Annotated in this window: 214 protein-coding genes, 1 tRNA gene and 2 pseudogenes (2 of these 217 cut by a window edge); 122 read left to right on the plus strand and 95 right to left on the minus strand. The window is 65.5% G+C overall.

Annotation, left to right across the window (positions count from 1 at the left end):
- The 9 genes from B5520_RS04845 to B5520_RS04885 all read right to left on the minus strand — a co-directional run.
- On the minus strand, nt 1-333 hold the start of the coding sequence (locus B5520_RS04845) for a carbohydrate ABC transporter permease (protein WP_079595959.1). 597 nt of this gene lie to the left of the window's left edge; only the first 333 of its 930 coding nucleotides appear in the window; the start codon lies at nt 331-333; its stop codon lies beyond the left edge, outside the window.
- Nucleotides 330-1,790, minus strand: coding sequence for an extracellular solute-binding protein (locus tag B5520_RS04850; protein WP_079595960.1), 1,461 nt, complete (start codon nt 1,788-1,790; stop codon nt 330-332). Before B5520_RS04850 ends, B5520_RS04845 begins: the two co-directional genes overlap by 4 nt.
- A 128-nt stretch (nt 1,791-1,918) precedes the next feature.
- The gene (locus B5520_RS04855; protein ID WP_254865473.1) at nt 1,919-2,962 is read right to left on the minus strand and encodes a LacI family DNA-binding transcriptional regulator; all 1,044 of its coding nucleotides are present in this window, start codon (nt 2,960-2,962) and stop codon (nt 1,919-1,921) included.
- Between the two features lie 85 nt (nt 2,963-3,047).
- Nucleotides 3,048-3,428 carry a RidA family protein gene (locus B5520_RS04860; RefSeq protein WP_079595961.1) on the minus strand — a complete coding sequence of 127 codons (381 nt, stop codon included), beginning with the start codon at nt 3,426-3,428 and terminating at the stop codon, nt 3,048-3,050.
- A gap of 475 nt (nt 3,429-3,903) precedes the next feature.
- Nucleotides 3,904-4,671, minus strand: a complete 768-nt coding sequence (locus B5520_RS04865) for an SDR family oxidoreductase (protein WP_079595962.1) — start codon at nt 4,669-4,671, stop codon at nt 3,904-3,906.
- A gap of 91 nt (nt 4,672-4,762) precedes the next feature.
- A complete protein-coding gene (locus B5520_RS04870) occupies nt 4,763-5,599 on the minus strand; it encodes an aldo/keto reductase (protein ID WP_079596384.1) in 837 nt (278 codons plus the stop codon).
- A 68-nt stretch (nt 5,600-5,667) separates the two neighbouring features.
- Complete coding sequence (locus B5520_RS04875) at nt 5,668-6,489, minus strand: SDR family oxidoreductase (protein WP_079595963.1); 822 nt, start codon at nt 6,487-6,489, stop codon at nt 5,668-5,670.
- Nucleotides 6,490-6,552: 63 nt separating this feature from the next.
- On the minus strand, nt 6,553-7,101 hold the full coding sequence (locus B5520_RS04880) for a nuclear transport factor 2 family protein (protein ID WP_079595964.1): 549 nt from the start codon (nt 7,099-7,101) through the stop codon (nt 6,553-6,555).
- Between the two features lie 38 nt (nt 7,102-7,139).
- Nucleotides 7,140-8,642 carry an MFS transporter gene (locus tag B5520_RS04885; RefSeq protein ID WP_079595965.1) on the minus strand — a complete coding sequence of 501 codons (1,503 nt, stop codon included), beginning with the start codon at nt 8,640-8,642 and terminating at the stop codon, nt 7,140-7,142.
- Nucleotides 8,643-8,796: 154 nt separating this feature from the next.
- On the opposite strand from B5520_RS04885, the gene B5520_RS04890 reads away from it, so the two are divergent.
- Together B5520_RS04890 and B5520_RS23150 are read left to right on the plus strand one after the other, a co-directional pair.
- Nucleotides 8,797-9,693 (plus strand): helix-turn-helix transcriptional regulator, encoded by an 897-nt coding sequence (locus tag B5520_RS04890; RefSeq protein ID WP_079595966.1) that lies wholly within the window; start codon nt 8,797-8,799, stop codon nt 9,691-9,693.
- A 137-nt stretch (nt 9,694-9,830) separates the two neighbouring features.
- Complete coding sequence (locus B5520_RS23150; RefSeq protein ID WP_303048413.1) at nt 9,831-10,601, plus strand: hypothetical protein; 771 nt, start codon at nt 9,831-9,833, stop codon at nt 10,599-10,601.
- 26 nt (nt 10,602-10,627) lie between these two features.
- On the opposite strand, the gene B5520_RS04900 is transcribed toward B5520_RS23150, so the two are convergent.
- Entirely contained in the window at nt 10,628-11,170 is a 543-nt protein-coding gene (locus B5520_RS04900; protein ID WP_079595967.1) for a hypothetical protein, read from the minus strand.
- A gap of 1,003 nt (nt 11,171-12,173) precedes the next feature.
- Here B5520_RS04900 and B5520_RS04910 point away from each other — a divergent pair.
- From B5520_RS04910 to B5520_RS22895, 7 genes are all read left to right on the plus strand, one after another.
- Nucleotides 12,174-13,724: an ABC transporter substrate-binding protein gene (locus B5520_RS04910; RefSeq protein WP_079595969.1), complete on the plus strand. Its 1,551-nt coding sequence runs from the start codon at nt 12,174-12,176 to the stop codon at nt 13,722-13,724.
- A 12-nt stretch (nt 13,725-13,736) separates the two neighbouring features.
- The gene (locus B5520_RS04915; RefSeq protein WP_079595970.1) at nt 13,737-14,750 is read left to right on the plus strand and encodes an ABC transporter permease; all 1,014 of its coding nucleotides are present in this window, start codon (nt 13,737-13,739) and stop codon (nt 14,748-14,750) included.
- Complete coding sequence (locus tag B5520_RS04920; RefSeq protein WP_217700306.1) at nt 14,747-15,604, plus strand: ABC transporter permease; 858 nt, start codon at nt 14,747-14,749, stop codon at nt 15,602-15,604. The genes B5520_RS04915 and B5520_RS04920 overlap by 4 nt, the downstream gene beginning before the upstream one ends.
- Nucleotides 15,601-17,055, plus strand: a complete 1,455-nt coding sequence (locus tag B5520_RS04925) for an ABC transporter ATP-binding protein (RefSeq protein WP_079595971.1) — start codon at nt 15,601-15,603, stop codon at nt 17,053-17,055. The genes B5520_RS04920 and B5520_RS04925 overlap by 4 nt, the downstream gene beginning before the upstream one ends.
- Nucleotides 17,056-17,198: 143 nt before the next feature.
- A complete protein-coding gene (locus tag B5520_RS04930) occupies nt 17,199-17,693 on the plus strand; it encodes a hypothetical protein (protein WP_079595972.1) in 495 nt (164 codons plus the stop codon).
- 62 nt (nt 17,694-17,755) lie between these two features.
- Nucleotides 17,756-19,591, plus strand: a complete 1,836-nt coding sequence (locus B5520_RS04935) for a bifunctional polysaccharide deacetylase/glycosyltransferase family 2 protein (protein WP_217700307.1) — start codon at nt 17,756-17,758, stop codon at nt 19,589-19,591.
- The gene (locus B5520_RS22895) at nt 19,537-19,857 is read left to right on the plus strand and encodes a hypothetical protein (RefSeq protein WP_217700308.1); all 321 of its coding nucleotides are present in this window, start codon (nt 19,537-19,539) and stop codon (nt 19,855-19,857) included. The genes B5520_RS04935 and B5520_RS22895 overlap by 55 nt, the downstream gene beginning before the upstream one ends.
- Nucleotides 19,858-19,864: 7 nt before the next feature.
- On the opposite strand, the gene B5520_RS04940 is transcribed toward B5520_RS22895, so the two are convergent.
- A complete protein-coding gene (locus B5520_RS04940; RefSeq protein WP_079596387.1) occupies nt 19,865-20,461 on the minus strand; it encodes a dihydrofolate reductase family protein in 597 nt (198 codons plus the stop codon).
- A gap of 145 nt (nt 20,462-20,606) precedes the next feature.
- On the minus strand, nt 20,607-21,098 hold the full coding sequence (locus B5520_RS04945) for a hypothetical protein (RefSeq protein ID WP_079595973.1): 492 nt from the start codon (nt 21,096-21,098) through the stop codon (nt 20,607-20,609).
- Nucleotides 21,099-21,253: 155 nt separating this feature from the next.
- On the opposite strand from B5520_RS04945, the gene B5520_RS04950 reads away from it, so the two are divergent.
- Both B5520_RS04950 and B5520_RS04955 read left to right on the plus strand, forming a co-directional pair.
- Entirely contained in the window at nt 21,254-22,099 is an 846-nt protein-coding gene (locus tag B5520_RS04950) for a CAP domain-containing protein (protein ID WP_176156788.1), read from the plus strand.
- A gap of 196 nt (nt 22,100-22,295) precedes the next feature.
- Nucleotides 22,296-23,084 carry an AfsR/SARP family transcriptional regulator gene (locus tag B5520_RS04955; protein WP_079595975.1) on the plus strand — a complete coding sequence of 263 codons (789 nt, stop codon included), beginning with the start codon at nt 22,296-22,298 and terminating at the stop codon, nt 23,082-23,084.
- On the opposite strand, the gene B5520_RS04960 is transcribed toward B5520_RS04955, so the two are convergent.
- Entirely contained in the window at nt 23,028-23,276 is a 249-nt protein-coding gene (locus B5520_RS04960) for a hypothetical protein (RefSeq protein ID WP_139386205.1), read from the minus strand. The genes B5520_RS04955 and B5520_RS04960 overlap by 57 nt on opposite strands.
- 206 nt (nt 23,277-23,482) lie before the next feature.
- Here B5520_RS04960 and B5520_RS04965 point away from each other — a divergent pair, with 206 nt between their 5' ends.
- On the plus strand, nt 23,483-25,066 hold the full coding sequence (locus B5520_RS04965) for an esterase/lipase family protein (RefSeq protein ID WP_079595977.1): 1,584 nt from the start codon (nt 23,483-23,485) through the stop codon (nt 25,064-25,066).
- Nucleotides 25,067-25,167: 101 nt separating this feature from the next.
- Nucleotides 25,168-26,910, plus strand: coding sequence for a M4 family metallopeptidase (locus tag B5520_RS04970; RefSeq protein WP_079595978.1), 1,743 nt, complete (start codon nt 25,168-25,170; stop codon nt 26,908-26,910).
- A gap of 12 nt (nt 26,911-26,922) precedes the next feature.
- Here B5520_RS04970 and B5520_RS04975 read toward each other — a convergent pair whose 3' ends face one another.
- The 6 genes from B5520_RS04975 to B5520_RS05000 all read right to left on the minus strand — a co-directional run bounded on the left by B5520_RS04975 (nt 26,923) and on the right by B5520_RS05000 (nt 32,573).
- A complete protein-coding gene (locus tag B5520_RS04975; RefSeq protein WP_139386206.1) occupies nt 26,923-27,177 on the minus strand; it encodes a hypothetical protein in 255 nt (84 codons plus the stop codon).
- A 105-nt stretch (nt 27,178-27,282) separates the two neighbouring features.
- On the minus strand, nt 27,283-28,440 hold the full coding sequence (locus B5520_RS04980) for a zinc metalloprotease (RefSeq protein WP_217700309.1): 1,158 nt from the start codon (nt 28,438-28,440) through the stop codon (nt 27,283-27,285).
- A gap of 32 nt (nt 28,441-28,472) precedes the next feature.
- On the minus strand, nt 28,473-30,200 hold the full coding sequence (locus B5520_RS04985) for a M20/M25/M40 family metallo-hydrolase (RefSeq protein ID WP_217700310.1): 1,728 nt from the start codon (nt 30,198-30,200) through the stop codon (nt 28,473-28,475).
- A gap of 25 nt (nt 30,201-30,225) precedes the next feature.
- The gene (locus tag B5520_RS04990) at nt 30,226-31,053 is read right to left on the minus strand and encodes a DNA/RNA non-specific endonuclease (protein WP_079595980.1); all 828 of its coding nucleotides are present in this window, start codon (nt 31,051-31,053) and stop codon (nt 30,226-30,228) included.
- Nucleotides 31,054-31,132: 79 nt separating this feature from the next.
- The gene (locus B5520_RS04995; protein ID WP_079595981.1) at nt 31,133-31,894 is read right to left on the minus strand and encodes an MBL fold metallo-hydrolase; all 762 of its coding nucleotides are present in this window, start codon (nt 31,892-31,894) and stop codon (nt 31,133-31,135) included.
- A 46-nt stretch (nt 31,895-31,940) separates the two neighbouring features.
- Nucleotides 31,941-32,573, minus strand: coding sequence for an MSMEG_4193 family putative phosphomutase (locus B5520_RS05000; RefSeq protein WP_079595982.1), 633 nt, complete (start codon nt 32,571-32,573; stop codon nt 31,941-31,943).
- Nucleotides 32,574-32,619: 46 nt separating this feature from the next.
- Between B5520_RS05000 and B5520_RS05005 the strand changes: the two genes are divergently transcribed.
- Together B5520_RS05005 and B5520_RS05010 are read left to right on the plus strand one after the other, a co-directional pair.
- The gene (locus tag B5520_RS05005; RefSeq protein ID WP_079595983.1) at nt 32,620-34,008 is read left to right on the plus strand and encodes a sigma 54-interacting transcriptional regulator; all 1,389 of its coding nucleotides are present in this window, start codon (nt 32,620-32,622) and stop codon (nt 34,006-34,008) included.
- A 14-nt stretch (nt 34,009-34,022) separates the two neighbouring features.
- Nucleotides 34,023-36,023: a vWA domain-containing protein gene (locus B5520_RS05010; RefSeq protein ID WP_079595984.1), complete on the plus strand. Its 2,001-nt coding sequence runs from the start codon at nt 34,023-34,025 to the stop codon at nt 36,021-36,023.
- A 33-nt stretch (nt 36,024-36,056) separates the two neighbouring features.
- On the opposite strand, the gene B5520_RS05015 is transcribed toward B5520_RS05010, so the two are convergent.
- Nucleotides 36,057-38,240: an amylo-alpha-1,6-glucosidase gene (locus tag B5520_RS05015; RefSeq protein WP_079595985.1), complete on the minus strand. Its 2,184-nt coding sequence runs from the start codon at nt 38,238-38,240 to the stop codon at nt 36,057-36,059.
- A gap of 217 nt (nt 38,241-38,457) precedes the next feature.
- On the opposite strand from B5520_RS05015, the gene B5520_RS05020 reads away from it, so the two are divergent.
- A complete protein-coding gene (locus tag B5520_RS05020) occupies nt 38,458-39,090 on the plus strand; it encodes a dihydrofolate reductase family protein (protein ID WP_079595986.1) in 633 nt (210 codons plus the stop codon).
- 155 nt (nt 39,091-39,245) lie between these two features.
- The gene (locus B5520_RS05025; RefSeq protein ID WP_079595987.1) at nt 39,246-40,391 is read left to right on the plus strand and encodes an MFS transporter; all 1,146 of its coding nucleotides are present in this window, start codon (nt 39,246-39,248) and stop codon (nt 40,389-40,391) included.
- Between the two features lie 48 nt (nt 40,392-40,439).
- Here B5520_RS05025 and B5520_RS05030 read toward each other — a convergent pair whose 3' ends face one another.
- The 9 genes from B5520_RS05030 to B5520_RS05070 form a co-directional block, all read right to left on the minus strand.
- Nucleotides 40,440-42,599 carry an amylo-alpha-1,6-glucosidase gene (locus B5520_RS05030; RefSeq protein WP_079595988.1) on the minus strand — a complete coding sequence of 720 codons (2,160 nt, stop codon included), beginning with the start codon at nt 42,597-42,599 and terminating at the stop codon, nt 40,440-40,442.
- Between the two features lie 165 nt (nt 42,600-42,764).
- Complete coding sequence (locus B5520_RS05035; protein WP_079595989.1) at nt 42,765-43,454, minus strand: GntR family transcriptional regulator; 690 nt, start codon at nt 43,452-43,454, stop codon at nt 42,765-42,767.
- A gap of 217 nt (nt 43,455-43,671) precedes the next feature.
- On the minus strand, nt 43,672-44,364 hold the full coding sequence (locus B5520_RS05040) for a GntR family transcriptional regulator (RefSeq protein WP_079595990.1): 693 nt from the start codon (nt 44,362-44,364) through the stop codon (nt 43,672-43,674).
- Between the two features lie 38 nt (nt 44,365-44,402).
- The gene (locus tag B5520_RS05045) at nt 44,403-45,857 is read right to left on the minus strand and encodes an NAD-dependent succinate-semialdehyde dehydrogenase (RefSeq protein ID WP_079595991.1); all 1,455 of its coding nucleotides are present in this window, start codon (nt 45,855-45,857) and stop codon (nt 44,403-44,405) included.
- Between the two features lie 29 nt (nt 45,858-45,886).
- Complete coding sequence (locus B5520_RS05050) at nt 45,887-47,140, minus strand: aspartate aminotransferase family protein (protein WP_079595992.1); 1,254 nt, start codon at nt 47,138-47,140, stop codon at nt 45,887-45,889.
- A gap of 80 nt (nt 47,141-47,220) precedes the next feature.
- On the minus strand, nt 47,221-48,354 hold the full coding sequence (gene solA, locus B5520_RS05055; protein ID WP_079595993.1) for an N-methyl-L-tryptophan oxidase: 1,134 nt from the start codon (nt 48,352-48,354) through the stop codon (nt 47,221-47,223).
- Nucleotides 48,355-48,357: 3 nt separating this feature from the next.
- Entirely contained in the window at nt 48,358-49,125 is a 768-nt protein-coding gene (locus B5520_RS05060) for an amino acid ABC transporter ATP-binding protein (protein WP_079595994.1), read from the minus strand.
- A complete protein-coding gene (locus B5520_RS05065; RefSeq protein WP_254865474.1) occupies nt 49,122-50,054 on the minus strand; it encodes an amino acid ABC transporter permease in 933 nt (310 codons plus the stop codon). The genes B5520_RS05060 and B5520_RS05065 overlap by 4 nt, the downstream gene beginning before the upstream one ends.
- Nucleotides 50,055-50,064: 10 nt before the next feature.
- A complete protein-coding gene (locus tag B5520_RS05070; RefSeq protein WP_079595996.1) occupies nt 50,065-50,997 on the minus strand; it encodes an ABC transporter substrate-binding protein in 933 nt (310 codons plus the stop codon).
- A gap of 420 nt (nt 50,998-51,417) precedes the next feature.
- Here B5520_RS05070 and B5520_RS05075 point away from each other — a divergent pair, with 420 nt between their 5' ends.
- The 7 genes from B5520_RS05075 (at nt 51,418) to B5520_RS05105 (ending at nt 58,697) form a co-directional block, all read left to right on the plus strand.
- Nucleotides 51,418-52,092: a haloacid dehalogenase type II gene (locus B5520_RS05075; protein WP_079595997.1), complete on the plus strand. Its 675-nt coding sequence runs from the start codon at nt 51,418-51,420 to the stop codon at nt 52,090-52,092.
- A 27-nt stretch (nt 52,093-52,119) separates the two neighbouring features.
- The gene (locus tag B5520_RS05080; protein WP_079595998.1) at nt 52,120-53,397 is read left to right on the plus strand and encodes an NAD(P)/FAD-dependent oxidoreductase; all 1,278 of its coding nucleotides are present in this window, start codon (nt 52,120-52,122) and stop codon (nt 53,395-53,397) included.
- A gap of 15 nt (nt 53,398-53,412) precedes the next feature.
- Nucleotides 53,413-54,948 (plus strand): aldehyde dehydrogenase family protein, encoded by a 1,536-nt coding sequence (locus B5520_RS05085; protein ID WP_079595999.1) that lies wholly within the window; start codon nt 53,413-53,415, stop codon nt 54,946-54,948.
- On the plus strand, nt 54,945-56,021 hold the full coding sequence (locus B5520_RS05090; RefSeq protein ID WP_079596000.1) for a tartrate dehydrogenase: 1,077 nt from the start codon (nt 54,945-54,947) through the stop codon (nt 56,019-56,021). Before B5520_RS05085 ends, B5520_RS05090 begins: the two co-directional genes overlap by 4 nt.
- Nucleotides 56,018-57,022 carry a D-2-hydroxyacid dehydrogenase gene (locus B5520_RS05095; RefSeq protein ID WP_079596001.1) on the plus strand — a complete coding sequence of 335 codons (1,005 nt, stop codon included), beginning with the start codon at nt 56,018-56,020 and terminating at the stop codon, nt 57,020-57,022. Before B5520_RS05090 ends, B5520_RS05095 begins: the two co-directional genes overlap by 4 nt.
- 57 nt (nt 57,023-57,079) lie before the next feature.
- Nucleotides 57,080-58,024, plus strand: a complete 945-nt coding sequence (locus B5520_RS05100) for a 5'-3' exonuclease (RefSeq protein ID WP_176156789.1) — start codon at nt 57,080-57,082, stop codon at nt 58,022-58,024.
- Nucleotides 58,025-58,181: 157 nt separating this feature from the next.
- Complete coding sequence (locus B5520_RS05105; RefSeq protein ID WP_079596003.1) at nt 58,182-58,697, plus strand: flavin reductase family protein; 516 nt, start codon at nt 58,182-58,184, stop codon at nt 58,695-58,697.
- Between the two features lie 93 nt (nt 58,698-58,790).
- Here B5520_RS05105 and B5520_RS05110 read toward each other — a convergent pair whose 3' ends face one another.
- Complete coding sequence (locus B5520_RS05110) at nt 58,791-59,204, minus strand: CBS domain-containing protein (RefSeq protein WP_079596004.1); 414 nt, start codon at nt 59,202-59,204, stop codon at nt 58,791-58,793.
- A gap of 268 nt (nt 59,205-59,472) precedes the next feature.
- Between B5520_RS05110 and B5520_RS05115 the strand changes: the two genes are divergently transcribed.
- The 4 genes from B5520_RS05115 (at nt 59,473) to B5520_RS22700 (ending at nt 63,407) form a co-directional block, all read left to right on the plus strand.
- A complete protein-coding gene (locus B5520_RS05115) occupies nt 59,473-59,778 on the plus strand; it encodes a hypothetical protein (protein WP_079596005.1) in 306 nt (101 codons plus the stop codon).
- Nucleotides 59,768-60,370, plus strand: coding sequence for a hypothetical protein (locus B5520_RS05120; protein WP_079596391.1), 603 nt, complete (start codon nt 59,768-59,770; stop codon nt 60,368-60,370). The genes B5520_RS05115 and B5520_RS05120 overlap by 11 nt, the downstream gene beginning before the upstream one ends.
- Before the next feature lie 94 nt (nt 60,371-60,464).
- On the plus strand, nt 60,465-63,110 hold the full coding sequence (gene hrpB, locus B5520_RS05125) for an ATP-dependent helicase HrpB (protein ID WP_254865475.1): 2,646 nt from the start codon (nt 60,465-60,467) through the stop codon (nt 63,108-63,110).
- 153 nt (nt 63,111-63,263) lie between these two features.
- On the plus strand, nt 63,264-63,407 hold the full coding sequence (locus B5520_RS22700; protein WP_176156790.1) for a hypothetical protein: 144 nt from the start codon (nt 63,264-63,266) through the stop codon (nt 63,405-63,407).
- Between the two features lie 24 nt (nt 63,408-63,431).
- Here B5520_RS22700 and B5520_RS05130 read toward each other — a convergent pair whose 3' ends face one another.
- Nucleotides 63,432-64,109: an alpha/beta hydrolase family protein gene (locus B5520_RS05130; protein WP_079596007.1), complete on the minus strand. Its 678-nt coding sequence runs from the start codon at nt 64,107-64,109 to the stop codon at nt 63,432-63,434.
- A 69-nt stretch (nt 64,110-64,178) separates the two neighbouring features.
- Between B5520_RS05130 and ligD the strand changes: the two genes are divergently transcribed.
- On the plus strand, nt 64,179-65,201 hold the full coding sequence (gene ligD / locus B5520_RS05135) for a non-homologous end-joining DNA ligase (RefSeq protein ID WP_079596392.1): 1,023 nt from the start codon (nt 64,179-64,181) through the stop codon (nt 65,199-65,201).
- A gap of 25 nt (nt 65,202-65,226) precedes the next feature.
- On the opposite strand, the gene B5520_RS05140 is transcribed toward ligD, so the two are convergent.
- A complete protein-coding gene (locus B5520_RS05140; RefSeq protein ID WP_079596008.1) occupies nt 65,227-65,847 on the minus strand; it encodes an L-threonylcarbamoyladenylate synthase in 621 nt (206 codons plus the stop codon).
- Between the two features lie 121 nt (nt 65,848-65,968).
- On the opposite strand from B5520_RS05140, the gene B5520_RS05145 reads away from it, so the two are divergent.
- Nucleotides 65,969-66,403: a VOC family protein gene (locus B5520_RS05145; protein WP_079596009.1), complete on the plus strand. Its 435-nt coding sequence runs from the start codon at nt 65,969-65,971 to the stop codon at nt 66,401-66,403.
- A gap of 31 nt (nt 66,404-66,434) precedes the next feature.
- On the opposite strand, the gene B5520_RS05150 is transcribed toward B5520_RS05145, so the two are convergent.
- Nucleotides 66,435-67,523, minus strand: a complete 1,089-nt coding sequence (locus tag B5520_RS05150) for a class I SAM-dependent methyltransferase (RefSeq protein WP_079596010.1) — start codon at nt 67,521-67,523, stop codon at nt 66,435-66,437.
- 294 nt (nt 67,524-67,817) lie between these two features.
- The gene (locus B5520_RS05155; RefSeq protein WP_079596011.1) at nt 67,818-69,431 is read right to left on the minus strand and encodes a helix-turn-helix transcriptional regulator; all 1,614 of its coding nucleotides are present in this window, start codon (nt 69,429-69,431) and stop codon (nt 67,818-67,820) included.
- A 105-nt stretch (nt 69,432-69,536) separates the two neighbouring features.
- On the opposite strand from B5520_RS05155, the gene B5520_RS05160 reads away from it, so the two are divergent.
- From B5520_RS05160 to B5520_RS05180, 5 genes are all read left to right on the plus strand, one after another.
- Nucleotides 69,537-70,223: a hypothetical protein gene (locus tag B5520_RS05160; RefSeq protein ID WP_079596012.1), complete on the plus strand. Its 687-nt coding sequence runs from the start codon at nt 69,537-69,539 to the stop codon at nt 70,221-70,223.
- An 18-nt stretch (nt 70,224-70,241) separates the two neighbouring features.
- Nucleotides 70,242-70,748 (plus strand): HAD domain-containing protein, encoded by a 507-nt coding sequence (locus B5520_RS05165; RefSeq protein WP_079596013.1) that lies wholly within the window; start codon nt 70,242-70,244, stop codon nt 70,746-70,748.
- Nucleotides 70,749-70,903: 155 nt separating this feature from the next.
- Nucleotides 70,904-72,199 carry an inorganic phosphate transporter gene (locus B5520_RS05170; protein ID WP_079596014.1) on the plus strand — a complete coding sequence of 432 codons (1,296 nt, stop codon included), beginning with the start codon at nt 70,904-70,906 and terminating at the stop codon, nt 72,197-72,199.
- Complete coding sequence (locus tag B5520_RS05175; protein WP_079596015.1) at nt 72,196-72,417, plus strand: hypothetical protein; 222 nt, start codon at nt 72,196-72,198, stop codon at nt 72,415-72,417. Before B5520_RS05170 ends, B5520_RS05175 begins: the two co-directional genes overlap by 4 nt.
- 47 nt (nt 72,418-72,464) lie before the next feature.
- The gene (locus B5520_RS05180) at nt 72,465-73,025 is read left to right on the plus strand and encodes a dihydrofolate reductase family protein (protein ID WP_079596016.1); all 561 of its coding nucleotides are present in this window, start codon (nt 72,465-72,467) and stop codon (nt 73,023-73,025) included.
- A 54-nt stretch (nt 73,026-73,079) separates the two neighbouring features.
- Here B5520_RS05180 and B5520_RS05185 read toward each other — a convergent pair whose 3' ends face one another.
- Together B5520_RS05185 and B5520_RS05190 are read right to left on the minus strand one after the other, a co-directional pair.
- The gene (locus B5520_RS05185; RefSeq protein ID WP_079596017.1) at nt 73,080-74,678 is read right to left on the minus strand and encodes an HNH endonuclease signature motif containing protein; all 1,599 of its coding nucleotides are present in this window, start codon (nt 74,676-74,678) and stop codon (nt 73,080-73,082) included.
- Between the two features lie 121 nt (nt 74,679-74,799).
- Nucleotides 74,800-75,276 carry a hotdog fold thioesterase gene (locus B5520_RS05190; protein ID WP_176156791.1) on the minus strand — a complete coding sequence of 159 codons (477 nt, stop codon included), beginning with the start codon at nt 75,274-75,276 and terminating at the stop codon, nt 74,800-74,802.
- A gap of 220 nt (nt 75,277-75,496) precedes the next feature.
- Between B5520_RS05190 and polA the strand changes: the two genes are divergently transcribed.
- The 3 genes from polA to rpsA all read left to right on the plus strand — a co-directional run bounded on the left by polA (nt 75,497) and on the right by rpsA (nt 81,194).
- On the plus strand, nt 75,497-78,139 hold the full coding sequence (gene polA / locus B5520_RS05195) for a DNA polymerase I (RefSeq protein ID WP_254865501.1): 2,643 nt from the start codon (nt 75,497-75,499) through the stop codon (nt 78,137-78,139).
- Nucleotides 78,140-78,209: 70 nt separating this feature from the next.
- Nucleotides 78,210-79,508 carry a GNAT family N-acetyltransferase gene (locus tag B5520_RS05200; RefSeq protein ID WP_104443438.1) on the plus strand — a complete coding sequence of 433 codons (1,299 nt, stop codon included), beginning with the start codon at nt 78,210-78,212 and terminating at the stop codon, nt 79,506-79,508.
- Nucleotides 79,509-79,718: 210 nt separating this feature from the next.
- On the plus strand, nt 79,719-81,194 hold the full coding sequence (gene rpsA, locus B5520_RS05205; protein ID WP_079596020.1) for a 30S ribosomal protein S1: 1,476 nt from the start codon (nt 79,719-79,721) through the stop codon (nt 81,192-81,194).
- 111 nt (nt 81,195-81,305) lie between these two features.
- Here the strand turns inward: rpsA and B5520_RS05210 are convergent, their stop codons facing one another.
- Nucleotides 81,306-81,809, minus strand: a complete 504-nt coding sequence (locus tag B5520_RS05210) for a GNAT family N-acetyltransferase (protein WP_079596021.1) — start codon at nt 81,807-81,809, stop codon at nt 81,306-81,308.
- A complete protein-coding gene (locus tag B5520_RS05215; protein WP_079596022.1) occupies nt 81,793-82,482 on the minus strand; it encodes an IMPACT family protein in 690 nt (229 codons plus the stop codon). Before B5520_RS05215 ends, B5520_RS05210 begins: the two co-directional genes overlap by 17 nt.
- A gap of 75 nt (nt 82,483-82,557) precedes the next feature.
- On the opposite strand from B5520_RS05215, the gene coaE reads away from it, so the two are divergent.
- From coaE to B5520_RS05235, 4 genes are all read left to right on the plus strand, one after another.
- Nucleotides 82,558-83,772: a dephospho-CoA kinase gene (coaE, locus tag B5520_RS05220; RefSeq protein ID WP_079596023.1), complete on the plus strand. Its 1,215-nt coding sequence runs from the start codon at nt 82,558-82,560 to the stop codon at nt 83,770-83,772.
- Between the two features lie 80 nt (nt 83,773-83,852).
- The gene (gene uvrB / locus B5520_RS05225) at nt 83,853-85,952 is read left to right on the plus strand and encodes an excinuclease ABC subunit UvrB (protein WP_079596024.1); all 2,100 of its coding nucleotides are present in this window, start codon (nt 83,853-83,855) and stop codon (nt 85,950-85,952) included.
- Nucleotides 85,953-86,212: 260 nt separating this feature from the next.
- Nucleotides 86,213-87,241, plus strand: coding sequence for a TerC family protein (locus B5520_RS05230; protein WP_079596025.1), 1,029 nt, complete (start codon nt 86,213-86,215; stop codon nt 87,239-87,241).
- A gap of 107 nt (nt 87,242-87,348) precedes the next feature.
- Nucleotides 87,349-88,713, plus strand: a complete 1,365-nt coding sequence (locus tag B5520_RS05235) for an MFS transporter (protein ID WP_079596026.1) — start codon at nt 87,349-87,351, stop codon at nt 88,711-88,713.
- On the opposite strand, the gene B5520_RS05240 is transcribed toward B5520_RS05235, so the two are convergent.
- The 3 genes from B5520_RS05240 to B5520_RS05250 all read right to left on the minus strand — a co-directional run bounded on the left by B5520_RS05240 (nt 88,699) and on the right by B5520_RS05250 (nt 93,170).
- A complete protein-coding gene (locus B5520_RS05240; RefSeq protein ID WP_104443448.1) occupies nt 88,699-89,970 on the minus strand; it encodes an alpha/beta fold hydrolase in 1,272 nt (423 codons plus the stop codon). The genes B5520_RS05235 and B5520_RS05240 overlap by 15 nt on opposite strands.
- A 103-nt stretch (nt 89,971-90,073) precedes the next feature.
- Entirely contained in the window at nt 90,074-90,574 is a 501-nt protein-coding gene (locus B5520_RS05245) for a GNAT family N-acetyltransferase (RefSeq protein WP_079596028.1), read from the minus strand.
- A gap of 52 nt (nt 90,575-90,626) precedes the next feature.
- Nucleotides 90,627-93,170: a DEAD/DEAH box helicase gene (locus B5520_RS05250; protein WP_079596029.1), complete on the minus strand. Its 2,544-nt coding sequence runs from the start codon at nt 93,168-93,170 to the stop codon at nt 90,627-90,629.
- A 96-nt stretch (nt 93,171-93,266) separates the two neighbouring features.
- On the opposite strand from B5520_RS05250, the gene B5520_RS05255 reads away from it, so the two are divergent.
- From B5520_RS05255 to B5520_RS05335, 17 genes are all read left to right on the plus strand, one after another.
- On the plus strand, nt 93,267-94,046 hold the full coding sequence (locus B5520_RS05255; RefSeq protein WP_079596030.1) for a trans-aconitate 2-methyltransferase: 780 nt from the start codon (nt 93,267-93,269) through the stop codon (nt 94,044-94,046).
- A gap of 159 nt (nt 94,047-94,205) precedes the next feature.
- Nucleotides 94,206-95,960, plus strand: a complete 1,755-nt coding sequence (locus B5520_RS05260) for an ABC transporter ATP-binding protein (protein WP_079596394.1) — start codon at nt 94,206-94,208, stop codon at nt 95,958-95,960.
- 86 nt (nt 95,961-96,046) lie between these two features.
- On the plus strand, nt 96,047-97,765 hold the full coding sequence (locus B5520_RS05265) for an ABC transporter ATP-binding protein (protein WP_104443449.1): 1,719 nt from the start codon (nt 96,047-96,049) through the stop codon (nt 97,763-97,765).
- Nucleotides 97,762-98,142 carry a GntR family transcriptional regulator gene (locus B5520_RS05270; protein WP_079596032.1) on the plus strand — a complete coding sequence of 127 codons (381 nt, stop codon included), beginning with the start codon at nt 97,762-97,764 and terminating at the stop codon, nt 98,140-98,142. The genes B5520_RS05265 and B5520_RS05270 overlap by 4 nt, the downstream gene beginning before the upstream one ends.
- A gap of 49 nt (nt 98,143-98,191) precedes the next feature.
- Entirely contained in the window at nt 98,192-101,116 is a 2,925-nt protein-coding gene (gene uvrA, locus B5520_RS05275; RefSeq protein WP_079596033.1) for an excinuclease ABC subunit UvrA, read from the plus strand.
- Between the two features lie 69 nt (nt 101,117-101,185).
- Nucleotides 101,186-101,902, plus strand: coding sequence for an HAD hydrolase-like protein (locus tag B5520_RS05280; protein ID WP_079596034.1), 717 nt, complete (start codon nt 101,186-101,188; stop codon nt 101,900-101,902).
- The gene (locus B5520_RS05285) at nt 101,889-102,557 is read left to right on the plus strand and encodes a lysophospholipid acyltransferase family protein (RefSeq protein WP_079596035.1); all 669 of its coding nucleotides are present in this window, start codon (nt 101,889-101,891) and stop codon (nt 102,555-102,557) included. Before B5520_RS05280 ends, B5520_RS05285 begins: the two co-directional genes overlap by 14 nt.
- A gap of 68 nt (nt 102,558-102,625) precedes the next feature.
- Nucleotides 102,626-104,686 carry an excinuclease ABC subunit UvrC gene (gene uvrC / locus B5520_RS05290; protein ID WP_079596036.1) on the plus strand — a complete coding sequence of 687 codons (2,061 nt, stop codon included), beginning with the start codon at nt 102,626-102,628 and terminating at the stop codon, nt 104,684-104,686.
- Between the two features lie 71 nt (nt 104,687-104,757).
- Entirely contained in the window at nt 104,758-105,681 is a 924-nt protein-coding gene (gene rapZ / locus B5520_RS05295; protein ID WP_079596037.1) for an RNase adapter RapZ, read from the plus strand.
- On the plus strand, nt 105,681-106,700 hold the full coding sequence (yvcK, locus tag B5520_RS05300) for a gluconeogenesis factor YvcK family protein (RefSeq protein WP_079596038.1): 1,020 nt from the start codon (nt 105,681-105,683) through the stop codon (nt 106,698-106,700). Before rapZ ends, yvcK begins: the two co-directional genes overlap by 1 nt.
- Before the next feature lie 9 nt (nt 106,701-106,709).
- A complete protein-coding gene (whiA, locus tag B5520_RS05305; protein ID WP_079596039.1) occupies nt 106,710-107,690 on the plus strand; it encodes a DNA-binding protein WhiA in 981 nt (326 codons plus the stop codon).
- 100 nt (nt 107,691-107,790) lie between these two features.
- Nucleotides 107,791-108,417 (plus strand): superoxide dismutase, encoded by a 627-nt coding sequence (locus B5520_RS05310; protein WP_079596040.1) that lies wholly within the window; start codon nt 107,791-107,793, stop codon nt 108,415-108,417.
- A 261-nt stretch (nt 108,418-108,678) separates the two neighbouring features.
- A complete protein-coding gene (gene gap, locus B5520_RS05315) occupies nt 108,679-109,689 on the plus strand; it encodes a type I glyceraldehyde-3-phosphate dehydrogenase (RefSeq protein ID WP_079596041.1) in 1,011 nt (336 codons plus the stop codon).
- A gap of 10 nt (nt 109,690-109,699) precedes the next feature.
- The gene (pgk, locus tag B5520_RS05320; protein WP_079596042.1) at nt 109,700-110,926 is read left to right on the plus strand and encodes a phosphoglycerate kinase; all 1,227 of its coding nucleotides are present in this window, start codon (nt 109,700-109,702) and stop codon (nt 110,924-110,926) included.
- 113 nt (nt 110,927-111,039) lie between these two features.
- Nucleotides 111,040-111,855 carry a triose-phosphate isomerase gene (gene tpiA, locus B5520_RS05325; protein WP_079596043.1) on the plus strand — a complete coding sequence of 272 codons (816 nt, stop codon included), beginning with the start codon at nt 111,040-111,042 and terminating at the stop codon, nt 111,853-111,855.
- A 50-nt stretch (nt 111,856-111,905) separates the two neighbouring features.
- On the plus strand, nt 111,906-112,160 hold the full coding sequence (secG, locus tag B5520_RS05330) for a preprotein translocase subunit SecG (RefSeq protein WP_079596044.1): 255 nt from the start codon (nt 111,906-111,908) through the stop codon (nt 112,158-112,160).
- Between the two features lie 129 nt (nt 112,161-112,289).
- Entirely contained in the window at nt 112,290-112,688 is a 399-nt protein-coding gene (locus tag B5520_RS05335; RefSeq protein ID WP_079596045.1) for an RNA polymerase-binding protein RbpA, read from the plus strand.
- On the opposite strand, the gene pgl is transcribed toward B5520_RS05335, so the two are convergent.
- Genes pgl through tkt form a run of 6 tightly spaced genes read right to left on the minus strand, consistent with a single transcriptional unit; the run spans nt 112,641 to nt 120,856 of the window.
- Nucleotides 112,641-113,459, minus strand: coding sequence for a 6-phosphogluconolactonase (gene pgl / locus B5520_RS05340; RefSeq protein WP_079596046.1), 819 nt, complete (start codon nt 113,457-113,459; stop codon nt 112,641-112,643). The genes B5520_RS05335 and pgl overlap by 48 nt on opposite strands.
- Nucleotides 113,449-114,390: a glucose-6-phosphate dehydrogenase assembly protein OpcA gene (locus B5520_RS05345; RefSeq protein ID WP_079596047.1), complete on the minus strand. Its 942-nt coding sequence runs from the start codon at nt 114,388-114,390 to the stop codon at nt 113,449-113,451. Before B5520_RS05345 ends, pgl begins: the two co-directional genes overlap by 11 nt.
- Nucleotides 114,387-115,946 carry a glucose-6-phosphate dehydrogenase gene (zwf, locus tag B5520_RS05350; protein WP_079596048.1) on the minus strand — a complete coding sequence of 520 codons (1,560 nt, stop codon included), beginning with the start codon at nt 115,944-115,946 and terminating at the stop codon, nt 114,387-114,389. The genes B5520_RS05345 and zwf overlap by 4 nt, the downstream gene beginning before the upstream one ends.
- A 14-nt stretch (nt 115,947-115,960) precedes the next feature.
- Complete coding sequence (locus B5520_RS05355) at nt 115,961-117,592, minus strand: hypothetical protein (RefSeq protein WP_079596049.1); 1,632 nt, start codon at nt 117,590-117,592, stop codon at nt 115,961-115,963.
- A 6-nt stretch (nt 117,593-117,598) separates the two neighbouring features.
- Nucleotides 117,599-118,714, minus strand: a complete 1,116-nt coding sequence (gene tal / locus B5520_RS05360) for a transaldolase (protein ID WP_079596050.1) — start codon at nt 118,712-118,714, stop codon at nt 117,599-117,601.
- Nucleotides 118,715-118,738: 24 nt separating this feature from the next.
- The gene (gene tkt, locus B5520_RS05365) at nt 118,739-120,856 is read right to left on the minus strand and encodes a transketolase (protein ID WP_079596395.1); all 2,118 of its coding nucleotides are present in this window, start codon (nt 120,854-120,856) and stop codon (nt 118,739-118,741) included.
- A 444-nt stretch (nt 120,857-121,300) separates the two neighbouring features.
- On the opposite strand from tkt, the gene B5520_RS05370 reads away from it, so the two are divergent.
- Nucleotides 121,301-122,260 carry a heme o synthase gene (locus tag B5520_RS05370; RefSeq protein WP_079596051.1) on the plus strand — a complete coding sequence of 320 codons (960 nt, stop codon included), beginning with the start codon at nt 121,301-121,303 and terminating at the stop codon, nt 122,258-122,260.
- A gap of 251 nt (nt 122,261-122,511) precedes the next feature.
- Here the strand turns inward: B5520_RS05370 and B5520_RS05375 are convergent.
- From B5520_RS05375 to B5520_RS05395, 5 genes and pseudogenes are all read right to left on the minus strand, one after another.
- A pseudogene (locus tag B5520_RS05375) lies at nt 122,512-122,772 on the minus strand (recombinase family protein); the annotation flags it as partial.
- Nucleotides 122,773-122,930: 158 nt separating this feature from the next.
- The gene (locus tag B5520_RS05380) at nt 122,931-123,758 is read right to left on the minus strand and encodes a hypothetical protein (RefSeq protein WP_254865477.1); all 828 of its coding nucleotides are present in this window, start codon (nt 123,756-123,758) and stop codon (nt 122,931-122,933) included.
- A 1,405-nt stretch (nt 123,759-125,163) separates the two neighbouring features.
- Complete coding sequence (locus B5520_RS05385) at nt 125,164-125,853, minus strand: hypothetical protein (protein ID WP_139386207.1); 690 nt, start codon at nt 125,851-125,853, stop codon at nt 125,164-125,166.
- A complete protein-coding gene (locus B5520_RS05390; protein WP_079596053.1) occupies nt 125,850-126,344 on the minus strand; it encodes a DUF2199 domain-containing protein in 495 nt (164 codons plus the stop codon). The genes B5520_RS05385 and B5520_RS05390 overlap by 4 nt, the downstream gene beginning before the upstream one ends.
- Nucleotides 126,345-126,634: 290 nt before the next feature.
- Entirely contained in the window at nt 126,635-126,907 is a 273-nt protein-coding gene (locus B5520_RS05395; RefSeq protein ID WP_139386209.1) for a hypothetical protein, read from the minus strand.
- Nucleotides 126,908-127,277: 370 nt separating this feature from the next.
- On the opposite strand from B5520_RS05395, the gene B5520_RS05400 reads away from it, so the two are divergent.
- Nucleotides 127,278-127,916 (plus strand): hypothetical protein, encoded by a 639-nt coding sequence (locus B5520_RS05400; RefSeq protein ID WP_079596055.1) that lies wholly within the window; start codon nt 127,278-127,280, stop codon nt 127,914-127,916.
- A gap of 69 nt (nt 127,917-127,985) precedes the next feature.
- On the opposite strand, the gene B5520_RS05405 is transcribed toward B5520_RS05400, so the two are convergent.
- Complete coding sequence (locus B5520_RS05405) at nt 127,986-128,618, minus strand: hypothetical protein (RefSeq protein WP_079596056.1); 633 nt, start codon at nt 128,616-128,618, stop codon at nt 127,986-127,988.
- 185 nt (nt 128,619-128,803) lie between these two features.
- Here B5520_RS05405 and B5520_RS05410 point away from each other — a divergent pair, with 185 nt between their 5' ends.
- From B5520_RS05410 to B5520_RS05420, 3 genes are all read left to right on the plus strand, one after another.
- Nucleotides 128,804-129,370, plus strand: a complete 567-nt coding sequence (locus B5520_RS05410) for a recombinase family protein (RefSeq protein ID WP_079596397.1) — start codon at nt 128,804-128,806, stop codon at nt 129,368-129,370.
- Nucleotides 129,371-129,865: 495 nt separating this feature from the next.
- The gene (locus B5520_RS05415) at nt 129,866-130,654 is read left to right on the plus strand and encodes a hypothetical protein (protein ID WP_079596057.1); all 789 of its coding nucleotides are present in this window, start codon (nt 129,866-129,868) and stop codon (nt 130,652-130,654) included.
- Between the two features lie 485 nt (nt 130,655-131,139).
- Nucleotides 131,140-131,715, plus strand: coding sequence for a hypothetical protein (locus B5520_RS05420; protein ID WP_254865478.1), 576 nt, complete (start codon nt 131,140-131,142; stop codon nt 131,713-131,715).
- A 141-nt stretch (nt 131,716-131,856) separates the two neighbouring features.
- Here B5520_RS05420 and B5520_RS05425 read toward each other — a convergent pair whose 3' ends face one another.
- Both B5520_RS05425 and B5520_RS05430 read right to left on the minus strand, forming a co-directional pair.
- Entirely contained in the window at nt 131,857-133,155 is a 1,299-nt protein-coding gene (locus B5520_RS05425; RefSeq protein ID WP_176156792.1) for a vanadium-dependent haloperoxidase, read from the minus strand.
- Nucleotides 133,156-133,362: 207 nt separating this feature from the next.
- Complete coding sequence (locus B5520_RS05430; RefSeq protein WP_254865479.1) at nt 133,363-134,529, minus strand: PheS-related mystery ligase SrmL; 1,167 nt, start codon at nt 134,527-134,529, stop codon at nt 133,363-133,365.
- Nucleotides 134,530-134,619: 90 nt separating this feature from the next.
- Between B5520_RS05430 and B5520_RS05435 the strand changes: the two genes are divergently transcribed.
- From B5520_RS05435 to B5520_RS05445, 3 genes are all read left to right on the plus strand, one after another.
- Nucleotides 134,620-135,183, plus strand: a complete 564-nt coding sequence (locus B5520_RS05435; protein ID WP_079596059.1) for a dihydrofolate reductase family protein — start codon at nt 134,620-134,622, stop codon at nt 135,181-135,183.
- A gap of 103 nt (nt 135,184-135,286) precedes the next feature.
- Entirely contained in the window at nt 135,287-136,144 is an 858-nt protein-coding gene (locus B5520_RS05440; RefSeq protein WP_079596060.1) for a class I SAM-dependent methyltransferase, read from the plus strand.
- Nucleotides 136,145-136,257: 113 nt separating this feature from the next.
- Nucleotides 136,258-138,597, plus strand: a complete 2,340-nt coding sequence (locus B5520_RS05445) for a SulP family inorganic anion transporter (protein ID WP_079596061.1) — start codon at nt 136,258-136,260, stop codon at nt 138,595-138,597.
- Between the two features lie 74 nt (nt 138,598-138,671).
- Here B5520_RS05445 and B5520_RS05450 read toward each other — a convergent pair whose 3' ends face one another.
- The 3 genes from B5520_RS05450 to B5520_RS05460 are packed head-to-tail and all read right to left on the minus strand — an operon-like array spanning nt 138,672 to nt 141,383.
- Entirely contained in the window at nt 138,672-139,616 is a 945-nt protein-coding gene (locus B5520_RS05450; protein WP_079596062.1) for a COX15/CtaA family protein, read from the minus strand.
- Between the two features lie 7 nt (nt 139,617-139,623).
- Nucleotides 139,624-140,418, minus strand: a complete 795-nt coding sequence (locus B5520_RS05455) for an ABC transporter permease (protein ID WP_254865480.1) — start codon at nt 140,416-140,418, stop codon at nt 139,624-139,626.
- Nucleotides 140,415-141,383: an ABC transporter ATP-binding protein gene (locus tag B5520_RS05460; protein WP_079596063.1), complete on the minus strand. Its 969-nt coding sequence runs from the start codon at nt 141,381-141,383 to the stop codon at nt 140,415-140,417. The genes B5520_RS05455 and B5520_RS05460 overlap by 4 nt, the downstream gene beginning before the upstream one ends.
- A gap of 115 nt (nt 141,384-141,498) precedes the next feature.
- On the opposite strand from B5520_RS05460, the gene B5520_RS05465 reads away from it, so the two are divergent.
- From B5520_RS05465 to B5520_RS05490, 6 genes are all read left to right on the plus strand, one after another.
- Entirely contained in the window at nt 141,499-142,332 is an 834-nt protein-coding gene (locus tag B5520_RS05465; RefSeq protein WP_079596400.1) for a helix-turn-helix transcriptional regulator, read from the plus strand.
- Nucleotides 142,332-143,795: a Fe-S cluster assembly protein SufB gene (gene sufB, locus B5520_RS05470; protein ID WP_079596064.1), complete on the plus strand. Its 1,464-nt coding sequence runs from the start codon at nt 142,332-142,334 to the stop codon at nt 143,793-143,795. Before B5520_RS05465 ends, sufB begins: the two co-directional genes overlap by 1 nt.
- A gap of 2 nt (nt 143,796-143,797) precedes the next feature.
- On the plus strand, nt 143,798-145,084 hold the full coding sequence (sufD, locus tag B5520_RS05475) for a Fe-S cluster assembly protein SufD (protein WP_079596065.1): 1,287 nt from the start codon (nt 143,798-143,800) through the stop codon (nt 145,082-145,084).
- Between the two features lie 24 nt (nt 145,085-145,108).
- On the plus strand, nt 145,109-145,468 hold the full coding sequence (locus B5520_RS05480) for a non-heme iron oxygenase ferredoxin subunit (RefSeq protein WP_079596066.1): 360 nt from the start codon (nt 145,109-145,111) through the stop codon (nt 145,466-145,468).
- Between the two features lie 79 nt (nt 145,469-145,547).
- Nucleotides 145,548-146,336, plus strand: a complete 789-nt coding sequence (gene sufC, locus B5520_RS05485) for a Fe-S cluster assembly ATPase SufC (RefSeq protein ID WP_079596067.1) — start codon at nt 145,548-145,550, stop codon at nt 146,334-146,336.
- A gap of 12 nt (nt 146,337-146,348) precedes the next feature.
- Nucleotides 146,349-146,681 carry a metal-sulfur cluster assembly factor gene (locus B5520_RS05490; protein ID WP_013600914.1) on the plus strand — a complete coding sequence of 111 codons (333 nt, stop codon included), beginning with the start codon at nt 146,349-146,351 and terminating at the stop codon, nt 146,679-146,681.
- Between the two features lie 170 nt (nt 146,682-146,851).
- Here the strand turns inward: B5520_RS05490 and B5520_RS05495 are convergent, their stop codons facing one another.
- Nucleotides 146,852-147,733: a KPN_02809 family neutral zinc metallopeptidase gene (locus tag B5520_RS05495; RefSeq protein WP_079596068.1), complete on the minus strand. Its 882-nt coding sequence runs from the start codon at nt 147,731-147,733 to the stop codon at nt 146,852-146,854.
- A 59-nt stretch (nt 147,734-147,792) separates the two neighbouring features.
- Between B5520_RS05495 and B5520_RS05500 the strand changes: the two genes are divergently transcribed.
- Nucleotides 147,793-149,199, plus strand: coding sequence for a class I adenylate-forming enzyme family protein (locus tag B5520_RS05500; protein ID WP_079596069.1), 1,407 nt, complete (start codon nt 147,793-147,795; stop codon nt 149,197-149,199).
- Nucleotides 149,189-150,376, plus strand: a complete 1,188-nt coding sequence (locus tag B5520_RS05505) for a thiolase family protein (RefSeq protein WP_079596070.1) — start codon at nt 149,189-149,191, stop codon at nt 150,374-150,376. Before B5520_RS05500 ends, B5520_RS05505 begins: the two co-directional genes overlap by 11 nt.
- An 18-nt stretch (nt 150,377-150,394) precedes the next feature.
- Here the strand turns inward: B5520_RS05505 and B5520_RS05510 are convergent, their stop codons facing one another.
- The 6 genes from B5520_RS05510 to B5520_RS22335 form a co-directional block, all read right to left on the minus strand.
- Entirely contained in the window at nt 150,395-151,018 is a 624-nt protein-coding gene (locus B5520_RS05510) for an energy-coupling factor transporter transmembrane component T family protein (protein WP_079596071.1), read from the minus strand.
- Nucleotides 151,015-151,752: an energy-coupling factor ABC transporter ATP-binding protein gene (locus tag B5520_RS05515; RefSeq protein ID WP_079596072.1), complete on the minus strand. Its 738-nt coding sequence runs from the start codon at nt 151,750-151,752 to the stop codon at nt 151,015-151,017. Before B5520_RS05515 ends, B5520_RS05510 begins: the two co-directional genes overlap by 4 nt.
- An 8-nt stretch (nt 151,753-151,760) precedes the next feature.
- Nucleotides 151,761-152,402: a biotin transporter BioY gene (locus B5520_RS05520; protein ID WP_079596073.1), complete on the minus strand. Its 642-nt coding sequence runs from the start codon at nt 152,400-152,402 to the stop codon at nt 151,761-151,763.
- Between the two features lie 153 nt (nt 152,403-152,555).
- Entirely contained in the window at nt 152,556-153,035 is a 480-nt protein-coding gene (locus tag B5520_RS05525) for a hypothetical protein (RefSeq protein WP_254865481.1), read from the minus strand.
- Nucleotides 153,032-153,478: a VOC family protein gene (locus B5520_RS05530; RefSeq protein ID WP_079596075.1), complete on the minus strand. Its 447-nt coding sequence runs from the start codon at nt 153,476-153,478 to the stop codon at nt 153,032-153,034. Before B5520_RS05530 ends, B5520_RS05525 begins: the two co-directional genes overlap by 4 nt.
- Before the next feature lie 59 nt (nt 153,479-153,537).
- Nucleotides 153,538-153,948, minus strand: coding sequence for an SHOCT domain-containing protein (locus B5520_RS22335; protein WP_139386210.1), 411 nt, complete (start codon nt 153,946-153,948; stop codon nt 153,538-153,540).
- 301 nt (nt 153,949-154,249) lie between these two features.
- Here B5520_RS22335 and B5520_RS05535 point away from each other — a divergent pair, with 301 nt between their 5' ends.
- The gene (locus tag B5520_RS05535; RefSeq protein ID WP_079596076.1) at nt 154,250-154,786 is read left to right on the plus strand and encodes a hypothetical protein; all 537 of its coding nucleotides are present in this window, start codon (nt 154,250-154,252) and stop codon (nt 154,784-154,786) included.
- A gap of 106 nt (nt 154,787-154,892) precedes the next feature.
- Here B5520_RS05535 and B5520_RS05540 read toward each other — a convergent pair whose 3' ends face one another.
- Nucleotides 154,893-155,957 carry a spore photoproduct lyase family protein gene (locus B5520_RS05540; protein ID WP_079596077.1) on the minus strand — a complete coding sequence of 355 codons (1,065 nt, stop codon included), beginning with the start codon at nt 155,955-155,957 and terminating at the stop codon, nt 154,893-154,895.
- 115 nt (nt 155,958-156,072) lie between these two features.
- Between B5520_RS05540 and B5520_RS05545 the strand changes: the two genes are divergently transcribed.
- Nucleotides 156,073-156,909: a hypothetical protein gene (locus B5520_RS05545; protein WP_079596078.1), complete on the plus strand. Its 837-nt coding sequence runs from the start codon at nt 156,073-156,075 to the stop codon at nt 156,907-156,909.
- Between the two features lie 51 nt (nt 156,910-156,960).
- On the opposite strand, the gene B5520_RS05550 is transcribed toward B5520_RS05545, so the two are convergent.
- The 4 genes from B5520_RS05550 to B5520_RS05565 form a co-directional block, all read right to left on the minus strand.
- Entirely contained in the window at nt 156,961-159,306 is a 2,346-nt protein-coding gene (locus B5520_RS05550) for a multicopper oxidase domain-containing protein (RefSeq protein ID WP_079596079.1), read from the minus strand.
- On the minus strand, nt 159,303-159,986 hold the full coding sequence (locus B5520_RS05555; protein WP_139386211.1) for a hypothetical protein: 684 nt from the start codon (nt 159,984-159,986) through the stop codon (nt 159,303-159,305). The genes B5520_RS05550 and B5520_RS05555 overlap by 4 nt, the downstream gene beginning before the upstream one ends.
- A gap of 78 nt (nt 159,987-160,064) precedes the next feature.
- Nucleotides 160,065-160,799 carry a YcnI family copper-binding membrane protein gene (locus B5520_RS05560; RefSeq protein ID WP_079596081.1) on the minus strand — a complete coding sequence of 245 codons (735 nt, stop codon included), beginning with the start codon at nt 160,797-160,799 and terminating at the stop codon, nt 160,065-160,067.
- Nucleotides 160,800-160,920: 121 nt separating this feature from the next.
- A complete protein-coding gene (locus tag B5520_RS05565; protein WP_079596082.1) occupies nt 160,921-162,816 on the minus strand; it encodes a cytochrome c oxidase assembly protein in 1,896 nt (631 codons plus the stop codon).
- 232 nt (nt 162,817-163,048) lie between these two features.
- On the opposite strand from B5520_RS05565, the gene B5520_RS05570 reads away from it, so the two are divergent.
- Nucleotides 163,049-164,647 (plus strand): ABC-F family ATP-binding cassette domain-containing protein, encoded by a 1,599-nt coding sequence (locus tag B5520_RS05570; RefSeq protein WP_079596083.1) that lies wholly within the window; start codon nt 163,049-163,051, stop codon nt 164,645-164,647.
- A gap of 154 nt (nt 164,648-164,801) precedes the next feature.
- On the opposite strand, the pseudogene B5520_RS05575 reads toward B5520_RS05570, so the two are convergent.
- From B5520_RS05575 to B5520_RS05590, 4 genes and pseudogenes are all read right to left on the minus strand, one after another.
- Nucleotides 164,802-165,023 (minus strand): annotated as a pseudogene (locus tag B5520_RS05575) (YbaK/EbsC family protein); the annotation flags it as partial.
- Between the two features lie 221 nt (nt 165,024-165,244).
- A complete protein-coding gene (locus tag B5520_RS05580) occupies nt 165,245-166,138 on the minus strand; it encodes an SURF1 family cytochrome oxidase biogenesis protein (protein ID WP_079596085.1) in 894 nt (297 codons plus the stop codon).
- Nucleotides 166,139-166,408 (minus strand): hypothetical protein, encoded by a 270-nt coding sequence (locus B5520_RS05585; RefSeq protein ID WP_079596086.1) that lies wholly within the window; start codon nt 166,406-166,408, stop codon nt 166,139-166,141.
- Nucleotides 166,405-166,839: a DUF3099 domain-containing protein gene (locus B5520_RS05590; RefSeq protein ID WP_079596087.1), complete on the minus strand. Its 435-nt coding sequence runs from the start codon at nt 166,837-166,839 to the stop codon at nt 166,405-166,407. The genes B5520_RS05585 and B5520_RS05590 overlap by 4 nt, the downstream gene beginning before the upstream one ends.
- A 154-nt stretch (nt 166,840-166,993) precedes the next feature.
- Between B5520_RS05590 and B5520_RS05595 the strand changes: the two genes are divergently transcribed.
- On the plus strand, nt 166,994-167,719 hold the full coding sequence (locus B5520_RS05595; RefSeq protein ID WP_079596088.1) for a beta-ketoacyl-ACP reductase: 726 nt from the start codon (nt 166,994-166,996) through the stop codon (nt 167,717-167,719).
- 41 nt (nt 167,720-167,760) lie between these two features.
- Here the strand turns inward: B5520_RS05595 and B5520_RS05600 are convergent, their stop codons facing one another.
- Nucleotides 167,761-168,144: a DUF5655 domain-containing protein gene (locus B5520_RS05600; RefSeq protein ID WP_079596089.1), complete on the minus strand. Its 384-nt coding sequence runs from the start codon at nt 168,142-168,144 to the stop codon at nt 167,761-167,763.
- Nucleotides 168,145-168,299: 155 nt separating this feature from the next.
- Between B5520_RS05600 and B5520_RS05605 the strand changes: the two genes are divergently transcribed.
- Nucleotides 168,300-169,064 carry an SDR family oxidoreductase gene (locus B5520_RS05605; RefSeq protein WP_079596090.1) on the plus strand — a complete coding sequence of 255 codons (765 nt, stop codon included), beginning with the start codon at nt 168,300-168,302 and terminating at the stop codon, nt 169,062-169,064.
- An 88-nt stretch (nt 169,065-169,152) separates the two neighbouring features.
- Here the strand turns inward: B5520_RS05605 and serB are convergent, their stop codons facing one another.
- Both serB and B5520_RS23155 read right to left on the minus strand, forming a co-directional pair.
- Complete coding sequence (gene serB, locus B5520_RS05610) at nt 169,153-170,046, minus strand: phosphoserine phosphatase SerB (RefSeq protein ID WP_079596091.1); 894 nt, start codon at nt 170,044-170,046, stop codon at nt 169,153-169,155.
- A 111-nt stretch (nt 170,047-170,157) separates the two neighbouring features.
- Complete coding sequence (locus B5520_RS23155; RefSeq protein ID WP_303048424.1) at nt 170,158-170,289, minus strand: hypothetical protein; 132 nt, start codon at nt 170,287-170,289, stop codon at nt 170,158-170,160.
- A gap of 120 nt (nt 170,290-170,409) precedes the next feature.
- Here B5520_RS23155 and B5520_RS05615 point away from each other — a divergent pair, with 120 nt between their 5' ends.
- The 3 genes from B5520_RS05615 to B5520_RS05625 are packed head-to-tail and all read left to right on the plus strand — an operon-like array spanning nt 170,410 to nt 172,860.
- Entirely contained in the window at nt 170,410-171,195 is a 786-nt protein-coding gene (locus B5520_RS05615; RefSeq protein WP_079596092.1) for an ABC transporter ATP-binding protein, read from the plus strand.
- 20 nt (nt 171,196-171,215) lie between these two features.
- Nucleotides 171,216-172,001, plus strand: a complete 786-nt coding sequence (locus tag B5520_RS05620) for a sulfite exporter TauE/SafE family protein (RefSeq protein ID WP_079596093.1) — start codon at nt 171,216-171,218, stop codon at nt 171,999-172,001.
- Between the two features lie 7 nt (nt 172,002-172,008).
- Nucleotides 172,009-172,860 carry a TrmH family RNA methyltransferase gene (locus B5520_RS05625; RefSeq protein WP_079596094.1) on the plus strand — a complete coding sequence of 284 codons (852 nt, stop codon included), beginning with the start codon at nt 172,009-172,011 and terminating at the stop codon, nt 172,858-172,860.
- Here the strand turns inward: B5520_RS05625 and B5520_RS05630 are convergent.
- Nucleotides 172,763-173,479, minus strand: a complete 717-nt coding sequence (locus B5520_RS05630) for a DUF2306 domain-containing protein (RefSeq protein ID WP_079596095.1) — start codon at nt 173,477-173,479, stop codon at nt 172,763-172,765. The genes B5520_RS05625 and B5520_RS05630 overlap by 98 nt on opposite strands.
- 113 nt (nt 173,480-173,592) lie before the next feature.
- Between B5520_RS05630 and B5520_RS05635 the strand changes: the two genes are divergently transcribed.
- The 3 genes from B5520_RS05635 (at nt 173,593) to B5520_RS05645 (ending at nt 175,925) form a co-directional block, all read left to right on the plus strand.
- Nucleotides 173,593-174,327: a TetR/AcrR family transcriptional regulator gene (locus tag B5520_RS05635; RefSeq protein WP_079596096.1), complete on the plus strand. Its 735-nt coding sequence runs from the start codon at nt 173,593-173,595 to the stop codon at nt 174,325-174,327.
- 145 nt (nt 174,328-174,472) lie between these two features.
- Complete coding sequence (locus B5520_RS05640; RefSeq protein WP_003802336.1) at nt 174,473-174,730, plus strand: type B 50S ribosomal protein L31; 258 nt, start codon at nt 174,473-174,475, stop codon at nt 174,728-174,730.
- Between the two features lie 97 nt (nt 174,731-174,827).
- On the plus strand, nt 174,828-175,925 hold the full coding sequence (locus B5520_RS05645; protein ID WP_079596097.1) for a lipoate--protein ligase family protein: 1,098 nt from the start codon (nt 174,828-174,830) through the stop codon (nt 175,923-175,925).
- Nucleotides 175,926-175,934: 9 nt separating this feature from the next.
- On the opposite strand, the gene pepN is transcribed toward B5520_RS05645, so the two are convergent.
- Together pepN and B5520_RS05655 are read right to left on the minus strand one after the other, a co-directional pair.
- A complete protein-coding gene (gene pepN, locus B5520_RS05650; protein ID WP_079596098.1) occupies nt 175,935-178,571 on the minus strand; it encodes an aminopeptidase N in 2,637 nt (878 codons plus the stop codon).
- 34 nt (nt 178,572-178,605) lie between these two features.
- Complete coding sequence (locus B5520_RS05655) at nt 178,606-179,661, minus strand: YeiH family protein (RefSeq protein ID WP_079596099.1); 1,056 nt, start codon at nt 179,659-179,661, stop codon at nt 178,606-178,608.
- 113 nt (nt 179,662-179,774) lie between these two features.
- Here B5520_RS05655 and B5520_RS05660 point away from each other — a divergent pair, with 113 nt between their 5' ends.
- The 3 genes from B5520_RS05660 (at nt 179,775) to B5520_RS05670 (ending at nt 183,169) form a co-directional block, all read left to right on the plus strand.
- Nucleotides 179,775-181,331 carry a circularly permuted type 2 ATP-grasp protein gene (locus tag B5520_RS05660; protein WP_079596100.1) on the plus strand — a complete coding sequence of 519 codons (1,557 nt, stop codon included), beginning with the start codon at nt 179,775-179,777 and terminating at the stop codon, nt 181,329-181,331.
- A gap of 63 nt (nt 181,332-181,394) precedes the next feature.
- Nucleotides 181,395-182,321, plus strand: coding sequence for an alpha-E domain-containing protein (locus tag B5520_RS05665; RefSeq protein ID WP_079596101.1), 927 nt, complete (start codon nt 181,395-181,397; stop codon nt 182,319-182,321).
- Nucleotides 182,318-183,169 (plus strand): transglutaminase family protein, encoded by an 852-nt coding sequence (locus B5520_RS05670; protein ID WP_079596102.1) that lies wholly within the window; start codon nt 182,318-182,320, stop codon nt 183,167-183,169. The genes B5520_RS05665 and B5520_RS05670 overlap by 4 nt, the downstream gene beginning before the upstream one ends.
- A 19-nt stretch (nt 183,170-183,188) precedes the next feature.
- Here B5520_RS05670 and B5520_RS05675 read toward each other — a convergent pair whose 3' ends face one another.
- From B5520_RS05675 to glgC, 3 genes are all read right to left on the minus strand, one after another.
- Nucleotides 183,189-183,674 carry a pyridoxamine 5'-phosphate oxidase family protein gene (locus B5520_RS05675; protein ID WP_079596103.1) on the minus strand — a complete coding sequence of 162 codons (486 nt, stop codon included), beginning with the start codon at nt 183,672-183,674 and terminating at the stop codon, nt 183,189-183,191.
- A gap of 16 nt (nt 183,675-183,690) precedes the next feature.
- Nucleotides 183,691-185,142 carry an SDR family NAD(P)-dependent oxidoreductase gene (locus tag B5520_RS05680; protein WP_079596104.1) on the minus strand — a complete coding sequence of 484 codons (1,452 nt, stop codon included), beginning with the start codon at nt 185,140-185,142 and terminating at the stop codon, nt 183,691-183,693.
- A 95-nt stretch (nt 185,143-185,237) separates the two neighbouring features.
- On the minus strand, nt 185,238-186,659 hold the full coding sequence (gene glgC / locus B5520_RS05685; RefSeq protein ID WP_079596105.1) for a glucose-1-phosphate adenylyltransferase: 1,422 nt from the start codon (nt 186,657-186,659) through the stop codon (nt 185,238-185,240).
- 102 nt (nt 186,660-186,761) lie between these two features.
- Here glgC and glgA point away from each other — a divergent pair, with 102 nt between their 5' ends.
- On the plus strand, nt 186,762-187,967 hold the full coding sequence (gene glgA, locus B5520_RS05690) for a glycogen synthase (protein ID WP_079596106.1): 1,206 nt from the start codon (nt 186,762-186,764) through the stop codon (nt 187,965-187,967).
- 110 nt (nt 187,968-188,077) lie between these two features.
- Here glgA and B5520_RS05695 read toward each other — a convergent pair whose 3' ends face one another.
- Together B5520_RS05695 and B5520_RS05700 are read right to left on the minus strand one after the other, a co-directional pair.
- Nucleotides 188,078-190,186 (minus strand): acyl-CoA dehydrogenase family protein, encoded by a 2,109-nt coding sequence (locus tag B5520_RS05695; protein ID WP_079596107.1) that lies wholly within the window; start codon nt 190,184-190,186, stop codon nt 188,078-188,080.
- A gap of 48 nt (nt 190,187-190,234) precedes the next feature.
- Nucleotides 190,235-190,978: a TetR/AcrR family transcriptional regulator gene (locus B5520_RS05700; RefSeq protein ID WP_254865502.1), complete on the minus strand. Its 744-nt coding sequence runs from the start codon at nt 190,976-190,978 to the stop codon at nt 190,235-190,237.
- Here B5520_RS05700 and B5520_RS05705 point away from each other — a divergent pair.
- The 3 genes from B5520_RS05705 to B5520_RS05715 are packed head-to-tail and all read left to right on the plus strand — an operon-like array spanning nt 190,977 to nt 194,597.
- Nucleotides 190,977-192,338 (plus strand): acetyl-CoA C-acetyltransferase, encoded by a 1,362-nt coding sequence (locus B5520_RS05705; RefSeq protein WP_079596108.1) that lies wholly within the window; start codon nt 190,977-190,979, stop codon nt 192,336-192,338. The genes B5520_RS05700 and B5520_RS05705 overlap by 2 nt on opposite strands.
- Before the next feature lie 10 nt (nt 192,339-192,348).
- Nucleotides 192,349-193,689, plus strand: coding sequence for a 3-oxoacyl-ACP reductase (locus tag B5520_RS05710; protein WP_079596109.1), 1,341 nt, complete (start codon nt 192,349-192,351; stop codon nt 193,687-193,689).
- Nucleotides 193,686-194,597: a MaoC family dehydratase gene (locus B5520_RS05715; protein WP_079596110.1), complete on the plus strand. Its 912-nt coding sequence runs from the start codon at nt 193,686-193,688 to the stop codon at nt 194,595-194,597. Before B5520_RS05710 ends, B5520_RS05715 begins: the two co-directional genes overlap by 4 nt.
- On the opposite strand, the gene B5520_RS05720 is transcribed toward B5520_RS05715, so the two are convergent.
- From B5520_RS05720 to B5520_RS05740, 5 genes are all read right to left on the minus strand, one after another.
- Nucleotides 194,594-195,646, minus strand: coding sequence for an FUSC family protein (locus B5520_RS05720; RefSeq protein ID WP_079596111.1), 1,053 nt, complete (start codon nt 195,644-195,646; stop codon nt 194,594-194,596). The two genes, B5520_RS05715 and B5520_RS05720, sit on opposite strands and share 4 nt — an antisense overlap.
- A 145-nt stretch (nt 195,647-195,791) precedes the next feature.
- Nucleotides 195,792-196,916 (minus strand): serine hydrolase domain-containing protein, encoded by a 1,125-nt coding sequence (locus tag B5520_RS05725; protein WP_079596112.1) that lies wholly within the window; start codon nt 196,914-196,916, stop codon nt 195,792-195,794.
- A 30-nt stretch (nt 196,917-196,946) separates the two neighbouring features.
- Entirely contained in the window at nt 196,947-198,038 is a 1,092-nt protein-coding gene (locus B5520_RS05730; RefSeq protein WP_079596113.1) for a glutathione S-transferase family protein, read from the minus strand.
- A gap of 9 nt (nt 198,039-198,047) precedes the next feature.
- The gene (locus tag B5520_RS05735) at nt 198,048-198,788 is read right to left on the minus strand and encodes a M50 family metallopeptidase (RefSeq protein WP_079596114.1); all 741 of its coding nucleotides are present in this window, start codon (nt 198,786-198,788) and stop codon (nt 198,048-198,050) included.
- Nucleotides 198,789-198,951: 163 nt separating this feature from the next.
- Nucleotides 198,952-199,254, minus strand: a complete 303-nt coding sequence (locus B5520_RS05740; RefSeq protein ID WP_066275770.1) for a DUF4193 domain-containing protein — start codon at nt 199,252-199,254, stop codon at nt 198,952-198,954.
- A 210-nt stretch (nt 199,255-199,464) separates the two neighbouring features.
- On the opposite strand from B5520_RS05740, the gene B5520_RS05745 reads away from it, so the two are divergent.
- Together B5520_RS05745 and B5520_RS05750 are read left to right on the plus strand one after the other, a co-directional pair.
- Nucleotides 199,465-200,610 (plus strand): glycosyltransferase family 9 protein, encoded by a 1,146-nt coding sequence (locus tag B5520_RS05745; RefSeq protein ID WP_079596402.1) that lies wholly within the window; start codon nt 199,465-199,467, stop codon nt 200,608-200,610.
- Nucleotides 200,607-201,578, plus strand: coding sequence for a glycosyltransferase family 9 protein (locus B5520_RS05750; RefSeq protein WP_104443439.1), 972 nt, complete (start codon nt 200,607-200,609; stop codon nt 201,576-201,578). The genes B5520_RS05745 and B5520_RS05750 overlap by 4 nt, the downstream gene beginning before the upstream one ends.
- A gap of 283 nt (nt 201,579-201,861) precedes the next feature.
- Here B5520_RS05750 and B5520_RS05760 read toward each other — a convergent pair whose 3' ends face one another.
- Nucleotides 201,862-202,530, minus strand: a complete 669-nt coding sequence (locus tag B5520_RS05760; RefSeq protein ID WP_079596116.1) for an SGNH/GDSL hydrolase family protein — start codon at nt 202,528-202,530, stop codon at nt 201,862-201,864.
- Nucleotides 202,531-202,679: 149 nt separating this feature from the next.
- Here B5520_RS05760 and B5520_RS05765 point away from each other — a divergent pair, with 149 nt between their 5' ends.
- From B5520_RS05765 to B5520_RS22985, 6 genes are all read left to right on the plus strand, one after another.
- The gene (locus B5520_RS05765; RefSeq protein WP_176156794.1) at nt 202,680-203,177 is read left to right on the plus strand and encodes a DUF805 domain-containing protein; all 498 of its coding nucleotides are present in this window, start codon (nt 202,680-202,682) and stop codon (nt 203,175-203,177) included.
- Nucleotides 203,178-203,320: 143 nt separating this feature from the next.
- Nucleotides 203,321-203,956, plus strand: coding sequence for a hypothetical protein (locus B5520_RS05770; RefSeq protein ID WP_079596118.1), 636 nt, complete (start codon nt 203,321-203,323; stop codon nt 203,954-203,956).
- A complete protein-coding gene (locus tag B5520_RS05775; protein ID WP_079596119.1) occupies nt 203,956-204,186 on the plus strand; it encodes a helix-turn-helix domain-containing protein in 231 nt (76 codons plus the stop codon). Before B5520_RS05770 ends, B5520_RS05775 begins: the two co-directional genes overlap by 1 nt.
- 245 nt (nt 204,187-204,431) lie before the next feature.
- Nucleotides 204,432-205,337 (plus strand): DNA/RNA non-specific endonuclease, encoded by a 906-nt coding sequence (locus tag B5520_RS05780; protein ID WP_079596404.1) that lies wholly within the window; start codon nt 204,432-204,434, stop codon nt 205,335-205,337.
- Between the two features lie 91 nt (nt 205,338-205,428).
- Complete coding sequence (locus B5520_RS22980) at nt 205,429-205,800, plus strand: hypothetical protein (protein WP_254865482.1); 372 nt, start codon at nt 205,429-205,431, stop codon at nt 205,798-205,800.
- Complete coding sequence (locus tag B5520_RS22985; protein WP_254865483.1) at nt 205,794-206,282, plus strand: phosphotransferase family protein; 489 nt, start codon at nt 205,794-205,796, stop codon at nt 206,280-206,282. The genes B5520_RS22980 and B5520_RS22985 overlap by 7 nt, the downstream gene beginning before the upstream one ends.
- 111 nt (nt 206,283-206,393) lie before the next feature.
- On the opposite strand, the gene B5520_RS05790 is transcribed toward B5520_RS22985, so the two are convergent.
- A tRNA-Leu gene (locus tag B5520_RS05790) sits at nt 206,394-206,476 on the minus strand.
- Between the two features lie 170 nt (nt 206,477-206,646).
- Here B5520_RS05790 and B5520_RS05795 point away from each other — a divergent pair.
- Together B5520_RS05795 and B5520_RS05800 are read left to right on the plus strand one after the other, a co-directional pair.
- The gene (locus B5520_RS05795; protein ID WP_079596120.1) at nt 206,647-207,951 is read left to right on the plus strand and encodes a M20/M25/M40 family metallo-hydrolase; all 1,305 of its coding nucleotides are present in this window, start codon (nt 206,647-206,649) and stop codon (nt 207,949-207,951) included.
- Nucleotides 207,952-207,962: 11 nt separating this feature from the next.
- A complete protein-coding gene (locus tag B5520_RS05800) occupies nt 207,963-209,123 on the plus strand; it encodes an acyl-CoA dehydrogenase family protein (protein ID WP_079596121.1) in 1,161 nt (386 codons plus the stop codon).
- Nucleotides 209,124-209,201: 78 nt separating this feature from the next.
- Here B5520_RS05800 and B5520_RS05805 read toward each other — a convergent pair whose 3' ends face one another.
- Entirely contained in the window at nt 209,202-209,435 is a 234-nt protein-coding gene (locus tag B5520_RS05805; RefSeq protein ID WP_013600973.1) for a DUF5703 family protein, read from the minus strand.
- A 39-nt stretch (nt 209,436-209,474) separates the two neighbouring features.
- Between B5520_RS05805 and B5520_RS05810 the strand changes: the two genes are divergently transcribed.
- A complete protein-coding gene (locus B5520_RS05810; protein WP_079596122.1) occupies nt 209,475-209,741 on the plus strand; it encodes a hypothetical protein in 267 nt (88 codons plus the stop codon).
- 10 nt (nt 209,742-209,751) lie between these two features.
- On the opposite strand, the gene B5520_RS05815 is transcribed toward B5520_RS05810, so the two are convergent.
- On the minus strand, nt 209,752-210,687 hold the full coding sequence (locus B5520_RS05815; protein WP_079596123.1) for an aldo/keto reductase: 936 nt from the start codon (nt 210,685-210,687) through the stop codon (nt 209,752-209,754).
- Nucleotides 210,688-210,739: 52 nt separating this feature from the next.
- Here B5520_RS05815 and B5520_RS05820 point away from each other — a divergent pair, with 52 nt between their 5' ends.
- Complete coding sequence (locus B5520_RS05820) at nt 210,740-211,573, plus strand: undecaprenyl-diphosphate phosphatase (protein ID WP_079596124.1); 834 nt, start codon at nt 210,740-210,742, stop codon at nt 211,571-211,573.
- 15 nt (nt 211,574-211,588) lie between these two features.
- Nucleotides 211,589-212,866 (plus strand): cysteine--1-D-myo-inosityl 2-amino-2-deoxy-alpha-D-glucopyranoside ligase, encoded by a 1,278-nt coding sequence (gene mshC / locus B5520_RS05825; RefSeq protein WP_079596125.1) that lies wholly within the window; start codon nt 211,589-211,591, stop codon nt 212,864-212,866.
- A 51-nt stretch (nt 212,867-212,917) separates the two neighbouring features.
- Here mshC and B5520_RS05830 read toward each other — a convergent pair whose 3' ends face one another.
- Entirely contained in the window at nt 212,918-213,823 is a 906-nt protein-coding gene (locus B5520_RS05830; RefSeq protein WP_079596126.1) for a PAC2 family protein, read from the minus strand.
- Between the two features lie 152 nt (nt 213,824-213,975).
- Between B5520_RS05830 and B5520_RS05835 the strand changes: the two genes are divergently transcribed.
- From B5520_RS05835 to B5520_RS05910, 16 genes are all read left to right on the plus strand, one after another.
- Nucleotides 213,976-214,719 carry an HAD family hydrolase gene (locus tag B5520_RS05835; RefSeq protein WP_079596127.1) on the plus strand — a complete coding sequence of 248 codons (744 nt, stop codon included), beginning with the start codon at nt 213,976-213,978 and terminating at the stop codon, nt 214,717-214,719.
- Nucleotides 214,712-215,878 carry a site-2 protease family protein gene (locus tag B5520_RS05840; RefSeq protein ID WP_079596128.1) on the plus strand — a complete coding sequence of 389 codons (1,167 nt, stop codon included), beginning with the start codon at nt 214,712-214,714 and terminating at the stop codon, nt 215,876-215,878. The genes B5520_RS05835 and B5520_RS05840 overlap by 8 nt, the downstream gene beginning before the upstream one ends.
- Before the next feature lie 98 nt (nt 215,879-215,976).
- Nucleotides 215,977-217,041, plus strand: a complete 1,065-nt coding sequence (locus B5520_RS05845; protein WP_079596129.1) for a tRNA (adenine-N1)-methyltransferase — start codon at nt 215,977-215,979, stop codon at nt 217,039-217,041.
- Nucleotides 217,042-217,122: 81 nt separating this feature from the next.
- The gene (gene arc, locus B5520_RS05850) at nt 217,123-218,874 is read left to right on the plus strand and encodes a proteasome ATPase (protein WP_079596130.1); all 1,752 of its coding nucleotides are present in this window, start codon (nt 217,123-217,125) and stop codon (nt 218,872-218,874) included.
- Entirely contained in the window at nt 218,871-220,544 is a 1,674-nt protein-coding gene (dop, locus tag B5520_RS05855) for a depupylase/deamidase Dop (RefSeq protein ID WP_079596131.1), read from the plus strand. Before arc ends, dop begins: the two co-directional genes overlap by 4 nt.
- An 86-nt stretch (nt 220,545-220,630) precedes the next feature.
- The gene (locus tag B5520_RS05860) at nt 220,631-220,834 is read left to right on the plus strand and encodes a ubiquitin-like protein Pup (RefSeq protein WP_015937113.1); all 204 of its coding nucleotides are present in this window, start codon (nt 220,631-220,633) and stop codon (nt 220,832-220,834) included.
- An 80-nt stretch (nt 220,835-220,914) separates the two neighbouring features.
- On the plus strand, nt 220,915-221,736 hold the full coding sequence (gene prcB / locus B5520_RS05865) for a proteasome subunit beta (protein WP_079596132.1): 822 nt from the start codon (nt 220,915-220,917) through the stop codon (nt 221,734-221,736).
- 1 nt (nt 221,737) lies between these two features.
- Nucleotides 221,738-222,448, plus strand: a complete 711-nt coding sequence (gene prcA, locus B5520_RS05870) for a proteasome subunit alpha (RefSeq protein ID WP_079596133.1) — start codon at nt 221,738-221,740, stop codon at nt 222,446-222,448.
- An 8-nt stretch (nt 222,449-222,456) separates the two neighbouring features.
- On the plus strand, nt 222,457-223,821 hold the full coding sequence (pafA, locus tag B5520_RS05875) for a Pup--protein ligase (protein WP_079596134.1): 1,365 nt from the start codon (nt 222,457-222,459) through the stop codon (nt 223,819-223,821).
- 114 nt (nt 223,822-223,935) lie between these two features.
- Nucleotides 223,936-224,862: an FKBP-type peptidyl-prolyl cis-trans isomerase gene (locus B5520_RS05880; protein ID WP_079596135.1), complete on the plus strand. Its 927-nt coding sequence runs from the start codon at nt 223,936-223,938 to the stop codon at nt 224,860-224,862.
- An 84-nt stretch (nt 224,863-224,946) separates the two neighbouring features.
- Nucleotides 224,947-225,342, plus strand: a complete 396-nt coding sequence (locus B5520_RS05885; protein WP_079596136.1) for an FKBP-type peptidyl-prolyl cis-trans isomerase — start codon at nt 224,947-224,949, stop codon at nt 225,340-225,342.
- Nucleotides 225,343-225,455: 113 nt separating this feature from the next.
- Complete coding sequence (locus tag B5520_RS05890) at nt 225,456-227,453, plus strand: helix-turn-helix transcriptional regulator (protein WP_079596137.1); 1,998 nt, start codon at nt 225,456-225,458, stop codon at nt 227,451-227,453.
- 10 nt (nt 227,454-227,463) lie between these two features.
- The gene (locus tag B5520_RS05895; protein WP_079596138.1) at nt 227,464-227,811 is read left to right on the plus strand and encodes a hypothetical protein; all 348 of its coding nucleotides are present in this window, start codon (nt 227,464-227,466) and stop codon (nt 227,809-227,811) included.
- A gap of 32 nt (nt 227,812-227,843) precedes the next feature.
- The gene (tatA, locus tag B5520_RS05900; protein ID WP_079596139.1) at nt 227,844-228,116 is read left to right on the plus strand and encodes a Sec-independent protein translocase subunit TatA; all 273 of its coding nucleotides are present in this window, start codon (nt 227,844-227,846) and stop codon (nt 228,114-228,116) included.
- A 48-nt stretch (nt 228,117-228,164) separates the two neighbouring features.
- On the plus strand, nt 228,165-228,959 hold the full coding sequence (tatC, locus tag B5520_RS05905; RefSeq protein WP_079596140.1) for a twin-arginine translocase subunit TatC: 795 nt from the start codon (nt 228,165-228,167) through the stop codon (nt 228,957-228,959).
- Between the two features lie 20 nt (nt 228,960-228,979).
- Nucleotides 228,980-229,035: the start of a DEAD/DEAH box helicase gene (locus B5520_RS05910; protein ID WP_079596141.1), read on the plus strand. The gene runs 2,896 nt beyond the window's last position; the window shows 56 of its 2,952 coding nt (coding positions 1-56); its start codon is at nt 228,980-228,982; its stop codon lies beyond the right edge, outside the window.

The raw sequence follows: 229,035 nt of genomic DNA on the forward strand, positions 1-229,035 counted from the left end.
GCCCTGCAGCATGGAAGCCAGGCCCAGGGCGATGCCCAGTTGGAGGATCACCGCGACGATAACGAACATGATGGTGTTCAGGAAGGACACGCGGACGGTGGGGTCCTCTGCCAGTGAGGCGAAGTTGGCGAAACCGACAAACTGTGGTGCGGAAATGATGTCCCAGCGGAAGAAGGCCAGGACCAGCGAGCCGATGATCGGCAGGAAGGTGAACAGGGCCATCCCCAGCAGCGTGGGGGCCAGGAAAATCATGGCCAGCCATCGCTCGACGAACGAGCGGCGCGCGGCCGGCGGTTTTGCGGTCTGGCGCGGGGCGGTGGAAGTGGTGGTCATGGGTTCCTCCTCAGAGCCAGTTCGAGATCACGCTGCAGGGTGCCCATCGCGGTCCGTACATCAGCGGAGCTGCCGCTGACAGCGGTGGAAACATTTTTCATCAGGGCAGTTTCGACGGCGGCCTGCTGGGGCGGTGCGGGGATGGGGCCGGAGGTGGGGAACCGGTCGAGGGTGTCGTAGAACACTTTCCAATGCCGGGGCCCGGTGGCCGCGTAAAAGGACTCGTTGACCATCGAACGGCGGGTCGGAGTGGTGTTCGGCTTGGGAATGGCCAACTGCATCGCTTCCCGGCTGGAGCAGAACTTCACCCATTCCCAGGCTGCGTCCTTGTCCTTCGCCGTGCGCATGATGGCGTAGCCGGCTGCGCCGAACTGGTGCCGCTGCGTCCGCCAGCGGGGGAAGAACTGCACATCGAACTGGTCGGCGGTCATTCCGGCGTCGTGCAGGCCCTGCGCCCAGTAACCGCCGGCGGGCGTGGTGCCGATGCGGTTGTTGCCGAATAAGCCGACCAGGGCGTTGCCGCCGCCTGATTCAGGACGGACACCAAGTCCTTCGGCAACGAGCTCGCGCAGGTAGTCGAAGGTCTCGATAACCCGCCCGTCTTCCGCGTTGGGGGCCAGCCATTGATAGCCGCCGCCACGCGTGGCGCGGGCGGGGTCGTTCCGGTAAAAACGGTCCCACATCCAATCCCCGCCGGAAGCCTTGGTTTCGGTGAGAAAGCTGGTGTCGTTGGCGTACAGCCAGGGCACAACCCCGCCGAAAAGCCGGTTGGTCCAGTAATACGGGGTGAAGTCGGCCGGGCGGGCCTTCCGAAGGGCGCGGAGGGTGGCGCTGAAGTCGTCCTGCGTCCAGTCGTCCTTGGGCCGGTCAAGCCCGGCCTGGGCGAAGGTGGTGGTATTCAGATACATGTTCGCCGCGTTCCAGTCCAGCGGAAGCTGGTACAGGCTGCCTTGGTACATGAAGGCTTCCAGCAGGCTCGGATGAACATCATCGAAGTAGTCGCTCATGTCGGCGGCGTCCCGGCGGACATAGTCATCCAGCGGCTCGGCGAGCTTGTCGGCGAACAGCTGGGCGCCCTCGGTAGCCACGTAGACGACGTCCGGCGGTGTTCCGGCGGCCACCATGGTGAGGATTTTGGAAAAGAAGTCCTTCCAGTCGGCGCCCTGGATGGCCTGCACCTGGACTGGAATATCAGGGTGGGCGGCGGTGAAGGCGTGAACCAGGCCCTGCCGGGCGGCCGCATCGGCTGCCGTTCCAAGGATGGCGATGCTCAGGGCCTTGCTGCCACGGCCCGGAATGTCTGTGCCTGTCAGTCGAGGCCAGGCTCCCACGGTGGCTCCCGCTACAGCAAGTCCCGTAAGGCCGAGCATGGAACGCCGCGTGAGTTGTGATACTCCGCTGCCGGACTGCGGGGCATGCGAGGGGGCTGGTTGCCCCGGTGTCTTTTCAGACGTCATTGTCGGCTCCTCCTAACACGTGTTAAGCAGAGTAGATACCCGACCTAACACGTGTCAAGTAGATGGTGCGATTGTTCGTCAGGCCATGCTCTGAGGTTTAGAAACCGCAGCGGCTGAAGGTCCTCTGGTCAGCGGGCTGGAAGCGCTGCGGTTGAAGCCCGCGGGATGATCCGGCAGGGCATGTAGAGGGTTCCTGCTTCCGGGTTCCCCGCTGCCGGGGTTTGTCCTTCCACCGCATCCAGCAGCATGGACATGGCCGATGCTCCGATGTCGGCGTGCGGAAGTGCCACGGTGGTCAGGGCGGGGACAAGGTTGGCGGCAAGGTTCTGCTGGTCGTCGTAGCCCACCACGGAGAGATCCTGCGGTACGCGCAGTCCCGCGCTGGCCGCATACAGCAAAACACCGGTGGCAACCCTGTCGTTGGAGCAGATGATCGCCGTCGGCCGGTCTCTTCCGCCCAGCACAGCGGAAGCGGCCCGGTATCCTTCATCGATGTCCCATCCGGTCGCATGGACGTGCTGCTGTTCACGGCCCAGCCCCGCCTCTTCCATGGCCTCGCGGTATCCCTGTTCGCGTTGCGGGGCGGCAGGTGAGCTGAGGGTTCCGGTCAACAGGGTGATGCGGCGGTGGCCCAGGTCGATCAGCAGCTGTGCCGCGGCACGCCCGCCGTCGACCTCTGCGGGTATGACCGACTGGAGCCGGGAGCCGGCATCGGTGCAATTGGCCAAAATGGCGGGCAAGGTGAGCATTGCCGGCGGGGCGGTAATTTCGCGCAGGCTGCCGGTGGCGTACATGATCCCGTCTACCTGCCGGTGCACGAGTTGCTGTGCCGCGGCGCTCTCGCGGGACGTGTCGTGTTCTGAATCGACCACCAGGACCATGTACCCGCGGGCCAGGGCCGTGCGTGAAGCGCCGCTGATCAGCCGGCCGGCGAAGGGGCTGGTGACGATGTCATCCGTAATGATGCCGATCGTTGATGTCTGCTGGTTGCGCAGGCTGAGGGCAACGGAGTTGGGCGTGTAGTCAAGCTCCGCCGCGGCGCGGAGGACGCGCTCCTGGCGCTCTGCAGTGACGTTGCCGTTTGCCCTGCCGTTGAGCACCAGTGATACGGCACTGCGGGACACGCCTGCCCGTCGTGCCACATCCAGTGCGGTAGCTTTTCGTTTCACCATGCCGATCTCCTCGCTTTGAGTTCAGCATAGCTAACTCGTGTGAGGTCCGGGTGTCGAGGTGGCCATGGGATTCAGCCGGGGGTTCTCAGCCGGTGAAGGCAGTCATCCGGATCGAAACGAGTATTCGCGGAAGGTCGACGCCGAGCTTGGCGACGTAGCGTGTCGGAGGGTCGTGCGGGAACCACCTCGCATACTCCTCATTCAATCCCGCGAAGTCCGAAGGAGCACTGAGCAGCACGCCGACCTCAACGACGTCTCCCAGCCCTGCCCCCGCTGCCTCAAGGATGGCCTCGCAGTTTGCAAGAGCCTGGCGCGTCTGGTCCTGGATGCTGTTGCCCGCAAGCTGACCGCTGACCGGATCGGTGCCAACCGTCCCGGAGACAAAAACGAATGGTCCCGCTTTGACGCCCTGGCTGAAAAACTGTGAACCAGGCGCCTTGTCCGACCTGACGATCTCCCTCGGCATGACGGATCCTTCCCTGAAGCCCGGTGGATGTTGGCAGCAGAATTGCAGTCATCGCCGGATACCGCAACCCCTGGCCCTCCTCGAGATCCGCCGGGTCATCCCAGGTACGAAGGTTGCGGGCGGTGGCGCAGGAACTCGTGGCGGTGGGTGGCGTTGTTTGCTTTCTCAAACTGGCGGGTGAAGGCTTGCCGGGGCTTGACCGCGGAAACACCCGTCGGGTCCCGGCGCGGTTCCACCACTACAGAGGGCTGCGCGTGTTTACTGAAGCGGGGTAGGCACTGCCACGTCCGGCTCCGCATCCACCGCCTTGGCGGACCGAGCAGACCGACTCCGACGGCGACCTCCACTAAGGCTCCATAGGCAGGGCTTATATAGGGTGTCCGGCTGTCAGCGGCTCGGTCCGCGCTGTCTTCACCATCGAGGAAGGACGGTTATCGCCATGACGCGGCCGACTCTCGCCGGGACAGCACGAGGATTAGGTGCGGTCGGCAGCGTCCTCGAGGTCTGCGACGACGGATTCGAGTTCGGCGTCCAACGGCAAGTTTTGTTGGTCCCGGACCCCGTCGATGCTGCCGTTGGGATCTCGGTCCAGGCGTGCGAAGAGGGGATCGAGGCATGGCTGTTCGGGGCCGTGTTCGGCGACGAGTTCCAATGTGGTGTTGGCAGCGTTGTCAGAGGTCAGGCTGTCGATGAGGACGCGGGCTATTTGGTGCCGGGCGATGACCCCGTCGGAGGAGTTTCCGGCGTGGCGGGTGTCGCCTTGAAGCAGGGTGATCTGGAGTTGGTTGTTGTCGTTGTAGTCGAACCATCCCGGGCGCACGATGGTGTAGGGGTTGCCGCTTGCGCGGACGAGGCGTTCGCTGCGGCGTTTCCAGTCGTAGTACTCGGCCCGCGCGGTGACCCCGATGGCGGTCATCAGCGCGATACGCGCCCGCCGGCCGTCCAGGGCGGTGAGGATATTGCGGACGCCGGCGTAATCGACGGCTTCAAGGTCGCTGCTTCCGTAGGGTGCGCCGTGGGTGAAGACGATGGCGTCTACGCCGTCTACCGCGGCGGTGAGTGTTTCTGGCCGCGTGAGGTCACCGATGACCACGTGTGCACGGTCATCAAGGGAGCGGGCCCGCCTCTCATTACGCACCAGGGCCCTGGCTGTGTGGCCTTGCCGGAGGGCTTCGGTGACGGCGAGGCGGCCGATGCTGCCGGTGGCTCCTACGAAGAGGATGGTGAGTGGTTCGTTGGTCATGATCAGTTCCTGTTCTGGTGCCGGCTGCACCGCCCGGTGAGTTCAGCGGCGCCGCCGGCGTCGGGTCTGCCGGCTTTTGGTCCTTTGTCTTTCAGGCTTCGGGGATGGTGAGCCCGAAGCTGTTGAAGTCGATCTGATCGGGATCCATGGTGTCCCCGATGTGCAGGGCGTCGATGCGGGCCAGTTCGTCGGCGGTGAGTTCGAAGTCGAACACGTTGAAGTTTTCCGCGATCCGGTCCGGGCGCACTGACTTGGGGATGGCGGAGCGGCCCTGCTGGATGTGCCAGCGGATCATGACCTGCGCCGTCGTTTTGCCGTAACTGTCTGCGATGGCCTGGATTGTTAAGTCGGTCAGAGGTGTGGTGGTGTCACCCCTGTAGTGCCGGATTCCGCCGATGGGTGACCATGCCTGCGTGAGGATGCCGTGGGCCTGGTTGGCCGCCTGAAGGTCCGGCCGGTTGTTGTAGGGGTGCAGCTCGATCTGGTTCACCGCCGGCATGACGTCTGTTTCGCGCAGGAGCGCCTTGAGCCGGATGGGGTTGAAGTTGCTGACGCCAATGGCCCGGACCGCGCCGTCAGAAAGGAGCCGCTCAAGTGCCTTGTAAGCCAGGATTCTTTTGTCGAATGTGTTGGGCTGGGCCTGGTGCAGGATCAGGAGGTCGAGCTGGTCCACTCCGAGCTTCTTGGCGCTCTTCTCGAAGGCGTGGAGCGTGGTGTCGAAGCCGTAGTCGCTGACCCAGACCTTCGTCTCCACGAAGACGTCTTCACGGGGGACACCGGACCGGCGGAGGCCTTCCCCGACCTCGCGTTCGTTGCCGTAAGCCGCAGCTGTATCGATGTGGCGGTAGCCAACTTCGAGGGCGGCCTCCACGGCGGCGACGGTTTCTTCGGGAGGGGTTTGGTAGACGCCGAGCCCCACCGAGGGCATGGCGATGCCGTTATTCAGGGTGATGAGTTCAACCACAGCGCGTTTCTCCTTAATATTGGGCGGTGTTGTCAGAGCTGTCCGGCACGCATTGCTGCGATGACTCCGCCGTCGATGAGGAGGTCTGAGCCGGTGATGAATGCACCTTCGGGTCCGAGGAGGTACCCGGCGATGGCTGCCACTTCCGCCGGGGTGCCCATGCGCCCCGCGGCTGAGGTGCGGATCATGTTCCGGTAGCCTTCGGCGAACGGGCCGGACATTTCGTCCTGGGCCAGGGGAGTGGAAATGATGCCCGGGCTCAGGGAGTTGATGCGTGCCCCGCGCGAGCCCCAGGTGGTTGCTGCTGCCTGCACGCGCAGGGCGTTGCCGCGTTTAGCCAATGTGTAGGCAGCGCCGGAATCGCCCACCTTGTCCGCAGCGAGGAACGGCAGGCCAAGAAGCTCGGCCGTGGGGGTGTAGGCCAGAGCGTGTTCGATCTCGCGCAGGTAGCCGTCGCCCATGTGGCCGGCCATGCTGGAAATAACGACGCCGGAACCACCTTGGGCGATGACGCGGCCGAATTCTTCCAGGACGTAGGCGGTGCCGAGAAGGTCAACGTGCAGGACCCGTTCGGTGGTCGCCTGGACCGGGGATACACCGGCTGCGACGACCACGCGGGTGACGTCACCGGCGGCTGCGGCTGTGTCGGCCAAAGCGGCGACGGCGTCGTGGTCTGAAATGTCGACCGGGTGGGTGGTGACGTCGTAGCCTTCACCGCGGAGCTGGCCGGCTACAGCGTTCAGGATGTCTTGGTTGTAGTCGGCGAGCAGGACGCGCCGGCCGATGCCGGCGATGCGGCCGATCGCTGCTCCGATGCTGCCTGAGCCGATGATGACTGCTACTTCTTGTGCCATGGATGTTTCCTCTACTGGGCGTGATTGTCTGTGCTGGGTGGCTGTGCTGAATGGGTGCGACGGTTAGTAGGTGGTCGCCCGGGAGTGCTGGGCTTTCCAGGTACCGCCGTCGCGGACGTAGGTGGTGGTGGACTCCAGCGGCCAGGTGGCGCGGGAGCCGTAGATGGTGGCGTCAACCAGGTTCCGGGTGACCGCGACGGCCGAGTCGCCGTCGATGGTGACGGTAGCGGTGACTTCCTCGAACCCGTGGTAGCGCATCTGCCCGGACCGGATCTGGTCCAGCCACTCGGCTTTGGTCTGCTCGTAGCCGCTGATGTGCACGGCCACGAAGTCCGGGGCGAGGAGTTCATCGAGTTCATCGGTCTGCTGCTCCACGAGCAACCGGCTCCGCTCCCTGGTCGCCTCCAGGACTGCGGTTTCATCGGAGTTCGTGGGCGTGATGTTCAACGTCTCATTCATGGGGATGGGACTTTCTGAGGTTGTTGCCTGGGACAGGTTTGGTTGGTTGGCTTCTGTACCTGGGGGAGCGGTGGCTGGTGAGCAGCCGGCAATGACCGCGGCCAGGGAGACTGCCACCAGGGCACTGCCCGGCTTTCTGATAAGGAACGGCATGGTGGTCCTTTCTGTACGCTGCCTCGTGTGAAGCACTTTTAGTAGTGGGCTAGTGAGGCAGCGGAATCGGCGGACGATCCATCGGCGGCTGCATCGGAGGGCCGAGTGGAACGGACGAGGGCGAATGAAGTAACTGCGGCAAGAATGAGGGCACCCGCAGCCCACCAGAAGGCTGTGACGTATCCGTGAACGTCGGCCTGATCCACTGCGGCGTTTACGGCGGTTCCGTTTGTTGCGAGCCAACTGGCGGTGGCGCCTGCTGCGATAGCACTCATGAGCGCGGTTCCGACGGCTCCGCCGATCTGCTGGGAGGTATTGACCATGGCCGAGGCGACACCGGTGTCCGCCGGGTCGGCATTCGACGTGGCGAGGACCATGGAGCACATGAACGCGGTCCCCAGGCCCAGGCCCATGACGACGCTGGCGGGGAAGACTACTTGCCAGTAGTTGTTCTCGACGGACAGCCGTGTCAACCAGAACATTCCGGCGGCGCCCACCAGGTAGCCGCCGCTGATCAGCCACCGGACCTGAAGCCTGCCGATGAGCCGTGTCCCGAGCTGGGTGGAGCCGAAAATCAGGCAGGCCACGAGGGGAAGGAAGGCAACACCGGTCAGCAGCGGGGAGAACCCGAGGATGGACTGCATGTAATAGGTGAGGAAGAGGAACTGCGTGAAGTTTCCGGCCATGGCAAGGGAAACACTGAGGTAGGCCCCGCCCCGGTCCCGGTCCAGGATCATGCGCATCGGCAGCAGCGGAGCCGCGGCCCGGTTTTCGACGGCGACGAACACGGCCAGCAGGACCACGGCCGTCACGAATGATGCGATTGTGGTTGCTGCGCCCCAGCCTTCGGTCTCGGCCCGGTTGAGTCCGAAGACCAGAGCGGCGAGCCCTACCGAAGCCAGCACGGTGCCGAGGACATCGTGCCGCTGACCCTGGCGTTCAGCGCCGGCATCACGGACATAAGCGAGGGCCCCTGCGACGGCGACCGCACCGAAAACGATGTTGACGAGCAAAGTCCACCGCCATGAAGCGAACTCAGTAAGAACCCCGCCAAGCAGCAGGCCGATGGCACCGCCGGCACCAGCGACGGCGCTGAAAACACCGAACGCCGTTGCACGCTCCCGGCCGGCAGGAAAGGTCACCGACAGCAGGGACATGGCAGCCGGGGCGAGGAGCGCGGCGAACACACCCTGCAGAACCCGCGCAACCAACAGCATCTCAATATTCGCTGCGAACCCGCCCAGCACCGAAGCGACACTGAAACCAACGAGCCCAACGATGAACGAACGCCTGCGGCCCCACTGGTCAGACACCCGCCCGCCGAGCAGGAGCAGCGCCCCGAAAGCCAGGCTGTAAGCGGTGATCACCCACTGCCGGTCGGCGTCGCTGAACGCCAGATTCAGCTGGGCCTGCGGGAGGGCGATGTTCATGATCGAGGCGTCAAAGATCACCATCAGCTGGGCGATCGAGATGAAGATCAACGCGATCCAGCGCCGTCTGGCGGTCACGTCCGCTGGGTGTGCGGTCAGTGAGTCTGTCATTCAGGGATTCTCCGTAGAAGTCTTGGCTGTCGAGGCGCTTCGCCTCTCTTCATCTACAAGTCAACCGTCGCCCCTGAAGCCGAGGTAGTGGCTGCTGTTCCATGTAACGCCAGTACCTCCCACCGGCCCTGTGTCCGCGCGTACCGTGGAAACCGTGACGAACAACAGCGAAGTACGCGAATTCCTCAAATCACGCCGTGCCCGGATCACCCCGGACATGGCAGGGCTGCAGATCTATGGCGGCCTGCGCCGCGTGCCCGGCCTGCGCCGCGAGGAACTCGCCATGCTCGCCGGGATGAGCATCGACTACTACAACCGGCTCGAGCGCGGGAACCTCACCGGCGTTTCCGACAGCATCCTCGAGTCCCTCGCCCGTGCCCTCAAGCTCGACGACGCAGAACGCACCTACCTCTTCGATCTCGCCCGGGCGGCGAACCAGAAACGGCCCAGGCAGCGCCGGCGCAGCCCGCAGAAACTCAGCCCCAGCATCCAGCACCTCCTGGACGGCATGACCGGCATCCCGGCCTTTGTCCAAAACGGCAGGCTCGATGTCCTCGGCATGAACGACCTGGCCCGGGCGCTCTACCACCCCAACGGTGACGCGCCGGGCCAGCCGCAGAACTTCGCACGCTTTGTCTTCCTCGACACCAACTCCCAGGAACAACTGACGGACTGGGAATCAATGGCCCAGGACGTCGTCGCCATCCTCCGGCAGGAAGCCGCACGCGACCCCCACAACCGCGACCTCACCGACCTCATCGGAGAACTCTCCACCCAGAGCAAGGACTTCAGGACCATGTGGGCCGCCCAGAACGTCCGCCTGCACCGCTCCGGGACCAAACCCTTCCACCACCCCGTGGTCGGCGACTTCGAGCTAACCTTCCAAGCCCTGCAACTACCCGGTGACGAAGGACTCACACTCATCGCCTACAGCGCCGAACCCGGCACCCCCGGACACGACGCACTCAACCTGCTCGCCACCTGGGCCGCAACCGTCCGCAGCGAGGCCGGTCAAAAAGCGAGCGATGTGCCTGCCCGCCGCCGGACCTGAACAAACTAACGAGAAGGACACATCATCGGAAACGGAACTGGGGTGATCGGCCCCGGCGACTGCACATCAGCGCTGGCTCGTGAGCTGGCCACTGGCGGCACCCACAGCGTGCCTCTGCGGCACAAACATTTACTCTCATGATGAACAACGACGAGAGGCAGGGGACCCGGCGCCGCCCGCTTCGGTTGCTCTTGGGCCTGCTGCTGCTCGGGTTGCTCGCGGTACCGCTGGCGTTCTTCGGACCCGGCTTACTCAGTGGTTTGCGCGCCGAGATCGCCCCGGTGCTGTTGCCCCCGGAATGTACGGTCGAAACCCCGGAGGGGGAGGTCGGGCTCGACCGTGACGAGGCGCAACTGGCCACGACCGCCGTCGCTCTCCTGGCCCGCGGGATGGAGGCACCGGACACCTCCGGCATCGATGTTGCGGTGTTGCAGGGGTTGGCCGAGGGGCCCGCCGACGACGCCGGCCCTTCCCTGGCCTGCCGGGGCTCGGCCGCCGGGGACCTGCAGGAACAGCAGCTGGGTGCCGCCGGCCTGACACCCCGCGCCGAACAGCTGCGCGAGGCCATGACCGGAGTGTTCGGCGACCAGAGCCTGGGCGGCTTTGCTCCCGGCGGCGTCGGCCAGGGTCACGGAGCGGACTCCACACACTACGACGGCCGGGCGATCGACATCTTCTTCCGCCCGGTGACCGAGGAGAACCGGCGTCAGGGATGGATACTCGCCCACTGGCTCATCGCCCATGCCGAGGACCTGGACATCCAGTACGTGATCTTCGACGACCGGTTCTGGAGCGTGCACAGCTCAAGCGGGCAATGGCACTCCTACGACGCACCCGAACCCGGCAACGAGATCCTGCGCCACCTCGACCACGTACACGTAGACGTGCTGCGCGGAGGCACTGACTGAGGTCAATTCCGAACTCATCCCCGCTGTCAGTCCTCTTTCGGTGCAACGAATCCCGGCTCTCCCGGGAAAGGGTAGGTGCTGTAGGGGAAGTTCTCCCTGGTGATGTCAAGGATCCCTGGATTCTTTTCAAACCACCGACGTGCCTTGTCATCGGTGACCTCGTACATGGGCTTTGGCAGCCCCTTGGGTTTACGGAGCTTGCGGGCCCGCCATTCCTTGCGGAGTATTGCGGTGCTGGCCAACCAGCCGCCGGTACATATGAGGGTGAGGAATGCGAAGAGCAGGGTCAGGACCACGCCCATGCCCATGTCACCCAGATCGGGGAAGGACATGATGACCGTGAGGATCCCGAAGGGAATTCCGAATGGGGCCACGACGGCAGGGACCGTCATGATCAGGGCGACCAAACTTTGGCCGATAACGCTGTTGGCCATGTTGGAGGATTCTGTGGCACTGTGACCTCCGAGGCCCCATTCTTCCTGCGTGTAGGCGTAGACCACGTACTCCTTGTTCCACCCTCCAGTCCCGTACCGGTACTTCGGCACATGCTTCCTGACGTACTCCTCCATGCGCCTCTGCCTCTCAGCCTTGCGCAACTGCCTCTCGGCTTTGCTTCTCATGGTTGAGGGATTCCCGTGGGGCTGATAACGGTGAAGCGAAGGAACAGTGGAGAAGCACGATAACTGCGGTGAGGGTGGTGAAGGGGCTTGTTCAAGGTTGTCCAATGGGCCGAAGGGCGCGCGGAGGCGGCGCGCCCCCAGCACGATGCAATCCCAGGTACCGGTGAACCACCGGCCCCTGTTGCTCACATAGTCTTCACCCTAGCGAAGAACGACCGGTAGGTGCCGGGGATCAGCCCATGCGGCTCACGCGAACACCGCCAACCGCTCCAGTCCACGGCGTATCGCCCGGGCTGGGCAGGGTGAGATGCGCGAAAACGTACCCCTGCTGAAGTTCAAGGACGTGCGACGTGCTCCCGGCACAGTCCAGTGCGAGCACTAATGGCCGGAAAGGCGCACCGGGGTGCTCCTGTCCGACGGATATTTCCGCTCCGGAAGCACCAACACAGGCTGCGGTGACGGTGTACCGCCCGGCCGCCGGTACCCTCTCAGTTTTGCCGAACCCCCTGACCGGTCCGTCCAGTGGCCCAACCTCGGAAAGGAGGACTGGCTCCGGCAATTCCCCCAGGAGCCGGTCCAGCTGAGCGTAGTTCCTGGCCTCCAGTTCGAGAATCCGCCGATCGTTGTAAGGTTTCGGGGCCCCTGCCGTTGGCGTTGGGCCGGCTGTTGGCATACGCCCCTGTTCGTAGGCGGGTACCGGTGTGTGCACAGGCTCGGAGTATTCATAGGCGCATCCCGCTGTTCCGCTGAGCGGGATCAGCAGGCACAGGGCAAACGCGAGCCGGTGCCGCCTGTGCTTCATTTCCACCCTTCAATGGTGGGCAAGCCCGCCGTCCAAAACAACCACAAGCATGACCTGTAGAAGTGCGCAGGTAAATTGCTAATGATAATGATTTGCATCTAGGGTGTTGGGTCGGACTACTAACGCTTGGCGATCAGAAGGAAAGAACAAATGGGTTGGCAAAAGATGAGGGTGGCTGGCGCGTCCGCCGTCGCACTGTTGATGATCGCGGGGTGCGCCGCGGGCGGCAACGACGCCCCGGCAGTTACGCAGCCGCTGAGGGTGGTGGGGCAGTTTGAGTTCCACAGCCTTGACCCCTCCACGGCCGGCGGCTTCTTCACCCGGCTGCAGGTGGCAGAAACCCTGGTGGACGCGGACGTCCAGGGCGTCCTCCAGCCCGGACTGGCCGAAAGCTGGAGCGCCTCCGCAGACGGGCTGTCCTGGACCTTCGCGCTCCGTCCGGATGCCCTCTTCCATGACGGCACGGCTGTCACTGCCGAGGTGGCAGCGGCCGCGCTGACCACGGCACAGGGCAAGGCCGGCACCCCGCTGGCAACGGTTCCCCTCAAGGCGATCTCTGCAGAGGGCAATGCTGTCCGCGTGGAACTGGCGGAGCCGTTTGCACCCTTGCCGGCGGTGCTGGCCCACACGAGCACCCAAATCCTCGCCCCCAGTTCCTACGGTCCTGATCAGGCAGTCACCAAAGTGGTGGGCTCAGGGCCATACCAGGTGTCGCACATCGAGCCGCCGGCCAAGGTTGAACTTGCGGCCTTCGAGCAGTGGCATGGCGAGAAGCCGGACATCTCCGAGGTTACTTATCAGGCCGTCGGGAGGGCCGAAAGCCGGGCTTTGATGGCCGAAAGCGGCCAGGCGGACGTTACCTTCGGCATGGACCCCAGCAGCCTCCAGAAGATCAGGCAGGCAGGCAAGCTGGATATCGCCGCCGTGACCCTGCCCAGGAGCATCCTGCTGAAGGCCAACTCCGGCCACGAAATCCTCGGCGACGTCCAGGTGCGCCGCGCCCTCAGCTTGGCACTGGACCGCGAATCGATGGCAACGGCATTGTTGCGTGATCCGGAGATGGCGGCCACCCAGCTCTTCCCGCCATCCCTGCCGGACTGGCACCAGGCATCGGCCAAGCCCCTGGAGCACGATCCCGCCGCCGCCCGGAAACTGCTGGCCGACGCCGGCTGGGCCCCGGGTAGCGACGGCATCCTGGAACGAGACGGCAGGAAATTCACCGTCACCCTGCGGACCTTCCCTGACCGCCCGGAACTTCCCATCCTCGCCACGGCGATCCAGGCCAAGCTGAAGGAACTGGGAATCGCCGTGGACGTGAAGGTGGGCAACTCCAGCGAAATCCCGGCCGGGCATAAGGACGGATCCCTCGAGCTGGCGCTGTACTCCCGCAACTACGCACTGGTACCCGACGCACTGGTAACCCTGACCGACGATTTCGCCCCCGAAGGCGGAGACTACGGTTCCATGGGCTGGAACGACCCCGCCCTCACCTCGGCTTTGCACGACCTGGCCAGCGGCAACGACGCCGGGAAGGCAGCGGAGTCCCGCGGAAAAGTCACGGACATCCTGCAGGCCCAGTTGCCCGTCATCCCGGTGGCCTGGTACCGGCAGAGCGCGGTGGTCAGCCCCCGCGTCGACGGCGTGACGCTGGACCCGCTGGAGCGTTCATGGCGCCTGAGCGACCTGGCCTGGAAAAAGTAGGAGGGGGCCGTCATGACCATATCCACCGCAGAGCCCCGTACCTCATCCAGGCCCGCTGTTCCTTCCGCCGTGGCCACCACGGCAAGGGTCCTGGGCCGCCGCGCCCTCCAGGCGGCCGGGGTAGTCCTCGTCGTCTCCACCGCCTGCTTCGCCATTGTCCAAAACCTTCCAGGGGATATCGCTTTTCGGATTGCCGCCGGCCGCTACGGCTATGACCAGGTCACCGCTGCGTCCGCCGACAGCGTCCGTGCTGAACTGGGGCTTGACCAGCCGGTCTGGCTCCAGCTCATGGACTGGCTGGCCGGCCTGGTGTCCTTTGACCTGGGCAATTCGCTGGTCACGGGGGCAAGCGTGGCCGGGGAACTTGGCCTTCACCTCGCGAGCAGCCTGCAGCTGGCGGCTGCCGCACTGGTTCTTGCCTTGATTGTCGGGACTACCGTGGGAGCCCTGGCAGCGGCCCGGCCCGGCGGCCTCCTGGACCGGCTCACCACAGTCTGGGTGTCCGCAGCGCGGGCACTGCCGCCCTTCCTGCTCGGGCTGCTCCTGATCCTGCTGTTTTCCGTCCACCTGGGCGTGCTGCCCGCCGCCGGCCATGGAGAAGCGAACAACATCGTGCTCCCGGCGGCGACACTCGCCGTCGGCCTCTCCGGGCTGTTCGCCCGGGTAACCCGGGACGCGATGGCGCAGATCCGCCAATCAGACTACGTCCGCTTCGCTGCCACCAAGGGCCTGGGCAACTGGCTCGTGTTCCTCCGGCATATCTGCAGGAACACCGGCGTGACACTGATCGCCTACGTCGGCGTGCAGGTCCTGGTTCTCATCGAAGGCGTTGTGGTGGTGGAAAGCCTCTTCGCCTGGCCCGGCCTGGGGCATGCCCTGGTCCATGCAATCTTCTGGCGGGACATCCCCATGATCCAGGCCGCGGCACTGGCGCTGGCGCTCATGGTGGTCGCCATGAATACGCTCGTTGACCTCGCAACAGCGGCTGTTGATCCCCGGCCCCGCCACAAGGAGGCAGTACTGTGACCAACGCCGTCGCCATGCACGAGCTTTCCCCGGCGCCAGCCCAAAGCGCCAACCGGCCGCACTGGGTGGCTGGCCGGACAAAAACACAACTCATTTCCGCAGCCCTGCTGGCCGCCCTGGCCGTGTTCGCCATAGCCGGGCCCCTGGCTTGGCCGGACCACGCGCTCCAGGACCTGTCCAGGTTCCTGGAGGCACCAAGCGCCGCAGAGCCGCTGGGCCGTGACCACCTGGGCCGCAGCGTCATCGCGCGGCTGGCCCACGCCACCCAGCTCTCCCTCGTGATGGCGGTGCTGTGCGTCAGCGCCGCCCTGCTCTTCGGCACCCTGGCCGGCATAGCGGCAGCATGGCGCGGCGGCTGGGTCGATTCGGTACTCCACGGGCTGTCCGAAGTCTTCATCGCGCTGCCTGCCCTGCTGGTGGTTCTCGTCGTCTCAGCCATCGCCAACGGTGACCTTTGGACCCTCTGCCTGGGACTCGCCTTGGCGCAGTGGGTGGAGTATTTCCGCATGGTCCGCGCCCGCAGCGGCCTTCTCCTGGCCGGCCCGGCGGTGGAGGCCGCAGGCCTGCTCCGGCTCGGACCCGCACACATCATGCGCCGGCACCTCTTCCCCGAACTGCGGCCGCTGCTGAGCACCATGGCGACCTTCGGCGTCGGCTCCTCCATCCTTGCGCTGTCCACGCTCGGCTTCGTGGGGATCGGCGTCCGGCCGCCCACACCCGAGCTGGGACTGATGATCACCGAAGCCTTCCCGTATTACCACGAGGCACCCTGGATGGCGCTGGCGCCGGTCCTGGTTCTCACCACCATCCTGATCGGGCTCCTGGGCCTGCGGAGCAAGGAGTCCCGAGCATGAGCCTGCGCCTGAACAACCTCGTCGTAACCCACGGCGGCAAAGTCCTGGTCGAGGCCGACCAGCTGGACTTCGAGCGCGGGCAACCCGTGACGATCGTTGGTGAGAGCGGCTCGGGCAAATCCCTGCTGGCCCACGCCATCATGGGGACGCTCCCGCCGAACCTCACAGCCCGCGGCACCCTGACCGTGGACGGCCGCTCCTACGACGTCGGCGACCAGTCGAACCGGCGCGGCCTGTGGGGCCGGACCATGTCCCTTCTGCCCCAGGAACCCGTGCTGGCCCTGGACCCCACCATGCGGGCCGGCGAGCAGGTGGCTGAAGGAGCCCTTACCTTCAGTACGGACAAACGCGGCGCGCGGCGGGCTGCGGATACCCTCCTGTCCGCGCTGGGCCTGGGGAAGGCTTCACGGGCTTTTCCACACACGCTGTCCGGCGGCATGGCGCAGCGGGTGGCGTTCGCGGCGGCGACTATCGGCGGCGCTCCTGTTCTCATCGCGGACGAGCCTTCCAAGGGCCTGGACCAGCGCGCCAGGACGGAACTGGCGGAACTGCTCCGGAGCCACCTCGACGGCGGCGGCGTCCTGCTGACCATCACCCATGATCTCGACCTGGCCCGAGGGCTCGGCGGGAAGGTCCTGGTGATGAAGGATGCCCATGTTGTGGAGCATGGGCCGGCCGGGCGGGTCCTGGCACAGCCGGAACATCCGTACACCCGGCGGCTCCTGGCTGCCGAACCCTCCCACTGGAGGCACCCGTGGATGAGGAACCCGTTGGATGTGGCGGAGCGGACAGGCGCCGTTCTGGTCTCGGGAGAGGGCCTCAGCAAGTCCTTCGGCAGCGAGCAACTGTTCAGCGACCTCTCCCTGGAGGTCAGGGCAGGGGAGCGGATTGCGTTAAGCGGTCCGAGCGGTAGCGGGAAGACCACCCTTGGGAATGTTCTGCTGCGCCTCCTTCCGCCCGACACAGGGACGGTGCAGCATGCGGACGTCCTCAAACGGGGCCGGCTCCAAAAGCTGTACCAGGACCCTGCCCTGGCGTTTCCCCCGCGTGTGCAGCTGAAGGACGCGCTGGGGGACGTGGTCCGCCGCCACGGCCTGGACCTATCCCGCATTGAGGAGCTCATGGGCTCGCTGCGGCTTGCCCCCGAACTTCTCCACCGCAGGCCGGGGCAGATTTCCGGCGGGGAACTGCAGCGGATCGCCATCATCCGGTCGATGCTCCTTGAGCCCGCCCTGGTCTTCGCCGATGAGCCGACATCCCGCCTGGACCTCATCACGCAGGAAGAAACCATGCGGTGCCTTATGGAGCAGGTGGACCGGCTGGACTGCACGCTGGTTCTGGTAACGCACGACGACGGCCTTGCCGCCGCTGTGACGGACCGCAGCGTCACGTTGGGGGCGGCTTCGTCGTTGCCGGTGCCGGTACCCGAAGTTCAGTTCGCAGGAGGCTAGTTCTTAATGCGGGTGGCGGAGGGCTGAGGGTCAGGCGTCAACCAGGGCGAGCACGCGGGCCGGGCTGCCGGATCCGCGATTCCTGCGTATGCCAGTAACGGTGTTTGGGGTTCGCTTTGGGGATCCTCTAAGGTTGATCCCCGATGATAGCCCTTGACGAAACGTCCAGCCAGCCCCATGCCGCGTCGCCGCGTGGACCCGTATTCGTCGACGCGTCCGGTCGCCGGCTGAGGCGGGTCAAGCTGATCGGCCTCGGGGCCCTGGGGCTTGTGGCGGCGTACGTCCTGCTCCTTTTAGTGGCGTTCATCAGCGGATCCAATGTTTCCGCTCCCTACCTGCCCCTTCCGGCCGCCGCCGAGGCCCCTGCTCCGCAGCCCGTGCCGTCGGCGCCCGCTTCCAGTGCGGCTGGCCTCCCGGCCGTGGAAGCCCCGGCGGCAGGGCCGCCCGCCCTGCCCACCGCCCAGGCCGCGGTGGCTGCACCCCCGGCCGCGCCCGTGGCACCGCCGGTCAACAGCCCGCCGGTTCAGGCTGTGCCGCGTGTTGAAGCTCCGGCGCCTGCTGCGGAGCCGGCGGCGCCCGGCATGAGCGGGTCGGCCCCGGGCCAGGCAACAAGGCCATCCGCCCCGCCGCGCCCGTGAGCGTGCGCCGCCGGAGCAAGGGCGCTGTTCCTGTCAACGTAAGGGCTCATTGGTTCGTCCTCATGGCGGTCCTGTTTGCCCTCGGTATTGCCCTCGTGGTGCAGGGATACATGCACCACCTCGCCACAGTCGGCTACGACTCCGCGCCGGTGAATGGACCCTCCGGCAGCGTCCCGAAGGCCGTATCCCAGGGTGGTCCCGTGATCGACGCCCGGAACGGAGCTGTCCGCACCGTGACGCCACCGGACCGAACGGTCGCCCTGACCTTCGACGATGGCCCGGACCCCGTCTGGACGCCACAAATCCTCGATGTCCTTCGCAAGCACCAGGTACACGCGACGTTCTTCGTCGTCGGCTCGGCCGCGATCGAGAACCCCGATCTTGTGCGGCGCATCATGGCCGAAGGCCACGAAATCGGCGTCCATACGCTCACCCATGCCGACCTTGGCACCGCCGACGAGTGGCGCCGCCAGCTTGAAGTCCAGGGGGCCCAGGACGCGATCATGGGCATCACTGGCCACGCGGCGTCCCTGCTGCGTCCCCCGTACAGCTCCGGAAACGGTGCCGTGGCCGGCGGTACCTGGTCCGCTATGCAGGCATCGGCGGACGAGGGGTACCTCACCGTGTTGAGCAGCCTGGACAGCGGGGACTGGCGGCTGCCGGGCGTCGGGGAAATTGAACGCAATCTGGCTCCTTCCGGGCCGCAGGGGCAGGTGATCCTGATGCACGACGGCGGAGGAGACCGGGAGCAGACGGTTGCCGCCCTGGACTCCGCCCTTGCACACTTCGCGGACAAAGGTTTCCAGGTCACCACCGTCGGTGATGCGATCGGCGTCGACACCATGCGGCCGGCAACCGCAATGGAACAGGCCAGCGGGACGGCCCTGGCGTGGGGCATCCGCCTCAGCGGCTTCGTCGTCACGGCCATCTCGTGGGCGCTCGTTGCAGCCGGTGCCGTGACGTTCATCCGTGCCGTCCTCGTGGTCTTCTTCGCCGCGCGGCACAGCCGTGCCGCACGCCGCATCTCAACGGCCGGCCGCGGCCGCCGCCGGGTGGACGTGCTGGTCCGGCCGGAGGTTACCGGCCCGGTCACGGTGATCGTGCCGGCGTACAACGAGTCGGCCGGCATCGAAGCCGCAGTCCGGTCCATCGTGGCCTCCACCCACCCGGTTGAGATCATCGTCGTCGATGACGGATCCACCGACGGGACCGCCGACATCGTGGACGCGCTCGGACTGCCCGGCGTCACGGTGATCCGGAAGGAGAACGGAGGCAAACCGTCCGCGCTTAACGCCGGGCTGCAGGCCGCCACCCACAACCTTGTGGTGATGGTGGACGGCGACACCGTCTTCGAACCGGACACAGTCCATGCCCTCATCCAGCCCTTCGCCGACCCGCGGGTGGGTGCCATCTCGGGCAACACCAAGGTCGCCAACCGCGGTGGCATCCTCGGCGCCTGGCAGCACATCGAGTATGTCGTGGGCTTCAACCTGGACCGCAGGCTGTTCGACGTCGCGGAATGCATGCCCACTGTCCCCGGCGCCATCGGGGCCTTCCGCCGCGATGCCCTCCTCCGCGTCGGTGGAGTCAGCGATGACACACTCGCCGAAGACACGGACCTGACCATGTCACTGTGCCGGGACGGCTGGCGCGTTGTGTACAAGGACGACGCAAGGGCTTGGACCGAAGCGCCGGCGAGCCTCTCGGCGCTTTGGAAACAGCGGTACCGCTGGTGCTATGGAACGCTGCAGGCAATGTGGAAGCACCGCGGCGCGGTGGTGCAGGGAGGGGCAGCCGGGGCAAGCTGGGGCGGCGCGGCCTCGGCTACCTGCTCGTCCTCCAGGTGCTGCTTCCGCTGTTCGCGCCGGTCGTCGATATCTTCGCTGTCTACGGCCTGATCTTCCTCGATCCACTCCGGATCGTGGCGCTCTGGTTCGTCTTCCTGGCCGTCCAATTCCTCATGGCCGCCTACGCCTTCCGGCTCGACAATGAGCGCCTCCGCCCGCTGTGGACCCTTCCGCTTCAGCAGTTCGTTTACCGGCAGCTCATGTATCTCGTCGTCATTCAGGCCGTTGTCACCGCCGTGGCCGGCGTGCACCTGCGGTGGCACCGGATGGAGAGGTACGGCAGCCTCCGCGTCCCTACCGGACAATCCCAAGAGTAGGGGCCGCCTACCGGACCAGCCGGTAGCGGACATGCGTCACCAGGCTGGTGCCGCTGACCTCCGTCGGTTCAAGCCTGACATTCCGGATGCCGTCCATCAGACGCTCGCCCCCTCCGAGGATGAGCGGTGAGGTGTGGAGCCGCAGTTCGTCGATCAGTCCCGCCGATAGAAATTGCTGCACGGTTCTGGCGCCCCCGGCAATCGCGACGTCCTTCCCGGCCGCAGCCTCCCGCGCCCGGGCCAGTGCTGCCTCGATCCCATCGGCCACGAAGTTGAATGTCGTGCCGCCCTGCATCTCCAGGGGAGGGCGCGGGTGATGCGTGAGGACAAACACCGGTGCGTGGTAGGGCGGTTCCTCTCCCCACCAGCCGCGCCAGTCTTCCGGCCAGGGCCCCGGGCCGGGGCCGGCGAACATGTTCCGGCCCATGATGAAGGCACCTGCCTGGAGGATGCCCTCGATCGCCGCCGCATTCGCCTCCGGTTCTTCAAACATCCAGCGGTGCAGGTCCTCGCCGCCCTCGCCCAATGGCTCGGCCAGGCTTTGATTCGGACCGGCGACGAATCCGTCAAGGGAAACGGTGAGGTCACACGTCACGCTGTTCATGGCTGCCTTCTCGAATGCAAGGGACATTAGGAACGCCGGGCACCGCCAATGCTAGCGGGACCCGCTGGCGGCTGGAAGGCGCGTGGGGTTGTGCGGGGGTCCGGCCGCCGCGGCTGCCACAGCAACGGGCAAAGTAGACCTGATGTCAGCGTGGCATCGAGGGGTTTCGCAGTCCGCTGTACGCCGCTACCGCCCCAGCCAGGAAAATGAGCGCGGCCACGTAGACCGGTCCGAGGTGGCCAAGCGTTGCCAGTCCCCAGGGGTAGTGGGCGGGGAGGGCCACGGCGAGTCCGACAAACGGGACGATAACGGCTGTGGTGAAGGCCCACCATTCTCCACGGCGTACGCCGTACCAGGACAGACCCGCGACGGCGAGCCCGGCGGCAGCGATGAAGCCGCTGATCGTGATGTGCAGATGGCTGATGTAGTGGTAGAGCTGGGGGCTGAACGCCTCAATCTCCGTTTTTCCCTTGTTGACTTCGTCTGGTCCTATGCCCAGCTCAAGGAAAGCGCCTGTGAAATTGAGCACAAAAAAGACCACGGCGTACCCCACGAAGGCCAGCCCGGCCAGTGTCATGAGGGCCGCTCCCGTCCGGACCCGGGACTGCTTTCCCGGGGGAACCTGGATGTCAGGCATGGTCAGGACCCCTTTCCTGTATACGTCGGTCCTCGAATGAGAGTCCTGTGATCGTTGCCTGTCAAGAGACTCCCGGACAGGAAAGGAATCCTTGCCGTGCCGAGGGGCGTAACCCGATGTGCGGTGGACAATGGGCACTGGGTACTGTTCTTCGGATGCGAAAAGACAAGAAACACCTCGCTGCCCTCCTGATCACCCTCGTCCTGGCCGGCGGCCTGCTGACCGCCGGTTCCGCTCCTGCAGGCGCCGCTTCGTGGCCCTTTGGTTGGTGGAACTGGATCACCGCCGGTGCCCAATCGCCGGCTCCTTCGACGCCTGCCTCAGCTCCCGCAACCCGGACGGCCGCACCGGTTCCGGCCACATCCAGCCCCGCTGCGGAGCCGGCGACGATACCGCCGGCTGAGGCTCCCGCAGCTCCTGCTGAGGCTCCGGCCCCCGCAGCTCCGGCACCGGCTCCTGCCGACGTTCCGGTTGCCGCAGCTCCGGCACCGGCTCCTGCCGAGGTTCCGGTTGCCGCAGCACCGGCACCGGCTCCCGCCCCAGCGCCCGCACCGGCTCCCGCACCTGCTCCTCCGGTGGCGCCGTCCGCTACCGGCACGCCGTCCAACGCCGTCGCCCAGCGATCCTTCCAGCTCATCAACGAATACCGGGCGGCCAACGGCCTTGCCCCGTTGCGCTACAACAGCGGGCTCGAAGCGGTTGCCCAAAACTGGTCGAACACCATGATGAATGACATCAACGCCCAGGGCAGCGCCGGCTTCCGGCACAACCCCGACGCGGCCGCCCAGATCCCGTCCGGCTGGAGCCGCACTGCAGAAAACATTGCCGTGAACGCCGACGCCGATGCACTCTTCGCTGCCTGGAAGGCTTCACCCGGGCACAACGCCAATATGCTCAACGCTGCCCTGACCGACTTCGGGTTCGGCTCTGCCCGGCTCTCCGCCGGTTCGCCGTACGGGGCGCAGCTGGTGGCCACGCAGAACTTCGCCACCTACGCGTAGTTAAACAAGGAACGACGGCAGCCACCCGCCGTCGTTCCTTGTCCCGCGCAGCTGCCAGGCAGTTTGCCGTGCGGCTGTCTGATAGACGCCTCTCCCTAAAGAAGAAGGGGGATTTGCTCGTTGACTTTCAAGTGCAACATGAGGATCCTCAGACTTACATATTTGGTGTAGTAATCCCTGCTGAAATCAGGCCGCCATGGGCAATGATGACTATGGAATTTTGGAACTTGACCTCATGCGGTCCTGGCAGCTGCGCCGGGACGGGGCAGTTGTCCATGTTGCTGCCCGGCAGCAGCGGCTTATAGCAGCACTGGCGGTCCGCGGTCCCAGTCTCCGGAACTACCTTGCCGGCATGCTGTGGCCGGAGTATCCGGACGCCAAGGCACTGGAAAGCCTCCGGGTGGCGGTACATCTGATGACGAGGCAGGTGCCGGGCCTGCTGGTCAAGGATGGGGCCCTGCTGACCCTCGACAGCCGGGTTGCCGTTGACCTGTACAGGGTTCGCGCCCTGCTGAAAGAGGCCGCCCTTTCAAGTAGCGGCAGCACGTGGACGCTGCTGCGGGACCTGCGGGACGCGGAATTCCTGCCCGGCTGGTACGAGGACTGGGTGATCTTCGAGCAGAGCCGGCTGCGGCACGACCAGCTCCGGGCGTTTACGCTGGCGGCACGGGAGTTCTCTGGCCGCGGGGACCACGGGGGCGCTGCGGAAGCGGCGTTGGCCGCACTGGAAATCGAACCCCTCTACGAGAGTGCCGTACGGGTCCTTGTTGCCTCGGAGCTGGCGCAGGGAAACCTGGCCTCCGCCCTGCTCGTCTATGACAAATACCAGGAACAACTCCTCAGTGACATGGGTGTTCCACCCTCGGACGGTTTGAGGCAGCTGATCGGCCAGACAGCAAAGCCGCAAGCCACCCACGCGGACGTGCCGCTAGTTCCTGCCCTGGACATCGGACTGGGTCAGCAGCCACTGCTGCACAACGTGTAGCACTTTATCCCGGTCGGCAGCGGAAACCGTGGTGCGCTCCTCGCCGTGGCCTGGGCCGTAGGTGATCCTGGCGCGGAATCCGGGGGGCTGTGCGCCGTCTTCATGCCATGCCCGGATCACCAGCGTGCTGGCGTCGGGAACCGCAGGCGTCCCGTTGTAGCCCTTGCCAGGCGTTGGCCCGACGTCGTTCATCCGCATCGTCTACCCGCTTTCAGCCAGCCCAGCGTCATCCAAGTAGACCCCACCGCCCGTTACTGCTGCATGACCAATCCCGCGCACTGCCGGACGGCGTGCGCGGGTGCGGTAACGCCGTCGTAACGGAGTGTCTGATCAGCTGTCTCCACAAGGTACATGCCCGCGGGGGAGGGACCCAGGTTTCCGGAAGAGGGGCACGCGCAATGGGCAATCAAGGAGACGACGGCAGGCTGCCCATCATCTACGTCCGCGGCTTCGCCGGAAACGGCAGCGCCATCAACAGTGCGGTGGATGACCCGTTCTACGGCTTCAGCCAGGGATCGGTCCATGTCCGCTCGGACAGCCGCGGCCGGGCGCAGTTCCACCAGTTCGAATCGCCCATGCTGCGCCTCATCACGGACCACAAGTACGAGGTCCCGGTGCATGGGGACCAATGGGCATTCCTGGAAGGCGTGGCAACCGGCACGGTCAATCCTGCCTCCATCTGGATCTACCGCTTCTACGACAACTCCGCCGACACCTTTGCGGAGGAACCGGACAGCTTTTCGTTTGAAACAGCCGCACGTGACCTGTTCAAGCTCATCAAGCTGGTGCTTGACAGGACGGGGGCTCCGAAGGTCTTCCTGGTGGCGCACTCGATGGGCGGGCTGATCTGCCGCTCCCTGCTGCAGCGCGTGATCCCGGAAGACTCAGCCGACGCGGACGGAAACGTCGATCCTGCCGCCGGAACCAGGTACGTGGCCAGGGTCTTCACCTACGCCACACCGCACGGCGGAATCAGCTTCGCCATCGGATTCGGCCTGCTGGAGCGCATCCGGGACGCAACAGGAATCCACGGTGCCGACATCTTCGGCCCCGACCGCATGTATGACTACCTCACTCCTGCAGCCCGGCGGTCCGACCTGAAGCGCGACGGCTTCAAGGGAACGGAGATTCCGGCGGGCAGTTTCCCTGTTGATGAGCTCTTCTGCCTCGTGGGCTCGAATCCGGAAGACTATGACGTTGCGCTGGGGTTGTCCTCCAAGGCTGTGGGTGCACGCAGCGACGGATTGGTCCAGATCGACAACGCCGCGGTACGTGGCGCTCCGCTCGCCATTGTCCACCGGGCCCACAGCGGCCGGTACGGGATCGTCAACTCCGAAGAGGGGTACCAGAACCTTCAGCGCTTCCTCTTCGGGGACCTGAAAGTCCAGATTGAGCTTGTGGGCTTCACTGTCGGAAGGAGCGCCCCGGACGAAGTGGAATTCCAGCTGGATGTTGCCTTGGCCATCCGCGGGCTGCCCGTCCTGGTCCATGAACAGACTGCCGCCCACTTTTGCCCCATCCAGATTGAGCGCTGGAAAGAAGGTAACCCCATCGATTCGCCGCAACCCCTCCTCACCACGTTCCTCTCCTCCCACGCTCCCCGGCCCCTGGTGGGCGGAAAGGCGGTGCCCAGGCTCCGGCACGCACTGCGGCTGCGGCTGTTGTCCATGGTCGAAAAGCAAGGCCGCTTCTTCTTCGACGACCACATGGAACAGACGGAAGACTGGCAGGACACGCTGGTGGTGGACATCCAGCCGCCGTCCCCCGGACAACCGCTGCCACGGGGCTGGGCCGCCTGGAACAGCACCATCCCCACAGCGTTGCGGGACTGGGACCCGGAGGACAAGGACCGGCTGGTGGACCAGGACAAAACGGCCAACAGGTGGCGCGGCCGGATCGATGTTCCGGACCTGATGAAGCCCCTGCTCGGAGACAACGCCGGCTTGCAGATCACCGTGACGCCGCGGGTGCTGCCGGTGTAGCATCGGGCCACGGAGTAGCCGTAACGGTGACGTAACGCGCGGCTGCCTAGACTCGCTGCCTACCAGTCCACTACGCCGGTTGAGCCAGTCGGAAGAAGCCAATGATGTCCCAGTTGCAGGGGTTTCACTACCACGCCGGGGCGGAAGGTGCGCAGGCGCGGTCCGCCGAGTCGTTCAGGAGCCAACCACCCGCCGGGGCACCGGACGCGCCTGCCCTCTCCTTCAACAGCAACGAGGCCGCCGCCAGGTATTACCTCGACCAACTGCTCCAGCAGGACGAACGTCCGGCCATGAGGTCCCTGGTGGAGCCGGAACTCCCGGAGCGCGTTCCCGGGCTGGTGGTGGAAAGTGAGCGGGAAGTGCCCGCGCTGGGGACCCGGACCTTGCGTTTTTCGCAGACCTACCGGGACATCCCCATCTTCGGGGCAAGCGCGCTGGTGGAGCTCACCGCATCCCGGGAACTGGTGAGCGTGAACGGACAACTGGGTGAAGCTCCGGAGGCCAGCCCTGTCGAGTCCCTGAGCCGGCCCGAGGCACTCGAACGGGTGGCGGTCTTCACCGGTGCGGAGCTTCCTGCCGACGCCGGCGTTGGCGCGCGGCTGAACTTCTACAAGAAGGACGACGACGGGTCGTGGCACCTCGCGTGGTTTTTCACCGAGCTTCCCGCAGAGCCGCCTGGCGCAGGTGACCCTGGAACTGCCCCCGATGAAGGACTGCTGGGCCACGGCCTGGGACGGCGGCCGGTTCCGCCCAGCTACAACTACCTGGTGGACGCCCACAACGGCGAGATCCTGTTCTGCTATAGCGCCGCCCCGACTGCCCTGGCGGTTCCCGCCCGCTGCAAGGGCATCGACGAGGACGAAGAGGAGCAGACGTTTTTCGGTGAACTGGTTGCTCCGAACGAAACCACATGCCGGCTCAACGACCCCCGCCGCATGGTCCGCACGTACGACCTGAAGTTCGCTGACATCGACAACAACCCGCGCGATCCCGACTTTCCCGTAGAGGCGGCCAGCAGCGACTACGGGACGACCAACCGGGCGGCAGTTTCGGCCCACGCCAACGCGTCCCGCGTGTTGGACTTCTACAACGTGGTGCTGCAACGGAACGGCATCGATGACCAGGGGATGGACCTCATCTCGCTGGTCAACGTCACGGCATCGAGCATGCAGGCTCCGCCCGCCCTCCTGAACGCCTTCTGGTTCAGGCACCGGATGTGGTACGGCCAGATCCAGAAGAACGGTCGCCTGGTCAGCCTCTCGCGCTTCCTGGATGTCATCGCACATGAACTCACGCATGGCGTCATCGAAACTACGTCGAACCTGGTCTATGCAACGCAGTCGGGTGCGCTGAACGAATCCTTCGCTGACATTGCCGGTGTCATCATCAAGAACTGGTACGAAGCGCCGGACCGGGCGGACGTTTCCACGTGGGACTGGGAAATCGGCCCCGGACTGCGGCCGGACGGGCGGCCGCTGCGGAACTTCGCCGACCCCTCACGCACCGGCCACCCCAAACACATGGACAACTTCCGGCACCTGCGGCCCGGTGAACTGCCCAGCGGAGCCAACGACCAGGGGTGGGTCCACTTCAACAGCAACATCCACAACAAGGCTGTCCACAACCTGCTGACGATGGAAAACAACGGAGCCCGGGTGTTCACCGTCGAGGATGTCGCGGTGCTGACGCACTTGGGAATGGCACGGCTGACACCCCTTGCGACGTTCCCGGAAGCCCTTCAGGCGCTGGTTGACGTCGGGCAGACCTACTTCGGCGGTGACGCGCAGAAGCAGGAGAAGGTCGACTCCATCCGCGCCGCCTACCAGCTGGTCGGAATCGCCTGAGGCAATGCGCCGCTAATGTTGCCCCTTGTCGATCACGAGTTTGTCAGGGGCCCACGACTGGATCCGGCGGGGGAGCTGACCGCCGGCATCAGCAGCGACGGTCACTTGGGCCTCCCCGTTTCCGAGGTCTTCCCAGCGCCCCGGCGTGGCCTGGCCGCGGTCATCCGGGCTGCTGCCGTGCCAGATGCAGGTACCGTCCGCCCGTACCTCGATGGCGTCCCGCCAACGGGCGGGACGCAAAGGGTAGTCGCGCGGACGAAACACCATGGCGGAGGACGTATCCTCCTCGTGCGCGTGCAGCCAGATCCCAGTAACTTCCGGCGGGACCCCGCTCACGGGTTCGCCCGTCCTGGCGCTGTGGTCATCGTCCCATCATCCACCTGTTGAGGCCGTAGCCGCACTGTTGAGCGCCCCGCGGATGCCATCCAGAATCGACTGGATCCGTTCGTTGTCCTTGCGGAGCCGTTCGATTTCCTGCCGCAGCTGCAGCACGTCGCCGTCCTCCTGCTTCTGTTCCGGGCCGGACTGCGCCGGGGCTGCCGTTGCCGCCGCGCCAGGCAGGGCGAAAGCGGGAGTGGCCAGGAAGGAAGCCCGGGCCCCTTCAAGGCAAGCGTCCATGCGCCGCGACTGGCCTTTCGTGAACATAAACATGGCGGCGTCGTCGGTGTAGTCCATGTAGTTCATGAACATGTTGCCGTCCGGTCCGTTGTTGCAGCTGATCTGCGGGAACGTCGGGCTGTTGAAGGTGGCGTCCGCCTGGTTCGGCGTGTCGTCGACGAAGTCGGTTCCACTGCATGACCCGCGGTCATCGCCCCAGATGTGCCGCAGATCCAGCCAGTGCCCGATCTCGTGCGTTGCGGTCCGCCCAAGGTCGAAGGGGGCCTGCGCCGTCCCGCCCTTGCCGAAGCAGAAGCTTGCGATGACAACGCCGTCGGTAGTGGGCGGGCCGCCGGGAAACTGCGCATATCCAAGGATTGTCCGGCCGATAGTGTCCTTGAGGTCGTTGCACACCCAGATGTTGAGGTACTCATCGCTGGGCCAGCCATCGGCCCCGCCAGTGTTGCTGGACTTCACGTCGTCGAATTCGGTGGTGAAGAACTGCATGGTTGTCGGCGTCCGGGTGATTCCGTCGGTCGGGTTGCCGTCCGGGTCCTGCGACGCGAGCCGGAATTCTATGTTGCAGTCCGCCACCCTGTCCGCCCACACCGCCGGAACGCCCGCGACGTCAGGGTTGCCGGCGCGGAAGTCCTCGTTAAGGACGTCCACCTGGCTCTGGATCTGGGCTTCGCTGATGTTCTGGGCAGGGTCAGCAGGATTGTGCACCACATGGACCACGATCGGGATGACGAGGACGCCGTGCCGTCCAACGCGGCGGGTCTGTTCCTCGTAGGCCAGCGCCCGGTTGTCGATCAGGGCGCGGCGTTCCTGGTAAGTGACGCTCTGGTTCAGCAGCCGCCGGTGTACTTCCATGGTGCCGCACAGTTCACGGCTCCTCGGCTCCGTAGCGTTCAATTGGTTTGTCTCAAACATCGTTTCTTCTCCTTCACGTGATGGGTCCGGCACTACATGTCCAAGCCGAGGGCCTGCGTAACGAAGGTGGCGTTCATCCGCAGAATCTCCATGGCGAGGCTGATGTCGAGTGTCTCGAGCGTGTCCCGCTCGGTGTGGACCCGGTCGTTGGCCGAGTCGGTGCCCTCGATGGTCAGGACGGCCGGGATCCCGAGATCGATGAAGGGCACGTGGTCGCTGTTGAAAGGGTTAAGGCTGGTCTGGACGGCCAGGGACGTGTGTTCCCTAGCGATGCCGGCCAACGCGTCCATGACCGGCTGCGACACCGGTGCACCTTCGAGCAGCACGGCGGGAAGGCTGGAGTTCCGGCAGGCAATCATGTCCATGTTGAGCACGGCGCTGATGCGGGTGCGCTCGGCCCCATCGAGTCCGGCCACGTAATGGCGGCTTCCGAACAGTCCCTGCTCTTCGCCGCCGAACAGGATGAGCCGGAGGTCATGCCTTCCTGTACGGCCGGCGAGGGCCCGCGCGACGGCGAGCACGCCCGCTGCGCCCGACGCATTGTCGTCCGCCCCGGGTGCCGCTGCCGCCATGCCTTGGGTGTTCACGGAATCCAGGTGGGCGGTGACGAGCACTACCTTCCGCTCCCCGCCGTCGCCGGTGCGGTCCGCGATGAGGTTGCGGCTTGTTCCGCCGGGCACCGGCACGGTCTGGACGGATGTGGCAAACCCGAGGTCCTGCAGGCGGTCCTTTGCCCACTCAAGTGCACCCAGGAACTCTGCGCTTCTGGAGTGCCTGGTCCGCAGGAAAGCCAGCCGGTCGACGTCGTCCGTGAACGACTCCGGCGACAGCACAGCGACCGCCGTGCCCGTGTCATCAGCGGGAACGGCCCCGGGCCGGGCCGGCAGTTCATCGAACACCACTGTGCCGGCCGGAAGCGGCCGGACCGAGTAGCAGGACGCGTGCGGGCCTCCCGGCGGGGAACCCGGATCGGCGTCGACCACCAGGTAGCGTCCCTTGTCCACGATGATCCGGGCGTCGGGGTGGTCCTCCTGGAAAGAGCGGCCGATCTGGGTGACGACGTGCAGCCGCTCCTCCGGAACGAACAGGCGGCCATCACCAGCCACATCGCCGTGCCGGCCGCGCTCTCCCGCTGCGGCGGGTGACCGCACCACCAGCACATCACCGAGCCTCGTCCAGGTACCCCCGGTTGCTGCAACGCGGTCCATGACCGCGCTCCGCGTTGCCGGCGAAACATGCAGCACGGTCGTCTCCACCGGTTCCCCATTCCCAAGGAACGCCTGCACCAGCGGAATGAGTTCAGCCAACGTTTCCAACCCGCCGTCCGGCTGCCCGGGACCGCGCACATGGACTGCCGCAAGTCCCAGCAGGCCGGCGGCGCGCACGTGGTCGATGTTTTCGGTGACGAAGAATACGTCCTTGAACTCAAGGGCCGGACTGATCTTCGAGGCTGCCGTCCGGAAGACAGCCTCGTCCGGCTTGAACACGCCCACCTCCGTGGAAAGCGTGACGCGCTCCGCGACGGGCTCGAAGAACGCCCGGATGCCGAGGTCATCAAGCAGGCTGTAGTACTGCTGCTGGATGGTGCCGACGTCCGATGGCTGGTGAGGCATGTGGAAGTCTGACACGAGGCCCAGGAGCGGCGCGGCTTGCCCGTCCCTGCGCGGGGAAGCGATGGCCTCAAGCGTCTCGAGTGCCCCCGGCCGCAGGACACCCGCGCTTTCCAGCGTGTCCCCGAGATCGAACAGGACGAGTTTCACAGCGCGGCGTTCCATCTCCGGCCCATCACCACTGGATGTCCGCCAGGCCGCTCAGCGTTTCCCGCTCACCGGCGGCCCGCAGCAATGTACGGGCGTCCGCGTCCTGAATCGCGTCGGCGAAGCGCAGCCCGGTACGTTCTTCGAGTTCCTCCGTGCTCACCTGGAAGGCCCGGAACTCGTCCAGGTCGAGGGCTTCGAAGGGGTTCAGGTTCTGGGTCAGCAGGAAGGCCCTGCTCTTGAACTCGCCGCCCGACACATAGGCGAGGATCTTCCAGTATTCCCGCGGCAGCCTGACGCCCCGGTACTCGCGGTCATTGTCCTGGAAGATGGGTCCCCCAAAAGCGGTCACCTTCAAGTCCTGGACGTCGACATCGGCGAAGACTGCGTCCTCCAGCCGCCCCCAGACCCCGTCCTTGCTGCTCTGGTTGAAGTCGTCCATCTGCGGCGCGATGTTGGTGAAAAAGAACGAGTCCTTGTTTGCGCTCCTGGCCTCCGTCTCTGAACCCCACACAAGATCCGCACGGCGGGCGAGGTGCCCGCGGTCCAGGCGGTTGCCGCTGTACAGTTCATCGCCGTTCTGGAACTGGGCCGGAATGCGGGAGTCCTTGACGAATGGGATGCCGTTCCGGCTCACCTTCCTGATGCTCCCGCCGTCTATATTCCACGCTACCCACCGCGCAAACCCCCGCGACTTGCTGAGGGCGAGGGAGAAGTGCGTGTAGGGAATCGCGGTGGACCCGTCGAGCTGCACGGCGTCGTCCGACAACACAGCATCAAGAGCGGGCGGTTCCAGCTCGTTTCCGAGGAACCCGGACGCGTAGCCGCTGATGTGAAGTTTTTGGTTCTGGACCATGGCCGCAACCTAGTACCGGCGGCGTTATCCATGCGTTACGGCGCCCGCCGGGATACCGGGCGGGGCGTGCTCGGCCCGCCTATTGGTGCAACTGTGCCAGGGCTTCCGCCAGCGGCATGCGCAGTGCCGGACCGTGGCCGGGCAGGATGACCGAAGCGTTGACGCCGGCCAGGCGGCGGGTTGCAGCCACGGCCGCTGCCGGATTCGTGTGGTACATGGGGTGGAGCATCTGGGGGCCGGTAGTCCGGCTGAGTGGGTGGCCGCCGACGAATGAGTCCCCGACGGCGATCGCGCCTGCATGCGGTAACAGGACTGAGGCGTTGCCCGGGGTGTGGCCCGGCAGCAGGATTGCTTCCGGGGAGCCCGGCAGGCTTCGCAGCCCCGCCGGGTTCCACGCCCGTGCTTGCGTTGCCGGCTTCGCTTTCAGGGCCCCAGCTTGAATGACGTGCAGCAACCAGCGGAAGACGCGCGGGCGCCAGGCCCGGACCAGTACCTGGCCGAACGTGACCTGGTGCTTCTCCTTCCCCTGGACGTGGGGCAGCTCCTCGGGGGCGCACAGGATGGGTGTCCCGAATGACGTGGAGAAAAACGCCGCGGAGCCGGTATGGTCCACATGGCCGTGGGTGATCAGCATGGCCTTGGTGTCGGCCGGCTCCAGCCCCAGATAGCGGATGGACTCTAGGACGAGGGGCCGGTCTGCGGGATAACCGCTGTCGATGAGGATAAAGCCGGCCTGGTCACGGACCACAACCCAGTTGGCAGCGGGGCCTTCGACGAAGTACACGCCGGGTGCCTGCTCTGAAACGTGGTCCGCCGGCTCCCAGCGGGTTGGATGCTGCACAGGTTCCAGACTATCTGCTGCCCCAGCCGGTCCCTCAAACCAGTGGTCACTGCAGCCGCAGCCCGCTCAGGGGCTCCGACGTAGAATTCACCATCAGCACGGCGGGTGCCTGACCCTCCACATAGGAGATGGCCGACACCGCACCGGGGCTGATGACGATCCGCTGGAAGAGGTCCAGGTGCGTCCCCATCGCATGGGCCACCGCGGCCTTGATGGGGTCGGCGTGGGAGAAACATACGACGACGCCTCCGGGGTGTGCGGAGCGCAGCACCTCGAGTGCGGCGACCATCCGTGCCTGCATCTCCGTGAAGCTCTCCCCGCCGGGAAAACGGAAGGTTGAGGGACTGTGCTGGACGGCCTGCCACTGCGGCAAACCAGTCAGGTCGGCGAGCGCGGCGCCGGTCCACTCACCAAAGTCGCACTCGATGAGGCCTGCGTCCTCGTGCACAGCGAGCCCGGCGCTGACTGCAGAGGGCTCCGCGGTCTGGCAGGCGCGCTCCAAAGGCGAGCTGTGGATGGCGTCAACCGGGAGCCCGGCGAGGCGCTCCGCCACCCGTTCCGCCTGCACCCGGCCCCGCTCGGACAGGTAAAGTCCCGGGGTGCGTCCGGGCAGCACCCGGCCGGTGGTGGGCGTCTCCCCGTGGCGCACCAGGAGGAGAAGAGTGCTTTCAGCAGTCATCAGCCTAAGCGTAGATTCCCGGTGGCCGGAGGGCTACCGTAGTGGGGTGACTGACCGTCCAGATATCTTCACCGTTGGCGAACTGCGTGCCGCCGGCCACGTCCATAAAGACCTAAGGCGTGAAATCCGGGACAACCTGCTCGCCGCGCTGGCCACCGGCCGGGATCCGTGGCCCGGGATGTACGGGTTCGGCCGCACCGTCCTTCCCCAGCTGGAGCGGGCCCTGATCGCCGGCCACGATGTTGTCCTGCTCGGTGAGCGCGGCCAGGGCAAGACCCGCCTGCTCCGCACCCTCGCCGGGCTGCTGGACGAGTGGTCACCGGTGATCGAGGACTCGGAGCTGAACGAACACCCTTACCAGCCCATCACCGAGCAGTCCCGGGCCCGGGCCCTCACCGAAGGGGACCGGCTGCGGGTGGCATGGCGCCACCGTTCGGAGCGTTACGTCGAAAAGCTTGCGACGCCGGACACCTCGGTGGCCGACCTCATCGGCGACGTCGACCCGATGCGCGTGGCCGAGGGCCGCCGCCTCGGCGACCCGGAGACCATCCATTATGGCCTGATTCCGCGCTCCAACCGCGGAATCATCGCCATCAATGAGCTGCCCGACCTTGCCGAGCGGATCCAGGTGGCGATGCTCAACGTGATGGAGGAGCGGGATATCCAGATCCGCGGCTATGTCCTCCGGCTGCCGCTGGACGTGCTGGTGGTGGCGTCCGCCAACCCTGAGGACTACACCAACCGCGGCCGGATCATCACACCCCTGAAGGACCGCTTCGGCGCCGAAATCCGCACGCATTACCCCATCGAGCTCGATGACGAGGTAGCCGTGATCCGGCAGGAGGGCCGGCTCCTGGCCGACGTCCCGCCCGTGATCCTTGAGATCCTGGCCCGTTACACGCGAGCGCTGCGGCAGTCCCCGGCCATCAACCAGACCTCCGGAGTGTCCGCACGGTTCGCCATCGCCGGCGCCGAGACCGTTGCCGCGGCGGCCCTGCGGCGGGCAAGCGTGCGTGGCGAGGACCAGGCTGTTGCCCGGATCATCGACCTCGCGCCCGCGGCCGAGGTCCTCACCGGGAAGATCGAGTTTGAATCGGGTGAGGAAGGGCGTGAGCAGGGTGTCCTTGACCACCTCCTGCGAACGGCCACTGCCGAAGCCGCGCGTGCGCATTTCCAGGGCATCGACCTGGGACCCCTCGTGGCCGCGCTGGATGGCCACACGACCGTGACCACCGGTGAGCACGTCACCGCCCGGGAGTTCCTGCAGAACCTCCCGTCCCTGAACGGTTCAGGCCTCTATGACGAAATCAGTGCACGCCTGGGTGCGGAAAACGACGGGCAGCGTGCCGCCGCCGTCGAACTTGCGTTGGAAGGCCTCTACCTTGCCCGGCGGATCTCCAAGGAGTCCGACGACGAGGCGACGGTCTACGGCTAGGTACAGGAGACAGCATGGCGGCTTACAACCGGTCCGCCAGGTACGGCCGGTACGCCGGAGGGCCGGATCCCCTCGCCCCGCCGGTGGACCTTGCGGAGGCGCTGGACGCCGTCGCCGAGGATGTCATGGCGGGATACTCGCCCCGGCACGCCCTGCAGGAGTTCCTGCGGCGGGGCGGCCGGAACCGGGAAGGGCTGGACGACCTCGCCCGGCGCGTCCGGGAGCGCCGCAGTGAACTGCTGGGACGGCACCGGCTGGACGGCACCCTCAATGAGGTTCAGAAACTGCTGGAGACGGCTGTGCTGGAGGAACGCAAGCAGCTTGCCCGCGACGCCATGATGGACAACGCCGACCGTGCGTTCCGGGAGATGCAGCTGCAGAACCTTCCCGCCTCCACCGCGGCGGCGGTCAACGAACTCGCCTCCTACGACTGGCAGTCGAGCGCCGCACGGGAAGCGTACGAGAAGATCAAGGACCTGCTGGGCCGGGAGGTCCTGGACCAGCGCTTCGCCGGCATGAAGCAGGCACTCGAGAACGCCACCGAGGAGGACCGGGCCGCCGTGGCGGAGATGCTGCGGGACCTCAACGAGCTGCTGGACAAACACCGGCGCGGCGAAGACACCGACGCCGACTTCCAGGACTTCATGGCCAGGCACGGCGATTACTTTCCGGAGAACCCGCGGTCCGTCGAAGAGCTGATCGACGCGCTCGCCAAACGCGCCGCGGCGGCGCAGCGGCTCCTGCAGTCCATGTCCGCGGAGCAGCGGGAGGAGCTCATGCGGCTCTCCGCCCAGGCCTTCGGCTCGCCCGAACTCATGGCCCAGCTCGATCAGCTCGACTCAAGCCTGCGGTCCCTGCGGCCCGGGGAGGACTGGACCGGCTCGGAACGCTTCGAGGGCCAGGAGGGGCTCGGGCTGGGTGACGGTACCGGTGTGTTGCAGGACATCGCCGAACTGGACGAGCTGGGCGAACAGCTGTCCCAGTCCTACAACGGGTCACGCCTGGACGATCTTGACCTCGATGCCCTCGCCCGCCAGCTGGGGCAGGACGCCGCCGTCAGCGCCCGCACCCTTGCCGGAATCGAACGGGCCATGCAGGACGGGGGCTACCTGCGGCGCGGCGCCGACGGTGACCTCCGGCTGTCCCCGCAGGCCATGCGGCGGCTCGGGAAGTCACTTCTGCGGGACACGGCCAGGCAACTCTCCGGCCGGCAGGGGCGCCGGGAGACCCGGACGGCGGGCGCCGCCGGCGAACAGACCGGCTCCAGCCGCCAATGGGAGTTCGGGGACGCCGAGCCGTGGGACGTCACACGGACCATGACCAACGCCATCCGCCGCACCGTGGCAGACGGCGGTGATCCCGGCCGCGGCTTCCGCCTTGGGGTGGGCGACATTGAGGTGACGGAAACGGAGGCGCGCACGCAGGCCGCCGTCGTCCTTTTGGTCGACGTCTCCTTCTCGATGGCGGCTGAGGGCCGCTGGGTACCAATGAAGCGGACCGCGCTCGCCTTGCACCACCTGGTCTCGACCCGGTTCCGTGGCGACCGGCTGCAGCTTGTCACGTTCGGCCTCTATGCGCAGTCAATGGACATCGGCGAACTCACGGCACTGCCCGCCCTACGGGAGCAGGGCACCAACCTGCATCACGGCCTGCTGCTGGCCGGCCGGTTCTTCCGCCGGCATCCGTCCATGCAGCCCGTCCTCCTGGTGGTGACCGACGGCGAACCCACCGCGCACCTGCTGGCTGACGGTGAGTCATGGTTCTGCTGGCCACCGGATCCGGAGACCATCCGCGTCACGGTTGCCGAACTTGACCGCCTTGCGCGTGCCGGCACGCAGGCCACGTTTTTCCGCCTCGGTTCGGACCCTAGCCTTGAGCGGTTCGTGCAGCGCCTGGCACGCCGCATCGACGGCCGGGTGTCGGCGCCTGAGGTGGGGGACCTTGGCGCTGCGGTGGTGGGGGAGTACCTCCGAGCACACTTCCGCCGCCCCTACGACACCGATGACTGGATGTGACAGACGCCGGAGGCACTGGAGTGGCCGGAACATTCAGTCGTTGGACACGGCACCGTTCCCCTGCGGAGTGTCCAGTCCCGCCTGCGCCACCAGTTCGGTCAGCCACGGCCGGTGTTCACGATGGAAACGGATGCCCTCCGGCAGCCCTTCCACAGATGGTTCCGAACCGCTGATGTTGATGGTCATGCGGCCGCCGGCCATGGGCGCGTTGCTGATATGCAGGTCCCCGAACGACTCCGGCAGAGCCGGGTCCATCCAGAACCCGCCCCGTGACACGTGGGCGTCGTACCGCATCAGGCTGGTAATCAGCATGATCGGGGTGGTGGCCGCCCACGCCTGCGGCGAACAGGCGGTGGGATACGGCACCGGTTCGGCCACCTGTTCCCGGCTGAAACCGCAAAAGAGTTCAGGAAGCCGGCCATTGGAGTAATCCGCCGCTTCCAGCAGCGCCGTAGCGATCCGCTGTGCCTCCTCCACGTAGCCGTAGCGCATCAGGCCCGCTGCGATAATGGCGTTGTCGTGGGGCCAGACCGAACCGTTGTGGTAGCTGGCGGGGTTGTAGGCGCCCATATCGGTGGCCAGGGTGCGGACACCCCAGCCGCTGAACATCTCGGGCGACATCAGCCGTTCGGCCACCAGCGGGACTTTGTCGTCGTCCACGATGCCGTGCCACAGGCATTGCCCCATATTCGACGCGCACGCGTCCACCGGCCTCTTCCTGCCGTCCAGGGCGACGGCGAACCAGCCCCGCTCGGGCAGCCAGAAGTCTTCGTTGAACCTCTTCTTCAGCCGGGCCGCCTCTTCGGTGAGCCGCGCGGCCATCGGTGCGTCCCCGCCGTCGTACGCCATCCATGCACGGGACAGCAACGCGCTGTACACCAAAGCCTGCACCTCGCACAGCGCAATCGGCGGCTCGGCCAGCGTTCCGTCGGCGAAGTTGATGCCGTCCCAGGAGTCCTTCCAGCCCTGGTTCAGGAGGCCCTGGTCGTTGAGCCGGGCGTATTCGACGAAGCCGTCGCCGTCCTTGTCGCCGTAGTCCCGGACCCAGTCGAGCGCCCTGTCCGCATGGGGCAGCAGGGCGGCAATGATGTCCTTGGCGAACCCCCAGCGGCTGACCGACCCCAGCGTCATAACGAACTGGGGCGTGGCGTCGACGCTGCCGTAGTAGACGGACTTGCCGCCCAGCGCCAGCCCGCTGGAAACACCCAGCCGGACCTCGTGCAGGATCTTCCCGGGTTCCTCCTCGCTCATCGGATCCACCACCTTGCCCTGGCGGTCAGCCAACGTCTGCAACGTACCCAGGGCCAGCGAGGGGTCCACGGGGAGGGCCATTTCCGACGCCCACAGGGAGTCCCGCCCGAAGAGCGTCATGAACCACGGCGCACCCGCTGCCACCACGATCCGCTCCGGATGGGCGGGATCCTCGATCCGCAGCGCACCCAAGTCGTCATAGCTGCGCCGCAGGGTCCGTTCAATGGAACGGTTGCCCATGTGCAGCCTGGGGATCTTCGCCACCCACTCCCGCCGCCGGCGGTCGCTCGGAGATTCCTGGAGTCCAGCCTGATGGACGGGCGGCGCGGAAGGAGCCCCGGTGCCGGCACCGGCAGGCGTCGCGCTCAGCCGGGTGCTCCACTGCCCCCGCGGCGGGACAAGCGTCTGATAGGTGAGTGCATCCGGGGTGGCCACGGCGCCGCTGCCTTTGATGACCACCCGCTTCAGGACGTCGTGCCAGACGGCCTCGATGGTGAGCGACTCGCCGTCGGAGCGCCGGGATTCCTCCCAGTGCCGCTGGACCCGCGCCTCCTTAACTTCGAACAGATCCGCGAAATCCGCTTCAACGCTGACGGAAACACTGCATTCGGCCGGCTCGGACGAGTAGTTCCGGATGGTGATCTCCTCGAAGAGCCCGGCGGCCACTTCGCGCAGGCGCTCCACGATCAGCGGGCTGTCCGCATACCCGTCGGAGCGGGGAACGCGGCCGATGAACAAGGCGCGGTACGGTTCCTTTGTTTCCGCCGTCAGCGGTTCCAGGGGCTGGCCGTTCACCGCCAGGTTCCAGCGGGACACAATGCGCGTGTCCTCGTGGAACACCCCGTGCGGATGTTCCGGGTGCATGTCTCCATTGGCCAGCGAAATGCAGAAGGACGAGCCTTCCACGAGGGTGTTGGTTCCGGCTCCCACAGGTCCGGCAGCTGTGTCAGCGTTCCATCCGGCCACGTCCGCTCCTTCAAGGGTCAGGGCGGAGACGGCTCCCGGCAATCCGGCTCGAACGACCCGTGGCGCCGCCCGCGGAATCGAGGTTACGCCTAACGCCACCGCGATAAAAGGTGCGCCTCCGCCGGTTCTGCCGCCTGGCACCGGCGCCCTTGATCGCCGGAGTGCTGCGGGAATAGCATTGCCCGCACACCGACATCGACCAGAGCGGGGAGCGGCCATGGATGAGCCGGCAGCAGAGGGGCCCGGCGGAAGCCTGATGGTTGACCTGATCATCTCCCTGGACGGGTATGCGTCAGCCGAGGGGTGGCCGGGCTGGTGGGGGCTGGAGGGGCCGGAGTACCTGGCCTGGCTCGACCAGGAGGCGGAAAAGAACTACACCGTCCTGATGGGGGCGAACACCTACCGGCTCATGTCCGGCATGTCGGCGGCCGCCTCCGCGGACGGCTCGGGATTCCGGGACAATGAGGGGGCCAGCCTGACCGGACTTGCTGCAGTGCCCAAAGTCATTTTCTCCTCCACCCTGCAGGAACCCCTGGACTGGCCCAACTCGCAGCTGGTCAGGGGTGACGCCGTGGAGGCCGTGTCGGAGATGAAACGGAGCGGCGACCGCCCGCTGAGCACCCTGGGCAGCCTCAGCCTCTGCCGCTCGTTGCTGGCCGCGGGCCTCGTGGACCGTTTCCGGCTGGTTGTCTTCCCGGTGATCACCGGGAAGACGGGGCGGGAGCGGATCTACGACGGGTATCCCGACGTCGGGCTCGAGATGGTGGACAGCAGGACTTTCGACGGCCGGCTCCAGCTGCTCGAATACGTGCCCACAGTGCTCGCCGGCCCGCCGGGCACTGCCTCCTGAGCCGTATCCGCCAGCGTTTCTTCATCATCGCGGCCTCCTGGAACTCCGATCGGCACCAGGATGTCCCGTCCGGTTGGCTGACCCCTGCTTTGTGCTTCGCAGAAATTTGGCAGACTGCAGGAAGTATGTCATCGGCGAAAGGGTAGTTTTCCACAATGGGCGCGATCGGATACCTGGCTGCTTCCGTCCCCCTGCGGCTGGCCAGCGCGGGTTCGGTGGTGGCGCTCCCCATCCTCGCCGTGGAGCGGCTGGGTGACGTCGCCGTCGGGGGCCTCCTCGTGGCCGCCTCGCTGGGTCCCAGCGTTCTTGCGGCTCCGCTGGTGGGTGCCGTCCTGGACAGTTCCTCCCGCCCGGGAAGGTGGGTTGCCGCGTCGGGGATGGTCACGGCGGCTGCCTTCGCAATGACGGCGTTCATCGGCAGTATTCCGCTGCCCGCCATCTTCGCGGTCCTGGTCCTGGCCGGCGCGGCCTCCCCGTTCTACATGGGCGGGCTCTCGAGTTTCGTTGCCGGTGCCATTCCGGACGTTCGGCGGGCGTTTGCCTATGACGCCCTTTCCTACAACGTGGCGGCGGTGGCCGGCCCCGCCATCGTGGCGCTGATCGCGGTGTTCCTGCCGGCCCAGTCGGCGCTGGCGGTCCTGGCCGCCGCTGCGGCATTAGGCCCCCTGGCGTTGCGGGGACTCCGCCTGCATCCCCATGCCCGCGCCCGCGGTTCGCTGTGGCAGGCGGTCAAAGCCGGCCTGTACAGGATTGTCAGCCACCGGCCGCTGGCAGTTGTTACAGCTTCCTCCACCTTCACCCAGCTCGGCCAGGGCGGCCTGGCCATCGCAGCCGTCGCGCTCTCGATCGAAAGGGTCGGTTCGCCCAGCGAGGGCGCCATGGTGGTGACCGCGTTCGCCGTCGGCAGCCTGCTCGGGGCCCTCCTGGAGACAGCCCGGCCTGCGCGAGGCCGCCCCAACATGGTCATGATGACCGGCTTCCTGGCGACGGGACTGCTGACAGTGGCAGCCGCTTTCGTCATCGGGACGGCCTGGACCGTGGTGGCCATCGGCCTCTCGGGCCTTTTTACGGCGTCCACCTCGGCCGCCATGCTGTTCCTCCGCAACCTGCACAGCCCGTCCCACCTCAAATCCCAGATCTTCACCGTGAGCGCAGGCTTCCGCGCCAGCGCCTCGGCTGCCGGTGCGGCGCTGGCCGGGTCGGCAACCGGATGGGGTGGCGCCCTGACGGTCGCTGCGGTCGGCATCGTCTGGATTGCCTCGGCAGCGCTGATGGGCGCCTATCCAAAGGGCGAAGAGTGAAAAAGCCCTCGCGCGACGTGCCACCGCCCACGCCGGGGCGGGCGGCAGTCAGCTGTGCCGGTTCAGCCCTGCCTGCTCCACCAGCTCCGTCAGCCACGGGCGGTGGCCACGGTAGTAGACCATTCCCTCCGGCAGCCCCTGAACCGAGGGTACGGAGTGGGCAATATCGATCGTGATCCTGCCGCCGGCCATCGGGGCGTTGCTGATGTGCAGGTCACCGTATGATTCCGGGAGGGCCGGATCCATCCAGAAGCCGCCGCGCGAGACGTGCGCGTCGTACCGCATCAGGCTTGTGATCAGCTGGATGGGAGTGGTCGCTGCCCAGGCCTGGGGTGAGCAGGCCGTCGGGTAAGGCACCGGTGCCGCCAGCTGCTCGCGGCTGAAGCCGCAGAAAAGTTCGGGAAGCCGTCCGCCGGAATATTCGGCGGCTTCCAGCAGGGCCGTGGAAATCCGTTGGGCCTGTTCCACAAAGCCGTAGCGCATCAGCCCGGCAACGATGACCGCGTTGTCATGCGGCCAGACCGAGCCGTTGTGGTAGCTCGCGGGGTTGTAGGCGCCCATGTCACTGGCCAGGGTCCGGACGCCCCAGCCGCTGAACATCTCCGGGGACATCAGCCGCTCCGCGACCAGCGGCGCCTTGTCCTCGTCCACGAGGCCCACCCACAGGCAGTGGCCCATGTTGGACGTGCACGCGTCGACCGGCCGTTTCCTGCCGTCCAGTGCCACGGCGTAGTAGCCGCGCTCAGGCAGCCAGAACTGCTCATTGAAGCGCTTCTTCAGGTCCGCCGCCTGGGCGGCGAGCCGGGCGGCCAGGGCCTCGTCCCCGGCGTCATGGGCTATCCATGCCCGCGCCATGTACGCGTCGTACACGTAGGCCTGGACTTCGCACAGCGCAATCGGTGGCTCGGCGAGTGTCCCATCGGCGAAGTTGATGCCGTCCCAGGAGTCCTTCCAGCCCTGGTTGATCAGTCCTTGCGGGTTGAGCCGTTCGTACTCGACAAACCCGTCGCCGTCCTTGTCGCCGTAGTCCCTGATCCAGTCCAGGGCCCGGTCCGCGTGCGGAAGCAGGGCTGCGATGGTGTCGGCGGCAAAGCCCCACCGGCTGACGGATCCTAGGACGGCAACGAACAGCGGCGTGGCATCCACGCTGCCGTAGTAGACGTGCTTTCCGCCCAGGGACAACCCGCTGGACACATCCAGCCTGACCTCGTGCAGGATCTTGCCGGGCTCCTCTTCGGTGATGGGGTCCACCACCGTGCCCTGCCGTTCGGCCAGCGTCTGCAGGGTGCCCAGGGCCAGGGAAGGGTCAACGGGCATGGACATTTCCGAGGCCCACAGCGAGTCCCGGCCGAACAGGGTCATGAACCAGGGCGCGCCTGCGGCAACCACCACGCGCTCCGGATGGTTTGGATCCTCGATGCGCAGGGCACCCAGGTCGTCATAGCTGCGCCGCAGGGTCCGCTCAATGGAGTGGTTGCCCATCTGCAGGGCGGGAATCTTGGCCACCCATTCCTGCCGCCGGCGGTCCCGTGGAGAGGCTTCCCCGCCTTGGGCGTGAATGAACGACGGCGGGGGAGGGCTGGCTGCCCCGCCGCCGGGGATGACGCTCAGCACCGTAGTCCACAGACTGTGCGGGGCAATGGTCACCTTGTAGGTCAAAGCGCCCTGCATGGCATCCGAGCCGGGGGCCTGGATTGAAACGCTTTTACGCATGTCTTCCCAGGTTCCCGCAATGGTCAGCATGCCGGGTGCTGTTTCATGGTTCTGCTGCCACAGCCGCCGGATCCTTGCTTCCTTGACCTCGAAGAGATCGGCAAAATCCGCCGCCGCCGCCATGGTGACGGTGCACTCAAGGGGCTCCATGGAGTAGTTGCGCAGCGTGATCTGCTCCTGGATGCCGGCGCCTACTTCGCGGAGCCGCTCAACGATGAGGGGGCTGTCCGCGTAACTTTCGGAGCGGGCGACCCGGCTGACGAGAAGGGCCCGGTACGGCTCCTTTGTTTCGGCGGCGAGGGGTTCCAGCGGCTGGGCGTTGACCGTGAGCTGCCAGCCGGACAGAATGCGGCTGTCCTGGAAGAAGACGCCGTGCGGGTGCTCGGGGACAATGTCTCCGTTGGGAGACGAAATGCAGAACGATGTGCCTTCCACGAGGGTCACGGTCCCGGGGCCGAGAGGGCCCGCGGCGGTGTCAGCATTCCATCCAGCCATGGCCCCTCCAGGAGCAGTGAAGCCGGGGAGGCGAAGCTGCAGGCGCATCCCTTTGACCGGCCGCCCCCTTGTGCAATCACGCTACTCCTGCCTGCCCCTCCCCGCCAGAACTTGCTTGCGGGGCACTAGTGAGGGGGCCGGGACAGCTTGGTTCGCGCTGCTAGCTCAGGGTTTTTCACCCTCGTGCCATGTGGCCGTCAGGTCTTCAACCGCTTTTTGCATGTGCTGGTGGATGCCCTTGAGCAGACCCTTTCTGTCACCGGCGGCCAGGAGATCCAGGAGGTTCTGGTGTTCCTGGACAAGGGTGTCAAGGCGGGGGTAGGACACTTTCAGGTTCAGGATGCACATCCTGGATTCGGCAGCGAGTGTCCGGTAAATCCTGTTGAGGCGGGAGTTGCCTGCACCCTCCACGAACGATATGTGGAACTGCATGTCCAGCCGGGCGATTGCCTGCCAATCGGACGCGGCCACCTGCTTCGCCATGTCGGTGACGATGGATTTTAGGTTGTCCACCGTCTCATCGACTCGTTCAGGCCCGGCATCCAGCAGGGTCTGCGCAGCGGTGGATTCCACGGCCTCGCGGACGGCGTAGATCTCCCTGATGTCGTCGACGGTGAGCTCCAGGACAAACACGCCCCGGTTCCGGTGGCTGACGAGGAGGCCTTCCTGGGCGAGCCGCTGCAACGCCTCGCGGACAGGGCCGCGGGAAGACCGCAGCTGGCCGGCCAGGACGGATTCGTTGATCTGCTCTCCGGGCCGAAAGGTTCCCTGGACGATCTGTTCCCGCAACTGGTCCGCGATCAGCTGCGCAGTTGGTCTGCCTTCGATGACGAAGAGGCCCTCCGGTGCCGCCATTGTTATCAACTCAACTTTCCTTGTTCCGGCCAGGACGCGTGGAAACTGGCGCTGCCGAATCGTCGACAATTTACAGATCCTAGGTAAAAGTGTACTGGCTTGCAGTGGACGCTGACGGTACCCGGCCCATGCGAAAGGCCACGTCCTTGTGGGACGTGGCCTCCCGCCGTCGAACTTCTTTTATTATCGAATTGCGTTGGTTGTCGGACCGCCTTGGTTAGACGGTTACCGCATCCGGTTGATCCGGGGCTGTGAGATCCTCCACAGCTTTGCGCATGTGTTGCTCTATGGCGTGGTGAAGGCCGGAGCGTTCGCCCGCCTCGAGCAGGTCCAGAATGGTCTGATGCTCATGGACCAGGGCATCGATCCGGGGATACGCCAGCTCAAGGTTATGGATACACATTCTGGATTCGGCGGCCAGGGTGTCATAGATACGGATAAGGCGGGTGTTGGCTGCACCTGCCACGAACGTCGCGTGGAACTCCATATCCAAGCGGGCGATGGCATGCCAGTCAGAAGCGGCAACCTGTTTCGCCATGTTGCGTACGGTTGCCTGCAATGCCTGGCAGGTCTCCTCTAACCGGGCGGCGTCGGCGTCGAGAAGGGTATCCGCGGCGACCGACTCCACAGCTTCACGAACTGCGTAGATCTCCCTGACGTCGTCATGGGACAGTTCAAGGACGAAGACGCCGCGGTTTCTCCGGCTGACCAGGATTCCTTCCTGGCACAGGCGTTGCAGCGCCTCCCGGACTGGACCCCTGGATGAATGAAGCTGGACCGCGAGTACAGATTCGTTGATCTGTTCCCCCGGGCGGAAGACCCCCTGAACTATCTGTTCCCGCAGCTGGTCAGCGATCAGTTGCGCAGTGGGCCTTCCCTCCAGGACAAACAGCCCTTCCATTGCCGCCATTGATACCCCTCCTCCCGTTGTCGGGTTAGCGCCGATGCCTAAACGGCTATTGCTGTGTACTTGGTCTCGAGGAACTCCTCGATGCCGGTTTTCCCGCCCTCGCGGCCCAGCCCGGACTGCTTGACCCCGCCGAACGGCGCCGTGGGGTTGGAGACGAGGCCGGTGTTCACGCCAACCATGCCGACTTCAAGTTCTGTCGAGAACCGGAGGGCCTTGTCCATGGCTTCGGTGAACACGTAGCCCACCAGTCCCCAGTCGGTGTCATTAGCCAGCTTGATGACTTCGTCTTCGCTGTCGAAGGCGGTGATCGCTGCCACCGGCCCAAAAATCTCGGTGGACATCAGCAGGGCATCCTTCGGGACGTCCACCAGGACGGTGGGGTTGTAGAAGTAGCCGGGGCCGTCGGGGCGGTTCCCACCGGTGAGGATGCGTGCGCCCTTTGCGACCGCGTCCGCGACCAGACTTTCAACCTTGTCCAGCCCCTTCTGCTCAATCAGCGGGCCCACGTCGTTGCCGGATGCGGCCCCGTCGCCGACCTTGAGTTCAGACAACTTCTTGGCAAGTTTTTCGCTGAACTCCTCAACCACCGAGCGGTGCACGAAGAAACGGTTCGCGGCGGTGCAGGCCTCGCCCATGTTCCGCATTTTTGCCTTCAATGCCCCGTCTACAGCCTTTTCAATGTCCGCGTCCGCGAGGACGATGAAAGGCGCGTTGCCGCCCAGTTCCATGGAGGAGCGCATGACGTTGTCCGACGCCTGGCGCAACAGCAGCTTCCCCACTTCGGTGGAGCCGGTAAAGCTGACCTTGCGGGCGATGCCGCTGCTCATCCAGGGTCCTACGACGGTTGAGGCCTTTGTTGTGGGGACGACGTTCAGGACACCGTCCGGCAGGCCGGCCTGCCGGAAGATGTCGGCCAGCGCCAGGGACGTCAGCGGGGTCAGTTCTGCAGGCTTGAAGACCATGGTGCAGCCAGCCGCGACGGCGGGAGCGATCTTGCGTGCGCCCATGGCCAGCGGGAAGTTCCACGGAGTCACCAGCACGCAGGGACCCACCGGTTCCTGCGTGATCAGGATACGGGTGCTGCGGTCGACGGACGTGGTGCTGTCGCCGCCGATCCGGACGGCTTCTTCCGAAAACCACCTGAGGAATTCTGCGCCGTAGGCCACCTCGCCCTTGGCTTCGGCCAGCGGCTTGCCCATCTCCGCGGTCATGATCGCCGCAAGGCGGTCTGCGTTGGCCAGGACCAGGTCAAAAGCCCGCCGCAGGATGTCGGCCCGCTCGCGGGGGGTGGACTTGCCCCACTCTGCCTGCGCGCGGCCGGCCGCCTGGATGGCAAGCTCGGCATCTGCGGGGCTGCCGTCAGCGACGTGGGCAATGATTTCGTGGGTTGCCGGGTTTTCCACCGGGAACGTGGCGGAGCCGGTGGCCTTTCGCCAGGCACCGTCGATGAAGAGGTCGGTACGAAGGTCTGCAGGGTCGAATGAAGTGCTCATATCAGGCTTTCAGGATGGTCGGGAAGGAGTCAGGAGGTGGCGGCTTTGAGGGCCTGGGTGAACCGCGAAAGGCCCTGCAGGATTTCGTCACTGCTCACATTCAGCGGCGGAATGATACGGATGACGTTGCCGTGCGGGCCGCAGGTCAGAAGCAGCAGCTCCTCCTTGATGGCCGCCTGCTGGACAGCAAGTGCGGTGGCAGCGTCCGGAGCGGCCGCGGGACCCGTGAACTCGATGGACTGCATCAGGCCACGCCCGCGTACATCTCCAATTACGTCGAATTCGGTTTTGAGGACATCGAGTCCAGTGCGCAGCTGGTCACCGCGGTCCAGAGCATTCGTGACCAGGTTTTCGCGCTCAATGACATCAAGGGTGGCGACACCGGCCGCCGCTGCCACGGCGTTCCCGCCATAGGTCCCCCCTTGGGATCCGGGCCAGGCTTTGCCCATCAGTTCGGCCGAGGCTGCAATGGCCGAGATCGGGAAGCCGCTGGCGAGGCCCTTGGCGGTGATGACCACGTCCGGCCTGATGCCCGCCCAGTCATGCCCCCAGAACTTTCCTGTACGGCCCACCCCCGCCTGGACCTCGTCGACGATGAAGACGATGCCGTGCCGGTCTGCGCGCTCCCTGAGGCCCTGGAGGAAGGCCACAGGGGTCGGAATGTAGCCGCCGTCGCCGAGTACGGGCTCGATGATGAATCCGGCCGTATCGGCTGGGCTGCTGATGCTGACCAGGAGGTGGTCGAGCTCTCTAAGGGCAAAGGCCACTGCTGTTTCTTCATCCCAGCCGTACCGGTAGGCGTGCGGGAACGGTGAAATGTGGACCCCTCCCATCAGGGGTGAGAAGCCTGAGCGGAACTTTGTCCCGGCGGTGGTGAGGGACGCCGCCCCGACTGTCCGTCCATGGAACCCGCCCTGGAACGAGATGATGTTGGGCCGGCCGGTGGCCATCCGGGCCAACCGGACCGATGCCTCCACTGCCTCTGAGCCGGAGGTGGCGTAGAAGACGCTGTCCAGCCCCGGAGGCAGGTATTGGCCGAGCTTGTCGGTCAGCGCAAGCAGGGGCTTGTGCATCACGGTGGTGTATTGGGCATGGATGATCTTTCCCACCTGGTCACGGGCCGCTGCGACGACGTCCGGGTGGCAGTGTCCGGTGCTGGTCACGCCGATTCCCGTCGTGAAGTCGAGGTATTTCTTGCCGTCGGTGGCGTGGATCCAGCTGCCAAGGGCGTGGTCGACGACGACGGGCGTGGCCTGCTTGAGGATGGGACTGAGAGTTGCCATGGCTCATACTTTCTGAAGAACTGTAGATTGTCAACAATTAGCAAAAACTGCGAAGTGATGACCTGTGTAGGTGGGACAGGTCAGGCCTTGGTAAAACGCTGTGGCCGTACGAAGTCCAGGCCGGAAAACAGCTGCTTGCCCAGGGCCTCATGGGCCGCAATTGCGCCGTACCCGGAAGCCATTTTGAACCCGGCGCCGGAGAAACCGGTGGCGCAGTAGATCCGGCTCGCATCCGTCAGCCGGCCCAACAGCGGATGCCGATCGGGTGTGTAAAGATCGGGGAAGGCGTCGGAGCGGACAATGCTGGGGACCAGGCCGGGAAAGAATTCGGCCACCGTCTCCGTGGTTTCCAGGATTTCGGCCGGGGTCAGCTCCCTGGCTACCGCATCGGCACGGGCGGCGGGCTGGCTGCGGCCATCAAGGGTTGCCTTGACCGTCACGCCATCGACGGCGGGCGCCCCGTACATCGAGCGGTCCCCGGAAATACGGATGAAGACAGGAAACCTTGCCGGCGAAAACTCCGCCGGATCCCGTGCGACAAACCAGGAGAGGAAATTCCTGCGGACTTCGGTGGCAGCCCTTAGGTGACCGGGCATCAGTCTCTGCGACCAGCCCCCGGAGGCGACAATGACGTTTTCGAAGGTCCAGGATCCTTCCCCGGAGGTGACCACCACACCGTCGCTGGTCTCCCGGATGCCGTCAATGGGCCTGTTCGCCACGACAGATGCCCCGTTTGCCTCTGCCGCTGCGACTGCTGCCGTCACGGCACGGTCGGTGCGCAAGGCGCCCGCATGGGGATCGAACACTGCGGAGTCGTCCGCCCGGAGGTTGTGCTGCGGGTAGCGTTCCTCCATCGCGTCCCGGCTGAGGAGCTCGTGCTCGGCCCCGGTCTGCCGTGTGGTTTCCAATAGGCTCCGCAGGTACGGCCCGTCAGTTGTTCCGATGGAGAGGCCGCCGCAGCGGGTCAGGATGTCCTGGCCCGTTTCGGCTTCCAGTTCGGCCCAAAGACGGCGTGAGCGATCCAGGATGGGGTAGTAATCGGGGATTCCCCGGTACAGCATGCGGAACAACCGGGTGTCACCGCCGACGGCGCTCCGACCGTGCCCGGGGGTGGCAGCCTCAAATCCGACCACGGCATCCGACAGGCGGGAGGCTTGCCAGAGGGCCATGGATCCGATGCTGCCCAGGCCGATGACGGCGAGTTTTCCGTCCATGGTTTAGAGGACCTGTTTCAGGAAGGCCTGGGTGCGGGTTTCTTTGGGGTTGGTGAGGATTTCGCGGGCATCGCCGCGTTCGACGATGTAGCCGTCGTCCATGAAGATCAGGGAGTCGGCCACTTCGCGGGCGAAGCCCATTTCGTGGGTGACCACCACCATGGTCATGCCTTTTTTGGCGAGGTCCTTCATGACGGCGAGGACTTCGCCGACTTTTTCGGGGTCCAGCGCGGAGGTGGGTTCGTCGAAGAGCATGATCTCGGGGTCCATGGCCAGGGACCGGGCGATCGCGACGCGTTGCTGTTGTCCGCCGGAGAGTTGGGCGGGGTAGTAGTCGCCGAAGCCGGCCAGGCCGACGCTGGCGAGCAGTTCGTGGGCCCGTTTGGCTGCCTCTTTCTTGTCAGCTCGTTTGACCAGGACGGGGCCGGACATGATGTTTTCGTGTGCGGTCATGTTGGGGAAGAGGTTGAAGGACTGGAAGACCATGCCCACCCGGGTGCGCTGTTCGGCGAGTTTTTTGGGCGGCAGGGCGTGGTAGGCGTTCTCGGTTTCGTAGTAGCCGAAGTCTTCGCCGTTGACTTTCAGGACCCCGGAGTCGACGGTTTCCAGGCCGTTGATGCAGCGCAGGATGGTGGATTTGCCGGAGCCGCTGGGGCCGATGATGCAGCAGATCTCGCCGCTGGCGATGTCCAGGTTGATGTCTTTGAGGACTGTTTTGGGTCCGAAGGACTTGCGGATCTTCTGGGCGAGGATGGTTCCGTCGTTGCTCATCGTGCAGCGCCTTCCGGGTCGGTGAGCACAACGGGTTTGGCCTTGCGGGGCAGGCGGGAGGTTGCGCGGGAGTATTTCTGTTCGAGCTTGGACTGCGGGTAGCTCAGCAGCAGGGTCATCACGAGGTACCAGAGGCTGGCGACGATCAGCAGCGGGATGGTCTCGTATGTGCGGGCGTAGATCAACTGGGCGCTTTGGAGCAGTTCGGCCACGCCCAGGACGCTGACCAGCGAGGTTCCCTTGAACATGCCGATCACCTGGTTGCCGGTGGCGGGGATGATCGAGGGCATCGCCTGGGGGATGATGACTTTGCGCATCTTCATCGCCCCGCTCATGCCCAGCGAATCGGCGGCTTCGATCTGGCCCTTGCCCACGGAGGAGAACCCGCCGCGGATGATCTCTGCCATGTAGGCCGCCTCGTTCAGCGTCAGCCCGACCAGGGCCGCGGTGATGGGTGCCATCAGGGCGTTCATGTCGATCGCGGTGCTGATATCGGTGAACGGGATGCCGATGGACAGGTTCGGGTACAGCGCCGCGACGTTGAACCAGAAGATCAGCTGCACCAGCACCGGGGTACCGCGGAACAAGGTGATGTAGACCCCGGCCGTGGCAGCGATCGGCTTGATCTTCGAACCCCGCATGATGGCCAGGGCCAGGCCCAGGAGCGTTCCCAGGGCCATGCTGGCCACCGTGAGGAAGATCGTGAGCATCAACCCGCGCAGGATCGATTCATGCGTGAAGTACTTTGCGACCACGTCCCACTTGAAGTTCGGGTTCGTTGACACCGAAAACAGGACACCGATGCCAATCAGGCTGCACACCACCCAGGCAACATACTCAAAGGTACTGCGCCGCTTGAGCCGGGGCTTGAGCGCTGAATCCTTCCCATTCATGCCGGGTTCACTTCTTTCGATGGTTAGTTGCTGCATGGAAGCCCCTTTACTTAAGGTTCGCCGTGGTGATGCCCGCGCCGCCGAGGCCCCACTTGTCCAGCGACTCCTTGTATTCAGGGCTGTCAAGGACAGACTGCGTGGCTGCCTGCAGGGCCGGCGTCAATGCAGAGCCCTTCTTAAGCCCCATGGCATTGATGTGGTCCGTGCGGGTGTCCAGCTGGGGAGCAAGGACCTCGAAGGTGTTCGGCTGCTGCTCGCTGGCCCAGGCCAGGGACGGGGTGGCGTCGACGACCCCGTCAACACGCTTGGACACCAGTTGCGTCAGGGATTCCTGGACGTTGGGCAGCGTGATGATGTTAATTGCCGGCTTGCCCTTTTCCTCGCAGGTCCACTTCGAAACGTTCGGCATGTGCTTCAGTTGCGCGTTCGACCCCTTGGTCACTGCAATATTCTTGCCGCACATTTCGTCGTTGCTGATGTTCAGCGGATTCCCATGGACTACCGCAACCGATATGCCGCTGTTGAGGTAGGTCACCATGTCCAGCACCTTCAACCGTTCCTCCGTGGGGGACATGGTGGTCACAGTGAAGTCGTAGCGGCCGCCGTCGATGCCGGGAATGATCGTGTCGAACTGGGTGTTCTCGAACTTCAGCTTGAGGTCGAGCTTCTTCGCCACGAGACGGGCGATGTCCGGATTCACGCCGATCGGGGTGGTGTTGTCATCGGCCAGGAACGTCGTGGGCGGGTAATGCAGGTCCATCGCGACGGTCAGTTCGCCCTTGGACTTGAAGGACTCCGGCAACAGCGCCACCGCGGAGGCATCCGGCTGAACGCCTTCTGAGATGTCAGCCGTGTCGGAGGTCTTGGACTTTGTTTCTCCGGGGGCCGACGTGCTGCTGGCCGCGCCGCCACATGCACTGAGCGTCAGCAGCACGGCAAGCCCTGCGGCTGCAGTCTGAACTTTGTTGATGGTCTTCATGGTGCTTCCCTTCGAATGGTTTCAGCTGGAGTCTTCTGCTGAAACGGGTGCAATTCTGGTTTCCAGGACCGTCCCGCATGCCCTTTGTCGCGCCAATGCGGCAATGGGAGGTTCGGTTGTGCTTCCTGCTTTATGCGGAATGTGATCCTGATCTCGTTCCGCATCCAAGAGCAATGCAACTCCTGAAATCGCCGATTGTCAACAATTGACGATAATAAAGTTGATGTACCCCACTGGTTCAGGCGAAAGGCGCTCGGACTGCCTGAACTGTTGACAATCTACAATCCCGCAGCCTAGAGTCGAAGCCAAGCGGGCAGAAGAGGTTTCCGGCACCGGAAGACATCCCGCAGCCCGCACACATCACGAATCGGGCCAGGAACAGCGCGGTTCACGTGCAAGACCCCAAGGAACGGACGAATCATGGCAGACACGAACCTCCGGCCGAAGTACATCTCTTTTGATGTGTACGGCACGCTCATCAACTTCGACATTGATCCCACCACCCGTCGGCTGCTCGATGGTCGCATTTCTGAAGAGCAGTGGCCTGCCTTCAAGAAGCAGTTCCGCGGGTACCGGTTCGACGAGGTCCTTGGCGACTTCAAGCCCTACGAGCAGATCCTCCAGGATTCCTTTGACCGCGTGTGCAGGCGCTGGGGCATTGGGCCCACTGAAGGTGCCGGCGCAGAATTCGCCGAGGCTGTACGGGGCTGGGTTGCCCACGAAGACGTGCCGGCCCCGCTGAAGCTTATGGGCGACAACTACAAGCTTGTGGCTCTGTCCAACGCCGACGACAGCTTCCTGGACATCAGCATTCCCAAGCTCGGCGCTGACTTCCACGCCGTGCTGACCGCTGAGCAGGCCCAGGCCTACAAGCCGCGCTACCAGGCTTTCGAGTACATGCTCGATACCCTGAACGCCACGCCGGAGGACTTCCTGCACATCTCCTCGCACACCCGCTACGACATGCACCCGATGCACGACATGGGCTTCCGTAACCTCTGGATGCTGGACCGTGGCTATGACCCCATCGGCCCGGGCTACGGCCTCAACACCGCCAAGTCCCTGGACGAGATCAACAAGCACCTCGGTCTCTAGACCGACGTCGAGGCGAAAGGCTACACCGTGAAACTCATTCCTTACTGGCTGGACACAGCCAAAGCATCCGGAGACTACCGGCAGACCCCGGTACCCGAAAATGTCGATGTGGCCATCATCGGCGCAGGATTTACGGGGCTGTCCGCGGCCCTGGAATTTGCCAAGCAAGGCGCAAGCGTCGCCGTTTTCGAACGGCACACCGTGGGATGGGGCGCATCCGGACGCAACGGGGGAATGGCGACCACCGGGTTGGCCATCGGTTTCAGCACCGCAGTCAAGCGCTATGGGGGTGCCCGGGCAGTCGAGATGTTCCATGAATACAACGACGCCATCGACAGCATCGAGAAGCTGGTGCACGACAATGGCATTGACTGCGACTACAAGCGGTTTGGAAAGCTCTCGCTGGCGTTCCATAAGTCCCACTACGAGGGGATGCTCAAGTCTCAGGAACTGCTGGCGGGCCTGGCGGACCACCATGTCACGGTCATCCCTAAATCCGAAATCCACAGCGAAATCGGCACCGACTTCTACCAGGGAGCCATGCTTGACCCCCTCGGAGCAGGTCTGCATGTGGGAAAGTTCGTCCACGGTCTCGCGGGGGCGGCCGCGACCGCCGGGGCGGACATCTGCGAGAACTCCGCCGTGACCGAGCTGAAGAAGGTCTCCGGCACCGTGCACGACGTTCATACCACCCGGGGCATCACCAGGGCGAAGCAGGTCCTGGTCGCCACCAGCGGCTACACGGGCAACATCACGCCATGGCTGCAGCGCCGCGTGATCCCGGTAGGCAGCTTCATCATCGTCACCGACCCGCTGCCCGAAGACGTGGTCAACCGGATCCTGCCGAACCGGCGGCAGGCCTCGGACAGCAAGATGCTGACCTACTACTTCCGGATCACCCCGGACAACCGGCTGCTCTTCGGCGGCCGGGCCCGCTTTGCACTTTCCAGCCCTGACTCGGATGTCAAGAGCGCCGAAATCCTGCGCAAGGCCATGCTCGAACTCTTCCCGTACCTCTCGAACGCGAAAGTGGACTACATTTGGGGCGGCCTGGTGGACCTCTCCATGGACCAGATGGTGCACGCGGGCCAGCATGACGGCCTCTTCTATTCCCTCTGCTACAGCGGACACGGAGTACAGATGGCCGCCCACATGGGGAAGCGGATGGCCCATTACATGGCCGGAGACAAGTCCGCGAACGTCTGGGAAGACCTGAAGAATCCGCCAGTGCCGGGCCACTTCGGCCCACCCTGGTTCCTGCCCTTCATCGGCGCAGCCGCCAAAATCATCGACCGCGTCAAGTAACAGACAAGGGATCACATGTCGCCATCAACAATCCTCGATGAAGCGCGCCCGGAAACAGGGGACGGCCGGTCAGAATTTGCCAACCTTCCCGGCGGCGCCTTCCTCGAGGGCCAGTGGCAAACCTCCGGCCTGGAACTGGAGGTGCGCGACCCCCAGGACGGCCTCCTGCTGGGGCGGGTGTGCACCTCCACGCCCCAGGACGTCCGGCGTGCAATCGGATACATCCACCATCATCTGCACGCCGGAGAGTGGCCGCTGCACGCCCGGCGGGAGGCGCTGGAAAGGGCGGTGCAGCTGCTGGGAGAGCAGGCCGAGCGGTTTGCCAACATCATCGCGGCAGAGAGCAGCAAGACCATCACCGAGGCCGAGCGTGAGGTGCGCCGCTGCATCGAAACGCTGCGGCTCTCCGCAGCAGCGTCCAGCACCCTTGCCGGGGAAACCCTGGGGTTTGATGACAGCACCTCCGGCGGCAACAGGATCGGCTGGTTCAGCCGCAAGCCGGTTGGCATTGTCGCAGCAATCACCCCGTTCAATGATCCGCTGAACCTGGTGGCACACAAGCTGGGCCCGGCACTGATTGGAGGCAACGGCGTCGTGCTTAAACCTTCCACGCGGACTCCCTTGACGGGGCTTGCCCTGGTCCGCTTGCTGCTCGAAGCGGGCGTCCCGCCGGGCCGGGTTGCGGTGATCGTTACCGGTCCGGGAGTGTCCGAAGCCCTGATCACCGACCCGCGGGTGGACCTGATTTCCTTCACCGGCGGCCCGGAAACCGCTGAGCGCATTGCAGCGGCGGCGGGAGCGAAAAAGATCCTGTCCGAGCTGGGCGGGAACAACGCCACCATTGTTTGCGCAGATGCCAACCTTGAAAAGGCCGCCGCGGCGGTGGTCGCAGGGGCGTTCGGAGTGGCGGGGCAGAACTGCCTGTCCGTGCAGCGTGTCTATGTGCACACCTCCCTGTTTGACCAGGTCCTGGAGCAGGTCACGGCGCGCACCAGGGCACTGAGGACAGGGCCAAAGCTTGACCGGACCACCGACGTCGGCCCGCTGATATCCAAGGCGGAGGCCCGCCGGGTGGAGGAATGGGTGGAAGAAGCCAGGAACGCCGGCGCCACCGTGCATGTGGGCGGCCGCCGCCGCGGCACCTTTTTCGAGCCCACCGTGCTGACTGACGTGCCGTCCCGGTGCAGGGTCATCAGCGACGAAGTGTTCGGGCCGGTGGTGACCCTCCTGCCGTTCATCGAGGTTTCGGACGCCATCTACGCGGCCAACGACACCGAATACGGCCTGCAGGCAGGGGTGTTTACCCAATCCATCGACCTTGCCCTGGCCATCGCCGATCGGCTGCACGTGGGAGCGGTGGTCATCAACGAGACCAGCGACGTCCGTATTGATTCCATGCCGTTTGGCGGGTTCAAGAAGTCCGGCGTTGGCCGTGAAGGCGTGCGCCACGCCGTGCATGAGATGACCGAGCCCAAGAACACCATCATCAACCTCACAGAGCCGGGACCGGGCTGGCAACAGCTTGGCGGGCCGACAGAACGGACAGCATGAGCACGCACAGCATCGCCGTCATTGCCGGTGACGGCATCGGCAAAGAAGTGGTTCCGGCAGCCATCACCTGCCTCGAGCAGATCGCCGCGATCCACGGGCTGCACCTGGAGTTCACCCACTTCGACTGGGGATCGGACTACTACCTGCGGCACGGCAGGATGATGCCGCAGCACGGGCTCGAACAGTTGGCCTCGCATGACGCGGTATTCCTGGGAGCGGTGGGCTCCCCGGGTGTTCCGGACACGGAATCATTGTGGGGACTGCTGATCCCGATCCGCCGGGAGTTCCAGCAGTACATCAACCTCCGTCCGGTCAAAACGCTCGACGGCGTGGCGTCACCGCTTGCTTCTGACAAGCCGATCGACATCCTGATCGTGCGGGAGAACAACGAGGGGGAGTACTCCGAGGTGGGCGGCCGCATGTATCGTGGCCTGCCGCACGAGACCGCTGTCCAGGAAACCATCTTCACCCGCCTGGGAGTTTCCCGTGCTGCCCACTTCGCCGCGGGGCTTGCGGCTTCGCGCACGGGCAGGCTGACCTCGGCAACCAAGAGCAACGGGATCATCCACACCATGCCGTTCTGGGACGAGGTGGTGGCCGAAACGGTCCGGGACTATCCAGGCGTGAGCGTGACGCATGAGCTGGTGGATGCGCTGGCCGCGCATCTGGTCCTCAAGCCGTGGACGCTGGATGTCATTGTGGCCTCGAACCTGCTGGGCGACATCCTCTCCGACCTGGGCAGTTCCGTGACGGGGTCCATCGGCCTGGCACCCAGCGCGAACCTCAACCCCGAGGGTGACTTTCCGTCCCTGTTCGAACCGGTCCACGGGTCGGCCCCGGACATTGCCGGGAAGGGCCTCGCCAATCCGGTGGGCCAGATATGGTCCGGGGCCATGATGCTCGAACACCTGGGCCACCCGGAGGCGGCCGCCCACCTGCAGTCCGCGTTCGAATCCGCCCTGCGCGACGGGCACGGCACCCGGGACGTCGGGGGCACCTCCTCCACCGCCGAATTCACCGCCGCTGTCCTGGCCGCCATCGACGCCCTCGCCCAGGCGGAACCGGCACTGTGAAGAGGCTGCTTCGCGAGCGGCGCCCTGTCGTTGCTGCCCTCTATCGGGAAGGGCCTCCGCCCTTCCTTGCCGAGATTGAGGACCTTGCCGAGGTCCGGCTGGCTAAAGCCGACGGACTGGCCAAGGCACTGGATGGCGCGGACGTGCTCTACCAGTGGCACTCCTTCTCACCCGCCCTGAAGGAAAACTGGGCCGCCGCGGCATCGCTGAAGTGGGTTCACGTCTCCGCCGCCGGCGTCAGCCAGTTGCTCTTCGACGAACTCATCCGCAGCGGCATCACGTACACGAATTCCCGGGGCGTGCTCAGCCGCGCGATCGCCGAATTCGCCCTCGGCTTCGTGCTGGACATGGCCAAGGACGCCCCCGGTTCATTCCGGCTCCAGCAGCAGCAACGCTGGCAGCACCGGACCAGCCGCAAGATCCAGGGCCAGTCCGCCCTCGTGGTGGGCACCGGATCCATCGGCCGGGAAATTGCCCGGCTTTTCGGTGCCGTCGGCATGGCTGTGGACGGGGCCGGCCGTGCGGAACGGCCCGGGGACGGTGACTTCGGCCGCATCCATTCCTCTGCAGAACTGGCTCGCACGGTACAGGGGTACGACTATGTGGTCCTCGCAGCGCCACTGACCGACCGGACGCGGGGCATGGTCAACCACGACGTCCTGGCCGCGATGAAACCCGACGCCAGGTTGATCAACGTCGGGCGCGGCGAGCTGGTCCACACCCAAGCACTCACGGAAGCCCTGGCGTCCGGGTCCATCGCCGGAGCCGCCCTGGACGTCGTGCACCCCGAACCCTTGCCGGAAGGACACCCGCTGTGGGGGATGGACAACGTCATCATCACCCCGCACATGAGCGGCGACACCGAGGACTACCTCGATGACCTCGGCAAACTCTTCGTGGACAACCTGGTCAGGTACCGGAACGGCGACCCCCTCCACAACATCGTGGACAAAAGCCTCGGCTTCGTCCCCACGCCCGAGCCGTCCCCGCCCGGCGGTTAGCCCGCCGAAACCGGACCACGCGTAGCCGGACTGCGCAACGGCATGTCAGGATCAGGTATGCCCCACCGCCTGATGCTGCTCGACACTGCGTCCTTGTACTTCCGCGCCTTCTACGGCATGCCCGACACCATCCGCCGCCCGGACGGGATTCCTGTCAATGCAGTGCGGGGCCTGCTGGATATGATCGCCAGGCTCACCACTGACTACCATGCCACCCATCTGGTGGCGTGCTGGGATGATGACTGGCGTCCGCAGTGGCGGGTGGACCTCCTCCCCACCTACAAGTCGCACCGCGTGGCCGAGGCAGTCACGGACGCGCCGGACGTCGAAGTGGTTCCGGACGCGCTGGAGGCGCAGCTCCCCATGATCCGCCGAACGCTGGAGCTCGCGGGCATCGCCGTGGTGGGCGCCGCCGAGCACGAGGCCGACGACGTCGTGGGCACCTACGCGAGCCAGGCGGACTTGCCCGTCGACGTTGTCACCGGTGACCGGGACCTCTTCCAGGTGTGCGACGACGGCCGCCAGGTCCGGGTGATCTACACCGCCCGCGGCATGCGCAACCTCGAAGTGATGACCGAAGAGACCGTGGTGCGGAAGTACCGGGTGCTGCCCCAGCAGTATGCCGATTACGCCACCCTGCGCGGCGACGCTTCGGACGGGCTTCCGGGCGTCGCCGGGATCGGGGAGAAGACGGCGGCGTCCCTGCTCCTGAAGTACGGCACCCTGGAAGGGCTGCTGGAAGCGGCCGACGACGACGGCAGCGGATTGGCCGGCCCGGTGCGGGCCAAACTCGCCGCCGCCGCCGACTACCTGAAAGTAGCCCCCGCCGTCGTCCGTTTGGTGCGGAACCTGGAGCTGCCCACCCTGGAGGAAGCCGGCGCGCAGCTGCGCCCCGTCACCGGTGATGCCCGCGCCGAACTTGAGCGGCTTGCCGTCGAATGGAACCTGGGCGGCTCGGTTACCAGGCTCCTTGCAGCGCTCGACTTCAGGGGACAGGCGTAAAACGGCGACATCTGGCCTGATTCGGACGGGACGCATGACGTTCTGTGTATCGGAATTACCGTGCGTTTCGGCGCGAGTCGGTGCATTGCGAAGCCGGTTGCCAGGGCGTATGGCGGATGGTTTGGTGAGGTAACGATCCACAGGAGAGGCCATTCCCATGACAGCCACATCAGATCTTGCTCACCGGCGGCTCCGGGACGTCTTTGGAAGTTTTGCCACCGGACTGACCGTGATTACCAGCGCCACGAAGGACGGGCCGGCCGGGTTCACGTGCCAGTCCTTCGCATCCCTTTCCCTGGATCCGGCCCTGGTGACCTTCAGCCCGGCCCGGACGTCGAGCACCTGGCCCGCGCTGCGGAAAGCAGGTTCCTTTACGGTCAATATTCTTCCGGCAGAGCACCAGCACCTGGCCGGTCAGTTCGCCCGTTCAGGCTCGGATAAATTCGCGGGGGTGGGCTACACGCCTTCTCCACTGGGCAATCCAATCCTGGACGACGCCCTCGCCTGGATTGACTGCGAACTCCATGCGGAATACGACGGCGGCGACCATACCATCGTGGTGGGGGCAGTCCGGCACCTGAGTGCCCGCCAGGACGCAGAACCGCTCCTGTTTTTCAAAGGCCGCTATGCAGCATTGACGCCGGCGAAAAGCCTCCTCGAGGCTGCCGGCTGACGCCAGCCGCAAAAGCTGAAAAGTCGCAGACAAAAGGAGGCTGCCATATCCGCGGGGGATATGGCAGCCTCCTTTTGTCTGCGACCCGGAAATTCAGTAGGAAATGAAGGCGACGAGTTCGCCCACGCGATCCTCGGGGTAGTTCTTGGCGATATCGGCCTGGCTCAGGACACCCACCAGGTTGTGCCCGTCAATGACAGGAAGTCGGCGCACCTGATGGTCCTGCATGGTGCGGATGGCTTCTTCAATGGAATCGTCGGCCCCAATGGTTACCGGCTTGCCTTCACCCAGTTCACCCGCCTTGACGCTCCGCGGGTCGCCGCCTTCGGCCAGGCACTTAACCACGATGTCGCGGTCCGTCACCATGCCCTTGAGCCGGTTGTCTTCACCGCAGATGGGAAGCGAACCGACGTCAAGTTCCTTCATTTTCCGGGCGGCTGCTTCCAGGGTTTCGTTTTCACCGATGCACTCCGCGCCACCGGTCATGATTTCCCGTGCCGTTGTCATGATGGCCTCCTTCATGAATGCCGTGCCGTGTCTCTTTTGCCTGCTCAGATGGCTCTTCGGAACCCTGCCGGTACATGACGGCTCCGGAGAGCTGGCCGATAAAAAAATGCTAAGCCTACTGACTATTGATGTCCAGAGCGGTGGCTCCGCACCCCTGGTGGTGTCCGGCTGGCCGCTCTTACCTTGTTGCATCCGCGGGACCAAGTAGTAAGCTTGCTGAGCATTACTGGTAAGCATGCTGATTAACCGGATGAGGGAAGCAGGGGTAATGGGCACAGTATTCGGTGTTGCCTGGTCGCTGATGCTGACGGCCGGCGGAGCCGCCGTGGCTGCAGGCGCGCCCTTCGGCGCTGCCGGACTGGGCGGTCAGTACCTGGCCGGCCATGTCCTCCTTGGGGTGGGCATCGGCCACCTGCTGGCGATGGTGGTGCGGTTTGCCGTCCGCCGGATCATGAAAGGTGCCCGCACCCGCCCCGTTGCGGTCCAGGCACCGGAAGCCCGCATGGCCAGCGTGACAGTCCTGCCTGCCAGGCCTGCCTCCGTCCCGCCGCTCCGTGGCCGGCATGCCGCCTGAGGCGCCGGGATCCACGGGATCCGGCCCTGCCCGGCAAACGGCGGTCCGGCCAACGGCGGCGCGGCGGGTCCTGACAGCCATCGCGGCACTGGCAGTTGCGGGTGCCGTGGCGGCGATTGTGGTTGCCGGGGTGATGGGTTTCCGGCTGTCCGACTCTGACGAAGCCACCCTCCGCGGCTTCCAGATCCGGGTTCTGAGTATCAGCCAGGCAGCAGCGGAAAACAGGATGGACGGAGCCCTGGCGGCACTCCAGGCGCTGGAGAAGGACCTGGACGCCGCCGCACGCGATGGCCGGATTTCGGCTCCGCGCCTGCTCGGAATTGAAACAGCCCTGGCGGCAGTCCGCACGGAAATAGCCAGCCAGTTGGCGGCCCCGTCACCGGCCCCTGCATCCGGCACGGCCGGGCTGGCTGGACCTTCCGCGGCAGCACCGGCCAGCCCCACTGTGCCCCAGACGCAGCCGGTCCAGCCGGTGCCCGGAGAGCAGGCCGTGGCGCCCCAACCGGTGCCTGTTCCGGCGGGCCAGGAGGCGGCGCTTCCGGAAGCAGCCAAGGATGCCAAGGGGAAAGGCAAGGGCCAAGGCAAGCCCTGACCAGGCGGGCAGTCACTCCGCTGCCCGGCCGCCCTCAGTGAGGGAAGGGGCGCGGAACCCGCGCAAGGGGAAGGGGGCCGGGCAGAATGGACGGGTGACTTCATCAAACCTGCGCGGCCGGCGCTACACCGCGAAAGCCTTCGACCTCGGTGCCATCGGTGCCGGCCTGGCCTTCGCAGGTTCCCTTCCGGACCTGGAGGAGGCCCTGGACACCGGGCCGGCCGCGGGCTCGGCGGTGGTGCAGGCGCCGCCCGGCACCGGGAAAACAACACTCGTCCCGCCGCTGCTCGCGAACCTCGTCTCCGGCACGGGCAGGGTTGTGGTCACCCAGCCGCGGCGGGTGGCGGCACGTTCCGCTGCCCGGCGGCTCTCCGCCCTGGACGCCAGCCGGCTTGGCGGCCGCGTGGGCTACACCGTGCGCGGCGAACGGCAGGCGGGTTCCGATACCCTCGTCGAGTTCGTGACGCCCGGCATCCTCCTGCGCCGCCTGCTGGCCGATCCCGGCCTTGACGGCGTTGCCGCCGTCGTCCTGGACGAAGTCCACGAGCGCGGCCTGGAGACGGACCTGCTGATCGGCATGCTCGCCGAAGTCCGCCAGCTGCGCAGCGACCTCACCGTCGTGGCCATGTCGGCAACCCTCGATGCTCCCCGCTTCGCCGCCCTGCTGGGGGACCCCGACGGCGGTCCCGCGGCTCCCGTCGTCGACTGCCCGTCCGTGCTCCATCCGTTGGATGTCCAGTGGGAACCTGCCCCGGGCCCGCGGCTGGACACCAGGGGAGTGGCCCGCAGCTTCCTGGACCACCTCGTGGAAACAGCGGCACGCGCCTACGCCCGCGCCCTGGCCGGGGACGGCTCCGTGGATGCCCTGGTTTTTGTCCCCGGCGCCCGCGAAGTCTCGCAGGTGGCAGCAGGCCTCCGCGGCCGGTTGGAGGAAGGCATCGATGTGCTCGAGCTGCATGGCCAGGTAGGTGCCGCGGAGCAGGACCGCGCAGTGTCCGGACGGCGGCCGGGGGACAATGCCCGGATTATCGTTTCAACCGATCTGGCGGAGTCCTCGCTGACCGTCCCGGGCGTCCGGCTGGTCATCGATTCCGGGCTAACCCGGGAGCCGCGGCGGGATGCCGGCCGTGGCATGAGCGGCCTGGTAACGGTCTCCTGCTCCCGGGCATCGGCGGATCAACGCGCAGGCCGGGCGGCCCGCCAAGGTCCGGGCACCGTGGTCCGCTGCTACACGCAGCAGGCGTATGGGGCAGCGCCGGCCCATGTCACGCCCGAAATCAAGGTGGCGGACCTGACCGGCGCAGCATTGACGCTGGCATGCTGGGGATCGCCGGGTGGCGAAGGGCTTGCCCTGCCGGACATGCCGCCGCGGCAAACCTTGGATGACGCCGTCGAGATCCTCAGGGAACTGGGTGCCGTGTCAGCAGACGGCCACGCCACCGCTACGGGGCGCACCCTCGGCGGAATTCCTGCCGATCCGAGGCTTGCCCGCGCCCTGCTGGACGGCGCGGCAACCATCGGTGCCCGGGCGGCGGCAGAGGTGGTGGCCGCAGTTGCCGGAGACCACCGTGCTCCCGGCGCTGACCTTCCGCGGCTGTTGTCCCAGCTTCGTGGCGATTCCGGGCCGGCGGGCCGGCGCTGGGCGGACGAGTCAAAGCGGTTGCGGGCCCTGGCCCGGGAAGCGGGCAACCCCGCATCCCCTGGAGTTCCCACCTCTGCAGTTGCCACCCTCGGCGCGGCCGGCACCGAGGCGGTGGGTGCCGTCGTCGCCCTGGCCTTTCCGGACCGGGTGGCCCGGCTCGTGCCCGGTGACGGGCCTGCACGGTACCTGCTGTCGTCCGGGACGCGTGCCGGCCTGCCGGCGGGAAGCAGCCTGTCCGGGTACGAATGGCTGGCCGTGGCCGAAGTGTCGCGGGCGGAGGGCAGGGACTCGGCCGGCACCGGCGCCGTCATCCGGACGGCTGCGCCGCTCAACGCCGAGCTCGCCCAGGCAGCCGCCTCGCACCTCCTGGCGGAAACGGTCGAGGCGCAGTTCGTCCAGGGACGTGTTACGGCACGGAAAGTCCGGCGCCTGGGTGCGATCGTGCTCGCGGACACCCCTGTCCGTCCCTCACCGGCCGAAGGCAAGGCGGCCGTGGCCGGAGCCCTGCACAAGGAGGGCCTTGCCGTCCTGGAATGGTCGACGGCGGCCGACGCCTTGCGCCGCCGTCTTGCCTTCCTGCACCGGGAGCTGGGCGGACCGTGGCCCGACGTCTCGGACGCCGCCCTCCTGCTGCGCCTGGACGACTGGCTGGGTCCGGAACTTGAAAGCCTTGCGGCGGGAGGCGCGGTCGCGGCGTTGGACCTCACCCAGCCGCTGCGGCGCCTGCTGCCCTGGCCGGAGGCCGGACGGCTGGATGAGCTGGCCCCGGAATGGCTGGAGGTTCCCAGCGGCTCACGGATCAGGATCGACTACCCTCATCACGACGACGACACCGCGCCGCCTGTGGTAGCCGTCAAGCTGCAGGAATGCTTCGGCCTGGCCGATTCGCCCCGGCTGGTGAACGGCACGGTTCCGGTCCTGTTCCACCTGCTGTCCCCGGCCCGGCGCCCGCTGGCCGTGACCGGTGACCTCACGTCCTTTTGGTCCGGTCCCTATGCGCAGGTCCGGGCAGAGATGCGCGGCCGTTATCCCAAGCACCCGTGGCCGGAGGATCCCTGGACTGCCCCGGCCACAGCACGGGCCAAGCAGCGCAGCTAGGGTCCTTCCGGGCGCATGCCACCGGTCTCCGGCGGCTGCGTGAGAACTCCGATACACAGCTGAAACGTCGCGTCGACGTGCTGAAACATGCCTTGGCTACGCTCGGTGGTACGTGGACAGCGTGGTCCATACCCCACATGGAAGGACATACCGATGTTTCTCTTTAACCTTTTGCTCGACGGCCGGCGCAGTGACGACAACCGGTCCTACAACGGCGGCAGCGGGAAGAACGACTTTCCCGAAGGCCGGCTCACCTCCGCAGCGTGGGAGGGCTGGTGGCACGAGGAAGCAGCGTAACCGGATGGAGCCGGGCGGGCGTGCCTAGCGGGCGAACCGGATAAAGTCGGCCACCGGAGCGGCCAGCGAGGCCCCGATCTCACCCGCCGGCCGTTTCGCACCTGCGACGGCGAAGGAATGGTCGCCGCCGTCCATCCACTGCAGTACCGCGGACGGCCCTATGCGTGACACAACGTCCTGCAGGATTTCCGGCGTGGCAAACGTGTCGCGGGTGCCCTGCAGGAACAACATCGGCGTGGTCATCCCGTAGAGGTGTTCGTCCCGCAGTTTCTCCGGCTTTCCGGGCGGGTGCAGCGGGTACCCGAGGTAGATCAGACCCGCAGCAGCCATCCCTTCGGAGACTGCCATGGACGCCATCCGGCCGCCGAATGATTTGCCTGCCGCCCACAGGGGGCCGGAGTCCCCGTGGGTTGCTGCGCGTTCCGCAGCAGCTGCCATCGCCGCATTCCAGGTGGCAATTGCGGCCGGCGGGCGGTCCGGGAACCGCCGCCCGGCTTCACGGTAGGGGAAGTTGAAGCGCAGCGTTGCCAAGCCCAAGGAGTTCAGTGCGTCCGTGAACCCGCGCAGGAAGGGGTGCTCCATTCCAGCGCCGGCACCGTGGGCGACCACCACCGTGGCCCAGGGATCGTCCGGGCGGGCATAAGCGGCGGAGACGGTGACCTCGCCAACGGCAAGCGGAAAGTCTGTTTCTTCGGCGGGCATGTCTCCATCATGCCGCAGGGACGTCCGGAAATGTGCCGGCATCCGGACGGCGGGGTGTACGTTGTCCCCATGGCGAGCGAACAGACAAAAATCACGGTTCCGGGCCCCCACGGCGAGCGCGAGATGCGCATTTCCAGCCCCAGCAGGGTCCTGTGGCCGGACCTCGGCCTCACCAAGCTGGATCTGGTCCAGTACCTTTGCGATGTGGGCGAGGCGTTCATTGCCGCGAACGGTGACCGGCCCGTGGCGCTGCAGAGGTACTCGGACAACGTGGACGGCGAGCAGTTCTTCTCAAAGAACCCGCCCAAGGGGACCCCTGAATTCATGCGCTCAGTGAAAGTGGTCTTCCCGAGCGCCCGTTCGCATCCCATGCTCGTCCTGGATGAACCGGCAGCCGCCGTGTGGGCCGCACAGATGAACACCGTGGTGTTCCATCCGTGGCCGTCCCGGGCCGGAAACCCGGATAATCCGGACCAGCTGCGGATCGACCTGGACCCGCAGCCCGGGACGGATTTTGATGATGCGGTTCCCGCGGCCCTGGTGCTGAAGGAGGTCCTGGCCGAGGCCGGACTCGAGTGCTTCATCAAGACCTCGGGAAACCGCGGCCTCCACGTCTACGCGCCCATCGAGCCCACCCGGGAATTCCTGGATGTCCGGCACGCCGTGATTGCCGCCGCCCGGGAGGTGGAGCGGCGGATGCCGGAGAAGGTGACCACCGCCTGGTGGAAGGAAGAGCGTGGCCAGCGGATTTTCCTCGACTTCAACCAGGCCAACCGGGACCGCACCATCGCCGGCGCCTACAGTCCCCGGGCTTTGCCGCACGCCCCGGTGTCCTGCCCCATCACGTGGGATGAGCTGGAGAACGCCGATCCCAAGAACTTCACCATCCTGACCGTCCCCGAAAGGCTCCGGACCACCGGGGACCCCTGGGCCGGCTTCCACAAGAATCCGGGCAGCATTGACACCCTGCTCGAGTGGTGGGAGCGGGACAGCAAAGCAGGCCTGGGTGAGCTGCCGTTTCCGCCGGACTACCCCAAAATGCCGGGGGAACCGCCGCGGGTCCAGCCCAGCCGGGCAAAGAAGCAGGACTGACCGGACGCCGGGGCCCCGCCGAAACCTATTCGAAGCGGGAGGGGTCGCCGGCGCCCTGCCGGACCACCTCGGCCACGCCGCTGGAAAAGTCCACCACCGTGGTGGGCTCCGCGCCGCAGTCGCCGGCATCGATCACGGCGTCCACCTGGTGGTCCAGCCGTTCCTTGATGTCCCACCCCTGGGTCAGCGGGTCTTCCTCGTCGGGCAGCAGCAGGGTGCTGGACAACAGGGGTTCGCCGAGCTCGGCCAGCAATGCCGAAACCACCCGGTTGTCCGGGATCCTGACGCCAACGGTCTTTTTCTTCGGATGCAGCAGGCGCTTGGGGACTTCCCGGGTGGCCGGAAGAATGAATGTGTAACTTCCGGGCGTGACCGACTTGATGCTGCGGAATACTTCATTGCCGATGTTCACGAACTGGCCCAGCTGGGCGAAGTCCCGGCACACCAGGGTGAAGTGGTGCTTGTCATCCAGCCGGCGGATGCTCCTGATCCGGTCCAGGGCATCCTTGTTCCCCAGCTGCGCGCCCAGCGCATAGCAGGAGTCCGTGGGGTAGGCGATCAGCCCGCCGTCGAGCAGGATGCGGACCGCCTGGGCAATTGCCCGGGGCTGGGGGTCCTGGGGATGAACGTCGAAATATCTGGCCATGCCCCCGAGCCTACGTTCCGAAGGTGCCAACCCGCACGTCAAAACCCCCTACCAGCGCGCCCTTCTTTGGGGCAGGATGTTGTCTGGTCCATGTCAGTCCCCACAGCAAGGAGAACAAGCCATGCCAACTGTCCTCAATCCCTACCTCAGCTTCCGGGACAACGCCCGCGAGGCGATGAACTTCTACCAGTCAGTGTTCGGCGGGGAACTGCGGGTCAGCACCTTCGGGGAGTACCAGGCCAGCGAGGATCCTGCGGAAGCGGACAAGATCATGCACGGCATGCTGACCACCCCGCAGGGCCTGGTCCTGATGGGGGCCGACACCCCCAATGGCATGGAGTACAGCCAGGGTTCGGCCATCTCCATCTCCCTCAGCGGCGAGGACGAGGCAGAACTCCGCGGCTATTACGACAAGCTGAGCGGCGACGGCGGGTCGGTCACGGTTCCGTTGGAAAAGTCCCCCTGGGGTGACATCTTCGGAATGTGCACGGACCGCTATGGCGTTGCCTGGCTGGTCAACGTCAACGCTGCGCAGGGCACCACGGGCGCGCCCTGATCCTGCCGGACGCGCCCGATTGATGACGGGGCTAGCCCTGTTTTGACGCCACGAAGTAGGCGTTGAACGGGTCTTCGTCCAGGTCCACCGCCCGGACGTCCTGGAATCCGGCGTCCCTGACCAGCCGTTCGGCCTGCTGGACGCCCCACACGGTCCCCAGTCCGTCGCCGCCCTGGGACAGTGAAACGGACATGCAGTGGGTGGTGGAGATGGCGTAGAGGAAGGCAGCCCAGGGCAGGTCGACGTTGTCCTCGAGGTTGCTGGAGGCCTTCATGTCCACCATCAGGAAGGTCCCGCCCGGCTTCAGTGCCTCCCAGATGTTGCGGAGCACGGCTGCCGGGTGGGCCTGGTCGTGGACGGCGTCGAAAACCGTGACGAGGTCCAGATCTTCCCGGAGGTCCAGGGCGGCGGCGTCGCGCAGCTCGAACCGGACGTTGGGCAGGCCCAGCCGCTCCGCCTCGGCCCGCCCGGCGTCAAGGGCTTCCGCGAAAAAGTCGTAGCCCACGAAGCTGCTGGCGGGAAAGGCCTGCGCCATCAGGTTCACGGCGTGGCCCGCACCGCAGCCGATATCGGCCACCCGGATGCCGGAGCGCAGGTGGTCAATCCTGCCGGACAGCGGAAGGATGGTGTCCACCAGCGAGGCGTCATGGACCGACGCGCTGTCTGCCGCCTGGATCTGGACGAAGCCCGGGTAGTCGGAGTAGTCCAGGCCGCCGCCCGTACGGAATTTCTCCACCACCTTGCCGGCCACCTCGCCCATCAACGTCACGTACGTGAGCGTCCGCGCAAGGTTGGCCACTCCCGGTCCGCTGACGGATGGGGCGATGTCCCGCCGCAGGAAGTACGTCTTCGCACCGGGCTCGTAATCGATGAAGCGTGCAGTCACCATTCCGCCCAGCCACTCGCGGACGTAGCGCTCGTTCAGCCCCGCCGCGTCGGCGATCTGGACGCTGCTGGCGGGAGGCAGGCCAGCCAGCGTTTCGAACAGTCCCGTCTGGTGGCCGATGCTCGCGAGCACGGCCACGGAACCGTCATTAAGGATGCCCACGAGCCGTTCCGCGGCAGCCTCCGCTGCTGCTTCGGCTGATTCCGTGGCTGGCTCCGCCTGGTACGTGGTCATGATCCGCCCTTTCCTTGTGTGTCACCGGGCCCGTTGCCCGGACCTTTGGCTGTTCGGATACTCCGACGCTATGGCGGGGGAGCGGACGTCCGCGTCGGGTGGAATGTGCATCTTTCCGCGCAGGGATGGGGCAGATGTTGCAGCCTGGCAAAAGGAGGCCGCTGGAAGGCACTGCTTCGGGCCAGGCCCCGGGAAGGTACGACGGCGGGAGGCGGCCGCGTGCCAAGGTGCGGCATCCACACGGGCGCCGGACGCCGTCGCGCGTTCCAGCAAGGGGCACCGAAGCGTACGGCCCTACAGCAGGCGGTGTTCCCGGGCCCAGCCGGCTGCGCCCGTCCGCGATGTCACGCCGATCTTTTGGAAGATGTTGGCCAGATGGCGCCCCACCGTCTTTTCGCTGAGGACCAGGGCGCCTGCCACATCCCGGTTGCTGGCTCCGCGGCTGACAAGGGCGAGCACCTCCGCCTCCCGCGCGGTGAGCCCGCCCGGCAGCCCTGGCTCGAGCCGCCGGACGTCCGGCAGTGCGCCAAGCTGCCGGTAGATGGCCAGGGCAGTGGCCATGTCTGCCTCCGCGGCGGCCTGTTGGTGCATGGATGTCCTGCAGGCAGCGAGCAGTTCATGTACTTGGGCGATGCTGTAGCGGGCACGCTGGCTGCGGTAGATGCGGGCCGCGGATTCCAGTGCTGCCGCTGCTTCTGCCGGCATGCCGGAGGACAGCAGCAGGTGCGCCCGGGCATGGCTTGCCCAGGCGAGGAAGCCCGGCGATGCGAACCGCTCCGCGATCTGTTCCAGCTCGCCGCAATAGGCTGCAGCGAGGTCCGGCTGCCGGCAGGCGAGTGCGATTTCGGTCGCGGGAAGGAGGAGCCGGGCGCGGTCAAGGGGATTGCCTTCGCCGAGGGAACGGCTGAGCTGCTCCAGCGCCTGGCCGTGGTGGCCGGCGGCATGGAGCAGCAGCGCCTCACCCGGCTGCGGGTCCAGCCCCGTCCCGCGGACCCGGGAAAATGCCCGGGCAGCACCGGAGCTGTCACCGCGGAGGCGGAGGATGTCACCCAGTTCGTAGAAGCCGGTGCCGGCCATCCAGCCGTGGGCGGCGGCCAGTTCTTCGCTCAGTGGCCCGATTTCCCGGATGACGTCCTCCCACGACCCCTCGGTGCTGAGCAGCTGGAGTTCGTGGACGCGCGTCACCCGGGCGTAGACGAAGGTGCGGGACAGGCCGGACGTCCAATGCTCCAGCGCCTGCGTCCATGCGCGCATTCGGGCGTAGTCGCCCAGCGCATGGCAGAGGTGGGTCACCGTGCAGTAGATGTCGCCGCTCCACTCGGCCGGCACTTCGCCGGCAAGGACGGGAAGCATGGCTTCGTCGATGTCGCTGAAGCCCGCCGCCGTCTGTCCGCTGCGCACCAGGGCCAGGCCGGACAATATCCGGGCGAAGCAGAGCAGTGCCGGGTCCCGGTGGGTCCGCCACAGTTCCACCAGGGCGGCGGACGCGCCGGCCACGGGTGCCGCGTCGCCGTCGAAGTCCAGGGACATGGACGCTTCCACGTACAGGAGGTAGCCGTAGGCGGGAATGTTCTCGAGGCCGTCGAGGTTCCGCCGGGCCCGGTTCAGCCACCCGGAGGCGAGCGCCAGGTCCCCGCGGGTGCCCCAGCGCAGGGAGAGGTTGATGGCCGTCATGGCAGCACCGGGGCGGTCGCCGGCGTCGTTGAGCCGCCGGTAGAGTTCCTCAGCCCCGGCCAGCGCCCCGGGCACGTTGCCCAGCCACCAGGCCGAGCTTGCCAGGGCTTCCAGGTCCCGGGTGGAAAGCGGCGCCTGGCGGGCTGCTGCCGCAAGGTTGTTGGCGGCCGCGGGCCAGTCCCGCCGGGCGAATGCTTCGCGCCCGGACGTCAGCAGCTGGTCCAGTTCTGGCATGCCCGCCTCCCGGATGACGCCTTTAGCGTACTGCCGCGCGCCCGGACGGAACAGCAGGATGCCGAACTCCTTGAGGCCGCAGCCGGCGACTACGAGGATGGACGGGTGGAGTCACTTCTTGAGTTCCTCTCCGACAAATGGTGGCTGGTCTTTCCGCTCAGCGCGTTTGCCGGCCACTATGCCAACAGCTGGCGCAAAGCCAGTGAGCGCCGCCACCAACGGAAGGTGGAACTGTACACACTGAAGAACCAGGCCCGTGAGGCCGAGAAGGCCTCGGCGGCTGAAGTGGAAGCCCTGATAGCCGCCCATGACGCCACCAACCGCCGCTGGCTGGACTACGAACTCGACGTCGGAAAACTCATCGACTTTCCGCTCATGACGGACGTCAGGGAACCCCTCACGGTTGCCTTCCTCCGTGCAAAACGCGAGGCGGACGGCCAGCGGCCGGCCTCGGCCGCTGACATCACGTCTCCCGCACGGCTCGAGGCGTACCGCCAGGCCGTCAACAGCTTTGCCGTGGCGCTCGATGTTGCCGAACGGGAGGCCCGGCGGATCCGGGACAGCAAATTCTCCGGTCCCGAGCGTGAGCGGCTGGCCACCGCCCGGAAGCTGCTGATGATCGCGGAGAACCATGCTGCCACGCCGGCCGAACGCCAGGCAGCCTACAAGCGGGCCCGCCGGGAGCTGGACGGACTGATCGTCCTGCCGGACGTGACCATCGCCGCCTTGGAGGAACGGGTGGCGCCGGGACTGGATGCTGGACGGCAGCCGTCGGAGTCCGGGCCCGCCTGAGCGGCTGGAAGGGGCAGCGTGGCACGCACGCTCTACATCGACGTCGACGGCGTCATCTGTCCGTTTGGCCCGGAAGGAACTACACCGTGGGGTTCCGCCTGGCACCGTGCCGACGCCGGTCTCCTTCCCGTTGCCTATGCAACGGAACTCGTGGCGGGACTCAATGCCCTGGCGCGGACGGACGGCGTGCGGTGCGTCTGGCTCACCAGCTGGGAGGACCTCGCCCCGCAGTACCTGTGCCCCGCCATCGGCGTGGAAGGCGGGGGCTGGCCATACCTGACGGCGGCGGGCGAAGGCAGCGGGAACAGCTGGTGGAAGCTTCGCGCCATTCAGGAGGATGTGGAAACCACGGGTCCGGAGGCTGCCGTGTGGATCGATGACCAGCTGGCCTTCGAAGCGGAGGCGCAGTCCTGGGCCCGGCTCCTGGGACGGAGGATGCTGGCGGTCTCCCCGAATCCGCGGCGGGGAATAGCACCTGATGAACTTGCAGCTGTCCGCTCTTTCCTCAGCCGGCCGTTGTTTTGACCTGATGCCATGGACGCGTACGATCGATAGGGTTTCACGCCGGTTGTGTTAACGCCACAGGTCATTCCAAGCGAACAGCTGGTGAATTATGCTGTGCAGCACAGCAACCGGGGGACAGAAACTGCTGAACGTCGACTCTGCAGATTGGGCAACAGGTGGATATCACCTTTATGGTGGCGCTGGTCATCGCACTGGCACTATTTTTCGACTTCACGAACGGTTTCCACGACACCGCGAATGCCATGGCCACGCCCATCGCAACAGGTGCCATCAAACCGAAGACCGCGGTGACCCTCGCTGCCATCCTCAACCTGGTGGGCGCGTTCCTGTCCACCGAGGTGGCCAAGACGGTTTCCGGCGGCATCATCCGTGAAGGTTCGGACGGCGTCCAAATTACGCCGGACATCATTTTCGCCGGCCTCATGGGCGCCATCCTGTGGAACATGATCACCTGGCTCAAGGGCCTGCCGTCGAGTTCCTCCCACGCCCTGTTCGGCGGCCTGATCGGTGCTGCCATCGCGGGTATCGGCTTCAACTCGATCAACCTCGAAGGCCTCATGCAGAAGGTCATCCTCCCGGCGATCTTCGCCCCGCTCATTGCGGGCATTGTCGCGTACGTCTGTACCCGCCTTGCCTACGCCCTGACCTCGCGGCATGATCCGGAAACCGGCAGCAAGCTCACCCAGAAGCGCGGTGGATTCCGCACCGGCCAGATCTTCACGTCAAGCCTTGTGGCGCTGGCCCACGGCACCAACGACGCACAAAAGACCATGGGCATCATCACGCTGGTCCTGATTGCCGCAGGTACCCAGGATCCCGGTTCCGGTCCGCAGTTCTGGGTCATTGCTGCCTGCGCCTTCGCCATCGCCATCGGCACGTATGCCGGCGGCTGGCGCATCATCCGCACCATGGGCGCCGGGCTTACCGAGGTCAAGCCGGCCCAGGGCTTCGCCGCCGAAACCAGCACCGCCTCCGCGATCCTGGCTTCCTCCCACCTGGGCTTCGCCCTGTCCACTACGCAGGTGGCCTCCGGTTCGGTGATCGGTTCGGGAATGGGCCGCAAGGGAACCAGCGTCCGCTGGAGCATGGTGGGCAAAATCGCCCTCGGCTGGCTCTTCACGCTTCCCGCGGCAGGCATCGTGGGCGCACTGACCGCCCTGCTGGTCAAGACGGGTGTGGTAGGTGTGCTGATCGCCGCGGTGGCCGGCACCGCAGCCGTACTCTTTATGTTCTTCTACTCACGTAAGTCCGCCGTGGGCCACCACAACGCCATCGAGGTCGAGGAAGCCGGGCAGGCTGTCCGGTTCGCCAAGAAGAAGGCCATGGCACGTGCCCGCGCGAATGCCAAGGCCAAGGCAAAGACAAAGACCGATACCCCGGTCATTGCCGAGGCTGACACTGATGCCAACGCCGAGGCCGGCGCCAACACCTCCAAGGAGACTCAGCGATGAAGTGGTTGGAACTCCTGACCGTTGCCGGTGCCACCCTGATTGCGGCGGTCACCGTAGTGGTCCTGTACTCGCTGGGTGTCCGGCTGACGGCCATCGCCGCCGATGCCCAGCAGACGTCCCCCGGGATCAAGAAGTCCTTTGCCTACGTGTGCTTCGGGCTGTGCAGCCTCGCGGTCCTTTTCGGGCTCTACCTGATCATCCCGTACTTCTCGGGCTAGCCCGGAGCCCTCTGGGCACTGCCGCGACGGTTGGCTAGGCTGGCTCCATGTCACGGATCCAATACTTCGTAGCTGCTTCCCTGGACGGCTTCATCGCCACACCCACGGACGACCTCGGCTGGCTCCTGCAGTTTGACGGCTTCGACGGCGGCAACGAAAGTTATGAGTCGTTCATGGCCGGCGTGGGCTGCATTGTGATGGGAGGTGGGACGTACGCCTGGCTGATGGAACACGAGCCGGACAAGTGGGCCTACGCAGGCACGCCCAGCTACGTGTTCACCCGGCATGAGTACACAGCCCCTGCCGGCGCTGACATCACTTTTGTCCGGGGCGACGTCACTGAATTCGTTGAGGACTTCCGGCATGACGCGGGCGATAACAACATCTGGCTGGTGGGCGGCGGCAACCTCGCCGCCCAGTTCGCCGACGCGGGCCTGCTGGACGAGATCATCCTTTCGGTCATCCCCGTGATCCTGGGCGAGGGCAAGCGGCTGCTGCCATTGTCAGGCCCGACGCCGCCCCTTGAGCTGACTGCCTCACGCGCCCTGGGCAGGGGCATCGTGGAGTCGCGGTACCTGCTGAAGGGGACCGCGGACAACAGCGCCTGACGTAACGTGCGGTGGTTGAGCCTGTCGAAACCCGAACCCGATGCGCCTGGCCGTTCACGTGCGGGCGTGGAGGAACCTCGCCAGACCGTCTTCACCCGGGGACAGCCCGCTGGGGACGAAGTCCACATGGCCGCGGACAGCATCAGACAGTGTCGGGTAGAGGCGCCCGTTGCCTTGTGGTTCAGCTTCCACCTCCGGTCTCCGTTGTTCAGGCCAGTGTGGTGGTTCCCAGTCCTGCTCTTCGCTTTTGTATCTTCGGCCGGACGGTGAGATCCAGCCGGGTGGATCATTCTTCGTGGCCGGGGTTGGTTTCCAGGCGCTGGTGTGTCGGAGCTTGTGGTGTTTCGGGCAGGGCTGTCCCAGGTTGCTGATGCCGGTGGTGCCGCCGTGATGCCAGGCGAGGATGTGGTCGGCTTCGTTGTCGAGGGAGTGGTTGCTGCAGCCCGGGAAGGGGCACTTGCCGTCCCGCATCCGCAGCCAGTTCCGCATCGCGGTGCCCACCCGGTAGCTCGTGCGGCCGATCTCCAACGGCGCCCCGTCACGGGGATCCACCAGCACCCGATAAAACGACCCGGCCCCGTTGGCGACGAGGTCCCGGGCCATCGACGCCGGAATTGGGCCGTGCCCGTCCAGCATCGCCGGCTCGTCGGTCAGTCCTATCAGCGAGAACACGGGCACCGTGACCAGCACTTGCGGCCTGATCCACGACGACGGCCCGGAAACCCCTTCTTCCCCGCGGGCTGCGTCTGCCCCATCAGCACCGTCGCGGCCGTAGCGGACGGCGCTGTTCCCGTCGAGGAGTGCTGCGGTGAATTCGTCGGCGCGCCGCTGGGAAAGGGTGCGCCGCTCGTTCGGGCCCTCCAGCCGGCGCGCCGCGGCGGTGCAGTGGTTCCAGATCGCAGTGGCGGTTACCGCGGGCAGGTAGGCGGAGATCCAGGCCATCGCGTCGTTGTCCGGGCAGTGCTCGACGCGCCGGTCCGCGACGGACCTGGCGTGGCGCTTCTCCAGGCTTTCCGGGTGGTGCCGTTCCCGCCACATCCGGGCTTTGGCTCTGAACCGGTACGCGGGCATCTCCCCGACCGGACAGCCCCTGGCCGGGTTGGGTGCGCCCGGGTCAAGGAAGTGCGCCTCCAGCGCGCTGGCCGCCGCGGGGTCAAGGGTCACCGTTTGTTCCACCATTGTCCGGGCGTGGGCCCAGGAGACCATCCCTGACTGCAGGGCCGCCAGCGTACGGGGCAGGGAGGTGGTCAGGGCATGGGACTCAGCCAGCAGGGCACCAGCGGCCCGGTCCCCAATAGCCAGCGCACACCCGACCTCAGCGACCAAGCTCCTGTCCTGCGCCATAGCCGCGTATGCTGAGGCGGCCGGAGCGTCCAAGGCCTTCAGGGCCGCGGTCAACACCGCCACGGCCTGCACCTTCAACGCGGCCAGCTTCGCTTCGCACCGGGCTACCCCGGCAAGGACATCCAAGGCTCCGTCAGCAGCCCGCCGCAACGGGTCATCATCAACTCCAGCCGGAGCCTCAGCCCTGCCGGGGGCGAGGGAGACAGCACCGGAAACGGCGAAACCGCTGCCAGCCAGCACAGCAGTAAACGCAGCAACAGAGGCGTCAACCGCTTCCTCTGCCTGCACCACCACCGGGTTCGTTTGCATACCGAAAGCATCCCAGGAGGGTACGACAATCAGTCCGTTCCGGGCCGGTCAACGCTACGAGCTATGGGGCGCCGTGTCCCGTGCCGGGTCCGCTGCGAAAACGACGTGGGGGAGAGTCCCGCTATCCCTGGGGCGGCTCGGCGTTGTCCCGGATCATGTTGGTGATCCTTGCCGTGGAAAGCCGCCTGCCGTGCTCATCCGTCATCACGATCTCGTGCGTGGCCAGTGTCCGGCCCAGGTGGATGGCCGTGCACGTCCCCGTGACAAGCCCTTTGGAGATGGACCGGTGATGGGTGGCGCTGACCTCGATGCCTACCGCGTGGCGGCCCTGCCCGGCGTGCATGCCCGCCGAAAACGAGCCCAGCGTTTCGGCGAGCACAACATGCGCGCCGCCGTGCAGGATTCCTGCCACCTGCGTGTTTCCCTCTACAGGCATGGTGGCGACGGTCCGTTCCGGGCTCATCTCGAGGAAATGGATCCCCATTTTCACCACCAGGGCCCCGATCCCAAACCGGCCCAGCCAGCCGTGCAGGTGATCCGGGACGCCCGCGGCCGTCAGCTCGTCAGCGAATGGTCCGGGCGTGAAATTGTCCATCATGCCAACTAGGCTGGCACCTGTGAGTGAAACAACCAAACCGGCCCCTTTTCCGTCCCAAGTTCTTCCGCAGGACCCCGCCCTGGAAGGCGGAAGCGCCCAGGGCGGCACCGCCGTCAAGGAGAAAGTTCCTGCCACCGCCGGTGAATCCGTTTCAGCTACCGCAGCCCCCGTGGTGCCCATGACGGGCCAGCCGCGGCTTCTGGTGCTGGACGGCCACTCCATGGCTTTCCGTGCATTCTTTGCCCTGCCAGCGGACAAGTTCTCCACGATGAACGGGCAGCACACGAACGCCATCCACGGCTTCACGTCCATGCTGATCAACCTGATCAAGGAACAGCAGCCCACCCACATCGCTGTGGCCTTCGACGTTTCGGACGAAACCACGCACCGCAAGTCCCAGTACAGCGAGTACAAGGGCGGCCGGAATGAGACGCCCCGGGAGATGAGCGGCCAGATCGACCTCATCGCGCAGGTCATGGAGGCCTGGGGCATCAAGACCATCAAGCTGCCGGGCTACGAGGCGGATGACATCCTTGCCACCCTTGCCGCAATGGGTGAGAAGGCAGGATTTGAGGTGCTGCTGGTTTCGGGTGACCGGGACGCGTTCCAGCTCATCACGGACAACGTCTTCGTGCTCTATCCCAAGAAGGGCGTGAGCGACATCCCGCGGATGGACGCCGCTGCCATCGAAGCCAAGTACTTCGTCAGCCCGTCCCGGTACTCCGACCTTGCCGCGCTGGTGGGGGAGACCGCGGACAACCTTCCCGGTGTGCCCGGCGTCGGCCCGAAGACCGCGGCCAAGTGGATCAACCTTTACGGCGGGCTCGAAGGTGTCCTTGAGCACCTGGACTCCATCGGCGGGAAGGTGGGCGACGCCCTGCGGGAGAACGTCGAAAACGTGAAGCGGAACCGGATGCTCAATCAGCTCCACACGGACCTGGAGCTTCCCGTCACGCTTGATGACCTGTACCAGCCGCGCCCGGACCAGGCAGCGCTGGAGGATCTGTTCGACCAGCTCGAGTTCAAGACCATCCGCAGCCGGCTCTTCGCCCTCTACAGTGACCAGGAAACACCGGCCGCTGAGCGGGAGAGCATCGACGCCCCCGAATACACCACACCTGCCAGCGCCGCCGAACTGGAGGCATTCCTGGCCGCGGGGGCCGGGCAGCGCTCGGCCCTGGCGGTGGACCTCATTCCCGGACGGATCGGCGAGGACGCCGCAGCGCTGGCCATCGTCCGGGACGATGCCGCTGTTTACGTCGACCTGTCCGGCCAGGATGCAGAGACCGAGAACGTGCTGGCCGGCTGGCTGCGGGACCCGGAAGCGCCCAAGGTGATGCACGGCTTCAAGGCCGCCCTGAAGGCACTGACGGCACGCGGGCTGGAGCTGGAGGGCGTGGTGGATGACACCTCGATTTCCGGGTACCTCATCCAGCCTGACCGCCGCTCCTACGAACTCGACGAGCTCGCCCAGCACCACCTGAATGTCGGAATTCCTGCCGCCACGGCCAAGGCCGGACAGCTGGAACTGTCGTTCGACGGGGACGATACCGCCGCCGCGGACGCACTGGTCCAGGCAGCCGCCGTCGTGCAGTCCCTCAGCCGATACTTCGAGACCGAGCTCAATGAGCGCAAGGCGGAGGAGCTGCTGTCCACCCTCGAACTGCCGGTCAGCCGGGTGCTGGCCGACATGGAACTTGCCGGCATCGCCATCGACATGGACCGCATGGATGAGCAGCTCGCCGATCTTGCCAGGGTCATCGACCACGCGCAGGAGCAGGCGTTCGCGGCCATCGGCCACGAAGTGAACCTGGGATCGCCCAAACAGCTGCAGACCGTCCTGTTCGACGAGCTCCAGCTGCCCAAGACCAAGAAGATCAAATCCGGCTACACCACAGACGCCGCCTCGCTGAAGAACCTCCTGGAGAAAACCGGGCACGAATTCCTGGTCCAGCTCATGGCGCACCGTGAGGCATCCAAGCTGCGGCAGATGCTCGAGTCGCTGAAGAAGTCCGTGGCGGAAGACGGCCGCATCCACACCACCTACGCCCAGAACGTAGCGGCCACCGGCCGGATCTCCTCGAACAACCCCAACCTGCAGAACATCCCCATCCGCAGTGAGGAAGGCCGCCGGGTCCGCGGAATCTTCGTGGTGAGCGAGGGCTACGAATGCCTGCTGTCCGCCGACTACTCGCAGATCGAAATGCGGATCATGGCGCACCTGTCCGGCGACGAGGGCCTGATCCAGGCATACCGCGACGGCGAGGACCTGCACCGGTTCGTGGGCTCCAACATCTTCCACGTGCCCACCAGCGAAGTCACCAGCGCCATGCGCTCAAAGGTTAAGGCCATGTCCTACGGGCTCGCGTACGGGCTGACCTCCTTCGGCCTGTCCAAGCAGCTGGAGATCTCGGTCGACGAGGCCCGCACCCTCATGAAGGACTACTTCGACCGGTTCGGCGCGGTCCGCGACTACCTCCGCGGCGTTGTTGACCAAGCCCGCGTGGATGGCTACACCGCCACGATCGAAGGGCGCCGCCGGTACCTGCCGGACCTCACCAGCACCGACCGGCAACTGCGGGAAAACGCTGAACGCATCGCCCTCAACAGCCCCATCCAGGGCTCCGCCGCGGACATCATCAAGCGCGCCATGCTGGGAGTCCACGCCGGACTGCAGGCCCAGGGCCTGAAGTCCCGGATGCTGCTGCAGGTCCACGACGAACTGGTCCTCGAAGTGGCCACGGGGGAGCGCGCGGCCGTGGAGAAGCTCGTCACCGAGCAGATGGGCGCCGCAGCGGACCTCAGCGTGCCCCTGGAGGTCCAGATCGGCGTCGGACCCAGCTGGTACGACGCCGGCCACTAACTCGTGCGCTCCGCGTGACCGGCGTGTTTATGCTGGCCAGGCGCCGGAATCATTGACTAGGCTCGGACAAATGGCTGATCTGAGCGGAAACTATGAAATCCGGCGCTTCGGCGCGGTATCCAAGGGACAGACCGGCTACACCGAAGCGGACACCTGGAGCCGGGCCGTGTCCTTCGGGTTCCACGAGGCCACCCGGACGCCCGAGCATGTGGAAAAGGCGCTGGCCACCTACGAGGCTGACGGACGTGTCCTCACCGGGGCGTACCAGACCGGAACTGTAGCGCCGTCGTCGATGCCCGCGGAAGTGCCCGTGGCCACCTTCGCGACGTTCCGCAAGACCCTCAACATCGGGTTCGGCCGGACCCTGGACACCCAGCTGGTCACCTCGGTGACGGTGCGGACCTCGCACCGCCGCCGTGGCCTGCTCCGCCGCATGATGGGCGAGGACCTGCGGCTTGCCCGGGAGGACGGCATCGCCATGGCAGCGCTCACCGCCTCCGAAGGGACCATCTACGGGCGCTTCGGCTACGGAGTGGCCAGCTTCGAAAGGGCCGTTAAGGTGGACACCACCTCCCGGTTCAGCCTCCAGCACCAAGCCACGGGCAGCGTGGAGGTTGCAGACCCCAAAGCCCTGCTGGACCTGGCTCCCGCGGTCTTTGAGCGCGTGCACAGGCTGACTCCGGGATCCATCGGCCGGCAGGAGTGGTACCGCCAACTTGCCTCCGGGTCAATGGGCCACGAAGGCAAGGAGGATCCCGCCGTCAAGGTGGCCCTCCACTACGGCCCTGGCGGTGACGTTGACGGCTACGTCTCGTACAAGTTCCTGGGCTGGGACACCAAGCCGTACACCGTGGAGGTGGTGGACCTGCTGGCAGCCACCAATGACGCCTACCTCGAGCTGTGGCAATACTTGGCGGCCATCGACCTCGTGGAGTGCGTCTCCTGGGGTGTAGCCCCGCTGGACGACCCCCTGGCCTGGGCCCTCACCGATCCGCGCTGCGTCGAATCCTCGGACAGCAGGGACATGCTCTGGCTCCGGATCCTCGACGCTCCCAAAGCCCTGGCAGCCCGGCACTACCCGGCTGACGGGAAGCTCGTCCTGGACCTCCGTGACCCGCTGGGCCTCACGGCGGGAACCTACGCGCTGGCAGTGGAGGGCGGCCAGGCCGCCGTCGAACGCCTGTCCGACGGCGCCGCCGGAGACCTGGCGCTCGACGTTTCCGCGCTGTCCTCGATCTACCTGGGCGGCGTCTGCCCCGTCACGCTGGCGGCAGCAGGAAAGATCCGCGAAAACACCGCCGGAGCGGCGCTCAAAGCCCGGCAGATGTTCGCCGTGGAGCGGGCCACGCACTGCATGACGCACTTCTGACAGGGATGTGTCAACGGGGCCGCTTTGACCCTTGTTGCAGCCTGCGACTAGAATAAACGGGCGTGTACCACGTGCACGTTTTCTACAATCCACAAAATCAGGATGACCCGGAGGATCCGTCGGATTCACCGCGAATCGCGCCTGCGTTCCATACCGCGGGCGCGCCGGTTTGCCTGACCGACTAACTATCCACAACGGAGCCCCTACTACATGACCATCACCTCCACCGAGAAGCCCGGTACCCCCGTAGTCGCGATCAACGACATCGGTACCGCTGAGGACTTCCTCGCAGCTGTCGACGCCACCATCAAGTACTTCAACGACGGAGACCTCGTCGAAGGTACCGTCGTCAAGGTCGACCGCGATGAAGTCCTGCTCGACATCGGTTACAAGACCGAAGGTGTCATCCCCTCCCGCGAGCTGTCCATCAAGCACGACGTTGATCCCGGAGACGTCGTCTCCGTTGGCGATCAGGTCGAAGCCCTGGTGCTCACCAAGGAAGACAAAGAAGGCCGTCTGATCCTCTCCAAGAAGCGTGCTCAGTACGAGCGTGCCTGGGGCGACATCGAGAAGGTCAAGGAAGAAGACGGTGTTGTCACCGGTACCGTCATCGAGGTTGTCAAGGGTGGTCTTATCCTCGACATCGGCCTGCGCGGCTTCCTGCCCGCATCCCTCGTCGAGATGCGCCGTGTGCGCGACCTTGCTCCGTACATCGGTCAGCAGATCGAAGCCAAGATCATCGAGCTGGACAAGAACCGCAACAACGTTGTGCTGTCCCGCCGTGCATGGCTCGAGCAGACCCAGTCCGAGGTCCGCTCCACGTTCCTCAACAAGCTGGAAAAGGGCCAGGTCCGTCCCGGCGTCGTTTCCTCCATCGTCAACTTCGGTGCCTTCGTGGACCTGGGCGGCGTAGACGGCCTGGTTCACGTTTCCGAGCTGTCCTGGAAGCACATCGACCACCCGTCCGAGGTTGTCGAAGTTGGCCAGGAAGTCACCGTCGAGGTTCTCGAGGTGGACCTGGACCGCGAGCGCGTCTCCCTGTCGCTCAAGGCTACGCAGGAAGATCCGTGGCAGACCTTCGCCCGCACCCACGCCCTCGGCCAGGTTGTTCCGGGTAAGGTCACCAAGCTCGTTCCGTTCGGTGCGTTCGTCCGCGTCGAAGACGGCATCGAAGGCCTCGTGCACATCTCCGAGCTGGCTGTCCGCCACGTGGAGCTGGCCGAGCAGGTTGTCTCCGTCGGCGACGAACTGTTCGTCAAGGTCATCGACATCGACCTCGAGCGCCGCCGCATCTCGCTGTCCCTCAAGCAGGCCAACGAGGGCGTCGACGCCGACAGCACCGAATTCGATCCCGCTCTGTACGGCATGGCCGCAGAGTACGACGAAGAGGGCAACTACAAGTACCCCGAGGGCTTCGATCCCGAGTCCAACGAGTGGCTTGAAGGCTACGAGAACCAGCGCGCCGCCTGGGAGCAGCAGTACGCTGACGCCCAGACCCGTTGGGAAGCCCACAAGAAGCAGGTTGCCCAGCACGCTGCCGACGACGCTGCTGCTGCAACGTCCGGTGACGGCGACTCCGGCGCCACCAGCTACTCCTCCGAGCCTGCTGCCGCCGACACCGGCGCCGGCACCCTGGCTTCGGACGAGGCTCTTGCCGCCCTGCGCGAGAAGCTGACCGGCAACTAATTGCCACCGGCGCCGGGGTCTCCCGGCGTCAACGCAACAGGCCCCCTGCGGAAGCAGGGGGCCTGTTGCGCTTAAGCCGGCCGGTCGGCGTGCTCCGGCGGCAGGCGCTTCTTAAAGTTCGACAACGGCGCCCACCGTCCCATCGTCGTCGTGCGTCAGGTCGCAGCCAAGCCCGGCCAGGAGGCGCTGCGCGCCCATGTTGCCGGACAGGGTGCGCGCAACCACCCGCGCCAGGCCGGCGCGGCGGGCCTCCTCCAGGACCAGCCGCAGCGCAGCACTTCCGATCCCCTGGGACCGGAAACTCCTGCCGAGCCAGATGCCCGTTTCGGCTGCAGTGCCGCAGCCGCCGTCGTCGAGCCGGCGGAGCCGTACAGACCCGGCGAGGGTGCCGCCGGACACAACGCCCCACGTTTTCTCACCCGCCTCCCCGTCCAGGCCGTCCGCGGCGGCGCGGTGGTAGCTGCGGAACCAGGCGGTGCGTTCCGGGTTCCATCCCGGCCCGCCCAGCGGCGGTGCAACCTCATCCGGGGACGCGTCGCGTTTCGCCAGGGCCAGGAGGGCTTCCATGACGGCGTCGTCCACATCCACCAGGGAAACGTCAGGGGAGCAGGACATCAACCCACTCCGTCCCTTCGGGGGTGAGCATGGCAGTGCCGGCAGTCAGGGACCGCAGGCGTTCGGCGGCGGCCTCGATGGAGGCCGGCTCGTCCGGCAGCGCGACGCGCAGAACGGTGTCCCGGCCGCCGTAGCTCGTCTCGCCCATGACGAAGCCCGCCGCGCGCAGATCGTTTTCCAGCCGGCCCGCCGAACCGGGCGGCACTGCCGTGGAACAGATGCGCAGCCGGCTGCGGCGCACCATGGAAACCGCGGCAAGGGCCGATGAGACGGATTCGGAGTAGGCGCGGACCAGGCCGCCCGTCCCGAGCAGCACCCCGCCGAAGTAGCGGACGACGACGGCACTGACGTCGCTGAGGTCGGCCACCCCGGGCATCGTCTCCCTTTTGGCGAGGGCTTCGAGCATGGGGATCCCCGCCGTGCCGGACGGCTCGCCGTCGTCACTGGAACGCTGCACATCCCGGTCCGGTCCGATGATGAAGGCGGAGCAGTGGTGCCGGGCGTCGTGGAATTCGCGGCGGAGGGACGCCACAAGGTCCCGCGCGTCGTCCTCCGTCCCGGCGCGCCGCAGGACGGTGATGAACCGGGAACGCTTGATCTCGAGTTCGTGGCGGACATCGGGCCCGGCAGCAAGGGTGGTGTAGGCGGTGGTCCTGCTGTCTTGCTCCTGCATCCGCCCAAGTCTAGCGAGGTGCGACGCCCACGCCACCTGGGATAGGGCGGTGGTGGCGAGGGATAGGGTGGGAGGGTGCTGAAGATCGGGTTGACGGGCGGAATCGCGTCCGGAAAGTCAGTGGTAGCCACGCGGCTCAAGGAGCGTGGCGCGGTGCTGGTGGACGCTGACGCCTTGGCCCGGGAGGTGGTGGAGCCCGGTACGGAGGGGCTGCGGCGCATCGTGGCGGAGTTCGGTGCGGAGATGCTCGACGAGGGCGGACGGCTGGACCGTGCCCGCCTGGGCGAGGTGGTGTTCGGAAATGCCGAACGGCTCGCCGTCCTCAACGGGATCGTCCACCCGCTGGTCCGCTCGCGTGCCGCAGCCATCGTGGATGACGCCGCCAGCGATGCCGTGGTGGTCCAGGACATCCCGCTGCTCGTGGAAACGGGCCAGGGGAGCGCCTTCCACCTCGTGCTGGTGGTGGATGCACCCGACGATGTCCGCGTGCAGCGGATGCTGGAACACCGCGGCATGACGGCAGAAGCTGCCCGTTCGCGGATGGCAGCCCAGGCATCGCGGGAAGAGCGGCTGGCTGCGGCGGACGTGGTCCTCGACAACTCCGGCACGTTGGAACAGCTGACCAAGCAGGTGGACGGGCTGTGGGACGGGCGGCTGGCGCCGTTCGCCCACAACCTCGCCGCAGGGACCCGCGCGGCGAGGACCGTCGGGCCTGTCCTGGTCCCGTACCGGGAGGAATGGGCACAGCAGGCGGCGAGGATCATGGCGCGGCTCATGACCGTGGCCCCCGGGCGCTTCCTGGAGGTGGATCACATTGGGTCCACCTCCGTCCCCGGGCTCGCCGCGAAGGACGTCATCGACCTGCAGATTGCGGTATCCAGCCTGGACGACGCCGACAGTGCTGCGCCGCTGCTGGCGGAAGCCGGCTTCCCCCTGGTTCCCGGCGCCGGATCCGATACACCTAAACCGGCGGAGCCGGACCCCCGGCTGTGGCAGAAACGCTTCCACGCCAACGCCGACCCCGGCCGTCCGGTCAACCTTCACGTCCGCGTTGCCGGCTCGCCCGGATGGCGTTTCGCCCTGATGTTCCGGGACTGGCTGCGGGACGACCCCGCTGCCCTCCGGCTCTACGCGGCGCACAAGGAAGATCTCGCCGGGCGCTTTGCCGGTTCGGGGAGCACCAGGGCGTATGCGGAGGCCAAGGAACCGTGGTTTACGGATGTTGCGTGGCCGGGAATGTGCGCCTGGGCCGAACGCACGCGGTGGGAGCCGCCGTCGTCCGCGTCCTGAAACCGCCCAGCGGACCAGCGCCTGTTCGCCCGTAACGGACTCGCCCCGCCAGTGTCGGTGCCCGGTTGTAGATTAGATCCATGAGCCTTGCGCAGGAGATCAACCGTGTTGTAGCGCCCTTCGAGGTCATCAGCGAATTCAAGCCCGCGGGAGACCAGCCGGCCGCCATCGCCGAGCTGACGGAGCGCATCAAGAACGGTGAGAAGGACGTGGTGCTCCTCGGTGCCACGGGTACCGGTAAGAGTGCCACCACCGCGTGGCTCATCGAGCAGGTCCAGCGCCCCACCTTGGTGATGGTGCAGAACAAGACCCTCGCGGCGCAGCTGGCCAACGAGTTCCGGGAGCTCCTGCCCAACAACGCGGTGGAGTACTTCGTGTCCTACTACGACTACTACCAGCCCGAAGCCTACGTGCCGCAGACGGACACCTTCATCGAGAAGGACTCCTCCATCAACGAGGAAGTGGAACGGCTGCGCCACTCCGCCACCAACGCGTTGCTGACCCGCCGCGACGTTGTGGTGGTGGCTACGGTGTCCTGCATCTACGGCCTGGGTACCCCGGAAGAATACATCGCCGGCATGGTCACCCTCCGCAAGGGCCAGGAGATGAACCGGGACGTGCTGCTGCGGAAATTCGTCTCCATGCAGTACGCCCGCAATGACATGGACTTCCACCGGGGCACCTTCCGTGTGCGCGGCGATACAGTCGAAATCATCCCCATGTACGAGGAACTGGCGCTCCGCATCGAGTTCTTCGGCGACGAGGTGGAAAACATCTACACCCTGCACCCCGTCACCGGCGAGGTCCTCCGCGAGGAGACGGAGATGTACGTCTTCCCCGCATCCCACTACGTTGCCGGGCCGGAGCGCATGACCCGCGCCATCAAATCCATCGAGGATGAACTCGCCGCGCGGCTTGCCGCCCTGGAGGGGCAGAACAAGCTGGTGGAGGCGCAGCGGCTGCGGATGCGCACCACCTACGACCTCGAAATGATGCAGCAGATGGGCTTCTGCAACGGCATCGAAAACTACTCCCGCCACATCGACGGCCGGGCCGGCGGCACCGCCCCGCACTGCCTCATCGACTACTTCCCTGACGACTTCCTGCTGGTGGTGGACGAATCCCACGTGACCATTCCGCAGATCGGCGCCATGTACGAAGGCGACATGTCCCGGAAGCGGACCCTGGTGGACCACGGCTTCCGGCTCCCGTCCGCCATGGACAACCGGCCGCTCAAATGGGACGAGTTCCTGGAACGGATCGGCCAGACCGTCTACCTTTCCGCAACGCCCGGCAAATACGAGCTCGGCAAGGCGGACGGCTTCGTCCAGCAGATCATCCGCCCCACCGGACTGGTGGACCCGGAAGTCATCGTCAAACCCACCAAGGGCCAGATCGACGACCTCCTGGGCGAGATCCGGACCCGGGTGGAGAAGGACGAGCGTGTCCTGGTCACCACGCTGACCAAGCGCATGGCCGAGGACCTCACGGACTACCTGCTGGGCCACGGCATCAAGGTGGAGTACCTGCACTCGGACGTGGACACGCTGCGGCGCGTCGAACTGCTGCGGGAACTGCGGCTGGGCAGTTTCGACGTGCTGGTGGGCATCAACCTCCTCCGGGAAGGCCTCGACCTTCCCGAGGTGTCCCTGGTGAGCATCCTGGATGCGGACAAGGAAGGCTTCCTGCGTTCTTCCACGTCCCTGATCCAGACCATCGGCCGCGCCGCCCGCAACGTCTCCGGCCAGGTGCACATGTACGCGGACCGCATCACGGATTCCATGGCCCACGCCATTGACGAGACCAACCGGCGCCGCGCCATCCAGGTGGCCTACAACAAAGAGCACGGCGTGGACCCGCAGCCGCTGCGGAAGAAAATCGCCGACATCACCGACCAGCTGGCACGGGAAGACGCCGACACCCAGGAGCTGCTCAACAACAACCGCCTGGCCAAGGGAGCCAAGCGGACCAAGTCCGGGGCCAAGGGCGCAGCCCAGGTCCGCGCCGACGGCCTCGCGGCCGCTCCCGCCGAGGACCTGGTGGGCCTCATCGAACAGCTCACCGAGCAGATGCACGGCGCAGCCGCCGAGCTGCAGTTCGAAGTGGCCGCCCGGATCAGGGACGAGGTCAGCGAACTCAAAAAGGAACTGCGCCAGATGCAGGCGGCAGGCCACGCCTGAGCACCTCCTGGGTACCACGGGCAACTCCCTGGCACGCCCCGGCAGACATCCGGCGGGGCCCGGGAGCGGCCGGGCAGTGGCAACACTGCAGGCTAAGGTACAGTTAACGTCACGTAGGGGAGTATCCCAAGCGCTACGATCGTCAACACGCAGGGCATAGTTGCTCCGCCGGGCGTAGCGGGCCGCCGCATCAGCACCGAGTGCGCAGGCAGGCCGGAGAGACTTACACCGCATCTCTGTACCCTGCGAAAGGCTACCCTGTGCTCGAATTGCCCGTGTGGTTCGAGGTCGGCTCTTTTGTCGTCCTCGGCCTGATCCTCCTGATCGACCTCCTGCTCGTGGTGCGCCGTCCCCACGAACCCTCCATGAAGGAAGCCGGACTGTGGGTGGCGTTCTACGTCTCGCTCGCGCTCGTGTTTGCCGGCGCCATGTTCGCCTTCACCGGGCCTGAATACGGCGGTCAGTTCGTCGCCGGCTGGGTCACGGAATACAGCCTCAGCATCGACAACCTGTTTGTCTTCATTATCATCATGGCCAGGTTCTCCGTACCCCGGAAATACCAGCAGGAAGTGCTGATGGTGGGCATCATCATCGCCCTGATCCTGCGCGGCATCTTCATCCTCCTCGGCGCCATCGTCATCGAGCAGTTCAGCTGGGTGTTCTACATCTTCGGAGCGTTCCTGCTGTGGACCGCCTGGAAGCAGGCCCAGGACGAAGGCGAAGACGAAGAAGACCGGGAAAACCCGCTCATCGCGAAGATCCGCAAGGTCATTCCCATGTCGGAGAAGTTCGACGGCGGCAAGCTGCGCACCACCGTGAACGGCAAGAAGGTCTTCACCCCGATGCTGATCGTGTTCATCACCATCGGCCTCACCGACCTGCTGTTCGCCGTGGACTCCATCCCCGCCATCTTCGGACTCACCCAGAGCCCGTTCATCGTGTTCACCGCCAACCTGTTCGCCCTCATGGGCCTGCGCCAGCTGTACTTCCTGCTGGGCGGCCTCATGAACCGCCTGATCTACCTGAAGCACGCACTGTCCTTCATCCTCGCGTTCATCGGCGTCAAGCTGGTCCTGCACGCCATGCACGTGAACGAACTGCCGTTCATCAACGGCGGCCAGCACATCGAGTGGGCCCCGGAGATCCCCACGTTCGTCTCGCTGGCCGTGATTGTCGGCACCATCATCATCGCGGTGGTTGCCAGCCTGCTCAGCTCCAAGGCGAAGGAAACCCACCTGGATCCGCGCCTCGAAGAAGACGTACGCCGGAGCCACAGCGACGTCGACTAGCCGCTGACCGCCCCTGCTTGACCACAATCCCGGCCGCTCCCAGCGGCCGGGATTGTTGCTTAAATTTGCCCCTGTGGGAGCCCGGCGCCGAGGACTATGCTCTGTCCATGGCCCCCACAGTGATGAGCGAACAGGACGTGCGCCGGGTACAGCGGCGTACCGTGGCGCTGCTGGCCGCGGCCCAGGTCTTCGGTGGAATTGGCACGGGCGCCACGGTTTCCATCGGCTCCATCCTCGCCGTTGAGCTCTCGGGCTCCAGCGCGTGGGCCGGTGCAGTGGCAACAGTCATGACCCTCGGCGCCGCCCTGGCGGCGCTGCCGCTGGCCTCACTGGCGGAGCGCAGGGGCCGCCGGGTGGGCCAGCTGGCGGGCTTGTCCGCGGCCTTGGCGGGCACCGTGCTGATGGTCCTGGCCGTCGTGACCGGAATCTTCGGCCTGCTGGTGCTGGGTGCGGCCGGCATTGGAGTGGGGACCGCCGCAAGCCTGCAGGCGCGTTTTGCCGCCGTCGACCTTGCCGACGGCGAGCACCGCGGCAGGGCACTGTCAACCGTCGTCTGGGCCGTCACTGTCGGAGCCGTCGCCGGCCCCAACCTGATCCAGCCCGGCACGGTGGTGGGCGCGGCCCTGGGGCTGCCGCCGGTCGCCGGACCGTTCGTCATCTCCGGCGCCGGACTGTTGGTGGCAACCGTCCTCGTTTGGGTCGGACTCCGGCCGGACCCGCTCCTCCTCTCCCGTGAACTGGCCGCACGGGCTGAAGGCCCGGCTGCACCCGGAGTGCCCCAGGCAGGGAGCGTCGCCGCCGCGGCCAACCAGGGCAGCAGGCCGCCCGGTTCCCTGGCCCGTGGCATGCGCGCCATCCGCGCCTCACGGATGGCGCTCCTGGCCGTGGCAGCCGTCGTCGCTGCCCATGCCGTCATGGTGGGCGTCATGTCCATGACGCCCCTGCACCTGCAGCACCTGGTGGAAGGCCCCGGCGCATCGCACGCCGGGCACACCGCCTCCGGCGACGTGCTGGTGATCATCGGCTTTACCATCTCGCTGCACATTGCCGGCATGTTCGCCCTGTCACCGGTCATGGGCTGGTTGACGGACAAGGCGGGCAGGACGGAGACCATCATGATTGGCTTCGCCCTGCTGATTACAGCGGTCATCGTGGCGGGCTTCGGCCAGGGCTCCGCTACAGCGGTGGCCGTCGGCCTGGTGCTGCTGGGCATGGGCTGGTCGGCCGCCACCGTGTCCGGGTCCACCCTGCTGGCAGAGAGCGTCGGGCAGGAAGCCCGCGTTGTGGTGCAGGGCGTGTCCGACATGCTGATGGGGGCAGCCGGGGCCGTGGGCGGGGCCGTCTCCGGCCTGGTCCTCAGCTGGACCGGTTACCTGGGGCTCAACATGCTCGGTGGCGTGGTGGGCGCCTGCGTCCTGGCGGCAGCCTTCCTGACACTCGTCACGCGGCGGCGGGCGTCAGCGGCGGCCTGACCTGGCCATCCCCAGCAGCCGGGAAAAGATCCCTTCACCGTCGTCGGCGATGCCATCGTGGTGGAAGTCGTCCGTTTCCCAGACCTGGAGCCCGCGGACGGCAGCAGCCGTTTCAAGGGACAGCTTCCGGTCCACGTAGATATCGTCCGAGTAGACGGCCGCCGCCACCGGAACCCGGTTCGCGGCGAGCTGCCGGACGTCATAGAGCGGCGTCCAGTCCTGCTTCGCGGCCAGCAGCCCGGCCACCTCCCGGAGGGGCCGCAGCGCAGGATCCTGGTCGAAGTACCAGGGGTAGACCATTTCGCCGGTCAGCAACAGCGGTTCTGCGTCCGGCCGGAACTCCGGGTACTCGTCCAGCACCCGCCAGGCGGACCAGTCCGTCGCCTGGCCCTGGCCGTAGATGGATTCGTGCATCAGGGCGTACAGCGGGTTGGAACGCCGCGAGACGATGCCCTGCATCTGTTCCAGGAAGGGGTCCGAGAGCCGCGGGCCCGCCGCGGTCTCCGTGAAGGCGTCCTCCAGCAGGTAGTGCAGGCTGTCCACCCGTGTGTTGCCGCCCAGGAACGCCCCCACCATTTGGAAGCGCTCCACGGTGAGCGGTCCGCCGTCGGGCAGGAACTCCGGCGTGCTCCGCAGGTGGCGGGCAATCCGTTCCACCATGGCACGGTCCTCCGGGTACCAGCTGAAGTACTCTGCATTCCGCGCCGCCACGCGCTGGAACGTGGCCCGGTAGACGTCATCGGCCGGCCCCGTCAGCGGCGCCAGGCCGCCGGTGATGAGCACTTCCCGCAGTCCCTCCGGGGCGAAGGACAGGTAGGTCAGCGCGCAGAAGCCGCCGTAACTCTGGCCGTAGATGCTCCAGGGCGGTGAGCCCAGCGTTTTCCGGATCAGCTCGGCGTCGGCCACGATCGAATCAGCCCGGAAGTGTTCCAGGTATGCGGCCTGCTCGTCGGCTGACCCGCGCAGCGGCAGGGTGTTCCGGTCCACCGGTGTGGACAGCCCGGTTCCCCGCTGGTCAAGCATCAGGATACGGAAGTCCTTCGTCGCGGCCTTGCTCCAGCCGCCCAGGGAACCGAACCTGTTGCCGCGGCCGCCCGGTCCGCCCTGCAGGAACAGCAGCCAGGGAAGGTTTTGCGCTTCCTCCTCGCTGTGCGCCGCCGATACATACTCGCGGGCGAAGACGGTGATGGTCTCGGGAGTGGCAGCGGACGCCGTGTGGTCCAAAGGCACGGTGAAGTAATGCTCCACTGTGCGCATGCCGCGGAACGTATGCCGTGCCCTGACCTCGTGGCCCGCCGTCGCTCCCTGCCCGGCCCGGAACAGGCGCGTGAGGGCCTTGACGGCGGCCGGCGGCCGTACGTCAGCCATTGGCTGCGGCGGGGACAGCGCTGCCGAACCGTTCCAGGGCATCTCCGGTCAGGCGGAAGGTGGACCACCCGTCCATCGGCCTGGCGCCGAGGCTGCGGTAGAAGTTGATGGACGGCTCGTTCCAGTCAAGGACACTCCATTCCACCCGGGCATAGCCGTTCTCCACCGCAATCCCGGCGAGGTGCTGCAGGAGGGCCTTGCCGTGGCCTTCGCCGCGGGCCTCCGGGCTTACGTACAGGTCTTCCAGGTAGATGCCGTGCACACCCTCCCACGTGGAGTAGTTGAGGAACCACAGCGCGAAGCCCTGAACGTCGCCGGCTTCGTTTTCAGCCATGGCGGCGAAGACGCGCGGGTTCTCCCCAAAGAGGACCTGCCGCAGCATTTCCGGGGTGTTGCGGACGGCGTCCGGTTCTTTCTCGTAGTGCGCCAGTTCGTGAATCATCCTCAGGATCGCGGGCACGTCTTGCTCTGTTGCGGGGCGGATTAAGCTCATTGTTCGAGCTTACCGCCGTGGTTGTCGCCGCTGCCGCAGGGCCGCGGCAGCGTCAGAGCCGGTTGACGTCGGTCACCCGCACCACGGCAGTTCCGCTCTCATCCGACGCCGCAAGGTCCACCTCCGCGGAAATGCCCCAGTCGTGGTTTCCTGCGGGATCATCGAAGATCTGCCGTACCTTCAACACCCCGGGTTCCTCAGTAATGATCAGCAGGTTTGGGCCGCGGGCGTCCGGCCCGGTTCCAATGTCGTCATGCTCATCGAAGTAGTCGTCGAGAACGTCTTCCCACCGGTCCCGGTCCCAGCCGGAGGCGCCGTCCAGCTCGCCGAGAGCCGCAGCGTCCTCGTCCGCGAACAGTTCCACGCGGCGGAACATCTCGTTGCGGACCATCACCCGGAAGGCCCGGATGTTCGAGGTAAGCGACGGCGGAGGAGGCGGCGGCGCGTCGTGCGGGGTGGGAGCGGCACCGGAGGCCAGTTCCTCCCATTCGTCCAGGAGGCTGGAGTCAACCTGGCGCACCAGTTCGCCCAGCCAGGCGATCAGGTCTTCGAGGTCATCCCGGAGCATGTCCTGGGGAACCGTCTGCCGGAGCGCCTTGAATGCGTCCGCGAGGTACCGCAGCACGATGCCCTCCGAACGGGCCAGACCATAAAACTGCACGAACTCGCCGAAGTTCATGGCACGCTCGAACATGTCCCGCACCACTGACTTGGGCGCCAGCTCAAAGTCGCCCACCCACGGGGCAGCCTTCCGGTATACCTCGAATGCCTCACCGAGGATTTCGGCGAGGGGCTGCGGGTACGTGACCTCGTCCAGCATCGCCATCCGCTGGTCGTACTCGATGCCGTCCGCCTTCATGGCGGCCACCGCTTCGCCGCGGGCCTTCTTCTGCTGGGCGGAAAGGATTTGGCGCGGCTTCTCCAGCGTCGCCTCGATCACGGACACCACGTCCAGGGCGTACGACGGCGACTCCGGGTCAAGGAGCTCCAGTGCGGCAAGTGCGAAGGGGGAGAGCGGCTGGTTGAGCGCGAAGTTCGGCTGCAGGTGCACGGTGAGCCGGACCGTGCGCCCGTCCGCTCCCTGCTGCTCTTCGGGTATCCGCTCCACCACTTCGGCAGCGAGCAGCTCCCGGTAGATGCCCAGCGCCTTCTTCATCAGCCGCAGCTGGGAGGACCGCGGCTCGTGGTTTTCCGTCAGCAGCCGGCGGGCGGCGGCAAAAGGATCCCCGGGCCGCTCCATCAGGTTCATGAGCATGGCGTGCGTCACCGTGAAGCTTGAACTCAGCGGATCCGGCACCGACTCGACCAGCCGCTTGAACGTTGGCTCACCCCAGGACACAAAACCTTCCGGCGGCTTCTTCTTGACCACCTGGCGCAGCTTTTTCTGGTCGTCGCCGAACTTGGCAACGGCCTTGGCCATCGCTTTGACGTTTTCGGTGACGTGCTCGGGGGCCTGGACCACCACCGTGCCGGCGGTGTCGTAACCCGCGCGCCCGGCACGGCCTGCAATTTGGTGGAACTCACGCGAGTTCAGCAGCCGGGTGCGGACGCCGTCGTACTTGCTGAGGGCGGTGAGCAGCACCGTGCGGATGGGGACGTTGATGCCCACGCCGAGGGTGTCCGTGCCGCAGATGACTTTGAGCAGCCCCGCCTGGGCCAGCTGCTCCACCAGCCGCCGGTACTTGGGCAGCATGCCCGCATGGTGCACGCCGATGCCGTGGCGCACCAGCCGGTTGAGGGTCTTGCCAAAGCCGGCGGCGAACCGGAAGTTCGCGATCAGTTCGGCAATTTTGTCCTTCTCCTCGCGGGTGCAGACATTGATGCTCATCAGGTTCTGGGCCCGGTCGATTGCCTCGATCTGGCTGAAGTGCACCACATAAACAGGGACCTGCTTGGTGGCGAGCAGCTCCTCCAGCGTCTCGTGGACCGGGGTCTCGTGGTAGTAGTAATGCAGCGGAATGGGCCGTTCGGCCGAGCTCACGGTGGTGGTGGGGCGGCCGGTCAGATCGGTCAGTCCCTTTTCGAACCTCGCCACGTCGCCCAGCGTCGCGGACATCAGCAGGAACTGGGCCTGCGGGAGTTCCAGCAGCGGCACTTGCCAGGCCCAGCCGCGCTGCGGGTCCGAGTAGAAGTGGAACTCGTCCATGATGACTGCGCCCAGCTCGGCTGCCGCACCTTCGCGCAAAGCAGTGTTCGCCAGGATTTCAGCCGTGCAGCAAATGATCGGCGCGTCCTGGTTGACCCCGGAGTCCCCGGTGATCATTCCCACGTTCTCCGCGCCGAAGATCTCGCACAGGGCAAAGAACTTCTCTGACACCAGCGCCTTGATGGGCGCCGTGTAGTAGCTGCGCCTGCCCTGCGCCATGGCCTGGAAATGCGCGGCGATGGCCACCAGGGATTTGCCGGAGCCGGTAGGGGTGGCCAGGATGACGTTGGCCCCGGTCGCCAGTTCCATGATGGCTTCGTCCTGGGCCGGATACAGCGCCAGGCCACGGCTTTCCGTCCACTCGACGAAGCGGGTGTACAGGTCATCGGGATCGACGGCGGCCTGGAGGTTCCCGGCGGGCAGATGGGTCAGCTGGTCAACGAGTTTCATTGATTTCCAGCTTAGTGCCAGGGCGCGCCGGGAAATCCGTCCCGGCCGGGCTAGGCTTCGCGGTAGCAGTGACAGCACCAGACAGTGGAGAAGCCTATGGAATGGGATCCGGCCAAGTACGTTCAGTTCGGCGATCACCGGGACCGGCCGTTTTTCGACCTCACCGGAAGGGTCCACGCCGACAGGCCGGCCCGGGTGGTTGACCTGGGCTGCGGCCCGGGGAACCTCACCGCAACGCTCGCCGAACGCTGGCCGGACGCGGAAGTAGTGGGCCTGGACGCCTCGGCGGACATGCTGGCCAAGGCGGCGGACCACGCTGCACGGCATCCGTCGCTGCATTTTGAACAGGCGGATATCACCCATTGGACGCCCCCGGCAGGGACGGATGTGGTGGTCAGCAACGCGGCCCTTCAATGGGTGCCCGGGCACCAGGAGTTGATGCGGTCATGGCTGGCCGCACTGCGCCCCGGCGCCTGGTTCGCGCTGCAGGTACCGGGGAACTTTAACGCACCGTCCCATGCGCTGATGCGGGACCTCGCCGCCTCGGAGCGGTGGGCACCGAAACTCGGCGGGGTGCTGCGCGGCGGCGAATCGGTGGGGGAGCCGGCGGATTACCTGGACATCCTGCTCGACGCCGGGTACTCGGCAGACGCCTGGGAAACCACATACCAACAGGTTCTGCCGGGCCAGGACCCGGTCCTGGAGTGGGTCCGGGGTACCGCGTTGCGTCCCGTGCTGAATGTGCTCTCACCGGAGGACGGGGCCCAGTTTGAAGCCGAGTATGCTGCGTCCCTGCGCGGGGCATATCCGCAGGGCAGGCGCGGCACAATCTATCCTTTCCGCAGGATCTTCGCGGTAGGCCGCAAGAACGAGTGACCGGCGTCCAGTCGCTGGATGATCTCTACTGGACTGGTCATGTTGTTGACGGCGGCTGAATGTGATCTGGCCTACAATGACGAACGTGGCCAATTGGGGGAGGCGACCATCGTTGTCGGCTTTCCTGACCTTACGGGAGGTGCGTTGCTGATCGGATTGATGGGGCGGCTCCTCAAGGGTCATGGATGGCACCTCGCTGCCATCGTGCTCCTGCAGCTGGTCCAGGCCGCCGCGAACCTCCTGCTGCCCACCGTGAACGCCGCGATCATCGACGACGGCATTGTGGCCGGCAACACCGGGGTGATTTCCCGCCTCGGGGTCCTGATGGCGGGCATCGCTGCGGTCCAGGCCGGCGCGGCCATCGGGGCCGGCTACCTTGGGGCTGTAACGGCCATGGGGATGGGGCGCCGGCTCCGGGCGGAGATTTTTTCGAGCATCCAGTCGCTGTCCTCCCAGGAGGTGGCACGCTTCGGGGCGCAGAGCCTGGCCACGCGGGTAACCAACGACACCCAGCAGATCCAGGCATTCGCGGTGCTGGTGTTCACCATGCTGATCGCCGGGCCCGCGATGGGGCTGGGCGGCATTGTCCTTGCCCTGCAGCAGGACGTGGGGCTGTCCGCAGTGGTCATCGTCGTTGTGCCGTTGCTCCTGCTGATCATGTCCCTGATCGTCCGGCGCCTGATCCCGCTCTACCGTCAAGGGCAGGACCTGCTGGACAAGGCGGGCGGCATCCTGCGTGAGCAGATTATCGGTGCCGGGGTGATCCGTTCCTTTGTGCGCCAGGAGCATGAGATTGGGCGCTTCGCGCGTGCGAACAGCAGCCTTACTGCCAACAATCTGCAGTCAGCTCTGCTGGTGGCGGCCATGCTGCCGCTGATCATGCTGGTGGTGAACCTGTCGTCGGTGGCAGTTGTGTGGTTCGGCGGCCAGCGCATCCAGTCGGGCCAGATGAACATTGGTGCGCTCACGGCCTTCATCAGCTACATCATGCAGATCCTGCTGGCCATCATGATGGCCATGTACGTCCTGATGACGGCACCCCGCGCCGCCGCGTGCGCGGAGCGGATCACCGCCGTCCTGGACACCGAACCCTCGGTGCGTGAGTCCGCGGGCCCCCCTGCGCATACCCTTCACGCCGCTCCGGCCGGCTGGCCGGCCGCGTCCGCGCAGCCGGGAACCCTTGAGTTCAGGGGGGTCGGATTTTCCTACCCAGGGGCAGAAGCACCGGTCCTCTCCGGAATCAGCTTTACGGCCATGCCGGGCACCACCACTGCCATCGTGGGATCCACGGGCAGTGGAAAATCAACGCTCCTGAACCTGATCCCGCGTTTCCTTGATTCCACCGAGGGGGAGATCCGGCTGGATGGCGTGAACATCAAGGAGCTGCCGCTGGACACGCTTCGCGGGGCCATGTCGATCGTCCCCCAGCACTCCCATCTGTTTTCGGGCACTATTGCCGACAACCTCCGCATGGCTGCCCCCGACGCATCGGACGAGGAACTCTGGGCAGTCCTGGAGAAGGCGCAGACCATGCGCTTCATGCGCGACCTGCCCTTGGGGCTGGCGACGCCTGTGGGCCAGGGCGGAACCACGCTGTCCGGAGGGCAGCGGCAGCGCCTGTGCATGGCGCGTGCCCTGCTGCGCACAGCGCCCCTTTATCTCTTTGATGACAGCTTTTCCGCGCTGGACTACGACACGGACACCAGGCTGCGGCAGGCGTTGGACGCGGAACTTGCGTCAGCCACGGTGATTGTTGTGGCAGAGCGTGTTTCGGCTGTGGAGGGCGCACACCTGATCCTGGTGCTCGACGGCGGGCGCATCGTGGCACAGGGGACCCACCACGGGCTGCTGGAAACATCCCCCACGTACCGCGAGATCGCCGAATCGCAGCTGGCACTGGACGGACCGCTGTGACGACGGCCGCCGTCGGGACATCCACGGACGGGTTCTGGCGCACATCGGGCAGGCTGCTTGGGCTGCTGCGCCCGTTCCGGCACCTCATGCTTGGCGCAGTGGCAGCCACCTGCGCTTTTGCGGGCCTCAACGTGGCAGCTCCGAAGTATCTCGGCGACGCCACCGACGTCGTCGTGAACGGTATCTTCCTGGGCACCACCGACCAGGAACGCCTGGTCATCCTGCTGTCCGCTGTGGCGGTGATGTACGTCTTCGCGTCCGTCTTCAACTGGATCCAGGGCGCCCTGACGGCCCGCTCCGTGCAAGGGCTGATGTACGGGCTGCGGGCTGCGGTGGAGGACAAGCTGCACCGCCTGCCGTCCACATATTTCAGTGAGCGGTCCAGGGGCGATGTCCTGAGCCGGGCAACCAACGACATCGACAACATCTCACAGGCCATGAACCAGCTCCTCACGCAACTGATCATGTCCGTGCTGATGCTGTGCGGATCGCTGGCCATGATGTTGTGGATCTCGCCCATGCTGGCGGCCATAGCCCTCGCCAGCGTGCCCCTCTCCACCTGCATCACCGTTCTCGTTGCGCGCCGGTCACAGGCGCACTTTGAACGGCAGTGGAAGGAAACCGGGGAGCTCAACGCGCACGTTGAGGAGTTCATCACCGGCCACGAAGTCATCAAGGCCTTCGGGCAGCAGTCCCGGGCCGCCGACATTTTCGCCCAAAGCAACCGGCGGCTGGCACGCGCGGCCACCAAAGCCCAGTACTCGGCCGGGGTGGTCCAGCCCCTGATGGTGCTGATGGCCAACCTGAATTACATCGCCGTTGCAGTTGTCGGCGCTTTGCAGGTCATTGCGGGAGCGATGACCATCGGCGGCATCCAGGCGTTTATCCAGTTCAGCAGGCTCTTCAGCCAGCCCGTCGGGCAGATTGGCGGCCTGCTCAACCTCATCCAGTCATGCGCCGCGTCCGCGGCCCGCGTGTTCGCCCTGCTGGATGCGGAGGAGGACCCCGCGCAAAGGGGCGGGGATACGCCCGTCCCCGCGGATGGAACCATCGTCTTCGAGGACGTGACCTTCGGCTACCCCGGCTCGCCGCCGGCCGTGCGCAACCTTTCGTTCACCGCGGAGCCGGGACAAACGGTGGCCATCGTCGGCCACACCGGAGCCGGAAAAACCACTGTGGTGAATCTCCTGTTGCGCTTCTGCGAACCGGGTTCGGGCCGAATCACCCTGGGAGGCATTGATACTGCCACCATCTCGACAGACCGCCTGCGGGGGCAGTTCGGGGTGGTGCTCCAGGATGCGTGGCTCTTCGCGGGCACCATCAGGGAGAACATCGCCTACGGGCTGCCCGGTGCCACCGAGGCCGGGATCCTGGCCGCGGCGGAGGCCAGCTACGTGGACCGCTTCGTCCGTTCCCTCCCCGGCGGGTACGACACCGTGCTGGAGAACGGCGGCGAACCCCTCAGCCAGGGCCAGCGGCAACTCATCACCATTGCCCGGGCCGAACTGGCAGGGCGGCCGGTCCTGATCCTGGACGAGGCGACAAGTTCGGTGGACTCCAGGACCGAACTGCTGATCCGGCAGGCAATGCGGCGGCTCCGCCATGGCAGGACGAGCTTCGTGATTGCCCACCGTTTGTCCACGGTGCGGAACGCTGATCTAATCTTGGTCATGGACCACGGACGCATCGTTGAGCAGGGCACGCACCAGAGCCTCCTGGCGGCAAACAGCTACTACGCGCGGCTCTACAACGCCCAGTTCTCCGCCAGTCCCAGGCGTACCGGGGTCCTTGAGGCGGGACTGTGAAAACCACTCCCGACTTCCCGGGGGACTGGAAACCCAACGCCGGCAGCACCGTGGCTTTGTTTGAACAGCTGCGGCTCAGGATCATCCACCTTGCGGACAGCGGCGCGCTGCCCCCGGGCACCCGGCTTCCCGCCGTCAGGGGCCTTGCGGAGCGCCTGGACGTGGCGCCGCACACTGTCGCCCGGGCATATAAGGAACTGGAAGCGGCCGGTATTGTTGCCACACGGGGGAGGAACGGGACAGTGGTATGTGCACGTGACGAACGCCTCAGCGGGCTCTCCGCAGCTGCCGCGGCCTATGCCGACGCCGCAAAGTCGCAGGGCGCCACGTTCGCGGAAGCGGTGAAGCTGCTCGCGGCAGCCTACGACGCCGGCTGAGCGCGCCGCCGCGTGGATGTTCGAAGAAGTTTTCGATTAGCATTATGGGGTGCCTAAAGCCGTAGCTGAAGAATCCGCCATCCAATCCGCTTCCGTCGCCGTGCCCTCCGCTGCCACACTTCAGCGGCCGGACCTCTCCCGCCTTGTGGTGAAGGGTGCCCGGGAGCACAACCTGCGCAACGTGGACCTCGACCTGCCGCGCGACGCGATGATCGTCTTCACCGGACTCTCCGGCTCCGGCAAGTCCTCCCTCGCGTTCGACACGATCTTCGCCGAAGGCCAGCGCCGCTACGTGGAGTCCCTGTCCGCCTACGCCCGGCAATTCCTCGGCCAGGTGGACAAGCCCGACGTCGACTTCATCGAAGGACTCTCGCCGGCAGTCTCCATCGACCAGAAGTCCACCAGCAAGAACCCGCGCTCAACGGTGGGCACCATCACCGAGATCTACGACTACATGCGGCTCCTCTGGGCACGCGTGGGACGGCCGCACTGCCCGGTCTGCGGTGAGCCGGTGGCCAAGCAAACTCCGCAGCAGATCGTCGACCAGCTCCTGGAACTCGACGAAGGCACCCGTTTCCAGGTCCTCGCTCCCGTGGTGCGTGGACGCAAGGGTGAATTCGTCGATCTCTTCAAGGAGCTCACTGCAAAGGGATATTCCCGGGCCAGGGTGGACGGCGACCTTGTCCAGCTGAGCGATCCGCCAAAGCTGGGCAAGCAGTTCAAGCACACCATCGAAGTGGTGGTGGACCGCCTCGTGGTCAAGGAAGGCATCAGCCAGCGCCTCACCGACTCCATCGAAACCGCCCTTGGCCTGGCCGAGGGCCGCGTCCTGGCAGAGTTCGTGGACCTTGAGGCGGATGACCCCGCGCGGATCCGCGCCTTCTCCGAAAACCTGGCCTGCCCCAACGAGCATCCCCTTGCCATCGACGAGATCGAGCCACGGTCCTTCTCCTTCAACAACCCTTTCGGCGCCTGCGCCGCCTGCAGCGGCATCGGCACCCGGCTCGAGGTGGACGAGGAACTCATCGTCCCCAACCCCGAGCTGTCCTTGTCCGAGGGCGCCATCGCCCCCTGGTCGCTGGGAACAGCCACCACCGAGTACTGGAACCGGCTCCTGGAGGGCCTCGCCAAGGAACTCGGGTTCTCGATGGACACCCCCTGGGAAAAGCTGGGCAAGGACGTCCGCCAGACCGTCCTGCACGGCAAGGACCACAAAGTGGTGGTGCAGTACCGCAACCGCTTCGGCCGGGAACGCAAGTACAGCACCGGCTTTGAAGGGGCCATCCAGTACGTCCACCGCAAGCACGGCGAGACCGATTCCGACTGGGCCCGCGACCGCTACGAAGAGTACATGCGGCAGATTCCCTGCCCCGCCTGCAACGGCGCGCGCCTCAATCCTGCGTCCCTGTCGGTGCTTATCAACGGCAAGTCCATCGCCGACGTCGCGGCCCTTCCCATGCGCGACTGCGCGGAGTTCCTGAACAACCTGGTCCTGACCGGCCGCGAAGCACAGATCGCACACCAGGTGCTCAAGGAGATCCAGGCACGCCTGACGTTCCTCCTGGACGTGGGGCTGGAATACCTGAACCTGGAACGCCCATCCGCCACCCTCTCCGGCGGCGAGGCGCAGCGCATCCGGCTCGCCACCCAGATCGGCTCGGGCCTGGTGGGCGTGCTTTACGTGCTGGACGAGCCCTCCATCGGGCTGCACCAGCGCGACAACCGGCGCCTTATTGACACCCTTACCCGGCTCCGGGACATGGGCAACACCCTCATCGTCGTGGAACACGACGAGGACACCATCCATGTTGCCGACTGGATCGTGGACATCGGACCGGGCGCCGGTGAACACGGCGGCCAGGTGGTCCACTCCGGCTCCTACAAGGAACTCCTCGAGAACACCGCATCGCTGACCGGCGACTACCTGTCGGGCCGCAAGAGCATCGAAGTGCCCAAGAAGCGCCGCAAGTACGACAAGAAGCGCGAACTCAAGGTGGTGGGTGCGCGGGAAAACAACCTGGTCAACGTGGACGCCGCGTTCCCGCTTGGCCTCTTCACCGCGGTGACGGGCGTGAGCGGCTCGGGCAAGTCCACCCTTGTCAACGAGATCCTGTACAAGGTGCTCGCCAACAAGCTCAACGGTGCCAAGCAGGTAGCCGGGCGGCACAAGACCATCCACGGGCTGGAGCACCTGGACAAGGTGGTCCACGTGGACCAGAGCCCCATCGGGCGGACGCCCCGCTCCAACCCCGCCACCTACACCGGCGTGTTCGACAACATCCGCAAGCTCTTCGCGGAAACCACCGAAGCCAAGGTCCGGGGCTACCTTCCCGGCCGCTTCTCCTTCAACGTCAAGGGCGGCCGGTGCGAAGCCTGCTCCGGTGACGGCACACTGAAGATCGAGATGAACTTCCTGCCGGACGTCTACGTCCCGTGCGAGGTATGCCACGGCGCGCGCTACAACAGGGAAACCCTGGAAGTGCACTACAAGGGCAAAACCATCGCGGATGTCCTCAACATGCCCATCGAGGAGGGCGCCGAGTTCTTCGCGGCGTTCTCGCCCATTGCACGGCACCTGAACACGCTCGTGGACGTGGGCCTGGGGTACGTCCGGCTCGGCCAGCCCGCCACCACGCTTTCCGGCGGTGAGGCGCAGCGCGTCAAGCTGGCGGCAGAACTGCAGAAGCGGTCCAACGGCCGCAGCGTGTACGTCCTGGACGAGCCCACCACCGGCCTGCACTTCGAGGACATCCGCAAGCTGCTGATGGTCCTGCAGGGGCTGGTGGACAAAGGCAACACGGTCATCACCATCGAGCACAACCTGGATGTCATCAAGAGCGCGGACTGGATCGTGGATCTTGGGCCCGACGGCGGCTCCGGCGGCGGCCAGGTCGTTGCCACCGGCACGCCGGAGCAGGTAGCAACCTCCACCACCAGCCACACCGCCACCTTCCTGGCCGAAATCCTGGGCTAGAGCAGGAGAAGTATTCCGCTGCAGGCATGCGAGTTTCAGGCACTGCTTCTGTCGTGAGAAACTAACCCGGTGACTTCAACAACAGTGCCCGTGATCTTTGACCTGGACGGCACTCTTGTCGATCCGGCCGGTGGGATAACAGACGGAATCGCCTCAGCCCTCCGCGGGCTGGGGCTTCCCGTCCCCGGCCAGGACCTGCTCGAGGCGATGATCGGCCCGAAGCTGAGCGATTCGCTCCTCAACGTCGCCAAGGTGCCGGCCGGCCTCCTGGACGAGGTCATTCGGCGCTACCGGGAGTACTACGTGGCCACCGGCATCGCCCAGAGCCGGCTTTACCCGGGCATCCTGGAACTGCTGGAGGCCTACGCCGCCGCTGGCCGGCCGGTGGCTGTCGCAACCCAAAAGCCGCAGAACCTGGCCCGGACGGTCCTGGCCCACCACGGCATCGACGGACTGTTCCTCAGCATCCGCGGCTCGGCGGATGACGAAACGGCCGTGGACGGCGTTCCCCTGGGGAAGACCGAGATCATTGCCGCAGCACTGCGGGACCTCGAGACCCAGCACGCCATAATGGTGGGGGACCGGGCGCAGGACGTCTCCGGGGCCATCGCCAACGGGCTCGACTGCATCGGCGTGGCGTGGGGGTTTGCGCCCGACGGCGAACTGGAGGCCGCCGGTTCAGTTGCGGTCGTCAGCACTGCGGAAGAACTGGCACAGGCCATCGACCGGCTGCAGGGCATCCACAGCGCGGCCATGAGCGAGGTGACCAACGATGGAAATGTTTGAAGCCGTCCGCTGGACCACCCGCACCCTGATCGCCGGCACCTGCCGGCCATCCGTCGTCGGCATTGAAAACGTCCCCACCGACGGGCCGTTCATCGTCGCTCCCAACCACCTGTCCTTTTTTGACAGTGTCATCGTGCAGGCACTGATGCCCCGCCCGGTGGCTTTCTTCGCGAAGGCCGAATATTTCACCACCGGCGGCGTCAAGGGCAAGGCCATGAAGGCCTTCTTCGAATCGGTGGGGTCCATTCCCGTGGAACGCGGCGAGCAGGCCGCCAGTGTCCAGGCGCTCAAAACCCTGATGGACATCCTGGAATCCGGCCGGGGAATCGGCATCTACCCGGAAGGCACCCGCTCCCGCGACGGCATCCTGTACCGCGGACGCACGGGGGTGGGCTGGCTGGCGCTGACCACCGGGGCGCCTGTGATCCCGGTAGGCCTGATTGGGACGGAAAACCTGCAGCGGGCAGGCGAGAAGGGCGTGCGGCCGCAGCACTTCACCATGAAGGTGGGCGAGCCGCTCTACTTCGATAAGACCGGGCCGGACCACTCGCTGCCTGCGCGGCGCGAAGTGACGGACCGGATCATGGATGCCATCGCCGAACTCAGCGGGCAGGAACGGTCCACCAGCTACAACCAGAGCAAGGTCATCGAGTAGGCCCTGCCAACGGGGTGCCGGTCAGCGGCACGGCAAAGCCACCGGCCGCGGATCAGTAGACTATATAGGTGGCAAATCCAGCAAGTTACAGGCCCAGGACGGGTGAGATTCCCACCAACCCCGGGGTTTACCGGTTCCGTGATCCCCACGGCCGGGTCATTTACGTGGGCAAGGCGAAGAGCCTCAGATCGCGGCTGAACTCCTACTTCGCCAACCCTGCCGGGCTGCTTCCGAAAACCTACGCCATGGTCCATGCCGCAAGCAGCGTGGAATGGACCGTGGTGGGCAGCGAGCTGGAGTCGCTGCAGCTGGAATACACCTGGATCAAGGAATTCAAACCGCGGTTCAACGTGGTGTTCAGGGACGACAAAACCTACCCCTACCTCGCAATGACCATGGGGGAGAAGTACCCGCGCGTCCAGGTGATGCGCGGTGACAAGAAAAAGGGCACCCGCTACTTCGGCCCCTACACCGCGGGCGCCATCCGGGAAACCATGGACACCCTGTTGCGCGTCTTCCCGGTGCGCAGCTGCAGCGCCGGAGTCTTCAAACGGGCCCAGGCCAGCGGGCGCCCGTGCCTGCTGGGCTACATCGACAAATGCGCCGCACCCTGCGTGGGCCGCATCTCGCCGGAGGACCACCGGGCCCTGGCGGAGGACTTCTGCGCCTTCATGGGCGGGGAGGCCAAGCGCTTCATCGCCAAGCTGGAAAAGCGGATGGCAGAAGCGGTGGCTGAACTCGACTACGAGCATGCAGCCAGGATCCGCGATGACATCACCGCCCTGCGCAAGGTCTTCGAACGCAACGCCGTGGTGCTCGCGGAGGACACCGACGCCGACATCTTCGCCCTGCACGAGGACGAATTGGAAGCCGCCGTGCAGGTGTTCCACGTCCGCGGCGGCAGGATCCGCGGCCAGCGCGGCTGGGTCGTGGAAAAAGTGGAGGATTCCACCACCCCGGACCTCGTGGAGCACCTCCTGCAGCAGGTCTATGGCGGCGACGGCGACAGTCACGGCCGGCTGCCCCGCGAAGTGCTCGTTCCGGTGGAGCCCAGCAACACCGGGGAGCTGGCGGAGTGGCTTGCCGGCATCCGGGGCGCCAAAGTGGACATCAGGGTTCCGCAGCGCGGCGACAAGGCAGCGCTGATGTCCACGGTGCGTGAAAACGCAGAGCATGCGCTGAAACTCCACAAGACCCGCCGGGCAGGAGACCTGACCGTCAGGTCGCAGGCGCTCCAGGAACTTCAGGAGGCGCTGGACCTGCCTGTGCCGCTGCTGCGCATCGAATGCTTCGACGTTTCGCACGTCCAGGGAACCAACGTGGTGGCCTCCATGGTGGTGGTGGAGGACGGTCTGCCCAAGAAGTCCGACTACCGCAAGTTCTCCGTCACCGGACCCGCGGCCGCGGACGATACCGCCGCCATGCACGACGTCCTGACGCGGCGGTTCCGCCACTACCTGCAGGACAAGTCCGCGCAGGTGGACGAGTCCGCGCTCAACCCGGAGCCCCTGAGCCCTGAACCGCTGAGCCCGGAACCGCTGGGCACCGAACCAACCACGGCACCCGCACCGGCACCGGCACCCGAAGCCACCGTACTGGACAGCACCACCCCGGCGCCGCGTGCAAAGTTCGCCTACCCGCCCAACCTGGTGGTGGTGGACGGCGGCAAGCCGCAGGTCAACGCGGCAGCGCGCGCCCTCGCGGACCTTGGCATCGATGACGTCTACGTTGTGGGCCTGGCCAAGCGCCTCGAAGAGGTCTGGCTTCCGGACAGCGACTTCCCGGTCATCCTTCCCCGCACCTCGCAGGGCCTCTACCTGCTGCAGCGCATCCGCGACGAAGCCCACCGCTTCGCGATCACGTTCCACCGGCAGAAGCGTGGAAAGGCCATGACGGTCTCCGCGCTGGACGGTGTGCCGGGGCTGGGCGCGTCCAAGCGGAAGGCCCTGCTGGCGCATTTCGGGTCCGTCAAGGGCGTCAAGGCCGCCACCGCGGAGGAACTTTCCCAGGCGAAGGGCATCGGACCGGCACTGGCCGGCGCCATCGTGACCCATTTTTCTGCCGAGGGTCCGGCCGCAGCCACGGTACCGGCCATCAACATGACCACCGGCGAAATCATCGAAACTTAGCTAGGGTAAAGAGCGGGGTTTCCGCCAGTGCGGCCGCCCCGCGTGACAACAACAGAAACGGGGCGTACTTAATGGCAGACACGACGGCGGAATCCGGAGCCGGGCTTGACGGGATGCAGCCCGTAAAGCCGCTCGAAGCGGAGCTGCTGGTGGTCACCGGGATGTCCGGCGCCGGACGGAGTACAGCCGCTGACGCCCTCGAGGACCACGGCTGGTACGTCGTGGAGAACCTGCCGCCGCAGATGCTGGGGACGCTGGCCGAACTCGTCTCGCACGCCCCGCAGTCCATCCCGCGCCTGGCCGTGGTGATCGACGTCCGCAGCAAGGGCCTCTTCGCGGACATCCGCGCCGCCCTGGGAGCCCTCGCCGCCAGCGGGGTCACCTTCCGCGTGCTGTTCCTCGACGCCAGCGACAACGTCCTGGTCCGCCGCTTCGAGCAGGGGCGCCGGCCCCACCCGCTGCAGGGCGGCGGGCGCATCCTCGACGGCATCGCGGCGGAACGCGAGCTGCTCCAGGAACTGCGCGACAGCTCCGACGTCGTGCTCGACACCTCCGGCTACAACGTCCATGGCCTGGCCACGGCAATCACGGAACTGTTCAGCGAAACCGGCCCGGTCGCCCTCCGCCTGAACATCATGAGCTTCGGCTTCAAGTACGGCCTGCCCGTCGATTCCAACTACGTGGCGGACGTCCGGTTCATCCCCAACCCGCACTGGGTGCCGCAGCTGCGCCCGCACACCGGGCTGGACAAGGACGTCAGTGACTACGTCCTCGAGGCCGAGGGCGTCAAGAACTTCGTGGACCGCTACGTCATGGCCCTCGAGCCCGTCCTGGACGGCTACCGCCGGGAAAACAAGCACTACGCCACCATTGCCGTGGGCTGCACGGGCGGGAAGCACCGTTCCGTGGCCGTCGCCGTCGAACTTTCCAAGAAGCTGGCGCAATACCCGCGGGTCACGGTGACCACCACGCACCGGGATCTGGGCCGCGAATAATGGCGTTGTTCACCGGCGCACTGCCGTTGGTCCCGCCTGCCTCCGGGACAGCGGCGGCGCAGCAGGACAAAGGCCCCAACGTGGTTGCCCTCGGCGGCGGGCACGGCCTGGCCGCCTCCCTTTCGGCGCTGCGCCTGCTCACCTCCCAGCTCACCGCCATCGTGACGGTAGCGGACGACGGCGGCTCTTCCGGGCGCCTGCGCGAGGAGTACGGCGTCCTCCCGCCCGGCGACCTGCGCATGGCACTGTCAGCCCTTTGCGACGATACCGACTGGGGACGCACCTGGCGCGACGTCATGCAGCACCGCTTCCGTCCCGGCAATGGCCCCGGCGGCTCCCTGGACGAGCACGCCATGGGGAACCTGCTCATCGTCACCCTCTGGGAACTGCTCGGCGACGCCGTCGCCGGCCTCAAGTGGGCCGGTGCGCTGCTCGGCGCGCGCGGCCAGGTGCTGCCCATGTCCACCGTGCCCCTGACCATCGAAGGGGATGTCCGGGTCACCGCACCCGACGGCGAATCCGTGCTGCAGACAATCCACGGGCAGGCACGGTGCGCCGTTGCAGGTTCCCTGGAGCAGGTGAGGCTCCTGCCGGAAGCCGCCCCGGCCTGCACCGAAGCACTCACGGCCATCGAACTCGCGGACTGGGTCATCCTGGGCCCGGGCTCCTGGTACACCTCCGTGCTCCCGCACCTGCTCCTGCCCGAAATGCGGCAGGCGCTGTGCCACACCCCAGCCAAACGCTGCCTCACCATGAACCTCGCCACGGACACCAAGGAAACGTCGGGCATGACGGCCGCCGACCACCTCCACGTGCTGCGCCGTTACGCTCCGGAATTCAGCGTGGACGTCGTCCTGGCGGATCCCGCCTCCGTTCCGGACCGGCAGGAGTTCGAGAAGGCAGCCGCGATGATCGGCGCCGAGGTGGTCTTGGGTAAAGTAGGGGCGTCGGTTCGCCGGCCCGTCCATGACCCCCTGCGTCTGGCGACGGCGTACCAGGACATTTTTGGGAACAGTTAGGAAGGTGCCATGGCACTGACAGCATCGGTCAAGGAAGAACTGTCCCGTCTGGACATCAAGAAGTCATCAGTGCGCAAGGCGGAAGTTTCCGCGATGCTCCGCTTCGCAGGCGGACTCCACATCATTTCCGGCCGGATCGTCATCGAGGCCGAAGTGGACCTCGCGTCCACCGCGCGACGGCTGCGGTCGGCCATTGCCGAGGTCTACGGACACCAGAGCGAGATCATCGTAGTCTCGGCGGGCGGGCTGCGGCGCGCCAGCAGGTATGTGGTCCGGGTAGTGCGCGACGGCGAGGCGCTGGCCCGGCAGACCGGCCTCCTCGACGGCCGCGGCCGCCCCGTGCGCGGGTTGCCGTCCGCCGTCGTCAACGGTTCGGCAGCGGATGCGGAGGCCGTCTGGCGCGGCGCCTTCCTGGCGCACGGCTCACTCACCGAACCCGGCCGCTCCTCCTCCCTGGAGGTCACCTGCCCCGGCCCCGAATCAGCTTTGGCACTTGTGGGCGCCGCCCGCCGGCTGGACATCCAGGCCAAGGCGCGCGAAGTCAGGGGAGTGGACCGCGTTGTCATCCGCGACGGCGACACCATCGCCGCCCTCCTCACCCGCATGGGTGCCCACGACGCACTGATGGTCTGGGAGGAACGGCGGATGCGCAAGGAAGTCCGGGCCACCGCCAACCGCCTCGCCAACTTCGATGACGCCAACCTGCGCCGCTCGGCACAGGCGGCCGTCGCGGCGGGCGCGCGCGTGGACCGGGCCCTTGAGATCCTCGGCGACGACGTTCCCGAGCACCTGAAATACGCGGGCGAACTGCGCGTTGCCCACAAACAGGCCAGCCTGGACGAACTGGGGCGGCTGGCCGATCCCGTCATGACCAAGGACGCCATCGCAGGACGGATCCGCCGTCTCCTGGCGATGGCGGACAAGCGGGCCCTTGACCTTGGCATACCCGGAACCGATGCCAATGTGACGCCCGAAATGCTCGACGAGTGAGCGCCCCATAGAATCAAAAATAATTCCGGGCGCCCGCCGTCCGGATGCACAATCCGAGAGTTACCACCCGGACCGAGTGTCCACGATATTGGAGGATTTTGTGACCGAGTACGTTTTGCCGGAACTCAGCTACGACTACGCCGCCCTCGAACCGCACATTTCCGCGCGGATCATGGAGCTGCACCACAGCAAGCACCACGCAGCCTACGTGGCAGGCGCCAACAACGCCCTGGCACAGCTGGCTGAAGCCCGCGAAAAGGGCGACTTCGCCAACATCAACCGGCTCTCCAAGGACCTCGCGTTCCACACCGGCGGCCACGTCAACCACTCCGTGTTCTGGAACAACCTCTCCCCGGACGGCGGCGACAAGCCCGAAGGTGAGCTGGCTGCAGCCATCGATGACGCCTTCGGCTCCTTCGACGCGTTCCGTGCACAGTTCTCCGCAGCTGCCCTCGGCCTGCAGGGTTCGGGCTGGGGCTTCCTGGCCTACGAGCCCATCGGTGGCAACCTGGTCATCGAGCAGCTGTACGACCAGCAGGGCAACGTGGCGCTGGGCACCACCCCTCTGCTGATGCTCGACATGTGGGAGCACGCCTTCTACCTGGACTACGTCAACGTCAAGGCTGACTACGTCAAGGCGTTCTGGAACATCGTCAACTGGGCCGACGTCACCAAGCGGTTCGAGGCAGCACGCAGCAACGCCACGGGACTCATCACCGTACGGTAGTGAGCACCGCCACACGCGTGTGTAACAAACTTCACATTCGGACTTAAAGAGGCCGCGATGTGGACCGTCCGCCCCCGCACTTGCGGGGGCGGACCCAGTTAAACGTAAGATAGGTCACGGAAGGCGGTTAGCCTTCAGCAATGAGGCTGGTCGCCCTCCGTATGTAAATCATCTCTGCCCAATGGCGTGCGGGATCTGTTAGTTGGCTTGAACGCCCGCTCAACTAGTAGTGCTTCATAAAGCACCAAGGAGACTGAAAAAGTGACGACCCGTATTGGTATTAACGGCTTTGGCCGTATTGGCCGCAACTACTTCCGCGCAGCGCTTGCACAAGGCGCGGACCTGGAGATCGTTGCCGTCAACGACCTCACCAGCCCCGAGGCCCTGGCGCACCTGTTCAAGTACGACTCCGTCGGCGGCCGGCTGAAGGAAACCATCGAGGTCAAGGACGGCAACATCGTCGTCAACGGCAACGTCATCAAGGTCCTGGCTGAGCGCGATCCCGCCAACCTGCCCTGGGGCGAGCTGGGCGTGGACATCGTCATCGAATCCACCGGCTTCTTCACCAAGGCCGCCGCTGCGCAGAAGCACATCGACGCCGGCGCCAAGAAGGTCCTCATCTCCGCCCCGGCGTCCGATGAAGACATCACTATCGTGATGGGCGTGAACCACAAGCTGTACGACAACGCCACGCACCACATCATTTCCAACGCATCCTGCACCACTAACTGCCTCGGCCCGCTGGCCAAGGTGGTCAACGACGAGTTCGGCATCGAACGCGGCCTCATGACCACCGTCCACGCCTACACCGCAGACCAGAACCTGCAGGACGGCCCGCACAACGACCTCCGCCGTGCACGCGCCGCCGCCATCAACATGGTTCCCACCTCCACCGGTGCAGCCAAGGCCATCGGACTCGTCCTGCCCGAGCTGAAGGGCAAGCTGGACGGCTACGCCATCCGCGTTCCCGTGCCCACCGGTTCGGCCACCGACCTCACCGTCACGGTCTCCCGCGAGACCACCGTCGAGGAAGTCAACGCCGCCCTCAAGCGCGCTGCGGAGTCCGAGGAACTGCAGGGCTTCCTGACCTACACCGATGAGCCGATCGTCTCCTCGGACATCGTCGGGGACCCGGCGTCGTCCATCTTTGACTCCGGCCTGACCAAGGTGATTGGCAACCAGGTCAAGGTTGTTTCCTGGTATGACAACGAATGGGGCTACTCAAACCGCCTCGTTGACCTTACGGAGCTTGTCGCATCCAAGCTGGGCTAGGGTTAGACACATGACATCTCACACCCTCAACGAACTCATCGCTGAAGGTGTCCGCGGGCGGTACATTCTGGTTCGAAGTGACCTGAATGTGCCGCTCGACGGCTCTACAGTCACTGACGACGGCCGCATCAAGGCCTCACTTCCAGTGCTGTCAAAGCTCACGGACGCCGGTGCCCGCGTGCTGGTAACAGCCCACCTCGGACGCCCCAAGGGCGCACCCGAAGACAAGTACTCCCTTCGCCCCGCAGCCACCCGGCTGGCGGAACTGGCGGACTTCAAGGTCACCCTCGCAGACGACACCGTGGGAGCCTCCGCCAAAGAGGCAGCAGCCGCGCTGCAGGACGGCGAGGTACTCGTCCTTGAGAACGTCCGCTTCGACGCCCGCGAGACCAGCAAGGACGACGCACAGCGCGGCGCCTTCGCTGACGAGCTGGTTGCGCTGACCGGCGGCAACGGTGCCTACGTGGATGACGCCTTCGGTGCCGTGCACCGCAAGCACGCCAGCGTGTACGACGTCGCCACCCGGCTTCCGTCGTACCAGGGCGACCTGGTGCACACCGAGGTGGAGGTCCTGCGCAAGCTCACCGCCGATACGCAGCGTCCCTACGTCGTGGTGCTCGGCGGTTCCAAGGTCTCTGACAAGCTCGCGGTCATCGACAACCTGCTCGGCAAGGCGGACACCATCCTGGTGGGCGGCGGCATGCTGTTCACCTTCCTCGCCGCTGCCGGCCACAAGGTGGCTGGAAGCCTGCTCGAGGAAGACCAGATCCCCGTGGTCCAGGACTACCTTAAGCGCGCGGCCGATGCCGGCACCGAATTCGTGGTGCCCACCGACGTCGTGGTGGCGGAGAAGTTCGCGGCCGACGCTGCGCACGAAACTGTTGCTGCGGATGCCATTGAGGACAGCAGCTTTGGCGCGCAGGGCATCGGGCTCGACATCGGCCCGGACTCTGCCGCTGCCTTCGCCGACCGTATCAAGGGTGCCCGGACAGTCTTCTGGAACGGTCCCATGGGGGTCTTCGAGTTCGAAGCCTTCTCGGCCGGAACCCGCGCGATTGCCCAGGCCCTGACCGAAACCGAAGCGTTCACTGTGGTTGGCGGCGGGGACTCCGCGGCAGCCGTGCGAACGCTGGGTTTCGCCGATGAGCAGTTCGGGCACATCTCCACCGGCGGCGGAGCGAGCCTGGAATACCTCGAGGGCAAGGAACTCCCGGGACTCAGCGTCCTGGACCGGTAGAGCCTTCCGGTAAGGCCTTCCGGTAGTACTACCGGTCTGTCAATCCTCCGGCCGGCAGGTTGCCCGCGGCAGCCTGCCGGCCGAACACTTATCACAAACTTTTTGGAGAATACGTGACTACGTCAACGAACGGTGCTTTCGACCGCAAGCCCTTCATCGCGGGCAACTGGAAGATGAACATGGACCACGTGCAGGGCATCACCCTCCTGCAGAAACTGGCCTGGACCCTTTCAGACGCAAAGCATGACTACAGCCGCGTCGAAGTTGCTGTCTTCCCCCCGTTCACCGATCTCCGCGGCGTCCAGACGCTCGTCCAGGGCGACGACCTTGATATCGCCTACGGCGGCCAGGACCTCTCGCAGTTCGACTCGGGCGCCTACACCGGTGACATCTCCGGCCAGTTCCTGAACAAGCTGGGGTGCACGTACGTGCTGGTGGGACACAGCGAACGCCGCACCATCCATAACGAGTCCGACGACGTCCTCAACGCGAAGGTCAAGGCCGCGTTCAAGCACGGTGTCACTCCTGTCCTCTGCGTTGGCGAAGGGCTGGAAATCCGGCAGGCCGCCACGCACGTGAACCACACCCTGGAACAGCTGCGCGCCGGAGTTGCGGGCCTGACCAACGAGCAGGCAGCCGAGCTCGTGGTCGCCTACGAGCCGGTCTGGGCCATCGGAACCGGAGAAGTTGCGGGCCCGGGGGATGCACAGGAAATGTGCGCCGCCATCCGCGCCGAGCTGGAAACGCTTTTTGGCGCCGACGTAGCGGCCAAGACGCGCCTGCTCTACGGCGGCTCGGTCAAGGCCAACAACGCCGCCGCCATCCTGCAGGAGCGGGACGTGGACGGCCTGCTGGTGGGTGGCGCGAGCCTCGATCCTGCCGAGTTTGCTAATATTGTCAGGTTCGAGAGTCACCTGGTGACGGACTGATCCGTCCCGCTGCGCATACTCCCGCAATTCCAACTTTCTGAAAGGCCGTCGTGGACGTTCTTCATGTCATTCTGCAGATCCTCCTGGGCATCACCAGCCTCCTGCTGACGCTGCTTATCCTCCTCCACAAGGGACGGGGCGGAGGACTGTCGGACATGTTCGGCGGCGGCATGAGTTCGGGCCTGAGCTCCTCCGGCGTGGCCGAGCGCAACCTGAACAGGTTCACCGTGATCCTCGGTGTCACCTGGGGTGTGGTGATCATCGCACTGGGCCTGATCATGCGGTTCAGCGGCGGGGACTCCTGATCCCCAACGTTTGAGGCAGCGATTCCCGCGGGTACTCCCACGGTACGGATCCGCCAACTAAACTGTGGCTGTCGGCTATTTCGACAGCCACAGTTTTGCTTTAACAATGGCGTCAAGGCAGGAGTTGCGGTGGTCCATCCAGCGTCAGGCTTCCGAGGTACCCGCGCGGGGGTAACGGCAGGAACAGGTTCAAGCCTTCAATCCACCGAGGACCACGGGAGCGCCCTGCCGCGGATCCGCGTGTCCTACTGGTGCGCGAAGGGGCACGAAACCCAGCCCGTCTTCCTCAAACTTCCCGAGGACCAGATCCCGGTCATGTGGGACTGCCGGCGGTGCGGCGGGCCGGCCTCCAGGGACGGCCAGTCGGCGGCAGCAGCGGCCGACGACATGGACGACGGTTTCAAGAGCCACCTTGAGTACGTTAAAGAACGGCGCTCCGGCCAGGACGCGGAAGACGTCCTGGCCGGAGCGCTCGAGAGGCTACGCGCCCGCGGCGTCCTTCCGGACGAGTTGCTGCGGGACACGTGAGGCTGCGTTTTCGTCGATGAGCCACAGGGTCCGGGAGGTTCCCCGCGGACCTGCAGCCGGTACCTGGACGGGGTTGGCACCCGCGAGGGCAAGGCCCACGGCGCCGGCTTTGTCCTCGCCCGCAACCACCATCCAGACCTCGGAGGCCGTATTGATGGCCGGGAGGGTGAGCGAGACCCGCAGCGGAGGCGGTTTGGGGGAGTTGCGGACCCCCACCACCGTCCGTTCCTTCTCCCTGATTCCCCCCTGCTCCGGAAAGAGCGACGCCACATGCGCGTCGGGACCCACACCGAGCAGGACAACGTCCAGCCGCGGCAACGCGGAAGGTTCCTCGGGCCGGTCATCGGACATGTCCGCAGCATGCTCAGCGGCGGCAGCCTCCCGGAGGCGCCGGGCGTAATCGTCCGCAGCTTCTTCCGGGCTGCCGAACTCGTCCGAGGAGCCCGGCTGGAAGACCCGCTCCGGATCTACCGGGATGCGGGACAGCAGTGCGTCAAACGCCTGCTTTGTGTTCCGGTCAGGGTCCTGCGAACCCACAAAGCGTTCGTCACCCCACCAGAAGTTGACCTTGGACCAGTCGACGGCGGGAGCGGCCGGAGAGTCTGCAACAGCCTTCAGCGTCCCAATGCCCACCGAGCCTCCGGTCAGCACCACAGTGGCCTCGCCGTACTTGTCCTGCACATCCACCAGTTTGGTGATGAGCCTGGCCGCGATGGCTGCCATGAGAACAGACGAATCAGGATGGATGCTTACTCTTGGCTCAACGCTCACTGGGACGGACGCTCCTTAGATTGGTACGTGGCAGTCCAATAGTAATCACTTCGCCGAAAACTTCGTCGGGGTCCAAACGGCGGAGTTCTTCGGCGAGGCAGTCCCGGAGGCTGCGGCGGGGAAGGGAGATCCGTTGGGCGGGCTGACCCGGCTGGGTCAGTTCAGCGACGGACAGTCCCGGCCGGAAGAGCTGGACGTCCCCGCCGGGGCGGGTGAGCCGGACGCGGCGGATGCCGGTGCCGGCGGGATCCGCGACGATGGTCACGGGTGCGTCCAGGGTCAGGGTGAGCCAGGCCGCCAGCAGGATGGTGGACGGGGAGTCCGAGGCTCCTTCGACGGCGACGGCGGTCACTGGGGAGGAGTCCACCTGGTCCAGGACGGCTGCGAGTTGGATGCGCCAGTTGGTCAGGCGGGTCCAGGCGAGGTCGGTGTCGCCGGCTTTGTAGGTGGACCGGATGTTCTCCAGGGCAGCCTGCGGGTCCGGTTCGTTCGCGGAGTCGGTGATCCGTCGGTGCGCAATCCGGCCGATGGAGGTGTCGCAGGCGCTTTCCGGGGCGCCGTGCGGCCACCAGGCCACGATCGGTGCGTCCGGGAGCAGCAGCGCGGCGACCAGGGACTCGGATTCGTGGGCGAGCTGGCCGTAGCCGCGCAGCACGATCACTTCCGAGGCGCCGGCGTCCCCGCCCACCCGGATCTGCGCGTCGAGCCGGTCCGGTGCGTTTTTGCCGGCGTCGGCCAGGACGATGATCCGGCAGGGGTGTTCCCGGCTGGCTTCGTTCGCCGCTTCGATCGCTTCTTCCTCAAGCCCGGACTTCGTGACCACCACCAGGGTCAGGACCCGGCCGAGGGCGATCACGCCGCCCTGCTCGCGCAGGGCCATGATCTTTTTGGACACGTTCGAGGTGGTGGTATTGGGCAGGTCAACAATCATGGCCTTCTCCAGGTTCGTCCGTCACGGGCCAGCAGCTCATCAGCGCTGGCCGGGCCCCAGGAGCCCGGGGCGTAGGGTTCGGGCTGTTCATCCAGGGTGGCCCAGTAGTCCTCGAACGGGTCAAGGATCTTCCAGGACAACTCCACTTCCTCATGCCGCGGGAACAGCGGCGGCTCACCGAGCAGCACATCCAGGATCAACCGCTCATACGCCTCCGGGGAGGACTCGGTGAACGAGTGCCCGTAGCCGAAGTCCATCGTCACGTCACGGACTTCCATCTGCGTGCCCGGGACCTTGGACCCGAACCGGATCGTCACACCCTCGTCGGGCTGGACCCGGATCACCACGGCGTTCTGCCCGAAGTCATCCTCCCCATGGTCACGGAACAACAGGTTCGGTGCCCGCTTGAACACCACAGCGATCTCCGTCACCCGCCTCCCCAGCCGCTTGCCGGCGCGCAGGTAGAACGGCACCCCCGCCCAGCGGCGGGTGTGGATGTCCACCCGGATCGCCGCGAACGTCTCCGTGGTGGAATCGGCCGGGATGCCCTCTTCCTCCAGGTAGCCCTGGACCTGTTCCCCGCCCTGCCAGCCGCCGGTGAACTGCCCCCGCGCCGAGTGCGTGGACAGGTCCTCCGGGAGCTTGACCGCGGCGAGGACCTTTTCCTTCTCCGCCCGCAAATCATCGGCATTGAAGGAAATCGGCTCCTCCATCGCGGTCAGGGCCAAAAGCTGGAGCAGGTGGTTCTGGATCACGTCGCGGGCCGCGCCCACGCCGTCGTAATACCCGGCCCGGCCGCCGGTGCCGATGTCCTCGGCCATCGTGATCTGGACATGGTCCACATAATTCGCGTTCCACAACGGCTCGAACAACTGGTTCGCGAACCGCAACGCCAGGATGTTCTGCACCGTTTCCTTACCCAGGTAATGATCGATCCGGAACACCGCGTCCGGGGGGAACACCGACTCGACAATGTCGTTCAGCTGCCGGGCCGATTCCAGGTCATGCCCGAACGGCTTCTCGATCACCACCCGCCGCCACTTCTCACCCTCGGCCTGCGCCAGCCCATGCTTGGACAACTGCCGGCAGACCTGCTCAAACGCCTTCGGCGGGATCGACAAATAAAACGCGTGGTTCCCGCGGGTCCCGCGGACATCGTCAAGCTCCTTGATCGTCTCACCGAGCCGCTCAAACGCGCCGTCGTCGTCGAACTCGCCCTGGACAAAACGGATGCCCTCAGCCAGCTGGTTCCACACCGCCTCATCAAACGGCGTCCGCGCGTAGGACTGGACCGAGGCCTTCACCTGACCGGCGAAATCAGCGTCACTCCACTCCCGGCGCCCAAAACCCACCAACGCGAAACTCGGCGGCAACAACCCCCGGTTCGCCAGGTCATACACAGCCGGCATCAACTTCTTGCGCGCCAAATCACCGGTAACCCCAAAGAGCACCAACGACGACGGACCCGCAATCCGGTTCAAACGACGGTCACGCGGATCCCGGAGCGGATTACGCCCCCGGGTCCCGGACCTTTTGCCGTATTCAGTTTCTGGCATGTTGCTTTTGTGCCTTAGCTTTCGGTAGCGGATGCGCGGGCGGAAAGTGCAGCGACGATGTCCTGCAGCTGCTTCACGCCGGCAGCACGGTTGGTCAGGTGCAGGCGCAGGACGGGCCGGCCGTGCCCTTCCAGGACCTGGGCGTCGCCGGCAGCCTGCGCGGAAATCAGTTCCCCGAACGTGAAGGGACGCTCCGGGATTTCAAGGTCTTCTGCAGGCGCAGCCGTGACCTGGAGGAACACGCCGATGGCGGGTCCGCCCTTGTGGAACTGGCCCGTGGAGTGCAGGAACCGGGGGCCCCAGCCGAATGTGACGGGACGGCCGCTGGCAGCAGCCAGTTCGTCGCGGATCCCTTCCAGTTCAGCGAAGGCGAGGCGGTCGAAGTACGCCTGGACGCTCAGGTAGCTGTCTGCCTCGAGGGTGCCCAGCAGTGCCTTGACGGCGGACTCCGCGGTGCCGGCATCACCGAGCCAGTCACCGCCGCGGACCTCGATGGCGCCATCAACGAATGCTGCGGCAGTGGGCTCCGGCTGCGCGTCCAGCAGGCCGCGCGCTGCCACCTTGGCGGCTTCGACGTCGGGCTGGTCGAAGGGGTTGATGCCCAGTAAACGTCCCGCCACGGCCGTGGCGAACTCCCACACCATCATCTGTGTGGCCAGGCCACCGGCGATGGCCACTTCGTCGTCGCCGAGTTCGACGTCGGCATCAGCGGCCACCAGCCGTACCACCAGGACATCCGGCGCGCCGGACGTTACCTCGGGTGCGGCGGGGCCGGCCACGACCGGCAGGACGCCCGTGCCCAGCTTGCCGGTGGATTCGGCGATGAGCTGCTCGGCCCAGTCGGCGAAGCCCACAATGCCAGAGCCGTCCTCGGCAATGACGATTTTGTTCCGCAGCGGCGTGGTTCCGCCCAGGGCGGTGCCGAGTGCGAGCCCGATGTTCTCGGGGGCATCGTCATTGAGGATTTCCGCTGCTTCCTCGGCCTCGTCCAGGAAGGCCTGGATGTCCACGCCGGCCAGGCCGGAGGGGACCAGGCCGAAGGCCGTGAGGGCGGAGAAGCGGCCGCCGACGTTGGGGTCGGCGTTGAAGACGGCGCGGTAGCCGGCCTCGCGGGAAGCCTTGTCCAGCGGGGAGCCGGGGTCCGTGACAATGATGATGCGGCTGGCGGCGTCGATGCCGGCGTCGGTGAACGCCTTCTCGAAAATCCGCCGCTGGGAATCGGTCTCCACCGTGGAGCCGGACTTGGACGAGACCACGATCGCGGTCTCGGCCAGCCGGTCAGCCAGGGCAGCACGGACCTGGTCCGGGTCCGTGCTGTCCAGCACAGTCAGCTCGACGCCGGCGGTGCCGGCGATGACCTCTGGGGCGAGGGAAGAACCACCCATGCCGCACAGCACAATGCGGGTGACGCCTTCAGCCCGGAGGGCGTCACGGAGTTCCAGGATGTCCTTCACCAGCGGCTGGGAGACGGTGGCCGCCTCCACCCAGCCAAGCCGGATGGCCGACTCGGATTCTGCATCCGGACCCCACAGGGTGTGGTCCTTGGCAAAGATCCGGGTGGCGATCCGGTCCTCGACCAGAGCAGGAAGGTGCTGTTCAAGTGCCTTCTGGGCAGCGCCGGTGGCGTCGTAGCTGAGAGTGCTCATAGGGGACTAGGAAGCCTTCCGTGCAGAGGCGAGGGCGCCTTCGACGTCGGCCAGGAGTTCCTTCCAGCTGGCCACGAACTTGTCCAGGCCTTCGGATTCGAGGATGGCGACGACGTCGTTGTAGGAGACGCCGAGCTTTTCCAGTGCGTCAAGGGTGTTGTTGGCCTCGGCGTAGGTGCCCGTGATGGTGTCGCCCTTGACCTCGCCGTGGTCGAAGGTGGCGTCCAGGGTCTTTTCGGGCATGGTGTTGACGACGCCGGGGGCGACGAGCTCGGTGACGTAAAGGGTGTCGGGGTAGGCCGGGTCCTTCACGCCGGTGGAGGCCCAGAGCGGGCGCTGGGGGCGGGCGCCGGCTTCGGCGAGCAGGGCCCAGCGTTCGGTGGCGAAGAGCTCTTCGTAGACCTGGTAGGCGAGGCGGGCGTTCGCGACGCCTGCCTTGCCCTTGAGGGCCTTGGCTTCGTCGGTGCCGATGGCGTCAAGGCGCTTGTCGATCTCGGTGTCCACGCGGGAGACGAAGAATGATGCCACGGAGTGGATCTTGGAGAGGTCGTGGCCGTTTTCCTTGGCCTGTTCCAGGCCGGTCTGGAAGGCGTTGATGACGGCGCGGTAGCGCTCCAGGGAGAAGATCAGGGTCACGTTGACGCTGATGCCCTCGGCCAGGGTGGCGGTGATCGCCTCGAGGCCTTCGAGCGTGGCCGGGATTTTGATCAGGACGTTGTCCTTGTTGACCTTCTTGTACAGGTGCTTGGCTTCGGCGATTGTGCCGGCGGTGTCCCAGGCGAGGCGCGGGTCAACTTCGATGGAGACGCGGCCGTCGACACCGTTGGTGGCTGCTGCCACCGGTGCGAAGAGGTCGCAGGCGTCGGCGACGTCGGTGGTGGTGATTTCGAAGATGGTGTCTTCGATGGACGCGCCTGCTGCTGCCTGCGCGGCGATGGTGGCGTCGTAGTCGGCACCGGTGGTGATGGCGGCGTGGAAGATGGAGGGGTTGGTGGTCACACCAACCACGTTCTTCTCTTCGATGAGCTTGCGCAGGGTGCCGGTTTCCAGGCGTCCGCGGGAAAGGTCATCAAGCCAGATGGAAACTCCGGCGTCGGAGAGCTGCTGGGTGGGAGTAGTCATTGTCTTTTTCTCCTAAATCGTTTGTTAGGCCTGCAGGCGGGCGAGGGAGTCCTTGGCAGCGGCAGCTACTGCTTCTGCCGTGATGCCGAACTCCTGGAAGAGGCGCTTGTAGTCAGCGGAAGCGCCGTAGTGCTCGAGGCTGATGGAGCGGCCGGCGTCGCCGACGAATTCCTTCCAGCCCAGGGCAAGTCCTGCTTCGACGGAGACGCGGGCCTTGACCGCGGACGGGAGGACCGATTCGCGGTAGGCAGCATCCTGCTTGTTGAACCACTCGACGCACGGCATGGACACAACCCGGGTGGCGATGCCTTCGGCCTGCAGTGCTTCACGGGCCTTGACGGCCAGCTGGACCTCGGAGCCGGTGCCGATCAGGATCACGTCGGCCGGAACGGTCGCGCCGTCCTTGGAGGCCTCTGCGAGGACGTACCCGCCCTTGGCGACGCCCGCGACGGAACCGAACGTGTCGCCGTCGGCCGCTCCCTCGCCGCGTTCCCAGGTGGGGATGTTCTGGCGGGTCAGGACGATGCCGGCCGGGTTTGCGTGGTTTTCGAGCATGGTCTTCCAGGCAACGGCAACTTCGTTGGCGTCACCGGGGCGGACAACGTCCAGGCCCACGATGGCGCGCAGCGAGGCGAGCTGCTCCACGGGCTGGTGGGTGGGTCCGTCTTCGCCCAGGCCGATGGAGTCGTGCGTCCAGACGTACAGGGACGGGACACCCATCAGTGCACCGAGGCGGATGGCGGGACGCTGGTAGTCGCTGAAGATCAGGAACGTTCCGGAGAACGCGCGGGTCCGGCCGTGCAGGCTGATGCCGTTCACGATCGACGCTGCGGCGTGTTCGCGGATGCCGAAGTGCAGGACGCGGCCGTAGGGGTTGCCCTTCCACGCGTCGGTCTGCTTGGACGCGGGAACGAACGACGGCGAGCCCTCGATGGTGGTGTTGTTCGACTCTGCAAGGTCGGCAGAACCGCCCCACAGTTCGGGCAGGACCGGGCCCAGGGCGTTCAGGACCTTGCCCGATGCGGCGCGGGTGGAGACGTCCTTACCGGCCGGGAAGACCGGAAGGGCCGCGTCAACATCGGTGGGCAGTTCCTTGGCCTCGATGCGCTGCAGCAGTGCCGCGCCCTCGGGGTTGGCAGCCTGCCAGGCGTTGAAGGACTCTTCCCATTCCTTGCGGGCAGCAGCTCCCCGGTCCACCACGGAGCGGGCGTGGGCCAGGACTTCCTGGTCAACCTCGAAGGACTTGGCCGGATCGAAGCCCAGGACTTCCTTCAACGCTGCAACTTCCTCGGCACCAAGTGCGGAACCGTGGATCTTGCCGGTGTTCTGCTTCTTCGGGGCAGGGTAGCCGATGATGGTGCGCAGCGACACGATGGACGGCTTGGACGTCTCGGCCTTGGCAGCAAGCAGTGCCGAGTAAAGCTCCTGCACGTCTTCCTTGTATTCGCCGGTCTTGGTCCAGTCCACGCGCTGGACGTGCCAGCCGTAGGCCTCGTAGCGCTTCAGGACATCCTCGGTGAACGCGATGTCGGTGTCGTCCTCGATGGAGATGTGGTTCTCGTCGTACACAACAACCAGGTTGCCCAGTTCCTGGTGGCCGGCCAGCGAGGAAGCCTCGGCCGTGACGCCTTCCTGCAGGTCGCCGTCGGACGCGATGACCCAGATGGTGTGGTCAAACGGGCTCTCGCCGGCGGCAGCATCGGCGTCGAACAGGCCGCGCATCCGGCGCTGGGAATACGCGAAACCTACCGAGGAGGCAAGGCCCTGGCCCAGCGGGCCGGTGGTGATCTCCACACCCGCGGTGTGCTTGTACTCGGGGTGGCCCGGGGTCAGCGAACCCCAGGTCCGCAGCGCCTGCAGGTCCTTCAGCTCCAGGCCGTAACCGGAAAGGAACAGCTGGATGTACAGCGTCAGTGACGTGTGGCCGGGGGACAGGATGAACCGGTCACGGCCCAGCCACTCCGGGTTGCGGGGATCATGGCGCATCAGCTTCTGGAAAAGAAGGTACGCAGCCGGAGCCAGGCTCATGGCCGTTCCGGGGTGGCCGTTGCCCACCTTCTCCACGGCGTCCGCAGCCAGCACGCGGATAGTATCCACGGCGCGCTGGTCCAAGCTGGTCCATGACAGTTCTTGCTCTTCCAAATGTGGCACGAAAACCGGGCCCCTCTCTGTGCTGATGGCAGGCGGCACACCGGATCCGTTTAAAGGCACGCTGTGTGGCGCCCGCTGCGGTGTGTACCAGCCGTTCACCATCGAAACGTTGATCTTTCACTCAGCCACTGGCAGTCCGGGAATGCGTTTTCCACCGCTTCCTGGCTGCGTGCTGATCTGGTGACAGCTTAGCTCCATTCCATTCTCCGGGCGGCGCAAATCTCACGTTTTGGACGCAATTTCCCCTTTTATGAATCAGCCTGAAGTGAGGTTGAGTTAATCTGCTCGAATCGGCGTTCGAGCGATCATGTGCGCATATCGGGCGGCCGGAAGGGGGGTGGCGGCGCGGTATGATATTCGGAGGCCAATGCCGGGCAGCGGACCTTTCCAGCCGTCCGTAGCTGCACCGCCAGACACAACTGCCACACAGAACGGGTGACTGCCACCGTGAGCACAACAGATACGCCGCTGAACGCATCCCGGGCATCAGGTGCCGGGTTTGCCCGTAAGGCCAAGGCGTATCTCGCCCTCACCAAACCGCGCGTTATCGAGCTGCTGCTGGTCAGCACGCTGCCCACCATGATTTATGCGGAGCGTGGCTTTCCTTCGATCGGGCTGATCCTCGCCACCCTGGTTGGCGGCGCGTTTGCGGCCGGCAGTGCCGGGGCGTTCAACTGCTACATTGACCGCGACATCGACAAACTGATGCACCGGACGGAGAACCGTCCCCTGGTCACGGGGGAGGTCACCCCCCGTGAGGCGCTGGTCTTTTCCTGGCTCCTGGGTGCTGCCGCCATCGCCATCCTGTGGTTCGGCGCTAACCCTTTGTCCGCCTGGCTGGGGCTGGGCGCCATCTTCTTCTACGTGGTGATCTACACGATCATCCTTAAGCGCCGCACGGCACAGAACATTGTGTGGGGCGGCGCGGCCGGCTGCTTCCCGGTGCTGATCGCCTGGGCAGCCGTCACCAACACCGTGGAATGGCCCGCGGTCATCCTCTTTATGGTGATCTTCCTGTGGACCCCGCCGCACTACTGGCCGCTGTCCATGCGCTACGGCGAGGACTACCGCAACGCCAACGTGCCCATGCTCGGTGCCATCGCCGGCGCCAAGGTGGTGTCGGTACAGGTGGTCCTGTACGCCTGGGCCATGGTGGTGTGCTCGCTGCTGATGGTCCCGGCCGGCGGGGCGGGCTGGGTGTACACCGCCACGGCTGTGGTGGCCGGCGCCTGGTTCCTCTACGAGTCGCATTCCCTGTACAACCGGGCACAGCGCGAGGACATCTCCGACAAGCGGGCCATGAAGGTGTTCCACGGCTCCATCAGCTACCTCACCTTGCTGTTCATCGCCCTGGCTGTTGACCCGTTCATCGGCCCGGCCGTCATGGCTGGCTAGCTTCCGTTCCGCCACTCCACCCGCAACGCTCTTTCACCTTCCGCAGGTTTTCCGCGGACGCTCTCTCACCACAGCCCTGATTCCGGGGCGGTGAACGGGACATGCCTGGTTGCCCAGCTGCCCGGGGGTAGGTCATTTGAGCTTTCGGCCTATCTTTCCGGGTAAACCTCAATCTGCCTTCGTCGACGCGGAGTAGAGCAAGAGGTCTATGGAGTCGCCGCGGTAGCAGCCCGTCAGTAACTTTGAGTGTGAATCCCAGCGGTATTGGCGGCCTTTTGCAGTGCTGAGGAGAGCATGTTCTGTGTGAATCGCCTAAGCCCGTCCAGCGTTGCGATGACGAGGGTGCCACCCCCAATTAGTGCGTCCAAGGCCTGATCGAATTGGGGCCGTGAAGCCCGCGCTCCGGACACGGCGTGGTCAATGTAAGGTCATCGCGGAGGACGCCTGCGGTCAGAAGGTCTGCCTGTTGCCGGTCGCGTCAAAACACGTGCGCAGCCAATCAGCTTTTTCATGGGCTGCTCCGATGTGTCACATAACTAATGGATGATTGGCGTTCGTGTCCTCGTCCAAACTCCTCGTGCCTCCTGCGTTTCGAGGCACTGACGCTATGAGACACCCAAGGTGGGGTCAGAGAAGGAGTCGGCGCCCGCGGGCGGTATCGCGTATCGCATCAGCTGGTCATTTGTGGGAGCTTGAACACGATCGAGTCGAAGACGGTGCGTGCCTCTCTTGTCAGCTCCGGATTGATCGATTCGTGGAATTGGACCACCCAGAACATCGCGCGTTCGCCGTTCAGGTGGACTACCCGATAGGTTTCGCGCTCAGCGGTGCTCGAGTACCAGCGTCCGCATTCGTTTGAGATTGATGAGTGGATGCAAAACTTGTCGCGGTCGCAGGCTTTGAAGTCCACGTCACCCTCCACGGAGTGGTCGAACTCGACGCCGGAGTAATCGCCCACCATAACCTCGACGGGAGGGGTACTGGCCGTTGACGTCTGCGCCGTCATCGCGTCGACGAACGCATTAGCCGACGGATCGAGCTTGACGAGCGCGCCCTCCCACGCGCATGCGTCCCTCGGCACATAGAGCGCGGGCCACCAACCCACGAAGACCCCATAATCATCCGGGTGATCCGGGTCGTCCTTAAACAGGCCATCGTCACTCCTCCAGCCGTCTGGGACGGTGATCTCGAAATTCTCTTGGAAGCTGGTGACGAGGTATGTACCGGGGTCGATGTCGCCTTCCGGCAGCGGTGGGACCGGCGGGACCGTGGGCGCCGGTGGGGCCGTGCGGGCTTCCGTAGTTGCTGCGGAGGATGGCGCTTCGGCGGGGGTGCACGCCGAGAGGCTTACGCACGCCAGCATTGCGATGGCGATGCCGATCGGGTGTGCGCTCCCGGCATGAGTGGGGCGGGAGCGCCGGTTAGAAGTCCACAGCCCGAGAAGCCAGACGGACAAGACTAATGTCATGGCGATGAAATGGCGTAGCAGCACACGCATGGAGGCCTCCAAAGGCAACCCTTATGCTGCGGACGTTACGCCCAGCCAACACTGACCGCAAGGGCACGCCAGAAGCAAATGCCCCCCATTTTGGACAACGGGAACGGATGGTGAGTCCCGCCGCCGGGCGACTGTGGCCATCACCGCTGGTTCGCCAAAGCCTCAGCCCCCGTGTGCCTGAAAAGGCGCTCTCCGGGCTGTTTGTGAGCTGTCCTGCAAAGGTGCACATCCCGAGTGAATTGGGCGTTCCGTACTTCATCGGATCGAGTATCCTCGCTGCCGGTGCGGTGCCTGGTAAGGGCCCCATCCAAACGGGTCTCAAAACCCTCTCGTCTCAGAACACAAGGGTTTAGAGACAGTCTGGAGCGTAGCGGTTAGGGCACCTTCACCGTGCATCATCGTGCGGGGTAAACGTGCGTACAGAGGCTAGTAACAACGCCGAGGGAAGAATTTATGCCTAGCTGCGCGCTTCACGACCGGCTAACGCGACGATGTGGGGGCAATCCCTGACAGGACAATCAACGCTCATAAATCGGGAACCTCCGCACTCCGAGCAACCGTTCACTCGGTCCGACGAGTAGACAAGCATCAGTTTGGCTTTTCCATCTGACGCAGGAGCCAGACTGGTGACCAGATCGAAACACGGAATTCGGCCAAACCCCTATTTTGGTGATTCGCATTTGTGGACAATCAAGAAATGGGACTTTTGGGAAAAACCCGTGGGTTTGCTGCTGTATGCGTCCTTATTTTCTCCGCTAGCTCTTGTGGAAGCGCCGGGCCCAGCAGTCAGCGAGAAGAAAGTGAGGAGCCACCGCTCCCATCAGTAGAGCCTTCAGTCGAGGCTACAAGAGGTGCAGAAATAGTCGATATAAGCGAGTGCCCCGAAACAATTTTGCTTCCGACCGATTCAACGGCACCAATCGCACCTTCCAGTTGCGGCACAAGATCCGTCCCGCTAACTGAAGAACAGATGCGCCAAGCCACTCCTGCGCCCATGCCCCTTCAACCGAGTGCGCTGCCGGAAGGGAACTCGGCCGATTCTCAGATCAAGTTGATTGAAGAGGGGGAGCAGCGCCCGTGGACCCCGGAACGAATGAGAAGTGCCTCTCCAGAACCAATAACGAGAGTCCCATAACGTATCAACTCACGGGCCGAAGAAAAATCTCCCGCGAAGCCTTGCTTACTCGGGACGACGAAACCACCCGCATTTGCCGAGATGGGAGCAGTTTCAAATGCCATCCCGGCCGGGGCCAAAGACATTTGGCACGATCAGTCCGGTGAAGGATCCCCTTACGGGTCAGCTGAATTCCTGTGTTTCTAACCTCAGCGCCTCGAATCCCTAGGGATTCGAGACGCAGGGGTTATGAGACAGAGCCTCAGACCATTCCCTACTAGAAGACGGGGGCTAGACGATGGCTCCGTTATTGAGCTGCCGGCGCCGGGAACGGCGGGGGAGCCTCCAGGCCCAATATGTGATCATGAGTCCAGCCGTCGCGGCCCCACCCGCATACACCCAAGGCGATGACCATGACCCTTCGGGGGTGGGAATAGCAAAGGCAACTATGACGGCGGCCACGGCCGGAACGACCTCCACGGTCGCCTGTAGAGGCGTGGCCCAGTACTCAGGGTAGGCCAGCCGGACCAGAGGGATGATTGGGAGCAGGAACAGGCCGAGGCTGAAAATCACCCAGATGATGCTGAACGTGAAGACCGCCAGGCCCAGCACCAGCAGCCCAAGGAATTTCAACACGTCCACGGCCCGGAGCGGGTTTGCCGTCGTCGATCGGCTCAGCAGCAGCCCCCAGGCCGGGAGTCCGAGCAACCAGCCGCCACACCAAAAACCCAGGTCCAGCAGCGCCAGGACCACGAGCAGGGCACCGGGAAGCAGGAACGCCACGGCCTGCCCCGGTGACGGGAGTTTGCCGGGCGGGCCGAAGATGCACACCCCGATCAGCAGGTAGGCGGCCACGTACCCGGGCAACAGATCGATCACTGACGCCTGTGTCAGGCCGAACACCAGAAGCGTCAGCGAGGGCACCATCATGCAGACCGCGGCGAACGGCCATGGGTTGCGGACTCGCCGTTGCTGAATCACGGCAGTGACGCCAGGATGCCATGTGGCCACTCCCGGGTTAGCACCTCGTTCAGGTCCTCATTCGAGCTGGACACGCAGTAAGGCGTCTGGTCCACGTTCAGAACAGCCAAATCTACTGGCACGGCGAAGAGACCCCAGGGCTGAATCCTGTTAGCCAGGTACCCAGTTAGTTTCAGGTCGACGTACTGGGGCGCGTTCCAGACCCTGCAGGCGTGCTGGAGGTCATCGGGGTGAATGGCGATCCAGACCCCAAACCGGAACTCGTGCCCGCCCTGCAGCTTTATCGGAAGCAAAGCACGGACGAAAGGACTGATATTCGGAATCTGCATGAGTGTCGCCTTGTTGGGGTCCGGGTCGCTCAGCCAACTGTCCTCGACCCGGTGCTGTTCAGGGCTCTCCAGCACTGGATCCGGGAGACGGAACCGAACATCTCTACTATGGGCCGCCAAAGCTTGCCCGCACATCCCGCACGCGTGCTTCTTACCGAACATCACGTCCCCCAATTTGTAGTTGCCCAGGCGAGTCTACGTCGCGGGGCCAGGCGAGGTAGCGCAAGGTAGCCCGGTCTATCCGAATCTACTTTCGGGAACCTTCTACGAAACAGTCTTCCTAGTTTGCTGCTCGACTATCCATGTTTGGACAAAATAGCTCTCGACAACTTCCGTGGCCACCAAATCCCTCATGCGGCTCCGACCATTCGCCTGGATCCGAAACCTGTAGACCGAGAGTTCCTCGATGGTGCCAATGTTGAGCACATCGCCCATTGTTGGACCATAAAGATTCACTGTGCCCGGGGCAACTCAAAATCAAAGTCTTCCCATGCATCTTCCCAACTATCCGTTGTGTCCTCTGCAGGCTCAGCCGGCAAGACCTCAACCTGTAATTCGACGGGCCCCCTGTTGATGCCCGTCTCAAAGAGAATCTCGTTAAATTCCCGTGCCTCATCACGGCCACGGGCTGCCATGGCCTCGGCCAACGTTCTGGGCGGCGGAACAACATCAAGAACCACAGAGCCTTCTGCGGCGTATACAACTCCAGTTGTAGACACGATCATGACCCGATCCTAAGTCTCGAAATGAGGGAGGGTTGCCCTAGGGACAAACCCTCCACGGCACAGATCCTGCAAAGTGCCGACGACAGGCCGGAGGCCTCCGCCGCATAACCCTAGGGATTCGAGGCACCGACGTTATGAGACCCGGAGGTTCAGCTGTTTCGAAAAAATTCTTCGCAACGGCTTGCCTGCATTTCGATCGGTCAAGGTCTCTTGCCGGAACGCGCCTGTACAGCGCCCCGGCGGCGTCGCCGTGTCCTTCCCCGGCTAAGCTGGAGCCACGTAGCCATTCAGGTGGGGGACCTCAATGACAGATCTTCAGCACGCCGAGACATCTGAAACCACAACGACGTGGTCGCGGCGCTGTCGGCGCATGACGCTGATCTACTGCGTCGCAGTTTTCGTCTTCCAGCTGCCTTTGATGGTGGGTCTCGTCCTACTCAGCTTCTGGCTCTTGAACGTTGCCGGGCCACTTTTGCGAGGGGACGTCGCATTCGGCAATCCTGCCTACGAATATCTGCAGAGCTCGAAAGACCTGCTTGTCGCAGCCTTTGGAGTGCTGACCGCGACACTGGCCCTCTCCTCGGTCCTGCTGCACCGCTGGTGGAAACGCTCCACGGCAGCCCTGGGTCCAATGCCGGCGGAGCTGCGTCCGAAGACCTTTAAGGCCTGGAACCGGCAGAGGCGAATCATTAAAGTCACCTACCTCGCGGGCGGGGCAGCACTCCTGTGGATATTGGTCCTGACGGTGACCAAGGTTGCTTCCGGGGTGCAGGCCTACGAAGCATGGGCCGCCCTTGGCGAAGTCGGGTTCGACGATCCAGGCTACGACGAAGCGCACTCCCTGCTCGATATGTCTATTGCCCTGGGCGGTGTCGGTGCTATCGCTTTCAGCATCCTCAGCGTTTCCTGCTGGCGTAGCTACGGTCGGGCGCAACAGGTGTTGGGTCCAGAACCTGCCCGAGTCACAATCCGCGAACTGGACGAATTAAACGTCAACCAAAGGGATTAGTTAGCCGAGTGCACAGCGCCCGCTAAAGATCCCACTCCGGGCGGCCTACCGCTCCTCGACTTTCTACTATCAGACGAGCAACGGTTCAGCTGCCAGTGCAGTCACAGCTTCTACCGCCTGGAACTGCGGATACTGTTTTTTGGGGAGCTGGTGGCGGTGATATGCCAGCCAGTAGCTCTCGGCTCTCTGGCGGGTAATGCTCATGAACTCCGGATTGTCATGGACGAACTGTGCATAATCCCTCCGCAGGTTGGGCCGCGTGGGCAGGGAATTCGTTACGAAAGTCAGGACATCGGAACCGATCTCGATGACGTACTCTCCGCAGAGCTGGATAACGAACGGGATTGTCCAAGGCACATCTAGATCCGACCGCAAAATATGGCGCAGTCCCTTTTGCCGCAGTTTCCCATTGTGGTGCCGAGACATCCAGCAGGCGATGATGAGCAGCTGCATTGTGGTGAAGGGGCTTTTCCGCTCCCTACTAGGCCAGTCATAGTTGACCCGGTAAGGAACTCGTATTACTTCCCCCTGAACGTGGATGCTTGGGTAAAAACCAACGTGTTTGTTAGTGTCCTGGATCAATACAGCGCGCGTCGAAAACCGTGGCGGGCCGAGTGCGCCCATCGCAACTTTCGCATCTGCCCGCCCCGATTCAGGTATCGTGTCCAGCAACAGCGGATCTACGAATGACGAAGCGACCATTCAGTTATTCAATCACCAGGCGATCAAACCCTCGAAGCGGTACCCGTAAGCCGGTCGGTCACCGTGCTGCGGAGCCCCGCCGCCATATTCCGCCCCGTTCCTGGTCGAAGCCATGTACGTAAGACCCGCACGATCAAATGCGTGGTGACGGGGGCATTACTGCAACCATGTTCCTGATGAGTGGAATGAAGATCGGCTATGCCCGCGTCTCGACGAGCGATCAGGACCTGACCGCCCAACGAAACGCTCTCCTAGCCCTGGGTGTTGCAGAGAAGCAGATCTTCGTCGACCATGGGCTCACGGGAGCGAACCGGGTGCGCCCTGGTCTCCGTGAAGCGATGGCAGCGTGCCGAGCCGGCGATACGCTCGTGGTCACCAAACTCGACCGTTTGGCACGTTCCCTTTCCGATGCCAGGGGTATAGCCGACGAACTGACTGCCAAAGGGGTAGTGCTCAGTCTCGGCGGAAGCACCCACGATCCAACTGACCCGGTCGGCCGGCTGCTGTTCAACGTCTTGGGCATGGTGGCCGAGTTTGAGGCGAACCTGATCCGGATGCGCACCCGTGAGGGAATGGCGGTCGCCAAGGCGAAGGGACGGCTGAAAGGCAAGCAACCAAAATTATCCAAGACGCAGCGAAAGCACCTTCTGACGCTGCACGACGCCGGGGAACACACCCAGGCTGAATTAGCGGAGCTGTTCGGGGTGTCCCGGACCACGGTGTATCGCGAGCTCCAGCGGCGCTCCGTCTGAGGAGCGATGGGCACCTCGCCGAGATCCATAAGTTGGTCGGCCCGTCAGGCGCCACCCTGTACCGTTACCTGAAAGTAGGAGATGACCAGTGAATATCGATACCGCTACCGCTGATGAGCTTTACCGCCTGCTGTTGGATGTACAGGACAGGCTGGGGTATCTGATCGAGGATGATCTCCTCACGCTGGCGGGACGCTGAACAGGTGCACGGCACGGCACGGAACGCCGTAGGCGTGGCCGTAAATCACCAGATCTCATTGGCTAGTTAGACCCGGGCGGTGAAAGCTGCCGCAAATTTGGCGTTTCCTCGCCGCTGCTTCAGGGCGCTCCTGTCATTGCGGGAAATTGTATGAGTCGAAACTGATCTCCATCCAACTCTTCATTGTCACGGATTTTCTGCCGGAGGAGACTTGAGGCGACGGCATCAAATTTCGGGCCCCGCGGGGCCACCCGGCTGCGGGGCCTCACAGCACCTTGTAGCGGCCTGGTGGATCAATGAGTTCGGTGACACCCCTCGAAAAGGCCGCTCAGCGGTCGCGCCATCTCTTGACTCTGGTGACTGTCGCCCTGATTGGATGTCTCGGCGGGTGCGAGTATGAATTTAACGACGCCTCCCTCCCGTCTGCCAGTTCTCCGGTTACGGAGGCTCGCACGGTCTCACCGCTGCCGGAGAGTCGCGACACTCGCACGGTCCCACCGCTGCCGGAGAGTGGCGACATCGACGCCGGCACATACCTAGTCCCCGTCGCCGGCTACAAGGAGCCTTTCGAGATCACCGTCCCAGACGGCTGGTTTACTCTCGACGGCCAAAGCCTGGGCAAGGACGACCGGGATCACCCGGCTGAATGGGCCGTCTACCTGACTCTTTCGCCCGCGGACTATGTGTCGATGGACGCATGCACCTGGCCGGGCGCCCTTGCCGATGTCGGTCCGTCGGCCGAGGCCTTTGTCAAAGCGATGGCGGCGCAGTCATGGACGGTAAGCACCCCTCCCGTCGAGGTCATGGTGGGCGATTACTCCGGCGTCGAGTTCGACCATTCCGTGGAGGGCGACGTGGACTTCATAACCTGCGGCGCCCGCAGGTTATGTATCCACTCAGAATCTAACGTCACCTGCTCACGCTGGTACTTAACTCAGAATGAACACGAAACCTACCGGGTGGTCGACTTGGAGGGCCAGCGAGCTGTGGTCTCGGTGGGCTATATCGACGAATTGATCAATCCGGTGCTGATGAGAGAGGCACGCGCCGTCTTCGACTCGATCGCGTTCAGGTCCTACAAGTGACCAGCTAATCCAATAGGCGATCCCGCCCCCCGGGCTCCGCCTCCTCCTCCTCTGAACTCACGGGGGCGTCTTATAGCCTCAGTGTCTCGAAACGCTGGAGTTACGAGACGCCTAGGTGCCAGTTGAAAGACCCTCACCGGGAGGCTAATCGGACAGGTCATACGAGCTTTCGGTGGCCAGGGCCGCACGTAGGCGAGAACCCGAGGCACTGCACCCCTTCCATCGACCAGCTATCGGGCGACGTGCGGGCAGTCCTCTTCAGAGCCGGCCACCGGGAGCAGGGGCGTCTCTCGCGTGGCGTTGCGGCCGTCGCCCTGTATCCTGCGCCTGGAATCTGCTGCAAATCCGAGGACGAATTTAGGTTTAGACTTTGCCGGACAGCCGATCAGATTCTGGGGGAAATTTGCTTCGTCGTACCATCCGCGCCTCTTTGCTCATACTCACAGCCACGTTGGCATTCCTCGCCCAAGGGATGTAGCCAAAGAATGTCGACAGCGCAGATCATAAACATCTCCATCACCGTATTCACGACTTTGTCCATTGCCGCCATTGCCTGGTGGGCACGCAAGCACCCCAACCGGTCCAAGGAGTATCCGGAGCAGGTCCGTATGCCAAAGGTGCTGTTGATCTTTGGCTGGCTCTGCGTGTCCGTGGGATTCCTCATGGGCCTGTTCGCCTTTACTACAGCCCGGGCACCTCTAGGTGCCCGTATTGCTTCGGTGGCGATTCTCTTGGGCGGGATGGCATTCATCACGATGTACCGCAACTTTTACGTCGCTCCGCGCGCCTATGAAGTTGCCTTTCGCAGCGTGCTCGGCAAGGAACACTTGATTGCCTATGACGACATCGTGCACTACAGCGTAGGGACGTTGAGAGGTCAGCAGTTCCTGACAGTGAAATCCGTTCATGGTGTCAAGCTCAGCCTGAACATGAGTGCTTACGACATGACTCCATTGCCGGGGGCGATTGATTTCCGCAAGGTGAAAGGCCGCTGGCCCGTCAGACCCGAGGTCGATGTGACGAGCAGCCCACCGTCTTCGCTGGGAAGCCGAGAAACTTAGGATGGTCCTCTAAGGGATGGCGGGCCTTGTTTCCTCGGGAGAAACTGCCCGCCATTTCTCATGTCACTGCGCTGCTCTCCTTCCAACCCATCGAGCTTCCCTCCGGCGCAGGGTTCCACCATTGGGCCTCGTTGCAGGACGCTACCGACATGTCGCGGGCTGGAAGTAGTGATCGCTGAGCCACGACGCAACCTCGTTGCCGAGCTCGGCGCCCTGTACAGCGGCGGTGCGGAAGTGGATGCCGCCCCAGACGCGAGAATCAATGACCTCCTGTATCGCCGCGGAGAACCCGTCGAAGTGCCGTGGCTCGCCCGGGAAGCGACCGGAGTTCACGTCGAAGGCGACCTCGTCCGTGCCGAAGAACTCCTGCGCCGCGGAGAGAGTCGCGCCGCTGACGCAGCCGTGACCAGACGGGTGCTCCGGGAACGGCGGTGTGCCGAGCTGCGGGACGGTCACTGTCGATGCATCGAAGAGCGGTTTCCATGTCGGATCGGCTGCCGTCTCCGGATTGCCGTCGGTGTCGGCTTCGCGAATCGCCGCCATCGGACGCCAGAAGTTCCAGTAGTACCTGTCGTTCCAGCAAGCCACCGCGCCATCAGCGGCGGCGAGGTTGGTCATTGCGAAGAGTCGAGCCGCGTCGGGCAGGTCAAGTCCGTGCTTTACGGCGAGACTGCGGAACACGCCGTTCCAGAGTGCTACCGGCGCGGCTTGCCAGAAGATGGCCGCAGTGGTCTGGTCGTCGGTTCGAGTGCTACTCGCGAGCGCACCGATCTCCTTGACCTCGTTGAAGTCCGCTGTGTACTCGGCACTCCTCAGCGGGTTGGGACCCTCCGAGCGGAACGCGTCGGGATTCTCGATCATGAACGGTTTGAGATTGGCCACCCAGGCGTCCGGATCGCGGGCATCGGGTGTGACGGGCCGCCAGTCGCCGGGTTCGGGTCCGATGTTGAACTCGAACGGGACCATGAACCCGTCATCGGTGCGGGCGAGGATCATCGCTGCCGCGGCGGCCTCACCGGCGGCGACGCCTTCGTCCTTGTTCGGGCCGTCGGCGACGCCCGCGAGCGTTGCTGCGTACGCAGCATCGAGGCCAGCTACTTTGTCCGACGGGACAAGAGTGACGAGCACGTGGTGTGCGGCTGTCGAGATCGCCGCATCAAACGATGCCTCCGGCCCGACGCCGATCGAGCCGCCGTCGAGCAGATACGGCTGGTACCCGCGGTCAATGGCGTTCACGGCGTCGTACACCGCGCCCTGAACCATCGCCATGCCGCGGAGCTGGCCGTGAGCCGTGGGACGCAATGGGATGACGTGGTCTTGCGCGATGCTGCTCCACTCGATGAGGACGTCCGTGTTCGGCGGCGCCGCGTTCCGAGCGTTCGAGGCGCCGGCGCTCGACACTCCCGTTAGAACGAGTGCGGCGGTCAGTGCCGGGATCAAGCAGAGTACCCACCGTCGGCGCGGACCATTCCTCGAAGTCCGCGATGGTCGCCCGTGATGACCGTAAGCGTTGCTGTTCGTCATGTCGTCGGTCCTTCAATCATCGGAGCCATGTTCAAGCGAACCCGACGGAGTCGACATCTCAGCGGTGCCCGACACCGGCGGCAGGCGACCGCCCGAAGTCAGCGCAATGCGCAGTCGGTGCGGTTACTCCAAGAGTGTCCCTCTGCCAACGCGTTGTCCAGTGGAATGTGTTCGGCAGCCTGGGAGGTGGTGGGTGCCGGCAGCCCAAGCATCTGCTGCCGGCACCCCGATGTAGCAGCTTAACCCGTCGATGAGCTCCTTTATCGGCCCTTCGTGCAGGGCAAGGTAGACATCGTCGCGGATCTGGTTGGCCTGTGGATCTGTCATCGTCCTGGTAAGAGGGCGCAGCACGAGCCGTATCAGCGCGTTGGCCTGTCCTTCACAGATTTTGAGCCGCTCCTGGGCTGGCACCGGAAGTTCCGCCTGGGGAGTGAGGGCCAGCAGTTCCACGCTTTCTAGATCGTCAGCCTGTCCGTTCAATGCTGTTCGGACCCGGTCCCCTAAAACTTCCACGTCCATGTCAGCGGGAACGACGATTGAGATGTCCCGCCGGATGGGTGGCATTTGGGAGACCGGCTGCCATGGCGCCAGGTCCAACATTTGGTGTTTAACGCGCTTATCCGTAGACCGGAGAAGCCTGATGTCGGGGATTCCCTTACGCAGCATCAGGGCGCGGTCCAAGCCCATGCCAAGGGCGAGCCCGGACCACTTGGTGGGATCCAGACCAGCTTGTGAGAACAAGTGCCCGGCCATAAGACCGCATACCGCGAGTTCGAGCCATTCCCCGTCCATGAGAACATCGACCTGTAAGCCCTGCTCCGTATAGGGGTGGACGGCAGGGACTGCGCGCCACTGGGCACCGGGAAGAACCGCTTGAACCAGGGACGCGATCATCTCTTGAAGGTCAACGGCGCCCAGGTTTGCCCGCGAACTGACGCGCCACAGGTCTACCTGGTGCGGCGTTCCCACAAGGGTGCGGTCGATGGAATCGCGCCGATAGACCAGGCCCGGGATTACCCAGAGTTCGTCCATCGATTCCGCGGGGTCCAGGGCTCGGAGCAACGACGGGATGGAGGCGGAGGTGTGACTGCGCAGCATGACCGTCGGACTGATGTAGTGGGAGTACCTTTGATCCCGAGTCACGTCTGATGCCTTGAAGCCGAGGTGGTCGTAGTTGTCGACCACGCTGACCAGGGGGCTGTGGCGAACGATCCGTTCCGGCACTGCCCATCTGCTGCAGGGCATGGGGACCGCTGCGGGGATCTGAGAGGTCCCGGATGCTGAGGGCATCAAGGAGATCATTGGGGCTGAGGTAATTGGGCATGGTGGTCCTTGAGTCTGGTCTGTACAACGAAGACCGCCTCACGGGAGACTGACGCCATGCGTAACCTGACCTATGGCATGAACGTGAGCGTGGACGGCTACATCGCCGCGCCCGGCGACGACCTCGGTTGGAGCGTGCCGAGCGATGAGCTGTTCCAATGGTGGTCCGACCGGGTGGGGGCGACGGGCCTGGCGCTGTACGGGCGTAAACTATGGGAGACGATGAGTTCCCACTGGCCGACCGCGGACCAGCAACCCGGCGCCACACCGGCGCACATCGAGTATGCCCGCCGCTGGCGGGACATGCCGAAAATAGTGTTCTCCTCGACGACCCGCACGGTCGACTGGAACACCCGGCTGGTCACCAGTGACGCGGTCACCGAGATTACACGGCTCAAGGCCGATGACGGCGGCACAATGGACATCGCCGGTGCCACACTCGCCGCAGCGGCCATGCGGGCCGGGCTGATCGACCAATATTTGATCGTCACCCACCCGGTTCTGGTAGGCGGCGGCACACCGTTCTTCACCGCCCTGGACAACTGGGTGAACCTGAGCCTGGTAGAGACCCGGACGTTTCCCGATGGTGTGGTCCTGACCAGGTACGAGACCAGGCGCTGACTGCCCGGCATTGGATCAGAGCGGGCTTCGGGCCACAAGAAGGACCGAGCAGCCGTGAGCCGACACCTTACGTAGGCATGGGCCCGCGTTGTAATGTGACGGCGTGATCGTCCCCAATATTTCCCAAACCGCAGTGGCGGTCGCGGATCACTACGACGAACTCGATCCGATATATCGCCGGGTGTGGGGTGAGCATGTCCATCACGGTCTATGGGTGACAGGTCACGAGACGCCCGCCGAGGCCGTCGAGGCCCTGGTTGACACGGTCGCCGACCGGCTGCGCCTTGTGCCCGGCGAGGCCTGCGTCGACATCGGCTGCGGCTATGGCTCTACCGCAAGGCAGCTCGCAAGTTCACGCAGCGTTCGCGTTACCGGCTTCACGCTTTCTGCTGAGCAGGCACACTACGCCGCCGCGCATCCCGTACCGGACGTGGACATCCAACTCCGCGACTGGCTCACCAACGGGCTGAACGACGCCTCGGCCAATGCCGCGTGGGCCATCGAGTCCAGCGAGCACATGGTGGACAAGCCCCGGTTTTTCGCCGAGGCGCATCGCGTGCTGTCGCCCGGCGGCCGCTTCGTGATCTGTGCGTGGCTCGCCGAGACTGATGCCAGCGGCTGGAAGGTTCGCCACCTGCTCGAACCGATCTGCCGCGAAGGGCGCCTGCCCTCAATGGGCACGCGCGAGGAGTATGAGGCAATGGCAACGGCGGCGGGGTTTACGATCGCCGGCTATGAGGATGTCAGCCGCCGCGTCGCGCGCACTTGGACGATCTGCGCCCTCCGGCTTTTGAAGGCCTTGCTCGTCGATTCCGAGACCCGGCGCCTCGCCCTGCGCGCACGCAACCGCATCTTCGTCCTCAGCATCCCGCGCCTGATCCTGGCCTACCGCACCGGTGCGATGCGCTATGGAATATTTACGCTGTCAAAGGCGAGTGAGAGCGGGATGCCCCGGCGATAACCGACACTCATCAAGCGCATGACTAACTTGTCATATTGATCACGTTTCGTGTCACCTGCCGTGACTGTCTGCTTACTCTGGGGTGGATCCTGCTCGCGAGCAAAAGGAAACCCATGGCACAGGCACACGATCCCACCACCGGAACCGCTTCAAGGAACGACGCCCCGCCGCAAGAGAAACCACAGGACCCAGGGGAGCGCCCCAGGTCCCGGCGTCCCCGGTTCCTCACGCACCTGGCGGCTGACGTCCCGGCGTCGCTCGTTGTGTTCCTCGTCGCGCTGCCGCTTTCGCTCGGCATCGCCGCGGCATCCGGCGCCCCGATCATGGCCGGACTGATCGCCGCCGCCGTCGGCGGCATCATCGCCGGCAGCCTGGGCGGATCCCCGCTCCAAGTGAGCGGACCCGCTGCCGGATTGACCGTCATCGTGGCCGGGCTGGTGCAGCAATTCGGCTGGCAGGTGACCTGCGCGATCACCGCGGCTGCCGGCGTCGTACAGCTCCTGCTCGGCATCAGCCGCGTGGGCAGGGCCGCCCTGGCCGTCTCACCCGTGGTGGTGAAGGCGATGCTGGCCGGCATCGGCATCACCATCATGCTGCAGCAGATCCACGTCCTGCTCGGCTCCCAGCCGGCAGGCTCCGCGCTGGAGAACCTCACGGGCCTTCCCGCCGCCATCATCAACCTGGAACTGCACGCAGCACTGCTCGGGCTCGCCGTGGTGGCGATCCTGCTGGGCTGGAAGCACCTTCCGGCTGCCGTGCGCCGGGTCCCGGGACCCCTGGCCGCCGTCGTGGCCGGGACAGCCCTGTCCGTGGCGTTCGCGCCCGTCGTGGAACGCATCTCCTTCAACGGATCAATCCTCGACGCCGTGGCGCTGCCCCAGCTACCGGAAGGCAACTGGCGTGCAATAGCCTTCGCCGTTCTTTCCATGGCCCTGATCGCCAGCATCGAATCGCTGCTGTCAGCCGTCGCCGTCGACAAGATGCACAACGGCGCACGGACCAACCTGAACCGGGAACTGATGGGCCAGGGAGCCGCCAACATCGTGTCCGGCTCCCTCGGCGGACTGCCCGTCACGGGCGTCATCGTGCGCAGCGCCACCAACGTGGAGGCGGGCGCTGCCACCCGCGCCTCCGCCGTCCTGCACGGTGTCTGGGTCCTGGCCTTCTCCGCCCTCTTCGCCGGACTCATTCAGTTGATCCCGCTCGCCGTCCTGGCAGGGCTGCTCGTGGTGATCGGTGCCCGCCTGATCAAGGTGGCCGACATCAGGACCAGCCGCCGCACCGGGGACCTCCTGATCTACACCGTGACGCTGCTCTGCGTCGTCTTCCTCAACCTGCTCGAAGGCGTCCTCATCGGCCTGGCACTGGCCGCGGCCAGCGTGCTGTGGCGCGTGCTGCGGGCCTCGGTTCAGGCATACCCGCCCGTCCCGCCGTCGGACCTGTGGCGGGTCACCATCACCGGATCGTGCAGCTTCTTCGCCCTGCCGAGGCTGAACCGCGTGCTGCACTCCGTCCCGGACGGCAAGGACGTTGTGGTGGAGCTGAACGCCGACTACCTGGACCATGCCTTCCGTGAGGCCGTTGTCGCCTGGCGGAAGCAGTACCAGGCCACCGGCGGGACCGTCGCGCTGGAGGAACACGGAAACACGCTCTTCCAGGATGCGGCCCACCAGGTGCCCAAACGCCAGGAAGCCCATGAGCTGCCGCTGCCGCCCCGCACATCGTGGCAGTCCGCAGGGGAAACGGGGGAGGACCCGCAGCCCCGGCGCTCCATCCTTGGCGGGATCAACAAATACCACCGGCGCTTCGCGGACAAGGTGCGTCCGCTGGTGCAGGATTTGGCGGAAGGCCAGAACCCGGACACGCTGTTCGTGGCCTGCGTTGACTCCCGGGTGAACCCGAACCTGCTGACCAGCAGCGGGCCCGGTGACCTGCTCACCCTGCGGAACATCGGCAACGTGGTGTGCCATGACGGCCAGGATGCGTCCATCGACTCTGCGCTCTCGTTTGCCGTGAAAGGCCTGGCCGTGGACTCCATCGTCATCTGCGGACATTCGAATTGCGGAGCCATGAAGGCCCTGATCGAGGACGCCGCCGGCAACGGGAACAAGGCCCTGGGCGCGGGATTCGATGCCTGGCTCAACCACGCCCGGCCGAGCTACCTGGAACTGCTGGCGGACCATCCGGTTGCTGTCGCTGCGGCGGATGCCGGGTACAGCCGGGTAGACCAGCTGGGCATGGTCAACGTTGCCGTGCAGCTCAGCAAGCTGGAAACGCACCCGGTGGTTGGTCCGGCGCTGGCCAGGGGAGCCGTCGAAACCACCGGCCTCTTCTACGACATTGCGACGGCGCGGGTACTTCTTGTGACGACGTCCGGCATCGAGTTCCTGGATCCGGCGCAGGCCGCGGCCAAGGCCGGGGCAGCGGGTTCGGCGAAGGCGCCTACGGGCTAAGCGGCAAGGCGCCCAGCCGATACGGCAAGGGCCCCGGTTCCATGGAACCGGGGGCCCTTGCCGTGCAGGGCGGACTACTCCACGGGGCTGGACCGGGCAATGTCCCAGGCGTTGGTTGCCGCGGCCATCAGCAGCGCGGCCCCGAGCATGTGCGCGGCCACCAGCAGGGCCGGAATGCCGTTGTAGTACTGGGTGAAGCCGATGACGGCCTGCAGCACGGTGACTCCCAGGAGTCCAAGGACCGCGGTGCGGAAGGGCCCGTTAATCCGGCGCATGACCACGAGCGCCAGCGCGACGGCGGTCCCGGCCGTGATCAGGTAGGCCGGCACGGCGTGGATGTGGGAGAACAGGTCCCAGTCCAGCCCGTTGCGGGGAGCGTCGGCGTCCCCGGCGTGCGGCCCGGCCCCGGTCACCACCACGCCCAGCATCACGGCGAGGGCGGAAAAAAGCGCGACGGCGGCAGTCACCGGCCGCATGATCCCCGGCAGGGCGCGGTGCCGGGCCGCCATGAACCGGCCGGTCCTGCCGAAGGCACGGTTCACCAGCAGGGTGGCGAACACCACCAGTGCCATGGACACCAGGAAGTGCAAACCCACCACCCAGGGGTTGAGGTTGGTCAGTACGGTAATCCCGCCGATCACGGCCTGGGCCGGGATGCTGGCCAGCAAGCCAAGCGCCAGGAGGAACAGGTCCCTGCGCTCCTTCCGGAGATTCCACAGGTACACGAGCATCAGGGCTGCGACGGCGGCCAGGGCAAAGGTAAGGAGCCTGTTGCCGAATTCGATGAATCCGTGGATGCCCATCTCCGGCGTGTTGACCAGGGATGTGTCCGTGCAGCGTGGCCAGGTGGGGCAGCCGAGCCCGGAGGCAGTCAGCCGTACGGCCCCGCCCGTCACCACAAGCAGCGTCTGCCCGATCAGGGACGCAACAGCGAGGCGGCGGACGCGGGCGTCCACGGTGCGGGGCAGCCGGGATACCAGGCGGCCGGCCATTTGGGGAAGGCGTGAAGCCGTGCTCACGATGTACTCAATTCCACTTGAACCAACGGATGGCAGCTGCCCCGGCAACCAGGGTCCAGAGCAGTAGTATGAGGGCGGCGCCGCCGTTCACGGCGCCGGCGAGGAATGCGTCGCGCAGGGCTTCGCCCAGTGCCCCTGAAGGCAGGAACCCCACCAGGCCCTGGGCTGCGGCCGGGAGCCTTTCTGCGGGGATCACGATTCCCCCCAATGCGCCCAGGAGGATCCACAGCAGGTTGGTGATGGCCAGGGTGGCTTCCGGCCGGACCGTCCCCGCCACCAGCAGGCCGAGGGCCGTGAACGCGGCAGCGCCCAGTGCAAGGAGTGCCAGCCCGGGAACCCAACCGGCCACCGGCGGCTGCCAGCCCAGGGCAAAGGCGACGGCACTGACCACTGCCACCTGCAGGCACAACACAGCCAGAACCGAGAGAGCCTTGCCGGCGATCAGCCCGCCGCGGCCCAGGGGAGTAGTGGACAGGAACCGGAGCACCCCGTAGCGGCGGTCGAAGCCGGTGGCGATGCCCTGGCCGGTGAACGCCGTGGACATGGCGCACAGCGCCAGGATGCCCGGTACGGCCACGTCGATGCGGCTCGCGCCCATCCCGTCGAGGAACGGCGTCACGGTCAGGCCAACGAGCGCAAGTAGCGGCAGCACCACAGCCAGGATCAGCTGCTCACCGTTGCGCAGCATGGTCAGGGCTTCGTATTTGCCCTGAAGCAGCACGCGGCGGAGCAGGGTTGCGGCCTCTTGCCGGTCCGATGCCTCCGCGGCTCCGGTGGCGGCACCGGATTGGGTCGGCTTCATCGGATGTCCTTTCCCGAGATGTCCAAAAAGACGTCTTCAAGGCTACGCGCCTGCAGGCTCATCGAGGCGGGCATGATGTTGTGGGCCTCCCACCAGGCCGCCAACGCGGCGAGGTGTGCGGGCGTCAAAGTGCCCGTGATGCAGTAGCTGCCGGCCCGGGCTTCGGTGACATCGATATGCGCCGGAAGTACGGCAGCAGGATCCAGCCCCGGCGGAGCCTCGAACACCAGTGTCCGGACATGCTCCGCACCTGCCTCGACGGACGGGTCGCGCTGCAGCAGCTCCCGGACGGTTCCCTCGGCAACGTTGCGGCCGCCGTCGATGATGTAGACATAGTCAGCCAGGCGCTGGGCGTCGTCCATCAGGTGCGTGGTGAGGATGATGCCCATCCCCGCGTCGCGCAGCTCGGAAATCAGGTCGAACACCAGCTGCCGCGACTGGGGGTCCAGGCCCGCGCTGGGTTCATCCAGGAACAGAACTTCGGGCCTGCCGATCAGCGCGGCGGCGAGGGCCAGGCGCTGCTTCTGCCCGCCGGAGAGCCGGCGGACGGTGGTCCTGCCGAAGGTATCGATCCCCAGCCGCTCGATCAGCTCATCCACCGGCCAGGGCCGGGCATACAGTCCGGCAATGTGCCGGAGCAGCGGAATGGGACGGGCCGACGGCGGCAGCCCGCCGTCCTGGAGCATCACACCTACTCGGGAGCGCAGCCCTGCCCCTGCCGCGGCGGGATCGTGTCCCAGCAGCGAGATGCTGCCGCCGGTCCTTTTTTGCAGGCCCTGCGCACACTCGAGGGTGGTGGTTTTGCCTGCCCCGTTGGCCCCCAGCAGGGCCGTTACCTGTCCGCGTTCGGCAACGAGTGAAATGCCGCTGACCACCCGAAGCATTTTGCCGTCAAGGCTGGTAAGCGGGCCGACATCCTTAATGAGCCCGCTGATGGACAGAACGGGGGATTGGGGGGAACGCACCCCAGTATTCTACGGGATGTAGTATTTTTCGCCGTCCGCCGCGCAGCCTGCTGAGGTCAGCCTGTCCTTACTGGAGTGGGGGAGTAAATTACGACATGATTGTGTTGTGTATTCCATGAGCAATGCTACTGCTGTGCCTTTTGCCGGGCACGGAGCCTCCCAGGCTCCCGCAGACCGGGGCCCCGCGGCCTCCGGTCCGGTGGCCGATGCGGATGAGCGCACCCGGGACCGCGTCCTTGCGGCGGTCCTGGAGCACGGGCCTGTCAGTGCCGCCGAACTCGGCGACCTGCTCGGATTCACGCCGGCTGCCGTGCGCCGGCACCTGGACCATTTATCCCGCGCGGGCGTCATCGAAGTCAAGCGTGTTGCGCGTTCCGGCGCCGGGGCTGGCCGCCCTGCCCGCCGCTATGTCCTGAGTTCCGAGGGCCAGTCGAGCCTCGGCAACGATTATCTGGACATCGCCGCCCTTGCACTCCAGCAGCTGCAGAAAGTTGCCGGACCCGACGCCGTCCGGGCATTCGCCGTCGAGCGTTTTGCTGACATGGAACGGCGGTACGCGCCGGAAATCGAAAAGGCCGGTCCGGACATCAGCGACCGGGCCAAAGCGTTGTCCGACGCGCTGACCCGCGATAACTTTGTTTCGTCCGCGGCGTCCATCGAGGCCAAGGCCCCGCTTCCGGCCGCGCTGTCCAGCGTCCAGCTCTGCCAGGGCCACTGCCCCATCCAACAGCTCGCCGCCCGGTTCCCCGTGTTCTGCGACGTGGAGACCGAGGTCTTCTCGAGGCTCGTTGGCGTGGACGTCCGCCGGCTCTCCACGCTTGCCCGCGGCGGACATGTCTGCACCACCCATATTCCTACAGGCAGGCTGTCTGCCCAGGGGCCCACAAGGCCTTCGGCAGCCCCCGCCAGCCTGAATGAAGTAACCAACCATCAGCAAGAAAGGCCGTGATGACGGACCAACTATCAGAGAAAGCGGTAGCCGAAAACACTGTGATCTCAGAGATTCTGGAGAAGAATCCCGAGCTCCACGGCATCGGTAACTACGAGTACGGCTGGGCTGACAAGAACGACGTCGGTGCCAACGCCCGCCGCGGCATCAATGACGAAGTGGTCCGTGATATCTCGGACAAAAAGAGCGAACCCGAGTGGATGCTCGACCTTCGCCTCAAGGGCCTGAAGTACTTCGACCGCAAGCCCATGCCCACCTGGGGTGCAGACCTCTCCGGCATCGACTTCGACAACATCAAGTACTTCGTCCGGTCCACGGAGAAGCAGGCTGCCACCTGGGAAGACCTGCCCGAGGACATCCGGAACACGTACGAGAAGCTGGGCATCCCGGAAGCTGAGCGCAGCCGCCTGGTCTCCGGCGTGGCCGCACAGTACGAGTCCGAGGTTGTCTACCACCAGATCCGCGAGGACCTCGAGGCCCAGGGCGTCATCTTCCTGGACACCGATACCGCGCTGCGGGAGCACCCGGAGATCTTCCAGGAGTACTTCGGCACCGTCATTCCGGTGGGCGACAACAAGTTCGCTTCCCTGAACACGGCCGTCTGGTCCGGCGGTTCCTTCGTGTACGTCCCCAAGGGCGTCCACGTGGACATCCCGCTGCAGGCATACTTCCGCATCAACACGGAAAACATGGGCCAGTTCGAGCGGACCCTGATCATCGCCGATGAGGACTCCTACGTCCACTACATCGAGGGCTGCACCGCGCCGATCTACACCTCGGACTCGCTGCACTCCGCCGTGGTGGAAATCATCGTGAAGAAGGGCGCCCGCGTCCGGTACACCACCATCCAGAACTGGTCGAACAACGTGTACAACCTGGTGACCAAGCGCGCCATCTGCGAAGAGGGCGCCACCATGGAATGGGTCGATGGCAACATCGGTTCCAAGGTCACCATGAAGTACCCGGCCGTCTACCTCGTGGGCGAGCACGCCAAGGGTGAGACTCTCTCCATCGCGTTCGCAGGAGAGGGCCAGCACCAGGACACCGGCTCCAAGATGGTCCACATCGCGCCGAACACCAAGAGCTCCATCATCTCCAAGTCGGTGGCCCGCGGCGGCGGCCGTGCGGCATACCGCGGCCTGGTCCAGGTCCGCGAAGGCGCCAAGCACTCCGCCAACACCGTCCGCTGCGACGCCCTGCTCGTTGACACGATCAGCCGGTCGGACACCTACCCCTACATCGACATCCGCGAGGACGACGTTGTGATGGGCCACGAAGCAACTGTTTCCCGGGTCAGCGAAGAACAGCTCTTCTACCTGATGTCCCGCGGCATGCGCGAAGACGAAGCCATGGCGATGATCGTCCGCGGCTTCATCGAGCCGATTGCCCGCGAGCTCCCCATGGAGTACGCACTTGAGCTGAACCGCCTGATTGAACTGCAGATGGAAGGGTCCGTCGGATAACGATGACTGAAATCACTACTGAAAAGGCCCGCATCGGCGCGCCCTCAGCCCAGCCGTTCATCGACGGCTTCACCGAAGAAGGCGAAAGCCTGTCGCCCATCAACGCGGCAGGCTCCAAGGCTCCGCTTGCCGGTGCCTCTGCCAAGAGCCACTCGCACGGCGGCGGCGAAGGCGTTCCGGACAGCTCACGGGCCGGCCGCCTGACGTCCTACAAGCTGGCCGACTTCAAACCGCTCACCGGCCTGGAGGAAGACTGGCGCTTCACCCCGCTGAAGCGCCTGCGCGGCCTGCACACCGAGGTCCTGTCCGGCGCTGCGCCCACCGTGATCGTCAAGGGCCCGGAAGACGTCACCGTAGAGGGCGTCGGCCGCGACGACCAGCGTATCGGTACTGCCGGCATTCCTGAGGACCGCGTGTCCGCCAACGCCTGGGAGAACTTCGCCCAGGCAACGGTGGTCACCATTCCGTCGGAGTTCGAGGCGCTGACCGAAATCACCATCGACATCGAAGGCACGTCCCTTGAGGCTGCCGCCCAGCACCTGGTGATCGTTGCCAAGAAGTTCTCCAAGGCTGTTGTGGTCCTGAACCACCGCGGCTCCGCCGTGGTCTCGGAAAACGTTGAGATCATCGTGGAAGACGGTGCCAGCCTCACGGTTGTCTCGCTCCAGGAATGGAACGACGACGCCGTCCACGCCTCCTCCCAGCAGGCTAAGATCGGCCGCGACGCCAAGCTCAAGCACGTCATGGTAAGCCTCGGCGGCGACCTTGTCCGCGTCACGCCGTCGGCCCGTTTCACCGCCCCCGGCGGCGAGGCTGAACTGTTCGGCCTGTACTTCGCCGACGCCGGCCAGCACCTTGAGCAGCGCCTGTTCGTGGACCACGCCGTGCCCAACTGCAAGTCCAACGTCCTGTACAAGGGCGCGCTGCAGGGCCGCAACGCCCACGCCGTCTGGGTTGGCGACGTCCTCATCCGCAAGGAAGCCGAAGGCACCGACACGTACGAGGCCAACCGCAACCTGCTGCTGACCGACGGCGCCCGCGCCGACTCCGTGCCCAACCTCGAGATCGAGACCGGGCTGATCGAGGGTGCAGGCCACGCCAGCGCCACCGGCCGGATGGACGACGAGCACCTCTTCTACCTGATGGCGCGCGGCATCCCCGAGTCCGTGGCCCGCCGCCTGGTGGTGCGTGGCTTCCTGAACGAGATCATCCAGCAGATCAAGGTCCCCTCCATCGAGGAGCGGCTGACCGAAGCTGTTGAGCACGAACTCGCACTGACGGACAACTAGAAGGTACGGAGCACGGGTTTACAGATGACTGACCAGCCAAAGGGCGAGCTTGTCTGCAAGGTGGATGACATCCAGTTGAAGCAGGCGCTGCGGATCCTGATCGACGACTACCCTGTGGCGATCGTCAAGGACTCCATGGGGGAGATCCATGCGATCGGCGACACCTGCTCACACGCGGACATTTCCCTGTCCGAGGGTGACGTGGAGGGCTGCGCCATCGAATGCTGGGGCCACGGCTCACAGTTCGACCTGCGCAGCGGCGAGCCGCTGCAGTTGCCCGCCTACGATCCCGTCCCGGTGTTCGCCGTCGAGATCAGCGGGGACGAGGTCTACGTGGACTTCACCAATGTCCTCAACGGCGCCGAAGCTCCGAACTTCAGCTAGCACCACAGATTTACGAACCAACTTCCAGACAGAGACCGCACCGCCGCCGCCAGGCACGGTGCAGAGGAGAACAAGACACATGTCTACTCTTGAGATCAAGGACCTGCACGTCAGCATTGACACGGAGCAGGGCACCAAGGAAATCCTGAAGGGCGTCAGCCTGACCATCCGGACCGGCGAAACCCACGCCATCATGGGCCCCAACGGCTCCGGCAAGTCCACGCTGGCCTCCACCATCGCCGGCCACCCGCGGTACAACGTCACCAGCGGCTCCATCACCCTGGACGGCGAAGACGTCCTGGAGATGAGCGTGGACGAGCGCGCCCGCGCCGGCGTCTTCCTGGCCATGCAGTACCCCGTAGAGGTCCCCGGCGTCAGCATGACCAACTTCCTGCGCACCGCCAAGACCGCCATCGACGGCGAAGCACCCAAGCTGCGCACCTGGACCAAGGACGTCAAGGCTGCCATGGAGCAGCTGCGCATCGACGCCGACTTCGCCCAGCGCAACGTCAACGAAGGCTTCTCCGGCGGCGAGAAGAAGCGCGTGGAGATCCTCCAGCTGGAGCTCTTCAAGCCCAAGTTCGCCGTCCTGGACGAGACCGACTCCGGCCTGGACGTCGACGCGCTGAAGGTCGTCTCCGAGGGCGTCAACCGCGCCCACGCGGAAGGCAAGATGGGCACGCTGCTCATCACGCACTACACCCGCATCCTGCGCTACATCAAGCCTGACTTCGTCCACGTGTTCGTGGACGGCCAGGTTGTCGAAGAGGGCGGCCCGGAACTGGCCGACCGCCTCGAAGAAGAAGGCTACGACCGCTACGCCAAGGGCGCCGGCACTGCTGCCGCACCCGTCGCGGTACAGGCCTAGTCAGGACCTGCCATGACCGAAATCAACGCAGCCCGCACGAGCCTTGAGGACGTCGAAGAGGCCCTCAAGGACGTCATCGATCCTGAGCTCGGCGTCAACGTGGTGGACCTCGGCCTGCTGTACGGCCTGAAGTACTCCGACGACGACGGTGCGCTGCTGATCGACATGACGCTGACCACCGCCGCATGCCCGCTCACCGACGTGCTCGAGGAGCAGGTTGGCAAGGCGCTGGACGGCGTCGTGGACGACTGGCGCCTGAACTGGGTGTGGATGCCGCCATGGGGTCCCGAGCGGATCACCGACGACGGCAAGGACCAGATGCGGGCCCTCGGCTTCAACATCTGACATCCCCCTGCTTACGACGACGGCCGGTTACCTTCGCTGCGAAGGTAACCGGCCGTCGTCGTCCCTCATTTCCCACCATCCGTTGCTCCGTATCTGTCGTTTTCACCGCTCTAAACGACACCTGCGGAGCAACCGATGGGGCTAAACGGAGGGGAGCATGCTCGATGGGGTTACAGCGAGGGGGCGGAGAACGTGTCGCACTGGTTGATGTCTCCGGTCTCGTAGCCCTTGTAGAACCACCGCTGGCGTTGCTCGCTGGAACCGTGGGTCCACGCCTCGGGAGTGACGCGCCCGGTGGCTGCCTCCTGGATGCGGTCATCGCCCACCGCTGACGCGGCGGACAGTGCGTCGTTCAGGTCCTGCTGCGTGAGGGCCTCCAGGAACGGCTGGCCGTCAGGACCCGGCTGGGTTGACGCGTGCTTGGCCCAGAGACCCGCATAGCAGTCCGCCTGCAGTTCCACGCGCACGGCGCCGGACTCAGGGCCCTGCGGATCCTGCTGGGCGCGGTCCAGGTATCCCAGGACGTTCTGGATGTGGTGGCCGAACTCATGGGCCACTACATACTCCTGGGCCAGCGGGCCGCCGGAAGAACCGAAGCGGTTGACAAGTTCCGTGAAGAACCCGGGATCGAAGTAGGCGGTGGTGTCCGTGGGGCAGTAGAAGGGGCCCACAGCGCTGGATGCCGTGCCGCACCCCGTGCTCACGGCCTCCTCAAAGATCACCGTCTCCGGCTGGGGGTACTGGACGTTGTACTGCTCCAGGTAGGCAGGCCAGAAGGCGTTCAGGCTGTTCACGGTGCCGGTGATCCGGCAGTCCACGCGGGCGTCGGCGTCGGCGCCAGTCTCGCACGCAGGCGCGGTGCCCTGCGCCTGGGGAGCCGGGGCCGCACCACCCGCCAGGCCCTCGAGGAGCTGCGGATTTACGCCGAAGAGCGCAGCGATCAGCAGCAGGAGTCCGCCACCGATGCCACCTCCCACCTTGGCGCCGCGGCCCATGCCGCGCCGGTCCTGGACCTGTGAAGGATCCAACTGCACATTGTCGTTGAAACTCATAAAGTCACATTACCCTCGGGCCCGGAACTCAATCCGTCCCGGCCGGTAAAGTTGATCCGATGCCTTTCCTCAACAGAATCCAGCGCTGGGCGGACGAACGGCCGCACCACACCGCCGTGGTGGTCGCTGGCCGCCGCCTTTCCTGGGCAGAGCTCCGCGATTCAGCTGCTGATCTGGTTGCGGACACGAAGTCGATTACGCCCCTCTGCGAGGCCAACTCCACAGGTTTCGCCGTGAAGCTCGCTGCCGCGGTTGCCGGAGGGCGCCAATGCGCAGTCCTTGATCCGGCCTGGCCCCGCCAGTTGCGGGAAAACATCATCCGCCGCGTGGAAGGGTCGGCGCTTCCCGCCGCAGTGGCCCCGGATGACGCCCTTGCCGACGGGCCGCCGGAGAGCACGTTCCTCATCGGCCTGACCTCGGGCACCACGTCGGTGCCCAAGGCCTTCACCCGGTCCCGCCGTTCCTGGCAGCAGTCCTTCGAGGCGTCGATCGAATTCTTCGGCCTGCGCCAGGATGACGTCACCCTGGCCCCCGGCCCGCTGGCGGCCAGCCTGAACCTCTACGCGCTGGCCGAGTGCCTCTACGCCGGGTCCGAGTTCCAGACCCTGCAAAGTTTCGACGTGGGAGATGTCCACGCCGCGATCACCCACGACCGCGTCACCCGGCTGGTGCTGGTTCCCACCATGTTGCGGATGCTCAGCGAGCGCGGCCTGACCGGCTGCGTTGACGCGTCCGGCGTGCGGACCATCATCAGCGCCGGCTCCAAACTGGATGCGCGGACCCTCGAAGCCGCCCGCCGCTGGGCCCCCAACGCCACCATCTTCGAGTATTACGGCGCCTCCGAGCTGAGCTTCGTCTCCGGTGCCGGGCTGCCAGCCGGCCACGTACCGGCTGTGGGCGGGACCGGCATTGGCCGTCCCTTTCCCGGCGTGGACGTGCGGATCCTCGACGACGCCGGGACGCCCCTTCCGGACGGGGAATCGGGCAACATCTGCGTACGCAGCGCCCTGGTCAGCAACGGCTACCTGTGGGGCGACGACGGCCAGGCCCTGAGGTCCTTCAACGGCTGGTTCACCGTGGGGGACCAGGGTTACCTCGACGCGGGGGAGCTGCATATCCTGGGGCGGCGCGCCGACATGATCCTCACCTCCGGCAAGAACGTCTATCCGCACGAGGTTGAGCTTGCCCTCGCGGCGGTGCCCGGGGTGGCGGCCGCCGTCGCCGCGGGCATGCCGGACGACCTCCGCGGCCAGCGGGTGGTGGCCGGCGTTGTCCCTGCCCACGGGGGGATCACGGCAATGCAGCTGCGGGCGGGGCTTGAGGACATCCTGGCCAGGGACAAGCGCCCGCTGCAGTACTACGTCCTCACCGAACTGCCCATCACGGACCGGGGCAAGGTCAGCCGGAACCTGCTGCTGGAATGGATTGATACCCGCGACCCCAGAGTCCGGAACCTTGGCGCCTGAGATCCTGCCCCCGGAGCGGCAGCCCGTCATCATCGCGGCCCGGCGGACCCCCGTGTGCCGGATCAACGGCCCTCTGGGAACGCTGCGCGCCCACGAGCTTCTGGCTCCGGTGTTGCGGGAACTGGTGACTTCCTCCGGGGTTGAACCCGGCGCTGTCGCTGACGTGGTGATGGGGAACGCAGTGGGCGGCGGCGGCAACGTGGCCCGGCTGGCGCTGCTGGAGGCGGGCCTGCCGGTCAGCGTGCCCGGAATGACGGTGGACCGCCAGTGCGGCTCAGGCCTGGACGCGGTGGTCCTGGCGGCCCGGCTCGTCGCAGCCGGCGGGAATCCCCTGTATCTGGCCGGGGGAGTGGAGAGTACGAGTACCGCGCCGCTGCGCGCCCACCGGAACGGCGACGGCGGGCCGGAGTTCTACCGGCGCGCCCAGTTCGTGCCGGCCAGCTTCGGTGATCCGGACATGGGGGAGGCCGCGGAAACAGTTGCGCAGAAGTTTGGCGTGGGCCGGGAGCGCCAGGACGCCTTCGCGCTGGCGAGCCATCGAAGGGCACTTGCAGCGGCCCAGGCCGGGTATTTCGACGGCGAAATTGTGCCGCTGGGCACCGGTACCGGGACCGTTGCAGCGGACGACGGGCCCCGGCGCGGCCTGACCGCCGCCGTGATGGCGCGTTTCCCGCCCGTCTTCGTCGACGGGGGGACTGTCACCGCCGGAAACTCATGCTTCGACGCGGACGCCGCATCCGCCGTCGTTATTACGTCTGTCCAGCGTGCGCAGGAACTGGGGGCAGACGACGGGCTGCTGGTGCTGGGCACCGGGACGGCCGGCGTGCACCCGGAGGTCCTCGGGGTGGGTGCCGCCAGCGCGGCGCGCGACGTTCTTGACCGCGCAGGTGTGACCGCGGACCAGCTGGACCTGGTGGAGTTCAATGAGGCGTTCGCGTCCCAGACGCTTGCCTGCCTTGACGAGCTGGGCATCGACGGGGAACGGGCGAACCTCGACGGCGGGGCGCTGGCCCTGGGCCATGCCTACGGTGCTTCCGGCGCCGTCCTGGTCACCCGGCTGCTGGCCCAGGCGCGCCGGGCGGACGCTCCGGGCGCCCTGGCGCTGGCCATGATCAGCAGTGCCGGCGGGATGGGTACGGCGGCATTGTTCCGGTACCAGCACCTCAACAACGGCTGATTCCCTGCAGGCGGAGGTTCAGTCCTCCGCTTCGCCCAGGCCGCGGGCGGCGAGCGCCTCGCCGGTCTGGCGGGCAAAGGCCACCGAGGTGATAAACACCGGCAGGACCAGTGCACGCGGATTGCGTTCGAGGCCGCGGGCCCGGGCGGAATCCCGGACGTCCGCGAAGGTCCCGGCGATGTAAGGGATGCTGCGGAGCATGATCCCGATGGTCAACGCGAAGCGTTCCGGATCCGCGCCGAACCTCGTGAAAGGGCCTGCCGCCTTGACCACGCCGTCCAGGAGCTGCTGCACGGGGGTGGTCGCGGTGAGCAGGGACGCGGCAACGACGCAGACGAGGATGTTCAGGACGATCCGGGCCGCGGTGGGTGCACCCAGCTGCCACCACTGGAACAGCCCGATCACCAGCAGGACCGCGGCGAGCGGGCGGACGGCGCCCCACAGCCTCTTCAGGCCGGCCCCCGTCAGCAGGAACAGGCCGCAGAGGCCGGCGAGCACCAGCAGCGAAATGCGCCAGTCCACGATGGCGAAGGACGCAAGGCCGCAGGCGAAGACCAGCAGGAATTTCACTGCCAGCGGCGACCGGTGGACCAGGGAATCTCCCGGGACGTAGTTGGCCAGCAGGAAGCCGTGGCCCCTCATCGTTGTGGTCCCCGCGCTTGCAGGTTGTCCAGGCTTTCCGAGCAGAGCGCGCGGTAGGCGTTCACGGCATCTGCGGCGGCGCCGTCAAAGGCTACTTTCCCTTGTTCGATGACCAGCACGCGGTCCATTTCCAGGGCGAGTTCGAGGTCGTGGGTGGACATGATGATCTGCTGGTCAAGGCCGGCCAGGGTCCTGCGCAGGAGTTCGCGGTTGCGCAGGTCCAGCAGGGTGGACGGTTCGTCCAGGACCAGCACCGCGGGATCCACCGCCAGTACGGCGGCGAGCGCCATCAGCTGGCGTTCGCCGCCGGACAGTTCGTAGATGCTTTGGTCGGCCAGGTGCAGCAGCCCGAGCCGGTCCAGGGCCGCTTCGGCGAGCCTGCGCCGCTCGGTTCCATTTTTGACGGAGCGGCGGAGCGACAGCTCCACGTCCTCCCGCCCGGTGGGCATGACCAGCTGGGAGAGGGGATCGGTGAAGACAAAGCCGACGCTCCGGCGGACTTTGCGGACGGCACGGACTGTATCGTCGCCGTCGACCGCTACCGTGCCCGCCGTGGGCTGGATGAGGCCGTTGACCAGGCGCAGCAGCGTGGACTTCCCGGATCCGTTGGCGCCAATGACTCCCACGCGCTGCTCCGTGAGCTGCAGGGTCACATCTTCCAGGAGGACCTTGGGTTCCGGCCGGTGGTCCAGCGGAACAGCTACCGCTACCTGGTCAAACGTCACGTCGGGCATGGTGGATCCTAGGCGTTGGCAGGCTGGGGAACGCTGCGCTTGACCCGGCGCACCAGGATGTCCGGGAATGCGCGGTGCAGGGCAACGGCGATGACGGCCGCGAGGATGTTTTTGATGATGTCGCCGGGGTAGAAGACCACGTCGCTCAGGAATGCCTGGCCGAGTGTCGCCTTGGTGTTGAGCGCGATGCCGGCGATGCCCAGCGAGTGCACCACCACCACGCTGGTAACGGTGGCCGAAAGGAACAGCCACAGCGCACGGGCTTTGGTGGTCCGGCGGATGACCACGGTGGCCAGCCAGCCCACAACAAGGGCGGCGATGGGGAACGCGAGGATGTAACCGGCCGAGGGTCCGGCCAGGATGCCCAGGCCGCTGCGGCCCTGGCTGAAGATGGGCAGCCCGGCGAGGCCGAGGAGGACGTAGAGGCCGACGGCGGCGAAGCCCCTTCCAGGGCCGAGCACCAGGCCGGTGAGCATCACGGCCAGGGTCTGGAAGGTGATGGGGACGCCGAAGCCGTTGACGGCGAGTCCGGGCACCAGCGCCGATCCCGCCACCAGGGCCGCGAAGACGGCGATGAGCCCGAGGTCTGTGGCGTTCCAGCGGCGCTTTTTGTTTGAGGTGCTTTTGACGGCTGTGTCAGTGTTGCTCATGGCGGTCCTGTCGGGGTTGTACAAGCGGAATCTAGTGTACTGCCGACGTTACCGGCGCCGCTGTGGGGCCATTTTGTAGGGGGCCTACTAAGGCCGGTCCGTGGCTTTGATGGCTGGGTACTAACTGAGTTTCACGAACTCCATGCATCCCTCCTAGCGCGTGATGGTGAATGTCTCCATTGGCGTTGCGCAGGAGACAAGCTCAAGTTGTGGAATTCCTGTTGCACGGTTGTTTTTGCCGGTGTCATCGCACCAGTCGATATGGTGCGGCATTGCGGTGACGATCGCTTCTCCAACCGCTGACTCTTCAGGCACAGTGAAGGTAAACGTGAACTCCCCGGCTTCAGTCATTGGCGCCCTTGCACTGATGACTTCAACGCCACTGTGGTCGGTGACGCTTACTTGGACCTGGGCATTGGAGCCATATTGGGGGTTACAGTCCGCCGCGGGTGCTGCGACTGTCACTGCCGCCCCTGGTTTAGCAATTGTTGGACTCACCGAATAGGCAGGCGGGAAGCAAGGCGGCTGCTGACCGCTGGGTGGTTCCTCACGCGGCGACGAGTTGCAGGCACCTGCGGTGACTACCAGAACAACACCAAGCAGCAGCGCGGAATATCCGTCAGCGAGCTTCATGTACCGGAGTCTTTGTTCAGTTCCTCGGCGAGCATCACGAGGATTCCGCTGGGGCCGCGGAGGTACGTGAGCTTGTAGATGTCTTTGTAGGTCGCCACCCCGCGCAGCGGATGGCATCCGTGCTTCGCTGCTACCTTAAGTGCCTCGTCGATATCGTCGACCGAGAAGGCCACGCGGTGCATGCCGATGTCGTTGGGCCGGGTCGGGTTCGACTCGATCGCTTCGGGGTGGATGTATTCGAAGAGCTCAAGCCGGCCGTGGCCGTCCGGGGTCTGGAGCATCGCAATCTTGGCATGGTTCCCGTCAAGTCCCACAGCAGTGTCGGTCCACTCCCCGCTGACCGTGTCACGGCCCACCACGGTAAGACCGAGATCGGTGAAAAAGGCGATTGCTGCTTCGAGGTCGCGAACGGCGATACCGACGTTCTCCAGTTTGATGGCCATGCGTTGAAAGCTACCAAGGCGGACCGGCCAGCTCCAGAGGCGGAGGAACGAGGGGCGGGTCAGATACCAAGTATTCGGCGCTTGGCCGCTGCAAATTCTTCCGCGGTGAGAGCACCCTGGGAATAGAGGTTCGCTATGACGACAAGATCAGCTGCTAAGGATTCCTTCGCGGCTGCTCTGCCTGCGTTCTTCACACGATGCTTTCCTGCGACGGAAGAAACGGGCGCTGGCTTTGTCGTGCTCCTGGTCACCGCGTACAAAACGAGCAGGATTGCACCGAGAACTGCCACCGCAATTCCCAGGGGCATGGATATGTGGGAATGTGAGGCGGTTCCGATGACCGCTATTGCCATCCCGGCACCAGCCAATCCGACACCGGATACCCATCCTGCTGTCTCACGGAGGGGGTGCTTCCCTCTGAACTCAAAGAAAAACCCGCCGGTCTCAGTCGGAGCCGTGTGCTCGTTCATGTGTGAAGGATAGACCCGCCCCTCGCAAGGGAACACCCCGTTTTCCAAGAGCCTCCTCTAAAGGGGCGGTCCAGAAACTGTTCCCCCCTACTACCCGCCCGTAGCGTAGCGCCGCGTTTTTGAGCAGGAGCATACTGGTTACGCCGCTCACCTCGATGGACGATAAACGCGCCCGAGTGGCTCATTCGCCGGCAGTTCCCGGGGAAATCTGCCGGCATCCTGGCGAAGGTGGAATATGCCTTTTCACGCTTCGCATCCCTTGTAGAAACGATATCGGTCTCAGAGGGGTAGAAGATCAAGAATGAAACGCACCAGGACGGGACTCCTGTCGATGGTGGCCGCAGCAGCGCTTGCCATGGGACTGGCTCCCGGGACCGCGCTCGCCCATGGAGGGTCAGGGCACGGAGGCTCGGACCACAGCGACGACTGGCGGAACAATGACGATCAGCGCCGGCTGGTCAATGTCCTGCGCCACGTCACCGACGAATATCGCTGGCTGGAGAACGCCAAGGCGGACGGTTATGAGGAAATAACCAAATGCATCGAAGATCGTGGTGTGGGAGCCATGGGCTTCCACTACGCGAAGAATGACCTGATCGATGACAAGACCCAGGCCCGAAAGCCTGAGGTTCTCGTGTACATGCCCAATAAGTACGGGCGGTACAAGCTGGTAGCCGTTGAGTTCATATCGACGGCGGCCCATCAACCTTCGATTGCCGGCGTCAAATTCGAAACCGGACCGTTCGAGGGGTCCTGGGCGCTCCACGCATGGATTTGGAGGGACAACCCGAGCGGCATGTTCGCAGCCTACAACCCGGACTTGCGCTGCCCGAAGTAATCCCCTGGTGGTGGTCGGGCCTGTGCACTGCTCAACGCCAACGCGCACCCTGTAATCACCGGACGGACGCTCCTGCACGTCGCGTGCAGGAGCGTCTCCGCGTGCCTCAGAACGCGTAACGGATGCGGCAGTAGGGCGCGATGTCCTCAATCAGCGCGGTCAGTTGACGCACGTAGCGGCCCTTGGTTCCTGAACGGTAGCGGACGTTGCTGAAGCCGTTGGACGAGACCTTCGATTCCTGCAGGTCCGGGCGCCACAGCACGTTCTCGGCCTGCGGATGCCACCCCAGGTTGACCTCATGGAGCCGCTCGTTGTGCGTCAGGAAGATGACTTCTGCCGCGAGTTGGGCCTTGGCTGCGGCTGTCAGGGTGGCATCAAGCTGGCGTAGCAACTCCTCCCAGTCGCGCAGCCAGGTGTCGGTGATGATGACGGGGGAGAAGTTGACGTGCACCTCGTACCCGGCATCCACAAAGTCGTTGATCGCAGCCATGCGTTCAGCCACCGGCGAGGTCCGGACGTCAATCGATTTGGCTAAAGCCGCGGGCATGAGCGAAAAGCGGATCCTGGTGTGGCCGCCGTGGTCCCAGCCGAGCATCGCCGGGTTCACGTACTTGGTGGCAAAGGACAGCTTGGCGGTGGGCAGGTCGCGGAAAAGCGTAACGAGGTCCTCCACGTTGTCGCTGATCAGCGCGTCGACGGAGCAGTCGCTGTTTTCGCCGATGTCGTAGACCCAGAGTTCCGGGTCGCACTGGTTGGGCTCCAGCTTCATGCCCTGGCGGGTCGCGTGCCGTTCAAGGGCGCCGGCAATCTGGCCGATGTTGGCAAACACGGTTACCGGGTTGCTGTACCCCTTGTGCCGGGGCACGTAGCAGTAGGCGCAGGCCATGGCGCAGCCGTTTGCGGTGGAGGGGGCAATGAAGTCCGCGGACCGGCCGTTCGGCTTGACGGTCAGCGCCTTCTTGACGCCGAGGACCAGCGCCTCGGTCTTGATGCGGGACCAGCGCGGCACGTTCGTTTCATCCCCGTGCAGCTCGGGGATGTTCCAGTGGTTGTCGACAAGCACGACGTCGGCGTCCGGCCAGCGTTCCACGACCTCCTTGCCGCGGGGCAGCTCCAGGGCAGCGGGCTGCGCGTAGATGCGGCGGATTTGCAGCAGCCGGTTGAATTCCACGGTTCCATTCTCCCAAGGCGGCAAGGATGGCGCGGGCAGTTAAGCCCACGGCATGTGCTGTGGCGGCCATCATCCCCTGCCCGGGTCATTCCCGCCGCGCTAGACTGGAGCGATCATGAACGGCGCCCGTCTCCGTCTTCTTGCCTGGGTTATGGCCCTGGCGGCCTTCCTCGCGGGCTGCACACCCGCCGTCGGCCATCTCGACGCCGTCACTGAACAACCCGTCCCGGCCTCTTCGGCCCCGCAGGCCGCGGGAGACGTCGTCGCCCCTCAGCCGGCCCCCTCGTCTACTCCCACCCCCGCCCCGGCTTCTGCCCCGCCCGAGGTCCCGGCGCCCGCCCCCGTACCCCAGCCATTCGCCCTCAACCTGTACCAGGAGGGGGACTTCGTGCCGCAGTACACCTTCGACTGGTGTGTAGCGGCGAGCATCCAGATGGCGCACAACCTCATCGATGACACCGGGGGCGGCACCTGGACCGATTCCACCCAGCAGGGAGTCCTGTGGGAGATGGCGCGGGCACGGTCGAACAACTCGTTCAACGGCGCCAACCCGCTCGGCTGGGCGCAGGTGCTGACCGAGGCTGGAATGGGGCCATACACGGTCGTCAGCGTTCCTGACTATGAGGATGCGCTGCAGACGGCGGCGCGCGCCATCACGGAGACCGGACGGCCGGTGGGGCTGGTCATGTGGAGCGGCCGCCACGCATGGGTGATGAGCGGGTTCGAGTCCCTTGGCGATCCCGCCCGGTTCCCGGAGTTCCCGGTCACCGGCATCCGCGTCCTGGATCCGCTTTACCCGCACGGCAGCGAGCGGTGGGGTCCGTCGCCCGAGCCCAACAGCCTGCTCACGCCCGAGCAGTTGGCCATGCAGTTCGTGGTCCGCGAGCCACGGCGCTGGAGCAGCGACCTGCCCACCGGCTACATGCTCGTCCTGCCGCGCGCCGCTGCCTGAGCACGCCGCAACCGTTGCGCCGTTCGGGGGCCCGCCGTTCCATGCGGACCCCTAATACGCGGTGACGGCCACCGTGCGTGTCGCCAGGACCTGGCCTGTGATCCAGTGCAGGAAGTCGACCGCGATGGTGTACCGGCCCGCCGCCGGTGGGCGCAGCAGGAAATCGAACTTTTCGGCTGCGCCGGATTTGAGGATGCTGGTGACCAGCGGCTGGCCGACCTGGGAGGGCTGAACGGCCGGTCCGTCCGGGTCGGGGGTATTCCAGAAGGGACGGCCATCGTGCGAGATCAGTTCGGCAATCTCGGCCGGTTGGCCGGCCGCATCGAGGAACCGGGTACGGGTGGGGAAGTAGTCGACATTCACCATGCGGACCAGCGTGGGAGCGATGCCGTCCCTGACCACATTGGCGCGCATCGCGCTGATGGCCCATATCCTGTCCCCCCTGGGCCGGGTGGGTACCGTGCCGCCCAGGAGAACGAAGTGTTTTGGCTCGAAGCGGTTGAGGCCTGCGTCGTCCCCGGACAGACCGGCCGCGTGGTTCAGTTCGTGCCAGCGCGGGTCAATCGAATAGGGGGCGATCAATGTCTCGGTGGCGATGTCGTACAGCGGGCCGTCAGTTGAGTGGCGGCGGGTTCCCTTGGGGGGCGGGGCAGTGGAACTGACCTGCGGATCGACGATGATGGGCCCGAACATACCCATTTGTACGTGCATGGGGGTGTTGACGTGGCAGTGGTAGAAGTAGGTTCCAGCAGAACCGCGGTTGGGGTTGCCGGGGACGCCGACCTCAGGCCTCCACTGGTAGGTGTACTCCCCGGTGACTTCGAATGAGGTGTGGCCTACGCCGTCGTTCCGGGGGTCGGGTTCGATGCCGTGCCAGTGGATGGTGTGGACCCTCTTGCTGGGTTCCACCGTGCCGTGGAACAGTTGCCCCTCCGTCAGCCGCAACAGCGGCCCGGGAAGCCCGCGGCCGGACCTCTCGTCCTCGAAACTCCAAAACTCGATTTCAGGGCCGTTGGGCACCTTCAGTTTCCTGTTGAAGAAATCGAACACCATGCTGACGTCCGGGCGCTGGCGGAACTGAGTTTCCGGGCTTCCTTCATGAGGCTGGTCCGAGGCGAACTCCACCTGGCTCCGGTACAGGTGATGACCGCCTGCCACGGTGCCCGGAAGCCCTGGCTCAGGAATCGTGCCCGCTGCCAGGACCCAGTCCGCCACGAGGCCGCCGGGGTACAGCCCGCCGGCCGCCGTCTGCGAGGGCTCCGCGTGGCAGTGCATCGGATACTTCCAGTCGCCACTGCGGGCGTTCCACACCTGGTCCACCACCTCGGGTGGACGCCGGACGGGAAGCAGCGACTCCTTTCGGTCCATCGGTTCGAGCTGTACTGTGTCCTCCCAGTGTTGCAGGAGCACGTCCCCGTCCGGACTGACCCGCCCGCCACTGCGGGGGAAGTCTTCGCCATTGGCGCGCACTGTCCAGACGTGATTGCCGTGGTAGTGCAGCTGGTGGTCCACGATGCCGGCGTTGACCATCCTCATCAACTGGCCGGTCCGCACGGCGCCGGGGCTTGGCGAGGCGCTGAAGTTCCGAACATCCGTTTCGCGCGGGTGGCCGGAGGGGAGCGTGTCCTGCTCCCGGCGCTCATTGAATTCCTCATCTGTGGTGACCGCCAGCGACTGGAAGCCTGCGTAACCGTTGAGGGTGAAGTAGCGGGGTACGGCCGGGGTTGAAGCGGGATTGACCGTTTCGCCGCGGGAAGCGATGCGGGCCCAGTTCGGATCCACGTCGTGGCACAACCACAGCCATTGCCGTTCGAACTCGGTCCCGCCCGGGAAAAGCTGCCAGGCGCTGGACGGGTTTATCACCACAAGCGCACCGTAGAGGCCGAGGGTCCGTTCCACGGATGCGTTTCCCGGGTCCGTGAACACATAGGTCCCGGGCGGTGGTGCTTCGAACTCAAGGAGAGCCGATGTCCCCGGAGCAACAGGGCCCGTCGTTTCGTCCTGTTCGGCGGGACCGGCGGTATGGAACCGGAGTTCGTGCGGTTGTGGAAGGTGGTTATGCACTCTTATCCGGACGGTGCTGCCTGTCTCGGCGATGAGGGTACGGTCCGGAAAATAGCTGGCCCAGTATTCCTTCCTGGCCAGGTACTCTCCGGGATTGTCCGGGTCGGTCTGCAGGGCCGCGGGCCTGCCGTGCGGCGGCGTCGGGGCGTCCAGAGGATACGTCCGGCTGGCCACCAGTTGTCCGTCCGCGGTGAAGACCCGTGGGCTCATCCACAGCGACGGGCTGGTGTCGGTCACCGTGGTGGGGCGCTCGCCGAAGCCCCGGTGGTAGACCAGGGAGCCGTCCACCATCGGGACATAGCCTTCATTGATGTGGACGTCCAGGATGTTCATGACCGCACCTCTTCGGCGGCCATCGGCGGCAGGGCCAGCTGGTAAGTTACGTCCCGTTGCTCGTCCGAGTAGTCCAGCTCCAGCTCGAAGGCATCGCGTGGGGCAAGGTAGCTGATCAGAATGTGCTCCGATGCGTGCGGTGCTATGGGGCCGGGGTTGCGGTCAGAGTCGCGTGGAGTGACTGTTGTCCCTGAGGGACGCAGCTTCAGCCGCAGCTGCCCCGGGCTGAATAGCACTGGTACCGGCCCGGCATTCCGGAGCTGCACTTCGACCAGGACGACGTCGGACCAGGTGAGGTTTACTGGTTCCGGCCCCGCCGGGGCGGCCGGCGTCCAGTCATCGTGGCCGTGTCTATCGAGGCGGAGCTCTTCTCTAGTGCTGGCCCGCCGGACCTGCGTGCTGCCTCCGGTGCCCCTGCCGGCGTTCATGTGTGAAGCAGCCGCCGCCAGGGTCCGGAAAGCCGGTTGGCCCTGGGCATCCAGGCGGGCGAGGCGTCCGGCCCGAACGATGGTGAGGGAACCAAAAACCGTGGCCACACTCGTGGTTGTGGTCTGCGGGCTTCGTCCCACAACGCCGTAGCTGCCCCCGGCCAGCAGCAGGAAAGCGCCGCCACCGAGCACCAGTCCGAACTGGCGGCGGTTGAGGCATCGATTGGAAAATTGGCTTGCATGAGAATTCATCTCGCCTCCCATGTTGTTGCGGATTAGGCTCATCGTGCTGGCAGCCACCTGCGGAAACCTTGGAGGTCCTGCCGCCGCTTAGCCCTTCCTGATCCTGCCGGCGCGGAGGAGGGCAGCAACTCCCGCGGCCAGCCCGAACAGTCCTGCCGCGAAGGCCACCCAGGTAAGCGCCGGGACAGATGCGCCGGTGGTTACCGAGGCAGCGGGCACGACGGCGGTTTCCGCCGCGGGTGCTGAGGCGTGGCCATGCTGGGTGGTCGAGGCAGCGGTGGTGGTGAAGACCGGGGCGGGGTCCTGGGGCTCGCCTTGGCCTTCGACCACCGGATCGTCCCAGTTCCGGACGCTGCCGTCAGAGTAGGTCTGCGCCGCGGGCAGCAACACAGCAGTACCGGCCTTCGGAAGCCGCCCCACAGACAACGAGAAGGTCTGGTACTGGTCCTCGGTCAGCTGGCTCTGCACGTCGTTGGCCGTCCAGGTTACGGACAGGGGCGCTTCGGTGACGGTGGCCCCGTCCACGGTTACCGGCTGCGGCAACGTGCCTTTGGCGATGTGGGCGGTCCAACCCGGGACGGGCTTCACGCGGACCGACGTGAACGGTGTTGCCGTGGGCAGATCCACCTTGACGGTGGTGGTTGTGGCGGTCTTGGATTCGCTGGGAACCTTGAAGGTCAACTGGGTGTACCCGCCTTCGTCGGTACCTTCCGGGGTCACCGACACGTGGGCGGACGCGGCATCGAGGCCAACCGTCAGAAAGGCTGCCGTGGCTGCCCCGATGGTGGCTGCTCGCAACGAACGAGGGGGTCTGGTTGTCATGGAGAGTCCTTTTACAGGTGGGCGACAAAACACAGCATGCGGGGATGACCCCGGAAATACCTTGTGAATAGCAAGTGCGGACGCCCGGGTTGAACCGCTGTCCGCTCCGCCATCGGGAGCGCTACGCTGCCACATCCTCACGCAGGCTACGGGCATGACTGTTCGCAGTTCCGGCGCGCGGATCCCCGGGGCCCGGTTCACGGCGGAAGATGATCATCACGGTGAGAATGCCCAGCATCAGGGCTGCGATGGACCACATTGCGGGGCCCGCCAATTCTGCGGCAGCCGCGGGCGACTGCCCCCACGGCCGGCCTGCAGAGGTGGACCAGGGCAATTCCATGGACGGAGCCTGCTCCATCAACCTCCATCCGCAGAATGCGTAGAGTCCGACTATTCCCGCCAGGACAGGCAGCCGCCTGCCCGGGGCGCCGCCGGTGCCCGGATCCTGGTTCCCTGTGAGTGCGGCGGTGGCCAGGCAGCCGGTCACCAGGGCAAGCAGGCTCATGGCGCTGTAGCCGATTTGTCCGGTGGCCGCCCAGTCGAGTAAGGGGGTGTAGTAGATGGCGAAGAGGGACGCCGCGAGAAGGGGAACTGCGAGAAATGGATCCCTCGTCAGTGCTGCGAGGACCGGCTGCACGGTCCGTTCCAGGAACTCCTTAGCCCCGGCGCTGCCGTCAGTTCTGGCGAGGACGGTCAGGGTGGCCAGGGTCAGCGGGGCGGCCGGGACGAGCAGCAGCGGCACGATGGCAGTGAGCAACATCTGTGTCAGCACGTGGGCGTTGAACAGGTAGCCCTGATAGGCATGCACGCCGCCGTTGGTGACGATGAACAGGACCGCCACTCCCGCCAACCACAGCAGGGTGCGATGTACGGGCCAGGACCGGCCGGTTGTGTGGAGCCGCCGTATGCCCGCCAGATAGATCACGACGGCGAACCCGCAGACCAGGCTCCACAACGGATCGGGGGCCCAGCCGGACAGATATTCCCACAGCCCGGGCTCGGGAAGCACGGGGCCCGGCTCCCCGGATGTGGCGGCTGGCGGCGGTTCCGTCCGGGCAAGCGCCGCGGCCATCCCGGAAGCGATCCCCATTACGGCGAGCTCGGCAACGGCGAGGGCGGCGAAGAGGCGGCCGCCCCGTTCCGGTGCAATCTCCAGCCGGTTGATCGACCAACGGCGGTGGAACGCCCCGAATACCCCGAGGATGATGAGCACAGCGGCCTTTGCAAGGACGATTGCGCCATAGGGGCTGAACACGGCTTCGATCGTGCTGATTGTTGCCAGGGCGCCCATATATCCCGAGACCGCAAGGGCTATGAAGCACACCAACGCCAACGTCGAGTACCGGCGTACCGTCGCGCCCAGCTGGCCGGGCGGCAGCACAGGCCGCAGCACCATCAGGGCCAGCAGGCCGCCGAGCCAGACGGCCGCTGTGGCCGAATGCACGAACAGCGCGGTGGTACTGTCCGCATGGTCGGTGCTGCCGGCGGCGTGGGATGTCATGACCAGGGGCAACAGGCCAGCGAAGGCTGTAACGGTGGTGAGTGCAAGCATGCGGGGGCCCCGCAGCCGGGAGCAAGAGATAGCCACAGCTGTTGCTATGAGGATGGTCAGAGTGCCGGACCGGCCGGCATCGATCCCGGTCAGGAACGTCAGGAATGCCTCATCAAACCCGGCTGCAGGGCTCCTGTTGGCCATGAACAGGAAACTCGCCGAGGTATGGATGCAGGCTCCCGCGGCCCAGACAGCCGCCGACCATCCTGCCCATCGAAGAGCCTTTAAGTAGGCGGCTCCGCCGCGGGGGAGGGCACACGCCGCGAGCACGAGGGCACCGATAGTGCCGGCACTGGCGAGGTTGCACAGAAGCTTCGCGGCGGGCAGTCCCCAGGTCACGGCCAATCCTGCCCTGTCCAAGGGCCCCGGGTCCGCGCCGCCGCCGTAATTGTAGGCCCACGCCAGCGACAGCATCCCTGCCACCAGCAGCGCTGTCCCGGCCACTGCCTGCATCTTCAGCGACATCGCGCCCCTTCCGCGGCCCTCCGGCCCTTATCCTGGTGGCGCAGCAACGCCGCCTGATGTTGTGCCAGCTTCGCGTGCGCCACTTGGGAATTCCTTGGCATCCCACCCGCGGTTCTCCATGCTTGGCCTGGACGGTAGACTTGGATGGGCCGTTCTCCGGCCATTGCCGCCCACGCCCACCGCAGACGATCCGGGCCGCGGCTTATCCCTGCTGTGAAAGGCTTTACCTGCTGTGATTACTGTTCAGGATCTTGAACTGCGTGCCGGCGCCCGGCTCCTGATGGACCAGGTGAGCTTCCGCATCGACAAGGGAGACAAGATCGGGCTCGTCGGCCGTAACGGCGCGGGCAAGACTACCCTTACGCGCGTCCTTGCCGGGGAAGGCCTGCCGGCCGCCGGCAAAGTGACCCGCACCGGCGAAATCGGCTACCTGCCGCAGGATCCCCGCACCCCTGACATGGAGCAGCTCGCACGGGACCGCATCCTGTCCGTCCGGGGCCTGGACATCGCCGTCGGCAAACTCCGGACCGCGCACGACGAAATGGCGAGCGACGATCCCGCCGTCCAGCGCAAGGCGATGAACCGCTATGACCGGCTCGAGTCCGAGTTCTTGGCAGCGGGCGGATACGCTGCCGAGGCCGAGGCTGCAGCCATCTGCTCCAACCTTGCACTGCCGGACCGGTTGCTGAACCAGCCGCTCAAGACCCTCTCCGGTGGCCAGCGCCGCCGTGTGGAGCTGGCGCGCATCCTGTATTCGGATGCAGAGACCATGCTCCTCGACGAGCCCACCAACCACCTCGACGCCGATTCCATCGCCTGGCTGCGGGACTTCCTGAAGAACCACCAGGGCGGCCTGATCGTGATCAGCCACGATACTGAGCTTCTCGAAGCCACCGTGAACAAGGTCTTCCTGCTCGACGCCAACCGTGCGCAGATCGACTTCTACAACATGGACTGGAAGCGCTACCTCACCCAGCGCGAAACCGACGAACGTGCCCGCAAGCGGGAACGCGCGAACGCCGAAAAGAAGGCCCAGGTCCTGTTTGACCAGGCCAACAAGATGCGTGCCAAAGCCACCAAGGCCGTCGCAGCGCAGAACATGGCCAAGCGTGCAGAACGCCTGCTCAGCGGACTTGAAGCCGTGCGCGAGCAGGACCGCGTGGCCGCCCTGAGGTTCCCGGACCCGTCACCCTGCGGCAAAACCCCGCTCACCGCGGAAGGCCTCAGCAAGTCCTACGGTTCGCTCGAGATCTTCACCGATGTGGACCTGGCCATCGACCGCGGCTCCAAGGTGGTCATCCTCGGCCTCAACGGCGCCGGCAAAACCACCCTCCTGCGGATGCTCGCGGGCGTGGACCAGCCGGACACCGGTGACGTTATTGCCGGCCACGGCCTCAAGGTGGGCTACTACGCCCAGGAACACGAAACGCTCGACGTCGACCGCACCGTGTTGGAAAACATGCGTTCCGCTGCCCCCGACATGAAGGACGCCGAAGTCCGCGGCATCCTCGGTTCATTCCTGTTTTCCGGCGACGACGTGGACAAGCCCGCCGGCGTCCTCTCCGGCGGCGAAAAAACCCGCCTTGCCCTGGCCACCATCGTCGCGTCCAGCGCGAATGTGCTCCTCCTCGACGAGCCCACCAACAACCTCGACCCCGCCAGCCGCGCCGAAATCCTTGGCGCCCTCAAGAACTACAGCGGCGCCGTCGTCCTGGTCAGCCACGACGAAGGGGCGGTCGAAGCACTCAACCCCGAGCGCGTTGTCCTGCTGCCCGACGGCGTCGAAGACCACTGGAACGAAGACTACCTAGACCTGATAACCCTGGCTTAAGCCTTCTTCCCTGTTGGTGCGCCGTGGTCGCCTTCGCTCCGCAGCGCGCGCGATTTCCCGCGTGCTGGCTCGTCCCTCGCCTTTGACGCACGCTACATAAATCACCCGCACTACCTCGCTTGTGGGTTCGTCACCGGTCAGCGTGGTTCAGTTGTCAGCGGACGGGCAGTTCCTTTGCTTCGGTGATTCTTTGCAGCTCTTTGTAGGTGATGCTGAACATTGAGTTGTGGTCGCCTGCTCCTGCCCAGAGGAGGTTGTGCTTCTGGAGCGACTCGTCCAGGAGCGTCCTGATCTTTTCGGGGTGGCCAACCGGGGCCACTCCGCCTACATGCTGGCCGGTGTGCTTCAGGACGAAGTCTGGGGAGGCCCGTCGGATCTCTTGTTCTCAATCCTCCGCGACCGGACAGCCTGCTGCCTGTCGGCGCCCCTCCCGTCGGCCCTGGCGCATTGCGCACTTAGGCACAAGCGCAGCAGCGTGGGTGATTTATGTAGCGTGCGTCAAAGGCGAGGAACGAGCCAGCACGCGGGAAATCACTCGCGTTGCGGAGCGAACGGAACCACGTACGCGGACGCACCTAACGGCGGAGCGGGAGACCGTCAGTAGCCCTGGGCGTCGAGGAGGGCGTCTTCCTCTTCTTCGGCGGTCGGATGCTTTCGCTTGCGCGGGAGCGGTGCACGACGGCGGGCTGCCGCGGCAGCGGAGTGAACGGGGCTGCCCGAATCCAGCGACCCGTCCATGCCTTCAGCCTCATCTTCGGCGTCGATCGCCGCGTTGCGGGCCTGCTGGCGGGCCGCGTAGCCGAAGCCGACGAACATCAGGACACCGAAGGCGAACCACTGCAGGGAGTAGGACAGGTGCGTGCCCTCCTCGGTGGACGGCTTCGGGAAGGCCGCCGGCATCTGGGCTGCCGGCGGTGTCTCCGACGCGAGCTGGCCGTAGGCGCCGGTGAGCAGGGGATACCCGAGCTGTGCCGAGTACGCAGTGAGGTCGATGGACGCCAGCTGGCCTTCGGGCGCGCCGCGCTGCAGTTCAGGTTCCGGGTGCTTCAGGCGCACGACGGCGGTCACCTCACCTGCCGGCGGTTCCGGCACCGAATCCGGGCTTCCCGGGTTCTTGTTGCCGATGGGCAGCCACCCGCGGTCAATCACTACCGTTTCACCGGACGCCAGGCGGAAGGGGACAACCACCTCATAGCCGGGCTGGCCGTTCAGCGGACGGTTGCGGACAATCCGCTGGCCCGCCACGTCGTAGGTGCCCCTCAGTTCCACCTGGGTCCACTCCTTCGCAGGGTCCAGCTCCATGAACTGGTCCCGGACTTCAGCAAAGGGAACGGGGGCTGCGGAGTAGTTGGTCACCACGCGGTTGATCTCCGCGAGCGTTTCAGCGCGGCGGTCCATCTGCCAGCGGCCCAGGAAGACGCAGGCGGTGGCAAAGATGGCAGCCAGCAGGAGGTAACCCAGCCACTTGCTGGAAAAGAGGAAACGGTACATTCAGCGGTCCTGCTCCAAAAGGCCAGCCGGGGAGCCGGCATCCAGCGGGAGGGTTTCCTTCCAAAGCCCGCGGGTCTGCAGGTAATCCTCCAGCCAGTCCCGGTGCTCTGCGCAGGCAAGCCAGATCTTGCGGCGCTCGGGGGTGTGGATCTTGGGATTGTTCCAGAGGAGCTGCCAGGAGGCGCCGGACCGGCAGGCCTTGCGTGAACAGACGGCGGCGGCCTCCGCAAAGGACAACTCAGACCCTGCAGCGAAATCAAAGATGCTCATGATGCCTTCCGCTCCTCCCCGGGGCCGGTCTCGTCGTCGTCGTTAATCAACTCGCCCTGCAGGACCTCGTCGCCGGGCCTCTCGGCAGCCGAGGGTTGGGGCGGGCTCTCTATCTCGGCCAGCGGCGCGGAATCCAGCAACAGGTCGCTGTGTGCCTCCGCCTTATCGTTGCCGTTGGCGATGACCACCGCAATCCATGGGAGGAAGACCGCTCCGGCAACCATGAGGATCTTGAACCAGCCGTCCACCACGAAGATGAGGATCAGGCAGACCATGCGGATGCCCATCGCCAGCGCGTACTTGATCATGCGCTTACGCATGTCCTCAGAATGGGCTCCCGCGGCATCCGTAATGCTGTGAACCTCCGAATCGCCGGAGAACCGCCCGGGTTCTTTAGGCGCGGATTGTCCCGCATGGTTTTCAAGGGTCACGGTGGTTTATCACGCTCCAAAGGCTTGCATCAATTCTCTCACCATCGGCAGTGGCACCCAAACCCGGGCCAAAGCGGGCGCTAAGATCGGAGGCAGTCAAATCACACCCTTTGCTACCGCGGCGCAGCATGCCGCAGAATTCCGGAGCCTCTAAATGACTGAAGCAGTTTCCGCCCCCCGCAGCGTCCTGATCACGGGCGGCAACCGCGGCATCGGCCTGGCCATCGCTGAGGCTTTCCTGGCCAATGGGGACAAGGTGGCGGTGACTTACCGCAGCGAGTCGAAACTGCCCGAAGGAATCCTGGGCGTCAAGGCCGACGTCACCGACGAGGCCTCCGTGGACGCGGCCTTCAAAGAGGTTGAGGCTGCCCACGGCCCGGTCGAGGTCCTGGTGGCGAACGCCGGCATCACCAAGGACACACTGCTGCTGCGCATGAGCGAAGACGACTTCACCTCCGTCATCGACACGAACCTGACCGGTGCCTTCAGGGTCATCAAGCGGGCCTCCAAGGGCATGATCCGGCTCCGCAAGGGCCGTGTTGTCCTCATTTCCTCGGTCTCCGGCCTGTACGGTGCGCCCGGACAGATCAACTACTCCGCCTCGAAGGCGGGCCTGGTGGGCATCGCCCGTTCCCTGACACGCGAACTCGGTTCCCGCGGCATCACCGCCAACGTGGTGGCACCGGGCTTCATCAACACGGACATGACCGCAGAACTCCCCGAAGCCACGCAGAAGGACTACCTCACCAGCATCCCGGCCGGCCGCTTTGCCGAGGCCTCGGAAGTTGCCAACGTGGTCCGCTGGATCTCCAGCGACGAAGCCGCCTACATTTCCGGCGCCGTCATCCCGGTGGACGGCGGCCTGGGCATGGGGCACTAAGGCACAACCTGCACCGGCGGACGCACGCGGACGGCACATGCTCACCCCGCCGCCGCGAACGCCTCTTCCAGCCAGCCTGCCACTTCGTCGTCAATGTCCTCGACGGTGCGCAGTTCCAGGTGATGCATCCAGACGCCTGGGGATGGATGGACTATTTCCTTAAACCGGGAAGACTCCAGACGGCGGGGGAGGACAATGGACAGCACGGCCGGAACATCGGTTTTAAGATGTCGGCGCGGATTCCAGACATAGGCGAATCCGCGCCGGTTCCGGAAAGCCACCTGGCTAATGGTGGTATGCACCGTGGCCGGGACGGCGCCGCTTAGAGCCCGCCCTACCGCCTCATAGATGCGCAGTCTCTCAGGTGAATTGCTGAAGACCTGTTCCGGCGTGGACTCCGCACTGGCCGGCCGCTGCTGTGCCATACGGGGAGCCTACGCCGGGTCAAGGTGTGCAGCACCGTCAAACTAGCTGGCATCGCCTTCTTTGTGGAGGTCAGACAACGGAATCAGCACCGGCCGCTGGCATGATGGACTGCAGACCAACTCCGACTTAGACGTTTCGAACAAAAGGAGCCCCTATGGGACTGCTGGACAACAAGACCGCCATCGTCACTGGATCATCGCGCGGCATCGGCGCTGACGTGGCCAAAATCCTCGCCGGCCAGGGCGCCGCCGTCGTGGTCAACTACCGCCAGAAGGCGCCGCGCGCCAACAAGGTAGTGCAGGGCATCGAGGCCGACGGCGGCCGCGCCGTCGCCGTGGGCGCAGACCTCACCACCCAGGAAGGCGTGCAGGCCCTGGCCTCCGCCGCGATGGAAAACTTCGGTTCCCTGGACATCCTGGTCCTGAACGCCTCCGGCGGCATGGAAACCGGCATGGGCGAGGACTACGCACTCAAGCTGAACCGCGACGCCCAGGTCAACATGCTCAACGCCGCGGTGCCCCTGATGAAGGAGGGCTCACGGGTGGTCTTCGTCACCAGCCACCAGGCGCACTTCATCAACACCGTCCCCACCATGCCTGCCTACGAGCCGGTGGCCCGCAGCAAGCGCGCCGGTGAGGACGCACTCCGCGATCTCATTCCCGCACTGGCCGAGAAGGGCATCTCCCTGGTGGTTGTGTCCGGCGACATGATCGAGGGCACCGTCACCGCCACGCTGCTGGACCGCTCCACCCCCGGAGCCATCGAGGCCCGCCGTGCCGAGGCCGGGAAACTGTACTCAGTGGAGGAATTCGCCCAGGTGGTGGCCGGCATGGTGACCGCCGACGTGGAATCCGGCCACACCGAGTACGCCGGTGGAGCCGACTACTTCGGCAAGGGCTCCGGCCAGCCCGCCAGCTAGACTCTTCGCACAACGAAATGACAGTTCGCGGCAATGTTCCTTCGGGACACTGCCGCGAACTGTCATTTCGCGGTTAAGTCGCTAGACGTTAGACGCCGGCGACGTACTTGACGGCGTCGAGGTAGGGCATGTTGACGGCGGCATCCGCCACGGCCCGTACGGCAGGCTTGGCATTGAAGGCGATGCCGATGCCTGCGGCGCCGAGCATGTCCAGGTCGTTGGCCCCGTCGCCAACGGCAATGGTGTGCTCCAGGGCAATGCCTTCCGCGGCGGCCCATTCCCGCAGGAACTTCTCTTTGGCTGCACGGTCCACCACGGCGCCCAGCACCTTGCCGGTCAGTGCGCCGTCAACGATTTCCAGCTCATTGGCCTGCCAGTAGTCCAGGCCAAGGTCAGCGGCAATGGGCTCGAGGATCTGGTTGAATCCGCCGGAGACGACGGCCACCACATGGCCGGCCTTCTTGAATGCCGCAACCAGCTCCGCGGCCCCCAGGCTCAGTTTCACTTCAGCGCGGACGTTATTGACGACGTCGGCGGGCAGCCCAGCGAGCACCGCCGCCCGGGCGTGCAGGCTCTGGGTGAAATCCAGTTCCCCGCGCATGGCGGCTTCCGTGACGGCTGCCACCTCCTCGCGCTTGCCGGCGTATGCCGCAAGGAGCTCGATGACCTCCTGCTGGATGAGGGTGGAGTCGACGTCCATGATGAGCAGTTTGCGCTCCGCGGCACGGAGCCCGGCCGGAACCAGCGCGGTGTCCAGGCCATCGATGGCCCTGTCCGCAATGGCCCGCCGCAGTACGGCGAGGCCGGCGGCGGTGGCATCCGGAAGGTCCAGTCCGGCGACGTGCACCCCGTAGCGGTCATCGCCCAGGGAGTCCTCTGACTGCACAACCGCGCCGTGGGCGGCGAGGACGGAACGCAGCTGCTCCAGCCCGTTTGGAGTCATATTTTGGCCATAGCTGACCGCAGTCACGTTCGAAGTCATGCCTTCAATCTTATCCAGTGGGGCCCGGGCCCCTTGAATTGCGTCCCGCCGGCAGGGAACCGATGTCCGCTACATCAGCTCAGGCAGAGGCAGAACGGGTGGCCGGCCGGATCAAGGAACACACGGAACGTGGTGCCCGGCTGGTATTCGTGAACTCCAGTCGAGCAGGGTGCCGTAGAACTCGGCCAGGATTTTGGGGTCCGGGCAGTCAAGGACAACGACAGGGAAGCGTGCGATAGCCATAGCCAACACTCCAGGTGCGGCCTCCGGGACCACCTACAGTTTTGTGGGCTTGAATGTGCGTAGTCGGGCTGGTCACATCAGTTATCAGTCGCCATGTTTTTTGTCCTAGTGTCTACTCCTATGAGTGATGTTCTGGAATTGGATGCCGTCAGCGTTGTCCGCGGCAAAAAGACCCTGTTGGACAAGGTTGACTGGCAGGTCAATGAAGGCGAACGCTGGGTCATCCTGGGCCCCAACGGAGCCGGCAAAACCACCCTCCTCCAGATCGCAGCAGCACGCCTCCACCCGAGCAGCGGCACGGCCGGCATCCTCGACGAAACCTTGGGCCGCGTGGACGTCTTTGAACTCCGCCCCCGCATCGGCCTGTCATCGGCAGCCCTCGCCACCCAAATCCCTGAGCATGAGAATGTCCTCAACGTCGTTGTCACCGCGGCCTACGGCGTCACCGGCCGCTGGCGGGAAGGTTACGAGCGCGACGACGAGCGCCGCGCCTTCCGCCTGCTGAACGACTGGGGGATGGGTCCCCTGCTGAACAGGACCTTTGCCACCCTGTCCGAGGGGGAGCGGAAGCGTGTCCAGATCGCCCGTGCCCTCATGACGGACCCCGAACTGCTGCTGCTGGATGAGCCCGCTGCCGGCCTTGACCTGGGCGGCCGCGAAGAACTGGTCCACAAGCTGGGCGAACTGGCCAGCGACGAGGCAGCGCCGGCCATGGTCCTGGTGACCCATCACCTTGAGGAAGTTCCGCCGGGCTTCACCCACGCCATGCTGTTGCGCGACGGCGGCGTGGTGGCCGCCGGACCCATCACCGAAGTCCTCACCGATGAGCACCTCAGCGCCACTTTCGGCCTCGCCCTGGATGTGACGGAAAACTCCGGCCGTTACTCCGCCACCGCCCGCCGCTAAGGCAGGGTTCACCGCCAGCAGTGGAGATCCTTAGCAGCATCCTGGTCTTTTTCGCGGGCCTGTGGGCCGGCACCATCAACGCAGTGGTCGGCTCCGGCACGCTGGTGACCTTTCCCGTACTCATTGCCCTCGGCGTCGCGCCGGTGGTGGCCTCCATGAGCAACGCCATGGGGCTGGTGGCCGGCACGGCGGCCGGGGCGTGGGGTTACCGGCGCGAGCTGGCAGGCCGGGGCCGCCAGCTGATGAAGCTGCTGCCGGCCTCACTGCTCGGCGGAATCACCGGCGCCTACTTGCTGCTGCACCTGCCCGAGCAGGTCTTCCACTATGTGGCACCCGTCCTGCTGGTGCTTGCCCTGCTGATGGTGGTCTTCCAGCCCAGGCTTCAGGCATGGGTGCGCAGCCGCGAGGAGAACCCGGAACATGCCATCCGGGACCGCAGCCACGGCGTGCTCCTTGTGGTGCTGGTGTACCTCGCAGGCGTGTACGGGGGCTACTTCGTGGCAGCCCAGGGCATCCTGCTGGTGGGCATCCTGGGCGTGTTCCTGACCGGGACCATGCAGAATGCCAACGCCATGAAGAACATCCTGGTGCTCGGCGTCAACATGGTGGCGGCCGTGTCGTACCTGATCTTCGCCTTCGACCGGATCAACTGGCTGGTGGTCCTGCTGATCGCCGTCAGTTCCACGATCGGTGGCCTGGTTGGTTCCAAGGTGGGGCGCAAGCTCTCCCCGAAGGTCCTGCGGGCCGTCATCTTCACCCTTGGCATCGTGGCCCTGGGCGTGATGGTCGCCAACCTGCTGAAATAATCACCCGGTGACGTTCCACTATCTAGAGTCCGCCGATGATCCCCGGGTGGGCGACTACACCACACTGACCGATGTGCACCTGCGGAAGCTCCGGGAACCACGCGAAGGCATGTACATCGCTGAATCCTCCCGGGTCCTGCGCCGTGCCCTGGCGGCCGGGCACCAGCCGCGGTCGTTCTTCCTGGCCGAGAAATGGCTTGCAGACCTCGACGACGTCTTCCAGGCATACCCCGACGTTCCGGTTTTCATCGGGAAGGCAGCCCTGCTCGAGGAAATCACCGGCTTCCACCTGCACCGCGGCGCCATGGCCGCCATGCACCGCCCCGCCCCCGTGCCGCTGCCCGAACTGCTGGCGGGCGCGCGCCGGGTGGCAGTCCTGGAGGACATCGTGGACCACACCAACGTGGGCGCCATCTTCCGGTCCGCCGCCGCCCTGGACATCGACGCCGTCCTGGTCTCACCCCGCTGCGGGGACCCCCTGTACCGCCGCAGCGTCCGGGTCAGCATGGGCACCGTCTTCCAGGTCCCCTGGGCACGCCTCGAAAGCTGGCCGGCAGACCTCCAGGTACTCAAGGACCACGGCTTCACCGTTGCCGCCCTGGAGCTGACGGCGGACGCCCAGGACGTGGATGTGGTTGCCGCCCGGAACCCGGACAAGCTGGCGCTGGTGCTCGGCACGGAAGGTGCCGGCATGAGCGCCGAAACACTTGCCGCCGTCGACCTCGCCGTCAAGATCCCCATGCGCAATGGCGTGGATTCGCTCAACGTTGCTGCCGCATCTGCTGTGGCCTTCTGGGAGCTGCGGGCGCGGCCCCAAGCCTCCGCCGCCGAATTGCATACTCTGCCACAGCCACGTTGATGACCCACCCGGCACCCATGAGCAGTGCCCGCCCTGCCTCGCCGGGCTGGCCTGCGAGCACCATCCACGGGATCGATACGAGAGCCTGGGTCCCGGCTGCGATCCCGATGGCGTAGGCGCGGGTCATCCACGCCCCGTGGTGCTGATACCTGCGCCTGGCGAGGGCCCTCACCCCCAGGATGATGCTGGCAAGCATGGCGGTTCCGAAGATCAGGCGCAGGATGAAAAGTGCGGGGCCGTCCCCCTGTGGAAGGTCGTAGAAGGCGGCCATCCACAGGCCGGACAGGGCCACCAGGAGGCCGGCGGGTATCAGGACAACGCCGGCTGCCCGGTGCCAGGCGGTACGGCCGGAGCGTCCCCTGCGCAGGCCGGGGACAAACTGGAACGCCCCCAGCAAGCTGTAGAGAATGGCAGCGGGTATGTGCACCATCACGGGTATGGGCGAGGCGAAGAACCGTGCATTGGCAGGCGTAACAGGAGCGCCCCCGGTCAACTCGGCCATGCGCAGGGAACCGAAAATGACGGGGATGAGGCTGACAAAGATGAGGCCTGCCGGTACCAGCCAACCTGCCTGCCTGCGCCGGGCCGGCGCCTGAGTCGCTATCGATTGAGTCGCCATGTCTCGTCTTCTTTCCGCAGCTGCCGCGTCGAGGTGTACGGCGTACACCCGTTCTGCGACCAAATCTAGGTGTACGCTGTACACCTGTCAATGGCTATTACGGGCGGGAAGATATGACAGACCTCAACGAACGGCCTGCACGGGCACCCAGGGGTCCGCTTAGCAGGCAACGGGTGCTTCGCGCTGCGCTCCTGCTGGCGGACCAGGCCGGGGTGGATTCATTGAGCATGCGCAGGCTCGCCGGGGAGCTGGGTGTGGTGCCTATGGCCCTTTACAAGCACGTGGCGAACAAGGAAGAACTGCTGGACGGCATGGTGGACGCCATCATTCAAGAGATCGCACCTCCTCCGCCGGGCCTTCCATGGAAGGAGGCCGTCCGGGTGCGCGTGCTCTCAGCCAGGACGACGCTCCGCCAGCACCCCTGGGCCCGCCGCGTCATCGAAACCAGGACATCGAAGACCCCCGCCGTTCTCGATTACATGGACTCGTTCACCAGGATATTCCTGGCCGGCGGGTTGTCTGCGGACCTGACCCACCACGCGTTGCACGCACTGGGCGGGCGCATGTGGGGCTTCACGCAGGAATTGTTTGACAAACCCGCGGCAGCGGAACAAGCCGCCGACGTCCCGCCCCACATGCAGCTGGCCATGATCCGGCAGATGGCCAGGCTGTACCCGAATATTGCCGCTGTCGCGGCGCCCGGAGCCCATGATGGAGGCACCGTGGTTGCTTACGGCTGCGACGACCAGTTTGAGTTCGAATTCGCCCTTGACCTGCTGCTGGACGGCATTGAGCAGCTTCACGCCCAAGGCTGGACGTCCCCGCGCTCCCTCCCGCCCGGGGAGTAGCGGCGCGGTTCGTCAGGCCCGCCGGCATCCGCTATCATTGATAGCTGGTTGTCCTGCTTTTTCAGCCTCGGCTGCAGCAGCCGCAGCCATCCCATTCATACCTGGCAACTGGCAAAATCCAGTTGCGTTGAACAAAGGTCCCATTATGAAGTCTGATATCCACCCGAAGTACGAAGCTGTTGTTTTCAACGACCTGGCCTCCGGCACGAAGTTCCTGACCCGCTCCACCGTGTCTTCCTCGAAGACCATCGAGTGGGAAGACGGCAACACCTACCCGGTCATCGACGTCGAAATCTCCTCCGAGTCCCACCCGTTCTACACGGGCAAGCAGCGCATCATGGACTCCGCAGGCCGCGTCGAGCGCTTCAACGCTCGCTTCAAGGGCTTCGGCGGCAAGAAGTAATCCACTTCGCCCAAGCTTCATGACGAAAGCCCGCACCGGCAACGGTGCGGGCTTTCCGCGTTAACGGCCACGCCGCTTCTGCGGCAGGATGGATGGCATGACGCACCCTCCGCTTCCTGAAACCCACCCTGCCGCAACCGAACGCCTGCACGGCGAATACAAGGTGCCGGGCGGGAAACTGGTGGTGGCAGACCTCGCCGTCGCCGATGGATCACTGGCGGACGTCTCCATCAGCGGTGACTTCTTCCTGGAACCCGACGAGGCCCTCCTGGACATCAACCGGGCCCTCACCGGCCTGCCGGAAGCAACGCCCGCCGCCGAGCTTGCCGAGGCCGTGACTGCCGCGCTTCCGGCTGATGCCGCCCTGTTCGGCTTTTCGGCAGACGCCGTGGCGATCACCGTCCGGCGTGCCCTGGCCAAGGCCACGTCGTGGGCGGACCATGACTGGAACATCATTGGCCCCACCGTTCTGCCCACCGAGATCAATGTCGCCCTTGACGAGGTCCTGACCGAGGAAGTGGGCGCAGGCCGGCGCAATCCCACCCTGAGGTTCTGGGACTGGGAGGAACCCTCCGTGGTGATCGGCAGCTTCCAGTCCTTCCGCAACGAGGTGGATCCCGACGGCGTGGCGAAGCACGGCATCAAGGTTGTCCGCCGCATCAGCGGCGGGGGAGCGATGTTCATGGAGGCCGGCAACTGCATCACCTACTCGCTGTACCTGCCCCAGACCCTGGTGGACGGCATCAGCTTCGCGGATTCCTACCCGTTCCTGGACGCCTGGGTCATGGCCGCCCTGGAGAAGCTCGGCATTACGGCCTTCTATGTACCGCTGAATGACATCGCCACGGACCAGGGAAAGATCGGGGGCGCCGCCCAGAAGCGCCTTGCCAACGGCGGGATGCTGCACCATGTCACCATGAGCTATGACATCGACGCGGACAAGATGGTGGAAGTCCTGCGCATCGGCAAGGAGAAGCTGTCCGACAAGGGGACCCGCAGTGCCAAGAAGCGGGTGGATCCGCTGCGCCGGCAGACCGGCCTGGCGCGGACTGCCATCATCGCGGCAATGATGGACGTGTTTGCCGAACGGTACGGCGCCACCCCGTCAGAGCTGTCCGAGGCGGAGCTGGCCGCAGCCCGTGACAGGGTGGCCGCCAAGTTCGGCACGGAGGAGTGGCTGCACCGGGTCCCCTGAGTGCCGAGGTCAGGGAGCAGGTGAACCAACGACGGCGGCCTGCGCCGTGAGTGCCCGCAGCAGGTGGCTGCGCTGCTCCACGATGATGCGGCGCAGGGCCCGCGGAGCATCGGTATGGGCCGCCAGCCACTCGTCGGTCCTGCGCAGCACCGGATGCTCCGCAGGCTCCATCCCTTCCGCCAGGTCCTGGTCCAGAGGAAACAGGCCGCGGACAATCCGGCTGGCGATTTCGATACTGCGGCCCTCCCACACATCCAGCAGGCGCTCAAAGTACGGTTCCACATACGGCTCCAGCAGCGCAGCCGGTGCCGTGGTGAAACCGCTGATCGTCGCGCTGAGCAGCTGGTTGGAGAGCGTGTCACCGTGGACAGCCTCCTTCCACGCCGCGGCCTTGACCCTGGGCTCCGGGCGGGCAGCGAGCGCTGTGGCATGCCCCGCCCTACCTGACGCCGTGGTGTCCCGTGCCAGCTCGGCGTCGAGTTCCGCTACGGTCGCTTGGCCGTTGGCCGCGAGTGCGTGCCAGAAGTGCCAGCGCAGTTCGGCGTCCACCGCCAACCCCTTCACCGGGGCTGAGCCGTCCAGGAGGCCTTTAAGCCGGGGCACCAGGGTTCCGTCGTGCCTGCTGAGTGTGCCGAGGGTCCGGGCCCAGGCGAGCTGGTGGTCGGAACCCGGGACGGCCCGGTCCAGTTCCGCCGCCACGGTTGCCAGGAAGGATGTCCGGACGGCTTCCCGTCCGGGGGCCGGTGTGTAGCGTTCGACGGCGGTACAGGCGTTTTCGAGGATGTTCAGCAGGACGCCGATGCCGGTTTCCGCCGGCCCAAACGCAGCCACTGCGTCCACATACCGTGCCGCAGGGCTTTCGCCGTCCCTTGCGGAGTTCCAGAGCGCAGTCCAGCAGAGGGCGCGGGCCATCGGGTCGGAGATCCTGTCCAGCGATGCCAGGACGGTTGCCAGGGACACCGGGTCCAGCCGGACCTTCGCGTACGTCAGGTCGTCGTCATTGAGGAGCAGCAATGCGGGCCGTGGCTTTCCTGACAGCTCCGGCACAGCGGTGAAGGCACCGCTGACATCGGTTTCCACGCTGCCCGTGCGGACCAGCGCTCCTTCGCCGTCGACGTCGTACAGCCCCACCCGGAGCCGGTGCGGCCGCGGCTCGTTACGTCCCGTGACCGGATCCGTGGCGTCCTGGACGATGCGCACGTCGCCCAGGACGCCGTCGTCGTTCCCCTGGCCGGCGGCGATGTCCAGCGAGAGGGTGGAAATCCCTGAGGTCTGCAGCCATTGCTGCGCCCAGCCGGTGAGGTCCCGCCCGGAGGAGGCACTGAGGGATTCCAGGAGGTCCGCCAGGGTGGTGTTGGAGTAGGCGTGCTTGCGGAAGTAGTCGCGGGAGCCGGCGATGAACGCGTCAAAGCCGACGTAGGCTACCAGTTGCTTCAGTACCGAGGCGCCCTTGGCGTAGGTGATGCCGTCGAAGTTCTGCTTGGCGGCTTCGAGGTCGGGGATGTCCGCGACGATGGGATGCGTGGTGGGCAGCTGATCCTGGAGGTAGGCCCAGGCTTTGCGCTTGTTGGCGAAGCTGACCCAGGCGGAATCCCAGTCAGTGGCCTGGTCCACGCCCAGCGTGCCCATATAGTCGGCGAAGGACTCCTTGAGCCAGAGGTCATCCCACCACTGCATGGTCACCAGGTCCCCGAACCACATGTGTGCCATCTCGTGCATGAGTGTGTTGGCGCGGCCCTGGTACTGGGCGTCGGTGGCACGGGACGTGAAGACGTAGCTGTCCGTGAACGTCACCAGGCCGGGGTTCTCCATGGCGCCGAGGTTGTATTCGGGGACGAAGGCCTGGTCGTACTTGCCCCAGGGGTAGGGGTAGGCGAACAGCCGGTTGAAGAAGTCCAGGCCGTTTTTGGTCAGCGTGAACAGCTGTTCCGCGTCGAAGGATTCCGCCAGGGACGCCCGGCAGTAGAGGGCCAGCGGGATGTCGAGGGAGGTCCCGTCGTCGAGCGTTGCCTGCCAGCGGTCCTCGGCCTTGAAGTACGGGCCGGCCAGCACTGTGGTGATGTACGTGGACATCGGCTCAGTCGCGGCAAAGTCCCAGCGTGCGGTGGCAGGGTCGCTGGTGAGGAGCGTCCGGGCGGTTTCCATCCCGTTGGAGGCGACCTGCCACCCGGCGGGCGCCATGACGTGGAAGGTGAAGGTTGCCTTGAGGTCCGGCTGCTCGAAGTTGGCAAATACGCGGCGGGCGTCAGCCGGCTCGTACTGGGTGTACAGGTAGCACTGCCCGTCTGCCGGGTCCACGAACCGGTGCATGCCCTCTCCGGACCGGCTGTACAGGGCGGTTCCGGTGACGGTGACCTGGTTCCGGGACTGCAGGTTGTCCAGCCGGATGCGGGCGCCGTCCACCACGTCCTCCACGGGCAGCGCCCTGCCGTTGAGGACCACGCTGTAGACGCTGCTGCCAATAAAGTCCAGGAAGGTAGAAGAACCGGGCTCCGACGCGGTGAAGGTGATGACGCTGCGGCTGGTGTAGCCGGCAACGTCCGGGTCAGCCGCCTGCCGCACGTCCAGCGACACGTCGTAGCTGGCGGTGCTGATCACGGCAGAACGTTCAGCGGCTTCATCGCGGCGCAGATTCTCATTTGACACCGGGCTATCTAATCACGGGCTGGGTGCCCGGATGTCAGGCAGCGATCAGCAGGGCCGCCGCCAGGCCCAGCACGGCGATCAGCAGCCAGGACGCCAGCGCGGCCAGCAGTGCACGCCCGCCGGTCAGCAGGAGCGTCCGGATGCGCACCGCGGAACCCAGCCCGAACAGCGCGGCGCCGAGCAGAACGTCCTGCAACGCGGCCCCTGCCGCGAGCCAGTCCTCCGCCAGCCAGCCCGTGGACCGGAGCCCCACCATGGCCACGAATCCCAGGACGAACAGGGGCACCACCGGCGGAAGTTTCGTATGCCCGCCGTCCGTGTCCGCGTCAGTCCGGACGGTGAGGCGCTGGTGCGTTCCGGCCAGGGCTGCCACGGGTGCCAGCAGGAGCACCCGGGTGAGCTTGACCACGACGGCGATGCCCAGTGCCGCCGTCCCCGCGGTTTGCGCGGTGGCCACCACCTGGCCGACGTCGTGCACGGAGGCGCCGATCCAGGCGCCGAAGACCGGGGCTGTGAGCTGCAGAGGGTGGACGAACAGCGGCAGGACGCCAATGGCAAGGGTTCCGCAGAGCGTCACCAGCGCCACGGGCAGGACGGTGTCCACGTGCCGGATCCGCCGCACGGCCGCCATGGCGCCGATGGCTGATGCACCGCAGATCGAGAATCCGGTAGCCACCAGGAGCGACGTGACCGGGGGAAGCCGGAAGAGCCTGGAAATCAGGTAGGTCCCGCCAAAGCTGGCAGCCACAACCCCTACAATCAGTGCCAGGGCCAGCCAGCCCAGCCCGAGGACGTCCATGATGCTGACCTTCAGGCCGAGCAGGACAATCCCGCCGCGCATCAGGTGCTTACCGGCAAAATCCAGGCCGGGCCGTGCCCGGCCCGCGGTCCACACGCCGGCTGCCGGCAGGTTGGCCGCCAGGACCCCGAGCACCACGGCCAACGTCATGGCGGGCAGGACCGGCACCAGCCAATGCACAAGGAAGGCGGCCACCAGTGCGGCGGCTGCCGTGGCCAGTCCGGGAAGCAGCCGGTCAGCGCGGCGGGGGTTGCCCGGACCCGGCACTGGGAGGCTTCTGCTGACTGGCACTCACCTACTGTGCCGGAAAAGGCCCGGAATGCACGAACCCGTGCCGCTGCGCCAACACGCCAGAAGGGACGGCAGTAATGAATTCGAAACAAAAAGATGGTTGGCTATTGGGCATGTCAGACCTTTTTCAGGAATACTCCGAGGCCGCCGGCCGGACCGGAGCCTACGATGAGATGTTCGCCCCCGGGCAGCAAGCCAGGGACTCCTACGGGCAGGTGGCGGACGCCCTTCGCAAGCTTTCCCTGGCCGATGTCAGTGCCCGGGCCGATTCAATGGCGCGCACGTTCCTGGACCGCGGTGTGACCTTCGACTTTGCCGGCGAGGAGCGGCCCTTCCCGCTGGATATCGTCCCCCGTGTTATTCCTGCGGCGGAATGGGATGTCCTGGAACGGGGCGTCGCCCAGCGGGTGCGGGCGCTGGAAGCGTTCCTGAACGACGTGTACGACAAGATGACCGTGGTGTCCGACGGCGTGATTCCCCGGCAGCTGGTAACCACCAGCGCACACTTTCACAGGCAGGTCCACGGTTTTGAACCCGCCGGCGGCGTCCGCGTGCACATCTCCGGCATCGACGTGGTGCGGGATGCTGCGGGAACGTTCCGTGTCCTGGAGGACAACGTCCGCGTTCCTTCGGGCGTCAGCTACGTGCTGGAGAACCGGCGGGCCATGGCCAAGGGCCTTCCCGAAGCCTTCGGACAGCAGCTCATCCGGCCCGTGGAGGAATACCCCCGCCGGCTGCTCTCGGCCCTGCGGAAGACCGCGCCTGCCGGCGTGGACGATCCCACCGTCGTCGTCCTGACCCCCGGCGTCTTCAACAGCGCCTACTTCGAGCACACGCTGCTGGCAGGCCTGATGGGCGTTGAACTGGTGGAGGGCAGGGACCTCATCTGCCGCGGAAACCGGGTGTACATGCGCACCACGGCCGGTGAGCAGCGCGTGGACGTCATCTACAAGCGGATCGACGACGACTTCCTCGATCCGCTGCAGTTCCGGGCCGACTCCATGCTGGGCTGCCCCGGGCTGGTCAACGCCGCACGCGCCGGCGGCGTCACCATCGCGAACGCCGTGGGCAACGGCGTCGCGGATGACAAACTGGTTTACAGTTACGTTCCTGACCTGATCCGCTACTACCTCAGCGAGGAGCCCATCATCGCGAACGTTGACACGTTCCGCCTCGAAGAGAAGGAAGCCCGGGAGTACACCCTGGACAACCTCGCCGAACTCGTGGTCAAGCCGGTGGACGGTTCCGGCGGCAAGGGACTGGTCATCGGGCCCGACGCCTCCAACGACGAACTGGACGCGCTCCGGCAGCGGATCATCGGTGACCCGCGCGGCTGGATCGCCCAGCCCGTCCTGCAGCTTTCCACGGTTCCCACCCTGAGCGGTGACAAGTTCGGCCCCCGCCACGTTGACCTGCGTCCCTTCGCAGTGAACGACGGCGACAACGTCTGGGTGCTGCCCGGCGGACTGACGCGGGTGGCGCTGAAGGAAGGCTCCCTGATTGTGAACTCCAGCCAGGGCGGCGGGTCCAAGGACACCTGGGTGCTCGCCGACTCGCCGCAGGTGCCGGTGGAAACCGTTCCCCGGCCCTCAATTTCCGTGCGTGAGCGCGTGTCTGTCTGGCCTGTGGAAAGCAACTGGCGGGACCGCCAGTCGGAGCAGCAGCAGTGACCCGGACCGTGATCCGGCAGATGTCTTTTCCCGTTGTTTCGGGCCCGCAGGAGGTAGCCGAGAATGCTTAGCCGTATAGCCGAATCCCTTTTCTGGATCGGCCGTTATGTGGAGCGGGCCGATGGCACCGCCCGCATCCTTGATGTGCACCTGGAGCGGCTGAACCACCTGCCCATGGACGAACGCAAGAGCGTGGCCAAGGAGCTCCTCGCCGTCATGGGCGCCCGGCCGCAGAGCGAGGACTTCGGCCTGCCGGAACTGCTGCACGCCCTGGCTTATGACAAGACCAGTGCCACGTCGATCGCCGGTTCCCTCGGGGCGGCCCGCGAGAACGCCCGGCGTGCCCGCGAGACGGTTTCCTCGGGCCTGTGGGAGAGCCTCAACACCACCTACTACGGGCTGAGCCAGCACCGCAAGGACGTGGTGGGAACCTACCGCTTCTGCAACTGGACGCTCGAACGGACCGCCATGGTCAGCGGGCTTGCGGACACCACGGTCAGCCATGACGAGAGCTGGCTGTTCCTGGTGCTGGGCCGCTCCCTGGAACGGGCAGACATGACCGCACGCATGCTCTCCACCCGGGACGTCCTGTCCGCAGGCATGTCCTGGGTCAACATGCTCCGCTGCGCCGGCGCCTACGAGTCCTTCCTGCGCACCCGACGGGCCGCCTTCGGCGACCAGCACGCCGCGGAGTTCCTGCTGCTGGACCGCCTCTTTCCGCGGTCCATCGTCTACGCCCTGCGCGATGCCGACGAATGCCTCGCCAAGCTGGACCCCTCCGCCCAGCGGGTGGGCTTCATCAACGACGCGCGCCGGATCGTGGGCCAGGCCAGGACCTTCCTTGAGTTCCACCGCACGGACGACCTCATGTCCGAGCTGCCCGAACACATGGAACGGGTCCAGAAGGCCGTATCCCAGGCCTCGGACGCCATTTCCCGTAAGTACTTCAATCAGGCGGACGAACTGGCCTGGGTGGGAGAAGTTTCATGACCCGGCTGAGCATCGTGCACAAGACGGCGTACAAGTACAACAAGCGTGTCACCCTGTCCTACAACGAGGCCCGGATGACCCCGCTGACCGATTCCCAGCAGGTGGTCCTCGAGTCCGTCGTGAAGGTCTCGCCGTCGCAGGCGGCGGTGAGCACCTACCGTGACTACTGGGGCACCAGGGTCACGGCGTTCGACATGCAGATGCCGCACGAGCACCTCGAGGTGGTGTCCAACATCACCGTGGAGGTGCACCGGGCAGAGAAGATTCCGTCCGAATCCGACATTGTGGGCTGGGACGTCCTCGCCTCGCCGGAGACCCTGAACACGTTCAGCGACTGGTTGCCCCAGTCCCGGCTCAGCGGCCCCGGGGACGAAGTCCTGGGCATCATTCCCAAGGTGGTGGCCGGCAAGAACCCGCACGAGGCCGCGCTGGCCGTGTTCTCGTGGATGCGCGGCGAGATGACCTACATGTCCGGTTCAACTGCCGTCACCACCAATGCCGAAGAGGCGTGGGGCCAGCGCCAGGGCGTGTGCCAGGACCTGGCCCACCTGGCCATCGGAGCGCTGCGCAGCTGCGGCATTCCTGCCCGTTATGTCTCCGGTTACCTGCACCCGCGCTCCAGCGCCGGGATCGGCGAGACCGTGGCGGGGCAGTCCCACGCCTGGCTCGAGTGGTGGGACGGTGACTGGCGGAGCTGGGACCCCACCAACCACAAGCCCGCGGGCGACTTCCACGTCACCGTGGCCAGGGGCCGTGACTACCGCGACGTGCCGCCGCTGAAGGGCATCCTGTCCGGTGGCGGCGGGTCCGCCCTGAGCGTCAGCGTGGAGATCACCCAGCTCGCCTGAACCCTTGGTTCCGGCCCGCCTATTCCGGCGCGGTCTTCACCGAGCCGCTGAGCTGGGTCCACCAGGTCAGCGGCTCGGTTACCTTGAAGCGGCGCCCGGTCACGGAGTCCGGGGTGATCCGCACGAAGGCGTCCTTCCGGCCGGCCTGCCAGGGAAACAAGTACAGCTGCGAGGTGTCCAGGACTTCATCCGTCCCGGTGACCACCCGGCCCGTGCCCTTGACCACCACGCTCCAGGCCAGGCCGGTGGCGGAATCGACGCCGTCGGCTTCAAGTGCCACAGCCGCATCGCCGGATGCACCGGAGAGCTTGGTGCCTTCACCGGTGCGGAACACCAGGGTGCCGCCGTCCACGGCGTAGTTGATGGGGAAGATGTCCGGGCGCCCGTCCACCAGGACGGCGAGCCGTCCCACGGACACGGTCCGGAGCATCGCCCAGCATTCGTGGTGTTCGAGGTTCTGGACAGGGGATGAGGGTTCGTCAGTGGAGGCTCGCTCGGCGTTCATGGCGCCGAGCTTACGCCTACCAGGGGCTCGGCTTGTAGTCCTTGAGGAACACTCCGTACTGGTCCTCGCCGTTCTCACCCATCACGATGGGATCGTAGACGCGGGCGGCACCGTCCACCAGGTCGAGGGGCGCGTGGAAGCCCTCCTCCATAAGCCGGACCTTGGTGAAGTGCGGGCGTTCGTCGGTGATCCAGCCCGTGTCCACCGCGGTCATCAGGATGCCGTCGGTCTCCAGCATCTCCTGGGCGCTGGTCCGCGTCATCATGTTCAGCGCCGCTTTGGCCATGTTGGTGTGCGGGTGGCCCGGCCCCTTGTAGGCACGGGAGAACTGGCCCTCCATGGCTGAGACGTTCACGATGTACTTCCGGCGTGCCGTGGAACGCTTCATGGCTTCCCGGAGGCGGCTTACCAGCAGGAACGGGGCCGTGACGTTGCAGAGCTGGACTTCAAGCATTTCCAGCGGATCCACCTCGTCCACCACCTGGGTCCAGCTGTTGATGGTGGCCAGGTCCGGGACCAGGCCACCGGCGTCGATTGCCGTCCCGGACGCGATCCGCTCAAGTGATGCGGAGCCGGTGGACAGGGCCAGCGACGTGATGGCGTCACCGGCGAGCACCGGATGTTCGGTGACGCTGCCCGCAAGTGCCAGGGGGTGCTTGTCGTGCGCGTGGCCGAACGTCAGGAGCTCCGGACCGCCATTGGCATGCTCAAGGGCGGCGGGAAGCGGTTCGTCCTCGGCATCAACCAGGGGCTTGTAGGCGTTGCCGGAGCGGCGGACCGTCTGAGCTGCGTTGTTGATGATGATGTCCAGCGGGCCGGCCTCGTTGAGCGAATCCGTCAGCGCCATGACCTGGGCGGGATCGCGCAGGTCGATGCCCACAATGCGGAGCCGGTGCAGCCATTCCCCGCTGTCCTCCATGGCCGCGAACCGGCGGGCAGCGTCCTTCGGGAACCGGGTGGTGATGGTGGTGTGGGCGCCGTCCCGGAGCAGCCGGAGTGCAATGTACATGCCGATCTTGGCGCGGCCGCCCGTGAGCAGGGCGCGGCGGCCGGTGAGGTCGGTGCGTGCGTCGCGTTTGCTGTGGCTGAAGGCGGCGCACTCCGGGCAGAGCTGGTGGTAGAAGGCGTCCACCTGGGTGTAGTGCTGCTTGCAGATGTAGCAGGGGCGGGACCGGATAAGGTGGCCGGCCACCTTGCCGGTGGCGGAGGGGGCCAGCTTGTTGCCGCGCGTTTCGTCATCGATGCGGTCCGGGGCGGCCGTAGCGGTCTGGGCCAGGACGGAGCGGTCGGCTTCGGCGATGAGGTCGCGCTTGGTGACCCTCCGGTGCCGTTTGACGGCCTTGAACATTTTTCCGGTGGCCCGCCGGACCGAGACGTAGTCCGGGTGCTCCTCGTCGTAGGCGTGGATCGTATTCAGGACCTTGAGGCAGGCCTGGATTTCCTCAGGCGTCAGATCGGGGGAGCTCATTAGACCAATTTTACAGCCTGGAGCTCCCGCTTTAAGCGACGGCCGGCTGCACCGAAAATGGTGCAGCCGGCCGTCGCTTAAGAGTCTTGGAGGGCTTAGGAGATCCGCGCCCCGGGACGCGCGCCGGGAACGGCGTCCGCGGCGGCCGCGGCATGCGTCTGGGCCACCTTGTTAACCGATTCGCGGACGTCCGGGTACTGGGCCGCCGCAGCCTTGACGGCGTTGGGAACCAGGTGGAGGTTCTTCGCGGCGAGCTGCCGCTCTTCCTCGCCTGGTTCCGGGACTTCCTGGCCCTTGGCGAGCACGGTGATGCCGGACTCGGTGACTTTGAACCCGCGAGCCCGGTCCAGCTCGGGATCCAGGCCGATCGCTGCGCCCGCCGGAACCTTGACGTTCTTGTCGATGATGGCGCGGTTGACCACGGCCCCTTCACCGATCTGCACCTTGTCCATCAGGACGGAGTCGATGACCCGGCTGCTGGTTGCAACAAAGACGTCGTTGGAGAGGACGGAGCCTTCCACCACACCGCCGGAGATGACCACGCCGCTGGAGACGATGGAATCCAGGGCGGTGCCCACGGTGTTGTTCTGTCCGCGGACGAACTTGGCCGGCGGGGAAATGCTCTGCCGGGTGTAAATGGGCCATTCGGAGTTGTACAAATTGAAGACCGGCAGCGGGGAGATGAGGTCCATGTGCGCGTCGTAGAAGGAGTCGATGGTGCCCACATCGCGCCAGTACGTGCGGTCGCGCTCGGTGGAGCCGGGGATCTCGTTGAGCGTGAAGTCGTAGACACCGGCCTCGCCCTGGTTAACGAAGTAGGGGATGATGTCCCCGCCCATGTCGTGCTTGGTGTCCAGCCGTTCAGCGTCCACATGCAGTGCTGCAACCAGCGCGTCGGCGTCGAACACGTAGTTGCCCATGGAGGCCAGGAACTGGGTGGGGTCCGCTGCCAGGCCGGGGGTGCTGGCCGGCTTTTCCACGAACGCCGCGATTTTCTGCGGATCGTTCTGGTCCACCTCGATGACGCCGAACTGGTTGGCCATGTTCAGGGGCTGGCGCACGGCAGCAACCGTTGCCTTGGCGCCGCTGTGCACGTGCTGGGCCACCATCTGGGCGAAGTCCATGCGGTAGACGTGGTCGGCGCCGACCACCACCACAATGTCCGGGTTGGCGTCATGGATCAGATTCAGGGACTGGTAGATGGCGTTGGCGCTGCCGAGGAACCAGCTCTTGCCCACGCGCTGCTGCGCGGGAACCGAGGCAACGTAGTTGCCGAGCTGGGTGGACATACGCCAGGTTTCGGAGATGTGCCGGTCCAGGCTGTGGGACTTGTACTGGGTCAGGACCACGATCTGCAGGTAGCGGGAATTCACCAGGTTGGACAGGGCGAAGTCGATCAGGCGGTAGCTTCCCGCGAAGGGCACCGCCGGTTTCGCGCGGTCTGCCGTCAGTGGCATCAGTCTGTTTCCCTCGCCGCCTGCGAGGACAATGGCCAGGACTCTTTTGTTCAACGGCATAATGGTCGCTCCTGTACGCCTTCGTAACTCCCCAAGACAGTCCGGCATGCCCGGACTCCTTCACACTAGAACAGTTATGCGTGAAGGACTACCTTGGGTCTTGTGCGAATAGACATTGTGACTAAAGAGTTTCCGCCGGAGATCTATGGTGGCGCCGGGGTCCACGTGGCCGAATTGAGCAGGGTGCTTAGTAAGCACGTTGACCTGCAGGTTCGTGCATTTGGGGCTCCCCGCGACGCCGACTATCATGGCGCGGCGGTGACGTCCTACTCCGTGCCGGAGGATCTTGGCTCAGCCAACGCTGCCGTGCAGACGCTTGGGGTGGACCTGCGGATCGTACCGGACGTCGAAGGCGCGGACCTGGTCCATTCGCACACTTGGTACGCCAATATGGCCGGGCACCTCGCCTCGCTCCTGCACGGCATCCCGCACGTGCTGAGCGCCCACAGCCTGGAACCGCTGCGCCCGTGGAAGGCAGAGCAGCTCGGCGGCGGATACGCGCTCTCATCCTGGGTTGAGAAAACTGCCTATGAGGCCGCCGCGGCCATCATCGCGGTCTCCGAGGGCATGAGGCAGGACATCCTGCGCAGTTACCCGAACGTTGACCCGGCCAAGGTCCGCGTGGTCCACAACGGCATTGACGTCGAACTATGGAACCGTGACGAGAATGACGACGCCATCCGCGCCCTGGGCATTGATCCAGCCAAGCCGAGCGTCGTCTTTGTGGGCAGGAACACGCGCCAGAAGGGCGTTCCCTACCTCCTTCGCGCCGCCGCCAAGCTGCCCGACGACGTCCAGCTGGTCCTGTGCCTCGGCGCGGCGGACACGCCGGAACTTGCTGCGGAGACCGCCCGCCTGATCGAGGAACTGCAAAGCCAGCGGACCGGCGTCGTGCTCATTGAACGCATGCTGCCCCGCAATGAGCTGATCCAGGTGCTGAGCCACGCCACCGCCTTCGCCTGCCCCTCCATCTACGAGCCGCTCGGCATCGTCAACCTTGAGGCCATGGCCTGCGGGGCTGCGGTCGTTGCCAGTGCCACGGGCGGTATTCCAGAGGTGGTGGACCACGGAAAGACGGGCCTGCTCGTGGACCTGGAGCAGGTGACGGACGGCACCGGCACCCCGCTGGACCCGGAAAAGTTCGTCAGCGAATTCGCCGCGGCACTCACCGAAGTGGTGTCGGACCCCGAGCGTGCCCGTGCCATGGGGCAGGCGGGCCGGCGGCGCGCCGAGGAGCACTTCTCCTGGGAATCCATCACGGAAACAACGCTCGAGGTGTACCGCTCGGTGCTGCCGGCACAGGGCTGACCGCCGCTAAGGCAAGAACGACGACGGCGCCGTTCCCCTGCGTGGGGAGCGGCGCCGTCGTACGTTCAGCAGTCAGCAGACGAAGTCCTGCACCTGCCGGCCAGGCCCGGTCACTTGGTCCGGCCGGCCGCTGTCCTGGCGATCAGCACCTTTTCGTCCACCGGAGACTGTCCACTTGCCCGCTGGCTCCGGAAGTGGGCCCTTGCCTCGTCCTGGCGTGTCTTCTCGGCGCCGGTGGCGATGGCGGCGCGGACGTGGTCCTCGCCGTACCCGAAGGCGTCCACCAGGTCCAGGGCGTGCGGGCGGATCTTCACCAGCAGCCTGTTGATGTATTCGCCCACGGTGCGGCCCCGCTGCATGGAAAGGCGGCCGTTCATCAGGTACCAGGAAAGGTTTGTCTCAATGAGGGAAAGGCCGAAGAGGTCGCGCAGCCAGGTCAGGACAGCCCTGGTTCCGGGGTCGGTCACGTCGCGGAGCGCGTCCGTGAAGGCCTCCCACTGCAGCAGTTCGGCGTGCGCCTGGGCGGCGTCGATGAGTTCATTCTGGTGCCGGTTGAACAGGGCGGCTCCCTTTTCGTGGGAAAGCCGGTTGCTGCCCTTCAATGCGGCGCCGGCCTCGGCCACCATGGTCTGCACCCTGTCGGTCAGCAGGGCGCGCTGGCTTTCCTCGTCACGCAGGGCAATGGCGGCTTTCTGGACCGAGCCGTTGTCAGCAACAAACTGCGCCACCTGGCGCAGGCCGGTCCGGTGGATGGCAGCTCCGGTTGCCTGGCCCACCACATAGCGGGCCAGCACGCCGAAGTCGACGCTCCGGAATTCCCTGGCGTAGTCGGCCAGGAGGCGTTTAGCCACGAGCTGCAGCAGGACGGTGTTGTCGCCTTCGAAGGTGGCGTAGACGTCCAGGTCCGCGCGGAGCGAGGCGAAGCGGTTCTCGATCAGGAAGCCGGCCCCGCCGCAGGCCTCCCGGCACTCCTGCAGGGTATCCAGGGCGTGCCAGGTGCTCAGCGGTTTCAGGGCCGCGGCCAGGGTTTCCAGGTCCTGGCGGTCCTCATCGGTGTCGTGTGCTCCGGAGAAGACGTCGTCGAACTTCTGCAGGAGCTGTTCGTGGGCGAAGCCGGCCGCGTAGGTGGTGGCGAGGCGTGTGAAGAGCCGGCGCTGGTGGCGCTGGTAGTCGAGCAGGACTTCCTCGTCGGTGTGTGAGGAGGCATTGAATTGCCTTCGCTCGGTGGCGTAGTGGATGGCCGCCTTCAGGGCAACCTTGGACGCGGCGACGGCGGCGCCATCCAGTGAGACCCGTCCCTGGACCAGGGTCCCCAGCATGGTGAAAAAACGGCGGCCGGGGCTGGCGATGGGTGAGGAGTAGGTACCGTCCGCGGCCACGTCCCCGTAGCGGTTCAGGAGGTTGGTCCGGGGGATCCGAACGTGGGTGAAGTGGAGCCTGCCGTTGTCGATGCCGTTGAGGCCGCCCTTGATGCCGTCATCTTCACCGCCGATGCCGGGGAGGAAATCCCTGGTTTCGGGGTCGCGGAGGTCCACGTAGAAGGCGTGGACCCCGTGGTTGACGCCCCGTGTGATGAGCTGCGCGAACACCACGGCGCCCAGGCCGTCGATGGCGGCGTTTCCGATGTAGTCCTTCCAGGCTGCGCGGAAGGGGGTGTGGACCACGAATTCCGCGGTGGCGGGATCGTAGGTGGCCGTGGTGGCGATGCTGGCAACGTCGGAGCCGTGCCCCGTTTCGGTCATGGCAAAGCAGCCGGGAATTTCCAGGCTCATGATGCCCGGAAGCCACTTGGCATGGTGTTCCCCCGTTCCGAGGTGCATTACCGCCGAGCCGAAGAGGCCCCACTGGACGCCGGCCTTGATCTGCAGCGACGGATCGGCGACCACGAGCTCTTCGAAGCCGGCGATGTTGCCGCCGTGGTCGTCACTGCCGCCGAGGGCGGAGGGGAAAGCGCGGTGTACGGCGCCGTTGTCCACCAGGTACTGCAGCTGCCCGGATACCCTTGCCCGGTGGTCCGTGTGGGTCAGTCCCTCGGTCTTGTGAAGTTCAGGACGTGCGGCCAGGTCGCGTGCCTGGAGCCGGACTGCGGCCCATTTGCCCAGCAGCTGTTCGCCGAGGGCATGGACGTCGACGGCAGGCTGGGCGGAGCCGGGAACCAGGCTTGGTGCGGTCACGGGGGCATGCCCCTTTGCGGCGGAGCGGTCCACTACTTCAGTCATGTCAATGTCCTTCGTTGGTGCTGACAGGGGCTTGTGGTGCGGGAGTGTTCAGGTTCGGGGGGCAGGCGACAGTTCGGGGGCGATCCCGACGCACAGCCATGCGGTGATCTGCAGTGCCATGGCTTCCTGGCCGGGTTTGGCGGGGGAGTCCGGAGTGCTGAGCCATTGTTCGCCCGCGTTCCTGACCAGTCCGATGGCGGCCTTGGGCCAATAGCCGATGACGGCTTCCTTGCCGTCGCCCAGGTGGGAACGCATGGGGGTGGCAATCATGTCCGCAATCGCATCAAAGAAGTGGCCCAACGCGCCGGAGTTGGGGGAATCTCCGGATTCCCCGGAGGTGGAGCGGGTGACGAAGGTGTACACGTTGGGGCTGGTGTCAGCCATCTGCAGGTACGCCGACACCATGGCCAGCAGCCCTTCGCGTGGGGTCAGGGCGTTCTGTGCCGCTTCCTGGATGCGCCGCTGCATCTGGCTGAGGACCACTTCACCCACAGCCTGCTGGAGGCCGGCCTTGTCGCCGAAGTAGCGGTAGAAGACTGACTTGGACGTTCCCGCTGCTGCGGCGATGTCCTCCATGGACGCGTCGCTGCCCAGCACGTGCACGGCACGCCGCGCCTGCTTGATCAGTTCCCGGCGCCGCTCCTCCCGGTGGCTCTGCCAGCGGGAGGAGCGGCCGTCAGGCTCCGAACCGATGGAGGGCGCAGCAATTCCCGTTTCCGAAATGTTCACGATACCCAGCGTATCAGGTACGCTGGGTATCGGTAACCGCATGTGACCAGAGGAGACAGCCATGTCCATTGACGGACAGTCCATTACCGGCCCCGGAGAATCAGGCGTAACCAGCGCTTCCGGCCCTGCCCTTCGGAGGGCCGTGGTCGTCGGAGGCAACAGGATTCCCTTCGCCCGCGCCGGCGGTTCCTACGCCAAGTCCTCGAACCAGGACATGCTGACAGCTGCCCTGGACGGCCTTATTGCGCGCTTCGGCCTGCAGGACGAGCGGGTGGGGGAGGTAGCCGCGGGTGCAGTCCTCAAGCATTCAAGGGATTTCAACCTCACCCGTGAGGCGGTGCTTGGCTCGGCCCTGTCCGCCGAGACTCCTGCCTACGATCTCCAGCAGGCATGCGCCACGGGACTTGAGACCGTGGTGGGGCTGGCGAACAAGATCAAGCTGGGCCAGATCGACTCCGCAATTGCCGGCGGAGTGGATTCCGCTTCGGACGCCCCGGTGGTGGTGAGCGAAGGACTCAGGGAAGTCATTCTCGACCTGAACCGCGCCAAGACCATTCCCCAGCGGCTGCAGATCCTCAGCCGCCTGCGGCCCAAAGACCTGGCTCCGCTGGCGCCCGGCACCGCCGAGCCCCGGACCGGTCTTTCCATGGGGGAGCACCAGGCGCTGACAACTGCGCAGTGGAAAGTTTCCCGTGAGGCCCAGGACGAAGTGGCACTCAACAGCCACCGCAATCTCGCCGCCGCCTACGAGTCCGGGTTCTTCGACGATCTCGTCACCCCCTACCGCGGCCTGGCACGCGACGGAAATCTTCGGGCCGATACGTCCATCGAAAAGCTGGCCGCCCTGAAGCCTGTCTTCGGCAGGAACCTCGGTGCGGACGCGACCATGACTGCCGGCAATTCCACCCCTTTGACGGACGGCGCCTCAACCGTTCTGCTGGCGTCCGACGAGTGGGCCGACGCCCGGGACCTTCCCAAACTGGCAGCGGTAGTGGACGCCGAGGCTGCAGCGGTGGACTTCGTACACGGCAAGGACGGGCTGCTGATGGCACCCGTCTTCGCAGTGCCCAGGCTGCTGGCACGGCACAACCTCACCTTGGCGGACATCGACTTCTTCGAGATCCACGAAGCATTCGCAGCGACCGTACTCAGCACGCTGGCGGCGTGGGAGGACGAGGAGTTCGGCCGTACGCGCCTTGGCCTGGACGGTGCCTTCGGCAAGGTTGACCGCGCACGCCTCAATGTCAACGGATCGTCACTGGCGGCCGGCCACCCCTTCGCCGCCACCGGGGGCAGGATTGTGGCCACCCTGGCCAAGCTCCTCCATGCCAAGGGCACCAGCGACGGCCGGCCGGCACGGGGACTGGTCTCGGTCTGTGCGGCCGGCGGCCAGGGCGTCGTCGCGATTCTCGAATCTCTGTAAGGGGTCACCGATGACGGACAAATATGCACAGCTGGTGAACCAGGGCCTGGGCAGGAACGTGGCCAGGAAACTGGGGTTGCCCCAGCCGGCGGTGCTGCGCAGGTACAAGCCCGGCCAGCCGCTGATCACCGGACCCATTGTGGTCCAGGGAGACTCGGCGGCCGCCGACAAACTCGCTGCAGAGCTGCTGGCGTGGGACCTGGATGTCCGGCGGCACGCGGTTCCCCGGGAAAAGCTTGGTGCCATCATCCTGGTCCTGGACGACGTTGCACGGCCGGAGGACCTCGAAAAGCCGGTCCTTGCCGCAGGGGCCTCGCTGCGCGACCTTGCGCCCGGCGCCCGGGTCCTGACAGTCTCACGGCCGGCTTCCGAGGCGGATTCTCCCGCCGCCGCTGCCGCCCGGCAAGGTGTGGACGGGTTCCTGCGCTCGTTGGCCAAGGAACTCCGGGCCGGCGCCACCGGGAACGGAATCCTCCTCTCCGGGGACGTGGAGCCGACCAGCCCGTCAGCCCTCGCGGCTGTCCGTTTCTTCCTGTCCGGCCGCTCGGCCTTCGTGGACGGCCAGTTCCTGACTGTGTCCAGCACGGACGGCCAACTTCCGGACGATTTCGACAGGCCGCTGGCGGGCAAGGTTGCCGTCGTGACCGGCGCCGCCCGGGGGATTGGCGCGGAGATCGCCCGCACCCTGCACCGTGACGGCGCCACCCTGGTCCTGGTGGACCTGCCTGCGGCGGGAGACCATCTGGCGGCAGTGGCCAATGAGGTAAAAGGCACCGCACTCCAGTTGGACATCAGCCGGGACGATGCCGGCCAAAGGATCATCGAGCACGCCGTTCAGCGGCACCGGCGGCTTGACATCATGATCCATAACGCGGGAATTACCCGGGACAAGCTGCTCGCCAACATGGACCACGCACGGTGGAGTTCCGTGATCAACATCAATATCGCGGCACAGCTGCGGATCAACGAGGCACTGCTGGCGTCCGAACACTTTGGGCCCGCACCCCGTATTGTTTCTGTTGCTTCCACCAGCGGCATCGCCGGCAACAGGGGGCAGACCAACTACGCGGCGTCAAAGGGGGGAGTGATGGGAATGGTCCGGGCAACAGCCCCGCTGCTGGCCGCATCCGGCGGCACCATCAACGCCGTGGCGCCGGGCTTCATCGAAACTGAGATGACCGAACGGATTCCGTTCGCGCTGCGGGAGATTGCCCGCCGTGCGAATTCCCTCCAGCAGGGCGGTAAAGCGTCCGACGTCGCAGAAGCCATTTCCTTCTTGGCCAGCGGTGCCGCCGGCGGAATCAATGGCGAGGTGCTGCGGGTATGCGGGCAGAACATGGTGGGGGCATGACGCCCCTGCAGCCGGTCATCCTCGGGGATATGCCGTCGCTGTCCAAGCTGTACGTCAATGCCGCTGCGCAGGCGGCCAGGCGCAGGCTGCTGGGAACGCATGATTGGTCGGTTCTGCCGGTCGAGAGCCACGAGGTCAGGGGTGTCACGGTGGACGTTGCCAACCTGACCGCGTATCAGCACCTGCTGGGCGAGACGGCCAGTGATGTGCTGCCTGCCGGTTTCATCCATGCCCTGGCTTTTCCGCTTGCCATCAGCGTGATGAACAGGGACGACTTCCCGCTCCCCTTGCTGGGCATGCTGCACCTGCATAACAGCGTTGAGCAACGCGCCCCATTGCTCTTCACCGACGCGCTGGACATCACTGCGAGGGTGGAGAATCTCCGTGGGCACCGCGCGGGTACTCAGGTGGACGTGGTGGCCGAGGTGCGGGTGGCCGGCACGCAGGACGTCTATTGGCGGGGAATTTCCACCTACCTTGCCAAGGGCGTCTTCCTGCCCGGGGTGGATAAGCCCTCCTCGGCACCGGTCCGAAGAGACTTCAAGGCACCGGACCCCACCGGTGTGTGGCAGCTGGGCGTCGACGCGGGACGGGCTTACGCAGCTGTGTCCGGCGACTTCAATCCGATCCACCTCAGCGTGCTCTCAGCCAAGGCCTTGGGCATGCGCCGGTCCATCGCCCACGGCATGTATCTGGCGTCGCGGGCGCTGGCGGACGTTGGCTCGGTCCGTGGGGATTCCTTCACATGGGACGTTGACTTCGACGCCCCGGTGTTTCTTCCCTGCCGTGTGGCCCTGGAAATCAGCAGCGACCAGGGTGGGTCCGGGACATGGAAGCGTTCGGACTTTGTGGCCTGGAACCCCAGATCAGGCCGCCGTCATTTCAGTGGTTCCGTCGCCGCGCTTTAGGTGGCGGGCCGAAGGGCGCGCAGGATGCGGTGGAGGCTGAGCAGGATCGATTCGGACGCCGGAACAGTTCCCTGCTCGGCTTCCCTGCCGGCGGTGGCGGCCATGCAGGCTTCCACCGCTGCCCGCGCCGTTTCGAAGCGCTCCCGCTGTGCAGGCCCATCCGTGTCGCGGTAGGAATGCAGCAGTTCCCCGGTGGCCGTCATGGCGTCCGCCAGAGGCCCGCTGTCCTGCACGGGCACCTGGTAGGGAACGTCGCTTTCCCAGATCACGTCCGACAGGACGTCCGTCATGTCCTGGATGTGGAACGTCACCCGTTCGAGCTCGCGCAGGTTGCGGTAGTCGAGATCGACGTCGCGGGGGTGGAGCTTTCGGCGCGGGTTTGCCCGTCGGCTCGCGTCGGCCTCCTTGACCAGGTGCCGCACCGACCGGGCAGCTGAGGCCAGTTCATCTGAACGGCGTGACCATTCTTCGTGCTCAGGGGGCCACTTCTCCTTGAGGGCCGCCCCCATGTCCGTCAGCTGGGTCCCGAGCGCACGCCGCAGTTCATCCAGGCTTTCGGCGGCTGCGTTCAGGTGCAGCGGGGGAAAGACCAGGAAGTTCACCGCAATTCCCACCGCTACGCCGACGCCCATCTGCACCAGGTACCCGAACGAAAAGTCGTCCGGGTTGCTGCCGCCTACCAGCAGAACCAGCAGGGCCGCCGTCGGGATCCAATCACTGCCCGAGCCAATGCGCGGGAGCCCGCCCAGCAGGACGCCTACGCCCATAAAGACGGCAACCGTGAGCGGGGATGGATCGGTGAAGTTGACGAGCACAAAGGCGAGCCCGATACCCAGGGCCAGCCCGGTAAGTGCCTGAAGCCCCTGCCGCACGGAGCCAGCCACGTTGTGGTACATCACCACCAGTGCGCCCAGGGGCGCGTAGTAGGGATAGTTGGCCGCAGCCCCCGGCATCAGTGGAGCGATCATGAACGCCAGCCCGGCCGCCAGGGCCGCTTTCGCCGCGAGCTGCAGGCGCTGGGCGGCGAAAGCCGCCGACAGCCCGGCCACCGCCTGTTTCAGGATTTGGGTTCCCCTGGCCCACCTCATATCGGGGCGTGCTTGAGACTTGACCATCCGCCCAACCTTAGGGGGCAGCTTCCTGCATAACAACACGGCTGGTCAGGGCGTCAAGAAACCCTGGGGAACGGGGGAACTAGGGAAGTCTTGCTGCCGAGCGGCGGACCTCAGCAGCCAGCCGGTGGGCCTTTCCGGGCGTTCGCCCGTCCTCCTGGCGCCGCGGAATGTAGCCAAAGGCCAGCGCATAGGCGGGATCGGCGAAGCCCAAGGCCGCGTTGGCTCCCTCATGGCCGAACGCGCGGTGGCTGCCGAAGTTCCGCGAGGGGTGCGGCTTCATGAAGACGACGGCGAAGGCATTGTCCAGCCCTGAGGACCGGTCCAGGCCCCAGACCTGTTCGCGGGACATGGCCTCGACGGTTTCGGCAGTGAGGAACGCACGCCGGTTTCCGACGCCGGTGGTTGCGGCGGCATACAGCCTGGCCAACCCTTCGGCCGATCCCACACCTCCGGCCGCGGACATTCCCGCAGCACGGACGGACCGGAAGTTGGGAAGCTCCATGATGCCGCTGATGGGCGCATTGCTGTTCAGGCCCTCGAGGCTGAGCGGATCCAGCCATGGCTCCTCCGCGGTGTCTTGGTCCACGGCGTCCTGGTAGATCACGTCCCGGTAGCGCGGTTCCAGGTCCGCGGGCAGGCCCAGGAAAAAATCAACGCCCTCCGGTGTGCGGATCCTCCGCTCGTAGACACTCTGGAGCGATTCCCCTGCTGTGCGGCGGCAGAGCTCTTCCATGATGATGCCGATTGTCAGGGCGTGATAGCCAAACTGCCGGCCCGGCTGCCATGAGGGGCGGGCCGCCGCCAGCCGCGCCGCTGCGGCAGGAGTTGTGAATTCGTCCAGGTCAAAGCCGCCCTCCAGTCCCATAAGGCCGGCCTGGTGGGAGAGTGCCTCGCGCACCAGGAGCCGGTCCTTGCCATGCACGGCAAACTCGGGCCAGTAGTGGGCCACCGTGGTGTCGAGGTCCAGCAGGCCGTCCTGGACCAGCAGTGCGATCACCATCGCCGCGACACCCTTGGAGCAGGAATAGGCGCCGGTCACCGTCTCCGGTGTCATATCCGGACCGCCGGTGAGGTTAACCACGGGCGCTCCACGATGGTAGGCGGCAAGCTGTGCGCTGTAATTCGGATCGTCTAGAAGGAGGGACTCGAACAGTTCAAGCACGTTGTCGAATCCGGGCGCTACGAAGCCTTGAAAAGTCTGCACCCGGACAGTTTAGCTAGAAAGCGCTTTCCGCTACGTCTGCGGACCGTGTCCCGCTGCTACTTCTTCTCCTTGCCTGACGGGGCCCGGAGGCGTCCCGTCCCCAAACGGCCGGCCGCCCAGGGATTCCCTGCCGTGATCCTCCAGCCATCCGCGCAGGTCTGGTCCGGCTGGAACAATGCCCGTGGGGTTAATGTCCTCGTGGACGATGTAATAGTGCTGCTTGATCTGGACGAAATCCGTGGTGTCACCAAAGCCGGGTGTCTGGAAGAGGTCCCTCGCGTAAGCCCATAACGCGGGCATCTCGCTCAGTTTCTGCCGGTTGCATTTGAAGTGCCCGTGGTAGACCGCATCGAACCTGGCCAGCGTGGTGAAAAGCCGCACATCGGCTTCCGTAATGGTGTCACCCACCAGGTAGCGCTGGCGGGTGAGTCGTTCTTCCAGCCAGTCAAGGGCTGCCCAGAGGCGTTCGTACGCGGAGTCGTAAGCCTCCTGTGAACCTGCGAAACCGCAGCGGTACACCCCGTTATTTACCTCGGTGAAAACCCGCTTGTTCACCTGGTCGATCTCTTCCCGCAGGTGCACGGGGTACAGCTGCGGCGCGCCGGGCCGGTGGAATTCGGTCCACTCGGTGGAGAAGTCGAGGGTGATCTGAGGGAAGTTGTTGGTTACTACGGCGCCCGTTGGGACGTCCACTATCGCCGGGACGGTAATCCCCCGGGGATAGCCGGGGAAGCGTTTAAAGTAGGCCTCCTGCAGGCGTTCGATGCCCAGGACCGGGTCCACGCCGCCGGGATCAAGGTCGAAGGTCCACGAACGTGAATCATGGGTGGGGCCTGGCTGGCCGAGGGAAATGGCGTTCTCCAGGCCCAGCAGCCGTCTGACGATCACAGCCCTGTTGGCCCACGGGCATGCCCGCGCTGCGATGAGGCGGTAACGCCCCGCTTCAACCGGCCAGCCCGGTTCGCCATTGTCGCCCGGCCTGCCGTCCCGGGTGATGCGGTCCTCTATGTAGTTTGTGTCCCGGGTGAATTCTGCGCCGCCGGTCACATACGCGCCGCGGGTGCTGTGTTCGGCCGTCTTACCATCGGCGGCCTGCTGGATGCTGTCCGTTTCCTGGCTCATGGCATAAGCCTATGCGCCCCGGAGCAGGACCGTGGAGATCGGCTGCCACGCCACGAACCAGGAGCCGCCCACCAGGGCAGCAAAAAGGGTGATCCAGATGGCGGAAGGCACGGCAGTAGCCCGGTAGAGCAGGTATGCATCAGACGTGGAAAGCCGCTCCCTTCTGCGGACGTGGACGTTTGCCAGTTTGATCAGGTCCCGTACGGCGCCCACCAGCAGTGCCAGGCCCAGGATGACCGCCACATGCCCCACAAAGGCATCCGGCACCACGAGGATCATCGTCAGCCCGCCAACAATCGCGACGGCAGTGATGAGGAAGCCTGCCAGGTTGCGGATGAAAAGAAGCGAGGCAGCCAGGGCGACGGCGCTGCCCGCGATGGACGCTGGCCCCCAGCCGCTGAAGCCGCACATCACAAACGCCGCACCGACGATCGCCGGAACCGGATACCCCCAGAAACATGACCAGGCGGCGGCAAGCCGGCTCCGGCTGTAGGAGGTGGTGGTTCCCGAGTGGTCCAGCCGCAGCCGTATTCCGGACAACCGCTGCCCGCTCGTGAGGGCGGCAACAGCATGGCCCAGCTCATGGACAGCCGTGGCCAACAGGCCAAAGTACTTCCAGGAGCGGCTGGGAATGGACAAAGCGGTTGCCAGCACGAACGCCAGCAAAAGCTCAGTGAAGGAAATGGCAGGAAGGTCCGTGCGGCGGAATGATTCAGCCAACGCCTGCCAAAGACCGCCGGGGATGTTCATCCGGGCCTCCGGAAAGACGCGTTGCCACTCTCAGCCATAAACGTCCACGTTACTGGAGCAGGCTGTGTGCAGGCTTAAAGCCGAAAGGCACGCCGGCGTGCAGCGTGCCTTTCGATCCGGCAGTGCCGCGGACGTGTCCGCAGCACATTGGCGGCTGTGCTTACTAGCCCTCGCACTCGGTGCAGTAGCTGTGGCCATCTTTCTGGCGGGCAATCTGGGACCGGTGACGGACCAGGAAGCAGGAGTAGCAGGTAAACTCGTCCTCGGCCTGCGGAATGACCTGCACCACGAGCTCCTCGGCGACAAATTCGCCTCCGGGAACGCCCGCGCCGTCGAGCCCGTCAGCCTCATCCAGCTCAAGGACAACGCTGCGCGCGTCGGGAGCATTTGCTGACTGGAGCTGCTCGAGTGAGTTGTCCTGCGATTCCTTGACGTCGGAGCGCAGTTCATCGTAATCGGTTGCCACTTTGGGTGCTTCTCTTTTCTTTGGTTCGCCTGTCGCGTATGAAACGTACAGCATCAAGCGGGTATTCCCCAATAGACGGAGTATATTTGCCGCCGTCTGGGTAAAGGTTCAAAGGAGGCGGCCTTCAGGGGAATAACCCTATTGTGGCCGCACGAGCAGCGGAGGGCGCGGCACAGCGACGCGGTCTCCGCCCGAATCGAAGGGGCGTTTGTGGAGCAGCTCACTGCGGAGTTCGGCGGTGCCGGGCAGGTTGGCACAGGTGTGGGGCCGGTGCTGGAAAAGTTCGATGACGTGTCCAGGATCGTTGTGCTGCGCGGCGGCGGGCTCGGTGACCTGATTTTCGCCATCCCGGCGATGGCCGCCCTCAAGGCTGCCTATCCCGGAGCGGACATAACACTCCTGGGTACTCCTATACATAGGGCACTGCTCGCGGCCGTTAGGAGCCCGGTGGACGAAGTGTGCGTCCTGCCGTTTTCCGAGGGTGTCCGACCCGGAAGCGAAGACCCTGCGGAACTGGACACGTTCTTCGAGGACATGCGCGCACGCAGGTTTGACCTCGCCGTCCAGGTTCATGGCGGCGGCCGGTATTCAAACCCGTTCCTGCTGCGGTTGGGCGCGCGCCACACCGTGGGCACCAGGACAGCGGACGCCGCCAGCCTGGAACGGACCGTTCCCTACCTCTACTACCAGCACGAGCCCCTGCGGGCGGTGGAGGTGGCGGGATTTGCGGGGGCTTTCCCCGTTGACCTTGAAGCGCGGCTTGAGCCTGTTGAGGGACTGGCGCCCAGTCCTGCAGGGAAGGACAACGACGCCAGCCAGCCCCTCGTGGTGATCCATCCGGGCGCAACTGATCCCCGCCGTCGTTGGCCGGCTGAGCGGTTCGCTGAACTTGCCGCCGCCTGCGCGGCGGACGGCTACCGGGTGATGGTTGTCGGAGACACGAGCGAGCAGGAGTTGGCGGAACGGATTGCCGGACTTGCGGCATCAGGGGCCGTCCAATCCGTGGCCGGGAAATTGGAGATGTCCGGGCTCGTGGCGCTTTTGGCTGATGCGGCCGTGGTGGTGGGCAATGACAGCGGCCCCCGCCATCTTGCGCAGGCACTCGGGGTGCCCACGGTCGGAATTTTCTGGGCAGGAAATGTTATCAACGCCGGGGCACTGGGCCGGAGCCTGCACCGCATCCATGCGTCCTGGGTGACTGCCTGCCCAACCTGTGGAATAGACGTCACCCAGGTTGGCTGGACGGCGCCCCGCTGCCCCCACGATGACTCCGTTGTGGCAGGGATCGAGGTGCGTGATGTTTACGAGGACGTCCGAAGCCTCGTGGCCACCGGAGCAGCAAAGCAGGATGCATGAGCGGCGGGGAAGCGTTGGAGCGTGCCGGCACCAACAGCGTGATCGACGGGAAGCCCGAGCTCCTGGTTCTGCGCGCCCTGAAGCTGGGTGATCTGCTGGTTGCGGTGCCCGCGCTGAAGGCACTGCGCCGGGCATTCCCGGAGCACCGGCTCCGGTATGCGGCCCAGGGTTGGCTATCGGAGGCCCTGGGACTGGTGGGCGGCTATGAACTGCTGCCCACCCACGGCCTCGACGAGCCGCTCGCCATGGAACCAGGCGTGGTGGACGTTGCCGTCAACCTCCACGGCAGCGGTCCCGAGAGCCAGGGGCGGATTGAAGCCCTCCAGGCGCGGCACACCATAGGGCATCGGAGCCAGTTCCGGGACGGACCGCCCTGGCGTGGTGAACTCCATGAACGGGAACGGTGGGTCCGGCTCCTGGAGTGGCACGGCATTGAAGCGGACCCGCTGGATGTGCAGCTGAACCTGCCGCACGTTCCCAGCCCTGTTCCGGGCGCCACGGTCCTCCATGTGGGGGCGGCGTACGGCAGCCGGCTTTGGCCGGCGGAGCGGTTTGCTGCCGTTGCCGCCGCGCTGGCTGACGCCGGCCACAACATTGTCTTCACGGGGGGCAATTCGGAAAAGGAGCGTGCGGTGGAAGTCTGCAGCCGTGCCGGGCTGCCGCCGGAAGCGGTACTGGCCGGTCACCTTTCACTGGGGGAGTTCGCGGCCACCATCGCCGCCGCCCGCCTGGTGATCTCGGCTGATACCGGCGCGGCGCACCTGGCTTCGGCGTACGGTACGCCGTCGGTGGTGCTGTTCGGACCCGCGCCGCCCGAGATTTGGGGACCACCGCCGGGACCCCATGTTGTCCTGACGAAGGCCGAACTGCGGCTGGGGGATACGTTCTCCGGACAACCGGATCCTGCGTTGCTGGCGGTGCAAGTGCCGGACGTCCTGGCAGCAGTCCGGGAGCTGGGATTGTTCTAGCAGCACGGTGCATCGCGGCGCCCAAAGCCTAAAATAGAGGCATGGGCACTGATATGGAGATTGCCTTGGTGTTGTTGGCTGCGGTGCTGTGGGTAGCGGTAACGCTGAGCATTCTGTCTGCCATTGATCGCTCCGAGAGGAAGGCCCGTCGGCAGCAGAAGCGGGAGGACCGCACCGGGATGCGAAGGGTCGAGTACCGGCCTGTCGCGGCCGGCTCACACCCCGAGGGACATGGCAGGCGTCCCCGACGGAGGCTGCGGCCGCACTGATGCCGATTCCGCCGCTAATGCGGCAGGCCGCCTGTCACCACGATGGGTGGACGGGTGCCGTGATCCGCTGCTGCGAATGCAGCGATGGCCCGCGCAATCTTCAGCCCTCCCCGGGACGACGGCTCTATCGCGTTGGCGTAGTCACCATCCTCGGTGCAGACGAGCCGGAGATCGATCAGGCCCGCTCCCCGCGAAAAGGCCGCCCTGGTGATGGAATCGTTGAAGAGGCACAGGGCCGCCTTGATGATGGCCTGGTCCGGCCCTGACGGGGGAGTGTCGTAGATCGTACAGACGGCAACCGGCAGCCCCGTATTCATCAGCGCGTCAGTTACGGCGTCGTATTCTGAGCCGAACCTCTTTTGGGCGTTGGCCAGGATGGCGAGGGCCACTGCCACCGATGGTGCCGGCTCCTGCAGCAATGGCGCGTACCCGAGTGCGTCGTTTCCGCCAACGCTGACCACCAGATGCGTTGCATCCCGGGGCACGGCAGCCAGCTGCCGCTCCACGCCCGTCATGACGTCGCCGTCGACCGCCACCAAGCTGCACCGCCACCCTGGCAGTTCCTGGCGTAGCTGCGTGACGACGTCGGGATCGGCGCCCACGTAGGCGGCGTTGTCAAAGATGGAATCGCCGAGCAGCACAACGTGACCGGAACCGGACTCGACTGCCAAAGGTGCCTCCATGTACCCATACTGCCCGGGCACTCGATCCGGTGCCACTGGTGGCGCGTGGGGAAGAATTTCAGATGAAGTTTATCCATCGAAAGGACTTTTCAGGGCTGCTGGCTCTAGGATGGGCTGGTCTCATCACTTTGACATTCCGGGGGGAATCCTTGAGCTATCCGCAATACCCCAGTCCGCAGCAACAGTCCTTCCAGCCTGCAGCCGGCGAGCCGCCGTTATGGGCTCCGCATTACGGAGCCAGCCTGCCCGTTGCGGTGCGCCGCTTCTTCAAGAAGTACGCCACGTTCTCGGGCCGCGCCAGCCGGAGCGAATACTGGTGGTGGGCGCTCGTCGCTTTCCTTGTCGGCGTGGTCCTCAACATCATCACCTCGGTGGCCGGAGCCCCCGGCGCTACGGTCGCCGCAAACGGCACGGCCGTCCCCGGGCCCGGTGCAATCGTGGGCAGCATCCTGATGATCGTGTGGGGCCTGGCGGTCATTGTTCCGTCCATCGCGCTGCTGGTCCGCCGGCTGCACGACGCCAACCTGAGCGGCTGGCTCGTTCTCGTGATCCTGGTGCCGATCCTTGGCGCCCTGGCTCTTCTGGTGATGGCCATCCTGCCGTCGAACCCGGCGGGACAACGGTTCGATCAGCCCACCGGCTACTGACGCCGGCATTACAGGAGGGAGCTCGCCTTTCAAGGCGGGCTCCCTCTCGTTTGCCGGCGTTGCGGGAAGCTTGATTCCGCCCATGCCGGGCACTAGGTTATCGACTACCGGTAATAACGGTAGTCGATAATTCTGGGGGAAAAATGAAACTGGTCAGGCCTGCGGCGACAGATGCCAGGTGGAAGATGATTGTGTCCGGGACTGACGCGCTGCTGGTCATGATTTCTGTGGCCGCTGCCGCGGTCATCACCACAACATGGACGGTAGTGAGCATTCTGGGATCCTTTACCGGAGCGGCCACTGTCACTCTTCCCGTTACGACCGATAACCGGGTAGCGGATGGCTTGTCCCTGGGGGCAACCGGGCATGCTACTGCCCTCGAGGTAACCTTCCCCGTGCTTCCCTCCGGCCCGGCAGGGCTGCTGGCGTGGGCGGGGGCGTTAAACCAGGTGGTTGTCTTGGTAATTCTGGCCATCGTGTTCCTGCTGGCGTACCGGCTGCGCAGCCAGGTCCTGTTTACCCCGCGTTCGGGCTGGATCATTGGTTCCGGCGGTTTTGTCCTCATCGTCGTCGGGGCCATTGCCCAGTTCCTCGATGGGTTGGGCCGGAGCTTGCTTGCGGACCTGGCGGGAGCCAATGGGCGGATTCCGGGGGAGTCTGCCCATTTCTCGATGGAGTTCAGCGCGGTCCCGTTTATGCTGGGCACCGCCATGCTGCTTGTGGGCGGCGTGTTCCAGTTCGGCGGCCGGCTGCAGAAGGACATCGAGGGCCTGGTCTGATGCCGGCAGAGGAATCCTCGAACATCCACTGCCGGCTCGATGAACTGCTGGCGGACCGCGGAATGACCCTGACTGAGCTGAGTAAGCGGGTTGGCGTCAGCCTGGTGAATTTGTCCGTCCTGAAGAATGACCGGGCTAAAGCCATCCGGTTCTCAACCCTCACGGCCATCTGTGAGGTGCTGGACTGTAACGTAGGTGATCTATTGACCACCGCGCATCCGCGCCCGTGATTGCCCGCTCAGCTGCCATCCATCAGGAGCTTGATGGGAGGGGTGGTGATCGGCCCCGGGCAAGGCGGAGTGCCGCCGACCCTTGTCCAGATCAACTCGTTGTCCTGCTGAGCGAGCATGGGAACGGGTTGGCCTGCCGTCGGTTCCGGTTGTGAACACCCGTGTTCGTTGCACAGCTGGACGTCTCCATCGACCGCAGCCCTCTGTTCGGTTGGCTGTCACATGGTGCTGGTATGGTCCGGGCCATGGATGAACTTCTGGCAGCCCAGTCTGCGACCGCCAACGACTACTCGGACCGACGGGGCTTTGATGTGGACTTCTTAGGCGTGACCATTCCAATGCCGGGGTTGAAAAATGTGGAGTCGGTCCTGCTGCCATACACGCACTTCTCGGTGCTGATGCGCCCGGACAAACGCCTGGCCGCCGTCACAGGACTCGGGATCGACGGAGGCAAACTCAGGGACCTTGGCAGGTCCGGGATCCCGTGGCGCATGGATCCCAGGCTGAGTGAGGACCAGCAGACGGGGGAGAGAGTGTATGCCCGGAACGATATTGACCGCGGGCACCTGGTTCGTCGCGCGTCCGCGGTGTGGGGGGATACCCAGGCTGAGGCTGCCCGGGCGAACCATGACACATTCCAGTACACCAATGCGGCACCCCAGGCAGCCAAATTCAACCAGGGGCTGGAGCTGTGGCTGGGCATGGAATCCTATCTTTTGGAGCACGCGGCTGACCACCGCCGGCGACTGGTGGTGTTTACGGGACCGATCTTCAGCGACATCGATCCGGTCTACCGGGGCGTTGAGATTCCCCTGCGCTTCTTCAAGGTCGCCGTATTCGTCCATCAGGGGAATCCCGCAGCCACCGGGTACGTTGTGGACCAGTCTCCCGAGCTTGCGGACCTGCCGGACGTGCCGCGGCCTGGAGCCGTAGACGACGTTCCGCCATTGGGCCCTTTCCGGACCTTTCAAGTGCCGATCCGGGATATCGCAGAACTCACCGGCCTGGAGCTGGAGCAACTCGTGGAAGCGGACCGTATGCCGATCGCCGCCACCCTCGGCGAGGTCCGCGTCGGTTCCACCTGGCGCCTGCTGGCATCGCCGGAGGACCTTGACCTGGATTTCGACCTGCTGGGCGCAGGTGTGCCCTAAGCCTGGTTGTTCTTCCGGCGCCGCTCGTCGGCTTGCCCGATCCCGTCGCGATGCCGGTCCCGGTTGGTGAGGTCCGCGATAAACTCCGGGGATGGCGCGGTGGGATGGCGGGCGGTTGTCGGAGCAACAGGCCAGGCTCGCAGAAGGATGGCTCGGCGCCCCGGCGCTTATTGCCGACATGTCCTGGGGGCAACTCGACACAACCGTGCTTCACGTCAAGGCCGCCGGCACCACTGTGATTATCAAAGCTGCCGGGCCGGGAAACCATCACATCGGCAGGGAGATCACGGCTCACAGCTCCTACACGGGTCCGCTCCTCACCCGGAGCCGGGTGGGTGAAATGCTGCACGCAAGCCGAAGCTCCAACCTCTTGGTGCTCCAGTACCTCGAAGGGGGGAACTTGTCGAGGGTACGGAGGATGAACTGTCCCCAGGCATTCATGCTCAAGCAGGTGAATTGCTGAGGCTGATTCACAGCCAGGAGACCCGGGTTGACGAGCACTATGAGGCGCGGGCAACAGCGAAGGCCGCGGGCTGGCTGGAGCGCAAGCATCGGATCTCTCCAGCAGTGGAACAGCAGGCCCGTGAACGCCTGCGGAAGTATCAGCCGATGCCCATTCGCGTTGTTCCCACCCACGGAGACTGGCAGCCGCGGAACTGGATCAGCAACAACGGCAATCTTCGGGCTATAGACTTCGGCCGCTTCGATTTCCGACCCGCAGCTACGGACCTTTGCCGGTTGGCGGTGCAGCAGTGGCAGAAAAAGCCGGCGCTCGAGGAGGAGTTCCTGAACGGGTATGGTGACGATCCCCGTTCCGCCCCCGTGTGGCGAATTGACCTGCTGCGGGAAGCGATTGCTACATCCGTGTGGGCACACCGGATAGGGGATGAGGCATTCGAGGCGCAAGGACACAAAATGCTCGGCCAGGCACTGCAGCGCTTTTAGTTCGGGTAGCCCGCAGCCGGGGACGCGCACTGTGAGCAACGCCTCAATGGAGGTTGCCGACAAACACAAAAAAGCCCCGGAAAATCACTGATTTTCCGGGGCTTCCGTTTGTGCGCGGAGGGGGACTTGAACCCCCACCCCCTTTCGAGGACTAGCACCTCAAGCTAGCGCGTCTGCCATTCCGCCACCCGCGCAGGTGGTAATTCGGGGAACCGTTCACACCTTTCAGTGTTTCGCGCCTCTCCGAAGCAGCGAGAAAAACTCTAACACGACTTTCCGGGAACAACGAATCGGGCCAAGTGGGTAGGCTGAGGGCAGCGAATTCGCGCCTGCCAACCAGTCATTCCCTAATGAGGAGCTCCCAATGCCTGACGTCCTGCCCGAGGATGAAGTTGTCCGGATCTGCCAGGAACTCATCCGGATCGATACCTCGAACTACGGCGACGGCTCCGGGCCGGGGGAGCGGGCTGCTGCGGAATACGCTGCCGGACTGATTGAGGAAGTCGGCATGGAGGCGGAAATCTTCGAATCCGCCCCCGGCCGGGCAAATGTTGTGACCCGGATGGCCGGCGAGGATCCCTCCGCCAGTGCCCTGGTGGTGCACGGCCACCTGGACGTCGTGCCCGCCCTCCGCGACCAGTGGTCGGTGGACCCCTTCGGCGCTGAACTGAAGGACGGCCTCATTTGGGGCCGCGGCGCCGTCGACATGAAGGACATGGACGCCATGATCCTCTCCGTCCTGCGGAGCTTCGCCCGCTCGGGCAGGAAGCCCAAGCGGGACATCATCTTCGCTTTCTTCGCTGACGAGGAAGCCGGCGGCGCCTACGGAGCCCGCTACGCCGTCGACAAGCGCCCCGAACTGTTCGAAGGCGCCACCGAAGCCATCTCGGAGGTGGGAGGCTTCTCGGCCACCATCGGCGGCCAGCGCACGTATCTGCTGCAAACCGCCGAAAAGGGGATCTCCTGGCTCCGCCTCGTGGCCCACGGCCGGGCGGGCCACGGCTCCCAGATCAGCACGGACAACGCCGTCACCCGCCTCGCAGCCGCGGTGACCCGCATCGGCGAATACAAGTGGCCCATCGAACTCACGCCCACCACCCGGCAGTTCCTGGACGGCGTGACGGAACTCACGGGAGTGGAGTTCGACGCCGACAATCCGGACCGCCTGCTGGACCAGCTGGGCACGGTGTCGCGTTTCGTTGGCGCCACCCTGCAGAACACCACCAACCCCACGCTGCTCAAGGGCGGCTACAAGCACAACGTCATCCCCGAATCGGCGGAGGCCCTCATCGACTGCCGCACCCTTCCCGGGCAGCAGGAACACGTCCTCGAGATCGTGAGGGAACTCGCCGGCACCGGCGTGGACGTCAGCTACGTCCACCAGGATGTCTCCCTCGAGGTGCCGTTCGCCGGCAACCTGGTGGACTCCATGATCGACGCACTCCATTCCGAGGACCCGGGCGCCAAAGTCCTGCCCTACACCCTCTCCGGCGGGACGGACAACAAGTCACTCAGCCGGCTCGGGATCACAGGCTACGGATTCGCGCCGCTGATGCTGCCGGACGAACTGGACTTCACCGGAATGTTCCACGGCGTCGATGAGCGCGTCCCTGCCGACTCGCTCAAATTCGGCGCCAGGGTGCTGAACACCCTGCTTACCAACTACTGACAGGGGCGGGCATGACCCCCGAAGAGCTGCTCCCGGATTCCCTCCTGGAGCGGATCCGCAGCCGAGCTGCCGGCTACGACAGGGACAACACCTTCTTCCATGAGGACCTTCGGGAGTTGGCTGCCGCCGGCTACCTGAAGTTATTTGTTCCCACGTCCGACGGCGGCATGGGCTGTGGGCTCGAAGCGGCGGCGCAGTGCCAGCGGAGGCTGGCAACGGCCGCCCCGGCCACCGCCCTCGCCGTCAACATGCACCTGGTGTGGACCGGCGTCGCACAGGTTCTCGGCGCCCGCGGGGACCAGTCCTTGGACTTCGTCCTGGAGGAAGCGGCCAACGGGGAGATCTTCGCCTTCGGCAACTCCGAAGCGGGCAACGACTCTGTGCTCTTCGACTCCCGTACCACCGCAACGCCCTCACCCGACGGCGGGTACTCCTTCACCGGCACCAAAATCTTCACAAGCCTGTCTCCGGCCTGGACCCGTCTCGGGATCTTCGGGAAGGATCCCGAGGCCAGGGACGGTGACGGGGAACTGGTTCACGGGTTCATCACCCGGGACACGGCCGGCTGCCGCATCCTCGATGACTGGGACACCCTGGGCATGCGCGCCAGCCAGTCCTCCACAACGGTCCTCGAAGGCGTTCGGGTCCCGGCGGAACGGATCTTCCGCCAGCTCCCCGTCGGACCGAACCCTGATCCCCTGATTTTCGCCATCTTCGCCTGCTTCGAAACGCTCCTCGCCGCCGTCTATACCGGCCTGGGGGAGCGCGCCCTCGCCGTAGGCGTCGAAACCGTCAAGCGCCGCACCTCGTTCAAGAACGACGGACGCAGCTACGCGCAGGACCCGGACATCCGCTGGAAGGTTGCCGAGGCTGCCATGGCCATGGACAACCTGTACCCACAGCTCAAAACCGTAGCCTCCGACGTCGACGCACTGGCGGACCACGGCCCGCAGTGGTTCCCCAAACTCGTGGGACTGAAAGTCAACGCCACCGAAACGGCGCGGCGGGTAGTGGACCTGGCCATTCGGGTCAGCGGCGGATCGAGCTACTTCCGGGGATCCGAACTGGAAAGGCTCTACCGGGACGTCCTGGCGGGGATGTTCCACCCGTCCGACGACGAATCGGCCCACAACACCGTGGCGAACGCCTGGCTGGGTCCACTAGAGCCTTAGTCGATCCGCTGGACCGCCAATCCCTAGACGGTCCGCTGGACAGGCAATCCACTAGACGGTCCGCTGGACCGCCAATCCCTAGACGGTCCGCTGGACCTGCATCACCCGTCGGCGGAGCCAGAAACGCCGTCCGCCGCCCACATACAGCTTGCTGCGCTCCAGCTCCCACTTGCCGTACTCGGAGTGTTCCACCAGCCGGCGCCGCGCCTCGTGCAGTGAATCGTCAGGGCTTACCGTCAGTACGAGGTACTCGTACTGCCTCAAATAATCCCGTTCCCGCTGGACCGAGCTGGTGAGAAATTGTTCCTTCATTGCTCTCCATTTTCGTCCTTTTCCGGCTAACGTGAAGTCATGAGCATCGATCCGCGTGTCGCGCTTCAGTCCCTGACCACCGCTTTGGAAGAACACCTTATAGCAGCATCCAACCGCCGCGGAGATGGTGACCCCTCCGTGGAGGCAGCGTTTTTTGCCGTCGCAGACGCGTTCGAAGTGTACGAGGACGCGCTCTATGAGGCCTACAACGAGGTGACGCCGCTTCAGGTCTTTGATGACGAGGATGAAGAGGACGAAGAAAGCGGAGTGGACGACGACGAGGACCTGGAAATCGTCCAGGAATAGGACCGCGAATCTATTGCGGTGCTGACACATCCTCCAGCGCTCGGGCAATCTCGGGCGGCAACGGCGTCAGCTGGGCTTCGAGTATCTCCTTCAGCTGCACCGGCGTCCGCGGACCCACAATCACGGTGGCCACCCCGTGCTGGGACAGCAGCCAGCTGAGCGAGACGTCCTGCGGGGTCCGGCCGAGCCCTTTCGCTGCCATGCAGACTGCTTCGACCGTCCGCGAAGGCTTCTCGTCAAGGTAGGGCGACACGTAGGCGGACCCGGACGCGGATGCCCCACGGGACCCCGCCGGGATGCTGCCGCGGTACTTTCCGGTGAGCACCCCGCGGCCCAAGGGCCCCCACGCCATCAGGCCCAGGCCGGCATCCTCCACCGCCGGGATCAGCTCGGCTTCCGGCTTGCGCTGCAGAAATGAGTATTCGGCCTGCGCCGCCACCAGCGGGAACCCGGCGATCGCCGCTGCCTTGGCCGTTTGCCAGCCGTTGAAGTTGGACACGCCGGCGTATCGGGCCCGTCCCGTCCGGACGGCGAATTCCAGGGCGGACAAAGTTTCCTCCAGCGGAACATTGCCGTCCCAGGCCTGCGCGAACCAGATGTCCACGTAGTCCGTCCCGAGCCTGGCAAGGCTCGCATCCAGGCCGGTGAGCATCGCGTTACGCGAGGTGTCGACGGCGCGCCGGCCATCCGGCGTCGTCATTCCCGCCTTGGTGGAGATGGTCACCTCTGTCCGCGCCACCACGTCTCCCAACAGGGAACCCAACACCGCCTCGGCACGCCCGTCCGAGTATGAGGCAGCGGTGTCCACGTGCCGGCCGCCCGCGGTGAGGAAGGTGCGCAGCAGTTCCGATGCGTCCTGTTCATCGGTTTCGCCGGCCCAGTCCATGGTCCCAAGTGAGAGGGATGAAACTCGCAATCCACTGTTGCCGACGTAACGCTGCTGCATAGCAGCAAGCTTACGGGCAGAACCCCTGCTGCCCATGACGTAGGGTCTTAGCGTGAACTGGTTTGAGGCGGCCCTGCTGGGCCTAGTGCAGGGACTGACCGAATTTCTTCCGATTTCATCAAGTGCGCATCTGCGGATCGTGGGGCAATTCCTGCCCAACGCCGCCGACCCGGGGGCCGCTTTTACCGCCATCACCCAACTGGGCACCGAGACTGCCGTGCTGATCTATTTCTGGCGGGACATCGTCCGGATCGTCAAGGCCTGGGCCGGTTCACTCAGCGGAAAAGTGCCGCGCCAGGATCCTGACGCCCGGATGGGCTGGCTGGTCATCATGGGAAGCCTGCCGATCATCGTCCTGGGACTGCTGTTCCAGGACCAGATCGAGTCCGTCCTCCGCAGCATGTGGATCGTGGCCACCATGCTGATCGTCTTCGGCCTGTTCCTCGCCGTCGCCGATGCCGTCGGCAAGCAGAAACGCGACCTCAACATGCTGACGTACAAGCACGGCATCCTGTACGGCTTCGCCCAGGCCATGGCCCTGATTCCCGGCGTCTCCCGCTCCGGCGGCACCATCACAGCCGGCCTCCTCATGGGCTACACCCGCGAGGCTGCGGCACGCTACTCCTTCCTGCTCGCCATCCCCGCGGTGTTCGGCAGCGGGCTGTTCCAGCTGTACAAGGTGGTGTCCAAGGACGGCATCACGGGCCCGTACGGCCTGGCGGAAACCGCATTGGCCACCGCCATCGCGCTGGTGGTGGGCTACGTCATCATCGGCTGGTTCCTGAAGTTCGTGTCCACCCGCAGCTACCGGCTGTTCGTCTGGTACCGGATCTTCCTGGGCCTCGCCCTGTACCTGCTTCTCGGTTTCGGTGTCATCAGCGCCTAGCACTAGGCTTGGTCTGTGAAATCCTGGACTTCCCGCCCCGTTCCTGCCCTGCCCGGAAACATGCCTGCCATCCGGTTGTTCGACACCGCGGCAGGCCGTGTGGTGGAGCTGGAGGCCGAAACGGCGCCCTCCATGTACGTCTGCGGGATCACCCCGTACGACGCAACACACATGGGCCATGCGGCCAGCTATGTGGCATTTGACCTCCTGAACAGGGCGTGGCGGGACGCCGGCCAGGACGTCTCCTACGTCCAAAATGTGACAGACGTGGACGACCCGCTCCTGGAACGCGCTTCCGCCACCGGCGTCGACTGGCAGGACCTGGCCGCCAGCCAGATTGAGCTCTTCCACACGGACATGGAGGCGCTGAATGTCCTTTCCCCGGACCGTTACGTGGGTGCCGTTGAATCCATCGGGCTGATCGTTCCCGAGGTGGAACGCCTGGTCAGCCTCGGGTTGGCTTACAAGGTGCAGGGCAGCAACGGTGATCCGGACGGGGATGTCTATTACGACGTCGAGGCCGCAGGCAAGCAGTCCGTCTCTCCGGAAGCGTGGACCCTGGGCAGCATTTCCGGGCTGGGCGAAAGTGACATGCTGGAGCTTTTCGCAGAACGCGGCGGCGACCCCGGGCGGGCCGGAAAGCGCCAGGCGCTGGATCCGCTGCTGTGGCGGGTGGAGCGCGAAGGCGAGCCGAGCTGGCCCGGCGGAAGCCTGGGGCCCGGCAGGCCCGGCTGGCACATCGAATGTACCGTCATCGCGCAGAAGTACCTGCCCTCGCCGTTCACCGTCCAGGGCGGCGGCTCCGACCTGATCTTCCCGCACCACGAGATGGGCGCCGGGCACGCGTTTTCACTGGCAGGGGTGCCGCTTGCCAGGCACTACGCCCACGCGGGCATGGTGGGGCTGGACGGCGAAAAGATGAGCAAGTCCAAGGGCAACCTGGTGCTCGTCTCCAAGCTGCGGGCGGCAGGGGAGGATCCCGCCGCTATCCGGCTTGCCATCCTTACCCACCATTACCGCTCCGACTGGTCCTGGACGGATGAAGGTTTCGCGGCCGCCAAGGCTGACCTCACGGCATGGCGGCGGGCACTTGACCACACCCCTGCAGGCTCCGCCGGGCCGCTGATCGCAGAGATGCGGGCGGCGCTTGCCGCGGACCTCGACGCTCCCGGGGCGGTTGCGGCTGTCTCCCGCTGGGCACGGCAGGCGAACGACGGCGGCGCTGCCGCCAGCGCCGAGGACCAGGCCTTGGTCAAGGACGCGGTGGACGCGCTCCTGGGCATCCGCCTCTGACCTTTCCGTTCCCGGCCTTACCGGCCGGGAACGGGTGTGGCCCAGCCCGGCTCAGGGCCTGTCCTGGCCCCGCCGCTTCAGATAGCGTTCAAACTCACGCGCAATGGACTCGCCCGTGGCTTCCGGCAGGTCGGCGGTGTCCTTGGCTTCCTCCAGTTGCCGGACATACGCCGCGATCTCCGGGTCCTCGGTGGCCAACTCGTCCACGCCGCGCTCCCAGGCGTCCGCTTCCTCCGCCAGTTCGTGGGTGTCCAGCGGGACCTGCAGCAGCTCCTCTATCCGGTGCAGAAGGGCCAGCTGGGCCTTGGGTGACGGCGCCTGCGCCACATAGTGCGGAACGGCGGCCCACAGCGAGACCGTGGGGAGCCCGGCCAGCAGGGCAACTTCGGACAGGACACCCACGATGCCCACCGGGCCTTCATACTGCGAAGCTTCCAGGTTCATGCGCTCCCGCAGCGGGGCGTCATCGGACGACGTGCTCACCGGAATCGGCCTGCTGTGCGGAACATCAGCGAGCAGCGCCCCCACCAGCACCACGTAATCCACGTTCAGGGCTTCCGCGTGCACCAACAACTCGGCGGTGTAAGCACGCCATTTATAGGACGGCTCGGTGCCCTGGACAAAGATCACGTCCACGTTGGAGTCCGGCGCGCTGGCCTTGTAAATCCTCGTGGAGGGCCACTTGATCTTCCGTTCGCCGGCGGCATTCCTGCGGACAGTGGGCCGGGTGAACTGAAAGTCGTAGTACTCGTCGGCGTCTATAGACGCTACTTTCTTGCCGCCCCACAGCTTGTTCAGGTACCGCAGCGAATCGCTCGCCGCTTCGCCGGCGTCGTTCCAGCCTTCAAAGGCGGCAAGCATCACAGTTACCCGCTGTCCGTCAGCCACTGGCTGCAGGAACCGTTCCCGCTCGGGTCCGGCACCCGGTTCGGTGGTGTCTCCCTCGAAGCTATTCATTTCTTCACCCTACGTCCAAGGACGTTCCCAGTGCATGGAATGAAGCGCCGCAAAATGCGCGGAAGCCGGGGCCGGCAGCAGGAATTGGGCCCGGATTCGCCAAGGGCGTAGCCCACAGGAGGCGTCCAGCATGTCCCCGTAGACTTGGGAGCATGCAATCGCCAGCTTCCAGTACCCCGCTCAAAGCCGTCCTCTGGGATATGGACGGCACCATCGTGGACACCGAGCCCTACTGGATCGCCGCCGAACGTGCGCTGGTGGAAGCCTACGGAGGAACGTGGTCCCACGAGCAGGCCATGCAGCTGGTAGGCCAGTCCCTGACATTTTCCGCGGGGCTCCTCCAGCAGGCAGGCGTCGGCCTGGAAATACGCCAGATCATCGACACCCTCACAGCAGCGGTCATCAACAGCGTCCAGCAGCAGGTGCCATGGCGGCCCGGTGCCCGCGAACTGCTCGAAGATCTTCACCTCGCCGGGGTGCGCTGCGCCCTGGTCACCATGTCCGAGGGTCCGCTCGCACGGCAGGTGGTTGCCAGCCTTCCCCGCCCGCACTTCGAAATCCTGGTCACCGGCGACACTGTCTCCCAGGGCAAACCGCACCCGGAGGCATACCTGGCAGCCGTGGAGCGGCTGAGGGAGACTGATCCGGACCTGGACATCGAGCACTGCGTCGCACTGGAAGACTCCGCGCCAGGCGTGGCAGCCGCCGTCGCCTCCGGCGTGGCCACCGTCGCAATACCCCACATTGTTCCGCTGCCCCAGAATGGCCGCTACACCCTGTGGGACTCGCTGGCCGGCCGCACCGTGGCCGACCTTGAATCCCTGCTCGCGGACCGCCCGGCGTCCGGTTCACAGCAGGCAGAAGCCGCTTCCGCCGTCGGGACTTCACGTGACTGAAACCCGCGCTCCGGCCCGCCGCGAAGGCATTCCCCTCGGCAGGATCGCCGGGGTTCCGGTGGTGCTCGCCTATTCGTGGTTCATCATTGCCGCTTTCACCGTGATCGTTTACGGACCGGTGCTTGACCGGAGCAACCCCGCCCTCGGCGCTACGGCGTACGTGGTGGCGTTCGCCTACGCGGTCCTGCTGCTGATTTCCGTCCTGGTCCACGAACTCGCCCATGCGCTGACCGCCAAGATCTACGGGTGGCCCACCCAAAAAATCGTGCTCAACCTCTGGGGCGGCCACACCCAGTTCGAAAGCTTCACCGCTTCACCGGGACGATCCGTCCTGGTGGCGCTGGCGGGTCCGGCAGCAAACTTTGTCCTGGCCGGAGGCGCCTGGCTTGCCCTCAGCACTGACAGCATGGGCAGCGTGGCCGAAATCCTCACGAACATCTTTATGTGGGCCAACTTCCTGATCGCGGTCTTCAACGTGCTTCCCGGCCTGCCGCTCGACGGCGGACGGCTGGTTGAGTCGGCCGTGTGGAAGGCCACCGGGAGCCAGGCAAAGGGAACAGTCGCGGCCGGCTGGGGCGGCCGGATCATCGTTGTCGCAATATGCGCCTGGTTCATCCTCAGGCCACTCCTCGCCGGGGACGAGCCTGATTTCAGCCTGGTCATCATCACCGTCCTCGTCAGCGGATTCCTCTGGATGGGGGCCTCCGCGTCCATCCAGCAGGGAACGCTGCGCGGCCGGCTGCCCCTGGTGACTGCGGCGGGGTTGGCGACGCCCGCCGTCGGACTTCCGTCCACTGCTTCAGTGCAGGAAGCCCTCCGCCACGGTGCAGCCGGAACCACCTCCCTCGTCGTCTACGGGCCTGATGGGCGGCCCCAGGGCGTGGTGGATCCCGCAGCGCTGGCCTCCGTGCCGCCCACCGCAGCAGAGTCCACCCCCGTCACGGCAGTCTCCTTTGCCCTGGCTCCGGGCGCCTACGTCCCCGAATGGTCGAAGGGACAGGAGCTGATCACCTTCCTGTCCCAGCTCGAGGGGCGCCACTACGCTGTGGTGGACCACAACGGCAGGGTGACCGGGCTGCTCTCCCAGGACGCGGTAGTTGCTGCCATCACCGGAAAGCGGCAGCGGACCGATAAGCGCCCCCAGGGCCAGAACCGGTAGAGTTACGTGCCGGTGTGCATTGCCGCCGCAGAAGCCACAATGTCTGTACCAGGACATCCATGCGTTGGCACCCCAGGTTTACAGGAGCGAGGAACATCATGAGCAGCGAAACTGCCGTCAATGAAGCAACGGCAGCAGCCCAGGCCGGTGCTGCCCCCGGCAGCTCGCAGCCGGTGGGAGCTGCCCGGCGCCGGGGACCCTTCCGGGAGGGTGAGCGCGTCCAGCTGACCGACGAACGCGGGCGCATGAACACCATCACCCTCGAGCGGGGCGGAGCCTTCCATACCCACCGCGGCTTCCTGAACCACGATGAAATCATCGGCAAGGTAGATGGGTCCGTGGTGGTCAACAACGTAGGCCAGCAATACCAGACCCTGCGCCCCCTGCTTTCAGACTTCGTCCTCTCCATGCCGCGTGGCGCCGCCGTCGTCTACCCCAAGGATGCCGGCCAGATCGTGACGATGGCTGACATTTTCCCGGGCGCACGCGTCGTGGAAGCCGGTGTGGGTTCCGGCGCCCTCTCCATCTCCCTGCTCCGCGCCGTCGGCGACCAGGGCTACCTGCACTCCTTTGAACGGCGAGAAGAGTTCGCGGACATCGCGCGCGGAAACGTGGAAACGATTTTCGGCGGCCCGCACCCGGCCTGGCAGATCTCCCTGGGCGATTTCCAGGAAGAGGTTGTCCGCAGCGAGGCACCCGGCTCGGTGGACCGCGTGGTCCTGGACATGCTGGCACCGTGGGAATGCCTCGACGCCGTGGCCACCGTCCTGGCGCCGGGCGGCGTCTGGATCAACTACGTCGCCACCGTCACCCAGCTCTCACGGACGGCGGAAGCCATCCGGGCCGACGGCCGGTTCACCGAACCCGACGCCTGGGAGTCCATGGTCCGCGGCTGGCACCTTGAAGGACTCGCGGTCCGTCCGGACCACCGGATGGTGGCCCACACCGGATTCCTCCTTGTGACACGCAGGCTGGCTGACGGTGTCACCGGAATTTCGGTAAAGCGCCGCCCCTCCAAGACGGAATTCAACGAAGAGGACGTCAACGCCTGGACCCCGGGGGCCGTGGGGGAGCGGCTTGTGTCCGACAAGAAGCTGCGGCGCGCCGCACGCGACGCCATCGCCGGCACCAACGTCAAGGACGCGCCGGAGATCACGAACTAGTCCAGATTTCGGGAGTCTCCATCCCTACCTGCCATCTTGGGGCTAATGTCTTAATAGAAGCGCAGGAAGGGGCTGATACACATGGAGACTCCAAACCAGGACTCCGGACGTACACCGGCAGAGCACTCTGCCGCCAATGACCTCTCGGTTGCCGACCGCCAGGTCAACATCCTCCGGGACAAGCTCAGGCATATCGACCGCCAGTTGGCTGCGGCAACGCAGAACAACACCAAGCTGGTCAGCATGCTGGAGACCGCGAAAGCCGAGATTCTCAGGCTCAAGAACGCGTTGGACCAGGAAGGACAGCCGCCGTACAGCTTCGGCACCATCCTCCAGCTGAACCCCAAACGGCCGCCCTCTCCGGGCAGTAGCGGGCAGGCGGCCACGGAGGAATCCGTGGACATCTTTAACGCGGGCCGGAAAATGCGCGTGGGCATCAGCCCGCTGGTCAACATCAACCAGCTGGCCGTGGGCCAGGAAGTCCTGCTCAACGAGGCGTTGCTCATCGTGGCCGGGCTCGGCTACGAGCGGGCCGGCGAGCTTGCCACGCTGAAGGAGATGCTCGGCGCCGACCGCGCACTGGTTGTTGGACGGGCCGACGAAGAGCGCGTGGTCCGGCTCTCCGGAGCCCTCCTCACTGAAAAGCTCCGCGTAGGGGACGCCCTGTCCATCGATTCGCGGACGGGCTACGCCCTGGAAAAGGTCCCCCGCTCCGAGGTGGAGAACCTGGTCCTGGAAGAAGTCCCGGACATCACCTACGAGGACATCGGAGGCCTGGGGCCGCAGATCGAGCAGATCCGCGACGCCGTCGAATTGCCGTTCCTCCATCCTGACCTTTACCGGGAACACGGTCTCAAGGCGCCCAAGGGCATCCTGTTGTACGGCCCTCCCGGCTGCGGCAAGACCCTCATCGCCAAGGCAGTGGCCAATTCGCTCGCGGCCCGCGCCGCCGAACGTTCCGGCAACGTGGACCTCAAGAGCTATTTCCTGAACATCAAGGGCCCCGAACTCCTCGACAAGTATGTGGGTGAGACAGAGCGCCACATCCGGCTGATCTTCTCCCGTGCCAGGGAAAAGGCATCCGACGGCAGCCCCGTGGTGGTGTTCTTCGACGAAATGGATTCCCTGTTCCGCACCCGCGGCACCGGCATCTCCTCCGACGTCGAGACAACCATCGTGCCCCAGCTGCTCAGCGAGATTGACGGCGTGGAGCGCCTCGACAACGTGATCGTTATCGGTGCCTCCAACCGCGAGGACATGATCGACCCCGCGATCCTCCGCCCCGGCCGGCTGGACGTCAAAGTCAAGATCCACCGTCCGGATGCCGAAGCGGCAGCGGACATCTTCAACAAATACATCACTCCGGACCTTCCGTTCCACGAGTCCGACCTCGCAGAGCACGACGGCGATGTCCAGGCCACCGTGGACGCCATGGTCCAGCGCACTGTGGAAGCGATGTATTCCACGGACAAGTCGAACGAGTTCCTGGAAGTCACCTACGCCAACGGTGACACCGAGATGCTGTACTTCAAGGACTTCAACTCCGGCGCCGTGGTCCAGAACGTGGTGGACCGGGCCAAGAAGTACGCCATCAAGGACCTCCTGACCACGCAGCAGAAGGGGCTCCGGATCGAGCACCTGCTGCGGGCCGTGGTGGATGAGTTCCGCGAACACGAAGACATGCCCAACACCACCAATCCCGATGACTGGGCCCGTATCTCCGGCAAGAAGGGCGAACGGATCACCTACATCCGTACCATCGTCCAGGGCAAGGCCGGCCAGGAGCCCGGCAAGTCCATCGAAACCATGCCCACCACGGGACAGTATCTATGACCGCTGCACCGGAGCCCGCCGCCGGGGGATCACTTCCGGCCGGCGGGGCCATGCGGGTGATGGGCGCCGAAACCGAGTACGGCATCCACGCCCCCTCCGCCCCCTCGGCCAACGCGACCATGATGAGTGCCCGGGTGGTCCAGGCCTATGCCCAGGTCACCCGGCAGCGCGCCGCCGGAGGAGCTGAAACCCGCTGGGACTACACGGACGAAGAGCCGCTGCACGACGCCCGTGGATGGACGGTGGACCGGGGCTCGGCACATCCGAGCCAGCTGACAGACCAGCCGCCGGTACTGGACGCGGAAGCCGTTGCCCTGGCGTACGGCCGGGAGGAACTCGAGCTCGACGGGCAGGACGAATCCGGCACACTCCTGATGAACATGGTCCTCGGCAACGGGGCGCGGCTGTATGTGGACCACGCCCATCCCGAGTACTCCAGCCCGGAAGTCACCAACCCGCGTGATGCTGTCATCTGGGACGCCGCCGGCGACCTTGTGGGCCTGGCAGCGGTACGGCGGCTGGCGTCGGACCCCGACCTTCCGCCCGTCAACCTCTACAAAAACAACACGGACAACAAGTCCGTGTCCTACGGCTCCCACGAGAACTACCTCATGCCGCGCTCGGTCCCGTTCGGCGACATTGTGCGCGGCCTGACGCCGTTCTTCGTGACCCGCCAGATCATCTGCGGCGCGGGACGGCTGGGGATCGGACAGGACAGCTCGGGGCCCGGGTACCAGATCAGCCAGCGGGCAGACTTTTTCGAAGCCGAAGTGGGGCTGGAAACAACCATCCGCCGGCCCATCATCAATACCAGGGACGAGCCGCACGCCACCGCGGACAAGTACCGGCGCCTGCACGTCATCATCGGTGACGCCAACCTCAGCCAGGTGTCCAACTACCTGAAGTTCGGGACCACGGCCATGGTCCTCAGCCTCATCGAGGCGGGACTGGCGCCGAAGGTCGAGGTGTACGAACCTGTCCAGGCGCTCCAGGCAGTCAGCCACGACACATCCCTGACGGCCACACTGCGGCTGCTCGACGGCCGGCGGGTCACGGCCCTTGACCTGCAATGGATGTACCACGAGGCCGCAGCCAAGCTCGCACAGGACTCCGGAGTGGGTGACGCCGTGGACGGCGACGGACACACGCACGATGTCCTGGACCGGTGGGCAACCGTCCTTACCCAGCTGGACAGCGACAGGGCCGCGGCGTCCAGTTCGGTGGAATGGCTCGCCAAGCTCTCCCTCCTGGACGGGTACCGCCAGCGGGACGGCCTGGAATGGAACGACGCCAGGCTGGGCCTCGTTGACCTGCAGTGGGCTGACATCCGGCCGGAAAAAGGCCTGTATTACCGCTTCCTGGCCCGGAACCGGATGCAAAGGATCGTCGACGACGCCGCCATCGCTGCCGCCGTCGGGGAACCGCCGCCGGACACCCGCGCGTTCTTCCGCGGCAAGTGCATCAGCAGCTTCGGCAAGGATGTGGTGGGCGCGAGCTGGGACTCGGTCATCTTCGACGTACCCGGCTACGGGCGCCTGCAGCGCGTCCCCACACGGGAGCCGCTGCGCGGAACCAAAGCACTGACGGGAGCGTTGTTCCAGCGCTACCGGGAAGCGGGTCCGTTCCTCGCGGAACTCCTGGGACACAACAACGCTCCGCCTGCGGCGTAAACCGCGCCGGACGGCCGCTGCCGTGGCAGGATGGGCATATCGGAGGATCCGCCGGATCCGATGACTGATTAAAGGGAGGGATAACAATGGCAGGTCAGGAGCAGCAGCAGCCGCAATCACGCGACAGCCAGGTCGACGAGGACATTCCTGAGGCGCCGCCCGCACCACCGGAAGCCCAGGCTTCGGCATCAACCGAAGGCGTGGACGATCTCCTTGATGAGATCGACGGCGTCCTGGAATCCAACGCCGAAGAGTTCGTTCGGGCCTTCGTCCAAAAAGGCGGCCAGTAACCCGGACCGGAGGGTGGCGGAAGCCCCGGACGGCCGGAATCTGTACAGACGTTGAAGTACCACGTTCAAGGAGTGCATGAGTGCAGGAATCAACCGCCAACCAGGTAGCCGCCAACGCCACCTCGTCCTTTACCGAACACCTGCAGCGGGACCGGCCGGAGCTTCTGCCCTTTAGCCGGTCCCCCCAGGGCGGCGCGTCCGCGGCCGCTCCGCTGCAGGTTCCGCACGCCACCACCATCGTTGCCTTGAGCTACGACGGCGGCGTGCTGATGGCAGGGGACCGGCGGGCCACCATGGGCAACGTCATCGCCAGCCGGCATATCGAGAAGGTGTTCCCCGCAGACCGGTTCTCGGTGCTGGGCATCGCTGGAACGGCCGGCATAGCAATTGACCTGACGCGGCTGTTCCAGGTGGAACTTGAGCACTACGAAAAGATCGAAGGCACGCTCCTCAGCCTCGAAGGCAAGGCCAACAGGCTTGGGGCCATGATCCGCGGCAACCTCCCGCTGGCGCTCCAGGGCCTGGCCGTGGTGCCGCTCTTCGCCGGTTTCGACACCAGCGCCGGTGTGGGCCGGCTGTTCTCCTACGATGTCACCGGTGGAAGGTACGAGGAACACGAACACCATACGGTAGGGTCCGGGTCCGTCTTCGCCCGCGGCGCCCTGAAAAAACTGTGGCGGCCCAACCTCACTGCCGCCGAGGCCCTCGCCGTTGCAGTGGAATCCCTGTACGACGCCGCGGACGACGATTCGGCAACGGGCGGCCCGGACACCGTCCGCCAGCTGTGGCCTGTGGTCTATACGGTGGACAGCTCGGGCGCCCGCCGGGTTCCCGAGCCGGAACTCGCAGCCGCGGCAAGGAACGTCATCGAAGCCCGCACCATCGCCGGACGGGAGGCCTGAGATGACACAGCAGTTCTATGTCTCGCCCGAACAGCTGATGAAGGACCGTGCCGATTTCGCACGGAAAGGCATTGCCCGCGGCAGGTCCGTGGTGGTCATCAGCTGCGCGGAGGGGATCGCGCTTGTGGCGGAAAACCCTTCCCCGTCCCTGCACAAAATCGGTGAGATCTACGACAAAATCGCGTTCGCCGCCGTCGGGAAATACAACGAGTTCGAAAGCCTCCGGCAAGCCGGCGTCAGGTACGCGGACGTCCGCGGGTACTCGTACGACCGTGAGGACGTCACCGCCCGGGGCCTGGCCAGCGTCTACGCCCAAAGCCTGGGTGCCGTGTTCACCGCCGAACAGAAACCCTTCGAAGTGGAACTGGCGGTGGCCGAAGTCGGCCCCACCCAGGAGGAGGACCATCTCTACCGGCTGACCTTCGACGGTTCCATCGCCGATGAGCACAGTTTTGTGGTGATGGGCGGCCAGGCGGACAAGGTGTCGTCTGCCATCGAGGGCGGCTGGCGCAGCTCGCTCAGCTTTTCGGAAGCCGTGCGGCTGGCCATGTCCGGCCTGGCCCCCGCAGCTGAAGCAGATGACCAGGCCAAGGCATTGCCGGCACGGGCGCTGGAGGTTGCGGTTCTGGACAGGATGTCCGAGCGCTCACGTGGGTCCCGCCGCGCCTTCCGCCGGCTCAATGACGCGGATATCACTGCACTGCTGGCCTAGGAGGACACATGGACAAGAGAATCTTCGGTATCGAAACCGAATTCGGGATTTCCTATTCGAGCCCCGACTCGAGGCCTCTTGCCCCGGAGGAAGTTGCCCGGTATCTCTTCCGCAAGGTCGTCAGCTGGGGACGCTCTTCCAACGTGTTCCTGACCAACGGCTCCCGGCTGTACCTGGACGTGGGTTCCCACCCCGAATACGCCACCGCCGAATGTGACGATCTCGCGCAGCTGATAGCCCATGACCGGGCCGGGGAACTGATCCTGGACGACCTCGTGGACGAGGCCCAGGCGCGGCTCGCCGCTGAAGGTTTCAACGGCACGGTCTACCTGTTCAAGAACAACACCGATTCCGCCGGAAACTCGTACGGCAGCCACGAGAACTACCTCATTCCCCGCCGCGGCGAGTTTTCCCGGCTGGCGGAGATCCTGATTCCGTTCCTGGTGACCCGCCAGCTCATTGCCGGGGCTGGAAAGATCCTCAAGACCCCGCATGGGGCAACGTACGCTTTTTCCCAGCGGGCCGACCACATCTGGGAGGGCGTTTCCTCCGCCACCACACGGTCGCGGCCCATCATCAACACCCGGGATGAGCCGCACGCCGACGCCGAGTTCTACCGGCGGCTGCACGTCATCGTGGGCGACTCGAACATGTCGGAGGCCACCGCCCTCATGAAGGTGGGTACCGTCGACCTGGTACTGCGCATGATCGAGGCGGGTGTGATCATGCGGGACATGCGGATGGAAAACCCAATCCGCAGCATCCGCGAGATATCGCACGACCTCGGCGGCCGGGCCCTCGTCCGGCTGGCCAACGGCCGCCAGCTCACCGCCCTGGAAATCCAGCAGGAGTACCTGACGAAGGTCACGGCCTTCGTGAAGGAGCACGGCGCCCACAACCCGCATGTTCCGCTGATCCTCGACCTGTGGGAGCGGACGCTCAGGGCCATCGAAAGCGGCGACTCCCGCAGCATCGACACCGAAATCGACTGGGCCATCAAGAAAAAGCTGATGGACAAATACCGCGAACGCCACGGGCTGGGCCTGGACGCCCCGCGGATCGCCCAGCTTGACCTGACGTACCACGACATTTCCCGCGGCCGCGGCCTCTACTACCTGCTCCAGTCCCGGGGTGCGGTACGGCGGATCGTGGACGACACCGTCATCAAGGACGCCGTTGACGCGCCGCCGCAGACCACGCGGGCCAAACTGCGCGGTGACTTTGTCCGGCGCGCACAGGAGCTGGGCCGCGACTACACGGTGGACTGGGTCCACCTGAAGCTCAACGACCGCGCCCACCAGACCATCCTGTGCAAGGATCCGTTCCGCAGCGTGGACGATCGCGTGGATGCGCTTCTGGACTCTATGGGCTGACACCCAGCTTCAGGGGCTATTCTGGATAGGGCCCTTTATCAGGGCCTGCCGCGATTCTGTCCGCTGCCACGCGGGACCATCGCATCCACCCTGCCCCGACGAAAGTTCTCTTACGTGCGCCGACTACTAGCAATCCTTCTTCCCGGTCTGCTGCTGCTTACCGCCTGCGGTGGTTCAACCGCAGAGCCGGAACCCACCAGCCAGTCCGCTGGCGAGACTGCAAAGTTCGACTCCCTCAAACTGACTGACAACGGGGACAAAAAAGCTCCCGGTGTGGAATTCGCCAAGCCGCTCGAAGTGGCGGAACCCACCGTCAAGGTGATCACCGAGGGCAGCGGGGATACCGTCAAGGCGAACCAGATCGCCAACATTTCCATCCTCGCCCTCAACGGCACCGACGGCGCCACCCTCGAGGACACATTCCCGAACGATCCGGAGCCCCTCGAACTCAATGAGGAGCTTAAGACCGGCAGCCCCGTGATCTACAACGCCTTCGTCGGTGCAAAGGTGGGCTCCAGCCTCGCGCTGGCCGTCCCCGGACAGGCAGCTGCCGCCGGAGCCGAAGCCCAGCCCACCCAGTTGCTTGTTATCAAGGTCCTGTCCACCACGGACGTAACCCCGGCCCTTGAAAAGCCCGAAGGCGAGACCGTTACCCCGCCCGCCGGACTACCCACGGTTACGGAAAAAGACGGCATCCCCGAAATCTCCGTCGACGGCGTGGCAGCTCCCACCGAGCTGGTCTCCCAGGACCTCATCAAGGGCAACGGTGCCACCGTCAAGGAAACCGATACCCTCACCGTCAACTACGTGGGCGTCAACCTCGTGGGCGGCACCAAGTTCGATTCGAGCTTCGACCGCGGCGAACCGGCAACCTTCGCGCTGAACCAGGTCATCAAGGGTTGGACCCAAGGACTTACGGGCAAGACCGTGGGCTCCCGCGTCCTGCTGGTCATCCCCAAGGACCTGGCATACGGCGAGGCCGGCCAGGGTGAAGCCAAGGGCGACCTGGTGTTCGTAGTGGACATCCTCGGCGCCAAGTAGCAACACTTACAAGCAGTCCGCGGTTTCTTTTCCGCGGTACCCACCACGCGGTATTCAACACCAGCACTGACACAAAGGAGCAACATGTCATTTGGACAGCGGGACTTTGACCGCCAGAAGCCCGAGATTGATTTCCCGGAAGGCGACGTTCCCACCGAACTGGTCATCACCGACCTCATCGAGGGCGACGGCCGCGAAGCCAAGGCAGGGGACACCGTCTCCACCCACTACGTCGGCGTGGCCTGGTCAACCGGCGAAGAATTCGACGCTTCCTGGGGCCGCGGAGCCCCCTTGGACTTCCGCGTGGGCGTAGGCCAGGTCATCCAGGGCTGGGACCAGGGACTGCTGGGCATGAAGGTTGGCGGCCGCCGCCGCCTGGAAATTCCCTCCGAACTGGCCTACGGTTCCCGTGGCGCCGGTGGAGCGATCAAGCCCAACGAAGCCCTGATCTTCGTGGTGGACCTCGTGGGCGTCCGCTGATCCGGCACCACTGACTGCACCGCCATGGAAAAGCGCGGCAACCCCCGGGAGAAACAGTCCCGGGCGTTGCCGCGCTTTCTGCGTTCCGCCCGGAGTTTAGTAACGTAACCAGAGTGTCCGTATCCCGCACTGAACGACTCCTCAACCTGCTGATCGCGCTCCTCAACACCCGGTATGGCCTGCGCCGCAGTGAATTGCGGGAGAAGGTCTACCACGACACTTCGGGCAACGACGTTGCGTTCGGCCGGATGTTTGAGCGTGACAAAAACGATCTGCGCCAGTTCGGCTTCGACGTGGAAACCCTCACCGACCTGGGGTGGAGCGAAGACGATCCCGCCACCACCCGCTACCGCATCGGCAAGGAATCCAACCGCCTCCCGGACGTCCAGCTTGAGCCCGAGGAGTGGACGGTACTCCTCCTGGCCTCACAGCTCTGGGAGCGCGCGGCCCTGGGCACGGCAGCACAGAGCGCCCTCCGGAAGCTCAAGGCGTCAGGCCAGCTGGCCGACGTCGAACTGCCTGCGGGCCTCCAGCCACGCATCAAACCCGCAGGGCAGGCCTTCGACGACGTTGTGGCCGCCATGCATTCCCGGCACCCCGTCACGTTCAGCTACCTCGCCGGCAGCACAGGCAAGGACGAGGTGCGCACAGTGGAGCCATGGGGCCTCGGCAGCAGGTTCGGGCAGTGGTACCTGGTGGGCCACGACAGAGCACGCCAGGCCGCCCGGCACTTCCGGCTGTCCCGATTCACCAGTGCAGTGGCCATCCTGGACAAGGAGCACTACTCGCCGCCGGCGGACTTCAACATCCGGCAGGAACTCGACCGGCTCCCCGAACTCCCGCTCCGCGCCGCCGTCGTGGATGTCCGGGAGGGCCGCCTGCTCGCCCTCCGGCGCCGGGCACTCGCCGCCGCGGAAACGCCGGCGGACGCTGCCGCGCAGGGCCGCCCCGACGCCGGCTTCGAGCGGATCGCCCTGCACTTCCGGGACCCGGAGATCCTCGCCGAAGAACTGGCATCCTACGGGCCTGATGCCCGGGCCGTAGCCCCGGAGGAGCTTGTTGTCGCCGTCCGGCGGCGGCTCCGGGCCGCTGCCGATTTCAGCGCATCTCCGACCCCCGACTACTCGTTTTCACCGGCCCGTTCCCGGCCGTCCCGGTCCAGGACCTCGGAGGACCAGCTCAAGCGGATGCTCCAGCTGGTGCCGTTCCTGGTGCACAACCAAGGCCTGCACATTCAGGAGGTAGCGGACCATTTCGGAGTGAGCCGGGACGAGCTGGAGGACGACCTGCGGATCCTCATCTGCTCCGGACTGCCGGAGGGCTACCCGGATGACCTGCTGGACATCCAGTGGGAGAACGACCACGTCTTCATCACCCAGGACCTGGACCTCAACAGGCCAGTCCGGTTCACCGTGGACGAAGCCTGCGCGCTCCTGACGGGCCTCGAAACCCTGAACGGGCTGCCGGGCATTGCCGAAGGCGGGGCGCTGGAGTCGTTGACGCTCAAGCTGCTTGCGGCCGCCGGTGAGGAAGGGCTGCGGGCAGCGTCCCTCGCCGGACCGGAAATGGGGCCGGCCGATGCCGCCATCCATGACACGGTGCGGCAGGCGATCGGCTCCCGCTCCCGGCTCCACCTGACCTACCTGTCGCCGCAACGGGACAAAGTGTCCGAACGGGACGTGGACCCCTTGCGGCTCTACTCCCTCGACAACACGTGGTACTTCGAAGCGTATTGCCACCTGGTGGACGGGCTGCGGAACTTCCGCCTGGACCGCGTGCAGGACGTTTACCCGAACGGGCAGCACGCGGCTGACGGGCTCACTGCGTCCGGCGCGGTCCCCGCCAAGCTTTTTACACCGAACGACGACGACACCACCGTCACGGTCCAGCTCACCCGGCAGGGGAGGGGGCTTGCGGACGACTACTACGCGGAGCGCACGGCAGAGCTTCCCGACGGCGGACTGGTCGCCGAGATACGGTTCGGCAACACCGCGTGGCTGCCCATGTTCGTCGCCCAGCATGGCGGTGCCGTCCGCATTATTGCCCCCGAGGACCTGGCCACGTCCGCACGGGTGTGGCTGGAGGCGTCGCTGGCCAGGTACGGGGGCTAGACTTCTCAGCATGCCTTGGTGGTCCTGGATCCTTTTATGGGTAGCGCTTGTTGCGCTGTCGCTGCTGTTCTATGTCCTGCTGGGCATCCGTCTTTTCCGCCAGTTCATGGCGACCGTCAAGGACCTCGGGGCAGCAGGTGAAAAACTTGGACACCTGGCCCCGCTGCAGGAGCACGCGGAGCCGGAAAAGCCCGGACAGGCACCGCCGGGTTCTGCTGTTTTTGCCTCACCCACCGTCATGCGACATGATTACGAGGCATCCACGTCAGCACGGCGGGAAGAACGCCGCCGCCGGAGGGTTCAGCGCAAGACGGACCGGGGCCAGCCGCAGGCGCTCGGGGATCTCGACTTCACATAGAAGTAGGATGTATTGAGAGGAAAGGATTTCCCATGGGAAGACTCTTTGATGGCCCCTGGCCCATCGTCATTATTATCGTTGTTGCACTGCTGCTCTTTGCCGCACCCAAGCTTCCGGCCATGGCACGCAGCCTCGGCCAGTCCATGCGGATCATCAAGTCCGAAGTCAAGGAAATGAAGAACGACGGCAAAACCGACACCACCGACGCCTCCGGCCCGGTGGAAGGCACGGTCGTGAACCACCCCAAGGCGAAGCCCGGCGAGCCGACAGACGGCACTGACGTTCCGCCGTCGAACCGCGCCTGACCCCCAGTGGCACTGTCGCGGGCCCGTAAAGCCAACCCTGAGGGGCGCATGTCCCTGTGGGACCACCTCAAGGAGCTCAAGAACCGGCTGATCAAGTCGGCCATTGGCGTCGTCATCGGCGGCATCGGGGGCTGGATACTTTACGATCCGCTGCTGAAGGCGCTGGCCGATCCGGTCAACCGCATCTCGCAGCAAACCGGGGGACTGTCCGCAATCAACTTCGGGACCATTGCTTCCCCGTTTGACTTCAAGCTGCAGATGTCGCTCCTCATCGGGGCGGTGATATCCAGCCCCATCTGGATCTACCAGCTCTGGGCGTTTATCACACCCGGCCTTACATCAAAGGAACGCCGGTACACCCTGGGATACATGGCGGCAGCGGTACCCCTGTTCCTCGCCGGGATCTGGGCCGGATGGCTCGTGGTGCCCCAGGTGGTGCGGGCGCTGACCCAGTTCACGCCGGACGGATCGTCCAGTGTCATCGATGCCCGGACCTATATCGAATTCGTCACACGGATGGTCCTGGTCCTGGGTATCGCGTTCCTGGTTCCCGTGGTGCTGGTGGGCGTCAACATGGCCGGTGTCATCTCCGGCCAGACCATCCTCAAAGCCTGGCGCATTACCGTCTTCCTGGTCTTTGTCCTCGCCGCCATCGCGGCCCCCGGCGCCGATGCCATTTCCATGTTCATGCTGGCCGGTCCGCTGCTTGTCCTGTTCTTCGCTGCGATCGGCATTTGCCTCATGAATGACAAGCGGCGCGCCCGCCGCCAGGCCAGGAGGGCAGCGGAAACCGAGGCAACGGCTGACATCGCCACCCCGGGCAGTGAGCTGAAGAACCTCTAAGCTCCCAGTAGGCTTAGTACATGTCCTCCAACACCGGGCCGTTTCCTAAAGGTCCAACTTCCAGCGGACCTTTTTC

The organism is Arthrobacter sp. P2b, from assembly GCF_900168295.1.
GTDB lineage: Bacteria > Actinomycetota > Actinomycetes > Actinomycetales > Micrococcaceae > Arthrobacter.

Bases quoted from the DNA above. Each gene is read 5' to 3' on its own strand.
- B5520_RS04850 (WP_079595960.1), bottom strand. From the start codon at position 1,790: ATGACGTCTGAAAAGACACCGGGGCAACCAGCCCCCTCGCATGCCCCG.
- B5520_RS04855 (WP_254865473.1), bottom strand. From the start codon at position 2,962: ATGGTGAAACGAAAAGCTACCGCACTGGATGTGGCACGACGGGCAGGC.
- B5520_RS04860 (WP_079595961.1), bottom strand. From the start codon at position 3,428: ATGCCGAGGGAGATCGTCAGGTCGGACAAGGCGCCTGGTTCACAGTTT.
- B5520_RS04865 (WP_079595962.1), bottom strand. From the start codon at position 4,671: ATGACCAACGAACCACTCACCATCCTCTTCGTAGGAGCCACCGGCAGC.
- B5520_RS04870 (WP_079596384.1), bottom strand. From the start codon at position 5,599: ATGCCCTCGGTGGGGCTCGGCGTCTACCAAACCCCTCCCGAAGAAACC.
- B5520_RS04875 (WP_079595963.1), bottom strand. From the start codon at position 6,489: ATGGCACAAGAAGTAGCAGTCATCATCGGCTCAGGCAGCATCGGAGCA.
- B5520_RS04880 (WP_079595964.1), bottom strand. From the start codon at position 7,101: ATGCCGTTCCTTATCAGAAAGCCGGGCAGTGCCCTGGTGGCAGTCTCC.
- B5520_RS04885 (WP_079595965.1), bottom strand. From the start codon at position 8,642: ATGACAGACTCACTGACCGCACACCCAGCGGACGTGACCGCCAGACGG.
- B5520_RS23150 (WP_303048413.1), top strand. From the start codon at position 9,831: ATGATGAACAACGACGAGAGGCAGGGGACCCGGCGCCGCCCGCTTCGG.
- B5520_RS04900 (WP_079595967.1), bottom strand. From the start codon at position 11,170: ATGGAGGAGTACGTCAGGAAGCATGTGCCGAAGTACCGGTACGGGACT.
- B5520_RS04910 (WP_079595969.1), top strand. From the start codon at position 12,174: ATGGGTTGGCAAAAGATGAGGGTGGCTGGCGCGTCCGCCGTCGCACTG.
- B5520_RS04915 (WP_079595970.1), top strand. From the start codon at position 13,737: ATGACCATATCCACCGCAGAGCCCCGTACCTCATCCAGGCCCGCTGTT.
- B5520_RS04925 (WP_079595971.1), top strand. From the start codon at position 15,601: ATGAGCCTGCGCCTGAACAACCTCGTCGTAACCCACGGCGGCAAAGTC.
- B5520_RS04930 (WP_079595972.1), top strand. From the start codon at position 17,199: ATGATAGCCCTTGACGAAACGTCCAGCCAGCCCCATGCCGCGTCGCCG.
- B5520_RS04935 (WP_217700307.1), top strand. From the start codon at position 17,756: ATGGCGGTCCTGTTTGCCCTCGGTATTGCCCTCGTGGTGCAGGGATAC.
- B5520_RS04940 (WP_079596387.1), bottom strand. From the start codon at position 20,461: ATGAACAGCGTGACGTGTGACCTCACCGTTTCCCTTGACGGATTCGTC.
- B5520_RS04945 (WP_079595973.1), bottom strand. From the start codon at position 21,098: ATGCCTGACATCCAGGTTCCCCCGGGAAAGCAGTCCCGGGTCCGGACG.
- B5520_RS04950 (WP_176156788.1), top strand. From the start codon at position 21,254: ATGCGAAAAGACAAGAAACACCTCGCTGCCCTCCTGATCACCCTCGTC.
- B5520_RS04955 (WP_079595975.1), top strand. From the start codon at position 22,296: ATGGGCAATGATGACTATGGAATTTTGGAACTTGACCTCATGCGGTCC.
- B5520_RS04960 (WP_139386205.1), bottom strand. From the start codon at position 23,276: ATGAACGACGTCGGGCCAACGCCTGGCAAGGGCTACAACGGGACGCCT.
- B5520_RS04965 (WP_079595977.1), top strand. From the start codon at position 23,483: ATGGGCAATCAAGGAGACGACGGCAGGCTGCCCATCATCTACGTCCGC.
- B5520_RS04970 (WP_079595978.1), top strand. From the start codon at position 25,168: ATGATGTCCCAGTTGCAGGGGTTTCACTACCACGCCGGGGCGGAAGGT.
- B5520_RS04975 (WP_139386206.1), bottom strand. From the start codon at position 27,177: ATGGTGTTTCGTCCGCGCGACTACCCTTTGCGTCCCGCCCGTTGGCGG.
- B5520_RS04980 (WP_217700309.1), bottom strand. From the start codon at position 28,440: ATGTTTGAGACAAACCAATTGAACGCTACGGAGCCGAGGAGCCGTGAA.
- B5520_RS04990 (WP_079595980.1), bottom strand. From the start codon at position 31,053: ATGGTCCAGAACCAAAAACTTCACATCAGCGGCTACGCGTCCGGGTTC.
- B5520_RS05000 (WP_079595982.1), bottom strand. From the start codon at position 32,573: ATGACTGCTGAAAGCACTCTTCTCCTCCTGGTGCGCCACGGGGAGACG.
- B5520_RS05010 (WP_079595984.1), top strand. From the start codon at position 34,023: ATGGCGGCTTACAACCGGTCCGCCAGGTACGGCCGGTACGCCGGAGGG.
- B5520_RS05020 (WP_079595986.1), top strand. From the start codon at position 38,458: ATGGATGAGCCGGCAGCAGAGGGGCCCGGCGGAAGCCTGATGGTTGAC.
- B5520_RS05025 (WP_079595987.1), top strand. From the start codon at position 39,246: ATGGGCGCGATCGGATACCTGGCTGCTTCCGTCCCCCTGCGGCTGGCC.
- B5520_RS05030 (WP_079595988.1), bottom strand. From the start codon at position 42,599: ATGGCTGGATGGAATGCTGACACCGCCGCGGGCCCTCTCGGCCCCGGG.
- B5520_RS05035 (WP_079595989.1), bottom strand. From the start codon at position 43,454: ATGGCGGCACCGGAGGGCCTCTTCGTCATCGAAGGCAGACCAACTGCG.
- B5520_RS05040 (WP_079595990.1), bottom strand. From the start codon at position 44,364: ATGGCGGCAATGGAAGGGCTGTTTGTCCTGGAGGGAAGGCCCACTGCG.
- B5520_RS05045 (WP_079595991.1), bottom strand. From the start codon at position 45,857: ATGAGCACTTCATTCGACCCTGCAGACCTTCGTACCGACCTCTTCATC.
- B5520_RS05050 (WP_079595992.1), bottom strand. From the start codon at position 47,140: ATGGCAACTCTCAGTCCCATCCTCAAGCAGGCCACGCCCGTCGTCGTC.
- solA (WP_079595993.1), bottom strand. From the start codon at position 48,354: ATGGACGGAAAACTCGCCGTCATCGGCCTGGGCAGCATCGGATCCATG.
- B5520_RS05060 (WP_079595994.1), bottom strand. From the start codon at position 49,125: ATGAGCAACGACGGAACCATCCTCGCCCAGAAGATCCGCAAGTCCTTC.
- B5520_RS05065 (WP_254865474.1), bottom strand. From the start codon at position 50,054: ATGCAGCAACTAACCATCGAAAGAAGTGAACCCGGCATGAATGGGAAG.
- B5520_RS05070 (WP_079595996.1), bottom strand. From the start codon at position 50,997: ATGAAGACCATCAACAAAGTTCAGACTGCAGCCGCAGGGCTTGCCGTG.
- B5520_RS05075 (WP_079595997.1), top strand. From the start codon at position 51,418: ATGGCAGACACGAACCTCCGGCCGAAGTACATCTCTTTTGATGTGTAC.
- B5520_RS05085 (WP_079595999.1), top strand. From the start codon at position 53,413: ATGTCGCCATCAACAATCCTCGATGAAGCGCGCCCGGAAACAGGGGAC.
- B5520_RS05090 (WP_079596000.1), top strand. From the start codon at position 54,945: ATGAGCACGCACAGCATCGCCGTCATTGCCGGTGACGGCATCGGCAAA.
- B5520_RS05100 (WP_176156789.1), top strand. From the start codon at position 57,080: ATGCCCCACCGCCTGATGCTGCTCGACACTGCGTCCTTGTACTTCCGC.
- B5520_RS05105 (WP_079596003.1), top strand. From the start codon at position 58,182: ATGACAGCCACATCAGATCTTGCTCACCGGCGGCTCCGGGACGTCTTT.
- B5520_RS05110 (WP_079596004.1), bottom strand. From the start codon at position 59,204: ATGACAACGGCACGGGAAATCATGACCGGTGGCGCGGAGTGCATCGGT.
- B5520_RS05115 (WP_079596005.1), top strand. From the start codon at position 59,473: ATGGGCACAGTATTCGGTGTTGCCTGGTCGCTGATGCTGACGGCCGGC.
- B5520_RS05120 (WP_079596391.1), top strand. From the start codon at position 59,768: ATGCCGCCTGAGGCGCCGGGATCCACGGGATCCGGCCCTGCCCGGCAA.
- B5520_RS22700 (WP_176156790.1), top strand. From the start codon at position 63,264: ATGTTTCTCTTTAACCTTTTGCTCGACGGCCGGCGCAGTGACGACAAC.
- B5520_RS05130 (WP_079596007.1), bottom strand. From the start codon at position 64,109: ATGCCCGCCGAAGAAACAGACTTTCCGCTTGCCGTTGGCGAGGTCACC.
- ligD (WP_079596392.1), top strand. From the start codon at position 64,179: ATGGCGAGCGAACAGACAAAAATCACGGTTCCGGGCCCCCACGGCGAG.
- B5520_RS05140 (WP_079596008.1), bottom strand. From the start codon at position 65,847: ATGGCCAGATATTTCGACGTTCATCCCCAGGACCCCCAGCCCCGGGCA.
- B5520_RS05145 (WP_079596009.1), top strand. From the start codon at position 65,969: ATGCCAACTGTCCTCAATCCCTACCTCAGCTTCCGGGACAACGCCCGC.
- B5520_RS05150 (WP_079596010.1), bottom strand. From the start codon at position 67,523: ATGACCACGTACCAGGCGGAGCCAGCCACGGAATCAGCCGAAGCAGCA.
- B5520_RS05155 (WP_079596011.1), bottom strand. From the start codon at position 69,431: ATGCCAGAACTGGACCAGCTGCTGACGTCCGGGCGCGAAGCATTCGCC.
- B5520_RS05175 (WP_079596015.1), top strand. From the start codon at position 72,196: ATGAAGTGGTTGGAACTCCTGACCGTTGCCGGTGCCACCCTGATTGCG.
- B5520_RS05180 (WP_079596016.1), top strand. From the start codon at position 72,465: ATGTCACGGATCCAATACTTCGTAGCTGCTTCCCTGGACGGCTTCATC.
- B5520_RS05185 (WP_079596017.1), bottom strand. From the start codon at position 74,678: ATGCAAACGAACCCGGTGGTGGTGCAGGCAGAGGAAGCGGTTGACGCC.
- B5520_RS05190 (WP_176156791.1), bottom strand. From the start codon at position 75,276: ATGATGGACAATTTCACGCCCGGACCATTCGCTGACGAGCTGACGGCC.
- polA (WP_254865501.1), top strand. From the start codon at position 75,497: ATGGCTTTCCGTGCATTCTTTGCCCTGCCAGCGGACAAGTTCTCCACG.
- B5520_RS05200 (WP_104443438.1), top strand. From the start codon at position 78,210: ATGGCTGATCTGAGCGGAAACTATGAAATCCGGCGCTTCGGCGCGGTA.
- rpsA (WP_079596020.1), top strand. From the start codon at position 79,719: ATGACCATCACCTCCACCGAGAAGCCCGGTACCCCCGTAGTCGCGATC.
- B5520_RS05210 (WP_079596021.1), bottom strand. From the start codon at position 81,809: ATGTCCTGCTCCCCTGACGTTTCCCTGGTGGATGTGGACGACGCCGTC.
- B5520_RS05215 (WP_079596022.1), bottom strand. From the start codon at position 82,482: ATGCAGGAGCAAGACAGCAGGACCACCGCCTACACCACCCTTGCTGCC.
- uvrB (WP_079596024.1), top strand. From the start codon at position 83,853: ATGAGCCTTGCGCAGGAGATCAACCGTGTTGTAGCGCCCTTCGAGGTC.
- B5520_RS05235 (WP_079596026.1), top strand. From the start codon at position 87,349: ATGGCCCCCACAGTGATGAGCGAACAGGACGTGCGCCGGGTACAGCGG.
- B5520_RS05240 (WP_104443448.1), bottom strand. From the start codon at position 89,970: ATGCGCACAGTGGAGCATTACTTCACCGTGCCTTTGGACCACACGGCG.
- B5520_RS05245 (WP_079596028.1), bottom strand. From the start codon at position 90,574: ATGAGCTTAATCCGCCCCGCAACAGAGCAAGACGTGCCCGCGATCCTG.
- B5520_RS05250 (WP_079596029.1), bottom strand. From the start codon at position 93,170: ATGAAACTCGTTGACCAGCTGACCCATCTGCCCGCCGGGAACCTCCAG.
- B5520_RS05255 (WP_079596030.1), top strand. From the start codon at position 93,267: ATGGAATGGGATCCGGCCAAGTACGTTCAGTTCGGCGATCACCGGGAC.
- B5520_RS05260 (WP_079596394.1), top strand. From the start codon at position 94,206: ATGGGGCGGCTCCTCAAGGGTCATGGATGGCACCTCGCTGCCATCGTG.
- B5520_RS05265 (WP_104443449.1), top strand. From the start codon at position 96,047: ATGCTTGGCGCAGTGGCAGCCACCTGCGCTTTTGCGGGCCTCAACGTG.
- B5520_RS05285 (WP_079596035.1), top strand. From the start codon at position 101,889: ATGGAAATGTTTGAAGCCGTCCGCTGGACCACCCGCACCCTGATCGCC.
- rapZ (WP_079596037.1), top strand. From the start codon at position 104,758: ATGGCAGACACGACGGCGGAATCCGGAGCCGGGCTTGACGGGATGCAG.
- yvcK (WP_079596038.1), top strand. From the start codon at position 105,681: ATGGCGTTGTTCACCGGCGCACTGCCGTTGGTCCCGCCTGCCTCCGGG.
- whiA (WP_079596039.1), top strand. From the start codon at position 106,710: ATGGCACTGACAGCATCGGTCAAGGAAGAACTGTCCCGTCTGGACATC.
- pgk (WP_079596042.1), top strand. From the start codon at position 109,700: ATGACATCTCACACCCTCAACGAACTCATCGCTGAAGGTGTCCGCGGG.
- B5520_RS05345 (WP_079596047.1), bottom strand. From the start codon at position 114,390: ATGATTGTTGACCTGCCCAATACCACCACCTCGAACGTGTCCAAAAAG.
- zwf (WP_079596048.1), bottom strand. From the start codon at position 115,946: ATGCCAGAAACTGAATACGGCAAAAGGTCCGGGACCCGGGGGCGTAAT.
- B5520_RS05355 (WP_079596049.1), bottom strand. From the start codon at position 117,592: ATGAGCACTCTCAGCTACGACGCCACCGGCGCTGCCCAGAAGGCACTT.
- tal (WP_079596050.1), bottom strand. From the start codon at position 118,714: ATGACTACTCCCACCCAGCAGCTCTCCGACGCCGGAGTTTCCATCTGG.
- B5520_RS05380 (WP_254865477.1), bottom strand. From the start codon at position 123,758: ATGCGTGTGCTGCTACGCCATTTCATCGCCATGACATTAGTCTTGTCC.
- B5520_RS05390 (WP_079596053.1), bottom strand. From the start codon at position 126,344: ATGTTCGGTAAGAAGCACGCGTGCGGGATGTGCGGGCAAGCTTTGGCG.
- B5520_RS05395 (WP_139386209.1), bottom strand. From the start codon at position 126,907: ATGATCGTGTCTACAACTGGAGTTGTATACGCCGCAGAAGGCTCTGTG.
- B5520_RS05400 (WP_079596055.1), top strand. From the start codon at position 127,278: ATGACGCTGATCTACTGCGTCGCAGTTTTCGTCTTCCAGCTGCCTTTG.
- B5520_RS05405 (WP_079596056.1), bottom strand. From the start codon at position 128,618: ATGGTCGCTTCGTCATTCGTAGATCCGCTGTTGCTGGACACGATACCT.
- B5520_RS05410 (WP_079596397.1), top strand. From the start codon at position 128,804: ATGAAGATCGGCTATGCCCGCGTCTCGACGAGCGATCAGGACCTGACC.
- B5520_RS05415 (WP_079596057.1), top strand. From the start codon at position 129,866: ATGAGTTCGGTGACACCCCTCGAAAAGGCCGCTCAGCGGTCGCGCCAT.
- B5520_RS05420 (WP_254865478.1), top strand. From the start codon at position 131,140: ATGTCGACAGCGCAGATCATAAACATCTCCATCACCGTATTCACGACT.
- B5520_RS05430 (WP_254865479.1), bottom strand. From the start codon at position 134,529: ATGCCCTCAGCATCCGGGACCTCTCAGATCCCCGCAGCGGTCCCCATG.
- B5520_RS05435 (WP_079596059.1), top strand. From the start codon at position 134,620: ATGCGTAACCTGACCTATGGCATGAACGTGAGCGTGGACGGCTACATC.
- B5520_RS05445 (WP_079596061.1), top strand. From the start codon at position 136,258: ATGGCACAGGCACACGATCCCACCACCGGAACCGCTTCAAGGAACGAC.
- B5520_RS05455 (WP_254865480.1), bottom strand. From the start codon at position 140,418: ATGAAGCCGACCCAATCCGGTGCCGCCACCGGAGCCGCGGAGGCATCG.
- B5520_RS05465 (WP_079596400.1), top strand. From the start codon at position 141,499: ATGAGCAATGCTACTGCTGTGCCTTTTGCCGGGCACGGAGCCTCCCAG.
- sufB (WP_079596064.1), top strand. From the start codon at position 142,332: ATGACGGACCAACTATCAGAGAAAGCGGTAGCCGAAAACACTGTGATC.
- sufD (WP_079596065.1), top strand. From the start codon at position 143,798: ATGACTGAAATCACTACTGAAAAGGCCCGCATCGGCGCGCCCTCAGCC.
- B5520_RS05480 (WP_079596066.1), top strand. From the start codon at position 145,109: ATGACTGACCAGCCAAAGGGCGAGCTTGTCTGCAAGGTGGATGACATC.
- sufC (WP_079596067.1), top strand. From the start codon at position 145,548: ATGTCTACTCTTGAGATCAAGGACCTGCACGTCAGCATTGACACGGAG.
- B5520_RS05490 (WP_013600914.1), top strand. From the start codon at position 146,349: ATGACCGAAATCAACGCAGCCCGCACGAGCCTTGAGGACGTCGAAGAG.
- B5520_RS05495 (WP_079596068.1), bottom strand. From the start codon at position 147,733: ATGAGTTTCAACGACAATGTGCAGTTGGATCCTTCACAGGTCCAGGAC.
- B5520_RS05500 (WP_079596069.1), top strand. From the start codon at position 147,793: ATGCCTTTCCTCAACAGAATCCAGCGCTGGGCGGACGAACGGCCGCAC.
- B5520_RS05510 (WP_079596071.1), bottom strand. From the start codon at position 151,018: ATGAGGGGCCACGGCTTCCTGCTGGCCAACTACGTCCCGGGAGATTCC.
- B5520_RS05515 (WP_079596072.1), bottom strand. From the start codon at position 151,752: ATGCCCGACGTGACGTTTGACCAGGTAGCGGTAGCTGTTCCGCTGGAC.
- B5520_RS05520 (WP_079596073.1), bottom strand. From the start codon at position 152,402: ATGAGCAACACTGACACAGCCGTCAAAAGCACCTCAAACAAAAAGCGC.
- B5520_RS05525 (WP_254865481.1), bottom strand. From the start codon at position 153,035: ATGAAGCTCGCTGACGGATATTCCGCGCTGCTGCTTGGTGTTGTTCTG.
- B5520_RS05530 (WP_079596075.1), bottom strand. From the start codon at position 153,478: ATGGCCATCAAACTGGAGAACGTCGGTATCGCCGTTCGCGACCTCGAA.
- B5520_RS22335 (WP_139386210.1), bottom strand. From the start codon at position 153,948: ATGAACGAGCACACGGCTCCGACTGAGACCGGCGGGTTTTTCTTTGAG.
- B5520_RS05535 (WP_079596076.1), top strand. From the start codon at position 154,250: ATGAAACGCACCAGGACGGGACTCCTGTCGATGGTGGCCGCAGCAGCG.
- B5520_RS05545 (WP_079596078.1), top strand. From the start codon at position 156,073: ATGAACGGCGCCCGTCTCCGTCTTCTTGCCTGGGTTATGGCCCTGGCG.
- B5520_RS05550 (WP_079596079.1), bottom strand. From the start codon at position 159,306: ATGAACATCCTGGACGTCCACATCAATGAAGGCTATGTCCCGATGGTG.
- B5520_RS05555 (WP_139386211.1), bottom strand. From the start codon at position 159,986: ATGAATTCTCATGCAAGCCAATTTTCCAATCGATGCCTCAACCGCCGC.
- B5520_RS05560 (WP_079596081.1), bottom strand. From the start codon at position 160,799: ATGACAACCAGACCCCCTCGTTCGTTGCGAGCAGCCACCATCGGGGCA.
- B5520_RS05565 (WP_079596082.1), bottom strand. From the start codon at position 162,816: ATGTCGCTGAAGATGCAGGCAGTGGCCGGGACAGCGCTGCTGGTGGCA.
- B5520_RS05580 (WP_079596085.1), bottom strand. From the start codon at position 166,138: ATGTACCGTTTCCTCTTTTCCAGCAAGTGGCTGGGTTACCTCCTGCTG.
- B5520_RS05585 (WP_079596086.1), bottom strand. From the start codon at position 166,408: ATGAGCATCTTTGATTTCGCTGCAGGGTCTGAGTTGTCCTTTGCGGAG.
- B5520_RS05595 (WP_079596088.1), top strand. From the start codon at position 166,994: ATGACTGAAGCAGTTTCCGCCCCCCGCAGCGTCCTGATCACGGGCGGC.
- B5520_RS05600 (WP_079596089.1), bottom strand. From the start codon at position 168,144: ATGGCACAGCAGCGGCCGGCCAGTGCGGAGTCCACGCCGGAACAGGTC.
- B5520_RS05605 (WP_079596090.1), top strand. From the start codon at position 168,300: ATGGGACTGCTGGACAACAAGACCGCCATCGTCACTGGATCATCGCGC.
- serB (WP_079596091.1), bottom strand. From the start codon at position 170,046: ATGACTTCGAACGTGACTGCGGTCAGCTATGGCCAAAATATGACTCCA.
- B5520_RS23155 (WP_303048424.1), bottom strand. From the start codon at position 170,289: ATGGCTATCGCACGCTTCCCTGTCGTTGTCCTTGACTGCCCGGACCCC.
- B5520_RS05615 (WP_079596092.1), top strand. From the start codon at position 170,410: ATGAGTGATGTTCTGGAATTGGATGCCGTCAGCGTTGTCCGCGGCAAA.
- B5520_RS05630 (WP_079596095.1), bottom strand. From the start codon at position 173,479: ATGGCGACTCAATCGATAGCGACTCAGGCGCCGGCCCGGCGCAGGCAG.
- B5520_RS05635 (WP_079596096.1), top strand. From the start codon at position 173,593: ATGACAGACCTCAACGAACGGCCTGCACGGGCACCCAGGGGTCCGCTT.
- B5520_RS05640 (WP_003802336.1), top strand. From the start codon at position 174,473: ATGAAGTCTGATATCCACCCGAAGTACGAAGCTGTTGTTTTCAACGAC.
- B5520_RS05645 (WP_079596097.1), top strand. From the start codon at position 174,828: ATGACGCACCCTCCGCTTCCTGAAACCCACCCTGCCGCAACCGAACGC.
- B5520_RS05660 (WP_079596100.1), top strand. From the start codon at position 179,775: ATGTCAGACCTTTTTCAGGAATACTCCGAGGCCGCCGGCCGGACCGGA.
- B5520_RS05665 (WP_079596101.1), top strand. From the start codon at position 181,395: ATGCTTAGCCGTATAGCCGAATCCCTTTTCTGGATCGGCCGTTATGTG.
- B5520_RS05670 (WP_079596102.1), top strand. From the start codon at position 182,318: ATGACCCGGCTGAGCATCGTGCACAAGACGGCGTACAAGTACAACAAG.
- B5520_RS05675 (WP_079596103.1), bottom strand. From the start codon at position 183,674: ATGAACGCCGAGCGAGCCTCCACTGACGAACCCTCATCCCCTGTCCAG.
- B5520_RS05680 (WP_079596104.1), bottom strand. From the start codon at position 185,142: ATGAGCTCCCCCGATCTGACGCCTGAGGAAATCCAGGCCTGCCTCAAG.
- glgC (WP_079596105.1), bottom strand. From the start codon at position 186,659: ATGCCGTTGAACAAAAGAGTCCTGGCCATTGTCCTCGCAGGCGGCGAG.
- B5520_RS05695 (WP_079596107.1), bottom strand. From the start codon at position 190,186: ATGACTGAAGTAGTGGACCGCTCCGCCGCAAAGGGGCATGCCCCCGTG.
- B5520_RS05705 (WP_079596108.1), top strand. From the start codon at position 190,977: ATGTCCATTGACGGACAGTCCATTACCGGCCCCGGAGAATCAGGCGTA.
- B5520_RS05700 (WP_254865502.1), bottom strand. From the start codon at position 190,978: ATGGCTGTCTCCTCTGGTCACATGCGGTTACCGATACCCAGCGTACCT.
- B5520_RS05710 (WP_079596109.1), top strand. From the start codon at position 192,349: ATGACGGACAAATATGCACAGCTGGTGAACCAGGGCCTGGGCAGGAAC.
- B5520_RS05715 (WP_079596110.1), top strand. From the start codon at position 193,686: ATGACGCCCCTGCAGCCGGTCATCCTCGGGGATATGCCGTCGCTGTCC.
- B5520_RS05730 (WP_079596113.1), bottom strand. From the start codon at position 198,038: ATGAGCCAGGAAACGGACAGCATCCAGCAGGCCGCCGATGGTAAGACG.
- B5520_RS05735 (WP_079596114.1), bottom strand. From the start codon at position 198,788: ATGAACATCCCCGGCGGTCTTTGGCAGGCGTTGGCTGAATCATTCCGC.
- B5520_RS05750 (WP_104443439.1), top strand. From the start codon at position 200,607: ATGAGCGGCGGGGAAGCGTTGGAGCGTGCCGGCACCAACAGCGTGATC.
- B5520_RS05760 (WP_079596116.1), bottom strand. From the start codon at position 202,530: ATGGAGGCACCTTTGGCAGTCGAGTCCGGTTCCGGTCACGTTGTGCTG.
- B5520_RS05770 (WP_079596118.1), top strand. From the start codon at position 203,321: ATGAAACTGGTCAGGCCTGCGGCGACAGATGCCAGGTGGAAGATGATT.
- B5520_RS05775 (WP_079596119.1), top strand. From the start codon at position 203,956: ATGCCGGCAGAGGAATCCTCGAACATCCACTGCCGGCTCGATGAACTG.
- B5520_RS05780 (WP_079596404.1), top strand. From the start codon at position 204,432: ATGGATGAACTTCTGGCAGCCCAGTCTGCGACCGCCAACGACTACTCG.
- B5520_RS22980 (WP_254865482.1), top strand. From the start codon at position 205,429: ATGGCGCGGTGGGATGGCGGGCGGTTGTCGGAGCAACAGGCCAGGCTC.
- B5520_RS05795 (WP_079596120.1), top strand. From the start codon at position 206,647: ATGCCTGACGTCCTGCCCGAGGATGAAGTTGTCCGGATCTGCCAGGAA.
- B5520_RS05800 (WP_079596121.1), top strand. From the start codon at position 207,963: ATGACCCCCGAAGAGCTGCTCCCGGATTCCCTCCTGGAGCGGATCCGC.
- B5520_RS05805 (WP_013600973.1), bottom strand. From the start codon at position 209,435: ATGAAGGAACAATTTCTCACCAGCTCGGTCCAGCGGGAACGGGATTAT.
- B5520_RS05810 (WP_079596122.1), top strand. From the start codon at position 209,475: ATGAGCATCGATCCGCGTGTCGCGCTTCAGTCCCTGACCACCGCTTTG.
- B5520_RS05815 (WP_079596123.1), bottom strand. From the start codon at position 210,687: ATGCAGCAGCGTTACGTCGGCAACAGTGGATTGCGAGTTTCATCCCTC.
- B5520_RS05830 (WP_079596126.1), bottom strand. From the start codon at position 213,823: ATGAATAGCTTCGAGGGAGACACCACCGAACCGGGTGCCGGACCCGAG.
- B5520_RS05835 (WP_079596127.1), top strand. From the start codon at position 213,976: ATGCAATCGCCAGCTTCCAGTACCCCGCTCAAAGCCGTCCTCTGGGAT.
- B5520_RS05845 (WP_079596129.1), top strand. From the start codon at position 215,977: ATGAGCAGCGAAACTGCCGTCAATGAAGCAACGGCAGCAGCCCAGGCC.
- arc (WP_079596130.1), top strand. From the start codon at position 217,123: ATGGAGACTCCAAACCAGGACTCCGGACGTACACCGGCAGAGCACTCT.
- dop (WP_079596131.1), top strand. From the start codon at position 218,871: ATGACCGCTGCACCGGAGCCCGCCGCCGGGGGATCACTTCCGGCCGGC.
- B5520_RS05860 (WP_015937113.1), top strand. From the start codon at position 220,631: ATGGCAGGTCAGGAGCAGCAGCAGCCGCAATCACGCGACAGCCAGGTC.
- prcA (WP_079596133.1), top strand. From the start codon at position 221,738: ATGACACAGCAGTTCTATGTCTCGCCCGAACAGCTGATGAAGGACCGT.
- pafA (WP_079596134.1), top strand. From the start codon at position 222,457: ATGGACAAGAGAATCTTCGGTATCGAAACCGAATTCGGGATTTCCTAT.
- B5520_RS05885 (WP_079596136.1), top strand. From the start codon at position 224,947: ATGTCATTTGGACAGCGGGACTTTGACCGCCAGAAGCCCGAGATTGAT.
- B5520_RS05895 (WP_079596138.1), top strand. From the start codon at position 227,464: ATGCCTTGGTGGTCCTGGATCCTTTTATGGGTAGCGCTTGTTGCGCTG.
- tatA (WP_079596139.1), top strand. From the start codon at position 227,844: ATGGGAAGACTCTTTGATGGCCCCTGGCCCATCGTCATTATTATCGTT.
- tatC (WP_079596140.1), top strand. From the start codon at position 228,165: ATGTCCCTGTGGGACCACCTCAAGGAGCTCAAGAACCGGCTGATCAAG.